The 230,212-nt window shown below is 54.9% G+C and carries 218 protein-coding genes, 2 tRNA genes, 1 other RNA gene, 1 pseudogene and 1 riboswitch (2 of these 223 running past the window's edge); of the genes and pseudogenes, 109 read left to right on the top strand and 113 right to left on the bottom strand.

The window, feature by feature from the left end:
- The 7 genes from rbsR to kup form a co-directional block, all read right to left on the bottom strand.
- Positions 1-597, bottom strand: partial view of a ribose operon transcriptional repressor RbsR gene (rbsR, locus tag FND52_RS17005; protein ID WP_144132027.1) — the 5' portion only. 396 nt of this gene lie to the left of the window's left edge; only the first 597 of its 993 coding nucleotides appear in the window; it begins with the start codon at positions 595-597; the stop codon falls past the left edge of the window.
- A gap of 3 nt (positions 598-600) precedes the next feature.
- Positions 601-1,530, bottom strand: a complete 930-nt coding sequence (gene rbsK, locus FND52_RS17000) for a ribokinase (RefSeq protein ID WP_125292929.1) — start codon at positions 1,528-1,530, stop codon at positions 601-603.
- 81 nt (positions 1,531-1,611) lie between these two features.
- Positions 1,612-2,499, bottom strand: coding sequence for a ribose ABC transporter substrate-binding protein RbsB (rbsB, locus tag FND52_RS16995; protein WP_125292928.1), 888 nt, complete (start codon positions 2,497-2,499; stop codon positions 1,612-1,614).
- A gap of 26 nt (positions 2,500-2,525) precedes the next feature.
- A complete protein-coding gene (rbsC, locus tag FND52_RS16990) occupies positions 2,526-3,491 on the bottom strand; it encodes a ribose ABC transporter permease (RefSeq protein WP_125292927.1) in 966 nt (321 codons plus the stop codon).
- Between the two features lie 2 nt (positions 3,492-3,493).
- A complete protein-coding gene (rbsA, locus tag FND52_RS16985) occupies positions 3,494-4,996 on the bottom strand; it encodes a ribose ABC transporter ATP-binding protein RbsA (protein ID WP_144132025.1) in 1,503 nt (500 codons plus the stop codon).
- A 7-nt stretch (positions 4,997-5,003) separates the two neighbouring features.
- Entirely contained in the window at positions 5,004-5,423 is a 420-nt protein-coding gene (rbsD, locus tag FND52_RS16980) for a D-ribose pyranase (RefSeq protein WP_125292925.1), read from the bottom strand.
- Between the two features lie 168 nt (positions 5,424-5,591).
- Complete coding sequence (gene kup / locus FND52_RS16975; RefSeq protein ID WP_125292924.1) at positions 5,592-7,460, bottom strand: low affinity potassium transporter Kup; 1,869 nt, start codon at positions 7,458-7,460, stop codon at positions 5,592-5,594.
- A 255-nt stretch (positions 7,461-7,715) separates the two neighbouring features.
- On the opposite strand from kup, the gene ravA reads away from it, so the two are divergent.
- Together ravA and viaA are read left to right on the top strand one after the other, a co-directional pair.
- Positions 7,716-9,209: an ATPase RavA gene (gene ravA / locus FND52_RS16970; protein ID WP_144132023.1), complete on the top strand. Its 1,494-nt coding sequence runs from the start codon at positions 7,716-7,718 to the stop codon at positions 9,207-9,209.
- On the top strand, positions 9,206-10,657 hold the full coding sequence (gene viaA / locus FND52_RS16965) for an ATPase RavA stimulator ViaA (protein ID WP_144132021.1): 1,452 nt from the start codon (positions 9,206-9,208) through the stop codon (positions 10,655-10,657). Before ravA ends, viaA begins: the two co-directional genes overlap by 4 nt.
- A gap of 3 nt (positions 10,658-10,660) precedes the next feature.
- Here the strand turns inward: viaA and asnA are convergent, their stop codons facing one another.
- On the bottom strand, positions 10,661-11,653 hold the full coding sequence (gene asnA / locus FND52_RS16960) for an aspartate--ammonia ligase (RefSeq protein WP_125292921.1): 993 nt from the start codon (positions 11,651-11,653) through the stop codon (positions 10,661-10,663).
- 152 nt (positions 11,654-11,805) lie between these two features.
- Between asnA and asnC the strand changes: the two genes are divergently transcribed.
- From asnC to phoU, 20 genes are all read left to right on the top strand, one after another.
- A complete protein-coding gene (gene asnC / locus FND52_RS16955; RefSeq protein ID WP_125292920.1) occupies positions 11,806-12,264 on the top strand; it encodes a transcriptional regulator AsnC in 459 nt (152 codons plus the stop codon).
- Between the two features lie 168 nt (positions 12,265-12,432).
- Positions 12,433-12,873 carry an FMN-binding protein MioC gene (mioC, locus tag FND52_RS16950; RefSeq protein WP_144132019.1) on the top strand — a complete coding sequence of 147 codons (441 nt, stop codon included), beginning with the start codon at positions 12,433-12,435 and terminating at the stop codon, positions 12,871-12,873.
- Between the two features lie 378 nt (positions 12,874-13,251).
- Positions 13,252-15,141 (top strand): tRNA uridine-5-carboxymethylaminomethyl(34) synthesis enzyme MnmG, encoded by a 1,890-nt coding sequence (mnmG, locus tag FND52_RS16945; protein ID WP_144132017.1) that lies wholly within the window; start codon positions 13,252-13,254, stop codon positions 15,139-15,141.
- A 53-nt stretch (positions 15,142-15,194) separates the two neighbouring features.
- On the top strand, positions 15,195-15,818 hold the full coding sequence (gene rsmG, locus FND52_RS16940) for a 16S rRNA (guanine(527)-N(7))-methyltransferase RsmG (RefSeq protein ID WP_125292949.1): 624 nt from the start codon (positions 15,195-15,197) through the stop codon (positions 15,816-15,818).
- A 612-nt stretch (positions 15,819-16,430) separates the two neighbouring features.
- The gene (atpI, locus tag FND52_RS16935) at positions 16,431-16,811 is read left to right on the top strand and encodes a F0F1 ATP synthase subunit I (protein ID WP_125292948.1); all 381 of its coding nucleotides are present in this window, start codon (positions 16,431-16,433) and stop codon (positions 16,809-16,811) included.
- An 8-nt stretch (positions 16,812-16,819) separates the two neighbouring features.
- Positions 16,820-17,638, top strand: a complete 819-nt coding sequence (gene atpB, locus FND52_RS16930; RefSeq protein WP_125292917.1) for a F0F1 ATP synthase subunit A — start codon at positions 16,820-16,822, stop codon at positions 17,636-17,638.
- Between the two features lie 48 nt (positions 17,639-17,686).
- Positions 17,687-17,926 carry a F0F1 ATP synthase subunit C gene (gene atpE / locus FND52_RS16925; RefSeq protein ID WP_000429386.1) on the top strand — a complete coding sequence of 80 codons (240 nt, stop codon included), beginning with the start codon at positions 17,687-17,689 and terminating at the stop codon, positions 17,924-17,926.
- Between the two features lie 69 nt (positions 17,927-17,995).
- Positions 17,996-18,466, top strand: a complete 471-nt coding sequence (gene atpF / locus FND52_RS16920) for a F0F1 ATP synthase subunit B (RefSeq protein ID WP_002435552.1) — start codon at positions 17,996-17,998, stop codon at positions 18,464-18,466.
- A 14-nt stretch (positions 18,467-18,480) separates the two neighbouring features.
- Positions 18,481-19,014: a F0F1 ATP synthase subunit delta gene (atpH, locus tag FND52_RS16915; RefSeq protein WP_125292916.1), complete on the top strand. Its 534-nt coding sequence runs from the start codon at positions 18,481-18,483 to the stop codon at positions 19,012-19,014.
- 12 nt (positions 19,015-19,026) lie between these two features.
- Complete coding sequence (atpA, locus tag FND52_RS16910; protein WP_125292915.1) at positions 19,027-20,568, top strand: F0F1 ATP synthase subunit alpha; 1,542 nt, start codon at positions 19,027-19,029, stop codon at positions 20,566-20,568.
- A 50-nt stretch (positions 20,569-20,618) separates the two neighbouring features.
- Positions 20,619-21,482, top strand: a complete 864-nt coding sequence (atpG, locus tag FND52_RS16905) for a F0F1 ATP synthase subunit gamma (protein ID WP_125292914.1) — start codon at positions 20,619-20,621, stop codon at positions 21,480-21,482.
- Between the two features lie 26 nt (positions 21,483-21,508).
- Positions 21,509-22,891 carry a F0F1 ATP synthase subunit beta gene (gene atpD, locus FND52_RS16900; RefSeq protein ID WP_125292913.1) on the top strand — a complete coding sequence of 461 codons (1,383 nt, stop codon included), beginning with the start codon at positions 21,509-21,511 and terminating at the stop codon, positions 22,889-22,891.
- Positions 22,892-22,911: 20 nt separating this feature from the next.
- The gene (locus tag FND52_RS16895; protein ID WP_043866215.1) at positions 22,912-23,331 is read left to right on the top strand and encodes a F0F1 ATP synthase subunit epsilon; all 420 of its coding nucleotides are present in this window, start codon (positions 22,912-22,914) and stop codon (positions 23,329-23,331) included.
- 431 nt (positions 23,332-23,762) lie between these two features.
- Positions 23,763-25,133 (top strand): bifunctional UDP-N-acetylglucosamine diphosphorylase/glucosamine-1-phosphate N-acetyltransferase GlmU, encoded by a 1,371-nt coding sequence (gene glmU, locus FND52_RS16890; protein ID WP_144132015.1) that lies wholly within the window; start codon positions 23,763-23,765, stop codon positions 25,131-25,133.
- Between the two features lie 170 nt (positions 25,134-25,303).
- Positions 25,304-27,133, top strand: coding sequence for a glutamine--fructose-6-phosphate transaminase (isomerizing) (gene glmS, locus FND52_RS16885; RefSeq protein WP_125292911.1), 1,830 nt, complete (start codon positions 25,304-25,306; stop codon positions 27,131-27,133).
- 308 nt (positions 27,134-27,441) lie between these two features.
- On the top strand, positions 27,442-28,482 hold the full coding sequence (gene pstS / locus FND52_RS16880) for a phosphate ABC transporter substrate-binding protein PstS (protein ID WP_144132014.1): 1,041 nt from the start codon (positions 27,442-27,444) through the stop codon (positions 28,480-28,482).
- A 114-nt stretch (positions 28,483-28,596) separates the two neighbouring features.
- Positions 28,597-29,556 carry a phosphate ABC transporter permease PstC gene (gene pstC / locus FND52_RS16875; RefSeq protein ID WP_125292909.1) on the top strand — a complete coding sequence of 320 codons (960 nt, stop codon included), beginning with the start codon at positions 28,597-28,599 and terminating at the stop codon, positions 29,554-29,556.
- On the top strand, positions 29,556-30,446 hold the full coding sequence (gene pstA / locus FND52_RS16870) for a phosphate ABC transporter permease PstA (protein ID WP_125292908.1): 891 nt from the start codon (positions 29,556-29,558) through the stop codon (positions 30,444-30,446). Before pstC ends, pstA begins: the two co-directional genes overlap by 1 nt.
- Positions 30,447-30,491: 45 nt before the next feature.
- The gene (pstB, locus tag FND52_RS16865) at positions 30,492-31,265 is read left to right on the top strand and encodes a phosphate ABC transporter ATP-binding protein PstB (protein WP_125292907.1); all 774 of its coding nucleotides are present in this window, start codon (positions 30,492-30,494) and stop codon (positions 31,263-31,265) included.
- A 13-nt stretch (positions 31,266-31,278) separates the two neighbouring features.
- A complete protein-coding gene (gene phoU, locus FND52_RS16860; protein ID WP_125292906.1) occupies positions 31,279-32,004 on the top strand; it encodes a phosphate signaling complex protein PhoU in 726 nt (241 codons plus the stop codon).
- Positions 32,005-32,043: 39 nt separating this feature from the next.
- On the opposite strand, the gene yieH is transcribed toward phoU, so the two are convergent.
- Positions 32,044-32,709: a 6-phosphogluconate phosphatase gene (gene yieH / locus FND52_RS16855; RefSeq protein WP_144132012.1), complete on the bottom strand. Its 666-nt coding sequence runs from the start codon at positions 32,707-32,709 to the stop codon at positions 32,044-32,046.
- Positions 32,710-32,888: 179 nt separating this feature from the next.
- Here yieH and FND52_RS16850 point away from each other — a divergent pair, with 179 nt between their 5' ends.
- Complete coding sequence (locus FND52_RS16850) at positions 32,889-34,226, top strand: NCS2 family permease (RefSeq protein ID WP_125292904.1); 1,338 nt, start codon at positions 32,889-32,891, stop codon at positions 34,224-34,226.
- Positions 34,227-34,260: 34 nt separating this feature from the next.
- On the opposite strand, the gene FND52_RS16845 is transcribed toward FND52_RS16850, so the two are convergent.
- The 10 genes from FND52_RS16845 to rpmH all read right to left on the bottom strand — a co-directional run bounded on the left by FND52_RS16845 (position 34,261) and on the right by rpmH (position 43,034).
- The gene (locus tag FND52_RS16845) at positions 34,261-34,827 is read right to left on the bottom strand and encodes an NADPH-dependent FMN reductase (protein ID WP_125292903.1); all 567 of its coding nucleotides are present in this window, start codon (positions 34,825-34,827) and stop codon (positions 34,261-34,263) included.
- On the bottom strand, positions 34,820-35,602 hold the full coding sequence (locus FND52_RS16840) for a 4'-phosphopantetheinyl transferase family protein (protein WP_144132010.1): 783 nt from the start codon (positions 35,600-35,602) through the stop codon (positions 34,820-34,822). The genes FND52_RS16845 and FND52_RS16840 overlap by 8 nt, the downstream gene beginning before the upstream one ends.
- 231 nt (positions 35,603-35,833) lie before the next feature.
- Positions 35,834-37,084: a low affinity tryptophan permease TnaB gene (gene tnaB, locus FND52_RS16835; protein ID WP_125292901.1), complete on the bottom strand. Its 1,251-nt coding sequence runs from the start codon at positions 37,082-37,084 to the stop codon at positions 35,834-35,836.
- A 105-nt stretch (positions 37,085-37,189) separates the two neighbouring features.
- Entirely contained in the window at positions 37,190-38,605 is a 1,416-nt protein-coding gene (gene tnaA, locus FND52_RS16830) for a tryptophanase (RefSeq protein WP_144132008.1), read from the bottom strand.
- A gap of 262 nt (positions 38,606-38,867) precedes the next feature.
- A complete protein-coding gene (tnaC, locus tag FND52_RS22130; RefSeq protein ID WP_225989980.1) occupies positions 38,868-38,942 on the bottom strand; it encodes a tryptophanase leader peptide in 75 nt (24 codons plus the stop codon).
- A 249-nt stretch (positions 38,943-39,191) separates the two neighbouring features.
- Positions 39,192-40,556, bottom strand: a complete 1,365-nt coding sequence (gene mnmE / locus FND52_RS16820; protein ID WP_125292898.1) for a tRNA uridine-5-carboxymethylaminomethyl(34) synthesis GTPase MnmE — start codon at positions 40,554-40,556, stop codon at positions 39,192-39,194.
- A 93-nt stretch (positions 40,557-40,649) separates the two neighbouring features.
- Positions 40,650-42,293 (bottom strand): membrane protein insertase YidC, encoded by a 1,644-nt coding sequence (yidC, locus tag FND52_RS16815; protein ID WP_125292897.1) that lies wholly within the window; start codon positions 42,291-42,293, stop codon positions 40,650-40,652.
- Between the two features lie 2 nt (positions 42,294-42,295).
- Positions 42,296-42,553 (bottom strand): membrane protein insertion efficiency factor YidD, encoded by a 258-nt coding sequence (gene yidD, locus FND52_RS16810; protein WP_072042720.1) that lies wholly within the window; start codon positions 42,551-42,553, stop codon positions 42,296-42,298.
- The gene (rnpA, locus tag FND52_RS16805) at positions 42,517-42,876 is read right to left on the bottom strand and encodes a ribonuclease P protein component (protein ID WP_002435532.1); all 360 of its coding nucleotides are present in this window, start codon (positions 42,874-42,876) and stop codon (positions 42,517-42,519) included. The genes yidD and rnpA overlap by 37 nt, the downstream gene beginning before the upstream one ends.
- 17 nt (positions 42,877-42,893) lie before the next feature.
- The gene (gene rpmH / locus FND52_RS16800; protein ID WP_000831330.1) at positions 42,894-43,034 is read right to left on the bottom strand and encodes a 50S ribosomal protein L34; all 141 of its coding nucleotides are present in this window, start codon (positions 43,032-43,034) and stop codon (positions 42,894-42,896) included.
- 603 nt (positions 43,035-43,637) lie between these two features.
- Here rpmH and dnaA point away from each other — a divergent pair.
- The 9 genes and pseudogenes from dnaA to FND52_RS16755 all read left to right on the top strand — a co-directional run bounded on the left by dnaA (position 43,638) and on the right by FND52_RS16755 (position 55,561).
- Entirely contained in the window at positions 43,638-45,017 is a 1,380-nt protein-coding gene (gene dnaA, locus FND52_RS16795; protein ID WP_125292896.1) for a chromosomal replication initiator protein DnaA, read from the top strand.
- A gap of 4 nt (positions 45,018-45,021) precedes the next feature.
- Positions 45,022-46,122: a DNA polymerase III subunit beta gene (gene dnaN, locus FND52_RS16790; protein WP_125292895.1), complete on the top strand. Its 1,101-nt coding sequence runs from the start codon at positions 45,022-45,024 to the stop codon at positions 46,120-46,122.
- A complete protein-coding gene (recF, locus tag FND52_RS16785) occupies positions 46,122-47,195 on the top strand; it encodes a DNA replication/repair protein RecF (protein WP_125292894.1) in 1,074 nt (357 codons plus the stop codon). Before dnaN ends, recF begins: the two co-directional genes overlap by 1 nt.
- A gap of 28 nt (positions 47,196-47,223) precedes the next feature.
- Positions 47,224-49,638 carry a DNA topoisomerase (ATP-hydrolyzing) subunit B gene (gene gyrB, locus FND52_RS16780; RefSeq protein WP_125292893.1) on the top strand — a complete coding sequence of 805 codons (2,415 nt, stop codon included), beginning with the start codon at positions 47,224-47,226 and terminating at the stop codon, positions 49,636-49,638.
- Positions 49,639-49,785: 147 nt separating this feature from the next.
- Positions 49,786-50,598: a sugar-phosphatase gene (gene yidA / locus FND52_RS16775; RefSeq protein WP_144132006.1), complete on the top strand. Its 813-nt coding sequence runs from the start codon at positions 49,786-49,788 to the stop codon at positions 50,596-50,598.
- A 276-nt stretch (positions 50,599-50,874) separates the two neighbouring features.
- Positions 50,875-51,564, top strand: a complete 690-nt coding sequence (gene dgoR / locus FND52_RS16770) for a D-galactonate utilization transcriptional regulator DgoR (protein WP_144132004.1) — start codon at positions 50,875-50,877, stop codon at positions 51,562-51,564.
- A gap of 81 nt (positions 51,565-51,645) precedes the next feature.
- Positions 51,646-52,794, top strand: a complete 1,149-nt coding sequence (gene dgoD / locus FND52_RS16765) for a galactonate dehydratase (protein ID WP_125292890.1) — start codon at positions 51,646-51,648, stop codon at positions 52,792-52,794.
- Between the two features lie 89 nt (positions 52,795-52,883).
- Positions 52,884-54,220, top strand: a pseudogene (locus FND52_RS16760) (MFS transporter).
- A gap of 81 nt (positions 54,221-54,301) precedes the next feature.
- On the top strand, positions 54,302-55,561 hold the full coding sequence (locus tag FND52_RS16755) for a YidR family protein (protein ID WP_144132000.1): 1,260 nt from the start codon (positions 54,302-54,304) through the stop codon (positions 55,559-55,561).
- On the opposite strand, the gene FND52_RS16750 is transcribed toward FND52_RS16755, so the two are convergent.
- On the bottom strand, positions 55,552-55,878 hold the full coding sequence (locus FND52_RS16750; RefSeq protein ID WP_144131997.1) for a YceK/YidQ family lipoprotein: 327 nt from the start codon (positions 55,876-55,878) through the stop codon (positions 55,552-55,554). The genes FND52_RS16755 and FND52_RS16750 overlap by 10 nt on opposite strands.
- Positions 55,879-56,175: 297 nt before the next feature.
- Between FND52_RS16750 and ibpA the strand changes: the two genes are divergently transcribed.
- From ibpA to FND52_RS16725, 5 genes are all read left to right on the top strand, one after another.
- Positions 56,176-56,589 carry a small heat shock chaperone IbpA gene (gene ibpA, locus FND52_RS16745; RefSeq protein ID WP_002435514.1) on the top strand — a complete coding sequence of 138 codons (414 nt, stop codon included), beginning with the start codon at positions 56,176-56,178 and terminating at the stop codon, positions 56,587-56,589.
- Positions 56,590-56,696: 107 nt separating this feature from the next.
- On the top strand, positions 56,697-57,125 hold the full coding sequence (ibpB, locus tag FND52_RS16740) for a small heat shock chaperone IbpB (protein WP_125292885.1): 429 nt from the start codon (positions 56,697-56,699) through the stop codon (positions 57,123-57,125).
- Positions 57,126-57,279: 154 nt separating this feature from the next.
- Complete coding sequence (locus tag FND52_RS16735; protein WP_125292884.1) at positions 57,280-58,941, top strand: putative transporter; 1,662 nt, start codon at positions 57,280-57,282, stop codon at positions 58,939-58,941.
- Between the two features lie 116 nt (positions 58,942-59,057).
- The gene (locus FND52_RS16730; protein WP_125292883.1) at positions 59,058-59,405 is read left to right on the top strand and encodes a YidH family protein; all 348 of its coding nucleotides are present in this window, start codon (positions 59,058-59,060) and stop codon (positions 59,403-59,405) included.
- Complete coding sequence (locus FND52_RS16725; protein ID WP_125292882.1) at positions 59,398-59,736, top strand: DUF202 domain-containing protein; 339 nt, start codon at positions 59,398-59,400, stop codon at positions 59,734-59,736. The genes FND52_RS16730 and FND52_RS16725 overlap by 8 nt, the downstream gene beginning before the upstream one ends.
- Here the strand turns inward: FND52_RS16725 and emrD are convergent.
- From emrD to tisB, 3 genes are all read right to left on the bottom strand, one after another.
- Positions 59,733-60,917 (bottom strand): multidrug efflux MFS transporter EmrD, encoded by a 1,185-nt coding sequence (gene emrD, locus FND52_RS16720; protein ID WP_144131995.1) that lies wholly within the window; start codon positions 60,915-60,917, stop codon positions 59,733-59,735. The two genes, FND52_RS16725 and emrD, sit on opposite strands and share 4 nt — an antisense overlap.
- A gap of 168 nt (positions 60,918-61,085) precedes the next feature.
- On the bottom strand, positions 61,086-61,709 hold the full coding sequence (locus FND52_RS16715; protein WP_144131993.1) for a histidine phosphatase family protein: 624 nt from the start codon (positions 61,707-61,709) through the stop codon (positions 61,086-61,088).
- Between the two features lie 112 nt (positions 61,710-61,821).
- The gene (gene tisB, locus FND52_RS16710; protein ID WP_125292879.1) at positions 61,822-61,911 is read right to left on the bottom strand and encodes a type I toxin-antitoxin system toxin TisB; all 90 of its coding nucleotides are present in this window, start codon (positions 61,909-61,911) and stop codon (positions 61,822-61,824) included.
- A gap of 578 nt (positions 61,912-62,489) precedes the next feature.
- Between tisB and ivbL the strand changes: the two genes are divergently transcribed.
- The 3 genes from ivbL to ilvN all read left to right on the top strand — a co-directional run bounded on the left by ivbL (position 62,490) and on the right by ilvN (position 64,674).
- Positions 62,490-62,588 carry an ilvB operon leader peptide IvbL gene (gene ivbL / locus FND52_RS16705; RefSeq protein ID WP_125292878.1) on the top strand — a complete coding sequence of 33 codons (99 nt, stop codon included), beginning with the start codon at positions 62,490-62,492 and terminating at the stop codon, positions 62,586-62,588.
- A gap of 112 nt (positions 62,589-62,700) precedes the next feature.
- Complete coding sequence (ilvB, locus tag FND52_RS16700; protein WP_144131991.1) at positions 62,701-64,389, top strand: acetolactate synthase large subunit; 1,689 nt, start codon at positions 62,701-62,703, stop codon at positions 64,387-64,389.
- Between the two features lie 3 nt (positions 64,390-64,392).
- Positions 64,393-64,674, top strand: a complete 282-nt coding sequence (ilvN, locus tag FND52_RS16695) for an acetolactate synthase small subunit (RefSeq protein WP_002435498.1) — start codon at positions 64,393-64,395, stop codon at positions 64,672-64,674.
- A gap of 55 nt (positions 64,675-64,729) precedes the next feature.
- On the opposite strand, the gene hybG is transcribed toward ilvN, so the two are convergent.
- The 7 genes from hybG to hybO are packed head-to-tail and all read right to left on the bottom strand — an operon-like array spanning position 64,730 to position 70,968.
- Entirely contained in the window at positions 64,730-64,978 is a 249-nt protein-coding gene (hybG, locus tag FND52_RS16690) for a hydrogenase maturation factor HybG (RefSeq protein WP_125292876.1), read from the bottom strand.
- A gap of 23 nt (positions 64,979-65,001) precedes the next feature.
- Entirely contained in the window at positions 65,002-65,490 is a 489-nt protein-coding gene (gene hybE, locus FND52_RS16685) for a hydrogenase-2 assembly chaperone (protein WP_125292875.1), read from the bottom strand.
- Positions 65,475-65,972 (bottom strand): HyaD/HybD family hydrogenase maturation endopeptidase, encoded by a 498-nt coding sequence (locus FND52_RS16680; protein ID WP_144131989.1) that lies wholly within the window; start codon positions 65,970-65,972, stop codon positions 65,475-65,477. Before FND52_RS16680 ends, hybE begins: the two co-directional genes overlap by 16 nt.
- The gene (gene hybC, locus FND52_RS16675) at positions 65,972-67,672 is read right to left on the bottom strand and encodes a hydrogenase 2 large subunit (RefSeq protein ID WP_144131987.1); all 1,701 of its coding nucleotides are present in this window, start codon (positions 67,670-67,672) and stop codon (positions 65,972-65,974) included. Before hybC ends, FND52_RS16680 begins: the two co-directional genes overlap by 1 nt.
- Positions 67,669-68,844, bottom strand: coding sequence for a Ni/Fe-hydrogenase cytochrome b subunit (gene hybB, locus FND52_RS16670; protein WP_125292872.1), 1,176 nt, complete (start codon positions 68,842-68,844; stop codon positions 67,669-67,671). The genes hybC and hybB overlap by 4 nt, the downstream gene beginning before the upstream one ends.
- Positions 68,837-69,841, bottom strand: a complete 1,005-nt coding sequence (hybA, locus tag FND52_RS16665; protein ID WP_125292871.1) for a hydrogenase 2 operon protein HybA — start codon at positions 69,839-69,841, stop codon at positions 68,837-68,839. The genes hybB and hybA overlap by 8 nt, the downstream gene beginning before the upstream one ends.
- Positions 69,838-70,968: a hydrogenase 2 small subunit gene (gene hybO, locus FND52_RS16660; RefSeq protein WP_125292870.1), complete on the bottom strand. Its 1,131-nt coding sequence runs from the start codon at positions 70,966-70,968 to the stop codon at positions 69,838-69,840. Before hybO ends, hybA begins: the two co-directional genes overlap by 4 nt.
- 477 nt (positions 70,969-71,445) lie before the next feature.
- Here hybO and hypA point away from each other — a divergent pair, with 477 nt between their 5' ends.
- Together hypA and hypF are read left to right on the top strand one after the other, a co-directional pair.
- Entirely contained in the window at positions 71,446-71,787 is a 342-nt protein-coding gene (hypA, locus tag FND52_RS16655) for a hydrogenase maturation nickel metallochaperone HypA (protein ID WP_144131985.1), read from the top strand.
- Positions 71,784-74,021, top strand: a complete 2,238-nt coding sequence (gene hypF / locus FND52_RS16650) for a carbamoyltransferase HypF (protein ID WP_144131983.1) — start codon at positions 71,784-71,786, stop codon at positions 74,019-74,021. The genes hypA and hypF overlap by 4 nt, the downstream gene beginning before the upstream one ends.
- On the opposite strand, the gene nrfF is transcribed toward hypF, so the two are convergent.
- The 6 genes from nrfF to nrfA are packed head-to-tail and all read right to left on the bottom strand — an operon-like array spanning position 74,012 to position 80,673.
- The gene (gene nrfF / locus FND52_RS16645; RefSeq protein WP_144131981.1) at positions 74,012-75,118 is read right to left on the bottom strand and encodes a heme lyase NrfEFG subunit NrfF; all 1,107 of its coding nucleotides are present in this window, start codon (positions 75,116-75,118) and stop codon (positions 74,012-74,014) included. The two genes, hypF and nrfF, sit on opposite strands and share 10 nt — an antisense overlap.
- A complete protein-coding gene (locus tag FND52_RS21890; protein ID WP_208737511.1) occupies positions 75,111-76,979 on the bottom strand; it encodes a heme lyase CcmF/NrfE family subunit in 1,869 nt (622 codons plus the stop codon). The genes nrfF and FND52_RS21890 overlap by 8 nt, the downstream gene beginning before the upstream one ends.
- A gap of 21 nt (positions 76,980-77,000) precedes the next feature.
- Positions 77,001-77,951: a cytochrome c nitrite reductase subunit NrfD gene (gene nrfD, locus FND52_RS16635; RefSeq protein ID WP_144131979.1), complete on the bottom strand. Its 951-nt coding sequence runs from the start codon at positions 77,949-77,951 to the stop codon at positions 77,001-77,003.
- Positions 77,948-78,619 carry a cytochrome c nitrite reductase Fe-S protein gene (nrfC, locus tag FND52_RS16630; RefSeq protein WP_125292865.1) on the bottom strand — a complete coding sequence of 224 codons (672 nt, stop codon included), beginning with the start codon at positions 78,617-78,619 and terminating at the stop codon, positions 77,948-77,950. The genes nrfD and nrfC overlap by 4 nt, the downstream gene beginning before the upstream one ends.
- Complete coding sequence (gene nrfB / locus FND52_RS16625) at positions 78,616-79,182, bottom strand: cytochrome c nitrite reductase pentaheme subunit (RefSeq protein WP_125292864.1); 567 nt, start codon at positions 79,180-79,182, stop codon at positions 78,616-78,618. Before nrfB ends, nrfC begins: the two co-directional genes overlap by 4 nt.
- A gap of 45 nt (positions 79,183-79,227) precedes the next feature.
- Positions 79,228-80,673: an ammonia-forming nitrite reductase cytochrome c552 subunit gene (gene nrfA, locus FND52_RS16620; protein WP_125292863.1), complete on the bottom strand. Its 1,446-nt coding sequence runs from the start codon at positions 80,671-80,673 to the stop codon at positions 79,228-79,230.
- A gap of 712 nt (positions 80,674-81,385) precedes the next feature.
- Between nrfA and FND52_RS16615 the strand changes: the two genes are divergently transcribed.
- The 4 genes from FND52_RS16615 to FND52_RS16600 are packed head-to-tail and all read left to right on the top strand — an operon-like array spanning position 81,386 to position 84,443.
- Entirely contained in the window at positions 81,386-82,168 is a 783-nt protein-coding gene (locus FND52_RS16615; protein ID WP_244290579.1) for an ABC transporter substrate-binding protein, read from the top strand.
- 1 nt (position 82,169) lies between these two features.
- Positions 82,170-82,988 (top strand): amino acid ABC transporter ATP-binding protein, encoded by an 819-nt coding sequence (locus FND52_RS16610; protein ID WP_144131977.1) that lies wholly within the window; start codon positions 82,170-82,172, stop codon positions 82,986-82,988.
- Positions 82,988-83,767, top strand: a complete 780-nt coding sequence (locus tag FND52_RS16605; protein ID WP_144131976.1) for an amino acid ABC transporter permease — start codon at positions 82,988-82,990, stop codon at positions 83,765-83,767. Before FND52_RS16610 ends, FND52_RS16605 begins: the two co-directional genes overlap by 1 nt.
- A gap of 46 nt (positions 83,768-83,813) precedes the next feature.
- The gene (locus FND52_RS16600) at positions 83,814-84,443 is read left to right on the top strand and encodes an amino acid ABC transporter permease (protein ID WP_425277913.1); all 630 of its coding nucleotides are present in this window, start codon (positions 83,814-83,816) and stop codon (positions 84,441-84,443) included.
- A 26-nt stretch (positions 84,444-84,469) separates the two neighbouring features.
- Here FND52_RS16600 and map read toward each other — a convergent pair whose 3' ends face one another.
- Together map and FND52_RS16590 are read right to left on the bottom strand one after the other, a co-directional pair.
- Positions 84,470-85,252 (bottom strand): type I methionyl aminopeptidase, encoded by a 783-nt coding sequence (map, locus tag FND52_RS16595; protein ID WP_144131972.1) that lies wholly within the window; start codon positions 85,250-85,252, stop codon positions 84,470-84,472.
- Positions 85,249-85,497 (bottom strand): ParD-like family protein, encoded by a 249-nt coding sequence (locus tag FND52_RS16590; RefSeq protein WP_125292857.1) that lies wholly within the window; start codon positions 85,495-85,497, stop codon positions 85,249-85,251. The genes map and FND52_RS16590 overlap by 4 nt, the downstream gene beginning before the upstream one ends.
- A 396-nt stretch (positions 85,498-85,893) precedes the next feature.
- Here FND52_RS16590 and FND52_RS16585 point away from each other — a divergent pair, with 396 nt between their 5' ends.
- Together FND52_RS16585 and FND52_RS16580 are read left to right on the top strand one after the other, a co-directional pair.
- A complete protein-coding gene (locus FND52_RS16585; RefSeq protein WP_125292946.1) occupies positions 85,894-86,061 on the top strand; it encodes a con-10 family general stress protein in 168 nt (55 codons plus the stop codon).
- Positions 86,062-86,282: 221 nt separating this feature from the next.
- Positions 86,283-86,762, top strand: a complete 480-nt coding sequence (locus tag FND52_RS16580; protein WP_125292856.1) for a YciE/YciF ferroxidase family protein — start codon at positions 86,283-86,285, stop codon at positions 86,760-86,762.
- A gap of 37 nt (positions 86,763-86,799) precedes the next feature.
- Here the strand turns inward: FND52_RS16580 and FND52_RS16575 are convergent, their stop codons facing one another.
- Positions 86,800-87,330: a hypothetical protein gene (locus FND52_RS16575; protein WP_144131970.1), complete on the bottom strand. Its 531-nt coding sequence runs from the start codon at positions 87,328-87,330 to the stop codon at positions 86,800-86,802.
- Positions 87,331-87,838: 508 nt separating this feature from the next.
- On the opposite strand from FND52_RS16575, the gene FND52_RS16570 reads away from it, so the two are divergent.
- Positions 87,839-88,804, top strand: a complete 966-nt coding sequence (locus FND52_RS16570) for a sensor domain-containing diguanylate cyclase (RefSeq protein WP_125292854.1) — start codon at positions 87,839-87,841, stop codon at positions 88,802-88,804.
- Between the two features lie 132 nt (positions 88,805-88,936).
- Positions 88,937-91,519, top strand: a complete 2,583-nt coding sequence (locus FND52_RS16565; RefSeq protein WP_144131968.1) for a bifunctional diguanylate cyclase/phosphodiesterase — start codon at positions 88,937-88,939, stop codon at positions 91,517-91,519.
- Between the two features lie 55 nt (positions 91,520-91,574).
- On the opposite strand, the gene FND52_RS16560 is transcribed toward FND52_RS16565, so the two are convergent.
- Complete coding sequence (locus FND52_RS16560; protein WP_125292852.1) at positions 91,575-91,874, bottom strand: SymE family type I addiction module toxin; 300 nt, start codon at positions 91,872-91,874, stop codon at positions 91,575-91,577.
- A 143-nt stretch (positions 91,875-92,017) separates the two neighbouring features.
- On the opposite strand from FND52_RS16560, the gene FND52_RS16555 reads away from it, so the two are divergent.
- On the top strand, positions 92,018-92,215 hold the full coding sequence (locus tag FND52_RS16555; protein ID WP_144131966.1) for a toxin-antitoxin system HicB family antitoxin: 198 nt from the start codon (positions 92,018-92,020) through the stop codon (positions 92,213-92,215).
- 60 nt (positions 92,216-92,275) lie between these two features.
- Here the strand turns inward: FND52_RS16555 and FND52_RS16550 are convergent, their stop codons facing one another.
- The 11 genes from FND52_RS16550 to FND52_RS16500 form a co-directional block, all read right to left on the bottom strand.
- Positions 92,276-93,301, bottom strand: coding sequence for a virulence RhuM family protein (locus FND52_RS16550; RefSeq protein ID WP_144131964.1), 1,026 nt, complete (start codon positions 93,299-93,301; stop codon positions 92,276-92,278).
- Between the two features lie 279 nt (positions 93,302-93,580).
- Complete coding sequence (locus FND52_RS16545; protein ID WP_096080170.1) at positions 93,581-93,901, bottom strand: TA system toxin CbtA family protein; 321 nt, start codon at positions 93,899-93,901, stop codon at positions 93,581-93,583.
- Between the two features lie 33 nt (positions 93,902-93,934).
- Positions 93,935-94,300 carry a type IV toxin-antitoxin system YeeU family antitoxin gene (locus tag FND52_RS16540; protein WP_096080169.1) on the bottom strand — a complete coding sequence of 122 codons (366 nt, stop codon included), beginning with the start codon at positions 94,298-94,300 and terminating at the stop codon, positions 93,935-93,937.
- A gap of 31 nt (positions 94,301-94,331) precedes the next feature.
- The gene (locus tag FND52_RS16535; protein WP_144131962.1) at positions 94,332-94,553 is read right to left on the bottom strand and encodes a DUF987 domain-containing protein; all 222 of its coding nucleotides are present in this window, start codon (positions 94,551-94,553) and stop codon (positions 94,332-94,334) included.
- 8 nt (positions 94,554-94,561) lie between these two features.
- Positions 94,562-95,032, bottom strand: coding sequence for a RadC family protein (gene radC, locus FND52_RS16530; RefSeq protein ID WP_096080167.1), 471 nt, complete (start codon positions 95,030-95,032; stop codon positions 94,562-94,564).
- 70 nt (positions 95,033-95,102) lie between these two features.
- A complete protein-coding gene (locus FND52_RS16525; RefSeq protein ID WP_096080166.1) occupies positions 95,103-95,924 on the bottom strand; it encodes a DUF932 domain-containing protein in 822 nt (273 codons plus the stop codon).
- Positions 95,925-95,998: 74 nt separating this feature from the next.
- Positions 95,999-96,427 carry a hypothetical protein gene (locus tag FND52_RS16520; RefSeq protein ID WP_096080165.1) on the bottom strand — a complete coding sequence of 143 codons (429 nt, stop codon included), beginning with the start codon at positions 96,425-96,427 and terminating at the stop codon, positions 95,999-96,001.
- A gap of 35 nt (positions 96,428-96,462) precedes the next feature.
- Positions 96,463-96,642, bottom strand: coding sequence for a hypothetical protein (locus FND52_RS16515; protein ID WP_096080164.1), 180 nt, complete (start codon positions 96,640-96,642; stop codon positions 96,463-96,465).
- A 50-nt stretch (positions 96,643-96,692) separates the two neighbouring features.
- Positions 96,693-97,496: a hypothetical protein gene (locus FND52_RS16510; RefSeq protein ID WP_096080163.1), complete on the bottom strand. Its 804-nt coding sequence runs from the start codon at positions 97,494-97,496 to the stop codon at positions 96,693-96,695.
- Positions 97,497-97,515: 19 nt separating this feature from the next.
- Positions 97,516-97,950, bottom strand: a complete 435-nt coding sequence (locus tag FND52_RS16505) for a hypothetical protein (RefSeq protein ID WP_144131960.1) — start codon at positions 97,948-97,950, stop codon at positions 97,516-97,518.
- Positions 97,951-98,341: 391 nt separating this feature from the next.
- A complete protein-coding gene (locus FND52_RS16500; RefSeq protein WP_144131958.1) occupies positions 98,342-99,532 on the bottom strand; it encodes a hypothetical protein in 1,191 nt (396 codons plus the stop codon).
- A 365-nt stretch (positions 99,533-99,897) separates the two neighbouring features.
- On the opposite strand from FND52_RS16500, the gene FND52_RS16495 reads away from it, so the two are divergent.
- The 8 genes from FND52_RS16495 (at position 99,898) to arsA (FND52_RS16460) (ending at position 105,914) form a co-directional block, all read left to right on the top strand.
- On the top strand, positions 99,898-100,101 hold the full coding sequence (locus FND52_RS16495) for a helix-turn-helix transcriptional regulator (RefSeq protein WP_144131956.1): 204 nt from the start codon (positions 99,898-99,900) through the stop codon (positions 100,099-100,101).
- A gap of 351 nt (positions 100,102-100,452) precedes the next feature.
- A complete protein-coding gene (locus tag FND52_RS16490; RefSeq protein WP_144131954.1) occupies positions 100,453-101,472 on the top strand; it encodes a YagK/YfjJ domain-containing protein in 1,020 nt (339 codons plus the stop codon).
- Between the two features lie 380 nt (positions 101,473-101,852).
- Positions 101,853-101,975, top strand: coding sequence for a putative zinc ribbon protein (locus FND52_RS22160; protein WP_437439330.1), 123 nt, complete (start codon positions 101,853-101,855; stop codon positions 101,973-101,975).
- Positions 101,976-102,105: 130 nt separating this feature from the next.
- On the top strand, positions 102,106-102,429 hold the full coding sequence (locus tag FND52_RS16480; protein ID WP_144131950.1) for an ArsR/SmtB family transcription factor: 324 nt from the start codon (positions 102,106-102,108) through the stop codon (positions 102,427-102,429).
- A 1-nt stretch (position 102,430) separates the two neighbouring features.
- Positions 102,431-103,144, top strand: a complete 714-nt coding sequence (arsH, locus tag FND52_RS16475; protein ID WP_144131948.1) for an arsenical resistance protein ArsH — start codon at positions 102,431-102,433, stop codon at positions 103,142-103,144.
- Between the two features lie 8 nt (positions 103,145-103,152).
- Positions 103,153-103,698 carry a sigma-70 family RNA polymerase sigma factor gene (locus tag FND52_RS16470; RefSeq protein WP_144131946.1) on the top strand — a complete coding sequence of 182 codons (546 nt, stop codon included), beginning with the start codon at positions 103,153-103,155 and terminating at the stop codon, positions 103,696-103,698.
- A gap of 75 nt (positions 103,699-103,773) precedes the next feature.
- Positions 103,774-104,136 carry an arsenic metallochaperone ArsD family protein gene (locus tag FND52_RS16465; RefSeq protein WP_144131944.1) on the top strand — a complete coding sequence of 121 codons (363 nt, stop codon included), beginning with the start codon at positions 103,774-103,776 and terminating at the stop codon, positions 104,134-104,136.
- A 20-nt stretch (positions 104,137-104,156) separates the two neighbouring features.
- Entirely contained in the window at positions 104,157-105,914 is a 1,758-nt protein-coding gene (arsA, locus tag FND52_RS16460; RefSeq protein ID WP_144131942.1) for an arsenical pump-driving ATPase, read from the top strand.
- A gap of 76 nt (positions 105,915-105,990) precedes the next feature.
- On the opposite strand, the gene FND52_RS16455 is transcribed toward arsA (FND52_RS16460), so the two are convergent.
- The 7 genes from FND52_RS16455 to arsR all read right to left on the bottom strand — a co-directional run bounded on the left by FND52_RS16455 (position 105,991) and on the right by arsR (position 111,703).
- Positions 105,991-106,362, bottom strand: a complete 372-nt coding sequence (locus tag FND52_RS16455) for a winged helix-turn-helix domain-containing protein (protein ID WP_144131940.1) — start codon at positions 106,360-106,362, stop codon at positions 105,991-105,993.
- Positions 106,363-106,424: 62 nt separating this feature from the next.
- Positions 106,425-107,237 carry a sulfite exporter TauE/SafE family protein gene (locus FND52_RS16450; protein WP_144131938.1) on the bottom strand — a complete coding sequence of 271 codons (813 nt, stop codon included), beginning with the start codon at positions 107,235-107,237 and terminating at the stop codon, positions 106,425-106,427.
- Positions 107,238-107,386: 149 nt separating this feature from the next.
- The gene (arsC, locus tag FND52_RS16445) at positions 107,387-107,818 is read right to left on the bottom strand and encodes a glutaredoxin-dependent arsenate reductase (RefSeq protein ID WP_144131936.1); all 432 of its coding nucleotides are present in this window, start codon (positions 107,816-107,818) and stop codon (positions 107,387-107,389) included.
- Positions 107,819-107,830: 12 nt separating this feature from the next.
- Entirely contained in the window at positions 107,831-109,120 is a 1,290-nt protein-coding gene (arsB, locus tag FND52_RS16440; RefSeq protein ID WP_144131934.1) for an arsenite efflux transporter membrane subunit ArsB, read from the bottom strand.
- Between the two features lie 47 nt (positions 109,121-109,167).
- A complete protein-coding gene (gene arsA, locus FND52_RS16435; RefSeq protein WP_144131931.1) occupies positions 109,168-110,925 on the bottom strand; it encodes an arsenite efflux transporter ATPase subunit ArsA in 1,758 nt (585 codons plus the stop codon).
- 17 nt (positions 110,926-110,942) lie between these two features.
- Positions 110,943-111,305 carry an arsenite efflux transporter metallochaperone ArsD gene (arsD, locus tag FND52_RS16430; RefSeq protein ID WP_144131929.1) on the bottom strand — a complete coding sequence of 121 codons (363 nt, stop codon included), beginning with the start codon at positions 111,303-111,305 and terminating at the stop codon, positions 110,943-110,945.
- 47 nt (positions 111,306-111,352) lie between these two features.
- Positions 111,353-111,703 carry an As(III)-sensing metalloregulatory transcriptional repressor ArsR gene (arsR, locus tag FND52_RS16425; RefSeq protein ID WP_144131927.1) on the bottom strand — a complete coding sequence of 117 codons (351 nt, stop codon included), beginning with the start codon at positions 111,701-111,703 and terminating at the stop codon, positions 111,353-111,355.
- Between the two features lie 216 nt (positions 111,704-111,919).
- Between arsR and FND52_RS16420 the strand changes: the two genes are divergently transcribed.
- From FND52_RS16420 to FND52_RS16410, 3 genes are read left to right on the top strand one after another with little or no spacing between them, the layout of a single operon-like run.
- Positions 111,920-112,867, top strand: coding sequence for an ABC-three component system protein (locus FND52_RS16420; protein ID WP_144131925.1), 948 nt, complete (start codon positions 111,920-111,922; stop codon positions 112,865-112,867).
- Positions 112,830-113,108, top strand: coding sequence for an ABC-three component system middle component 6 (locus FND52_RS22120; protein ID WP_071886832.1), 279 nt, complete (start codon positions 112,830-112,832; stop codon positions 113,106-113,108). Before FND52_RS16420 ends, FND52_RS22120 begins: the two co-directional genes overlap by 38 nt.
- Positions 113,109-113,123: 15 nt before the next feature.
- The gene (locus FND52_RS16410) at positions 113,124-114,827 is read left to right on the top strand and encodes a DUF2326 domain-containing protein (protein ID WP_144131923.1); all 1,704 of its coding nucleotides are present in this window, start codon (positions 113,124-113,126) and stop codon (positions 114,825-114,827) included.
- 57 nt (positions 114,828-114,884) lie between these two features.
- Here the strand turns inward: FND52_RS16410 and FND52_RS16405 are convergent, their stop codons facing one another.
- Together FND52_RS16405 and FND52_RS16400 are read right to left on the bottom strand one after the other, a co-directional pair.
- Positions 114,885-116,069: a tyrosine-type recombinase/integrase gene (locus tag FND52_RS16405; protein WP_105739609.1), complete on the bottom strand. Its 1,185-nt coding sequence runs from the start codon at positions 116,067-116,069 to the stop codon at positions 114,885-114,887.
- A 162-nt stretch (positions 116,070-116,231) separates the two neighbouring features.
- Positions 116,232-116,326, bottom strand: a tRNA-Sec gene (locus tag FND52_RS16400).
- A gap of 291 nt (positions 116,327-116,617) precedes the next feature.
- On the opposite strand from FND52_RS16400, the gene FND52_RS16395 reads away from it, so the two are divergent.
- Both FND52_RS16395 and yicI read left to right on the top strand, forming a co-directional pair.
- The gene (locus tag FND52_RS16395; RefSeq protein ID WP_144131921.1) at positions 116,618-118,021 is read left to right on the top strand and encodes a glycoside-pentoside-hexuronide family transporter; all 1,404 of its coding nucleotides are present in this window, start codon (positions 116,618-116,620) and stop codon (positions 118,019-118,021) included.
- 3 nt (positions 118,022-118,024) lie between these two features.
- Entirely contained in the window at positions 118,025-120,349 is a 2,325-nt protein-coding gene (gene yicI / locus FND52_RS16390) for an alpha-xylosidase (protein ID WP_144131919.1), read from the top strand.
- Positions 120,350-120,383: 34 nt separating this feature from the next.
- On the opposite strand, the gene FND52_RS16385 is transcribed toward yicI, so the two are convergent.
- From FND52_RS16385 to fdnG, 5 genes are all read right to left on the bottom strand, one after another.
- The gene (locus FND52_RS16385) at positions 120,384-121,298 is read right to left on the bottom strand and encodes an alpha/beta hydrolase (protein ID WP_144131917.1); all 915 of its coding nucleotides are present in this window, start codon (positions 121,296-121,298) and stop codon (positions 120,384-120,386) included.
- Between the two features lie 392 nt (positions 121,299-121,690).
- Positions 121,691-122,620, bottom strand: coding sequence for a formate dehydrogenase accessory protein FdhE (gene fdhE, locus FND52_RS16380; RefSeq protein ID WP_144131914.1), 930 nt, complete (start codon positions 122,618-122,620; stop codon positions 121,691-121,693).
- Complete coding sequence (gene fdoI, locus FND52_RS16375; protein WP_002435439.1) at positions 122,617-123,252, bottom strand: formate dehydrogenase cytochrome b556 subunit; 636 nt, start codon at positions 123,250-123,252, stop codon at positions 122,617-122,619. Before fdoI ends, fdhE begins: the two co-directional genes overlap by 4 nt.
- Positions 123,249-124,172 carry a formate dehydrogenase subunit beta gene (fdxH, locus tag FND52_RS16370; RefSeq protein ID WP_125292846.1) on the bottom strand — a complete coding sequence of 308 codons (924 nt, stop codon included), beginning with the start codon at positions 124,170-124,172 and terminating at the stop codon, positions 123,249-123,251. Before fdxH ends, fdoI begins: the two co-directional genes overlap by 4 nt.
- Before the next feature lie 12 nt (positions 124,173-124,184).
- Positions 124,185-127,235 (bottom strand): formate dehydrogenase-N subunit alpha, encoded by a 3,051-nt coding sequence (fdnG, locus tag FND52_RS16365; protein WP_125317938.1) that lies wholly within the window; start codon positions 127,233-127,235, stop codon positions 124,185-124,187.
- Between the two features lie 200 nt (positions 127,236-127,435).
- Here fdnG and fdhD point away from each other — a divergent pair, with 200 nt between their 5' ends.
- Positions 127,436-128,263, top strand: coding sequence for a formate dehydrogenase accessory sulfurtransferase FdhD (gene fdhD / locus FND52_RS16360; RefSeq protein WP_144131912.1), 828 nt, complete (start codon positions 127,436-127,438; stop codon positions 128,261-128,263).
- Between the two features lie 188 nt (positions 128,264-128,451).
- A complete protein-coding gene (locus tag FND52_RS16355) occupies positions 128,452-128,661 on the top strand; it encodes a YdgH/BhsA/McbA family protein (RefSeq protein WP_002435430.1) in 210 nt (69 codons plus the stop codon).
- A gap of 39 nt (positions 128,662-128,700) precedes the next feature.
- Here FND52_RS16355 and FND52_RS16350 read toward each other — a convergent pair whose 3' ends face one another.
- Complete coding sequence (locus FND52_RS16350) at positions 128,701-129,024, bottom strand: AzlD domain-containing protein (protein WP_144131910.1); 324 nt, start codon at positions 129,022-129,024, stop codon at positions 128,701-128,703.
- Entirely contained in the window at positions 129,024-129,683 is a 660-nt protein-coding gene (locus FND52_RS16345; RefSeq protein WP_144131908.1) for an AzlC family ABC transporter permease, read from the bottom strand. The genes FND52_RS16350 and FND52_RS16345 overlap by 1 nt, the downstream gene beginning before the upstream one ends.
- A gap of 102 nt (positions 129,684-129,785) precedes the next feature.
- On the opposite strand from FND52_RS16345, the gene FND52_RS16340 reads away from it, so the two are divergent.
- Positions 129,786-130,334, top strand: a complete 549-nt coding sequence (locus FND52_RS16340) for a helix-turn-helix domain-containing protein (protein ID WP_125292839.1) — start codon at positions 129,786-129,788, stop codon at positions 130,332-130,334.
- A 32-nt stretch (positions 130,335-130,366) separates the two neighbouring features.
- On the opposite strand, the gene rhaM is transcribed toward FND52_RS16340, so the two are convergent.
- The 5 genes from rhaM to rhaB are packed head-to-tail and all read right to left on the bottom strand — an operon-like array spanning position 130,367 to position 135,447.
- Positions 130,367-130,681 (bottom strand): L-rhamnose mutarotase, encoded by a 315-nt coding sequence (rhaM, locus tag FND52_RS16335; RefSeq protein ID WP_144131906.1) that lies wholly within the window; start codon positions 130,679-130,681, stop codon positions 130,367-130,369.
- Positions 130,678-131,826 carry a lactaldehyde reductase gene (gene fucO, locus FND52_RS16330; protein WP_144131904.1) on the bottom strand — a complete coding sequence of 383 codons (1,149 nt, stop codon included), beginning with the start codon at positions 131,824-131,826 and terminating at the stop codon, positions 130,678-130,680. The genes rhaM and fucO overlap by 4 nt, the downstream gene beginning before the upstream one ends.
- Positions 131,827-131,838: 12 nt before the next feature.
- On the bottom strand, positions 131,839-132,663 hold the full coding sequence (gene rhaD / locus FND52_RS16325; RefSeq protein ID WP_144131902.1) for a rhamnulose-1-phosphate aldolase: 825 nt from the start codon (positions 132,661-132,663) through the stop codon (positions 131,839-131,841).
- Between the two features lie 58 nt (positions 132,664-132,721).
- A complete protein-coding gene (gene rhaA, locus FND52_RS16320) occupies positions 132,722-133,981 on the bottom strand; it encodes an L-rhamnose isomerase (RefSeq protein WP_144131900.1) in 1,260 nt (419 codons plus the stop codon).
- Complete coding sequence (gene rhaB / locus FND52_RS16315; protein ID WP_144131898.1) at positions 133,978-135,447, bottom strand: rhamnulokinase; 1,470 nt, start codon at positions 135,445-135,447, stop codon at positions 133,978-133,980. Before rhaB ends, rhaA begins: the two co-directional genes overlap by 4 nt.
- Before the next feature lie 289 nt (positions 135,448-135,736).
- Here rhaB and rhaS point away from each other — a divergent pair, with 289 nt between their 5' ends.
- Together rhaS and rhaR are read left to right on the top strand one after the other, a co-directional pair.
- Positions 135,737-136,573, top strand: coding sequence for an HTH-type transcriptional activator RhaS (gene rhaS / locus FND52_RS16310; RefSeq protein ID WP_144131896.1), 837 nt, complete (start codon positions 135,737-135,739; stop codon positions 136,571-136,573).
- 136 nt (positions 136,574-136,709) lie between these two features.
- On the top strand, positions 136,710-137,573 hold the full coding sequence (rhaR, locus tag FND52_RS16305; protein WP_144131894.1) for an HTH-type transcriptional activator RhaR: 864 nt from the start codon (positions 136,710-136,712) through the stop codon (positions 137,571-137,573).
- On the opposite strand, the gene rhaT is transcribed toward rhaR, so the two are convergent.
- Positions 137,570-138,604, bottom strand: coding sequence for an L-rhamnose/proton symporter RhaT (gene rhaT, locus FND52_RS16300; protein ID WP_125292831.1), 1,035 nt, complete (start codon positions 138,602-138,604; stop codon positions 137,570-137,572). The genes rhaR and rhaT overlap by 4 nt on opposite strands.
- A gap of 198 nt (positions 138,605-138,802) precedes the next feature.
- Positions 138,803-140,224, bottom strand: coding sequence for an L-fucose/L-arabinose isomerase family protein (locus FND52_RS16295; RefSeq protein ID WP_144131892.1), 1,422 nt, complete (start codon positions 140,222-140,224; stop codon positions 138,803-138,805).
- A 286-nt stretch (positions 140,225-140,510) separates the two neighbouring features.
- Here FND52_RS16295 and sodA point away from each other — a divergent pair, with 286 nt between their 5' ends.
- From sodA to FND52_RS16280, 3 genes are all read left to right on the top strand, one after another.
- Positions 140,511-141,131: a superoxide dismutase [Mn] gene (gene sodA, locus FND52_RS16290; RefSeq protein ID WP_144131890.1), complete on the top strand. Its 621-nt coding sequence runs from the start codon at positions 140,511-140,513 to the stop codon at positions 141,129-141,131.
- A 69-nt stretch (positions 141,132-141,200) separates the two neighbouring features.
- A complete protein-coding gene (gene yiiM / locus FND52_RS16285; RefSeq protein WP_167509370.1) occupies positions 141,201-141,890 on the top strand; it encodes a 6-hydroxyaminopurine reductase in 690 nt (229 codons plus the stop codon).
- Positions 141,891-141,970: 80 nt separating this feature from the next.
- The gene (locus FND52_RS16280) at positions 141,971-143,350 is read left to right on the top strand and encodes a Fic family protein (RefSeq protein WP_144131886.1); all 1,380 of its coding nucleotides are present in this window, start codon (positions 141,971-141,973) and stop codon (positions 143,348-143,350) included.
- Positions 143,351-143,383: 33 nt separating this feature from the next.
- On the opposite strand, the gene lldD is transcribed toward FND52_RS16280, so the two are convergent.
- The 7 genes from lldD to FND52_RS16245 all read right to left on the bottom strand — a co-directional run bounded on the left by lldD (position 143,384) and on the right by FND52_RS16245 (position 151,544).
- The gene (gene lldD / locus FND52_RS16275; RefSeq protein WP_144132048.1) at positions 143,384-144,592 is read right to left on the bottom strand and encodes an FMN-dependent L-lactate dehydrogenase LldD; all 1,209 of its coding nucleotides are present in this window, start codon (positions 144,590-144,592) and stop codon (positions 143,384-143,386) included.
- Positions 144,592-145,374: a transcriptional regulator LldR gene (gene lldR, locus FND52_RS16270; protein ID WP_125292826.1), complete on the bottom strand. Its 783-nt coding sequence runs from the start codon at positions 145,372-145,374 to the stop codon at positions 144,592-144,594. The genes lldD and lldR overlap by 1 nt, the downstream gene beginning before the upstream one ends.
- Positions 145,371-147,026 carry an L-lactate permease gene (gene lldP, locus FND52_RS16265; RefSeq protein ID WP_144131884.1) on the bottom strand — a complete coding sequence of 552 codons (1,656 nt, stop codon included), beginning with the start codon at positions 147,024-147,026 and terminating at the stop codon, positions 145,371-145,373. The genes lldR and lldP overlap by 4 nt, the downstream gene beginning before the upstream one ends.
- 338 nt (positions 147,027-147,364) lie before the next feature.
- On the bottom strand, positions 147,365-147,727 hold the full coding sequence (locus tag FND52_RS16260) for a YibL family ribosome-associated protein (RefSeq protein ID WP_144131882.1): 363 nt from the start codon (positions 147,725-147,727) through the stop codon (positions 147,365-147,367).
- Between the two features lie 56 nt (positions 147,728-147,783).
- On the bottom strand, positions 147,784-148,374 hold the full coding sequence (gene mtlR, locus FND52_RS16255) for a mannitol operon repressor MtlR (protein WP_125292823.1): 591 nt from the start codon (positions 148,372-148,374) through the stop codon (positions 147,784-147,786).
- Positions 148,371-149,519 carry a mannitol-1-phosphate 5-dehydrogenase gene (gene mtlD / locus FND52_RS16250; RefSeq protein ID WP_144131880.1) on the bottom strand — a complete coding sequence of 383 codons (1,149 nt, stop codon included), beginning with the start codon at positions 149,517-149,519 and terminating at the stop codon, positions 148,371-148,373. The genes mtlR and mtlD overlap by 4 nt, the downstream gene beginning before the upstream one ends.
- A gap of 105 nt (positions 149,520-149,624) precedes the next feature.
- A complete protein-coding gene (locus FND52_RS16245; RefSeq protein WP_144131878.1) occupies positions 149,625-151,544 on the bottom strand; it encodes a PTS mannitol transporter subunit IICBA in 1,920 nt (639 codons plus the stop codon).
- Positions 151,545-152,182: 638 nt separating this feature from the next.
- Between FND52_RS16245 and FND52_RS16240 the strand changes: the two genes are divergently transcribed.
- From FND52_RS16240 to yiaY, 6 genes are all read left to right on the top strand, one after another.
- The gene (locus FND52_RS16240) at positions 152,183-152,518 is read left to right on the top strand and encodes a DUF3302 domain-containing protein (RefSeq protein WP_144131876.1); all 336 of its coding nucleotides are present in this window, start codon (positions 152,183-152,185) and stop codon (positions 152,516-152,518) included.
- A 2-nt stretch (positions 152,519-152,520) separates the two neighbouring features.
- Positions 152,521-153,657 (top strand): HlyD family secretion protein, encoded by a 1,137-nt coding sequence (locus FND52_RS16235; RefSeq protein ID WP_144131874.1) that lies wholly within the window; start codon positions 152,521-152,523, stop codon positions 153,655-153,657.
- Positions 153,658-153,755: 98 nt separating this feature from the next.
- Positions 153,756-154,364: a glutathione S-transferase gene (locus tag FND52_RS16230; protein ID WP_125292818.1), complete on the top strand. Its 609-nt coding sequence runs from the start codon at positions 153,756-153,758 to the stop codon at positions 154,362-154,364.
- Between the two features lie 69 nt (positions 154,365-154,433).
- The gene (gene selA / locus FND52_RS16225; RefSeq protein ID WP_144132046.1) at positions 154,434-155,825 is read left to right on the top strand and encodes an L-seryl-tRNA(Sec) selenium transferase; all 1,392 of its coding nucleotides are present in this window, start codon (positions 154,434-154,436) and stop codon (positions 155,823-155,825) included.
- On the top strand, positions 155,822-157,666 hold the full coding sequence (gene selB, locus FND52_RS16220; RefSeq protein WP_144131872.1) for a selenocysteine-specific translation elongation factor: 1,845 nt from the start codon (positions 155,822-155,824) through the stop codon (positions 157,664-157,666). Before selA ends, selB begins: the two co-directional genes overlap by 4 nt.
- Before the next feature lie 199 nt (positions 157,667-157,865).
- Positions 157,866-159,017, top strand: coding sequence for an L-threonine dehydrogenase (yiaY, locus tag FND52_RS16215; RefSeq protein WP_125292816.1), 1,152 nt, complete (start codon positions 157,866-157,868; stop codon positions 159,015-159,017).
- A gap of 23 nt (positions 159,018-159,040) precedes the next feature.
- On the opposite strand, the gene FND52_RS16210 is transcribed toward yiaY, so the two are convergent.
- Positions 159,041-159,925: an ROK family protein gene (locus FND52_RS16210; protein WP_144131870.1), complete on the bottom strand. Its 885-nt coding sequence runs from the start codon at positions 159,923-159,925 to the stop codon at positions 159,041-159,043.
- A 184-nt stretch (positions 159,926-160,109) separates the two neighbouring features.
- Between FND52_RS16210 and FND52_RS16205 the strand changes: the two genes are divergently transcribed.
- On the top strand, positions 160,110-160,598 hold the full coding sequence (locus FND52_RS16205) for a 4Fe-4S dicluster domain-containing protein (RefSeq protein ID WP_144131868.1): 489 nt from the start codon (positions 160,110-160,112) through the stop codon (positions 160,596-160,598).
- A 4-nt stretch (positions 160,599-160,602) separates the two neighbouring features.
- Here the strand turns inward: FND52_RS16205 and avtA are convergent, their stop codons facing one another.
- On the bottom strand, positions 160,603-161,859 hold the full coding sequence (gene avtA, locus FND52_RS16200; RefSeq protein ID WP_125292810.1) for a valine--pyruvate transaminase: 1,257 nt from the start codon (positions 161,857-161,859) through the stop codon (positions 160,603-160,605).
- Between the two features lie 134 nt (positions 161,860-161,993).
- Positions 161,994-164,030: an alpha-amylase gene (locus FND52_RS16195; RefSeq protein ID WP_144131866.1), complete on the bottom strand. Its 2,037-nt coding sequence runs from the start codon at positions 164,028-164,030 to the stop codon at positions 161,994-161,996.
- A 312-nt stretch (positions 164,031-164,342) separates the two neighbouring features.
- Between FND52_RS16195 and FND52_RS16190 the strand changes: the two genes are divergently transcribed.
- Positions 164,343-165,167 carry a protein bax gene (locus FND52_RS16190; protein WP_125292807.1) on the top strand — a complete coding sequence of 275 codons (825 nt, stop codon included), beginning with the start codon at positions 164,343-164,345 and terminating at the stop codon, positions 165,165-165,167.
- Between the two features lie 53 nt (positions 165,168-165,220).
- Here FND52_RS16190 and xylR read toward each other — a convergent pair whose 3' ends face one another.
- The 4 genes from xylR to xylF all read right to left on the bottom strand — a co-directional run bounded on the left by xylR (position 165,221) and on the right by xylF (position 170,257).
- A complete protein-coding gene (gene xylR, locus FND52_RS16185) occupies positions 165,221-166,399 on the bottom strand; it encodes a D-xylose utilization transcriptional activator XylR (protein WP_144131864.1) in 1,179 nt (392 codons plus the stop codon).
- Positions 166,400-166,495: 96 nt separating this feature from the next.
- Positions 166,496-167,677, bottom strand: coding sequence for a xylose ABC transporter permease XylH (gene xylH, locus FND52_RS16180; RefSeq protein ID WP_144131862.1), 1,182 nt, complete (start codon positions 167,675-167,677; stop codon positions 166,496-166,498).
- The gene (locus tag FND52_RS16175; RefSeq protein WP_144131860.1) at positions 167,655-169,196 is read right to left on the bottom strand and encodes a xylose ABC transporter ATP-binding protein; all 1,542 of its coding nucleotides are present in this window, start codon (positions 169,194-169,196) and stop codon (positions 167,655-167,657) included. The genes xylH and FND52_RS16175 overlap by 23 nt, the downstream gene beginning before the upstream one ends.
- Before the next feature lie 68 nt (positions 169,197-169,264).
- Positions 169,265-170,257: a D-xylose ABC transporter substrate-binding protein gene (gene xylF, locus FND52_RS16170; protein ID WP_144131858.1), complete on the bottom strand. Its 993-nt coding sequence runs from the start codon at positions 170,255-170,257 to the stop codon at positions 169,265-169,267.
- 381 nt (positions 170,258-170,638) lie between these two features.
- On the opposite strand from xylF, the gene xylA reads away from it, so the two are divergent.
- From xylA to FND52_RS16150, 4 genes are all read left to right on the top strand, one after another.
- On the top strand, positions 170,639-171,961 hold the full coding sequence (gene xylA / locus FND52_RS16165; protein ID WP_144131856.1) for a xylose isomerase: 1,323 nt from the start codon (positions 170,639-170,641) through the stop codon (positions 171,959-171,961).
- Positions 171,962-172,004: 43 nt separating this feature from the next.
- On the top strand, positions 172,005-173,459 hold the full coding sequence (gene xylB / locus FND52_RS16160; protein ID WP_144131854.1) for a xylulokinase: 1,455 nt from the start codon (positions 172,005-172,007) through the stop codon (positions 173,457-173,459).
- A gap of 107 nt (positions 173,460-173,566) precedes the next feature.
- Positions 173,567-174,109, top strand: a complete 543-nt coding sequence (locus tag FND52_RS16155) for a cysteine hydrolase family protein (protein ID WP_144131852.1) — start codon at positions 173,567-173,569, stop codon at positions 174,107-174,109.
- On the top strand, positions 174,106-175,023 hold the full coding sequence (locus tag FND52_RS16150; RefSeq protein ID WP_144131850.1) for a GlxA family transcriptional regulator: 918 nt from the start codon (positions 174,106-174,108) through the stop codon (positions 175,021-175,023). The genes FND52_RS16155 and FND52_RS16150 overlap by 4 nt, the downstream gene beginning before the upstream one ends.
- On the opposite strand, the gene FND52_RS16145 is transcribed toward FND52_RS16150, so the two are convergent.
- The gene (locus tag FND52_RS16145; protein ID WP_144131848.1) at positions 175,016-176,011 is read right to left on the bottom strand and encodes an acyltransferase; all 996 of its coding nucleotides are present in this window, start codon (positions 176,009-176,011) and stop codon (positions 175,016-175,018) included. The two genes, FND52_RS16150 and FND52_RS16145, sit on opposite strands and share 8 nt — an antisense overlap.
- Before the next feature lie 174 nt (positions 176,012-176,185).
- On the opposite strand from FND52_RS16145, the gene FND52_RS16140 reads away from it, so the two are divergent.
- The 5 genes from FND52_RS16140 (at position 176,186) to FND52_RS16120 (ending at position 180,580) form a co-directional block, all read left to right on the top strand.
- A complete protein-coding gene (locus FND52_RS16140; RefSeq protein ID WP_125292788.1) occupies positions 176,186-176,494 on the top strand; it encodes a YsaB family lipoprotein in 309 nt (102 codons plus the stop codon).
- 162 nt (positions 176,495-176,656) lie between these two features.
- Positions 176,657-177,568: a glycine--tRNA ligase subunit alpha gene (gene glyQ / locus FND52_RS16135; protein WP_125292786.1), complete on the top strand. Its 912-nt coding sequence runs from the start codon at positions 176,657-176,659 to the stop codon at positions 177,566-177,568.
- 9 nt (positions 177,569-177,577) lie between these two features.
- A complete protein-coding gene (gene glyS / locus FND52_RS16130) occupies positions 177,578-179,647 on the top strand; it encodes a glycine--tRNA ligase subunit beta (protein ID WP_125292784.1) in 2,070 nt (689 codons plus the stop codon).
- Positions 179,648-179,937: 290 nt separating this feature from the next.
- Positions 179,938-180,096, top strand: coding sequence for a Hok/Gef family protein (locus FND52_RS16125; RefSeq protein WP_144131846.1), 159 nt, complete (start codon positions 179,938-179,940; stop codon positions 180,094-180,096).
- A 325-nt stretch (positions 180,097-180,421) separates the two neighbouring features.
- Positions 180,422-180,580 carry a Hok/Gef family protein gene (locus FND52_RS16120; RefSeq protein WP_144131844.1) on the top strand — a complete coding sequence of 53 codons (159 nt, stop codon included), beginning with the start codon at positions 180,422-180,424 and terminating at the stop codon, positions 180,578-180,580.
- A gap of 150 nt (positions 180,581-180,730) precedes the next feature.
- Here the strand turns inward: FND52_RS16120 and FND52_RS16115 are convergent, their stop codons facing one another.
- The 7 genes from FND52_RS16115 to FND52_RS16085 all read right to left on the bottom strand — a co-directional run bounded on the left by FND52_RS16115 (position 180,731) and on the right by FND52_RS16085 (position 188,993).
- The gene (locus tag FND52_RS16115) at positions 180,731-181,021 is read right to left on the bottom strand and encodes an HTH-type transcriptional regulator (RefSeq protein WP_125292777.1); all 291 of its coding nucleotides are present in this window, start codon (positions 181,019-181,021) and stop codon (positions 180,731-180,733) included.
- A 273-nt stretch (positions 181,022-181,294) separates the two neighbouring features.
- Positions 181,295-184,867, bottom strand: a complete 3,573-nt coding sequence (uca, locus tag FND52_RS16110; protein WP_144131842.1) for an urea carboxylase — start codon at positions 184,865-184,867, stop codon at positions 181,295-181,297.
- Positions 184,868-184,941: 74 nt separating this feature from the next.
- On the bottom strand, positions 184,942-185,577 hold the full coding sequence (locus tag FND52_RS16105; protein WP_144131840.1) for an urea amidolyase associated protein UAAP2: 636 nt from the start codon (positions 185,575-185,577) through the stop codon (positions 184,942-184,944).
- Positions 185,571-186,290 (bottom strand): urea amidolyase associated protein UAAP1, encoded by a 720-nt coding sequence (locus tag FND52_RS16100; protein WP_125292772.1) that lies wholly within the window; start codon positions 186,288-186,290, stop codon positions 185,571-185,573. Before FND52_RS16100 ends, FND52_RS16105 begins: the two co-directional genes overlap by 7 nt.
- Positions 186,291-186,299: 9 nt before the next feature.
- Positions 186,300-187,100 (bottom strand): ABC transporter ATP-binding protein, encoded by an 801-nt coding sequence (locus FND52_RS16095; RefSeq protein ID WP_144131838.1) that lies wholly within the window; start codon positions 187,098-187,100, stop codon positions 186,300-186,302.
- A 9-nt stretch (positions 187,101-187,109) separates the two neighbouring features.
- On the bottom strand, positions 187,110-187,922 hold the full coding sequence (locus FND52_RS16090) for an ABC transporter permease (RefSeq protein WP_125292769.1): 813 nt from the start codon (positions 187,920-187,922) through the stop codon (positions 187,110-187,112).
- Between the two features lie 15 nt (positions 187,923-187,937).
- The gene (locus FND52_RS16085; RefSeq protein WP_144131836.1) at positions 187,938-188,993 is read right to left on the bottom strand and encodes a putative urea ABC transporter substrate-binding protein; all 1,056 of its coding nucleotides are present in this window, start codon (positions 188,991-188,993) and stop codon (positions 187,938-187,940) included.
- Positions 188,994-189,047: 54 nt separating this feature from the next.
- Positions 189,048-189,142: riboswitch (guanidine-I (ykkC/yxkD leader) on the bottom strand.
- Positions 189,143-189,453: 311 nt separating this feature from the next.
- Here FND52_RS16085 and FND52_RS16080 point away from each other — a divergent pair.
- The 3 genes from FND52_RS16080 to FND52_RS16070 all read left to right on the top strand — a co-directional run bounded on the left by FND52_RS16080 (position 189,454) and on the right by FND52_RS16070 (position 193,307).
- Entirely contained in the window at positions 189,454-190,164 is a 711-nt protein-coding gene (locus FND52_RS16080; RefSeq protein WP_144131834.1) for a DUF3053 domain-containing protein, read from the top strand.
- Between the two features lie 195 nt (positions 190,165-190,359).
- Positions 190,360-191,940: a PTS transporter subunit EIIC gene (locus FND52_RS16075; protein ID WP_144131832.1), complete on the top strand. Its 1,581-nt coding sequence runs from the start codon at positions 190,360-190,362 to the stop codon at positions 191,938-191,940.
- A complete protein-coding gene (locus tag FND52_RS16070; protein WP_144131830.1) occupies positions 191,937-193,307 on the top strand; it encodes a family 4 glycosyl hydrolase in 1,371 nt (456 codons plus the stop codon). Before FND52_RS16075 ends, FND52_RS16070 begins: the two co-directional genes overlap by 4 nt.
- A 13-nt stretch (positions 193,308-193,320) precedes the next feature.
- On the opposite strand, the gene FND52_RS16065 is transcribed toward FND52_RS16070, so the two are convergent.
- Positions 193,321-194,043 (bottom strand): MurR/RpiR family transcriptional regulator, encoded by a 723-nt coding sequence (locus FND52_RS16065; RefSeq protein ID WP_144131828.1) that lies wholly within the window; start codon positions 194,041-194,043, stop codon positions 193,321-193,323.
- Positions 194,044-194,121: 78 nt separating this feature from the next.
- On the opposite strand from FND52_RS16065, the gene FND52_RS16060 reads away from it, so the two are divergent.
- Positions 194,122-195,315, top strand: a complete 1,194-nt coding sequence (locus FND52_RS16060) for an MFS transporter (protein ID WP_144131826.1) — start codon at positions 194,122-194,124, stop codon at positions 195,313-195,315.
- A 9-nt stretch (positions 195,316-195,324) separates the two neighbouring features.
- On the opposite strand, the gene ghrB is transcribed toward FND52_RS16060, so the two are convergent.
- The 6 genes from ghrB to FND52_RS16030 all read right to left on the bottom strand — a co-directional run bounded on the left by ghrB (position 195,325) and on the right by FND52_RS16030 (position 201,325).
- Entirely contained in the window at positions 195,325-196,302 is a 978-nt protein-coding gene (gene ghrB / locus FND52_RS16055; RefSeq protein WP_144131824.1) for a glyoxylate/hydroxypyruvate reductase GhrB, read from the bottom strand.
- Positions 196,303-196,368: 66 nt separating this feature from the next.
- Positions 196,369-197,649 carry an MFS transporter gene (locus FND52_RS16050; RefSeq protein ID WP_144131822.1) on the bottom strand — a complete coding sequence of 427 codons (1,281 nt, stop codon included), beginning with the start codon at positions 197,647-197,649 and terminating at the stop codon, positions 196,369-196,371.
- Between the two features lie 59 nt (positions 197,650-197,708).
- Entirely contained in the window at positions 197,709-198,668 is a 960-nt protein-coding gene (locus tag FND52_RS16045) for a sugar kinase (RefSeq protein WP_125292753.1), read from the bottom strand.
- Positions 198,669-198,671: 3 nt separating this feature from the next.
- Positions 198,672-199,421, bottom strand: a complete 750-nt coding sequence (locus FND52_RS16040) for a sugar phosphate isomerase/epimerase family protein (RefSeq protein WP_144131820.1) — start codon at positions 199,419-199,421, stop codon at positions 198,672-198,674.
- 108 nt (positions 199,422-199,529) lie between these two features.
- A complete protein-coding gene (locus tag FND52_RS16035; protein WP_125292750.1) occupies positions 199,530-200,549 on the bottom strand; it encodes a LacI family DNA-binding transcriptional regulator in 1,020 nt (339 codons plus the stop codon).
- A 113-nt stretch (positions 200,550-200,662) separates the two neighbouring features.
- Positions 200,663-201,325: an OmpA family lipoprotein gene (locus FND52_RS16030; protein ID WP_125292748.1), complete on the bottom strand. Its 663-nt coding sequence runs from the start codon at positions 201,323-201,325 to the stop codon at positions 200,663-200,665.
- Between the two features lie 166 nt (positions 201,326-201,491).
- Here FND52_RS16030 and FND52_RS16025 point away from each other — a divergent pair, with 166 nt between their 5' ends.
- The gene (locus FND52_RS16025; RefSeq protein WP_144131818.1) at positions 201,492-203,825 is read left to right on the top strand and encodes a molybdopterin guanine dinucleotide-containing S/N-oxide reductase; all 2,334 of its coding nucleotides are present in this window, start codon (positions 201,492-201,494) and stop codon (positions 203,823-203,825) included.
- On the opposite strand, the gene FND52_RS16020 is transcribed toward FND52_RS16025, so the two are convergent.
- Entirely contained in the window at positions 203,788-204,234 is a 447-nt protein-coding gene (locus tag FND52_RS16020) for an N-acetyltransferase (RefSeq protein WP_144131816.1), read from the bottom strand. The genes FND52_RS16025 and FND52_RS16020 overlap by 38 nt on opposite strands.
- The gene (gene tag, locus FND52_RS16015) at positions 204,231-204,794 is read right to left on the bottom strand and encodes a DNA-3-methyladenine glycosylase I (RefSeq protein ID WP_144131814.1); all 564 of its coding nucleotides are present in this window, start codon (positions 204,792-204,794) and stop codon (positions 204,231-204,233) included. The genes FND52_RS16020 and tag overlap by 4 nt, the downstream gene beginning before the upstream one ends.
- A gap of 182 nt (positions 204,795-204,976) precedes the next feature.
- Here tag and FND52_RS16010 point away from each other — a divergent pair, with 182 nt between their 5' ends.
- The 6 genes from FND52_RS16010 (at position 204,977) to FND52_RS15985 (ending at position 211,659) form a co-directional block, all read left to right on the top strand.
- Positions 204,977-205,687: an autotransporter domain-containing protein gene (locus FND52_RS16010; RefSeq protein WP_125292941.1), complete on the top strand. Its 711-nt coding sequence runs from the start codon at positions 204,977-204,979 to the stop codon at positions 205,685-205,687.
- Between the two features lie 174 nt (positions 205,688-205,861).
- Positions 205,862-207,061, top strand: coding sequence for an L-lactate MFS transporter (locus FND52_RS16005; RefSeq protein WP_144132044.1), 1,200 nt, complete (start codon positions 205,862-205,864; stop codon positions 207,059-207,061).
- Between the two features lie 263 nt (positions 207,062-207,324).
- A complete protein-coding gene (gene eptB, locus FND52_RS16000) occupies positions 207,325-209,001 on the top strand; it encodes a kdo(2)-lipid A phosphoethanolamine 7''-transferase (RefSeq protein WP_125292740.1) in 1,677 nt (558 codons plus the stop codon).
- An 89-nt stretch (positions 209,002-209,090) separates the two neighbouring features.
- Positions 209,091-209,167, top strand: a tRNA-Pro gene (locus FND52_RS15995).
- A gap of 35 nt (positions 209,168-209,202) precedes the next feature.
- Positions 209,203-209,335: non-coding RNA, RtT sRNA (locus FND52_RS15990), on the top strand.
- Between the two features lie 344 nt (positions 209,336-209,679).
- Positions 209,680-211,659, top strand: coding sequence for an RNA-binding domain-containing protein (locus tag FND52_RS15985; RefSeq protein ID WP_144131812.1), 1,980 nt, complete (start codon positions 209,680-209,682; stop codon positions 211,657-211,659).
- Here the strand turns inward: FND52_RS15985 and FND52_RS15980 are convergent.
- The 7 genes from FND52_RS15980 to FND52_RS15950 form a co-directional block, all read right to left on the bottom strand.
- Entirely contained in the window at positions 211,640-213,202 is a 1,563-nt protein-coding gene (locus tag FND52_RS15980) for a sensor domain-containing diguanylate cyclase (RefSeq protein ID WP_144131810.1), read from the bottom strand. The two genes, FND52_RS15985 and FND52_RS15980, sit on opposite strands and share 20 nt — an antisense overlap.
- A 119-nt stretch (positions 213,203-213,321) precedes the next feature.
- Positions 213,322-214,920 (bottom strand): regulator, encoded by a 1,599-nt coding sequence (locus FND52_RS15975; RefSeq protein ID WP_125292736.1) that lies wholly within the window; start codon positions 214,918-214,920, stop codon positions 213,322-213,324.
- A 17-nt stretch (positions 214,921-214,937) separates the two neighbouring features.
- Positions 214,938-215,330 carry an allophanate hydrolase-related protein gene (locus FND52_RS15970; protein ID WP_425277912.1) on the bottom strand — a complete coding sequence of 131 codons (393 nt, stop codon included), beginning with the start codon at positions 215,328-215,330 and terminating at the stop codon, positions 214,938-214,940.
- A 60-nt stretch (positions 215,331-215,390) separates the two neighbouring features.
- Positions 215,391-216,344 (bottom strand): carbamate kinase, encoded by a 954-nt coding sequence (locus FND52_RS15965; protein WP_125292732.1) that lies wholly within the window; start codon positions 216,342-216,344, stop codon positions 215,391-215,393.
- Entirely contained in the window at positions 216,341-217,744 is a 1,404-nt protein-coding gene (locus FND52_RS15960) for a YlbE family protein (RefSeq protein ID WP_144131808.1), read from the bottom strand. Before FND52_RS15960 ends, FND52_RS15965 begins: the two co-directional genes overlap by 4 nt.
- A 3-nt stretch (positions 217,745-217,747) precedes the next feature.
- On the bottom strand, positions 217,748-219,298 hold the full coding sequence (gene fdrA / locus FND52_RS15955; RefSeq protein ID WP_144131806.1) for an acyl-CoA synthetase FdrA: 1,551 nt from the start codon (positions 219,296-219,298) through the stop codon (positions 217,748-217,750).
- 70 nt (positions 219,299-219,368) lie between these two features.
- Positions 219,369-220,028: a cysteine hydrolase family protein gene (locus tag FND52_RS15950; RefSeq protein WP_125292726.1), complete on the bottom strand. Its 660-nt coding sequence runs from the start codon at positions 220,026-220,028 to the stop codon at positions 219,369-219,371.
- Between the two features lie 239 nt (positions 220,029-220,267).
- Here FND52_RS15950 and FND52_RS15945 point away from each other — a divergent pair, with 239 nt between their 5' ends.
- Positions 220,268-221,098: an oxamate carbamoyltransferase subunit AllH family protein gene (locus tag FND52_RS15945; RefSeq protein ID WP_144131804.1), complete on the top strand. Its 831-nt coding sequence runs from the start codon at positions 220,268-220,270 to the stop codon at positions 221,096-221,098.
- Here FND52_RS15945 and FND52_RS15940 read toward each other — a convergent pair.
- On the bottom strand, positions 221,081-221,989 hold the full coding sequence (locus FND52_RS15940; RefSeq protein WP_144131801.1) for a LysR substrate-binding domain-containing protein: 909 nt from the start codon (positions 221,987-221,989) through the stop codon (positions 221,081-221,083). The genes FND52_RS15945 and FND52_RS15940 overlap by 18 nt on opposite strands.
- Before the next feature lie 729 nt (positions 221,990-222,718).
- On the opposite strand from FND52_RS15940, the gene dppA reads away from it, so the two are divergent.
- The 8 genes from dppA to FND52_RS15900 all read left to right on the top strand — a co-directional run.
- On the top strand, positions 222,719-224,323 hold the full coding sequence (dppA, locus tag FND52_RS15935) for a dipeptide ABC transporter periplasmic-binding protein DppA (RefSeq protein WP_125292720.1): 1,605 nt from the start codon (positions 222,719-222,721) through the stop codon (positions 224,321-224,323).
- Positions 224,324-224,437: 114 nt separating this feature from the next.
- A complete protein-coding gene (gene dppB / locus FND52_RS15930) occupies positions 224,438-225,457 on the top strand; it encodes a dipeptide ABC transporter permease DppB (RefSeq protein ID WP_125292718.1) in 1,020 nt (339 codons plus the stop codon).
- A gap of 9 nt (positions 225,458-225,466) precedes the next feature.
- Positions 225,467-226,369, top strand: coding sequence for a dipeptide ABC transporter permease DppC (dppC, locus tag FND52_RS15925; RefSeq protein ID WP_125292716.1), 903 nt, complete (start codon positions 225,467-225,469; stop codon positions 226,367-226,369).
- A gap of 11 nt (positions 226,370-226,380) precedes the next feature.
- Positions 226,381-227,373, top strand: coding sequence for a dipeptide ABC transporter ATP-binding protein (gene dppD / locus FND52_RS15920; protein ID WP_144131799.1), 993 nt, complete (start codon positions 226,381-226,383; stop codon positions 227,371-227,373).
- Positions 227,360-228,370: a dipeptide ABC transporter ATP-binding subunit DppF gene (dppF, locus tag FND52_RS15915; protein WP_125292713.1), complete on the top strand. Its 1,011-nt coding sequence runs from the start codon at positions 227,360-227,362 to the stop codon at positions 228,368-228,370. Before dppD ends, dppF begins: the two co-directional genes overlap by 14 nt.
- Positions 228,371-228,568: 198 nt before the next feature.
- Entirely contained in the window at positions 228,569-228,892 is a 324-nt protein-coding gene (locus FND52_RS15910) for a helix-turn-helix domain-containing protein (protein WP_144131797.1), read from the top strand.
- The gene (locus FND52_RS15905; RefSeq protein WP_125292711.1) at positions 228,877-229,188 is read left to right on the top strand and encodes a HipA N-terminal domain-containing protein; all 312 of its coding nucleotides are present in this window, start codon (positions 228,877-228,879) and stop codon (positions 229,186-229,188) included. Before FND52_RS15910 ends, FND52_RS15905 begins: the two co-directional genes overlap by 16 nt.
- Positions 229,188-230,212, top strand: partial view of a type II toxin-antitoxin system HipA family toxin gene (locus FND52_RS15900; protein ID WP_144131796.1) — the 5' portion only. The gene runs 10 nt beyond the window's last position; 1,025 of the gene's 1,035 nt are visible here — the first part of the coding sequence; the start codon lies at positions 229,188-229,190; its stop codon lies beyond the right edge, outside the window. The genes FND52_RS15905 and FND52_RS15900 overlap by 1 nt, the downstream gene beginning before the upstream one ends.

Raw genomic sequence — 230,212 nt, 5'->3', positions numbered from 1 at the left:
ATAGCCGTCCAGCCGCAGGCGCGACGGGGTTTTATCCAGCGGCCCGGTAATACAGGCGATGCGGCGATAACCTTTATCAATCAGGTGCTGAGTCGCGATTTCACCGCCCAGCAGCGAGTTATCCTGGATCAGATCGCTGTCGCCGTCGAAGGGCGCCCAGTCCATCATCACGGTAGGGATAGAAGGATAACGCGTCATGATTTCGGCGGACGGCTGGTGCGTTTCGGTACATAACAGCAATAGTCCATCAACGCGCTTTTGCATCAGCGTTTCCAGATTGCTGTTCATACGCTGTTCGTCGCCTTCGGTATTGCACAGCACCAGGCTGTAGCCGCGCTCAAAGCAGCTGCGCTCCACGCCGCGGACGATTTCTGAGAAGAAGGGGTTACTACTGGCGGTGATCAGCATCCCGATGGTGCGGGTCTGGTTGAGCTTCAGGCTGCGCGCCAGCGCCGAGGGGGCATAGTTCAGGGTTTTTACCGCGTCATTCACTTTTGAACGAATCGCTTCGCTCACGAAGCGATCGTTATTAATGACGTGTGAAACCGTAGAGGTGGAAACGCCCGCCAGGCGAGCAACATCCTTCATCGTCGCCAAGCGTTACCCCTGCTGTTGTAAGAAATCGTCGATTTCATGACGCCAAGGAACGGAAGGCTGTGCGCCGCGCCGGGTCACGGCGATAGCCGCAGCGGCATGGGCGAAGCGAATCGCGTCCGGCAGCGGTTTCTCTTCCAGTAAAGCGGTGACTAACGCGCCATTAAACGTATCGCCTGCGGCAATGGTATCCACGGCATTAACTTTAAAGCCCGGTATGCGCTGCCCCTGGCCGTCACGGCTGGCCCATACGCCACGGCTGCCTAAGGTGATGATCACCGTGCCGATGCCTTTATCGTGTAACCGCTTAGCCGCCTGTGCGGCATCCTCATCAGTTGCGACCTTCACGCCGGTCAGCTTTTCTGCTTCTGTTTCATTGGGGGTGATGATATCGACCAGGCTCAGCAGTTCGTCAGACAACTCGCGTGCCGGAGCCGGGTTGAGGATCACGGTCGTGTTATTCTGATGGGCGATTTTCGCGGCAGCCACCACGCTTTCCACCGGCGATTCCAGCTGCATTAACAGCGCGGAAGCCTGGGCGATAAGATCGTGCCGCGCAGTAACGCGTTGCGGCGTCAGCGCGCTGTTGGCCCCGGCGCTGATGCCAATGACGTTCTCACCTTCCGCGTTAACGAAAATGAGCGCCACGCCCGTGGATTCACCTTCAATGGTTTCCACCGGCGAGATATCAATATTATCGCTGGCTAACTGGGTGCAGACCCGACGCCCGGTATCGTCATCGCCCACGCAGGCGATAAACGCGATATCCGCGCCGCTACGCCCGGCGGCAACTGCCTGATTCGCGCCTTTACCGCCAAAAGCCACCTGGTACTGGCTGCCGGTCAGGGTTTCACCCGGCTGCGGGAAGGATTCAAGATTAAGGATATGATCGGCATTGATACTGCCCAGAACAACCAGCTTGCCAGTAGTCTTCATTTTCGGGTTCCAGTCAAAATGCGCCACCCGAGTGGGTGGCGCGGTGCCCTGCTTTTCTTATTACTTTATGTAACGTCCGGATTATTTGGTAACCAGCTTCAGCTCAACCGGGATTTGCTTCTCAACTTTTTCGCCTTTCAGCACTTTATCCGCAGTTTCCACACCGATAACGCCAATCTGGTCGGCCATTTGCGCCACGGTTGCGCCTAATTTGCCGCCTTCAACCGCTTTTACACCGTCGGCGGTGCCGTCAAAACCCACCACCAGCACGTCGGATTTACCGGCGGTTTGCAGCGCGCGCAGTGCGCCCAGCGCCATTTCATCGTTCTGGGCAAATACAGCCTGCACGTCCGGATGCGCGGTCAGCAGGTTTTGCATCACGTTCAGGCCCTTGGTGCGGTCGAAGTCAGCCGGCTGGCTCGCCAGCACGGTAAATTTATGGGCCGCAGTGGCCTGCTTAAAGCCTTCACCACGCTCGCGTGCCGCAGAAGCGCCTGCAATACCCTGCAGCTCGATCACTTTCGCGCCCTCACCCAGTTTTTTAGCGATAAAGTCACCAGCCATTTTGCCGCCTGCCACGTTATCAGACGCTACGTGGCTGACTACGTCGCCTTTAGAGGCCATACGGTCCAGCGTGATCACCGGAATTTTCGCCTGGTTCGCCATCTTCACGGCGTTACCCACTGCGTCAGAATCGGTTGGGTTGATCAGCAGTAATTTCGTTCCGCGAACGGTCAGATCCTGAACGTTGGCAAGCTCTTTAGCCGGGTTGTTCTGGGAATCCAGCACCACCAGGTTATACCCCAGCTTATCGGCTTCTTTCTGCGCGCCATCTTTTAATGACACAAAGAACGGGTTATTCAGCGTGGAGATAACCAGCGCGATTGTATCTTTCGCCATGGCGTTGGCGCTCACGGTGGCGCTTAATGCAACAGCAGAAACCAGGGTAGCCAGTTTTTTCATGTTCATAGTCAGATGTCCTGTAGAGTAATCAGTTACTGCTTTTTGTTGTCTACCAGTACCGCCAGCAGAATGACGACTGCTTTAACGATCATCTGGTAATAGGAAGAAACACCTAATAAATTCAGTCCGTTGTTCAGGAAGCCGAGGATCAGCGCACCGATCAGCGTACCCACAATACGGCCTTTACCGCCCGCCAGGCTGGTACCGCCCAGCACCACCGCCGCGATGGCGTCCAGCTCATAGCCGGTACCGGCGGTCGGCTGCGCGGAAGAGAGACGCGCCACTTCGATCACACCCGCCAGCGCGGCCAGCATGCCGGACAGCGAATAAACGATGATTTTGACTTTATTGACGCTGATGCCTGACAGGCGCGTCGCCGCTTCGTTACCGCCCAGCGCATAGATATAACGGCCCAGACGGGTGTGATGCAGCATATACCAGGCGGCAAGGAAGACTACCGCCATGATCCACACCGGCGTCGGGATGCCCAGCGGGCGGCCAATGCCGAACCAGCCAAACAGATCGGCATTGTCAGAGAACCCGGTATTAATCGGGCTACCGTCGGTGTACACCATGGTGACGCCGCGCAGTAGCAGCATCATCACCAGCGTGGCGATAAATGCCTGCACGCGCCCTTTAGCGACCACTACGCCAGTCACGCCGCCAATCGCCGCGCCAAGCGCCAGCGCGCCCGCCACCGCCACCAGCGCGTTTACTTCCAGCCCAACAATTGAGGCCGCGACCGCGCCGGTTAATGCCAGCAGGGAACCGACGGACAGATCGATACCCGAGGTGAGGATAACCAGCGTCATGCCTACCGCCATAATGGCGTTGACCGACGTTTGCTGGAGAATGTTGAACAGGTTATTCACGGTAAAGAAGTTCGGGCTCATGGTGGAAACCACCGCAATGAGCACCAGCAGGGCAATCAGCGATTTTTGCTCTAACAGCCACGCTTTGGTGAAATAGCGACGGCCAGTGATAGTCTGGGAACTCATTGTCATACTCCTGCGCGGTTTAGCTTGCCAACAGCCGCCGCCATCAGCACTTCCTGAGTGGCCTGCTCGCGCGTGAATTCACCGCCGAGATGCCCCTCGTGCATCACCATGATGCGATCGCTCATGCCCAACACTTCCGGCATCTCAGACGAGACCAGAATGATGCTTAAGCCATCAGCTTTGAACTGGTTGATTAACTGGTAAATCTCTTTCTTGGCACCCACGTCGACGCCGCGCGTCGGTTCATCGAGGATCAGCACTTTCGGGCGGGTCATCAGGCCGCGGGCAATCGCCACTTTCTGCTGATTACCGCCGGAGAGCAGGCCGATCGCCTGATCCATGGACGGGGTTTTGACGTTAAACAGCCGGATAAAATCGCTGACCGCCTGCTGCTCGTCCTGATGTTTCAGGCCACCGCCGCTGCGGCTGAAATAGCGCAGCGCGGTCAGGGACATATTTTCTTTCACCGACATGCCCAGCACTAAGCCATCGCGCTTACGGTCTTCTGAGATATACACGATGCCGTTCGCCAGGCCGTCCTGCGGCGAGCGGGTTACCACTTCGTGGCCGTCGAGCGCGACGTAGCCGCTGGTGCGCGGCAGCGCGCCGTACAGCACTTTCATCAGCTCGGTACGCCCTGCGCCCATCAGCCCGGCTACGCCAAGGATCTCCCCTTTGCGTAAGCTAAAGGAGACATTGTTGACACCAGGCCCGCACAGGTTATCGACCTTCAGCCGCACCTCGCCCGGCGCTTTGTCCAGATGTGGATACTGGTCTTCCAGCTTGCGGCCCACCATCATTTCAATCAGCGTATCTTCGTTCAGCGTCGCCACCTCGCGTTCGGCAATAAATTGCCCGTCGCGGAACACGGTAACGTCATCACAGATCTCGAAAATCTCTTTCATGCGGTGGGAGATATACACAATGCCGCGGCCCTGGGCTTTTAGCTCCCGGATCACGCGGAACAACGACTCGGTTTCGGTATCCGTCAGCGCGTCGGTAGGTTCATCCATGATGATGACTTTGGATTCAAAGCTCAGCACCTTGGCGATCTCCACCATCTGCTGATCGCCGATAGACAGCTCGCCCACCAGCCGGTGGCTGTTAAAGCGCAGATTGAGTCTGGCGAGCAGTTTGTCGGCTTCGGCATACATGGTTTTCCAGTCGATTTTGCCAAACCGGTTAACGAATTCGCGGCCCAGGAAGATGTTTTCCGCAATGGTCAGTTGCGGGATAAGGTTGAGTTCCTGGTGGATAATGCCGATGCCCGCTTCCTGAGACGATTTCGGACCGGTAAACGTGGTCTCTTGTCCCAGCCATTTCAGCGAGCCGGCATCACGTTGATAGATGCCGGTCAGCACTTTCATCATGGTGGACTTACCGGCACCGTTTTCGCCAACCAATGCCATAACGCGGCCTGAATAGACATTCAGCGCCGCGCCGGAGAGGGCTTTCACACCGGGGAATGACTTATCAATCCCCTTGAGTTGCAGTAATGCGTCCATGTCGGCCTCAGAAGGTTACGCCGGCACAGAGAATAATATTCGCATACGGGGAGCACTCCCCGCTGCGAATGACCGCCTGGCTGGCAGCGGTATTTACTTTGAACTGTTCATGCGTGATGTAACGAATTTCAATGGTGTTTCCCTGGTGTTGTTGCAGTTGCTCAATGTGGCCGAGCAACGTTTCGTGGAGCTGCGGATTGTGTTGTTTAATTTCCTGCGCAAGGATCGCCGCTTCAACCTGCATCTCGGTAGTTACCACATCCAACACCTGCATAAAGGTGGGGACGCCCTGAGTCAGCGCCAGATCGACACGCTCAGTCGTTTTCGGGATGGGCAGCCCGGCATCACACACAACAACCGTATCGGTATGACCGAGACGTGAGATGACCCGAGAGATGTCAGCATTTAAAACGGTGCCTTTTTTCATGTCTTTGCTCCACTAGCGAAACGTTTCGCTGATTGCAGTGTAGTGAAGAAGGCGAACAGGAAACAATCGGCGCGTTATAGAAATGTGATCGCTATCGAAACGTTTCGCTCACGTTTGTTGCAGGACGGCAAAAAGAAAACGCCCCTTCACAGAAGAGGCGTTGGGAAATTAAATTTCGACCTGAGTACCGAGTTCGATCACCCGGTTTGGCGGGATCTCAAACTGGTCGGGGGCGCGCAGCGCGTTACGCTGCAATAGCATGAATAGCTTACCGCGCAGGCGCAGGTACCAGGGGCGCTTGCCGATAATCAGCGACTCGTGGGACATAAAGAACGACGTTTCCATCATTCGGCAGCTCAGCCCTTCCAGCCCACAGCGATGAAACACCTCTTCTACATTCGGCGTTTCGCGCCAGCCGTAACTGGCCACCACGCGCCAGAAGGTGGGCGACAGCTGTTCGATGGCCACGCGGCGCACGTTGTGGACGTAAGGCGCATCTTCAGTACGCAGGGTCAGCAGGATCACGCGCTCATGCAGCACCTTGTTGTGCTTAAGGTTATGCAGTAGCGCGAAAGGGATAACGTTCAGCGCCCTGGACATGTACACCGCCGTGCCCGGCACGCGCACCGGCGGGGATTTTTCCAGCGAGGCGATCATCGCTTCCAGGGAGTTACCGTGCTCATGCATCCGGCGCAGCAGACGGAAGCGCTCGCTTTTCCATGTGGTCATAATGATAAACATCACCAGGCCTAACGTCAGCGGCAGCCAGCCACCGGACAGCAGTTTGGACAGGTTAGCCGTGAACAGCGACACGTCGATACACATAAACCCGATGAACATGACCCCAAGCAGGATCTTGCTCCAGTGCCAGTTTTTATTGGCGACAGTGGTAAACAGAATCGAGGTTAACACCATGGTGCCGGTGACCGCGATACCGTAGGCCGCCGCCAGGTTACTGGAGTGTTCAAAGCTAACGATCACAATCACTACCGCGAAATAGAGCATCCAGTTAATAGCGGGGATGTAAATCTGCCCGGATTCCATTTCCGAGGTGTGAATGATGCGCATCGGCGATAAATAGCCCAGACGCACCGCCTGGCGCGTTAGCGAGAACACGCCGGAGATCACCGCCTGCGAGGCGATAACCGTCGCCAGGGTGGCGATAATCAATAGCGGGATCAGCGCCCAGTCGGGTGCCAGTAAAAAAAACGGGTTCTTAATCGCTTCCGGGGTTTTCAGCAGCAGCGCGCCCTGGCCAAAGTAGTTCAGCACCAGCGAAGGCAGCACCACGCTAAACCATGCAATGCGGATCGGCAGTTTGCCAAAGTGGCCCATATCGGCGTACAGCGCTTCAACGCCGGTAATCGACAGCACCACCGCCCCCAGCGCAAAGAAAGACACGGTCTTATATTCCACGAAGAAATGCACCGCCCATATTGGGTTTAACGCGTGCAGCACTTCCGGGTTGGCGATGATGCTGCGCACGCCCAATACCGCCAGAATCAAAAACCAAGCCAGCATAATCGGCGCAAACAGTTTGCCCACCATGCCGGTGCCGTGCTTCTGGATCATAAACAGCAGCGTCAGGACGATAATCGACAGCGGCACGATATAAGGATCAAGGGACGGTGCGGCAATTTCCAGACCTTCGATAGCCGACATCACCGAGATAGCCGGTGTGATCACCACCTCGCCATAAAAGAAGCTGCCGCCAATCAGGCCGAGAATAACCAGCCAGGATGTCGCTTTGGCTGACGTATTGCGCCCCGCCAGCGACATGAGCGTCAAAATCCCGCCTTCACCGGCGTTGTCGGCGCGCATCACGAAGGTCAGGTATTTAATGGAAACCACTAAAATTAGCAGCCAAAAGATCAGGGAGAGGAAACCAAAGACGGCATCCCGCTCTACGCCAAAACCAAACTGGCCGGAAAGGCATTCTCTTAACGTATAAAGTGGGCTGGTTCCGATATCGCCGTACACCACCCCGATTGCCGCAAGCGTTATTGCCGGCAGCGGTTGCTTATTATCAGCGCTCATAGACTAATCTTTTGGTTGGAAAACAGATGTGTGCTTAGTCCCTTGGCCCACAAAAAGCGCACAGTATGCACGATTAACGGCAAAATCGTACCCCTAAATGGAATCCAGCCTGTCCACGTCAAAAAAATACCCCTAAACTTCGTACTCCTTTTTGACGATAACCTCACTGCCCGTTGTTCATCACTTTGGATTAGCGGATGCAGGTATATAATTGCATCATAAGCCGTTTCCTCAGGGTAAGGACGCAAACTAATTATGGCTCAACCCCATTTGTTGGCTGAAAGAATTTCAAAGCTCGCCTCCGCACTGGAAAAAGGGCTTTTCGAACGCAGCCACGCCATCCGTCTTTGCCTGCTGGCGGCGTTAAGCGGCGAGAGCGTTTTTCTGTTAGGCCCGCCAGGCATCGCCAAAAGCCTGATCGCCCGCCGCCTGAAATTCGCCTTCGAACATGCCCGCGCCTTTGAATATCTGATGACCCGCTTCTCCACGCCGGAAGAGGTATTCGGCCCGCTGTCTATCCAGGCGCTGAAGGATGAAGGACGTTATGAGCGGCTAACCCAGGGCTATCTTCCTGAAGCGGAAATCGTGTTTCTTGATGAAATCTGGAAAGCCGGGCCCGCTATCCTGAACACGCTGCTTACTGCCATTAACGAACGCCGCTTTCGTAACGGGGCGTTCGAAGAAAAAATCCCCATGCGCCTGCTGGTGGCGGCCTCTAACGAACTGCCGGATGCGGATAACAGCCTGGAAGCACTGTACGACCGGATGCTAATCCGGCTGTGGCTGGATAAAGTCCAGGATAAAGGCAACTTCCGCTCAATGCTGATTAGCCAGCAGGACGAAAATGAAAACCCGGTGCCTGCTACGCTGCAAATCAGCGATGAAGAATTTACCCAGTGGCAAAAAGAGATCGGCAATGTCGCGCTACCGGACGACGTGTTTGAACTGGTTTTCCTGCTGCGCCAGCAGCTGGAAAACCAGCCGCACGCACCTTATGTCTCGGACCGACGCTGGAAGAAAGCGATTCACCTGTTGCAGGCCTGTGCGTTTTTTAGCGGTCGCAGCGCCGTCGCGCCCATCGACCTGATTTTACTCAAAGACTGCCTGTGGCATGACGCCGCCGCCCGCAATCTGATGCAGCAGCAGATGGAAATTTTGATGACCGGGCACGCCTGGCAACAGCAGGCGATGCTGACAAAACTCGGCGCTATTCAACAGCGCAGGATGCAGCTGGAGCAGCAAAAGAGCGACCAGAACGCCCTGACCGTGGTGAAACAGGGCGGGATGTTCAGCCGCCGCCCGCAATACCATCTTCCGGAAACCTTGCAGGCGACGGAGCTGACGCTGCTATTGCAAAAACCGCTCAAGCTCCATGATATGGAAGTCATTCATGTCACGATCAATCGCGAACAGCTCGATCAGTGGCTGCAAAAAGGCGGGGAGATCCGCGGCAAACTCAACGGTATCGGCTTTGCGCAAATCCTCAATCTGGACGTAGACGGCAGCCAGCATTTGCAGATCCGCGATGTCAGCCTGCAGGCCAGCCGATTGTCATTGCCCGGCGCGCTGGCGGAAGGCATTCCGGCGGAAATTAAGCAGCAGTTAGACGAGCTGGATAATGAATGGCACCAGCAGCACAGCCGCTTTAGCGATCAGCAAAAATGCCTGTTTATCCAGCCTGACTGGCTGGGACGTATTGAGGCCAGCTTACAGGACGTCGGCGCGCAGATAAAACAGGCGCGTCAATGATCACCCTGGATACGTTAAACACGATCCTGGCCATCAGCGAAGGGGAATTAATAGAAGAATTGATTATCGCGCTGCTGGCCTCGCCGCAGCTGGCGGTGTTCTTCGAAAAGTACCCGAAATTAAAGAAAGCGCTGCATGAGGATATTCCGCGCTGGCGACAGCAGTTAAAAAACCGCCTTCACGATGTGCCGGTGCCCGTGGAGCTGGCGCAGGAGGTGCAGTGCTATCAGCAGAGCCAGCGGCTTTCCACTTCACAGCTGCTGGTTCAGCTGCCGCAACTATTATCCCGTCTGGAACAGCTGAACTCGCCGTTTGCCGCCCAGGCGGCGCAGCTCACCCAGGCCAGCCCCACGTTTACACCGGCGCTGCATACTTTATTCTTACAGCGCTGGCGGTTGAGCCTGATAGTGCAGGCCACTACCCTGAATCAGCAGCTGCTGGAAGATGAACGCGAACAGCTGTTAAGCGAAGTGCAGGAACGCATGACCCTCAGCGGCCAGCTGGAAAAGGTGCTGGTAGAAAACGATCACGCGGCGGGCCGGTTGTGGGACATGAGTGCCGGGCAGTTGAAGCGCGGCGACTATCAGCTGATCGTGAAGTACGGCGATTTTCTTGCCAGCCAGCCGGAGCTGGAAAAGCTCGCGGCACAGCTGGGGCGTTCCAGGGAGGCAAAATCCGTCCCAAAGAAGGATTCCCCAATGGAGACCTTCCGCACCCTGGTGCGCGAACCGGCGACGGTGCCGGAGCAGGTGGAAGGTCTTCACCGCAGCGACGATATCCTGCGCCTGTTACCCCCCGAGCTTGCCACGCTGGGCATTACCGAGCTGGAATATGAGTTTTACCGGCGGCTGGTGGAGCATGAGCTACTGACCTATCGGCTCCAGGGCGAAGCCTGGCGAGAGCGGGTCATCGAGCGCCCGGTCACCCATCAGGACGTAGACGAACAGCCGCGCGGTCCGTTTATCGTCTGCGTGGATACCTCCGGCTCTATGGGCGGCTTTAATGAACAGTGCGCCAAAGCGTTTTGCCTGGCGCTGATGCGCATCGCCCTGGCCGACAGCCGACGTTGCTTTATTATGCTGTTTTCCACCGAGGTGGTGAGTTACGAGCTCTCCCGACAGGACGGCATCGAACAGGCCATTCGGTTTTTAAGCCAGCAGTTTCGCGGCGGCACGGATATCGCCAGCTGTTTCAGGTCGATCGTTGAAAGGATGCAGAGCAGCGTATGGCAGGATGCGGATGCGGTGGTGATCTCGGATTTTATCGCCCAGCGCCTGCCGGATGAGGTGGTCAACCAGGTAAAAACATTGCAGCGGGTGCATCAGCACCGGTTTCATGCCGTGGCGATGTCCGCTCACGGCAAACCCGGCATCATGCGGATATTCGATCATATCTGGCGCTTTGATACCGGGATGCGTAGCCGCCTGCTGCGACGCTGGCGGCGTTAAGCATTACAGCAGTTCGCTGACCTCAGCCTGAACGTGGGCTGGCCATACGCCGCACTGTACCTGGCCGATATGCGGCAATTGCAGCATCAGCATGGTCAGGCGCGACTGGCCGATACCGCCGCCGATGGTCTGCGGCATTTCGCCGTTGAGCAGCGACTGGTGCCATTCCAGCGCCAGACGATCTTCATCGCCAGTGATCGCCAGCTGGCGTTTCAGCGTATCGGCGTCGACGCGGATGCCCATAGAAGAAAGTTCAAACGCATCTTCCAGCACCGGGTTCCACACCAGAATATCGCCGTTCAGGCCAGCAAAACCGCCTTCGCTGGACGTTGACCAGTCATCATAATCCGGTGCGCGGATGTCGTGACGTTTACCGTCCGCCAGTTTGCCGCCGATGCCAATCAGGAATACCGCACCCAGTTCTTTGGCAATGGCGCGCTCACGGCCTTTGGCATCCAGATCCGGGAAGCGCTGTTGCAGGGTTTCGCTGTGAACGAAGTGGATCTGCTCCGGCAGGAACGGCGTTAAGCCAAACTGCTCGCTTACCGCGGTTTCCGTGGCTTTCATGGCGGACCAGATGGCTTCCACGGTCTGCTTCAGGGTGCCGAGATGACGTTCGCCATCACCCATCACACGTTCCCAGTCCCACTGATCCACGTAAACCGAGTGGATAGGCGACAGACGATCTTCGTCCGGACGCAGCGCTTTCATATGGGTGTACAGCCCTTCACCGGCGCTGAAGTCGTGCTGGCCGAGGGTTTTGCGTTTCCACTTCGCCAGGGAGTGCACCACTTCAAACTGCGCGTCCGGCAGGTTTTTCACCCGTACCTGAACGGCTTTCTCGCAGCCGGATAAGTTATCCTGAGTCCCGTCGCCGATGCGGCTCAGGATCGGTGCCTGAACTTCAATCAGGCCCAATTTTTCTTCGAGCTGGCGAGAGAAATGGGACTTCACGAAACTAATCTGACGCTGTTTTGCGATGTAAGCCGTTTTCATTATGTTTACTCCTGTCTGTCTGATAGCAAACATTTAGCAATAAAAAGGTTACTCAATTCAATAATCATCAATAAAAAAGGCCAGACGGTTTTTAATTCGCTAATTTAAACGCCATAATGAAGGCGAATCGTCATTATCCATAAGGAAAACATATGGAAAATTATCAGATCGACAATCTGGATCGCGGCATCCTAGAGGCCTTAATGGCTAATGCACGTACCGCGTATGCCGAACTGGCGAAACAATTCGGCGTCAGTCCGGGGACTATTCACGTGCGGGTGGAGAAGATGAAGCAGGCGGGAATTATCACCGGCGCGCGTATTGATATCAGCCCGAAGCAGCTGGGTTATGACGTGTGCTGCTTTATCGGCATCATCCTGAAAAGCGCCAAAGACTACCCTTCCGCGCTGGCGAGGCTGGAAAGCCTGGACGAGGTGACCGAGGCGTATTACACCACCGGTCACTACAGCATCTTTATTAAAGTGATGTGCCGATCCATCGATGCGTTGCAGCAGGTACTTATCAATAAGATCCAAACAATTGATGAAATTCAGTCCACTGAGACGCTGATTTCGCTGCAAAACCCGATCATGCGAACGATCAAACCGTAGAAATAGCGCTATTTATCAACGGCTTTATTCATAAATTCTACCGATCGTCGGGCTATTCTCTAAAAGTCTGCGATCGGGCTCCTTCCTGCTATACCCATATTATCCACAGGTAGATCCCAACCCTTTCACAGCGTACAATACGCGACGTTTTAAAAAAGGTGGACGATCATGGCAGAGATTACCCTTATTAGCGGCAGCACCCTGGGCAGCGCGGAATACGTTGCCGAACATCTGGCGGAAAAGCTGGAAGATGCGGGGTTCACCACCGACACCCAACATGGCCCGATGCTTGACGACCTGCGGGCTGACGGGGTTTGGCTGATTGTTACCTCGACGCATGGTGCAGGCGATGTCCCGGATAATCTGGAACCTTTTTATACGGCAATAAAGGAACAGCGGCCTGACCTCAGTGATGTGCGTTATGGCGCAGTAGGCATCGGCAGCCGTGAGTACGACACCTTTTGCGGAGCGATTGATAAAATCGACACGCTGCTGACTGAATGTGGGGCCAAACGTATTGGCGATCTGCTGAAGATCAACGTTCACGATCATGAAATTCCGGAAGATCCGGCTGAAATTTGGCTGGGATCCTGGAAAAATTTACTCTAATTGCTGAAAAGATCGCCGGTTGAATGTGGATAAGTCTGCTTATAAGCTTGGATCAACCGGTAGTTATCCAAAGTATAACCTTCGGGGCTTTCTTGCCCTGTGTATAAATAGCCATTCTGCACCCAGCTAATACCGCGTGGGATCACCGATCGTTCACAGCTAATGATCCCACGTAATGCATTGATCTTGATTGGCGATCGTCAGTTATCCACAGATATCGGCGATCCTAATAAGAGATCACAATAAAACAGATCTCTAAATAAAAAGATCTTCTTTTAAATACCAACGATCCTGACGCTTTCTCGAAAGGCTAAACTTGAGTAGAATCCACGCCCCGGGATCGAAAACCCATTTGCCACACCACGAGGTTTATCCACCATGTTTTATCCGGATCCTTTCGACGTCATCATCATTGGCGGGGGTCATGCAGGTACTGAGGCCGCGATGGCCGCAGCCCGTATGGGTCAACAGACCCTACTTTTGACACACAATATCGACACGCTGGGGCAGATGAGCTGCAACCCGGCGATCGGCGGTATTGGTAAAGGACATTTGGTTAAGGAAGTGGATGCCCTCGGTGGCCTGATGGCGACCGCGATCGACAAAGCCGGTATTCAGTTTAGGATACTAAACGCCAGTAAAGGCCCGGCCGTTCGCGCCACTCGCGCCCAGGCGGATCGCGTGCTGTATCGCCAGGCGGTGCGTACCGCGCTGGAAAACCAACCGAATCTGATGATCTTCCAGCAAGCGGTGGAAGATCTGATTGTGGAAAACGATCGCGTCGTCGGCGCAGTGACCCAGATGGGCCTCAAGTTCCGCGCCAAAGCGGTGGTGTTAACCGTCGGGACTTTCCTGGACGGCAAGATCCACATCGGGCTGGATAACTACAGCGGTGGCCGTGCAGGCGATCCGCCGTCGATTTCTCTGTCGCGCCGTCTGCGTGAACTGCCGCTGCGCGTGAACCGCCTGAAAACCGGTACGCCGCCGCGCATTGACGCCCGCACCATCGATTTTAGCGGGCTGGCGCAGCAGCATGGCGATACGCCGCTGCCGGTATTCTCGTTTATGGGCGACGTCAGCCAGCATCCGCAGCAGGTGCCGTGCTATATCACCTACACCAACGAAAAAACCCATGACGTGATCCGCTCGAACCTCGATCGCAGCCCGATGTATGCCGGGGTGATCGAAGGCATCGGCCCGCGCTACTGCCCGTCCATCGAAGATAAAGTGATGCGCTTTGCCGATCGCAACCAGCATCAGATCTTCCTTGAGCCGGAAGGCCTCACGTCGAACGAAATTTATCCGAACGGGATTTCCACCAGCCTGCCGTTTGATGTGCAGATGCAAATCGTGCGCTCAATGCAGGGGATGGAGAACGCCAAAATTGTCCGTCCGGGTTACGCCATTGAGTATGATTTCTTTGACCCACGCGATTTGAAACCGACGCTGGAAAGCAAATATATCCAGGGCCTGTTCTTTGCCGGACAAATCAACGGCACCACCGGCTACGAAGAAGCCGCGGCGCAGGGGCTGCTGGCTGGCCTGAACGCGGGTCGCTTCTCTGCCGAGAAAGAGGGCTGGGCGCCGCGCCGCGATCAGGCTTACCTCGGGGTGCTGGTGGACGATCTGTGCACCCTTGGCACCAAAGAACCGTACCGCATGTTTACCTCCCGCGCCGAATATCGCCTGATGCTGCGTGAAGACAACGCCGATCTGCGACTGACCGAAGCGGGCCGCGAGCTGGGCCTGGTGGATGACGCCCGTTGGGCGCGCTTCAACCAGAAGCGCGAAAACATCGAACTGGAACGCCAGCGCCTGCGCGGTATCTGGATGGCACCGTCGTCTGAAGGCGTACAGGACGTCAACGCCCAGCTGGCCTCGCCGTTATCCCGCGAAGCCAGCGGCGAAGATCTGCTGCGCCGCCCGGAAATGACGTACCAGCAGTTGGTCAATCTGACCCCGTTCGCCCCGGGTCTTGATGATGCCCAGGCCGCTGAGCAGGTGGAAATCCAGGTCAAATACGAAGGGTACATCGCCCGCCAGCAGGACGAGATCGAGAAACAGCAGCGCAATGAAAACACGCTGCTGCCCGCGACCCTGGATTACCGCCAGGTTTCCGGCCTGTCGAACGAAGTGATCGCCAAACTCAACGATCACAAACCGTCTTCCATTGGACAGGCGTCGCGTATTTCAGGCATCACGCCTGCCGCCATCTCCATTTTGCTGGTATGGCTCAAAAAACAGGGTTTACTGCGCCGCAGCGCGTAACCGGACGTTAAATTCGGGCCAGCCTTATGCTGGCCCTTTTCATGGATATCGTTGTGCTGAATAAATTAACGCGTCTGCTGGACGCCGCCGCCATCACGCTGACCGACCATCAAAAACAGCAGTTGCTGGCCTATGTCGGCATGCTGGATAAGTGGAACAAAGCCTATAATCTGACATCCGTACGCGATCCGGCACAGATGCTGGTGCGCCATATTCTCGACAGCATCGTGGTTGCCCCGCACCTGGAAGGCGAGCGGTTTATCGATGTGGGCACCGGACCTGGCCTGCCTGGCATCCCGCTGTCGATCGTCTGCCCTGACAGGCATTTCACGCTGCTGGACAGCCTGGGAAAACGCGTACGCTTTTTGCGTCAGGTGCAGCATGAGCTGAAGCTGGAGAATATCGCGCCGGTACAGAACCGCGTTGAAGAATTCCCGGCGGAACCGCCGTTTGACGGCGTGATCAGCCGCGCGTTTGCCTCGCTGACCGACATGGTGAACTGGTGCCAGCATCTGCCTGCGCCGCAGGGGCGCTTTTATGCGCTGAAAGGCGTGCGTCCCGATGATGAAATCGCGGCGCTGCCGGCAGGGTTTGAGGTGGAAAAGGTCGTGGCGCTGAACGTGCCGGGGCTTGAAGGCGAACGCCATTTGGTTATGATTAAGCCAAACAAATTTTAAGAATTGTAAAAAATAGTAGAAAAAGTGCGATCGGGAAATTGTTAAACGCCGCCTGTCATTCGGATGATGAATGACAGGAAATTTAACCCTTTTTTTACCAGGGTACTGAGCAGGGCAGGGGAGAGACGGTTAAAACCGTTTTAAAATAATCAACCCTGAAAATATCAGCCTGCTAAAAATCCTTCTGATGGCGCATTCGGGGTTGTTAAAACTTCGGTTGATATGTCAATGAAAGGTTTTGATGGTGTATGGACTGATTTTAAAAAACTCCCGACTAATACTATTAATTTTCAATAAGATGCATTTTCGGGTTTCAACTCTGATACAGAATATTTGTTGGTTTAATTGTTTATTGTGTGATCTCCTGCACGCTTTAGAACAAGGTCTTTGCGGATATTCCGCTTTTTTAGCGAACATAGCGCGTTTAATGAAAAGTTTAAAAATGCGCGTGCCGAAATTTATTTAAACATTTATTCACCTTTTCGCTACTTATTGTTTGAAATCACGAGGCCGCACCGTATAATTTGACCGCTTTTTGCTGCTTGACTCTGAGCCTTAAAGAACGTTTTATACGACACGCGACATACCTCTTAGGGAGCAGGAGTAAACGTGATGTTTGTGTCGCTGTTTAGTGTCAATGTGGCTCGCAAGCTTCTGTTCATTCAGTTACTGGCAATAATGGCGATGGGATTGCTGTTTTGCTTCAAAGACCCCAGTTGGGGCGCGTCCGCCGTCGGCGGAGGCCTGGCAGTGTGGCTGCCAAACGCATTGTTTATGATTTTTGCCTGGCGTCACCAGGCGCAAACACCCGCTAAAGGCCGCGTGGCCTGGTCGTTCGCCGTCGGCGAAGTGTTTAAGGTGCTTGCGACCTTCGCGCTTTTGGTGGTGGCGTTAGCGTACTTCCACGCGGTATTTTTGCCGCTGATAGTGACGTGGGTTTCGGTGCTGGTTGTGCAGATACTGGCACCAGCTGTAATCAACAACAAAGGGTAAGAGGCATCATGTCTGCAGGAGAACTCTCTTCACCACAGGAGTACATTGGTCACCATCTGAATAACCTTCAGCTTGACCTGCGTACTTTCTCACTGGTGGATCCGCAAAACCCCCCGGCTACCTTCTGGACGCTTAACATAGACTCCATGTTCTTCTCGGTGGTTCTGGGTCTGTTGTTCCTGGTTCTGTTCCGTCGCGTGGCCAAACATGCCACCAGCGGCGTACCGGGTAAATTCCAGACAGCGGTCGAGCTGATTGTCGGTTTCGTACATGGAAGCGTAAAAGACATGTACCACGGCAAGAGCAAAGTTATCGCTCCGCTGGCCCTGACGATTTTCGTCTGGGTATTCCTGATGAACCTGATGGATTTGCTGCCAATCGACCTGATTCCGTACATCGCTGAACATGTACTGGGTCTGCCGGCTATGCGCGTGGTGCCGTCTGCTGACGTGAACATCACCCTGTCTATGGCGCTTGGCGTGTTTATCCTGATTCTGTTCTACAGCATCAAAATGAAAGGCATTGGCGGCTTCGCTAAAGAGCTGACGCTACAGCCGTTCAATCACTGGGCATTCATTCCTGTCAACTTAATCCTTGAAGGTGTGAGCCTGCTGTCCAAACCGGTTTCTCTCGGTCTGCGACTGTTCGGCAACATGTATGCCGGTGAGCTGATTTTCATTCTGATTGCTGGTCTGTTGCCGTGGTGGTCGCAGTGGTTGTTGAATGTGCCGTGGGCCATTTTCCATATCCTGATCATTACGCTGCAAGCCTTCATTTTCATGGTTCTGACGATTGTCTATCTGTCGATGGCATCTGAAGAGCATTGATTTTACACAACACTACTGCGTTTTAACTGAAACAAACTGGAGACTGTCATGGAAAACCTGAATATGGATCTGCTGTACATGGCTGCCGCTGTGATGATGGGTCTTGCGGCAATCGGTGCTGCGATCGGTATCGGCATCCTCGGGGGTAAATTTCTGGAAGGCGCCGCGCGTCAGCCTGATCTGATTCCTCTGCTGCGTACTCAGTTCTTTATCGTAATGGGTCTGGTGGACGCAATCCCGATGATCGCTGTAGGTCTGGGTCTGTACGTGATGTTTGCTGTCGCGTAGTAAGCGTTGCTTTACTTGTTAAGTAAATAAGCAATATCAGAACGTTAACTAGATAAGAGGCATTGTGCTGTGAATCTTAACGCAACAATCCTCGGCCAGGCCATCGCGTTTGTCCTGTTCGTTCTGTTCTGCATGAAGTACGTATGGCCGCCAATTATGGCTGCCATCGAAAAACGTCAAAAAGAAATTGCTGACGGTCTTGCTTCTGCGGAACGAGCTAAAAAGGATTTGGACCTTGCACAGGCCAATGCGACCGACCAGCTGAAAAAAGCGAAAGCTGAAGCTCAGGTAATCATCGAGCAGGCGAACAAACGCCGCGCGCAGATCCTGGACGAAGCGAAAGCGGAAGCCGAACAGGAACGTACCAAAATCGTGGCGCAGGCTCAGGCAGAAATCGACGCTGAGCGTAAACGCGCTCGCGAAGAACTGCGTAAGCAGGTGGCTATGCTGGCCGTTGCTGGCGCCGAGAAGATCATCGAACGTTCCGTGGATGAAGCTGCTAACAGCGACATCGTGGATAAACTTGTCGCTGAACTGTAAGGAGGGAGGGGCTGATGTCTGAATTTGTAACGGTAGCTCGCCCCTACGCCAAAGCAGCTTTTGACTTTGCCGTCGAAAACCAAAGCGTAGACCGTTGGCAGGACATGCTGGCGTTTGCCGCTGAGGTGACTAAAAACGAACAAATGGCAGAGCTTCTCTCTGGCGCGCTGGCGCCGGAAACGCTCGCTGAGTCGTTTATCGCAGTATGTGGTGACCAGCTCGACGCTCACGGCCAGAACCTGATTAAGGTGATGGCTGATAACGGGCGTTTGAAGGTTCTCCCTGATGTTCTTGAGCAATTCATTCGTTTACGTGAGGCCCGCGAGGCCACCGTTGAAGTGGAAGTCACTTCCGCTAATGCGCTTAGCGAAGAACAGCTCGAGAAAATCAGCGTCGCGATGGAAAAACGTCTGTCACGCAAAGTGAAGCTGAATTGCAAAATCGATAAGTCTGTAGTGGCAGGCGTAATCATCCGAGCGGGTGATATGGTCATTGATGGCAGCGTACGCGGCCGTCTTGAACGCCTTGCAGACGTCTTGCAGTCTTAAGGGGACTGGAGCATGCAACTGAATTCCACCGAAATCAGCGAACTGATCAAGCAGCGCATTGCTCAGTTCAGTGTTGTGAGTGAAGCTCACAACGAAGGTACTATTGTTTCTGTAAGTGACGGTGTTATCCGTATCCACGGCCTGGCCGATGTGATGCAGGGCGAGATGATCTCCCTGCCGGGTAACCGTTACGCTATCGCACTGAACCTCGAGCGCGACTCTGTGGGTGCGGTAGTGATGGGTCCGTACGCTGACCTCGCCGAAGGCATGAAGGTGAAGTGTACTGGCCGTATTCTTGAAGTTCCGGTTGGCCGTGGCCTGCTGGGTCGTGTGGTGAACACCCTGGGTGCGCCTATCGACGGTAAAGGTCCGGTTGAGCACGACGGCTTCTCCGCCGTTGAAGCGATTGCACCGGGCGTTATCGAACGTCAATCCGTAGACCAGCCTGTACAGACCGGTTATAAGTCCGTTGACGCCATGATCCCAATCGGTCGTGGTCAGCGTGAACTGATCATCGGTGACCGTCAGACCGGTAAAACCGCGCTGGCTATCGACGCCATCATCAACCAGCGTGATTCCGGCATCAAATGCGTTTACGTTGCGATCGGACAGAAAGCGTCCACTATCGCCAACGTGGTGCGTAAGCTGGAAGAGCATGGCGCGCTGTCTAACACCATCGTGGTGGTAGCAACCGCGTCTGAATCCGCTGCACTGCAATACCTGGCACCGTACGCCGGTTGCGCAATGGGCGAATACTTCCGCGACCGCGGCGAAGATGCGCTGATCATTTATGATGACCTGTCCAAACAGGCTGTTGCTTACCGTCAGATCTCCCTGCTGCTGCGCCGTCCGCCAGGACGTGAAGCATTCCCGGGCGACGTATTCTATCTCCACTCTCGTCTGCTGGAGCGTGCATCCCGCGTTAACGCGGAATACGTTGAAGCCTTCACCAAAGGTGAAGTCAAAGGTCAAACCGGTTCACTGACTGCACTGCCGATTATCGAAACCCAGGCGGGTGACGTTTCTGCGTTCGTTCCGACCAACGTAATCTCCATTACCGATGGTCAGATCTTCCTGGAAACCAACCTGTTCAACTCCGGTATTCGTCCGGCGGTTAACCCGGGTATTTCCGTATCTCGTGTAGGTGGCGCAGCGCAGACCAAAATCATCAAGAAACTGTCCGGTGGTATTCGTACCGCGCTGGCGCAGTACCGTGAACTGGCAGCGTTCTCCCAGTTTGCATCCGACCTTGATGATGCAACCCGTAAGCAGCTGAGCCACGGTCAGAAAGTGACCGAGCTTCTGAAACAGAAACAGTATGCGCCGATGTCCGTTGCGCAGCAGGCTCTGGTGCTGTTCGCGGCAGAACGCGGTTACCTCGAAGATGTGGAACTGGCGAAAATCGGTAGCTTCGAAGCCGCTCTGCTGGCTTACGTCGACCGTGATCACGCTCCGCTGATGCAAGAAATCAACCAGACCGGTGGCTATAACGATGAGATCGAAGGCAAGCTGAAAGGCATCCTCGACTCTTTCAAAGCAACCCAGTCCTGGTAACGTCTGGCGGCTTGTCTTAGGGCAGGCCGCAAGGCATTGAGGAGAAGCTCATGGCCGGCGCAAAAGAGATACGTAGTAAGATCGCAAGCGTCCAGAACACGCAGAAGATCACTAAAGCGATGGAGATGGTCGCCGCTTCCAAAATGCGTAAATCGCAGGAAAGAATGGCTGCCAGCCGTCCTTACGCAGATACCATGCGCAAAGTGATTGGTCACCTTGCTCACGGTAATCTGGAATATAAGCACCCTTACCTGGAAGAACGCGACGTTAAGCGCGTGGGCTACCTGGTGGTGTCGACGGACCGTGGTCTGTGCGGTGGCTTGAACATTAACCTGTTCAAAAAACTGCTGTCGGAAATGAAGGCATGGTCAGATAAAGGCGTTCAGTGCGATATCGCAATGATCGGCTCGAAAGGCGTGTCGTTCTTTAATTCCGTTGGCGGGAACATCGTGGCTCAGGTCACAGGCATGGGGGACAACCCTTCCCTGTCTGAACTGATCGGCCCGGTAAAAGTGATGTTGCAGGCCTATGATGAAGGGCGTCTGGACAAGCTTTTTATCGTCAATAACAAATTTATCAATACCATGTCTCAGGTTCCGACCATCACGCAACTGCTGCCATTGCCAGCGGATGATGATGAGGAATTAAAACGCAAGTCCTGGGATTACCTGTACGAACCCGATCCGAAAGCGCTGCTGGATACCCTCCTGCGCCGTTATGTGGAATCTCAGGTTTATCAGGGCGTGGTAGAAAACCTGGCCAGCGAGCAGGCCGCACGTATGGTGGCGATGAAAGCCGCTACCGACAATGGCGGCAGCCTGATTAAAGAGCTGCAGTTGGTATACAACAAAGCTCGTCAGGCCAGCATTACTCAGGAACTCACCGAAATCGTCGGTGGTGCATCCGCGGTATAACCAGGTTAATTCGTAGAGGATTCAAGATGGCTACTGGAAAAATTGTCCAGGTAATCGGCGCCGTAGTTGACGTCGAATTCCCTCAGGATGCCGTACCGCGCGTGTACGATGCTCTTGAGGTGCAAAATGGTGATGAGCGTCTGGTGCTGGAAGTGCAGCAGCAGCTCGGCGGCGGTATCGTGCGTACCATCGCAATGGGTTCTTCCGACGGCCTGCGCCGCGGTCTGACTGTTGCAGACCTCGAGCACCCGATCGAAGTCCCGGTAGGTAAAGCGACCCTGGGCCGTATCATGAACGTGCTGGGTCAGCCGATCGACATGAAAGGCGATATCGGCGAAGAAGAGCGTTGGGCGATCCACCGCGCGGCACCGTCCTATGAAGAGCTGTCCAGCTCTCAGGAACTGCTGGAAACCGGCATCAAAGTAATCGACCTGATGTGTCCGTTCGCTAAGGGCGGTAAAGTCGGTCTGTTCGGTGGTGCGGGCGTAGGTAAAACCGTAAACATGATGGAGCTGATCCGTAACATCGCGATCGAGCACTCCGGTTATTCCGTGTTTGCGGGCGTGGGTGAGCGTACTCGTGAGGGTAACGACTTCTACCACGAAATGACCGACTCCAACGTTCTGGATAAAGTATCCCTGGTTTATGGCCAGATGAACGAGCCGCCGGGAAACCGTCTGCGCGTTGCGCTGACCGGCCTGACCATGGCTGAGAAATTCCGTGACGAAGGCCGTGACGTTCTGCTGTTCGTAGATAACATCTACCGTTACACCCTCGCCGGTACCGAAGTATCCGCACTGCTGGGCCGTATGCCTTCTGCGGTAGGTTATCAGCCGACCCTGGCGGAAGAGATGGGCGTTCTGCAGGAACGTATCACCTCCACCAAAACCGGTTCTATCACGTCCGTACAGGCGGTATACGTACCTGCGGATGACTTGACTGACCCGTCACCAGCCACCACCTTTGCGCACCTTGACGCAACCGTGGTACTGAGCCGTCAGATCGCGTCTCTGGGTATCTACCCTGCGGTTGACCCACTGGACTCCACCAGCCGTCAGCTGGATCCGCTGGTTGTTGGCCAGGAGCACTACGACACCGCGCGTGGCGTACAGTCCATCCTGCAGCGTTACCAGGAACTGAAAGACATCATCGCCATCCTCGGTATGGACGAACTGTCTGAAGAAGACAAACTGGTGGTAGCACGTGCGCGTAAGATCCAGCGCTTCCTGTCCCAGCCGTTCTTCGTGGCAGAAGTGTTTACCGGTTCTCCGGGCAAATACGTATCGCTGAAAGATACTATCCGTGGCTTTAAAGGCATCATGGAAGGCGAATACGATCACCTGCCGGAGCAGGCGTTCTACATGGTTGGCTCCATCGACGAAGCCGTGGAAAAAGCCAAAAAACTTTAACGCCTTAATCGGAGGGTGATATGGCAATGACTTACCACCTGGATGTCGTCAGCGCTGAACAGCAAATGTTCACAGGGCTGGTGGAAAAAATCCAGGTTACGGGTAGTGAAGGTGAACTGGGGATTTACCCGGGCCACGCTCCGCTGCTCACCGCCATTAAGCCTGGTATGATCCGCATCGTGAAGCAGCACGGTCATGAAGAGTTTATTTATCTCTCTGGCGGCATTCTTGAAGTGCAACCGGGCAACGTGACTGTGCTGGCAGATACCGCGATTCGCGGTCAGGATCTCGACGAAGCGCGAGCCCTGGAAGCGAAGCGTAAGGCAGAAGAGCATATTCGTAACTCTCACGGCGACGTGGATTACGCTCAGGCTTCTGCTGAACTGGCTAAAGCGATTGCCAAACTGCGCGTTATCGAGTTAACCAAAAAAGCGATGTAACACCGGCTTGAAAGATAAAATGCCAGTCTGATGACTGGCATTTTTTTTTGCCCGATATCGGGAAGATATTCACATTCTCGATCGTCGCGTCATTATCACCTGTTCGGGTGGTTTCCTTCCTGTGATTGCCATTTACAGTAAAACCAACGGGATAATCATTCGCGTTGAACCCGCTTTGCTTTGCAAAGCGACAACGTCATTTTCCCAGATAATTTTTTATAAAAACTAAGTGTTGAATTACCCTTATGGCAATGAAATCGTCGCGTAAAAATGTCCAGAAAACCCGATCGGACACATTAAGCAACCGTCCGGGAAAGCAATATTCACCCTGAGCGAGTAATATATCGTCAATCCATTTTACCGCGAAAAATATGTAGAATTTTCAAACGTAAATCGTTTTACTTCACTCACTTTATAGAGACAGGACGCGTATGGCGAACAGTGTGATGAGCGTGGTTATCCTTGCCGCAGGCAAAGGCACCCGCATGTATTCCGATCTTCCAAAAGTGTTGCACACGCTTGCCGGCAAGCCGATGGTGCAGCATGTGATTGATGCGGCGACAAAAGTCGGTGCCCAGCGGGTGCATCTGGTGTACGGCCACGGTGGCGATCTGCTAAAACAGACCCTGAATAATGACGCCGTAAACTGGGTATTGCAGGCCGAGCAGTTAGGCACCGGCCATGCCATGCAGCAGGCCGCGCCGTTCTTCGCGGATGACGAAGATATTCTGATGCTTTACGGCGACGTACCGCTTATCTCCACCGATACCCTGGCGCGGCTGCGGGATGCCAAACCGCAAGGCGGTATTGGCTTACTGACGGTTAAACTTGACGACCCCACCGGCTATGGCCGCATCACCCGTGAAAACGGCCAGGTGACGGGCATTGTTGAGCATAAAGACGCCAGCGACGAACAGCGTCAGATTAATGAAATCAATACCGGTATTTTGATTGCCAACGGCGCGGATTTAAAACGCTGGCTGTCGAAGCTCACTAACGACAACGCCCAGGGTGAGTATTACATCACTGATATTATCGCCCTCGCCTGGCAGGAAGGGCGCGAAATCGCCGCCGTGCATCCCGAGCGCTTAAGCGAAGTGGAAGGGGTAAATAACCGTCTACAGCTGGCACGCCTGGAGCGGGTCTATCAGTCCGAGCAGGCGGAAAAACTGCTGCTGGCGGGCGTGATGCTGCGCGATCCGGCGCGTTTCGATCTGCGCGGCGAGTTAACCCACGGGCGTGACGTCGAAATTGATACCAATGTGATCATCGAAGGCAACGTCACCCTCGGCAACCGGGTAAAAATCGCCGCTGGCTGTGTAATAAAAAACAGTGTGATTGGCGATGACTGTGAAATCAGCGCCTACTCTGTAGTAGAAGATTCGCGTCTTGAGGCGGCCTGCACCATCGGTCCGTTTGCGCGTTTGCGCCCGGGCGCGGAACTTGAAGAAGGCGCGCACGTCGGTAATTTTGTAGAAATGAAAAAAGCGCGTCTCGGTAAAGGGTCCAAAGCGGGCCATCTTTCCTATTTGGGCGATGCCGATATCGGCGCGAACGTGAATATCGGCGCGGGCACCATTACCTGTAATTACGATGGCGCAAATAAGCATAAAACCATTATTGGCGACGATGTGTTTGTCGGTTCCGACACGCAGCTGGTGGCCCCGGTGACCGTGGCGCGTGGCGTGACGATCGGCGCGGGCACCACGGTTACCCGTAATGTTGAAGAAAATGAATTAGTCATCAGCCGCGTGAAACAGACCCATATTCAGGGCTGGCAGCGTCCGGTGAAGAAAAAATAATTATCCTTGCCGTGAGGCGAGGCTGGGGTGAGAGGAAATCATAATTTCTCCACCCCGAAAGCAGTACCACAAAAATAACCCCACTCTCTACAAGGCTCGGGGCGCTCGAAAAGAGCAACAAAGGTCGACTGACAACCTATGGCATACCGCCATTATCAGGAAACAAAACTATGTGTGGAATTGTTGGCGCAGTCGCGCAGCGTGATATTGCAGAAATCCTTCTCGAAGGATTACGCCGTCTGGAATACCGTGGTTATGACTCTGCGGGACTTGCGGTTATCAACAGCAGCGGAGAGATGACGCGTTTACGTCGTCTGGGCAAAGTTCAGATGCTGGCGCAGGCCGCAGAAGAGCAGCCCCTGCATGGCGGCACAGGTATTGCGCATACCCGTTGGGCGACCCACGGCGAACCGTCGGAAATTAATGCGCACCCGCATGTATCCGACCACATCGTGGTGGTGCATAACGGCATTATCGAAAACCATGAACCGCTGCGCGAGCTGTTGCAGGCGCGCGGTTACGCATTCGCTTCCCAGACCGATACCGAAGTGATCGCGCATCTGGTGCACTGGGAGCTGGAGCAGGGCGGTACGCTGCGTGATGCAGTGCTGCGCGCCATTCCGCAGCTGCGCGGCGCGTATGGCACCGTTATCGTCGATACCCGCAACCCGGACGTGCTGTTGGCCGCACGTTCCGGTAGCCCGCTGGTTATCGGCCTCGGCATGGGCGAAAACTTTATCGCCTCCGATCAGCTGGCACTGCTGCCGGTGACCCGCCGCTTTATCTTCCTGGAAGAGGGCGATATCGCGGAAGTGACCCGCCGCACCGTCACCATCATGGATAAATCCGGCGCAGAAGTGAAACGGCCTGATATCGAATCCAATCTGCAATATGACGCGGGCGACAAAGGCGTTTACCGCCACTACATGCAGAAAGAGATTTACGAGCAGCCGAACGCGATTAAAAACACCCTGACCGGGCGCATCAGCCACGGTGAGGTGGATTTAAGCGAGCTGGGCCCTCAGGCTAACGATCTGCTCTCTCAGGTTGAGCACATTCAGATCGTCGCCTGCGGCACGTCTTACAACTCCGGTATGGTGTCACGCTACTGGTTCGAAGCGCTGGCGGGCGTCTCCTGCGACGTGGAAATCGCCTCTGAATTCCGCTATCGCAAATCTGCCGTGCGTCGCAACAGCCTGATGATCACCCTGTCTCAGTCTGGCGAAACCGCCGATACCCTGGCGGCGCTGCGTCTGTCTAAAGAGCTGGGCTACCTCGGCTCGCTGGCGGTGTGCAACGTTCCGGGCTCTTCGCTGGTGCGTGAATCCGATCTGGCGCTGATGACTAAAGCCGGGACTGAAATCGGCGTGGCGTCCACCAAAGCGTTTACCACCCAGTTAACGGTGCTGTTGATGCTGGTGGCGAAGCTGGCGCGTCTGAAGGGCCTGGATGCCTCTGTCGAGCACGACATCGTCCACGGCCTGCAGGCGCTGCCAAGCCGTATTGAGCAGATGCTGTCTCAGGACAAACGTATTGAAGCGCTGGCAGAAGATTTCTCCGACAAGCACCACGCCCTGTTCCTGGGCCGTGGCGATCAGTATCCGATCGCCCTGGAAGGCGCGCTGAAGTTGAAAGAGATTTCCTATATCCACGCCGAAGCCTATGCTGCTGGCGAACTGAAACACGGCCCGCTGGCGCTGATTGACGCTGATATGCCGGTGATTGTGGTAGCACCGAACAACGAACTGCTGGAAAAACTGAAATCCAACATCGAAGAAGTGCGCGCCCGTGGCGGCCAGCTGTACGTCTTCGCCGACCAGGATACCGGTTTCACCAGCAGCGACAACATGCACATCATTGAGATGCCGCATGTGGAAGAGGTGATTGCGCCAATCTTCTATACCGTTCCGCTACAGCTGCTGGCGTACCACGTTGCGCTGATCAAAGGCACTGACGTGGACCAGCCGCGTAACCTCGCCAAGTCCGTTACCGTAGAATAATCCTGCAAGCCTCACCGTCCTGGTGAGGCTTTTTTGGCTGATTTTTAACCAAAAAACTTGCCGATTTTTTATGACAATCGGCCATCCCGAACTACATTTTATCTTGTCACAAAAATAAAATTTCACTGCAATGTCAGTGTCATAATTCTTATTATCTCTCTGATTTTTAATAATTAATTTGAAGATAATTCCGCAGGATTTTGCTTGTCATAAAACTGTCATAATTCGTACATTTAACTGTCACCAAAGTGTCCTATTTTGCTCATCGTAGCCACTAAACAACGAATTACGATCCAGCAGGAGACATTATGAAAGTTATGCGTACCACCGTCGCAACTGTTGTCGCCGCGACCTTATCGATGAGCGCTTTTGCCGTTAATGCTGCGGCGAGCCTGACTGGCGCCGGTGCAACCTTCCCTGCGCCGGTGTATGCCAAATGGGCAGATACCTACCAGAAGTCCACGGGCAGCAAAGTGAACTATCAGGGTATCGGCTCCTCCGGCGGCGTTAAGCAAATCATCGCGAATACCGTTGATTTTGGTGCCTCTGATGCGCCGCTGAGCGACGAAAAGCTTCAGCAGGAAGGCCTGTTCCAGTTCCCGACCGTGATTGGCGGCGTGGTGCTGGCAGTGAATCTTCAGGGCGTGAAATCCGGCGAACTGGTGCTGGATGGTAAAACCCTGGGTGATATCTACCTGGGTAAAATCAAAAAATGGGATGACGAAGCGATCGCTAAACTCAACCCTGGTCTGAAACTGCCGTCTCAGAACATCGCCGTGGTGCGTCGTGCTGACGGTTCCGGTACCTCCTTCGTATTCACCAGCTACCTGGCGAAAGTAAACGAAGAGTGGAAATCCAAAGTAGGCTCTGGCTCTACCGTTAACTGGCCGACCGGTCTGGGCGGTAAAGGCAACGACGGCATCGCCGCGTTCGTACAGCGTCTGCCTGGCTCTATCGGCTATGTGGAATACGCTTATGCCAAGCAGAACAACCTGGCGTACACCAAACTGGTTTCTGCTGATGGCAAACCGGTAAGCCCGACCGAAGAGAGCTTCTCTAACGCCGCCAAAGGCGTTGACTGGAGTAAATCCTTCGCTCAGGACCTGACCAACCAGAAAGGTGACGAGGCGTGGCCGATTACGTCCACTACCTTCATCCTGGTGCACAAAGAGCAGAAGAAACCGGAACAGGGCGCTGAAGTGCTGAAGTTCTTCGACTGGGCGTTTAAAGATGGCGCGAAACAGGCCAATGACCTGGATTACGCCAGCCTGCCGGACAGCGTGGTTGAGCAGATTCGTGCTGCATGGAAAACCAACGTGAAAGACAGCAGCGGTAAAGCGTTGTACTGATTTGCCCCTGAGCCGCCGGGAATAAATTTTCCGGCGGACGCATCACGGGTAATGGCAATACCCTGAAAACTGGCGATAATGCCGGCTTTCAGGGTTCTGACAAAAGAGTGAATTATGGCTGCCACTAAGCCTGCATTTACCCCTCCGGGGAAAAACGGTGACATGATATTCAGCGCGCTGGTAAAACTGGCTGCGCTGATTGTGCTATTGCTGATGGGCGGCATTATCGTGTCCCTGGTCATCTCCTCATGGCCAAGCATTCAAAAATTCGGCTTCTCGTTCCTGTGGACTAAAGAGTGGGATGCGCCGAATGACATCTACGGCGCGTTAGTGCCGATCTACGGAACCCTGGTAACCTCGTTTATCGCCCTGCTGATTGCGGTGCCGGTGAGCTTTGGTATCGCCCTGTTCCTGACCGAGCTGGCCCCCAACTGGCTGAAGCGCCCGCTGGGTATTGCGATTGAATTGCTGGCGGCTATCCCGAGTATCGTTTACGGCATGTGGGGCCTGTTTATCTTCGCCCCGCTGTTCGCCACTTATTTCCAGGAGCCGGTGGGCAATGTGCTCTCCAATATTCCGTTCGTTGGCGCGCTGTTCTCCGGCCCGGCGTTCGGTATCGGTATCCTGGCCGCGGGCGTCATCCTCGCCATCATGATCATTCCGTACATTGCCGCGGTAATGCGTGATGTGTTTGAGCAAACGCCGGTGATGATGAAAGAGTCGGCCTACGGCATCGGCTGTACCACCTGGGAAGTGATCTGGCGTATCGTGCTGCCGTTTACCAAAAACGGCGTGATCGGCGGCGTGATGCTCGGACTGGGCCGCGCGCTGGGCGAAACCATGGCGGTGACCTTTATTATCGGCAACACCTACCAGCTCGACAGCGCCTCGCTGTATATGCCGGGCAACAGTATTACCTCCGCGCTGGCCAACGAATTCGCCGAAGCGGAATCCGGCCTGCACGTAGCCGCGCTGATGGAACTGGGTCTGATCCTGTTCGTGATTACCTTTATCGTGCTGGCGATCTCTAAAGTGATGATTATGCGTCTGGCGAAAAACGAGGGGGCACGCTAATGGCGACCATCGAATTGCAATCCTCTCAGGAACTGGCGGAATCGCGCCGCAAAATGCAGGCGCGCCGCCGGACTAAAAACCGCATCGCGCTGACGCTGTCGATGGCCACGATGGCTTTCGGCCTGTTCTGGCTGATCTGGATTTTAGTCTCGACGATCACTCGCGGCTTTGACGGCATGTCGCTGGCGCTGTTTACCGAAATGACCCCGCCGCCGAACACGGCGGGCGGCGGTCTGGCCAACGCCCTGGCGGGCAGTGGGTTACTGATCCTGTGGGCTACCGTATTTGGTACGCCGCTGGGCATCATGGCGGGCATCTATCTGGCTGAATATGGCCGTAAATCCTGGCTTGCCGAAGTGATCCGCTTTATTAACGATATCCTGCTTTCTGCCCCGTCGATTGTGGTTGGCCTGTTTGTCTATACCATCGTGGTAGCGCAGATGGAGCACTTCTCCGGCTGGGCAGGCGTGATCGCGCTGGCGCTGCTGCAAATTCCTATCGTTATCCGCACTTCCGAGAACATGCTGAAGCTGGTGCCGGATAGCCTGCGTGAAGCGGCCTATGCGCTGGGTACACCGAAGTGGAAGATGATTTCCGCGATCACCCTGAAAGCCTCGGTCTCCGGGATTATCACCGGCGTTCTGCTGGCGGTGGCGCGTATTGCAGGTGAAACGGCTCCGCTGCTGTTTACCGCGCTGTCTAACCAGTTCTGGAGCACCGATATGATGCAGCCTATCGCTAACCTGCCGGTGACCATCTTTAAATTCGCCATGAGCCCGTTTGCCGAATGGCAACAGCTGGCCTGGGCCGGGGTACTGATTATTACCCTCTGCGTCCTGTTACTGAACATCCTTGCGCGCGTATTGTTCGCGAAGAGCAAACACGGTTAATTACTGCGGCGCGGCGGATGCGGCGTCGATGAGGAAAAGAAGACGATGAGTATGGTTGAACACACCCCCGGTAAAATTCAGGTTCGTGATTTGAACTTCTATTACGGGAAATTCCATGCCCTGAAAAATATCAGTCTGGATATCGCCAAAAACGAAGTGACGGCGTTTATCGGCCCGTCCGGCTGCGGCAAATCCACGCTGCTGCGTACCTTTAACAAAATGTTCGAGCTTTACCCGGAGCAGCGTGCGGAAGGCGAAATCCTGCTGGATGGCGAAAACATTCTGAATCACTCTCAGGACATCGCGCTGCTGCGCGCCAAAGTCGGGATGGTTTTCCAGAAGCCGACGCCGTTCCCGATGTCGATTTACGACAACATCGCGTTTGGCGTGCGCCTGTTTGAGAAGCTGTCGCGCAGCGATATGGACGAGCGCGTGCAGTGGGCTTTGACCAAAGCCGCATTATGGAATGAAACCAAGGATAAATTGCACCAGAGTGGGTACTCTCTCTCGGGTGGTCAGCAGCAGCGCCTGTGCATCGCGCGCGGTATTGCCATCCGCCCGGAAGTCCTGCTGCTGGATGAACCCTGTTCGGCGCTCGACCCGATCTCCACTGGCCGTATTGAAGAGCTGATCACCGAGCTGAAGCAGGATTACACCGTGGTTATCGTGACGCACAACATGCAGCAGGCGGCGCGTTGTTCTGACCATACTGCGTTTATGTATCTTGGCGAATTGATCGAGTTCAGCAACACGGATGACATCTTTACCAAGCCGAAGATGAAGCAAACGGAAGATTACATTACTGGCCGCTACGGTTGATGGGGAGTTAACCATGGACAATCTGAATCTCAACAAACATATTTCCGGTCAGTTTAATGCGGAGCTGGAACATATCCGCACCCAGGTGATGACAATGGGCGGGCTGGTGGAACAGCAGCTCTCTGACGCGATTACCGCTATGCACAACCAGGACGGTGAGCTGGCGAAGCGCGTGATTGAGGGCGATCAGCAGGTCAACATGATGGAAGTCGCCATCGATGAAGCCTGCGTGCGCATCATTGCCAAACGCCAGCCTACCGCCAGCGACCTGCGTCTGGTGATGGCGATCATTAAGACCATTGCCGAGCTGGAACGCATTGGCGATGTGGCGGACAAAATCTGCCGTACCGCGCTGGAGAAATTCTCCCAGCAGCACCAGCCGCTGCTGGTAAGCCTGGAATCCCTGGGCCGCCACACCGTGCAGATGCTGCACGATGTGCTGGATGCGTTCGCCCGTATGGATCTGGACGAAGCGGTGCGTATTTACCGCGAAGATAAAAAAGTAGACCAGGAGTATGAGGGCATCGTGCGCCAGCTGATGACCTATATGATGGAAGACTCGCGCACCATTCCCAGCGTGCTGACCGCCCTGTTCTGCGCCCGCTCTATCGAGCGTATCGGCGACCGCTGCCAGAATATTTGCGAGTACATTTTCTACTTCGTGAAGGGCCAGGATTTCCGTCACGTCGGCGGGGATGAGCTGGATAAGCTGCTGGCGGGCAAAGACCCGAAAGAGTAAAGCTACAACGCCAGCGAACGCTGGCGTTGTTCATTCAGGCTAGTCGGTAATATCCCAACCGCGCGCGCGCCACAGCTCAGGCAACTGCGACAGGGCGGTAAAAGAGGTGACTTTTGGATGATCGATCGGCTTGTTGTGCGGATCGGCGCAGAAGTAATACACCTCCATGCCCGCCGCCACACCCGCCATCGCGCCTGCGGACGAGTCATCTACCAGCACGCAGTTTTTCACATCCACCTGCATCGCATCGGCGGCGTGATGCATGATGGCCGGGTCCGGCTTCCAGCGTTGAATGTCATACCCGCTGTACAGCAGATCCGGGAAGTGGTCGAGCATGCCGGTTTTGCCCAGCGAGTGCTGCATTTTGGTGATCGGGCCGTTAGACACGATGCACATCGGCACTTTCATCTTCTTCAGCAATTGCGCAGCGCCGTCGATTTCCACCAGTTCGCTTTCAAACAGCCTGGCGACTTCAGCGCGATACACCGCTTCCAGATCGGCTTTGTTCAGGTTCACGCCGTGCTGATTGCTGATGGTATCGATGATTTCGTAGAGCTTTATCCCCTTGAAGGTCTTATGCACCTCCTCCAGATCGAGCTGGATGCCATATTGCGCAAACATATGCACGTAAGCTTTAGAGCAGATCACTTCGCTGTCGACTAACGTGCCATCACAGTCAAAAAATACCGCATCAATCCGGGACATGCCGTTTCCTTTTTTGAGAATGAAACGGCATTTTACCTGATTGCGCAAATTTTTGCCCCGCGCAAACGATCCCGTATAAGCAAAATCAATGAAAAAAAGTCTGTGACAGCCGTCAAACTGACGCTTTTTTGGTATAGGATAACCGGCGAATTTTCCCTCCTCATGTTCGGAAACTGATAATGAGCCAACAAAACGCTACTCCGGCTTCGCAACCGGGGGTGCTTGAGCGCGTGTTTAAACTGCGTGAACACGGCACAACCGCCCGTACCGAAGTGATTGCCGGTATCACGACTTTCCTGACGATGGTGTATATCGTTTTCGTAAACCCGCAAATTCTGGGCGCGGCTGGCATGGATACCAGCGCCGTCTTTGTGACGACCTGTCTGATCGCTGCCTTCGGCAGTATCCTGATGGGTTTATTCGCCAACCTGCCGGTGGCGCTGGCACCTGCGATGGGCCTTAACGCCTTTTTCGCGTTTGTGGTGGTGGGCGCAATGGGCCTTTCCTGGCAAATCGGCATGGGCGCGATTTTCTGGGGCGCGGTCGGCCTGCTGATCCTGACTATTTTCCGCGTGCGTTACTGGATGATCGCCAACATCCCGGTCAGCCTGCGCGTGGGCATTACCAGCGGTATCGGTCTGTTTATCGGCATGATGGGTCTGAAAAACGCCGGGATCATCGTGGCGAACCCGGAAACCCTGGTCACCATCGGTAATCTGACGTCCCACTCCACGCTGCTGGGCGCGCTGGGCTTCTTTATCATCGCCGTTCTGGCGTCGCGTAATATTCACGCTGCGGTACTGGTGTCTATCGTTGTCACCACGCTGCTGGGCTGGATGCTGGGCGATGTGCAGTATCATGGGATTGTTTCTGCGCCGCCGAGCGTGATGAGCGTAGTGGGCCAGGTGGATCTGGCGGGCTCGCTGAACATCGGCCTGGCGGGCGTTATTTTCTCTTTCATGCTGGTAAACCTGTTCGATTCCTCCGGTACCCTGATTGGCGTGACGGATAAAGCGGGCCTGACCGATGAAAAAGGCCGCTTCCCGCGCATGAAGCAGGCGCTGTATGTCGACAGTATTTCGTCGGTAACCGGTTCGTTTATCGGTACGTCGTCAGTGACCGCTTACATCGAATCGTCTTCCGGGGTGTCCGTAGGTGGCCGCACTGGCCTTACTGCCGTGATCGTCGGGCTGCTGTTCCTGCTGGTTATCTTCCTGTCACCGCTGGCGGGCATGGTACCGGGCTATGCGGCTGCGGGCGCGCTGATTTATGTGGGCGTGCTGATGACGTCAAGCCTGGCGCGCGTGAAGTGGGATGACCTTACCGAAGCGGTGCCGGCGTTTATCACTGCCGTGATGATGCCGTTTAGCTTCTCTATCACCGAAGGCATCGCGCTGGGCTTTATCTCCTACTGCGTGATGAAAGTGTTCACCGGCCGCTTCCGCGATCTGAGCGCCTGCGTGGTGGTGGTGGCGCTGCTGTTCACCCTGAAAATCGTGTTTATCGACGCGCATTAATCAACAAGGGCCAGCATTGCTGGCCCTTTTCACATCAGTTACGCACTCGCTGAATATACTCCCCAAACGCCGTTAACTGCCCGGTCAGATGGTCAAGGGTACTCTGGTCAATCACTTCGCCCGTCTGAGTATCCACTTTATTCTGGATCACCCCGCCCATAAACTCCGGCTTGTTCATCACCATGGCGTCAAGGAACACCAGGATCTGGCGCAGATGATACTGGCAGCGCGCGCCGCCAATGGCACCCATAGAACTGGTCTGGATCAGCACCGGCTTGCCCGCCAGCGGCTGGTTGGGCAGGCGCGACAGCCAGTCGATGGCGTTCTTCAGGCCGCCCGGCACCGAATAGTTATATTCCGGCGTGACAATCACTACGCCGTCGGCTTCGCGGATTTGCGCCGCAATCGCTTCCACGCTCTGCGGAAAACCTTCGTCCTGCTGGATATCAGCGTCATACAGCGGGATATCCGCGATGGTCGGCAGCGCGGCGATGTCCATCCCTGCCGGTGCCAGCTTCGGCAGCGTACGCGCAACCATGGCGTTAAACGAGCCTTTACGCAGGCTTCCCAGTAGTGTCACAACTTTTAGTGATTCAGACATGATGACTCCCTGACGTTACGGAATGCGGATGATTGAGTATATGAGCTTTTTCAGCCGGCAGGCTGGTAAAACGCATCAGGCGCGAGGCCTCATCGTTGCGACGGGTCGGAATGTCCGGCAGGATTTTCCAGTTCTGCTGATGGTATTGCCATAGCGTCAGCTTTTCGATGGCGGGCGAGGCGGCAACCGACCAAATCAGGATATCCTCCGCATCGCAAATCGATTCTACCTGAGGGCAGTTTGCCACCCGCAATTTACCGGCAGCGGGCTGGAGCTGTACCGTATCCGAGGCTTGATCCTTTTCACCCATCATTTTCAGCACGCTATGGCGTAACGTCACCAGCTGGGTTTTGGCTTCGATGACGTCGTGTTGCCTGGCGATCCACGTCGATTCATTACTGGTAAACGGATACGCCTGATCGCCGGTATTGGGTAACGAAAACCCGCGCGTGGTGCGCTGGAGCGCCATATCCAGGCCGCAGCGTCCTTCCGTTGTCAGCGCGACGCCTACTATATTCCCGGCGTAAGCGATGGAGAAATCCGCCATCTCGCGATCCCTAAACTGTGGTTTACCCTGCGGCGTGGTGTGAAGAGGAGGAAGGGTCTTAATACCAAAAAAGCGGAACATCATTTCGGCGAGCAACGAACGGGAAGCTAAAAAGCGCTGGCGTCGGTGTTCGGGTAACTGTCGCGCCAGCTCAAGACTTGCGGCGCACAGTCGTGGAGATAAGGGGGCGTCGGGGCTTAACAGTCCTCGAGCAAAATGCGTTGCCATTTGTCGCTCCATGATAATGGTCAGGGTAGGGAAACGATAATCAACATTATCGCGCATAGTTCTTAGGTTTTAATGCGGAATTAAGGTTTCGAAAAGCCCAAAACGTCACTTTTACAATTCATTAAGCTGAATGCTGTCGCTTTAACGAATCAGGAAACCGTGTCGATAGACCAGAATAGCCGCTCCGGGGAGGAGCGGCTCAGTAAGACGGGAAGTTGGCGAGCGTTGTGATTAACCGAATCGCGGCAACAGATGGAACACATTACCGAACCAGCAGAGGATGACGACAACACCGAACAAGATAACAATGGAAGGGATCAGGACGCCGCCCCATACGGTAAACATTTGATCTGGGAATTTTTTCCGCGCCTTTAAAGCGAGTGCGGCAGGAATGATTACCGCCCATACCGTTGCACACAATCCTGCGCCACCAATGCCATAGATAAAGCCATTAGGGAAAATCAGGTAGAGAACCGCAGGGGGGAGAAAGGTTAATAAAACGGTCTTCAGACGACCTGATGGCGAATTATCCATTTTGAATAAGTCTGCCAGATAATCAAATAATCCTAACGTCACGCCAAAGAACGAACTGGCTACGGCGAGGTTAGAAAACACCAGTAAGCAGAATTCTATAATCCCGTGTTGTTTAGTGCCGAGGAAAGATTTGACCAGCGAATCGACATTTCCGCCCGATGAGATAATTTCCTTGAAACTTTCCCGAGTAATATTACCCATCGTGCAATATAACCAGAACAGGTAAATAACCAGCGCCAACAGCGAGCCTAAAACGATACTTTTTATAAGTTTATCTTTTCGCTTTCCATAACAAATGATCAGGCTGGGAATATTTCCGTGAAAGCCAAAAGAGGCCAGGCACACGGGCATTGCCATGAAGATATACGGGAAGTAGGATGCATCAATGCCGCCGGTTCCACCAGCGTCCCGTAATATTGAATAGTCAACCTGGAAGAAAAACGAACCAAAAACAATAACAAAAGCAATGATTTTTATCCCCAGAAACAGGGAAGTGATCCTGCTTGCGGCTAATGAACTTATCCATAAGACGCTGGCAACAAACACGGCGGTACAAATACCAATAATTCGCGGATTGACGTGCGACCCCATGTTAATGGCGATAGTTTCGCTAATGATCGCGCCATTAGCAGAGATATAAGCATAGGTGAGGATATAGAGAACAAAGGCGACGGTAATACCGCTGACGATATTCCAGGTGTTGCCAAGTAAATCTTTAGTAATGGTGTTAAAACTGGAACCGACGGGATAGTTTAAGTTGGCTTCTAATAATAATAGCCCCGAGTGCAGCATTGAAAACCAGGCGATTATTAAAATGAAAGCGGCCCAGAAAAACCAGGCGCCTGCGAGATCAACAGGTAAAGCAAACATCCCCCCGCCAATCACCGTCCCAGCAATTACCATAACGCCCCAAAACGCTGAGTGTTTAGGATTCGAATTTTCTTCCATGATGCCTCATTAATTATAGCAAGCTATAATTGATAATGTTTGCAATAACTCAATGAAAGTTTATGGTTTTGGGTGGTTATTGCTAACCACCCAATCTCTTTGCTATTAAACTTCTTTAAGTTTAGCCGTGAAGTGACGTAATACTTTAGGCTCGTAGGTAAACGTCAGGCCTTTAATATTCGCCGCATTTTCTTTTACATGCTGGAATGCTTCAATGATGAAGTCCATATGCGTCTGGGTATAGGTTGCACGTGGAATCGTTAAGCGGAGCAATTCTGCCGGGCAGGGTAATTGTTTGCCGGTTTTGGGATCGCGACCCAACAGGAACGATCCAATTTCAACGGCCCGGATGCCAGCCACTTTATATAATTCGCAAGCAAGCGCCTGAGCAGGGAATTGCTCAGCAGGAATATGCGGTAATAATTTACCGGCATCAACAAATGCCGCATGGCCGCCCGCTTGCTGGCAGGTTACGCCAATGGCTTCAAGACCATCAACTAAATACTGTACCTGAGCGATACGGTAAGCCAGCCAGTCTTGCCCCATGCCATCATACAGGCCGGCCGCCAGACGCTCCATTGCGCCGCCTTCTAAACCGCCGTAGGTAGGGAAGCCTTCCTGGACTACGCAAAGGGTTCTGCACTCGGTATAAACATCCAGGAAACTGTCATCCTTGATGCAGAGTAATCCCCCCATCGGCACCATGGCGTCTTTTTTCGCGGACATGGCGAGCATATCTGCATATTTATAAGTTTCGCGGGTAATTTCCTGGATGCTCCAGTCTTTATATTCCGCTTCACGCTTCTGAATGAAATACGCGTTTTCTGCAAAACGTGCCGAGTCCATGACTACTGGAATATCGTATTTTTTAGCGATACGGTACATGGCTTTCAGGTTTGCTAACGATACCGGCTGGCCACCCGCAGAGTTACTGGTAATCGTTGCGACAATATACGGTACGTTATTGGCACCGACTTCATCAATCCCGCGCTCTAATCCTTCGAGATCGAAGTTACCTTTAAAGTCGTAGCGTACAGCGGTGTCGAAAGCTTCTTTAATATAAACGTTGCGAACAGTGCAACCGTTAATTTGGCTATGGCCTTGCGTGGTATCGAAGAAATAGTTTGAGAAAGCAACCATTTTGGTCCTGTCTAAACCTTTTTCCTGCTCACGTTTTTTGATTAACACCGGAATATAAATTTGTTCAGCGCCACGTCCCTGATGCGTAGGAATGGTGTGCTGATAGCCAAAAATATTTTTTACCGCGTCCGCTAACGCATAATAGCTGCGGCTACCGCTATAAGCTTCGTCACCGCGCAGCATCGCCGCTTGCATATTTTGCGTGACCGCGCCGGTACCGCTATCGGTCAATAAATCGATAAATACATCTTCGCTATCCAACAGGAATGGGTTCATCCCTGATTTAATAATGGCGCTTTCGCGATGCTCTCTGGTAGTGCGTTTAACGGGTTCGATCACTCTGATGCGGAACGGTTCAGGTAAATGCTTAAAGTTTTCCATTACATAATCCTTGGGTAATTCGATGATAAAGAACCTGGTGACTATTTATCGAGAAATAATCAAGAAAAAGTTTTTGAGTATGTCTTTTATAATCCGTAGCGCATTTATTGCTATTGCAGTGATTCACCTGAAATACGCGGCGTAAGCGTATCCAGGGCTGCATGCTGCAACCAAAATAATGAGCGGATTTATTCAGGGCATACCAAATCAATAGATTGTATGAAATCTATTTTATTTTTTGGTAGAGGTGGAGCGAAGAGAATTAAGGATGATGATAGGCAATGGTATTGTCAACATTAAACCATTTAGAGATGATGTATGTATTTAAGATAATCATGATTGAGTTATCCTGATTAGACACATTGCTACATTATGTTAATCAAAATATTTGTCCATCAGTGATTATTTTAATTGTGATTAATATCACAGTTAAAATCCAGAAAATAAACGCACATCACTTATTTATTAATCCAGGAAAATATCAGGAATCTCCTTGATTCAACGGTTTGGTTTGTCGCGATATTTATAGCGGGGAAAGAGGACGTGAAGCCGCAATAGCCTTCGGCTACTGCGGCATCGTGAAGCATTACTTGCCAATACAAAAGCTGGAAAAAATCCGTCCCAGCAAATCATCAGACGTAAATTCCCCGGTGATTTCGCTCAGGCTCTGCTGGGCGAGACGCAGTTCTTCCGCCAGCAGCTCGCCCGCCCATGCGCCCAGCAGCTGCGCTTTACCTTGCTCCAGATGCTGGGCGGCGGTTTCCAGCGCCTGCAAATGACGACGGCGCGCCAGGAAGCCGCCTTCCATATTGGTATCAAAGCCCATGCTGCGTTTCAGATGGTCGCGCAGCACGTCGACGCCATTGCCGGTACGTGCCGACAGGCGAATAAGTGAGTGACCATTCACTTCGCTTAGCCCCTGGGTTTCGCCGGTGATATCCGCTTTGTTACGCACCACGGTAATCGGCAACTTTTCCGGTAAGCGGGCGATAAAATCGGGCCAAATCGCTGCCGGATCGGTGGCATCGGTGGTGGTGCCGTCCACCATAAACAGCACCCGGTCCGCCTGCTCGATTTCCTGCCAGGCGCGTTCAATGCCAATGCGTTCGACTTCATCGCTGGCTTCGCGCAGACCGGCGGTATCGATGATATGCAGCGGCATGCCGTCAATGTGGATATGCTCGCGCAGTACATCGCGCGTGGTCCCGGCGATATCGGTGACAATCGCGGCCTCACGGCCCGCCAGTGCGTTCAGCAGGCTCGATTTTCCGGCGTTTGGCCGCCCGGCGATCACCACTTTCATCCCTTCACGCAGCAGGCTGCCCTGGCGCGCTTCGGCGCGTACCGCGTCGAGATCGGCCATTACGTCGTTAAGCTGCGCTTCGATTTTGCCATCGGAAAGGAAGTCGATCTCTTCATCCGGGAAGTCGATGGCCGCTTCCACGTAGATTCGCAGGTGAGTAAGTGCTTCCACCAACTGATTCACGCGGGTGGAAAATGCACCCTGCAATGAGTTGAGCGCCGAACGCGCCGCCTGCTCTGAGCTGGCGTCGATCAGGTCGGCAATCGCTTCGGCCTGGGCTAAATCGAGCTTATCGTTCAGGAAGGCGCGCTCGGAAAACTCGCCGGGCTTTGCGATGCGTACGCCGGGAATAGTCAGGATGCGCTTTAACAGCAGGTCAAGGATCACCGGGCCGCCGTGGCCCTGTAATTCCAGCACGTCTTCGCCGGTAAAGGAGTTAGGGCCAGGAAACCACAGGGCGATGCCCTGATCGAGCGCGGCGTTATCCACATCGCGAAACGGCAGATAGTCGGCATAGCGCGGCTTCGGCAGTTTGCCCAGCACCGCCTGCGCCACATCGCGCGCTTTCAGGCCGGAGATACGCAGAATGCCCACGCCGCCACGTCCCGGAGGGGTGGCCTGGGCGACGATAGTGTCGTTATGGCTCATGAAATTTCTCTGTGGTTTCTGTCTGTTAATACTGAACAATAAAAAAGGCGGTCTATCGACCGCCTTCCATATTAGCTTTTACCGACTATCGGATTAAGAGCTTTTCTTCTCGCGGCTATGTAGACCACGTTTCTCCAGACCACGATAAATCAGCTGCTGCTGAAGGATGGTCACCAGGTTGCTGACGATATAGTACAGCACCAGACCTGACGGGAACCACAGGAAGAAGACCGTAAAGATGACCGGCATAAAGGTCATGATCTTCTGCTGCATCGGGTCGGTCACGGTGGTCGGCGACATCTTCTGGATGAAGAACATCGTCACGCCCATCAGGATCGGCAGAATGTAGTACGGGTCCTGGGCTGACAAGTCATGGATCCACAGGGCGAACGGCGCATGGCGCAGCTCCACGGAACCCATCAGCATGTAGTACAGCGCAAGGAAGATAGGCATCTGAATCAGCAGCGGGAAGCAGCCACCCAGCGGGTTCACTTTTTCCGACTTGTACAGCGCCATCATTTCCTGGCTGATGCGTTGCTTATCATCGCCCAGACGCTCGCGCATCGCCTGAATCTTCGGCTGCAGCAAACGCATTTTCGCCATCGAGGTGTACTGCGCTTTAGTCAGCGGGTACATCACGCCACGAACGATAAAGGTGATAGCGATGATCGAGAAGCCCCAGTTGCCCAGGAAGCTGTGGATCCACTTCAGCAGCTTAAACAGCGGCTGAGAGATAAACCACAACCAGCCGTAATCCACGGTTAAATCCAGGTGCGGCGCAACGGCAGCCATTTTGTCCTGAATTTCCGGGCCAACCCACAGGGTGCTGCCCAGCGTGCCAGTCTGGCCAGGCTGAACCAGAACCGGTGCAGATTTATAACCAATTGCCGCTACGCCGTTACCCAGGTTAGCGGTATAGAAGTTATTCGCGCCGTCGTTACGTGGTACCCACGCGGTGGCGAAGTACTGTTGCAGCATCGCAACCCAGCCGCCGTTAGAGCTGACGTTCAGGTTCTCGTTATCGGCGATGGTGTCAAACTTGTATTTTTCATACTTCGCGTCAGGGGTCGAATACGCCGCGCCACGGAAGGTGTGCAACGCAAAGTTGTTGCTGCCGGTATCACGATGGGTTGGCAGATTGATGGTCTGCTTCAACTGGCCAAAGGTAGACAGCTCAAGCGGCTTCTCACTGGCGTTCTGCACGTTGTAGCCCACGTTCACCGCATATTCACCGCGCTTCAGGGTGAAGGATTTGGTAAAGGTGTTGCCTGCGGCATCGGTCCAGGTCAGCGGGATCACCAGCTCGTTCTGGCCGTCAGCCAGCGCAAAGCTATCGCTCTCAACGTTATACAGCGGACGCGCGCCGTTAGCCGGGTTATCCGGGCCGTCGCGGCCAGTCAGGCCACTTTGTGCCTGATAGATAAACTGCGGCGTGGTTTCCAGCAGTTGGAACGGTTCGTTAGAACCCAGCTCTTTCGGGTAGCCCAAAAGCAGAGCCTGCTCAATATCACCACCACGCGTGTTGATGGTAAGAGACAGGACGTCGGTTTTAACCGTAATGAGTTTCCCCTGGCCACTGGCTGGTACGCCCTGGCTGGCACTACCCGCTGCGGTGGTCGTAGTCTGCGTGGTCTGCTGTTGCTGGGGCTGAGGATTTTTATCCTGCTCCCAGGCTTGCCAGATCATGAAAGACACGAACAACAAAGCGATGAGAAGGAGATTGCGTTGCGAATCCATCGTTAGTGTTCTCTGGTATCAAAAGGTCCTGGCGGGACGGGGTCGTCGCCACCTGGGTGTAAAGGGTGGCATTTTAATACGCGTTTCACTGTCAACCAACTGCCTTTTATCACTCCAAACCTGCGCAATGCCTCAATTCCGTAGTGAGAACAGGTTGGTGTGAAACGGCAGTGCGGCCCGAGAAGCGGACTTATCAGGCGTTGATAGACCCGGATGAGACCGATCAGGACTCGCGAGCCAGGCGACAATGGCGGCGCCATAACTTTTCCAATGCTTCCGAAAGCGCCCGATTATCGAGATCGGCAATACCGCGTTTCGCGACCACCACAAAATCCATCGGCGGGAGTTCATGCTGACGTAAACGAAAGCTTTCACGCGTCAGACGTTTAATCCGATTGCGCTCATGGGCACGTTTTACGTTTTTTTTCGCGACGGTAAGACCGATACGGGGATGCCCCAGCGAGTTAAGGCGGCCGAGGATGGTGATTTGCGGCGTGCCAGCCCGAAGTGGCTGCTGGAAGACGAAAGTGAAATGATTGGGAGTTAACAAACGTAACTCCCTGGGAAATGCGAGCTTAACCACCAGGCGGTTAGCTTTTATTACTTAGAAACGGTCAGACGAGCGCGGCCTTTAGCACGACGACGTGCCAGAACCTGACGACCATTTTTAGTAGCCATACGAGCACGGAAGCCGTGAGAACGGTTGCGCTTCAGTACAGACGGTTGAAAAGTGCGTTTCATGGCGATTTCTACCTAAACTTGAATAAATTCACTGACTTTGCGTATGCGCGGACGGGCTGCCGAACGACTCACGTCGAAGTCATGGATGATTAAAGAGGCCGGATTGTAATAATTGTACACTCCGGAGTCAATTCACTTTCCTTATTTACCGCGCTTTTCCGCCCCGTGGAGCACGAAAAACAAGCAGGAAACAGGCCGTAAAATCCGCGCCATAACGCGCCGGGTGGGGAATTATACGGGCATGACAATAAAGTGCAAGGATCCGGCGGGATCCCCGTTAGATCGTTTCTCCCATTTTTATACGATCGTCATTAAATTTTCCGATATAGCGGGCAATAAGACACACGCGCCCGCAACGATCGATTACACTTAGTCGGCCCGATCCCCCCTGTGGATAAATCAGGAAGAATCTGTGAGAAACAGAAGATCTCTGGCGCGCTTTACGCTATGATCCGCGGTCCCGATCGCGATCCGTTGATCCAGACATCGGGGTAATACCGCAGATAGCGGTTCACGCGCTCCCTCTTCGGGCTTGTCAGCGCGTGTCAACAATCATGAATGTTTCAGTCTTCGTCTATCGACGTTGTTCGAGTGGAGTCCGCCGTGTCACTTTCGCTTTGGCAGCAGTGTCTTGCCCGATTGCAGGATGAGTTACCAGCCACAGAATTCAGTATGTGGATACGCCCCCTACAGGCGGAACTGAGCGACAACACGCTGGCTTTGTATGCGCCAAACCGTTTCGTGCTCGATTGGGTCAGGGATAAGTACCTCAATAATATTAACGGCCTGCTGAATGATTTCTGCGGTGCTGACGCCCCGCTGCTGCGTTTTGAAGTGGGAACCAAGCCCGTGGTGCGCAGTAATGCCATCCCGGCAAGCCAGGCCAAACCCGCCCAGGTTGCGCCTGCCGCACCGGCGCGCCCGGCATGGGATAATGTGCCTGCGCCTGCGGAGCCGTCATATCGCTCCAACGTTAACGTTAAACACACCTTTGATAATTTCGTTGAGGGTAAATCCAACCAGCTGGCGCGCGCGGCGGCCCGTCAGGTGGCGGATAATCCTGGCGGCGCGTATAACCCGCTGTTCCTGTATGGTGGAACCGGCCTGGGTAAAACGCACCTGCTGCACGCGGTAGGCAACGGCATCATGGCGCGTAAACCCAATGCCAAAGTGGTTTACATGCACTCAGAACGCTTCGTTCAGGACATGGTGAAAGCGCTGCAGAACAACGCCATTGAAGAGTTCAAACGCTATTACCGTTCGGTGGACGCGCTGTTAATTGACGATATTCAATTTTTCGCCAACAAAGAGCGTTCGCAGGAAGAGTTTTTCCACACCTTTAACGCCCTGCTGGAAGGCAATCAGCAGATCATTCTTACCTCGGATCGTTATCCAAAAGAGATCAACGGGGTGGAGGATCGTCTGAAATCGCGCTTCGGCTGGGGGCTGACGGTTGCCATTGAACCGCCAGAGTTAGAAACGCGCGTCGCGATCCTGATGAAAAAGGCCGACGAGAACGATATTCGCCTGCCGGGTGAAGTGGCGTTCTTTATCGCCAAACGCCTGCGATCCAACGTGCGTGAGCTGGAAGGCGCACTGAACCGGGTGATCGCCAACGCCAACTTTACCGGGCGGGCGATTACCATCGACTTCGTGCGTGAAGCCCTGCGCGATCTGCTGGCGCTTCAGGAAAAGCTGGTCACCATCGACAATATTCAAAAGACGGTGGCGGAGTATTACAAGATCAAGGTGGCGGATTTGCTCTCCAAACGGCGCTCCCGTTCGGTAGCGCGTCCGCGCCAGATGGCGATGGCGCTGGCCAAAGAGCTAACCAACCACAGCCTGCCGGAAATCGGCGATGCGTTTGGTGGCCGCGACCATACCACGGTTCTCCACGCCTGCCGTAAGATTGAGCAGTTGCGTGAAGAAAGCCATGATATCAAAGAAGATTTCTCCAATTTAATCAGAACATTATCTTCGTGACGCTATGAAATTTACCGTTGAACGTGAACATTTATTAAAACCGCTCCAGCAGGTTAGCGGCCCGTTAGGCGGCCGTCCGACGTTACCGATCCTCGGAAACCTGCTGTTGCAGGTGACGGACGGGACCCTTTCGCTGACCGGAACCGATCTCGAAATGGAGATGATCGCGCGCGTGGCGCTGTCGCTACCGCACCAGGCGGGCGCGACCACCGTGCCGGCGCGCAAATTCTTCGATATCTGCCGTGGCTTGCCGGAAGGGGCGGAAATCGCCGTTACGCTGGAAGGCGACAGAATGCTGGTGCGCTCCGGGCGCAGCCGCTTCTCGCTGTCTACGTTACCGGCGGCGGACTTCCCGAATCTGGACGACTGGCAGAGCGAAGTGGAGTTCACGCTCCCGCAGGCCACCATGAAGCGCCTGATCGAAGCGACCCAGTTCTCCATGGCCCATCAGGACGTGCGGTATTACCTGAACGGGATGCTGTTTGAAACCGAAGGCGAAGAGCTGCGCACCGTGGCGACCGACGGACATCGTCTGGCGGTATGCGCGATGCCGGTAGGCCAACCGCTGCCAAACCATTCGGTGATCGTGCCGCGTAAAGGCGTGCTGGAGCTGATGCGTATGCTCGATGGCGGCGACAGCCCGCTGCGCATTCAGATTGGCAGCAACAATATTCGCGCTCACGTTAACGACTACATCTTCACCTCCAAGCTGGTGGATGGCCGTTTCCCTGACTATCGTCGCGTATTGCCGAAAAATCCGGATAAACACCTGGATGCGGGCTGTGACCTGCTGAAACAGGCATTCGCCCGGGCGGCTATTCTCTCTAACGAGAAGTTCCGCGGCGTGCGTCTGTACGTCAGCGAAAACCAGCTGAAAATCACCGCTAACAACCCGGAACAGGAAGAAGCCGAAGAGATCCTCGACGTGACCTACGCGGGCACCGAGATGGAGATCGGTTTTAACGTTAGCTACGTGCTGGACGTGCTGAATGCGCTTAAGTGCGAAAATGTGCGCATTCTGCTGACGGACTCGGTATCGAGTGTACAGATTGAAGATGCCGCATCGCAGTCGGCTGCTTACGTTGTTATGCCAATGAGACTGTAATGTCGCTCACCCGCTTGTTAATCCGCGACTTTCGCAACATCGAAAGCGCGGATCTCCAACTTTCTCCCGGCTTTAACTTCCTGGTTGGCGCGAACGGCAGCGGCAAAACCAGCGTGCTGGAAGCTATCTATACGCTCGGCCATGGCCGGGCGTTTCGCAGTTTGCAGATTGGCCGGGTCATCCGCCACGAGCAGGACGCGTTTGTGCTGCATGGCCGCTTACAAGAGGGCGAGCGGGAAACGGCGATCGGCCTGACCAAAGATCGCGACGGCGACAGTAAAGTGCGCATCGACGGCACCGATGGCCATAAAGTGGCGGAGCTGGCGCTGATGATGCCGATGCAATTAATTACCCCCGAGGGGTTTACTTTGCTCGGCGGCGGCCCCAAATACCGTAGAGCGTTCCTGGATTGGGGATGCTTTCACAATCAGGCGGGCTTCTTTGTCGCCTGGAGCAATTTAAAGCGGCTGCTCAAGCAGCGTAACGCCGCGCTGCGCCAGGTAACCCGCTACGAACAGCTTCGCCCGTGGGACAAAGAACTGATCCCCCTGGCCGAACAAATCAGCCAATGGCGTAGTGATTACAGCCGCGCCATCGCCGAAGATATGGCAGACACCTGCCAGCAATTTTTACCTGAATTCACGCTTACCTTCTCTTTCCAGCGCGGCTGGGAAAAAGAAAGCGATTATGCCGACGTGCTGGCGCGCAATTTTGAGCGCGACAGAATGTTGACCTATACCGCGCACGGGCCGCATAAAGCGGATTTTCGGATCCGTGCCGACGGTGCCCCGGTAGAGGACACGCTGTCCCGCGGGCAGCTCAAACTGCTGATGTGCGCGTTGCGTCTGGCGCAGGGTGAGTTTTTAACCCGAGAGAGCGGACGCCGCTGTCTCTACCTGATAGATGATTTTGCCTCTGAACTGGATGATGCACGTCGTGGCCTGCTGGCGAGCCGCTTAAAGGCGACTCAGTCACAAGTCTTTGTGAGTGCGATAAGTGCAGAACATGTGATGGATATGGCGGACAAAAATTCGAAGATGTTCGCCGTGGAACAGGGTAAAATAACGGATTAACCCAAGAACTAATGAGCGAGAAACGTTGATGTCGAATTCCTATGACTCCTCGAGTATCAAAGTCCTGAAAGGGCTGGATGCGGTGCGTAAGCGCCCGGGTATGTATATCGGCGACACGGATGACGGCACCGGTCTGCACCACATGGTATTTGAGGTGGTAGATAACGCTATCGACGAAGCGCTCGCCGGACACTGTAAAGACATCGTCGTCACGATCCATGCCGATAACTCCGTTTCCGTAACGGATGATGGCCGTGGTATTCCGACTGGCATTCACCCGGAAGAAGGGGTGTCTGCGGCGGAAGTGATCATGACGGTGCTCCACGCGGGCGGTAAGTTCGACGATAACTCCTATAAAGTTTCTGGCGGCCTGCACGGCGTAGGCGTATCAGTGGTCAACGCCCTGTCCCAGAAGCTTGAACTGGTGATCCGCCGTGAAGGCAAAGTTCATCAGCAAACCTACGTACACGGTGTGCCGCAAGCGCCGCTGGCGGTAACGGGTGAAACAGAAGCAACGGGCACCCAGGTGCGTTTCTGGCCGAGCCATGAAACCTTCACCAATGTGACCGAATTTGAATATGACATCCTGGCGAAACGCCTGCGTGAGCTCTCCTTCCTGAACTCCGGCGTGTCCATTCGTCTACGCGATAAGCGTGACGGCAAAGAGGACCATTTCCACTACGAAGGCGGCATCAAGGCGTTTGTTGAGTACCTGAACAAGAACAAAACGCCTATCCACCCGAACATTTTCTATTTCTCCACCGAGAAAGACGGCATCGGCGTGGAAGTGGCGCTGCAGTGGAACGATGGTTTCCAGGAAAACATCTACTGCTTCACGAACAACATTCCGCAGCGCGATGGCGGTACGCACCTGGCAGGCTTCCGTGCGGCGATGACCCGTACTCTGAACGCCTACATGGACAAAGAAGGCTACAGCAAAAAAGCCAAAGTCAGCGCCACCGGCGACGATGCGCGTGAAGGCCTGATTGCCGTGGTATCCGTGAAAGTGCCGGACCCGAAATTCTCCTCCCAGACCAAAGACAAGCTGGTCTCTTCCGAGGTGAAATCGGCAGTAGAACAGCAGATGAACGAACTGCTGGGCGAATACCTGCTGGAAAACCCGAACGACGCCAAAATCGTGGTGGGCAAAATCATCGATGCCGCCCGTGCCCGTGAAGCGGCGCGCCGCGCCCGTGAAATGACCCGTCGTAAAGGCGCGCTGGATCTGGCTGGCCTGCCGGGCAAACTGGCGGATTGCCAGGAACGCGACCCGGCCCACTCTGAACTTTACCTGGTGGAAGGGGACTCGGCGGGCGGCTCTGCCAAGCAGGGGCGTAACCGTAAGAACCAGGCGATCCTGCCGCTGAAGGGTAAAATCCTCAACGTAGAGAAAGCCCGTTTTGACAAAATGCTGGCTTCTCAGGAAGTGGCAACGCTGATCACCGCGCTGGGCTGCGGCATTGGCCGTGATGAATACAACCCGGACAAACTGCGCTACCACAGCATCATCATCATGACCGATGCGGACGTCGACGGCTCGCACATTCGTACTCTGCTGTTGACCTTCTTCTATCGCCAGATGCCGGAAATCATTGAGCGCGGCCACGTGTATATCGCCCAGCCGCCGCTGTACAAAGTGAAAAAAGGCAAGCAGGAACAGTACATCAAAGATGATGAAGCGATGGATCAGTACCAGATTTCCATCGCGCTGGATGGCGCAACCCTGCACACCAACGCCAACGCGCCTGCCCTGGCGGGTGAAGCGCTGGAGAAGCTGGTGGCCGAGTTCAACGCCGTTCAGAAGATGATCAACCGCATGGAGCGCCGCTACCCACGCGCCCTCTTAAAAGAGCTGGTGTACCAACCAACGCTGAGCGAAGCGGATCTGTCTGATGAAGCCAAAGTGACCCGCTGGATTTCCCAGCTGATCACCGAGCTGAACGAGAAAGAAACCCACGGCAGCGTCTGGAAATACGATATTCGTGAGAACCAGGAACTGCATCATTTCGAGCCGGTGGTGCGCGTGCGTACTCACGGCGTTGATACGGATTATGTACTGGATAACGAGTTCGTTATCGGCGCGGAATACCGCCGTCTGTGCACCCTCGGCGAGAAGCTGCGTGGTCTGATTGAAGACGATGCGTTTATCGAGCGCGGCGAACGCCGCCAGCCGGTAGAGAGCTTCGAGCAGGCGCTGGACTGGCTGGTGAAAGAGTCGCGTCGCGGCCTGGCAATCCAGCGTTATAAAGGTCTGGGCGAGATGAACCCGGATCAGCTGTGGGAAACCACCATGGACCCGGAAAGCCGCCGTATGCTGCGCGTTACCGTTAAAGATGCGATTGCCGCCGATCAGCTGTTTACGACTCTGATGGGCGATGCGGTTGAACCGCGCCGCGCCTTTATCGAAGAGAACGCCCTGAAAGCCGCAAATATCGATATTTAACGTTTTTCCGGTCATCAAAACTCGCCGCTCACCCGAGCGGCGTTTTTTTTGGCTACCCTTAGAGGGCGCTCACTGCCGAATGAAGTGGTTTTTTTGTGAGCGGAATCGCGTTAGCATGAACCAAACCCACTACCTCAAAAGATCCCCATGACGATAAAACTCATCGCAATTGATATGGACGGCACGCTTTTGCTGCCCGATCACACCATTTCGCCCGGTGTTAAAGACGCTATCGCAAAGGCGCGTGAACAGGGCGTTAACGTGGTGCTCACCACTGGCCGCCCTTACGCAGGGGTTCATAGCTACCTGAAAGAACTGCATATGGAGCAGCCGGGCGACTACTGCATCACCTACAACGGCGCGCTGGTGCAGAAAGCCAGCGACGGCAGCACCGTGGCGCAAACGCCGCTGAGCTATGACGATTATCGTTATCTGGAACAACTCTCCCGGGAAGTCGGTTCGCATTTCCACGCTCTCGACCGTAACACGCTGTATACCGCCAACCGCGATATCAGCTATTACACGGTGCATGAATCCTTTGTCGCCACCATTCCGCTGGTGTTCTGCGAAGCGGAGAAAATGGACCCGAACATGACGTTCCTGAAAGTCATGATGATTGATGAGCCAGCGGTGCTCGACAAAGCCATCTCGCGTATTCCGGCGGAAGTGAAAGAAAAATACACCGTGTTGAAAAGCGCGCCGTACTTTCTGGAGATCCTGGATAAGCGCGTCACCAAAGGCACCGGCGTGAAATCCCTGGCGGATGCGCTGAACATCAAACCGGAAGAGGTGATGGCGATCGGCGATCAGGAAAACGATATTGCGATGCTCGAATATGCCGGTATTGGCGTGGCGATGGGTAACGCGATTGATTCCGTCAAAGCCGTGGCGAATTTTGAAACCAAAACCAATCTCGAAGACGGCGTGGCGTACGCCATTGAGAAGTTCGTCCTGCAATAACCACCGCTTATCCTGCCGCCTGGAGCCTTCCCGGCGGCCTGCTTCTGTGTCTGCCTGGCGCTTTTACTCTCCCCCTATTCACGTTGATCGCCTCCCGATCCCTTCTCGAATGCGGATTGCTGTTTTTGTGATCTAAATTGTAGTACAACAATATTGTGTTGTACTACATTGTTACCGTCGTCATGGCTTCTCGCTTCACGTTTGTACTTCAAAACTGAGGCGGAAACCGGCGGTCACGGTAAAGTAAAGGGATGTGTGGATTACCAGGGAAAAGCCATGACACTGACCAAAACCGATCGCATCGCGATTACGCTGGGCCGCCAGATTGTGAGCGGAAAATATGTACCGGGCGCGGCGCTGCCCGCAGAAGCGGACCTATGCGAGGAGTTTGAAACCTCGCGCAACATTATCCGCGAAGTGTTTCGCACCCTGATTGCCAAACGGCTGATCGAAATGAAGCGCTACCGGGGGGCGTTTGTCGCGCCGCGCAACCAGTGGAACTACCTCGATACCGAGGTGCTGCAATGGGTGCTGGAAAATGACTATGACCCACGGCTGATTAGCGCCATGAGCGAGGTGCGAAATCTGGTGGAGCCGGCCATCGCCCGCTGGGCGGCGGAACGCGCCACCTCAAGCGATTTGGCGCAAATCGAAGCGGCGCTGAACGACATGGTCGCCAACAATCAGGATCGCGACGCCTTTAACGAGGCGGATATTCGCTATCACGAGGCGGTGCTGGCCTCGGTGCATAACCCGGTTTTACAGCAGTTGAATGTGGCGATCAGCTCATTGCAGCGCGCGGTATTTGAACGGACCTGGATGGGCGATGAAGCCAACATGCCGAAAACCCTTCAGGAGCATAAAGCGTTATTCGACGCCATCCGTCATCAGGATAGCGACGCGGCGGAGCAGGCGGCGCTGAATATGATCGCCAGCTCCACCCGCAGGCTTAAGGAAATCACATGACATCTCGTTATATCGCTATCGACTGGGGGTCAACCACTCTTAAGCACAGGCATTTATTCATGCGTATCGAGAGGCAATGAAATGAAAATAACCAAACTCACCACGTACCGGCTACCGCCCCGCTGGATGTTTTTAAAAATCGAAACCGACGAAGGCATCGTCGGCTGGGGCGAACCGGTAATTGAAGGCCGCGCCCGCACGGTTGAAGCAGCGGTTCATGAACTGGGCGAAATGTTAATTGGCCAGGATCCGGCGCGTATCAACGACCTGTGGCAGATTATGTATCGCGGCGGATTTTATCGCGGCGGCCCGATATTAATGAGTGCGATTGCCGGTATCGACCAGGCGCTGTGGGATATTAAAGGCAAAGTATTAAACGCGCCGGTCTGGCAATTAATGGGTGGCCTGGTGCGCGATAAAATTAAAGCCTACAGCTGGGTGGGCGGCGACCGTCCGGCGGAAGCGATCGCCGGGATTGAAACGCTGCGTAAAATTGGCTTCGACACCTTTAAATTAAACGGCTGCGAAGAATTAGGCGTGATTGACGATTCCCGTAAAGTTGATGCCGCCGTGAATACCGTGGCGCAAATTCGCGAAGCTTTTGGCAATACCATCGAATTTGGCCTGGATTTCCACGGTCGCGTCAGTGCGCCGATGGCGAAAATATTAATTAAGGAACTCGAACAATACCGCCCGCTATTTATTGAAGAGCCAGTATTAGCCGAGCAGGCGGAATATTACCCGCGCCTGGCCGCACAAACCCATATTCCGATTGCCGCAGGTGAACGTATGTTCTCGCGCTTTGAGTTTAAGCGGGTGCTGGAAGCGGGCGGCATCGCTATTTTGCAGCCGGATCTCTCCCACGCGGGCGGCATTACCGAATGCTTTAAAATCGCCGGGATGGCAGAAGCTTACGACGTCGGCCTGGCACCGCACTGCCCGCTCGGCCCGATTGCACTGGCGGCGTGTCTGCATATCGATTTTGTTTCCCGTAATGCCGTGCTACAGGAACAGAGTATGGGCATTCATTATAACCAGGGCGCAGAACTGCTCGATTTTGTTAAAAATAAACAAGACTTCGCGATGGATGGCGGCTATTTCCACCCGTTAATGAAACCGGGGCTCGGTGTGGAAATCGATGAACAACAGGTTATTGAACGCAGTAAAAGCGTGACTGACTGGCGTAATCCATTATGGCGACACGCGGATGGCAGCGTCGCGGAGTGGTAATCACGCGCTCAGCGAAAGTGAATTAAAAACGCCTCAGTAACAGCCGTAAAAAAATAATTCGATACATCACCCTCTGTATTTCACAGGGCATGGTGAGGGGCTTCGCCATGCCAAAATCTGGAGACAGAACATCATGGATATTTCCGTAACTGCGGCGAAACCTACACGCCGCCGCTATTTAACGCTGGTTATGATCTTTATTACCGTCGTGATTTGTTATGTCGATCGCGCCAACCTGGCGGTGGCCTCTGCCCATATTCAGAAGGAGTTCGGCATTACCAAAGCGGAAATGGGTTATGTCTTTTCCGCCTTTGCCTGGTTATATACGCTATGCCAGATCCCCGGCGGCTGGTTTTTGGATCGCGTCGGGTCGCGTTTAACCTATTTTATCGCCATTTTCGGCTGGTCGGTGGCGACCCTTTTCCAGGGCTTCGCCACGGGATTGCTGTCGTTAATTGGTTTACGCGCTATCACCGGCATATTTGAAGCCCCGGCGTTTCCTACCAACAACCGCATGGTAACCAGCTGGTTCCCGGAGCATGAGCGTGCTTCGGCGGTGGGCTTTTATACCTCCGGGCAGTTTGTCGGCCTGGCGTTTTTGACGCCGCTGCTAATTTGGATTCAGGAGCTGATGAGCTGGCACTGGGTGTTTATTGTCACCGGCGGGATCGGCATCATCTGGTCGTTTATCTGGATCAAAGTCTATCAGCCGCCGCGCCGCAGCAAAGGCGTTAACCAGGCGGAGCTGGAGTACATCCGCGACGGCGGCGGTCTGGTGGATGGCGATGCGCCGGTTGAGAAAAAAGCACGTATGCCGCTCACCCGCGCCGACTGGAAACTGGTTTTTCATCGTAAATTACTGGGTGTTTATTTAGGCCAGTTTGCCGTGACCTCGACGCTGTGGTTTTTCCTGACCTGGTTCCCGAATTACCTCACCCAGGAAAAAGGCATTACCGCGTTAAAAGCCGGATTTATGACCACGGTACCGTTCCTGGCGGCCTTTTTCGGTGTGCTGCTGTCCGGTTGGGTCGCCGATCGGCTGGTGCGACGCGGGCATTCGCTGGGCGTGGCGCGCAAAACGCCGATTATCTGCGGGTTGTTGATTTCCACCTGCATCATGGGCGCAAACTACACTAACGATCCGGTGTGGATTATGGCGCTGATGGCGCTGGCGTTTTTCGGCAACGGGTTTGCATCCATCACCTGGTCGCTGGTTTCTTCACTTGCGCCGATGCGCCTGATTGGTTTGACGGGCGGGGTGTTTAACTTCGTTGGCGGCCTGGGCGGGATTACGGTGCCGCTGGTCGTGGGCTATTTAGCGCAGGGTTACGGCTTCGCCCCGGCGCTGGTGTATATCTCGGCGGTGGCGCTGATGGGTGCCTGCTCATACATTTTGCTGGTTGGGGATGTGAAGCGGGTCGGTTAATAAAATCAGACGCCTGCCATCGGGCGCCTGTTTTTTTAGCGTACTATGATGGGCATTACCGCCATCTGAACGAGCCTGTTTATGAAACAACTCACTTTTGCCCCCCGTCACCATCAGCTCACCAATATCAATACCTGGACGCCGGACAGCCGCTGGCTGGCGTTTGACGTGCGTCCGTCCGGCGCGTCATTTACCGGTGAAACCATTGAGCGGGTTAATGTCGAGACGGGGGAGGTGGATGTGCTCTACCGGGCGACCGGGGGTGCGAATGTCGGCGTGGTGACGGTAAACCCGCAGAAAGCACAGTATGTGTTTATCCACGGCCCGGAAAACCCGGACGCAGGCTGGCAGTATGATTTCCACCATCGTCGCGGCGTGATGCTGGAAAATGGCATCGCCCATAACCTGGATGCCATGGATATTACTCCGCCGTTTACTCCCGGCGCGCTGCGCGGTGGTAGCCACGTGCATGTATTCAGCCCGGACGGTGAGTGGGTGAGCTTTACCTATAACGATCATGTGCTGCATGAGTATGATCCGGCGCTCGATTTACGTAACGTCGGCGTGGCGCTGCCTTTCGGCCCGGTGACGCCGCCCTGCGTTCATCCTCGTGAATACGCCGGGCAATACTGGTGCGCGTTAGTCAGCCGTACTACGCCAGCCCCCAAACCGGGCAGCGATGACATCAACCGCGCCTATGAAGAGGGCTGGGTGGGCGCACACGGCTATCGCAAGCCGGATGGCAGCGTGCAGCGCCGCGCGCTGGCGTTTATTGGCGATACGCGCAGCGCGACGGGCGAGAAAATCCCCGAGCTGTTTATAGTTGATTTGCCGGAGCACGAAGCCGAGTGGAAACAGGCTGGCGCTGAGCCGCTTGCAGGCACAGAAACCACGCTGCCCGCGCCGCCTGCAGGCGTGGCCCAGCGGCGGCTAACCTTCACGCATTCTCGTGCATATCCTGGTCTGGCGACGACCCCGCGCCACTGGGTGCGCAGCAATCCACAGGGCGATGCCATCGCGTTTTTAATGCGTGATGAACGGGGCGTGGTGCAGCTGTGGCTGATCTCGCCAAACGGCGGTGAACCGCAGCAGTTAACCGCTGGCGAAGCGGGCGTGGAATCGGCGTTTAACTGGCACCCGAGCGGTGAGTGGCTTGGTTTTATTCAGCAGGGTAGCGTGGTGCTGTGTGACGCAAAAACCGGCGCGATTACGCCGCTGACGCAGCGGCATTCACCTTCTGGGGACGCGGTGGTCTTTTCACCGGACGGAAAAAACGTGGCCTGGATGGCGCATAAAGACGGTTATCAGCAGCTTTGGATGGCGGAAACCGGTCATAAATAATTTGCCGGAGGGATCACGCTGTTAACGGCGTGATTCTTCTTTTCACTCTCCTCAACACGCGACTTTACTGATTTATCGGTACGAAAGATGTCCCAGGGTAATAAAACCGTGTCCATCACCACGGTAAAAGGTAAGTCCAGTGCGATCAACGGCTTAAAGCCCCAGCTGATATTATCATCGCCAAGGTGCGCGGCGCTGGTGCGCGTTCCGGGATAGACGCCTTTCTCACCGCCGCCGGTATGCGTCATCACGCTGGAGCAGCCGCCCAGTAGGGTGAGCGTGTAGCTAAACAGCAAAATTCGTATCAAAGTTTTCATTGTGGTTGTTATCTACAGTCGTGGCATCGTATCGATCAAGCGGAGACATCGTTTTCTCCCCATCCCCGCAGGCTGCGGTTATGTCACTTAATCGGCTTTTTCCCATTGCGCTAAAACCAGTCTACGCAAAGAAACGTAAACCAACAAAAAATGATCGGTTTTAAGACTTGAAACGGCGACCTGCACCACCATTTTAGGAATACAGTCATCGAAGACGTGCCGACAGGACGTTGTGACTTACCGCCTGTCCCGCCGGGAAGGCAAACAATTTCTCGCTGATTTCAGGAGCTTATTTTTATGCGTAATTTCGATCTCTCCCCGCTGTACCGTTCCGCAATTGGTTTTGACCGCCTGTTCAACCTGCTGGAAAACAACCAGAGCCAAAGCAACGGCGGCTACCCTCCGTACAACGTAGAGCTGGTTGACGAAAACCATTACCGCATTGCGATTGCCGTCGCCGGTTTCGCCGAGAGCGAGCTGGAAATCACTGCCCAGGACAACATGCTGGTGGTGAAGGGCGCGCACGCAGCCGAACAGAAAGAGCGTACCTATCTTTACCAGGGTATCGCCGAGCGCAACTTCGAGCGCAAATTCCAGCTGGCTGAAAACATCCACGTTCGCGGCGCGAACCTGGTTAACGGCCTGCTGTATATCGATTTAGAACGCGTCATTCCGGAAGCGAATAAACCGCGTCGTATCGAAATCAACTAATTCCCTGGGCCGCGCCGCGCGGCCTTAATCCCCGTGCTTGCCGATTGGGAGCACACTGCGAGCGTGAGCTTGCAGGTATTTACTCGCTTCATTGAAGGAGAATAACCATGCGTAACTACGATTTATCCCCGCTTCTGCGTCAGTGGATTGGTTTCGACAAACTGGCTAATGCGCTGCAAAGCACTGCGGAAACCCAGACGTTTCCCCCGTACAACATCGAAAAAAGCGATGATAACCACTACCGCATCACCCTGGCGGTGGCCGGGTTCCGCCAGCAGGATTTAGATATCCAGCTCGAAGGCACGCGCCTGACCGTAAAAGGCACCCCGGAGAAGCCGGAACAGGAGCCGAAGTGGCTGCATCAGGGTTTGGTGACTCAACCGTTTAACCTGAGCTTCACCCTGGCCGAGCATATGGAAGTTTCCGGTGCCACCTTCAACAACGGTCTGTTGCATATCGACCTGGTGCGCCATATCCCGGAAGCCATCGCGCCGCAGCGTATCGCCATCAGCGAACGCCCCGCGCTAAATAGCTAATCCGTACCGCGCGCTCCCCACTTCGGGAGCGCGCCTCTTCGAACTACCCCAATCGTAGTACATCCCCCCGCAAACTGTGCGCTAACCCCCATTCATTCCGCTATAGCTCTGCCAGAATCCCGGATAACAATCGTGTGTTTCACAGGGAATCGGTATGAGTGAGATAGCGTTAACGGTTTCGATCCTGGCGCTGGTGGCGGTAGTGGGGTTATGGATCGGCAATGTCAAAATTCGCGGGGTCGGGCTTGGTATCGGCGGCGTGCTGTTTGGCGGCATTATCGTCGGTCATTTTGTCGAGCAGGCCGGGATTGGCCTTAACGGCCATATGCTTCATTTCATCCAGGAATTTGGGCTGATCCTGTTCGTGTATACGATAGGCATCCAGGTCGGTCCGGGCTTCTTCTCCTCACTGCGCGTTTCCGGGCTGCGGCTTAATTTGTTCGCGATTCTGATTGTGGTACTCGGCGGCGTGGTCACCGCCGTTCTCCATAAGCTGTTTGATATCCCCCTGCCGGTGGTGCTGGGAATTTTCTCCGGCGCGGTCACCAACACGCCTGCGCTGGGTGCCGGGCAACAGATCCTTTCGGATTTGGGCACGCCGACCGCTATCGTTGATCAAATGGGGATGAGCTACGCCATGGCTTATCCGTTTGGCATTTGCGGTATTTTGCTGACCATGTGGCTGATCCGCATGGTCTTTCGCATCAATGTCGACCACGAAGCGGCCCAGCACGACGCCAGCAACGGCTTCAGCCATGCCCAACTGCATACCATTAATATTCGCGTCGAAAACCCGAACCTCAATATGCTGGCAATTCAGGATGTCCCGATCCTGAATAGCGACACCATTATCTGTTCGCGGTTGAAGCGTGAAGATGTGCTGATGGTGCCGTCGCCCACCACCGTCATTCAAATCGGCGATTTGCTGCATCTGGTAGGACGCGAAAACGATTTGCACAACGCACAGCTGGTGATCGGCAAAGAAGTGGATACCTCGCTGTCGACTCACGGCACCGAATTGCGCGTTGAGCGGGTGGTGGTGACCAATGAAAAAGTGTTCGGCAAGAAAATCCGCGATCTGCAATTTAAACAGCGTTATGACGTGGTGATCTCGCGGCTTAACCGCGCCGGGGTGGAGCTGGTGGCAAGTAGCAATGCCAGCCTGCAATTTGGCGATATTTTAAATCTGGTGGGGCGCCCGGCCTCTATCGACGCCGTGGCGGCGGAAGTGGGCAACGCCCAGCAAAAATTGCAGCAGGTGCAGATGCTGCCAGTGTTTATCGGTATCGGGCTGGGCGTGCTGTTAGGCTCTATCCCGCTGTTTATCCCCGGTTTCCCGGCGGCACTGCGGCTGGGCCTGGCGGGCGGGCCGCTGATTATGGCGCTGATCCTGGGCCGTATCGGTACCATCGGTAAGCTGTACTGGTTTATGCCGCCCAGCGCTAACCTCGCCCTGCGTGAACTGGGAATTGTACTGTTCCTGTCGGTGGTGGGGCTGAAATCCGGCGGCGATTTTGTCGATACGCTGCTGGCCGGCAGCGGCGTCAGCTGGATTGCCTATGGGGTGATGATCACCGCCGTGCCGTTAATCACCGTTGGCCTGCTGGCGCGGATCTTCGCCCGCATGAACTACCTGACCTTGTGCGGGATGCTGGCAGGTTCGATGACCGATCCGCCCGCGCTGGCGTTCGCCAATAACCTTCACGCGACCAGCGGTGCGGCGGCGCTCTCTTATGCCACGGTTTATCCGCTGGTGATGTTTTTACGCATCATCACGCCACAACTGCTGGCGGTGCTGTTCTGGGGAATGGGATAACGCGCGTCTTTCCCCCCTCAAAAACCGGCGTTAACAGCGCCGGTTTTTTTATCGATAAAATAATGCCAGGCTATAAAACATTTCCGGCTCCGTCGTGCCGGGCATAAGGAATGAACATGAAAATTTCGCAGATCGGAGAAGCGCCGGATTACCGTTTCTCACTCGCCAATGAGCGCACATTTTTGGCCTGGATCCGCACCGCGCTGGGGTTCCTGGCGGCAGGGGTAGGGCTCGATCAGCTTGCCCCGGAGCTCGCCACGCCGCTGGTACGGGAAATCATGTCGCTAATGCTGTGTCTTTTTTCCGGCGGCATCGCGCTGTACGGCTATTTGCGCTGGCTGAACAATGAAAAGGCGATGCGCCTGAAGCAGGATTTTGTTTATACCCGCAGCCTGAAAACCATCAGCGTCGCCATGATGCTGATTGCGGCAGTGGTGATAGCGATGGTGATACTCGGTGGTTGACCCGCAGCGCGATCCGGGGTTACAGCCCGAGCGCACCTCGCTGGCCTGGCTGCGCACCCTGCTGGGCTATGGCGCGCTACTGGCGTTAGCGCTGCGCCACAGCTGGTATCAGGCAGGGGCGCTGTTCTGGCTGTCGTTAGCGATCATGGCGCTGGTCAGCGCGCTGATTTATGTGTTTGTTCATAAACGCAACCTGATGGACATTGCGCGCTGCGACTTTTCAGACCGCCGTTCGCTGCGCGGCAAATTGCTTATTGCCCTGGCGGTGGTGATGCTGGCGCTGCTGTTTTGCGTATCCCACCTGCATAACATCCTGACGCTGTTGGGTTAAACCAGATGGCTTTGCTGCTGCTCGCGATGCGCCAGTGGCAGCCAGCACAGCAGAATCACGCCGCCCATCGCCGTCATCAACATACCCAGGCTGCCTTGCCCGGTTTGCGGTAGCAGCGCGGAGAACCAGGCCAGCAACCCGGAACCCACGTTTTGCAGGCCGCCGACCAGCGCGCCAGCGGTGCCAGCCAGGAATGGAAACGGCTCCATCGCGCCGGTGGTGGCGAGGGGGAACAGCATCCCCGCGCCAAAGAAAAACAGCGTGGCGGGTAACAGTAGCGTCCAGATATTCATGATGCCGAACCAGCCGGGGAGCCACATCAAGACGCCGGCCAGCAGGCAGCTCATTACCGATTGCCACATCAGCGAGGCAAAGCGTTTATTCTGGCGGCCTGCGTACCACGCGCCAAAAAACGCCGCCGGGATTGGCAGAATGAACAGCACGCTAACCACCATGCTGTTCAGCCCCAGCACCGCGCCCATCAACACCCCGGCGCAGGCTTCAAATACCGCAATACCCGCCAGCCCACCAATCAGCATCAGTAAAAAGCAGTTAAACGCGGCGTTGCCGAACAGGGTTTTATAGCTGGCGATCAGCCGGGTGCGTGGGGCCTGCGCCGGTCGGGTTTCCGGCATCCAGCGCGCCATGCTGAAGGTGACCATCACGCACAGCGCCAGTAAAAACGCAAAGCAGGCGCGCCAGCCCCAGAACGTATCCAGTACGCCGCCAATCAGCGGCGCAAGCAGCGGGCTGACTAAAATACCCATATTTAACAGGCTATTGGCATGGCGCAGCGCCGAACCTTCAAACAGGTCGCGCGGCATGGTGCGCGCCATCACGCCCGCCACGCCGGTGCCCATGCCCTGTAACGCACTGGCGGCGATCAGCACCGGTAAACTGCTGGTACGCAGCGCAATCAGCGTGGCCAGCATAAAAATGCTCATCCCCACCAGGATAACGGGGCGGCGGCCAATGCGGTCTGAGATCGGGCCATAAACCAGCTGCGAAAGGCCGTAAGTCAGTAAATAGGCGGCCATAACGCTTTGCATCGTGCCTTCACGCACCTGTAAATCGCGGGCCATATCGGCGATCGCCGGGATATAAATGGTTTGCGCCATTTGCCCGACGGCAATCAGCATAATCAACATTAACAGCAGATGAGAGTTCGTCAGCTTTTTCATAACGATAAAGAGGGTTTCTTATTTTTACGATGGAGTATTTTTCTGGATAGAACTTAAAAGCGAGAGGAATCTACCACAATACAGAGATATCGCCAGATCATCGCGGGCGACAGGGAGGGGCGGGATGTAAACGCCTTTCGGCAACAAATATTGCCAGAAAGCGCCAGATTACAGCAGATTACCGTTCAGCAGATGGGTTGCCAGACCCCAGTTTTCGATCTCCAGCGACTGGCCGTGGCGAATCAGCGTTGAGTAACTACAATTGTGCGGGCTGTAGCGGGTAAAGGGCACACGGAAATCCGCGCCATCCAGAAGCCACAGCAGCCCTGCCAGCGTATTGCCGTGGGTAACCACGCAGGTATCGCCTTCCACTTCCCAGCCGAGCAGCGCCTGACGCAGCCGGTTCGCCGCTTCCAGCACGCTTTCTCCGCCGGGCGGGACGACCGTCACATCCCCCGCGAACAGCGCATCGCCCACGGCGGGATCGCGTTCCAGAATCTGCGCGGCGGTAAGCCCCTGAAAATCGCCAAGGTGCTGTTCATGCAGACGTGGGTCAAGATAGAGCGTGGCGGAATGCGCCTGTGAAATGGCCTGCGCGGTGGTGAGCGCGCGCCGGGAAGGGGAGCTTATTACGGCGCTGAAGGCGTAACCGGCTAACGCCCCAGGCAGCGCATCGATTTGCCGAAGCCCGCGTGCGCTGGTGGGGCTTTCAAGCTGCCCCTGCAAAATACCGCGCTGATTCCACTCGGATTCCGCGTGGCGCACCACAATAAACCGCATTGACTCGCTCACAGACCTTTCCTTCGTCGAAAGGGGCTACCTTAGCACGTCAGCGAAACCTGAAAAAAGGCGGTGTTAAAGGAGGGCGGTTGCCCGCCCTCCTTTGGTGCGACTTGACCCTGAATCACCGGAGGTATTTCAGGACTGCATCAAGCAGTTGCAGCAATGCAACAATGAGTTTAAGGACAAGGATAACCCAATCCATTCCGCTCATACGCGTCTCCTCTGGTCAAGGAGCACGCCGCTGACGTACCTTTCCGTTGCCTGTTGCCAGCAGCTTTGTTGGCGTAACACAGTGTGCTCTCACGGGGTTAAGGCACTGACGGCACCACCCGTTTCAGCCAGGACTTACTTTGCGCCGCACATCACGGCCCCGTATCGCACACGGTGAACAGCAACTTCAGTATAGATAAATACTGTATAAATGAACAGTATTTTCTGGACGACTTACTTACTGAGACCTATAGTTAACCTGCCTGAAACCGCCGCAATGTTTGCGATAGCGGTCAATTGGTCGTATAGTTACTAAGTTGACGTAACACAGTGTGCTTTTGCGGCGACCATCCGCAAAACCGCTCCAAAAAACCTCGCTTCTGGCGGGGTTTTTTGTTTTTCAGTTCCGCCTGAATTTCTCCGTTTCTTAAGCGTTAATCCGGATTTTTCTCTGCTGCGTTGGGTTGAATCCGTTTGTGATAAATCTCACGGATTTTTTTCTGAACGCAATAAACCCCTTGTCAGCAACGCAACGCTGTGTTTGTATAAATTTTACCGTTGATAGAGAACTGAGATCCCATGACCGCATTCATGCACGCTTCTGACCTACTACTAACCGCGCAACCTGCCGCGGTGGTCGTCGTGCGTGTGGTGGTGGTCGTCGGCAATGCGCCGTAGGGTCCCGAGTCAACGCATCGATTCCAAAAACCCCGCCGGCGCAACCGAGCGGGGTTTCTTGTTTATCTCGCCCGGAAAGTAAAGCTGGCCCAGAAAGAGAAAGGACTGGAGCATGGCGACAATGGGCACAACTTCCCCAACACAACGCTTTACCGGCGCGCAACTGATCGTTCATTTGCTGGAGCGTCAGGGCATTACCACCGTTACCGGCATCCCCGGCGGCACCGTTCTGCCGTTATACGACGCGCTGAGCCAGAGCACGAAAATTCGCCACGTTCTGGCGCGCCACGAGCAGGGCGCGGGCTTTATCGCCCAGGGCATGGCGCGGACCCAGGGTAAACCGGCGGTGTGTATCGCCTGTAGCGGACCGGGCGCGACGAATCTGGTGACGGCGATTGCCGACGCGCGGCTCGATTCGATTCCCATGGTCTGCATCACCGGCCAGGTCGCCACCTCGATGATCGGCGCGGACGCGTTCCAGGAAGTCGACACCTACGGCATCGCCATCCCCATTACCAAACACAACTATCTGGTACGCCATATCAGCGAGCTGCCGCAGGTGATCAGCGACGCGTTTCGCATCGCCCAGTCAGGCCGTCCGGGGCCGGTATGGATTGATATTCCGAAGGATATCCAGAACGCGGAAATCGATATCGAGAGCTTCCCGGAGCCGGGCCGCTGTGCGCCAGCCCCGGCGTTTAACCCGCAGCAGGTGGCCGATGCGGCGGCGATGATCAACCAGGCGAAGCGCCCGGTGCTGTATCTGGGCGGCGGCACCATCAACGCCGCGCCGCAGGTGCGCAAACTGGCGGAACAGGCCAATTTACCGACCACCATGACGCTGATGGCGCTGGGTGTATTGCCCACCGATCACCCGCTGTCGCTCGGCATGCTGGGGATGCACGGCGCGCGCAGCACCAACTTTATTTTGCAGGAAGCGGATTTGCTGATTGTGCTCGGCGCGCGTTTTGATGACCGGGCGATTGGCAAAACCCAGGAGTTCTGCCCGAACGCCAAAATTATCCATGTGGATATCGACCGCGCCGAGCTGGGCAAAATCAAACAGCCGCATATCGCCATTCAGGGCGACGTGGCCGAAGTACTGACTCAGCTGACGCCGCGCATTATGCCCACTGAACGTGCGCCGTGGCGTGCGCTGGTGGCGTCGCTGCAACAGGAATTCCCGTTCAATATGCCCAACGCCGACGATCCGCTGTGCCATTACGGTTTGATTAAGGCGGTGGCGGCCTGCGCGGACGAGGATGCCATCATCACTACCGACGTGGGGCAGCACCAGATGTGGACGGCGCAGGCCTATCCGCTGCGCCGTCCGCGCCAGTGGCTGACGTCAGGCGGCCTCGGCACTATGGGCTTTGGCCTGCCTGCGGCAATTGGCGCGGCGCTGGCCGAACCGGAACGCCAGATTATTTGTTTTTCCGGCGACGGCAGTCTGATGATGAACATCCAGGAGATGGCGACCGCTGCCGAAAACGGGCTGAATATCAAAGTGATCCTGATGAACAACCAGGCGCTCGGACTGGTGCATCAGCAGCAGAGCCTGTTTTACAAGCAGAACGTGTTTGAAGCCACTTATCCAGGCATGACCAATTTCATCAAAATTGCCGAGGGCTTCGGGATGAACAGCTGTGATTTAAACGAGGCGCAGGACCCCCAGGCAGCGCTGCGTGAAGCCATGGCGCGCCCGGGCCCGACCCTTATCCACGTAAGAATTGATGCCCAGGAAAAAGTGTACCCGATGGTTCCGCCAGGTGCGGCCAATACAGAGATGGTAGGAGAATAAGCCATGCAACAACAAAACGTAATTCTGGAACTGACGGTACGCAACCACCCTGGCGTGATGTCGCACGTGTGCGGGCTGTTCGCCCGCCGGGCGTTCAACGTGGAAGGCATTCTCTGTTTGCCACTGCCGGACGGCGACCACAGCCGCATCTGGCTACAGGTGGCGGAGGACCAGCGTCTTGAGCAGATGGTCAGCCAAATCGACAAGCTGGAAGACGTGATCCAGATTATCCGTCATCAGGACGATCCCGGCGTGTTCAACAAACTGGAATTGTTCTTCCAGTAATGCGCTGGCGATAAGAGAGGAAGAGAGACGCAGAAGATGCGTCTCTCACAGAAGGTTAATGCAGTATCGCTTCGCCGGTCAGGTTTTCTAACGCGCTGAGCATATCGCGCGCTTCGTCCTCGTCGAGAATGCTCATGGCAAACCCGACGTGGACCAGCACCCAGCAGCCCAGCAAATCTCGCGGATGGTCTTCACAGACCAGTGCGATATTCACCTGGCGCTGGACGCCGCTGACTTCGACCGTCGCCAGCTCGTGGATCTCTTCGCCGACGGCAATAATTTTCCCCGGAACGCCCAGGCACATAATTCACTCCTGTAATGCTTAACTCAGGCAACTTTGCCGCGCAGTAAGGCCCGACGGCTCATATTAACCGGCGCGTCGCGCCGAACCGGTAACGACAGTGCCAGGCTGACACTGTTTTCCGCCAGCGTAATGGCCTGTTCGGCGTTGAGATGCGGATCGAGCGGCGACATCAGCGAACAGGCGACGTAATGCAGCTCCGGCGTTAACTCGCCGACGCGAAACGCCATATCGCCCGCCGGAAAGGTCAGCGCCAGCCGGGAACCCACCTGACGGCGCGGCCACTGCTGGTCCGGGCCAGGCAGTACCACTAACTCCAGCATCCACGGTGTTAACATCGCCCCGACCCACTGGCCTTCAAACAGCTGAAAACCGCAGGCTTTGATCGGCATATGCGCCTGATAAAACGGCAGATCGGCCATTTGCTGTCCGGCGACGCGGTTAAACTGCGCCTCGAGCGCCGCCGCCGGGCTGCTACGCCAGCCTTCTACGTCCCAGATTAGATCGTCGCGCATGGTTCATCCTGCCGTTGTATTTCCATTCCGTGTTCCGCCAGCAGACGCTGCACTTCACGCAGCGCCACGTCCAGCGCCCGCTGCGCGGTAGGGGTCAGCGACATGCCCGGCGCGAGAGACGCCGGTTCGATGCCAATCAGAATTAACTTCCGGGGATACTCCCCGGTCATTTTCAGCGCCATCAGCACATCGCACAGGCCAAGCTGGTGCGGGGAAAGTTTCTCGGTAAACAGCGCGGGCACCTCGTCATCTTCGAGGATAAATACGCTGCCCGCCTCGTGATTGCTGCGCACCGCATCCACCACGATCAGCAAATCCCGATCCGCCATGGCTTCCATCAGCTCCATGCCGGAGGTGCCGCCGTCAAACAGCTCGACCTCCGGGGGGATCTGATAGTGCGTTTCGAGGGCCTCAATGGCGCGAACGCCAATGCCCTCGTCGCTCAGCAGCAAATTCCCTATCCCTAATACCAGTGTGCGCATTACAGCACCTTAACCTTGCTCAGTTCTTTGCCGGTGAGATCCACCATATGTACCGCGCAGGACATGCACGGGTCGAAGGAGTGCACGGTGCGCACCACTTCCAGCGGTTTTTCCGGGTCGGCGACGGTGGTGCCGATCAGCGCGCGCTCGTACGGGCCCGGCTCATCGTTAAAGTTGCGCGGTCCGGCGTTCCAGGTGGAAGGGACCACCGCCTGATAGTTGGCGATCTTGCCGTCTTTAATCACAATCCAGTGGGACAACATGCCGCGCGAGGCTTCTTCAAAACCGACGCCGCGAATTTCGCCCGCCGGGAATTCCGGCTTCACGAAGGTTTCATAATCGCCGCGCTTAATGTTGTCGATCAGCAGTTGATATTGCTGGGTCAGCGAATCCTGCAATACGCCGGTACGCACGGCGCGGCCCAGAATACGGCCCCAGGTGGATTGCAGCTGGTCCGGCGTCAGCGTCTGGCCGGTCAGCGTCTGGTACAGCTTACTCATACCCTCGTAATGGGCGACGGTGCCTTCGTGCTTCGCCGCCAGGCCGCACAGCAGCCAGGCCAGCGGGCCGACTTCCACCGGTTTGCCGTAAAACGTCGGCGCTTTTACCCACGAATATTTGCCATCTTCCTGCCAGCCGGTGTATTGCGGATTGGTTTCGCCTTCCCACGGTTTCAGCGGTTGGTCGTCTTTGTACCAGGCGTGTTTGCCACTCTCTTCGATGCCGTCGATGAGATATTTATCGGTGTGGCTGGTGATGGGGCGGAAAGTGGTGAAATCTGCACCTTTCATATAGCCGCCCGGGATAGCGAAGGTCTCGCCTTTGCGATCGACCGGTAAATCCGGTACCGCCAGGTAGAAATCGGCGGCTTTACCCAGTTGCAGCCACTGCGGATAGCTGGCGGCGAAAATCACCGCGTCCGGCTTGTACACCTGCTCGATAAAGTCGCCCAGCTTGTCGATAAACGACTTCACGTACATCAACCGCTCAAGGTTCAGCACGCTCGGCGCATCGAGGTTAATCGGGTTCGCCACGCCGCCTACCGCCAGGTTCTGGATGTGCGGCGTTTTACCACCAAGGATGGCCACGATGCGGTTGGCATCGCGCTGGCACTCCAGCGCCTGTAAATAGTGCGCCACGGCAATCAGGTTCACTTCCGGCGACAGCTTCATTTCGCTGTGGCCCCAGTAGCCGTTGGCGAAAATGCCCAACTGGCCGCTGTCCACCAGCGCCTGAATTTTCTGCTTCACTTTGGTGAATTCCGCCGCGCTGTTCAGCGACCAGCTGGAGACGCCTTTCAGCATCGCTTCGGCTTTTTCCGGATCGGCCTTCAGCGCCGAGGTGATATCCACCCAGTCGAGCGCCGAAAGCTGATAGAAATGCACGATATGGTCGTGGATCTGGTGGGCGGCGAGGATCAGGTTGCGGATGTACTGGGCGTTAACCGGGATCTCCATTTTCAGGGCGTTTTCCACCGCGCGCACCGAGGCAATGGCGTGGATTGTGGTACACACCCCACAGATACGCTGCACGATAATCCACGCATCGCGCGGGTCGTGGCCTTTAACAATCTCTTCCATGCCACGCCACATGGTGCCGGAGGACCACGCCTTAACCACCTTACCCTGCTCAATTTCACAGTCGATCCGCAAGTGGCCTTCGATGCGAGTAATGGGATCAATAGTGATACGTTGACTCATAATTTTATCTCTTCCTTAATGCGTTCTGACCGGCCCTGTTGCGCAGGTAAAATTGGCAGTAAACGGGTAAGTAATACGTATGCGGCGATTTCAACGGCGACAAAGCCGATAGAAATCAGGATTTCGCTGGCGGTGGGGAAATAGTGATAGCCATTGCCCGGGTCGTAAGCGAGCAGCGAATAGTTCATACGCCACAGCGCTGCACCGAGCAGCAGGCAGACCGCGCTGATAAACAGCCCGCGCGCGCTATGGCGCATGGCGCTTTGCAGCATCACCAGCGGTAACGCCAGCAGCACGATTTCGGCAATAAACAGCCAGGAGTAGCGGTCGCCGGCAAACACCAGCGGCAGCTTGCCGTGCCACACCACTTCGCCGATGCGCAGCACCAGGAACAGGCACAGGAATACCTTGATCACATTGGTGAGCTTACGGAACAGCGGCGTTTCATCCTGTTGGATGGTGTTGCTGGCTTTCAGCAGCGAGCCTTCGAAAATCACAATCGAGAAGCCCATGATGAACGCCGTTAACAGCGAGAACAGCGGCAGCAGCTCATAGCTTTGCCACAGCGGATGCACCTTATAGCCCGCCACGATCATCAGCGAACCCATTGAGGACTGGTGCATGGACGGCAGCAGTGCCCCGAGGCCGATGATGAAAAACATCACGCTATTCAGACGGCGCAGCGACACTTTCCAGCCCAGCCGCTCCAGCAGCGCAGGCAGCAGTTCGAGGCTCATCACGCCGATGTAGATGGTCATACAGACTGCGGTTTCAAACAGCACCGAGTTGGGGTTGAAGTGCGCGGGCATAAAGAAGTTGGGCATATTCCAGTAGCGGCCCAGGTCGATGGTGATCGACAACCCGCCCATGGAGTAACCAAACAAACTTGCCAGCAACGCCGGACGTACCAGGTCGTGGTACTCGCCGCGGTTGAACACATACACCGCCCAGGCGAGCGCCCAGCCGCCGCAGGCGAAGCCGGTGCCGATCAGCAGGTCGAAGGCGATCCAGATGCCCCACGGGTAGCCGCCGTTGAGATCGGAAACATCGCCAATCCCCATCACCAGACGTTTGGCAACCAGCAGGAAACAGATAATCACCAGCGGCGCGAGCACCTTGATGCTGAAGCTAAACAGCTTACCGCCGAGGGGACGAAGCGCATGGTTACTCATGGCCATCCTCCTTGTTATGTTCATGCTGAATACGGGAGTTGCGGCGCACCAGGAAAGTGATGCCCGCCAGCGCCGCCACCGGCAAAATCATGCCCTTGTACAGCGAGTGCTGGACGTGCTCGGAGCGCGCCCCGGTCGCCAGCGGATCGAGCGCAGGCAGCCCAAAGTGTTCAAACTGAACGCCCGACAGCACCAGTACCTGGGTGCCGCCGCCTTCCATTTCGCCATAAATATGCGACTGATAATGGGCAACCGGATGCAGATAGACATCCTGGCCATTCACCCGCTGGCGCGGGTAGGGGTACTCGCTGCCAGGCTGTTGGGCGAGACGTTTTTTGGCCTCCGCCATCAGCTCCTCGCGAGTGCCGAAGATCACCGCGCCGGTGGGGCAGACTTCGGTACAGCCGGGCAAACCACCTTTATCGAGGCGCTCAACGCCTTTCTGGTTGCACAGTTCGCACTTGTGGATATAGCCGAACGGATGATCGTAATCGTATTTCGGCACGTTGAACGGGCAGGCCACCATGCAGTAGCGGCAGCCGGTGCACACGTCTTTGTCGTACTGCACGATGCCGGTTTTCGGGTTTTTGGTCAGTGCCGAGACCGGGCAGGCGGAGACGCAGTTCGGGTCGACGCAGTGCATGCACTGTTTCTTGATAAACGCGTAACCGTCTTTTTCCTGATTCTTGTGGGTGCCGTCGCCGCTGCGCCAAATCTGGATGATGTTATTGGTGTAGGGGCTGAGCTTGTCGTTCACCGACCAGGTGTTATCGCCGTGGGCATAGGTCTCCCCACGGTATTCATTGGTTTGTGGATGGTTAATTTCCTGGCATTTGCTGACGCAGGCCTGGCAACCGACGCACAGGGTCGAGTCAAACAACATGCCGAGCGCACCGGGGATCGGTGGGCGGTTTTCTGCTGCGGCTTGTACGGCGGGAGCCATCCCTGCTAATACTGCGCCCCCGGAAGCCAGCTTAAAGAAGTGACGCCGGTTCAATGCTTCTCCTCCCGATCCGCAGCGGATTTATCGGCTGGATTTTTACGGCCAAGCTGTTTCACCGCCATTACGCTGACGCCGCCTACTGCGCCAACTACCGCGCCCAGCAGCCCAACCGCGCTCATGGAAACCGCGCCGCCTTCCGGGCGATTTACTTCCGGCACCTGCGCGCGCGGCGTGGGCTGGTGCACTTCGGCAAGCTGGAAGATGCCTTTCTTAAAGCCGATGCCTTCTTCGTTACAGCCGTAGCAGGGGTGCCCGATGCCTACCGGCCAAATCCCGCCGCCCACGTCGCAAAATTCCAGCGTCGAGCAGTTGCCGTAGGTTTCCGGCCCTTTACAGCCCAAATGATACAGGCACCAGCCCTGGCGGTGGCCCTCATCGCCGAACTCACGGGCAAAGCGCCCGGCGTCGAAATGCGGGCGACGCTCGCAGTTTTCGTGGATCAAACGCTCATAGGCGAACAGCGGACGGTTTTTGGCATCCAGCTTCGGCGGACGGTTAAAGGTGATCACATGCGCCACGGTCGCCAGGAAGTTATGCGGGTTCGGCGGGCAGCCCGGAATATTGATGACCGGAATGTTGGGGATCACATCCTGTAGCGAAACCGCGCCGGTTGGGTTCACCCCCGTCGCCGGGACGCCGCCCCAGGCCGCGCAGGAGCCGATGGCAATCACCGCCGCCGCATTGGCCGCTGCTTCGCGAATATGCTCGACGATAGGTTTACCCGCCACCATGCAGTAAATGCCGCCGTCTTTCAGCGGAATCGACCCATCCACCACCAGCACAAATTTGCCTTTGTACTGTTCCAGGGCGCGGTGTTTGTTTTCTTCTACCTGATGACCAAAGGCGGCGGAAAGCACCTCGTGGTACTCAAGTGAAATCACATCCAGTACCAGGTTTTCTACCGTGGGATGCGTTGAGCGTAAAAGTGATTCGGTGCAACCCGTACATTCCTGCGCACCAATCCAGACCACTGGCGGACGGGACGGCGAAGACATTGCTTCAACCATTTCCGCGGATGCGGTGCCTGTTAACCCCATCGTTGCCGACAATGCTGCACACAGCGTCATGAAATCACGACGTGAAATACCATTATGATAAAAAGCCTGTTGTCCTTCGGACATGCTGTTCTCCCGAAAGCCTCTGCTGTGAACACCCCGGATGCAGGAAAGCCCTCTCCCCTGCGACGTGAAGTTTCACGAGCATAAAGTCCTTGTTTTCGTTGTGGGCTATACAGTGAAACTTTTGATAATTATTTTTTTGACACTTATCAACGAAACTTTAATTGATTCCGCGAGATGAACAATATTGTGAGACTGAACGTTTCAGTCATCGCTAAAGATGAATATTCCGATAAATAAAAAAGTTAATCCTGCGCAAAATATAACCCGTAATGGGTAGCTAAAAATAATAGCCGCTCAATTGAGAAGAATTATTGACAACGCGCTTCAGGACGGCTTATCACGTGGGTTGATGATAACCTAGTTAAATAATGTTATTGGCTTTTAGTAATTTCAACTTGCTATCCATCAATGAAAAATAAATGGATATCGCACAATCTATATACATAGAATCTTAATTTTAAATTCACACTTTAAAATATGCATGAATTATCGTTAGCCCAGGGTGTTATTCAGTTACTGGAAGATCAGGCCGCCACCGGACATTTTCAGCGCATTACTCATGTCTGGCTGGATGTCGGCGCGCTGGCGTGCGTGGAGCTATCCTCATTACAGTTTGGCCTTGAGGTGGCGCGCCGGGGAACCGTGGCGTCGGAAGCGCAGTTTCATATTGATATTGCGCCGGCGAAAGGCTGGTGTTTTGCCTGCGACAGCGCGTTTAGCGCCGAGCAGCACGCTTCGCCCTGTCCGCACTGCGGCTCCTGGGAGATTCAGATTGATAAAGGTAACGCGATGCGAGTGCGTGAAATGGAGGTTGAATGACCCAGACTCCCGGCGTTCAGCTGCATATTCGCGGTAAAGTCCAGGGCGTCGGATTCCGGCCTTTTGTCTGGCAGCTGGCGCAGCAGATGCACCTCAAGGGCGATGTCTGCAATACCGGTAACGGTGTGGTGGTGCGTATTGCGGGCAGCGAAGGGGATTTTGTCGCGCAGCTGTACGCGCAGTGCCCGCCGCTGGCCGCTATCCATTCCGTGGCGCGCAGCGAATTGGTCTGGGATGCCGCGCCGCAGGATTTCATCATCGTGCCAAGCCAGCAGTGCGCCATGGATACGCAAATCGTCCCGGATGCCGCTACCTGTCCGGCTTGCCTGGAAGAGATCAACACGCCCGGCAACCGGCGTTACCGCTACCCGTTCACTAACTGCACCCACTGCGGCCCCCGGCTCACCATTATTCAGGCGATGCCTTATGACCGGGCGTATACCGTCATGGCGGCGTTTCCGCTCTGTCCGGACTGCGAGCGTGAATACCGCAACCCGCTGGACCGTCGATTCCACGCCCAGCCGCTGGCCTGCCCGGTTTGCGGTCCGCAACTCTTCTGGCGGCAGGGCGATGAAACTTTTCATCGCGATGACGCGCTGGAGGCTGCCGTCGCGGCGTTGCGGCGCGGCGAAATCGTTGCCATCAAAGGGCTGGGCGGGATGCACCTGGCGGTGGACGCACGCAGCGACCGCGCGGTATTACGCCTGCGTGAACGCAAACAGCGCCCCGCGAAACCGCTGGCGGTGATGCTGCCGGATGGCGCGGGCCTGCCCGATGCGGCGCTGTCTCTGCTGCGTTCTCCCGCCGCGCCGGTGGTGCTGGTGGATGCGCAATCTGTTTCCGGCCTGAGCCGCTATATCGCCCCCGGCCTCGGCGAAGTCGGCGTGATGCTGCCCGCCAACCCGTTACAGCATCTGCTGTTGGAGGCGGTTGGCGCGCCGCTGGTAATGACCTCGGGCAATCTGAATGGCAGACCTCCCGCTATCACTAATCAGCAGGCGCTGGACGAGCTGGCGGATATCGCCGACGGCTGGCTGCTGCACAACCGCGATATCAACCAGCGGATGGATGATTCCGTGGTGCGTCAGAGCGGCGAAGTGATGCGCCGCGCCCGTGGCTATGTGCCCGACGCCATTGCGCTGCCGCCGGGTTTTGACGGGCTGCCGCCGATACTGGCGGTAGGCGCAGATCTGAAAAACACTTTCTGTTTGCTGCGCGGCAACAGCGCCGTGCTGAGCCAGCATCTGGGGGATCTCACCGAAGAGCGCGTCCCGGCGCAGTGGCAGCTGGCGCTGAAAATTATGCACGAGCTGTATGACTTTACCCCGGCGCGGATCGCGGTGGATGCCCATCCCGGCTATATCAGTAGCCAGATGGGCCGTGATATGGACCCGTCTGCGGATGTGGTGTTGCATCACCACGCCCACGCCGCCGCCTGCCTGGCGGAGCACCAGTGGCCGCTGGACGGCGGCGCGGCGATCGCGCTGACGCTCGACGGTATCGGCTACGGCGCAGATGACCAACTGTGGGGCGGCGAATGCCTGCTGGTGGATTATGCCCGCTGCGAGCGGCTGGGTGGGTTACCGGCGGTGGCGCTGCCCGGCGGCGATCTGGCAGCGCGCCAGCCATGGCGTAATCTGCTGGCGCAGTGGCAGGCGTTTGTGCCTGACTGGCAGGGTTATCCCGAAGCTGAAGTACTGCTTTCCCATGCCTGGGAGGTGCTGACGCGCGCCATCGCGCGGCAAATCAATGCGCCGTTGGCCTCGTCGACCGGACGGCTGTTTGACGCGGTGGCCTGCGCGCTGGGCCTTGCGCCGGACGCGCAAAGCTATGAAGGCGAAGCCGCCTGTCGGCTGGAAGCGCTGGCGATGCAGGCGATGCATACCGCGCATCCGGTCACGCTGCCGTTTATCAATGATGAACTGGATATGGCCGCGTTCTGGCAACAGTGGCTGGCCTGGCGAGCGCCGGATGCTGAGCGGGCGTATGCCTTCCACGACGCGCTGGCGCAGGGCTTTGCGGAGATGGCGCGCCATCACGCCCGGCAGCGGGGCATTAACATCATCGTGTTTTCCGGCGGCGTGCTGCATAACCAGCTACTGAAGGCGCGCTTTGCTCATTATCTGGCGGATTTCGATCTGCGCTTCCCGATGCAACTTCCGGCAGGAGACGGCGCAGTATCATTCGGCCAGGCGGTGGTGGCAGCGGCGCGCTGGCTGCGTAATCAGCCCTGATTTTGCAGCATCTTCGCCATGTTGATGGCTTCGATCAGCTTCGCCCGGTTAACGCGCGGTGAATTGAGATCGAGCAGGCGCTGCCACTGGCTAATGGCTTCGGCGTAATCGGCATGCATAAAGGCATCGGACGCCAGCAGCATACGGGCGGTTACTTCGTTGCCGTCCAGTGCCAGGGCGTTGTCGATAAGCTGGCGGGTTTCTTCGGTCATCTTCTGCCCGGCCTGGTAATAACGCACCGTGGCGAGCGCCGACCACAGTTCGGCATTTTCGCCGCGCAATAGCATCGCGCGCTGATACGCCTGGTACGCGTTCTGGTAGCTGTTGCGGTAAAGATAATATTCGCCCAGCTCCGCCCACAGCGTGCTGTCCTGCGGATTAGCGCGGATTTTTTGCTGGAGTGCCGCGAGCTGCTGTTCGACCCTTTCTTCGTCGGTGAAATTCAGCAGCGGATCGGCAAGCCGTTTGTGCTCAGCCATCACCGCCGGGGCGCGGCCCGTTAACGCGTAAATTCCCCCGCTAATAAGCAGTACCGCGGCAAGCGATACCCACACCGCGCGCAAAGGCAGCGCGCGCTGCGGCTGCCAGTTATCTGCTGGCGTATCGGGAATATCCTGCGCCAGCTCCTGTTTTAACGCCTCGTCCTGAGTTTGCGACTGCGCATGGCGGGCAATGGCGCCCTGGGCGCGGTGGATCACATCGCCCTGCCTGCGCGCACCGCGCCGCCGCATCCACACCATCGCCAGACCAATGCCCAGTAGCAGGACCAGCGGCGTAAACCACAGAACGCTGGTTTCACGCTGTAGCCGTGGGTTATAGCGAACAAACTCTCCATAGCGCGACGTCATAAAGGCCATGATTTCCGCTTCGGATTTGCCCGCTTCGGTCAGGGCGTAGACTTCATGGCGCATACTGACCGCCACCGGGGAGTTGGACTCCAGCAGGCTCTGGTTCTGGCACTGGGGGCAACGCAGCTGCCCGGCGACTTTCAGCGCCTGCTGCTGCTGTTCCGGGCTGTGGAATTTCCAGGTATCCACCAGTTGCGCCTGGCACAGCGGCGCAAGCAGCGCCCACAGCAGGATGATTAGCTTACGCATAGGCTTTTCTCCCGCGCCACCAGCCCAGCAGGGCGCCTGCCATCATGATCCCGGCACCAAACCATATCCAGCGGATGCCGCTCTGCACGTAAAAGCGCATGGCGTAACGGTTATCACCGGTTTTCTCACCCATCACCACATACCACTCGCTCAGCAGATCCCAGGCGATGCCCGGCTCGATCATCAACTGGCTACGGGCAGTGTAAAAACGCCGTTCCGGGGTGACCTGGGCAATCGGCTGGTTATCCCGGCTGATGTCGATTACCGCCTGCTCGGCGGTGTAGTTTTTTCCGGCCAGCAGATTCAGGGTGTGGAAGCGGAACTGGTAACCCGCCACGCTGACCTGTTCGCCCTGGGTGACGTTAAGGCTCATTTCCTGTTTTTCGCCGGAGGAAAACACAATCCCCAGGGCGAAAATCCCGACGCCGGTGTGGGCCAGCAGCATCGGCAGCTGGCGCGTTAACAAAGCGGGTGCGGTCAGCCACTGGGCGCTCAATACCCAGCACACCAGCGCGGTGGCGGAGGCGACGATGAATCCGTGAGAATGCAGGGCAACGGCGGCCAGCGCGGCGATGATGAGTGAGCCGAACAGGCGCAGGCGCGTCCAGCGCGGGCTGCGTTTCCAGTAACTTCCTGCCGCCAGCCCGATCACCACTAGCATCACCAGGCCAAACGGCAGCAGCACGGTATTGAAGTAGGGCGCGCCGACTGAAATTTTGCCCCAGCCGAACAGGGTATACAGCATCGGATACAGGGTGCCTAACAGCACAATCACTACCACGGCGGTAAACAGCAGCAGGCACAGCAGCAGCCAGGTTTCCCGCGACCAGCCCGCGAAGCGCGCCGCCGGTTTCCACTCTTTGGCGCGCCAGCCGTACAGCGCCAGCGCACCGGCGCTCAGGGCGATAAACAGGGTGAACAGCGGCGCCGCGCGTTCGTTATCCAGCGCGAAGGCGTGGACCGACACCAGCACGCCAGAGCGCACAATCAGCGTGCCCAGCAGGCTGAAAATAAACCCGAAAATCGCCAGCAGCAGCGACCAGTGGCGGAATACGCCGCGCGCGCGGGTGGCGTACAGGCTGTGCATCAACGCGCTGGCGGTAAGCCACGGCAGTAATGAGGCGTTTTCCACCGGATCCCAGAACCACCAGCCGCCCCAGCCCAGCTCGCTGTATGCCCACCAGGAGCCGAGCACGATCCCTGCGGTTAACGCGCTCCAGGCAGGAACCGTCCAGCGCCAGCACAGCCCGGCTATCGCCGCGTTAAATTCGCCGCGCAGCAGGGCGGCAAGCGATACGGCGGCGGCAACGGTCAGGCCGCCGTAGCCCAGATACAGCAACGGCGGGTGCAGGATCAGCCCGATGTGTTGCAGCATCGGGTTTAAATCGCGCCCTTCAATGGCGGGCGGGAAAATCCGGGTAAACGGGTCGGAGTACAGCAGCACGAAGATCAGCAGCGCGGCGGTAATGATGCCGAGCAGCGCTAACGTCAGCGCGAAAAAGGGATCAGCGGCGTGGCGATAGCGCCAGGCGAACAGGGCGCTCCAGCCGGATAAGCACAGCACCCACAGCAGCAAAGAACCTTCATGACCACCCCAGACGGCGGCGAGCTTGAGGCCAAACGGCAACTGGCGGTGGCCGTGCTGCGCCACATACACCAGGGTGAAATCGTCAATCAGGAACGCGAGGATAAGCAGCCCAAACGCCAGCAATAACAGGCCGAACTGAACGAGGGTAAGCGAGCTGGCCAGGCGCGAAATGCCGGACCAGCGAGATCGGTATCCGGCAAGCGCCAGCCAGGCTGTCGCCGCCGAGATACCACAGGCAAGAAGCAGTGCTATAAACCCAATTTCGGGCAACATCAGTTCCACGCTTCACCCTGATCACACAACGGTTAATTGCCCCGCATAGAGAATAAAAAAGCGCAGTAGCAATACGCCGGTCAGGCTGGCTCCGCTGATCAGCAGCACGCCGGAGGGCGTCGCCGCCTGCGGCAGCAGGCGTTTCAGCAGCATCGGGATTAACAGCCCAATGCCCACCACGCCGATCCAGAACCACCAGGTCCAGAACCCGCCGCCGAGCGCCGCCGCCAGCGAGCGCATTTTCCCATCATCCCCTAACGCCAGGCCGACGAAAAACGCCGCCAGCAGGAAGATTTCCAGCCAGACCACCGGGGTTTCCAGCTTATGGATAAAGTGTGCTTCTTTGTTATGCGGGTCGCGGAACATGGCGAGCAGCGCCACCGCCGCGCCGGAAGAAATCCCCGAAAACAAAAACAGCGCCGGAAGGATCGGGTTGTTGAGCAGCGGATAGGATTTCAGCGCCGACAGCAGGAAGCCGGTATACGCACCCAGCAGCACCGCCAGCACCAGCATCAGCGTTTCGATGGGGCGCTGGAACGGCGTCAGCCAGCCGAGCACCGTGCGCACCAACGTGAAGCGCGGCAGCCAGCGCTGTTGCAGCTTCAGCACGTCGCTTTCAAAGATTTTCGCCAGCCACACCACCATCACCGCCATATAGACCTGGAATAGCATCACGCCCATCGACATCACCGAAGTCAGGCTGTAATGGAACATCAGCTTCCAGAAAGTCCAGGGCCGCGTCAGGTGCAAAATCAGGATCAGCAAGCCGAGAATAATGGTGGTCGGCGCGAGGACCAGCGTGGTGCGGATCAGGGTACTTTGCGCGCCGCCCAGCGCCGGATGGTAACGGCGCAGCAGAATCGACAGCGTAACCAGCCCGGCCGAAATACCAATCAGAAACAGATAGACGGCAATCGGCCAGTCCCAGACCAGTGACTCAAAATGGAACGGGGTTGGATTCACGGGGTTCATTGGGTGACCTCCCCATATTTAAACGGCACGCGGTACACTTTGGGTTTGGTGCCCAGCGCCAGCTTGTAACGGTAGGTCGGTTTCTTCGCCAGCATCAACGAAATCTCGCTGTTTGGATCGTCGAGATTGCCGAAGGTCAGTGCGCTGGTAGGGCATGACAGCACACAGGCCGGCAGTTTGCCTTCCTTGAGGTTAGTTTTACGGCAAAAATCGCATTTATCCGCCGTTTTGTTTTCCGGATGGATAAACCGCACGCGGTAAGGGCAGGAGGCGATACAGTACTGGCAGCCGACGCACAGATCGGGATTCACATCCACGATGCCGGTCGCCGCGTCGCGGAACGATGCGCCGGTCGGGCACACGTCCACGCACGGCGCGTGATCGCAGTGCTGGCAGGATTTCCGGAAAAACTGGTACTTCACATCCGGAAACTCGCCGATGGGTTCGCTCTGAATAATCGTCAGACGCGATACCCCTTTAGGCACGTTGTTCACTTCGCGGCAGGCGTCCATGCAGGCCGTGCAGCCAATACACTTCGACTCGTCGTGGATCATGCCGTAGCGCACGCCGTTGATGGTGAGCGCCTGAGCAATTGAAACCCCCATCGTTCCGCTCACGGCGATCAATGCCCCCATTCTGGTAACGAATTGACGACGAGAGCATGTCATGGATGATCCTTACCCAGATGAACCGAGGAGGGATTGAACGCGGGATTGTCACGCTGTTCGCGGTGGCAATCGACGCAAAGTTTGATCCGACTCTTATCGTTCAGGGTCTGCATCGTGTCCTGCTTCGGATGCAGATTGTGGCAGCTGGCGCAGGCGACTTTGGTGGCATGCACGTTATGCGGCCAGAACGCTTTTTGCAGCTGTTCCGGCAGGTGGCACGCCATACAGACGCTGTTCTGCTGCTCGACGGTGTACATCGGATCATTAAACCGCATGGCATCTTTCACGCCGTTGCGGTGTTCCGGCGAAATATTGCCGTGGCAGTTGGTACAGGTGACCGGCAAATTGTTGTTCGGGTTGATGGCTTCCGCGTGCTTCCCGTGCATCCCTTCTTTTTCAGGCTTATGGCAATCCAGGCAAGCCTTATCGGGATTGCGCTGTTGCGTCACGGTCCACTGCGAATCGGTGTCTGCCTGGGAAGACGGCGCAGCCTGTACGGGTAATATCCATAAACAGCCTAACGCCAGCACCCCAGCAGTAAATAACGAACGTAGTACGCTCATATTGACTCCAAATTTTTGCCACCCCTTGCGGGGCGGCATTAGGGGTTATTTGCCTTCGGTTCCCAGCAATCCGTTTTTACGCGCCTGATCGTCCCATTGCGGTACCACGGTTTTCAGGAAGTCCTGTTTCTCTGCGTTGATTTTCTGCATATCCAGGCCAATCGCCGCCTGGGCTTTGGCTTTGGTGGAGATATCCGGCAGTTTCACCTCTTCGGTGATGCCTTTGGTGGCCAGCAGGCGAATCAGCTTAGCGCGGGCATCGGCGGCTTTATTCAGCGCGGTGCCGAGCATACGCAGCGCTTCATCCGGCGCGTGCATATGAACGCCGTGCGACGCGATCGCCAGGTCCCAGCGCCATTGCGCGTGGCGGATATCGGTCTGAATCGGCTTCATCTCTTCATCGGTCGCACCGGCATCCAGCGCGGCTTTGGCTTCAAAGTGCGCGTGAACCAGCTGAACTTCCACTTTACGTTTCAGATCCTGAATCGCGGCTTTACGCTCGGCGACCACGGACTGCAACGCTTCTTTGGTCTGGGTATGACAGTTTTTACAGGTCTGATCGAAAGTATCGAACGGGTTGCCAATCTTATGGCTGGTAAACATTTTGCCTTCGGCGTTCTGCATCTTCGGCATATGGCAGTCGATACAGGTCACGTTATTCTTGCCGTGAATACCTGCGCTCCAGGTTTCATATTCCGGGTGCTGCGCTTTCAGCATCGGGGTTTTAGACAGCGGGTTCACCCAGTCGGAGAAGGCGATGTCGTCGTAGTATTTTTCCATACCGTCAACGTTCGGACCGTTATCCCACGGGAATTTCACCGCTTTGTCTTTGCCGTCAAAATAGTATTCAACGTGGCACTGACCGCAGACCATGGCCTGCTGATCCAGACGGCTGGCTTTGTCGAACGGTTTGCCGATGGTTTCCATGGCGCGCGCCGCATAAGGACGGGACAGGGTTAACGCCGGTTTGCCTTTAGCAAAGTCTTCAGAGGCGGTGTTATGGCAGTCGGCACAGCCTAAATCGTTAACAATTTCCGGCCCGCCGCGCGCCCATTTACCATGGAAGTAACCCGCTTCGCCCTCTTTCTGGATCAGGCGGGCGACATCCGGGCTTTTACAGCTCCAGCAGGCCATTGGCAGCGGGCCGTCCTCGGCGGTTTTCGGCGCGCCGGTACGCAGGGTTTCACGTACATCGGTGAGCGCATAAGCGTGGCCGCGCGGTTTGTTGTAATCCCGCGAGAACGGATAGCCCGCCCACAGGATCACCATATTCGGGTCTTCCGCCAGCGCATCTTCACGTTCAGATTGCTCGCTGGTGGCTTTCCATGAATTGAATTGATCGGGATGTTTATTGGCGAAAACTTCGTTATGCGCTTCAATTTTCGCGGGTGCGGTTGCAGCAGGAGCTTGTTCTGCGTGTGCCGGGCTTAACAACAATAAGCCGGCGAATAGGCTCCAGAAGTAGGGAAGAAATTTGCTTATCCTGGCCATGAGCGTTCCGTCCAAAGTAAGCCGCGTCTGTGCGGTTATTTTTATTCACTAAAGGGAATGGCAATAATTGCCATCTCGACATTGCTCTGAGCGTAAATTAGCAAAAACCCCATTAAAAATATTGTTTTCGATCAAGAGTAAAGATGAGTAAGTAAATATATGCGTGGCAGGAGAATGCGCATTGATAACAAGCAGTTAAGTAATTTTTATTTATTGCAGTGAAATAAATGACGGTGATTACAGAATTAATAAAACGACGGGATCGGCGATCACGAAATATTTAAAATACCCATAAAGGGGTATTGAATATGATTTGTATCAAAAACGCATGTTTAGCCGAATATTTAATTTAATGAGACTTAACATGCCGGGTTTTAGAAAAGAAAAATAGAGGGTTTCGTCATTTTATTATCAATTAACAGCGTTAAATGCATAACATCCCGTTCTGGTGCTGAAAGCGATCTGCGCCGACAAATCTCCCTTCCTGAAGCAAATTTTTGCTGCTTTTCACGCGCCAAATAACACGGCTTTCCGTAATGGTTAACAGCCTGTTTACTAATAACTTTTTTGTATGTGTTAAGTCATTTTTGGCATTTGTCGAAGCGAAAAAGTTATGGGAGCGTAATACCACAAACTAATAAATACAGGGTAATCAGAGGAAACTATGGCACATCAATTTGGCGTACAGCGCAAAGCACTGCTGGCTCTGGCAATGGTGGCATTAGGCGGTTTCGCCGCCGCATCCGCGCAGGCCGATCAATTAGCGGATATTAAAAAAGCGGGCGTCGTAAAAGTGGCGACCTTTGATGCTAACCCGCCGTTTGGTTCCGTGGACCCAAAAAGCCATGAAATCGTCGGTTACGATGTGGACTTCGCGAAAGCGCTGGCGAAATCGCTCGGCGTGAAGCTGGAACTGGTTGCCACCAACCCGGCGAACCGTATTCCTTTATTGCAGTCCGGCAAAGCGGATCTGATTGTGGCGGATATCACCATCACTCCGGAACGCGCCCAGGTGATCGATTTCTCCACGCCATATTTTGTTACCGGCCAGCAATTCCTGGTCCCAGCCAAATCCCCGGACAAGCTGGATGATTACAGCCGCGCGCGCATTGGCGCAGTAAAAGGCACCACTGGCGAGCAGGCGCTGCATCAGCGTTACCCGCAGGCTCGGGTGCTGGCGTATGACGATATACCGCTGGCTCTAACTGCGCTACGTAACGGCAACGTGCAGGCGATCACCCAGGACAGCACCATTCTGGCTGGCCTGCTGGCGGGCGCGCCGGATAAAGCCAACTTCAAAATTTTGCCGGACCTGCTGAGTAAAGAAGAGATCGGCGTCGGCGTGAAGAAGGGTGAAACCGCGCTGCTGAAAGCGGTAAACGATGAACTGGTGAATCTCGAAAAGAGTGGCGAAGCCAGCCGTATCTACGACACCTGGTTTGGCCCGTCTACCCAGACTCCGCAGCCGCGTTCCTTTACCATAGAAGCGAAGTAATATGCTGTCTGGCCTCATTACACGCTCCGCGGCATCGTCCGCGGATTTTTCACATCTGGAGCAGGCGAGCGTTGAGTTTCGCGATGTCGTGAAACAGTACGGCGATCACCGGGTACTGAACGGCATCAACCTGACGATCAATCAGGGTGAAGTGGTGGCGATCCTCGGTCCGTCGGGCTCGGGTAAATCCACGCTGATCCGTCTGATCAACCAGCTTGAGCCGCTGAGCGGCGGCGATATCCTGATCGACAATAAACCTACCCACGGCATTCAGGGCCGCGCGCTGCGCCAGTTGCGCAGCCGGGTTGGGTTTGTGTTCCAGCAATTTAACCTGTATGCCCACCTCACCGCGCGCCAGAACATCACTCTGGCGCTGGTGCAGGTTCACGGCTGGAAACAGGCGGCGGCGGACCAGCGTGCCCGCGAGTTATTGCAGCAGGTCGGTCTGGTGGATAAGGCCGATCAACTGCCCGCACAGCTTTCTGGCGGGCAGCAGCAGCGCGTGGCGATTGCCCGTGCGTTGGCCTCTTCGCCGCAAATCATTCTGTTTGATGAGCCCACCTCGGCGCTGGACCCAGAAATGATCGGTGAAGTGCTGTACGTGATGAAATCCCTGGCACACAGCGGCATCACCATGATTGTGGTGACCCATGAAATGCAGTTCGCCCGGGAAATCGCCGATCGCGTGGTGTTTATCGACGGTGGCGACATTCTCGAAGTGGCCGCCCCGGCGCAGTTTTTCTCCGCGCCGCAACACCCCCGCGCCCAGCGCTTCCTGAAGAAAGTGCTCGACCCTTTACACCAGGAGCGGCCCGACTGATGTTTGATCTGGACTGGCAGGGGGTGCTGACCGGGCTTCCCCGGCAATGGATTATTTCGGGCTTTCTGACCACGGTGTGGGTGTCGCTAATCGGCATGGCGCTGGCCACCGTGCTGGCGGTGCTGTTTCTGGCGCTGCGGCTGGCGGGCGGCGGTGCAGGGCGCGCCGTGGTGGCAGGCTGGGTTTCGGTATTCCGCAATACGCCGCTGCTGGTGCAACTGCTGTTCTGGTACTTCGCGGCCTGGAACCTGCTGCCGCTGGCGCTGCGCGATTTTATTAACGCCGATCACGGCTGGTCGATTTTGCCGGGGGATGTCTGGTGGCTGACGCCGGAATTTCTCTGCTCGGCCTGGGGACTGGGCGTCTTCACCTCAGCGTTTTTAATCGAGGAGATTGAAGCGGGCTTAAGCGCCGTGCCCAACGGTCAGCGCGAAGCGGCGCTGTCTCAGGGATTTTCTACCTGGGCGCTGTTTCGCTGCGTGCTGTTGCCACAAGGGCTGGCGAACGCCTGGCAGCCGATTGTCGGCCAGTATCTGAATCTGATGAAACTGTCGTCACTGGCCAGCGGCATCGGCTTTGCCGAGCTGACGTATCAGGTGCGCCAGATTGAAAGCTACAACGCTCATGCGCTGGAAGCGTTTGCCGTGGGCACCGTGCTCTATTTATTACTCGGCGTGGTGATGGGCGTGGTGCTTGGCAGGATCGGGCCGGGGAGATCGCGCCGCAAACCCGTAACCCAACCCGCCATCGCGCAAAGCGAGGTGCAACGTGATCGCTAATATCACCGTGATTACCGATAACCTCGATTATCTGCTGTGGGGCCGGATGGCGCAGGGCGAGCCGGGGGGCGTGCTGTTAACCTTAATGATGGCGCTCGGCGCGGGCGTGCTGGCCTTGCCCGGCGGAATAGCGCTGGCATGCCTGGCGTGGCGTTATTCCGGTATGGTGCGGCGCGTGCTGTTTGCCTGGGCGGAGCTGATCCGCGGCATTCCGCTGATCTTCGTTATCTTCTGGCTGTGGTATTTACTGCCGATGATGATGGGCATCGACCTGCCAGGTGCGGTAACGGTGACGCTGGCGCTGGCGTGGTTTACCTCGGCGTCGGTGATGCATTCGACGCTGGCCGGGCTTCAGGCTCTGCCGGGCGGGCAATATGAAGCGGCTCAGACCCAGGGATTCAGCCCGTGGCAGGCGCTCAAGCTGATCCTGTTGCCGCAGGTGCTGCGCAACGTGCTGCCATCGCTGGTGGGGATTTTTATCGGCCTGCTGAAAGACACGTCGCTGGCGTTTATCGTCAACGTGCCGGAACTGACCACCGTCGCCGGGCAGGTGAACAGCCGGGTGCAGATATACCCGGCGGCGATTTTTATCTTCGTCGGCGTGGTCTATTACCTGCTGTGCAGCGGGCTGGGCGTACTGGCCCGACGCTGGCAGCGGCAAGCCCTTCAGCCATAAAGCAAAGCGCGCCTCGGCGCGCTTTTTTACAGGGGCGCGTAGTTGCCGACGCCGTCCGGCCAGGGTGTGAGTAGATCATAACCGGTGTCGGTCACCGCCACGGTATGCTCCCACTGGGCCGACAGCGAGCGGTCTTTGGTCACCACCGTCCAGCCGTCGCTCAGTACGCTGGTAGCGGGTTTACCGGCGTTAATCATCGGTTCGATAGTAAAAATCATCCCCGGCTCCAGCACAATGCCGGTGCCCGGAATACCGTAATGCAGGATCTGCGGTTCGTCGTGGTATTCACGACCCACGCCGTGGCCACAATATTCCCGGACCACCGAGAAACCGGCGTCTTCCGCCACACGCTGGATCGCCGCGCCGATATCGCCAAGCGTGGCACCCGGACGTACGGTTTTAATGCCCGCCACCATTGAATCATAAGTGACATCCACCAGGCGGCGTGCCCGGATCGATGGTTCGCCCACGAAGTACATGCGGCTGGTATCGCCGTACCAACCCTCTTTGATAATCGCCACATCGATATTGACGATATCACCCGCCTTCAGCAGCTTGTCAGAGGGGATGCCGTGGCACACCACATGATTTACCGAGGTACACACCGTTTTGGTGTAGCCGTGATAGCCGATATTAGCCGGGATCACTTTTAGCTCGTTCACCAGATAGTCATGACAGATCCGGTCAATCTCATCGGTGGAGATGCCAGGACGCACATAGGGCGCGATCATCTCCAGCACCTTCGCGGCAGCGTGGCCGGCGGCGCGCGCCATTTCAATTTCCTGTTGGGTATGCAAAACGATAGTCATTGCGCGGCACCCTCTTTGGTTTCGGGAAGCGTGTCATCCAGTAACGCGGTGATATCCACACCGCCTTTCAGTTCCGCCTGCACCAGCGCGCGGGCCAGCTGCTGGTGGGTAAGATGCGGGTAGAGTTCCGCCAGCATGCCGATTTTCATCCAGTGTTCCGCCTGGGCGTTGATAGAGCGGCTCATGGCATTACTGGCGACACGCAGATTTTCATGCATCAGGTCAGAGATCTTAACGATACCCATAGGTCACCTATACGAATCATATACGTTTCGTATATTACCATGGGCTCGCGCGACTGGCGACTGCCGTTTAGGGGTCACGGATACAGGATATATTTGTGGAAACTATAAGAAATTCTGATAGATCATTTTTTTAATAACGAATATTTAGATTGATTTTAGCGAAATACGATCTCCAAAAATATTAAAAATTATTAAAACGGCACAATTCTAAGGAGTTAGATTTTTTGTCCACATATTTAATGCTGAGATAAATCTTATTTGCAGGATATATTACCTGACGGCAGTAGATTTTATTCTTGCGCGAAGTGTGATGCAGGCTATAGTTAACACTGCTTGACGGGAATAATGCTTCCCAATTTATTAAAACTTTCACCAAAACATAATGAGGAAATTATTATGACTCAGCATCGTGGCGGTTCAGGTAATTTTGCAGAAGATAAACAGCGTGCTTCTGACGCCGGTAAAAAAGGCGGTCAAAACAGCGGCGGTAATTTCAAAAATGACCCGCAGAAAGCATCCGAAGCGGGTAAAAAAGGTGGTAAAAGCAGCGGCGGCAGCCGTTAGGCCTGATACCGTTGGGTGAGTTAACCCACCTTTGAAATGAGCAGTCGTTTAATTACCTAATTAAATGAAGATTATTTCTATTATCTGCTTAATTCTTTATTAAGCGAAGCATACAAACGGTATCCCTTACGCAGAAAGTTTGCGTTCAGTGAAAAGGGGTGCCGTTTTTTATGCACCATAATTAACCGTAACGGCAAAGATGACGAGACGAGGAATATATTATGCCTTCAGTTAAGACACTTGAAGATCTATTTATTCACGAACTGTCAGATATTTACAGCGCGGAAAAACAGATTACCCGCGCGCTCCCTAAAATGGCTCGTGCAGCAACCGATAAAAATCTGAAAGCGGCGTTTGAGGCTCACCTTGAAGAGACCCGCGGTCAGATTGAGCGTATCGACCAACTGGTTGAATTAACAGAGGGTGTTCGTATTCGCCGCATGAAGTGCCATGCGCTGGAAGGCCTGGTCGAAGAGGCGCAGGAGATCATCGAATCGGTGGAAGCCGGTACGCTGCGCGATGAAGGGCTTATCGGTGCCGCGCAGAAAGTGGAGCACTACGAGATCGCTTCCTACGGTACGCTGCGTACTCTGGCGCTGAAGCTGGGTTACAAAGAAGCAGCCAAACTACTGGAAGAGACCCTCAATGAGGAGAAAGCCACCGATACCAAACTGACCGGTATCGCGGAAGGCAACAAATAGCAGCAAAGCGGGCCTGCGTAAGCAGGCCGTTTTGTCACTATTTCCAGTCCAGCGCCTCAACGATCGCCCGGCGATAGACCGTATCAATCTGTTCTGGAACGCGCTGAACATAATCCCGCGCGTGTTCGCGCGTATCGCCTGTCAGGCTATCGAGATATGCCACGGCTTCCGTAACCGTTGGTGCCCGGCCTTCCATTTCCGCGCTTCGCACCGGCAGCGCCGTCCAGACCACAGCTTCAATCCCGCGTTCTTGCGCCCATTCCGCCAGCTCGCCTTCCGGCGCGTCGTCTATGATCAGTAGCCCGATACCGTCTACGCGATCTTCATCGATACCTTCGCGCTGGCGCAATGCATCACAGGCGACAGTAACATCTTCAATGTCCAGCCAGGCCCAGAGTACCTGAACGGGTGCGGCATTGACGCAGAGCGCCGTTGCCAGCTCGCCGCCGTCGCTGACCCGGGAGAACTCCACAGGCAGCATTGGACCGTCGGTTTTCCATTCTCCGACAACGGGTAAACTTTCCGGTTTCCAGATAAGCGATCCCCAACCCAGACAAGCAATTTTCATGTGCGGTTCCTGAAACTCAACGACATCAGAAAAACTGTAGCAAAGCTGCGTCGGTTCGCATCAGTTATTGGAATGATCAGGAAAATAAAGTGGGCGCAGTGGGGAAAGCGCTGATTGTGGAGTCAGCGCGTTGTGTTTCAGGTGACAGCGTGGTGGGTAAGCAAAGCAGTAGTTCGGCAATAATGAACAATTGTATTTAGGAATATCAGAGAATGACAGACATCGTGAACGGGATAATATAGTCAGCAATAAGAGGGTGAGTAATGTTTAATGGAGGATATATCAAATATAATAGTTCTGATGTTAATTATTATCATTAATAATGATGGTTTTTATCAGTTGCAGAAAAAAACTTATTTTCTTTCCCTATCCTGAATGATTCCTGCCAATTATTATCTTCTTGCTTAAAATATTCACGATCATCACATCGTTAATGAAATCAAGTTGCCCATCTCTTTATTGCTTGCCTAAGATAAATGAAGTTAAGAAGTCACGTCCGAGAAAAAATATGATATTTCCTGAAACACCGCCTAATGAAGCAGAACGCCTTAAGTCACTCTACTTAATTGATCTGTTAGATAAAAATAACGATGAAAGATTCGACAGGCTGACGCGCCTGATGAAATTGACCTTTGATGTGCCTGTGGCCTCGCTAAGTTTACTGGACAGGGAGCGTCAGTGGGTGCTGTCCAGCGCAGGCGTGGATATACGCGAAACCCCGCGCAGCACTTCATTTTGCGCCCATGCCATCCTGTCAGAAGGGGTGTTTGTGGTTAAAGATACCCTGAAGGATAAACGATTCCACGATAATCCTTTCGTAACCGGCGAGCCGCACGTGCGTTTCTATGCAGGGTATCCAGTACGGTTGCCAGACGGCATGATTGCCGGCACGCTTTGTATCGTTGACAGTGTTCCACGCGATTTTTCAATGGATGAAGCGAACGCGCTGATTGATTTCGCAGCGATTGTTGAGGATGAGTTTCTTATTATCAGCAAGACCATGGCGGATAACGTCACCGAGCTTATGAATAAACAAAGCTTCCTGAAGCTTGGCCAAAAACGGTTCGAGCAATTTACCCGATACCAGCTACCGTTCAGCCTTATTTATTTGGAAATTGATAATATTAAATCGATCCGGGATGTTTTGGGCGACAAAGAAGCCGACGCTATCCTGAAAGCCTTTTCAGGCTATATAAAATCATCACTGAAAAAACATGATACTGGCGCATATTTAGGGCGGGGCGATTTCGCTGTATTGCTGGAGCATGACGTGCACAATGCGGAAGAGCGCTACCTGTTTAATCTGCACTCTTTTATGGATGATTTTAATAATAAATCCAGGAAATCTTACCATATTAATTACGCCTATGGCCTGACCAATTATGAACCCTCGACGCATGGCTCGCTGATGGCGATGCTGGAACTTTCCAGCAGAACGACATTTGCCGAGAAGCGCAAAAAACAGCCGCAGTAAGCTGTCAGGGAATGATCAAGTTAGCAAAACGGATAGCTGGCACCAAACAAATGCCAGCTTTTGCCGATACTGTTTTTACTGGTGAGGCCGTTTTGCGGGCAAACTTATACTCACCCGTTAAGAGATGGAAAAATGAACTGGCAGCGCCTTAATAAAGTAAGCAGTGTTTCAGGAGAAACCAGCGGGATAGTAAAGAAAACGTTTATTGTTACCGTGGCATTGCTAAGTTGTCTTTTTCTGGCAGCGATAGTGAGTCTTTTTTATATTGCCGACAATCTCAATGAAAAAGCGGACGCTCGCAGCCGTTTTCTTCTACAAAAAGCCCTCACCAGTCGGCAGGAAAAAATTCGCTCTAATTTGATGGACAATGCCGACTGGGGAGAGGCCTATAACCATCTTCATAAGCAGGTTAACGTGCAGTGGGCGTGGGATAGCCAAAACCTTGGCGAGTCGCTTTACACTAACTACCACTACGAAGGCGTGTTTGTGCTCTCCCCGGCCGGTGAAACCCGCTACAGCGTGATTGAAGGGCGTCTTGTTAGCCAGGCTTTCGATCAATGGCTGAACCGGAATGTCACCGCCGAGTTAATCAACGATCTCTCACAAACCCGGGGCAAAGCCGTCTCACGACTGCTGATGGCTAACGGTCAACTGACCTTACTGGCGGCGGCCTGGATCACAGCAGGGGATGATGAAAGCATAACGCCAGTGGCGGGCAGTGCATCAATGATGGTCTTCGTTGATGTGCTGACGCCCGCCAAAATGCGGCAAATGGGCAACGAATACGGCATTCAGGATGCGCATACCTACGGCAGCATGTCGCAGATGAAACCAAATTACCGGGAGGCGCAGATTATTCTGCCCATCGATCGCGGTAATGTGTTGGTGGAGTGGCGAAGCGATAATCCCGGCAGGGAGCTTATGAGCCGCGAACTGCCGTTAATCCTCCTGCTGATGCTGTTGACCGTGACGTTCACCTGGGTAATGCGACGCAACGCGATAATCAAAGCGCAAAGAAACGATGAGAACGTGTTTCTCCTGGAGCAGAGCCGCCAGGCGCTGGCGGCAGGCGAAAGGCGCTTTCGCGACGTGATTGAAGCCACTACGGACTGGATTTGGGAAGCGGACAGTCAGTCGCGCCTGACGTGGCTGTCTGACCGCTTTTCCGGCATTACCGGCCATCATTCAGAAAGTTGGCTTGGCAGAAGCATGTTGGATTTCATCCCGAGAGATAAAATCGCTTTTACTCAATGGCTGCTTAATCCGCAGGCAGGCGGTACGTTCACCATCAAGAAGGCCCGCTATTTTTCCGCTCAGGGCCATCAGCGGTACTGCAATCTGGTGGCGAAACGCGCCATTATGGATGACGGTTCGATGGGTTTTCGCGGTACGGTCACCGATGTGACGCTGGAAGTCGAAGCGCAGGAACGCGTGGAATATTTATCGCGCCATGATGAGTTAACGGGGTTACCTAACCGGCTAAGAATGAAAGAATTTTTAGAGGGTAAGCTGCGCTCGCTGCCCGATCCGGCACATCCGCTGGCCATGATTAGCCTCGACCTCGATAAATTCAAACCCGTTAATGATTTATTCGGGCATAACGCGGGTGATGAATTACTGAATGAGGTCGCCAGCCGGTTACGCGCCTGTACCCGTAAAGTCGATCTTGTCGCCCGGCAGGGTGGTGATGAATTTATCCTGATCCTGCCGGATATTTATGTCGAGAAAGATATCGAGACCCTGTGCCAGCGCATTACCACTGAAATAAGCCGTCCTTTTCAGGTTAACGGTAACGATGTGCATATTAGCGTGAGTATGGGTATTGCGTTAGCGCCGCAGGATGCCATGGATGCCAGCGATCTGATTCGTTATTCCGATATCGCGTTATATAAGGCGAAAAATTCCGGACGTAATAACTGGGTATTCTACAAGCCGGATATGGGCGAGTATTTAATTCAACGCCGGGAAATGGAAAAAGAGTTTCGCGAAGCGTTGAGCGAAGGGCAGTTTCAGCTGGTTTATCAGCCGCGTTACGATATTAAAACCTCGCGTATTGCCGCCGTAGAAGCGCTGGTCCGCTGGCAGCATCCGCGTCTGGGATTGCTGATGCCCGATCAGTTTATTCCTCTTGCGGAAGAGACGGGCCTGATTATCGACATGAGCGACAGGGTGCTGGAAAAAGCTTGCCTCGACGGTTTGCGCCTTGCGCCGGATTTAAAGATTTCGGTTAATATTTCGGCGGTGGAATTTAATACCGGTGGCCTGGCGAAGCGGGTAAAAGCCATTCTGCAAAAAACCGGACTTGAGCCGTCACGGCTGGAGCTGGAAATAACTGAGAACGTTACGCTATCCAACCCCGATACCACGCTGGAAACGATGACGCAGCTAAAAGAGATCGGCGTGCGTTTCTTGATTGATGATTTTGGCACGGGATACTCGGCGCTAAGCTATCTGAAACGCTTCCCGTTTGACGGCATTAAGCTGGATAAATCCTTCGTCTTCGCCATGGAGGAATCCGATAACGCCAAAATTATCGTTGAGAATATTATTGGCCTCGGCAAAGCCTATTCGCTGGCCATAACCGCCGAAGGCGTGGAAACAGCGGAGCAGTTAAAGCGGCTGAAAGAGTACCAGTGCGATGAGGCGCAGGGGTATTTTATCGGGCGGCCCGTGGCGCTGGATAAAGTTGATTTTAACGTGGAGTTTGGTGTTTGAGTGGTAATAACGTAACGGTTATTAAGGCAGGCTTTTCGCCTGCCCCGGTGCTTAATCAGGCGGCTTTAAATACATTGCCGAGCGAGCGTTTCATTTCCGTCAGTTTGCCGCGTGTGGTTTCTAACTCGGCGAGTAATTCTTCCTCACGCGAATTCATTGCCATGACTACGAGGCAGCCATCGCTGATTTTTACAGTGTAATGCTGCCCGGGCTCAAACCCCGCCTCGCTGAGCCATTTACCGGAAAGGGTAATTTGCGGCGTGCTGGTGTCTCCGCCCTGCGGCCGATATCCCACAATGAGAGGTTTGTCTGTTCTGGAAGTGCGGGGGGATTTGGTAGAATGGTTGGTAGCCATGATCAACTCCGTATAAGTTGGTGGTGGTTAGCTCCAGCCGGGTACTGGTAATACTCGGTTGGGGCGCTAAGGAAAAAGAAATATTTTTAAATGTTTGTACGTACAACGATGTAAATCTTATGGCGAAACAAGAGGGATAAACAATGGCCAAGCGTGATGTAAAACACTCTAAAAATGGACCTTCGCCAACCTTTCAGATTCGGATTACCCCCGAGTTAAAAGCGCAATTTGAAGCGGCTGCAAAAGCGGAAGGGGTGAGTTTGGGCAATTGGTTTAAAAACCTGGGAAGAAAGGAATTAATGAAGCTGGGAGTAATTAATACTGATTCTAACGAGTTCTAAATATTTAAATGGATATGTAAATCCTCCCAGACAATGTCGGCACTTGAAAAATATACCGGCTTACTTTTCCCAGCCTAATAACCTTGAAATATCATTTTCTCCTTCAGCCTCTTTTAACTTCCGCTGCTGCTCAGCAAACTGAACATATTCCGCCTGAGCCTTATCATCAGCCATCTTCTTGCTGATCTTTCCCGCACCCTGCAAAACGTCACGGTCATTAAATTGCAGAAACTGGTCCAGCTTTTCCTGCCAGTCGCGCAATAAAACCTGCTGTCGGCGTCGCGCCTGATCCTCAGCAAAATCCAGCCACATGTTAACGACGCGGTTAAGTTCGCTGACTTCATCCTGGTTAAGGTAATTCTTCGCGACGGTAACATCGCATTTATGTACGTCATCGCCTTTATAGCTGGTCAGGCCCATATGCGGTTTGCTGGCGTCCGCCCGTTGATGAATAAGTTCAGCTGCGGTATGGCCGGTGCAAGCGAAATGGAGCTTGTTCTGAATAATCTGGAAAAATTGTGTGGTCTCTTTAAGTGAGGGCTGATAGTCGGCGGCTAAGGCAAAGATCTCCCGAACCCGCAAATACACCCGGCGCTCGCTGGCGCGAATGTCACGGATGCGTTCGAGCATCTCATCGAAATAGTCAGGTACAGCGGACGTTCCAACAGGCGGATTTTTCAGCCGCTCATCGTCCATCACAAACCCTTTGACCAGGTATTCCTGAAGCGTTTGGGTTGCCCACTGACGGAATTGCGTACCCCGGGTTGAGCGGACGCGATAACCAACGGCGAGAATAACGGGCAGACTGTAGTGAAGAGTATTACGACTTACTTTACGTATTCCTTCCTGTCGAACCTGTAAGTAAGACTTACAGGTTGAGGTTTGTTCAAGCTCGCCTTCTTCATAGATTGCCTTGATATGTTGCGTAATCGCCTGTGGAGTAACCTGATACAGGTTGGCAATCGTAGCCTGAGGGAGCCACAATGTTTCTTGCTCAAAACGGCATTCAACACGCACTTCACCGTCATCGCTGGTAAACAAAATAAATTCGCCTGCCGGGGATGGGATCAAATGTTTATCTTCCATGTGCCGCCTCCGCGTTATCCGGGCTAAAAACGTCTTAGTGGCTAAGTATGACAGAGAACCAGGATGAAACTCATCGCCAGTGATGTGTTTATTTGCTGGCAATCTTTTCTGGAAACAGGAGGAAGTAATCAAGCGGAAAGAGCGAAAAGTGGCGGAGATCACAGGAGTCGCATTTGGTGGTTAATCATGTTGAATTTATTGATTATTTTCATATGCGCTTTACTGACATGCCCCCGATTATGCCCCCACATGTTTTTCCTTAATGATCAGCTGGCTGATTTATGAGCGTTTCAAGCCAAGGTTGAACTGTGCCCGATGAACATCCAAAGATGTTATCCAGTGTTCTTGATCCTGCCAGGAGAAACCCTTCTGGTCAATGCGCACAAGATCGAATCGTTCCACAAGGAAATTAACAGCATCAGTAAGATTCACTCCCGCCTCTATATGTTCCTGAATCGTCGTATCGTTACTGAACGGTGTATCGTTGATCGTGAGGCCGTAATGATGCTCTAAAATATACGTTAATAGTTTTTGCCAAACTTGGACAGGAGACAGGCGTGACGAAACCGTCACCGTTGCCGGTACAGTTGAAATATGCATGAGTTGAGTCCCTGATAAAAGAAGAGGAAGGTGTTATCTGGTTAGAGCTGACTGGGGATATATGGCAATGTAAACGTAGCCATGAGAGCCGAGAGTGTCAGCTTCACAAGTAAGTCCGTTGTGATGCCTTGTGACGCAGTGCTGGCTGCGAGGATCAAGCTCGCCAGTCGTGAGCATCCGCTCAAGCTGTTTCATCATCAGTGGAAATGCCTGGTCCAGACGCAAAGCTTCATCGTCACTGAATGAGCCATCAAACCCAGCCCGATCAGTCAGAAAGTAGAGGCGGTTGCCTTCCTGTACCAGGCGAGCGCCGAAGCACGGCTTGATATTACGTTTTAATCCCCACTGAAGGCAGGATGCGTTCTCCGTTGATGAGCCGGATAAGGTGGTCGATTGCATTAACATATTCCTTAATGACTGAGAGAAGTGATTAATTCATCGTCACGCTGCGAAGGATGGCATATGGGCCTGCCCGGTCCTGACGACGCTCAATAAAAACAGCGAGTACACCGCCGATGTCCTGAACTTCACGTCCGTAGTAATGGCAGACACTGCCATGCCACTGGTAATGACCTGTACAGAAGGCAGATAACCGGGATTCGGGATGCTGACGATAAATATGCATCGCCTGGCGCTTACTGATGATTTTCATTCTGCACCTCACAACCAACCACATTCAGCAAAAGACACCACTTCGTTCCCAACAACCAAATGATCCAGCACTCGCACTTCTACCAGTGCTAACGCTTTCATTATTCGCTGGGTGATGTGTTTATCCTGCTGACTGATTTCTGTCGTACCGGACGGATGGTTATGCGCCAGAATTACTGCAGCGGCGTTGTGCTTCAGGGCCGACTTCACAACTTCGCGTGGATGTACTTCGGTATGGCTGAGCGTGCCGGTAAACAGCGTTTCTCGCCCCAAAAGGCAGTGCTGGTTATCGAGATACATCACGATAAATACTTCCCGCTCCTGATGAGCCATCTGTAGCTGAAGCCAGGTCTTGGTGAAGCTGGTGGAGGTAAAAGACTCACTCGGTTGACGCTGATATTTTTCCAGCAGTCGTAACGCCCGACGAATAACGCGCTGCTCATTTGGCAGGAATATTGGGGATAAATTGAGTGCCGACATAATTGCTCCTTAAAACAAAATGCCCCGCTTGCTTAGTGGCAGGGCATGAAGAGATGGATGGTAAAAAGGTTCATGAAGCAAGCTGCAGCATATTCTCGGCCATCACCCAAAGTGCGCGGTTCAGCTTCACATCCCCGTCGATGCCTTTAACGGCACGTGTATGGGAGCGTTGACCTTTGGTCGTTCGCCCCGACAGACCGCCTTTAATCAGGTTTTCCTGAATACGCTGGTAAGTGGTCCAGAGATCATTGCTTTCGTCCTGCCAGCGGCGTGGGGAAAGTATCTGCGATTCTGTCACCGGCTGATGCTCTTCACCAAAGCGATAGGTTAATGCCGCTTTAGCCATTGCCTGCTGAGCGGGAGGCGGCAACAAAAGCGACTGCATGGCATCGCGCTTCTCTTCTACGCGGTCAAATATCCCCAGTACTTCGTATGCTCCTTCGATTACTTTCTCTACTACGTTGCCTTTATGTGGCACACGAACTTCACCAAAACTCTCACCGCAAATCAGCCCATTCTGGCAAACCGATCTGAATAACCCCGGTAACATCTGATATGAGCTAGAGCCGTCGTGGCTGTTTAGTAGAATAATTTCTGGAACCTGTTTGCCAGTAATCTGACCTTCACGACGCAGGCGCAGCATGTGCTTCGTATGCTCTCGTTTGCTCTGGTCTCGAACTCGGGTCTGGCAGGCAAAGAATGGCTGGAAGCCTTCACGTTGTAGGTTATCGAGCAGGGAAATAGTTGGGATATAGGTGTACCTGTCACTTCGGGATTCATGTTTGTCTTCGCTGAAGACACTCGGCACATAGTGCGCCAGTTCGTCACGGGTTAGCGGGCGGTCGCGGCGAACAAGATTGACTGAGCCGAAGCGGCTGGCTAAACGGGTCATAAAAACTCCTGTAGAAAATGGACATAAAAAAGGCCACCCTGAAGGATGGCCCTGTCTGTTATTGATTAGTCTGATTAGGTCGCTGGTGGTAACGTGGGCTCCAGGGCAGGCGGCACCATTTCTGCTGAGCCGTGCCTTTCGGCCCGGTAGAGCTGGAGCTGCGCCAGTAACGGGGCTTTCCGTGACTGGAGATAATCCAGACACCATTCCCTTCTAACAACCAGTCTGACCGGCACAGGCAGAAGCTCATAAGCCTTACTGAACATCGACTCGATAAACACATCGTCACTGAGTTTATCCTCGGCAATGGTCAGCAAACCGCTGATAACGATATTGTCGAGCAATCGCTTATATCGGGTAGTACGGGATTCTGGCCCTTCTGTAATTTGCTCACTGACATTTTCTTCTACCTGCTCATCCTTGTTATCAGTGGGGGAGATATTTCCCCGCAGATTTAATTTCTCTTTCAGTCCCTTGAGTTTTCCTTGGGTATTTTCAGACATATTGCTTTTTTCCTCTGAGCTTGCAGCAAGGGAGATCAGGCAAGTGTGGCGAGTTTTTTGATGATGCGTATCAGACTCATTGTGGTGAGGCTGGCACCCAGTGCTTTAACCGCAACAGAATTGCTGCGCATCAATGTCACACCGGCAACACTCAAAACAAGTTGCCAGGTACAGTCCACGGTTGGTAGCGTTTCCTGATGTAATGTTTTTCCCACTGAACCTCCGTTAGCTGAATGCCGGTTAAAAATTTATCTCACTGATAATGTTATTTATAACCATTGGGAATCCACTGGCCTTGCTTACGGATATCAGTAATGATGTCTCCCTGGTCGACCGAAATTGTGCGCCAGCCCGGCTCTTTACTGGAGGCATTACCGTAGGTGTACCCTACTGTCATAGTGAGAGCTTCACCCGTTGTGGTGGTTAAGTCAGCTTCATATGCCGCTTCGGTATTTTGTTTGCGGATGAAACGCACGGTATTAATGGCACGACAACGCAGACTACTTTTGGCATGTTCAAATGAGTTATCCGCCATCTGGCAACCTTCAGATTTAATTTCATCCGTCAGGCTTGTCGAAGCATTAAAGTTTTTAGGAGCAGGTACGAAATTCGCCATATCGCTGCGCATGGTTGGCGGATCTGTCTGAAGCACAAGATAAACAGGACAATCTGATTTTCCGACTTCACAGGCTTTTGCCACATAATCACGTACCAGCCAGCCTTTATTGCCGAAATACTCAGCACCACTCTCGTCTTTACATTGTGACCACGTGGCTTTTTGTCCCATCATCACGCCGTCTACCAGGACGCAGGTGACAGCTTTTACAGGCTTCCCGTCCCAGCGAACAGCGTCAAAGGGTTGAATGCCGGTGTGATTCACATCAAGCGTATAAGCCTGCGGGTTCTTCGCTATCCGGTCATTTGCCTGTTTCAGTTGATTACTGCCTTCCTGAGTCAGAAAGAAGGTATAGCGTCCGGGATGTATGTCGCCGTGAATTGTCATTGCAGACGAGACCAATGGAATAAACAGTGCTGCAGAGCTGAGAGATAAAACAACGAGTTTACGCATAAGGTTTCCTTTCAGTTTATTAGTGATTAATACAGTCCTGCCATGTGGTATCAGCCAGTGCTTCACTCAGCCCTTTGGCGCTGAATTTTTTAGAGATAGCGGCATTCATTGAGGTCATTTTTATTACGTCTTTTTCACTTGTCGCTTTTAGCGCAGTAAAGGTCGTTTCATTCAGAGGATGGTTTGTACCATTGATACTGACTCCAGGATCAGAAAGCCCTGTTTGTGACGAGACGCGGTAATCCTCCGCAGGTACGCTGTAAGCAGCAGCCAGCTTTCCGCTTGTGCAGGTCAGTGTGAGCACTTCGCCTGAAGCATTTTGAGTATTGAGTTCAAACTCCATGGCACTGATGTTCCCGTACCAGTCACCCCATTGCTGGTCAGCCTGTACGGCGCTGGCACTGTGGCTAAGCAGCAGTAATCCAGCCAGAGTTGCATAATAGTTTCTGAGCATTTTGGTTTCCTTTCCTGATGATTTAGATACAAAAAAGCCCGCTTCCGTGTTAAGGGGAGCAGGCTGATCGTATTGATAAAATGAGCTAGCAGATAATCGTTAATACAGATCAGTTTCAGAAAATTGATCGTTTGAATCTATCATTAAAACGATCGATACGCCATTATCAATAGTCATTGGCTATCATGATTTAAGTATCGATCGGTACAACAGATCAATGTACAGAAGCCACACCAGTAATACATACCGGCGCGGCTTCATGGGGGTAATATAGGTGTGAAAATATGTGGAGTACTTTCAAGGCACTTTTATGGGGTAATTTATCCTGAGTAATAAGATCGCCAATTCCCCACTAGCTAATTTATTAGCTGTAGTTTGTTACTGATTCTTTTTATTTTTTTCTTTTACGGGTAAGGTATGTATCCCTGGCACGCTTAAACTGCTGATACAGTTCTGGTTCGATGTAAGTTCCTCCAACATAGAAAATCCAGACTGCATGGATAGCTAAATATGTTTCTTTTGGTGTCGATGGCTGAATGATCTCAAATGCATCATGCCAGCCAATTTTGTTAAAACTGGAAAGTAGACCGCCATCTTCCGGGGAAAGGTCTATGGTTCTGTAACTAACCTTTTTTGTGCCACTTTCATGCCCTGAATTCTTATCACTAGCGGCGTCATTGCCGGCTGATTTATCGTAATCTTCCTGTGAAGTACTTTCTGACATATTCTGATTGCAGATATCATCTTTGTTGTCAGCAGTGCATACTGAGTGGATATTATATTCACCAGATAATGCAACACTCTTCTCCGGGGTGTCTGTGCTTTGGTCGTAAATACGCATTCTCCTGGACGGTTTGTTTTTCATATATTCCCAGGCCCACTGGCATAACTCTGTATTGTCCATGGGAATGCTTAACTTACGTTTTGCTTTAAATTTACTATCCCATTGGGATCTTATGTTTTTTATAAATGATAATTTATCAATGAAGTATGCTGGGACTAAATCCATAAAATACAGAATGGAGTTATAACGTTCTTTATGGGATGTGGGATGTGTATGCAGCGATTTTATTTCTGAAAGAAAAGATTCTAACGCAATCGCATACTGAGTATTTGGGTTGAAATTATCAAAAACGGATAGATCAGTCAGGGAATGGACATGACTAAATTTTTGTGGCGCAACCTCCTTTTGGATATTGATCATTTCAGAAGATAGTAGAGGACAATATTTTTTAATGCTTAACCACACAAAATAGCAGGCATGTTCATTTTTCCTGAACCATTCAAACTCTGACTCCGGAAGAAGTGAGTCAAGAAACAACTCTATTTTTCTTTCATAATAAAGTATGGCATCAAGGACACCTGAATAATAATCGCTGACAATTTCAGATAATAGTAAAGGGGCATCCCGTATATTCATACGGTAAATTGAATTTATTCTTTTCATGTTTTTTAGAGGTGAGGAACGGTAACGATCGACCATAGGTTTATTTTCCATTACAAACCAATAAAAAACGGATAGTTCTCTTTTTGTTTTTATTTTTAGCCGGTAATCCTCATTCTTACCTTTGCTTAAACTCATCTTTTACCTCATCGAATGGCGGACTCAATTCACAGCATATCCATTATTTTTATACTGATAATAGATGTAGTGTATTACGTAGTCAACAAGTGGGTTTTTCATAGTTTTTTTGTAGTGTTTTTTTTGATAGAAAGTCCAGCATTACTGACAAATTACACAGAAAGTAGCTTTTTTTAGACAGGTATGTAAGGAGAGTTTCCTTATCGCCATAGTGAAAGGCCATAACCTGTCCCTGCATGCCTTCAGTAATGACTCTTCAACCACTATGGGGACTCTCCTTAGAAATGTAAAACCATACATACATGACCTATCCATTTGAAAGGATGCCGCCCGGCGTCCTCATGATAAATTCTTTTGGAGAAGTCATGAAAGAGATTGATATTTATAAAGACCGATTCGTTGATATGGTTTTCATTACCGAGCTGACCAGTCTGTCTGATAAGTGGTTTTATAAAATGGCACAGCAAGGAAAGTTTCCAAAACCTGTAAAATTTGGCCGTAGTTCCCGCTGGATAGAGCGTGAAGTAAAAGAGTGGCTGGAAGCTCGTGTTAATGAGCCGAGAACATAAAAGACTGCTTAAGATGGTGATGGTGAGGGTTACTAACTTTACACCATGTTTATATACTCTCACGCCTTATGCCGTGTGAGTTTAATGTGATTTATAAAGTCGGTTTATTTATTATTGTATTCAATGCATTATCAATTATTCTTTAATGCACTCAATCACAAGTCAATATCACTTCATATAAACACGTTTTATCACACTCATTATAGCGTCATACACTTACACTTTGTTATCACACATACTCTACCTCTGATGTCACTATTCATACTGAATATCAGACAAAGACACTCATCCAATAACCACACAAATACATTGCCAGTCAGTCATTCCTGACTGGCTTCAGAGAAACACATCATGGACTTACCTGAATCATTCCTTTTATCTCATGCTGAATATCACATTGAAAATAACACTCCATACCTAATCATATCTGATGACAATGCATTCAGATTCAGATTAGAACAACTGGACAGTTGTCTTAAAACTATCAGCAGAGGACGTAAGTTACCTTTCACTATTCTGTATAACCGTTCAGGATACAAAGAGAGTGCTGAGTCAGCCACCATTCTTGATGCCATCCGTTATCTCAATATGTTGCCACAAGATGCAATGAAAGCACGAATAGCTAATCCACGTATAGCTACCTTCCAGCGTTTATTTACTAGCGCCGATTTATATTCGCGTGTCCATAACGGGAAAATAGCAGGGGCAGACACTGTTACCACAGCAGAAATGCTGAATAAGCTGATACAGGATTACCGGTTTACTGTGAGCCAGGCAGGATTTAAAAAAGCATGCAGAAAGTACCAGAGGGCTTCGGTTAAAAATCTGAAGGGAGTGATGAATTACATCAGACATCTGCAGGAGCGTCATTCGCGGCTGCTGGTCTTGCGGGTTGATTTATCATGGGCAAATGAGCACAAAGCTGATATCACTGCTGATGATGCCCGTAAGCACCGTCAGCAGCTGTTTCGCAATATGCAAAAGAATCCAATGTTTCGCCATGTCCTCGGGACGGTATGGAAACTGGAATATGGCCCACAACGTAAATTTCATTACCACATGCTATTTATCTTAAATGGTAATAAGGCACAACAGGATGGCGTGATTGCTCATGCTTTCGGGAGATACTGGAATGAAACTATTACTAAAGGTAAAGGCATGTTCTACAACTGCAACGCTTACAAAGAGCGTTATGAGGACTGCTGCCTCGGCAAACTGAAACGCGGTGACAGTAGTAAGGACAAGGGGTTACTTAAGGCGCTAAGTTACATCACCAAAATCGATGCCTGCGCACGTCTGGTTCTTCCGGGTAATGCCAGAACCTTTGGTCGTGGAGAAGTACGTTCATTGAAAAAAAGGAAGAGAGCATAAATAGGCCGGTAAACCTAAGCTGTTGTAACAGTCGGTAATGCTTCCTTCCCCCCTCTATCTACAAAGCCAGCTAACCATGCTGGCATTTTTCATTTGTTACGGAGTTCATGATGAATTACTTCGTCTTAGCCACTAACGCCGTCACCGTAGATGGTGAATGGGTTACACCAGAATCTGTTTAACAGGTTGATTTTGATTCATTGCTTTGTATTTACTGCAAACTGCAGATCGGTGTTCAGTTTGATCCTCTGACATCTACAAGAACGTTTGTGCACATACCAAGGCATATCAACAATATTGCTCGGCTTAAAACATGTCGATTTAACAAGCTCCAAACAGTACCAGAACAAACCTCGCCAAAAACTATCCCGCCTTCAGAAATGCGCCTTCGACCTACTAACACGACGATACGGCAATGGCGATGCTGCTGGTGCGATACTCACTGGCATGGGGACAAGGTTTGTCCGAAATGTAGCGACTTGATTTATGTGTTAGACGTTTAAGAGACAGTTTCGGCCGGTAGAGTTCGTAGATTAAATCTGAGCGTGCCGACATCGACCATTGTCCCTCTTTTACCAGGAAAGGAAATTAGATATATTTCTACAATTCCGGAAATATAGAAATGAGATACAAATGGAGCTTTCAAAAGCAGCAGATACCCTGAAAGAGCTGGGTCATCCCACGCGCCTTAGCGTTTACAGAGAGCTGGTTAAAGCCGGGCATGAGGGGTTACCGGTTGGCGAACTGCAGAAGCGGCTCGAAATCCCTGCGTCTACGTTGAGCCATCATCTCTCATCGCTGATATCAGTATCTCTGGTACGCCAGGAGCGCCAGGGTAGAACGCTCTATTGCCATGCTCGATATGAGAACCTTGAGGCTCTGATTGCCTTCCTGACAGAAGAATGCTGCTCAGGAACTGACGATTGCCTCACCATGCCCCAGAAGACGGAGAAGTAAAATGACAGGTGATCTTAAGAATGTTGATTCGGGTTTGTTCGACACCTCAATCACAGAGGCAAGATTCGGTATTCCTGCCGTTCCCCATCCACCACGTATCCTCATGTTGTACGGCTCTGTGCGCGAACGTTCCTACAGCCGACTGGCAACGGAAGAAGCGGCAAGGTTACTGACCGCGATGGGCGCAGAAGTGCGGATCTTCAATCCTTCTGGCTTGCCTCTTCCTGATGATGCGCCTGACTCGCATCCTAAAGTCATGGAATTGCGCGAGCTGGTTCGTTGGTCCGAAGGGATGGTGTGGTGTTCCCCTGAACGCCATGGTGCGATGAGCGGCATCATGAAGGCCCAGATTGATTGGATACCGTTATCAGAGGGTGCAGTTCGCCCTTCACAGGGTAAGACATTGGCCGTTATGCAGGTCTGCGGTGGCTCTCAGTCTTTCAATGCCGTAAACCAGATGCGCATTCTTGGCCGATGGATGCGGATGATCACCATCCCGAATCAGTCCTCTGTGGCAAAAGCCTGGCAGGAGTTTGATGAAGATGGACGTATGAAACCGTCGTCTTATTACGACCGCATCGTGGATGTAATGGAAGAACTGGTGAAATTTACTCTGCTGACCCGAGGTAACTCAGCCTATCTCGTTGATCGCTACAGCGAACGAAAAGAGTCTGCAGAAGAACTTTCCCGGCGGGTTAATCAGAGCAAAATTTGAGGGCTGGTATGAGTGATGTAACGGCATTCAACAACTGCATGAGCGTGTTCTGGCGACAACATGAAGCCGAACTCTCTCGCTTTCTGACATCGAAGACAGGTGATAGCGAAAAAGCAGCAGACCTTCTGCAAGAGCTATTCCTGCGTGCCCGCGCTCATTCAGACAGTTTCTGCGAGATGGAGAATCCACGAGCCTGGCTGTATCGGGCTGCGAGGAATCTACTAATTGATGAGTACCGCACCACCAGGGAATTCGTTGAGCTGGAAGAAGATGCCCCATTAACAGACGCATCCCCTGATGCAATCTCGACGCTGGATATTTGCCTGCCTGAAACATTGCAGGCATTACCTGAAGATGAGCGGTGGTTGATTGAAGAATCCGACCTTCACCGGCGTCCCCAGCAGTCCCTGGCCGATGAACTGGGGATCACGCTTACGGCGTTTAAATCCCGTTTGCTACGGGCCAGAAAGCACCTGAAAGAAACGATGACAGAACTTTGTCAGATTGAGGCGGATGACACGTCACCCGTCTGCTGCCACAAAAAAATGAATTAATCGCGCATCTTTTCCCCACCACCTTCGTTTACCTCAGTGTAAAGCCAAATGACTAAACACTGAGGTAAACAGTCCATGTCAAAAATTGAGATCTTTGAAGCAGCAGGCTGCTGTGCAACCAGCAGCGTTGTAGTCAGTGACAAAGCCGTCAAATGGAACGCCAGCGCCGAATGGGCGAAAAAGAATGGCGTTGATATACAGCGCTACAGCCTTGCGAAGAACCCGCAGCAGTTCCTGAATTCGCCGGTCATTAAAGAGTTTCTGAACACATCAGGGATGGAGTCTCTCCCTGTCACCTTGCTCGACGGCAAACTTGTGATGGCAGGCAAACTCCCGACTCGTGAAGATATCGCCCGTTGGGCAGGTATTCCGCTTAGTCAGGACTGGAGTGAAGACAGCACGCAACCACGCTGCTGCAGCATTCCACGTATGCCTTAATTCCAGAGGAGCAATCACTGATGAATATGCCATTTTTAAAAGACATTCCCCCGTTCATCTTCTTCACTGGCAAAGGTGGCGTGGGTAAAACATCCCTGGCCTGTGCTACTGCGGTATGGCTGGCCGATCAGGGTAAGAGAACGCTTCTGGTGAGTACCGATCCGGCTTCCAATGTCGGCCAAGTTTTTAGCCAGACTATCGGCCACCGAATCACAGATATCAGTACCGTAGAAAATCTTGCCGCGATGGAAGTTGATCCGATGGCTGCAGCACAGGCTTATCGTGACCGAGTACTCGACCCGGTTCGCGGGCTGATGCCAGCCGATGTGGTCAGCAGCATTGAAGAACAGCTCTCCGGTTCATGCACTACGGAAATCGCGGCATTTGATGAGTTTACTGGTCTTCTTACCAACCATGAGTTGCGGGAAAAGTATGACCATATCGTATTTGATACTGCGCCAACCGGTCACACCATCCGCATGCTTGAGTTGCCGGGGGCCTGGAGCGGTTATCTCGAAGCGAACCCTGATGCCGCCGCTAACCTCGGGCCGCTGGTGGGGCTGGAGAAACAACAGCACCAGTACTCCGATGCGGTTAAAGCGCTGTCTGATGCAGCTCTTACGCGCTTAGTGCTGGTTGCCCGTGCCCAGGCCTCAACGCTGAAAGAGGTTTCTCATACGCACGATGAACTGTCTGCTATCGGTTTGCAGCATCAACACCTTGCCATTAATGGTGTGTTGCCGCCATTTGTGGGTGAAAATGATCCGCTGGCGCAAAGTATTCTGGCTCGGGAAGAAAAAGCATTACAGGCCATGCCTGATAATCTGGCGAACCTTCCCCGCTCGCAGCTGTATCTGAAGCCATTTAATCTGGTCGGTCTGGAAGCCCTGCGTCAGTTATTTACGGAGAACAAAGCCTCGCTGCCGCTCCCTGCTACCACGCTGAATAGTTTGGATTTACCGAAACTTGCCTCACTGGTAGAGGAACTCAGTCAAACAGGAAAAGGGCTGGTCATGACGATGGGTAAAGGCGGGGTGGGTAAAACGACCGTTGCGGCATCGGTGGCGGTATCCCTGGCTAAGCTCGGTCACAAAGTTCACCTGACTACATCCGATCCGGCGGCACATCTGTCTTACACGTTGGATGGCTCGCTGCCAAATCTTCAGGTTAGCCGTATCGACCCGAAGGTAGAAACAGAACGCTATCGTCGCTTTGTTCTGGAAAACCAGGGGAAAGGGTTGGATGCGGAAGGGCTGGCGGTGCTGGAGGAAGATCTCCGCTCGCCATGTACTGAAGAGATCGCCGTCTTCCAGGCATTCTCGCGGATCATCAAAGAGGCCGACGACCATTTTGTCATTATGGACACTGCGCCAACGGGCCACACACTTCTGCTACTGGATGCGACCGGAGCCTATCACCGGGAAATGGTGCGCCAGATGGGGCAAACACATGACCATGTGATGACGCCAATGATGCAATTGCAGGACCCGGAGAAGACAAAGGTGATTATCGTGACGCTTGCCGAAACGACACCGGTACTGGAAGCGGCAAACTTGCAGCATGATTTACGTCGCGCTGGCATCGAGCCGTGGGCATGGGTTGTTAATAACAGCCTGGCGGCAGCTGAACCGTCTTCACCTTTCCTGAAGACCAGGGCGAACCGCGAGCTGCCTCTCATCTCTGATGTGGAAGAGCAGTATGCAAAGCGTATTGCACTGACAGCTCTGCAGAGTGAAGAACCAGTAGGTATTAACCTTCTGGCTGAAATGGCTAAATAGCGAAACTGATAAGGGGGCGCTTGCCCCCTTAATGCTTTGTTGTCGTTATGTTTACCGGGTCATTAAACTCTGGGACCTACAACTTCCCAAATAGAATTTTTTCGAGCTCGATTAACTGTTGCTGAGATTGCTCATTTAGATGAGCCTCGGCCTGATCATACCAGGTCAGCAGGTTACGTCCCAATGGAGTCAGCACTGTACCACCGCCTTTATTGCCACCTGTAGATGTAGTCACAACAGGCTGGCCGATCCCCTTATTCAAGGTATCAATTAAGAGCCATGCTCTTTTGTAGGGTATCCCCAAATCTTTAGCTGCCGCCGAGAGAGAGTGAAAACCATCAATTGCTCTTAAAAGGTCAACCTTCCCCGGCCCCAGAGAAATGTTGTCATTAATATAGATCCGTGGTCTGACTAATATTAAGTTTGATTTAAGGGGCTTACTTTTCATCCTGATACCTTTTCAAAATCATTTTCTCTGTGATGCGGAATGGTCCAAAGCGTAAGCCACCATCATCTTTGCCGGGTATGCTTAAAGGTTTTGATTGCGGAAATAAGCAGTACCACGCCCAACAGCGTCATAAGTACTCTTACCGGGAACATACCGAGCATAAGGCCCCCAACAGCAGCCCCTATAACGGAACCGATGACCATCCACACAAAAAGTTTTTTCTCTTTTCTCAGGATCTGGAAAGCATCAGCATTGGTGTAGCGAGAAAAACCCACAATCATCGTCGGTAAACTAATCATTAATGACAAACTGCCTGCCAGTTTAATGTCAGCCCCAAAAAGGATAACGATGGTTGGTATAAGGAGTTCTCCTCCTGCAACACCCAGCAGAGCCGCAACATTCCCGATGAAGAAACCAGCAATGACACCAGCAATGATGGTGGCGATTCCTGGCTGGAATAATCCAGTTGAGCTGTCATGCAGAGGCATCCATGCTTCTGAAAGCATTACGAATGACAAGATAACAAGCAGGATCAGAATGATTCTGTCCAGCCAGATACGTGACATTTTTATAGCTCTTCCAGCAGCCCACCATGCTCCGATAAGGCTACCAGCAAGCAAATTGATAACAATATCAAGATGTGCCAACAGCTGGTCGACTGCAATCGACTTTGTGCGGAATATCAAAGCAACGGCAACGACAGTAAGGCTCATTGCTTTGTTAAATATAACCGCTTCCAGCGTGGGCATTTTGAAACTGCCAATCAGGACCGGAAGGCGGAATTCAGCACCACCAAGACCAATCAAGCCACCTAAAGCACCTATTAACGTGCCTGATAAAAAACCTTTCCCATTCCGTTTTAATTCTGATGACATGTGTTACCTTTCCCGTTATGTCTTTTTTGACATAACGGGAAAGGTAACACAGAGAGTAAGGATTCTGGAAGCGTAGATTTGACTATCTGGATGGATAATAAAAAAGATGATTTGAAAGGGCTATGGAATTAGCCCTTTCATAGGTTGAATTACTTGTTGTCGATTCGTTTTCCGCTGGCGTCAACAACCTTCTCACCGTCTTCCTTGGTGAAAGCCGCTTTCTGGGCATCTGGAAGGATATCCAGAACAACCTCCGAAGGACGGCAAAGTTTAGTTCCGAGTGGAGTCACAACAATCGGACGGTTGATCAGAATCGGATGCTGCAGCATAAAGTCGATGAGCTGGTCGTCAGTAAATTTATCTTCTGCAAGACCCAGTTCCTCATACGGCTCGACGTTCTTACGCAGCAAAGCACGGACGGAAATGCCCATATCTGCAATGAGTTTGACCAGCTCATCGCGTGAAGGTGGAGTCTCAAGGTAAAGAATAACGGTCGGTTCAGTACCACTATTGCGGATCATCTCCAGCGTATTACGCGACGTGCCGCAGGCTGGGTTGTGATAAATGGTGATGTTGCTCATATCAGTATCTCATTACAAAGTGAAAGAGAGACGTAGCGCCAGCGCTGCCAGCGTTACAAACAGCACAGGCAGAGTCATGACGATCCCGGTGCGGAAATAGTATCCCCAGGTGATGGTCATATTCTTCTGTGAAAGGACATGCAGCCAGAGCAGCGTTGCCAGGCTACCAATCGGTGTGATTTTCGGCCCCAGATCGCAGCCAATCACGTTGGCATAGATCATCGCCTCTTTGATAACGCCTGTTGCGGTGCTGCCATCAATAGAGAGAGCGCCAACCAGCACGGTAGGCATGTTGTTCATGATGGAAGACAGGAAAGCCGTCAGGAAGCCGGTACCAAACGTCGCAGCCCAAAGTCCTTTATCTGCCAGCACGTTCAGTACGCCAGAGAGATATTCTGTTAGACCGGCGTTACGCAGGCCATAGACCACCAGATACATCCCCAGAGAGAAGATGACGATCTGCCATGGCGCACCGCGAAGCACTTTGCCAGTGTTAATGGCATGGCCTCGTTTCGCCACCGCAAACAGAATGGAAGCCCCTACAGCAGCAATCGCGCTGACCGGGATACCCAACGGCTCAAGGACGAAAAAGCCAACCAGAAGAAGGATCAACACGATCCAACCGGTTCTGAAGGTTGCCAGATCTTTAATCGCTTTTGCCGGTGCTTTCAGGAGAGCCAGGTCGTAAGTCGGCGGAATATCCTTGCGGAAGAAAAGATGCAGCATAACCAGCGTGGCAACAATGGCTGCAATATCCACCGGCACCATTACCGACGCATATTCGGTGAATCCCAGACCAAAGAAGTCCGCCGAGACGATATTCACCAGGTTCGACACGATAAGCGGCAGGCTAGCCGTATCGGCAATAAACCCGGCAGCCATGACAAATGCCAGTGTCGTGCCTTTGCTGAACCCTAATGCCAGCAGCATGGCGATAACTATCGGCGTCAGAATAAGTGCCGCACCATCGTTGGCAAACAGTGCCGCCACCGCTGCGCCGAGCAGAACGATATACGTAAAGAGCAAACGTCCACGACCGTTACCCCAGCGGGAAACATGCAGCGCTGCCCATTCGAAAAAACCGGACTCATCAAGCAGCAGGCTGATAATAATTACGGCAATAAAGGTCGCCGTCGCGTTCCAGACGATATTCCACACCACCGGAATATCGCCAACATGCACAACGCCAGATATCAGAGCCAGTACCGCACCCAGCGTCGCGCTCCAGCCGATGCCTAACCCCTTCGGCTGCCAGATAACCAAAACAATGGTCAGGACAAAAATAGCGCCTGCCAGTAACATAAAACCTCCTGACAGGGCGACTTTGCCGCCCTGTATATGCAAAAAAATTAACTCATCAACTCTCTGAGCTTTTCAATACCGGCGGGTTCTAACGCCAATACCGGAACAAGCGCTATACGGTCAGCGTGCTGATTCTTAACAGCCTCAATCTGAGGCAGTTCCTGCTGGGCGCGCTGGCAAAGCAACGGAGAACGCGTATCCGCAATGGAAAGGCTGTTATTGATAATCCAGCCCCACGGATGAATCCCCGCACGCTCAAGATCGGACTGCAGGTTTGCTGCTTCCAGTACCGGTGTGGTTTCAGGCAGAGTGACCAGCAGGACTTTGGTGCGTTCCGGGTCCTGAAGCTGCATCATCGGAGTGGTAAAATGACCTTTATCTCCCATCTTCCTGGCAATCTCACGGTGATAAGCCCCGGTAGCATCAAGCAGTAATAGCGTATGCCCGGTGGGTGCCGTATCCATGACCACAAACCGTTTGCCTGCTTCACGGATTACGCGTGAGAACGCCTGGAACACCGCAATCTCTTCCGTGCAAGGAGAACGTAAATCCTCTTCGAGCAGCCGTTTCCCTGCTTCATCCAGATCCCTGCCTTTCGTCTCAAGAACATGCTGCCGATAGCGTTCAGTTTCATCGTGAGGGTTGATTCGGCTGACCTGCAGATTTTTGAGACTTCCATTGAGCGTTGCACTGAGATGTGCAGCGGGATCTGAGGTGGTGAGATGGACATCAAATCCCATATCCGCCAGCCTGACGGCGATGGCAGTAGCCATCGTGGTTTTACCTACGCCACCTTTACCCATCAGCATAATCAAACCGTGTTCACTACGGGCGATATCATCAACCATGGCAGACAGCGACACATTCTCTGGCTTGATCTGCATGCTCTCGCTCTGTACAGGAAGCGATGCTGATTCAGCATATTCGTTTAGCAGGCCTTTCAGCGCGGAGACACCAACCATGTTCAGCGGCTGAAGGTATAAGCTGTCTGTCGGCAACTCAGATAACCCGGAAGGAAGATTTGCCAGCGCTTCTTGTTCCCGTTGCCATATCGCAGCGGCCAGGGCGTCATGTTCAGCTTCAGTTGTAGGCAGCACACCATTAATCACTAGGTACTGGTTTTTCAGCCCAATCGCAGCCAGTTCTTCATGGGTGCGGGCGACTTCCTGCAGCGTAGATTTTTGCAGTCGTGCAACCAGAACCAGTCGGGTACGATCAGGATCGGATAACGCCTCTACTGCATGAGCATACTGCTCACGCTGCTTTTCCAGCCCGGCCATTGGGCCAAGACAGGAAGCACCATCTGGATTGCTTTCAATGAAGCTACTCCAGGCACCGGGAAGCTGGAGAAGGCGAATCGTGTGGCCCGTCGGCGCTGTATCAAAAATGATGTGTTCAAAGCGGGTCAGCAGAGAAGCGTCGGTCAGTAAGCCAGTAAACTCATCGAACGCCGCAATCTCAGTCGTACAGGCTCCTGAAAGCTGTTCGCTGATACTGTTAACAACGTCATCAGGCAGAAGACCTTTGATAGGATCAACGATTCTGGAGCGGTATTGCTGGGCGGCTTCCTGCGGGTCAATCTCCAGAGCAGAAAGCCTAGGAACTGCCGTCACAGGGCGAATGGTGTTACCGATAGCCTGGTCGAATACCTGTCCGACATTCGAGGCAGGATCGGTACTGACCAGCAAAACCCGCTTACCCTGTTCAGCAAGGCGGATTGCCGTCGCGCAGGAAATAGAAGTTTTTCCTACACCTCCCTTACCGGTAAAAAACAGGTAAGGCGGGATATTCTGTAAGAATTTCATATGTCCTCCTGACATACTCAGCAACAGGAAGTATTACCACCACAGCAACTGGTGGGAGCTAACCCTACCTTCTCCAGAGGAATACCAAACCAGCGAGCTATCTCAGCACGTTTTGGGTACCGCCCTGCCATCACCGTTTCGCCATCCAACAGCAGTAGCGGAAGCCCTTCTGCTCCAGATGCTTCCAGGAATGCTTTCGCTTTCTCGTTCTGAACAAAGCTCATAGGCTGCTGTGCCAGATTGTAACGTTCAACCTGTACGCCACGTCCTTTCAGCCACTGCACATCTGCAGAGAAATCAACCAGAACCTGATCGACATCTGAGCCACATACGCCGGTACTGCAGCACATTGCCGGGTCAAACACCGTTAACGTCTTCATTCTAAATACCTCACATTCGTAAAATCATATATGTTCAGGCAAATTTTTTAGATGCAAACAGCCTTACCGCTACTTGAGCAGTTTGCCGATGCCAGCTTACGGGCGATGGCCTGTACGTCGTCCTGTTGGCTTAACCAGGCCTGCTCAATCACCTGAGCGGCCCAGGAAGGAATATGCGGGGATAAGCGGTAGTGAACCCACTTACCCTGTTTACGGTCCAGCAATAGACCACTTTCCCGGAGCATTGCAAGATGACGGGAGATCTTGGGCTGCGACTGCTCCAATGCCGTGCAAAGATCGCACACGCACAGCTCTCCCATCTCCCTGAGTAGCAGCACGATACCCAGACGTGTTTCATCAGAGAGATTTTTGAAGAGTTGTAGATTGGTAAGTTTCACTGATACCTCCGACAAATATTTTTAATGATAAACAGGTTAGTACAGGAGTCAATGTCATATTCGATTTTTCATATGTGTTTTGGGGGTGGGTTGGTAGAATTTAAGAAAGTTTGGTTTTGTAAAGTGGAAGTAGTCCCAATTTTCAAAATAACAAGTTTACATCACTGAAAGAGAGGATATTATCATCAAAAATTGTTCATCAAAGATGCAGGTCGTATGAGTTCTACACACCAAGAATATATTTACAGGCAGTTATTTCGACTGAAGATTCATGAAAGCATGGGCGATGCTTTTCAGGCTCTTTTTTCGAAGGTTATGCAATATACGACCCCTGGATTCCAGGCTGTATCACCGTGGGGAAACTGGGGAGATGGTGGAAACGATGGATGGATAGAAACCGAAGCTCACTACTTCCAAGTTTATGGCCCCAAGCCTTCTAATCAAATCAAAGAGCTAGAAGCTGTTAATAAATCGATTGGCGATTTTGACAAGTTAGTTGTTAAGTGGGGAAAGGTATCAAAGTATACTTTTGTTATGAATGATTATTTTAAGGGGATTCCTGCACCTGTAGGAAATTCCCTAAAAAAACTTGCGGACGAAAAATGCCTTGACCATGCAGGAGCTATGGGAGGGATGGAACTCCTCAAAGAGTTTATGTCTTTGTCTGAGTGTGATAAGCAAGATATTGTAGGTTTAATTCCAGACGTAGACCTAGATTTTATTGATAGTCGTGCTGTCGGCGAAGTTTTGAATTATTTGGCATATAAATCATCTTCAGACTTGGCTTTTTTAAGCGAAACAGCACCTGATTTTGATGAGAAAATAAAAATAAATGGTATTTCTAAGCCTATAAAATTAAGGCTTGAAATGAATAGCTATCAATTATACCTAATAAACGAATTTCTCAATTCTGTAGATAATGGTTTAGAACAACGCATAGCACAGGAAGTCAAAGAGACTTATGCACTAAGTAAATTAGCCATATCTTCCGAAATTCCTGAACGAGCGGACTTGAGATATCTTTGGATGATTGATAGATTACTCCCATCAGGAATTCATGAAAATGCTAAAGCTAGCTATAGATTTGCCGCTGAGCTGATCTTAGCAAAATATTTTGAGACGTGCGATGCGTATGAACATCCAAACAATGCTTCTGCCACATAAACATATTAGATTTAGCAATTCTTTAGTAGCAATTGCTGGGTACATCCGGACAATTATAGATGAACCACTATCTGTCGATGAGCTCTGGTCGAAAATTGAACAAAAAAAATCCACAGAGCTGATAACTCCATCATTTACACAATTTATATTTGCTCTAGATATTCTATTTTGCATCAAGCAGATAATTGTTGATGAAGAAGGCAGATTAACTTTGGAAGTTTGCAATGATAATGAACTATAGTAGAAGAGAAGTTTAATGAAACTAATCCGCTTAACTTGCGATCAACCAACTTTTCACCCTGTATATTTCAATGAATCTGGATTAACTCTAATAATAGGGGATAGTTCAACTGAAAAAGAAGGGAGTAGTAATGGCGTTGGCAAAACGTTAGTACTTGGCCTTATACAGCATTGTTTAGGAGCAAATGCTGATAAAAAATTATCCTCTGCTGTTCCTGATTGGTGGTTTACATTAATTTTTTCACACGACGGGACTGAATACTTAGTTTCGAGAACAGGTAATGGGAAAAAAATAATATTAAACGATCAGCCTATTTCTTTAAAGGCATACAAAGAGTTATTGGATAAATCTGGCATATTTAACTTAAATGATAACATTCCTTATTTAAGCTTTAGATCATTATTTAAGCGGTTTACACGGTATACAAGGGATGACTGCATTAGCCCAGTTCGCACAACTAAAGAGCCTGATTTTGAAGCTTTACTCCGAACGGCATTTTTATTAGGTATTGATCATACCTTAATTTTGTCTAAAAGAAATAATAAGCATGAATTAGACAAGGTTAGTCAATCTTTAAAAAATTGGCAGAACGACGATATATTAAAAGATATGTTTAGAGCTGGTTCTCAGCCCAAAGTTCGTTATGAGTGGCTTGAACGTGTCATTCCGAAATTAAAAGATGAGCTAGATGAATTCCAGATTCATGAAAAATATCGAGCTATAGAAGAAGAAACAAATATATTAACAAAGAAAGTGCGAGAGTTAGAAAAAAATAAAAACATTATTGAATTTAGAATAAGTAATATTGATAAAACTCTTTTAGAACATCCAGATATATCAAGAGAAGATTTGCTTGATTTATATTCTGGTTTGCAAAATATTTTCAAACCAGAAACATTAGCTCATTTTGAAGCGGTTGAAAATTTTCATAATTCACTTTCTTTCAATAGAAAAAGGCGATTAGAGAAGGATAAAATAAATCTGCTTTCTGAATTGGAAATTCTCAAGTTCAATATTGCTGAAGTTTCAGAGCTTCGAGATCTAAATCTGCAATCTTTGCATGGTAAAAAAGCGCTTGATGAATATTCCGTCGTTGCAAGGCAACTTGCTGAATTAGAGGAAGAAAAATCAAGGTTGCATGAATACTTAAACTTCGCAACTAAACTCCAAGAAAAAGCACAAAAATTAAGAGAAAGAAAAGTTGAACAAGATAGACTGGCGGTTGATTATACTTCCACCAATCCTTTATCAGAATATGATAGAATTTTTGCCGAGCTTGCTGAAATATTGTATCCGAGAGTACCGGCTGGTATAGTCTTAGATGTTAATACCGGTGATAATCAAATTCGTTATGATTTAAGCATTCAAATAGAAGGAGATGATTCTGATGGTATTAATGATGCAAGGATATTATGTTTTGATTGGTTAGTATTTATGTATGGTCAAAATCATTCGATGAATATGTTGTGGCATGACAACCGCCTGTTTGCTGATATTGACCCCGGGGTGCGTTCAAGATGGTTTGCATTCATAAATGAATCTGTGAAATTTAATGGAAAACAGTATATAGCGTCGTTAAACACAGAAAACTTCCAAGCTATGGCCGAAACACTCTCCAAGTTCGAAATGGATGATTTAAGGTCAAAAGTTGTACTCACCTTGCGAGGAGATAAAGCTGAGAATAAGCTTCTTGGCATTCAATTTGGAAGCAAAAAATAAAAATAAAGTGGGCTCTTAAAATGCCCACTTGAAAATTAATTAAAGCTGATATTTTAATTACTTTATCGATATACATTTCACTTTAATAAAGTTTGAATACCACTGCATCATCTCCCTCCGTCCCTCCAAATACTGTGCATGGTTGTAAGTCCCACGTATCGCGTTCTTATCCACATGTGCTAGCTGCGTTTCTATCCAAGCTGAGTTAAAACCTTCTTCATGGAGGATGGTACTCATCGTGTGGCGGAAACCATGCCCCGTCAGCCTTCCTTTATATCCCAATAACTCAATCACCTGATTAACGCTTTCCTTTGAGATCGGCTTCGTTCGATCATTGCGTCCGACGAATACCAGTGGGTATAGCCCAGTAATAGGCTTAAGTGACTCAAAGAGCTCGACAACCTGATCCGACATCGGAACGATGTGTGGTCGTTTCATCTTCATCACTTCAGCAGGGATCTCCCAAAGCCGCTTTTCAAAATTGATATCCTCCCAGCGGGCAAAACGTAACTCCTGAGTTCGTACCCCTGTAAGCATGATGATTTGAGTCGCAGTCTTGGTAATAACGCTACCGGTGTAACCGGCAAGATCCATAAGAAAGTGAGGAAGCTCTTCGGCAGTCAGGAAAGGAAAATGTGTTTTCTTTGGTGTTGCGAGGGCTGTAGCGAGATCGGGTGCAGGATTGTATTCAGCGCGTCCGGTCACGATTGCATGACGGAATACTTCACCGCAGCGCTGTCTGACTTTGCGCATCTTTTCTAATGCCCCACGCTTTTCCATACGACGAAGGGTTTCCAGCAATTCCATGGGCTTAATTTCAGCTATGGGACGCTTACCGATATAGGGGAAAATATCCTTTTCAAAGGTATCAATAATCTCATCGCGATAACGTAATGACCAACGATCCGCTCTCAGCTGGTGCCATTCACGGGCAATAGCCTCGAAGGTATTTTCGTAGTTTAGTTTTTGAGCGATTTTCTCTGCTTTCTTTAGCTCTCCGGGATCGCTTCCAGCAGATAGTAACTTTTTCGCAGCTTCACGCTTTTCACGGGCTTGAGCGAGAGAAACCTCAGGATAAACGCCGAAAGCAAGGCGCTTTTCTTTACCCGCATAACGATACTTTAAACGCCAATAGCGTGAGCCGTTGGTGGTTACTTCAAGGTAGAGGCCTCCACCATCAGATAGCTTGTACGCCTTCTCTTTGGGCTTGGCTGTGTCGATTTGTCTGACTGTTAGCTTCATTGGGGGCATCTCAAAATGGGGCTATAAATCATGCCCCCCATTATGCCCCCAGAATGCACTTGATTCTGGTAGAGACAGTTGACCTCGGGAGAACATAATTAGCAGTAATTTCGGGTATTATAGGGGATTTACTTGAGACAGTGGAGTTCAGGAGAGGCAAATTGGCGGAAGATCACAGGAGTCGAACCTGCCCGGGATCGCTGGCGACCCCAACTGGATTTGAAGTCCAGCCGCCTCACCGGAGACGACGATCTTCCGAGCCTTCATTGCTACATGGAGGCCGGCGCATTATAGGCGCGTTTCAGGCGCTTACCAATACCCGCTGCGTTCTTTTTTCTCCCCTTACGCGTAAACAAAAATCATCTACCGTGTGAATACAAAAAACTTATCCGTCATTAAAAGTAATTGATTTAAATATCAATGAGTTAAACAGATCACAGAAAACAATTAACATAAATAAATAACCAGAAAACACAATTCCACGCGGCGTCGTGCGGGGCTAAAACACCTTAAGCGAAATTTTACGCTGTGTGATAAGGATGGCCGCCATGAGCGATCAAGTGTTATCGGTTAAAGAGAAGATTGGCTACGGCATGGGAGATGCCGCCAGCCATATCGTATTTGATAACGTCATGCTTTATATGATGTTTTTTTATACCGATATCTTCGGTATTCCCGCCGGCTTTGTCGGCACCATGTTCCTGCTGGCCCGCGCGCTGGATGCTATCTCCGATCCGGCGATGGGCCTGATTGCCGACCGCACCCGCAGCCGCTGGGGCAAGTTTCGTCCGTGGGTGCTGTTCGGCGCGTTGCCTTTCGGCGTGGTGTGCGTGTTCGCTTACAGCTCGCCGGACCTGAGCATGAGCGGAAAAATGATTTACGCCGCCGTCACCTATACGCTGTTGACCCTGATGTATACGGTGGTCAACATCCCGTATTGCGCGCTGGGCGGCGTTATCACCAGCGACCCGGAGCAGCGCATCTCCCTGCAATCCTGGCGCTTCGTGCTGGCGACCCTCGGCGGCATGCTCTCCACGGTGTTGATGATGCCGCTGGTGCAGTTGATTGGTGGGGACGATAAGGCGTTTGGGTTCCAGGGCGGTATCGCCGTGCTGGCGGTGGTCGCTTTCCTGATGCTGGCGTTCTGTTTCTTTACCACCAAAGAGCGCGTCGAAGCGCCGCCCAGCACCTCCACCATGCGCGAAGATTTGCGCGATATCCTGCAAAACGACCAGTGGCGCGTCGTCGGGCTGCTCACCATCCTCAACATCCTGGCGGTGTGCGTGCGCGGCGGGGCGATGATGTATTACGTCACCTGGATTATGGGCGATGCGGCGCTGTTCTCCTGGTTCCTCGGGCTTTACTGCGTCGGCAACCTGATTGGCAGCGCCCTCGCTAAACCCCTCACCGACTGGAAATGCAAAGTCAGCGTGTTCTGGTGGACCAACGCCGCGCTGGCGGTGCTGAGCGTCGCGATGTTCTTTGTGCCGCTGGGATCCACCGTGCTGATGTTCGTATTTATCTTTGCCATTGGTGTGCTGCACCAGCTCGTCACGCCGATCCAGTGGGTGATGATGTCCGATACCGTCGACTACGGCGAATGGCGCAACGGTAAACGCCTTACCGGCATCAGCTTTGCGGGCACGCTGTTTGTGCTGAAGCTGGGCCTGGCGCTGGGCGGCGCGCTGATCGGCTGGATGTTGGCAGGCGGAGGTTATGACGCCTCCGCGTACGCACAAAATAGCACCACCCTCACGATTATTATCGCGCTGTTCACTCTGGTGCCGGGCATCTGCTACGTGCTGAGCGCCATCATCGCCAAACGCTTCTACACCCTGAAAACGCCGCTGCTACGCAACATCCTTAACGAGCTGGGTCAGAGCGCGCGCAGCCATCAGCAGGAATTTGAAAAGTCACCGGTCAGTAAAGACCTGAACCATTCAGAGGGATAACAGATGAAAATCAGCGATGGAAACTGGCTGATCCAGCCGGGCTTGACGTTAACTCACCCGCTTCAGGTGTTTGACGTTGAGCAGCATGGCAACGAGATGGTGGTGTATGCCGCGCCGCGCGACGTGCGCGAGCGCACCTGGCAGCTCGACACGCCGTTATTCACGCTGCGTTTTTTCTCGCCGCAGCAGGGCATTATCGGCGTGCGCATCGAGCATTTTCAGGGCGCGGTAAATAACGGCCCGCACTATCCGCTTAACGTGCTGGGTAATGTGCAGGTTGAGATGCGCAATACGCCGGAATTCGCCGAACTGAAAAGCGGCAACCTGAGCGTGCGGGTCACTAAAGGTGAAAACTGGGCGCTCGATTTCCTGCGCGACGGTGTGCGCATCACCGGCAGCCAGGCGAAAAACAATGGCTATGTGCAGGACGGCAATGCCTCGTGCCAGTATATGTTCGAGCGGCTGGATCTCAGCGTGGGTGAAACCGTATACGGCCTGGGCGAGCGCTTTACCGCGCTGGTGCGCAACGGGCAGGCGGTGGAAACCTGGAACCGGGACGGCGGCACCAGCACCGAGCAGGCGTACAAAAATATCCCGTTTTATCTGACCAATCGCGGCTACGGCGTGTTGGTGAATCATCCGGAATGCGTGTCGTTTGAAATCGGCTCTGAGAAAGTCTCGAAAGTGCAGTTCAGCGTGGAGGGGGAGTATCTCGAATATTTTGTGATCGACGGACCGACGCCGAAAGCGGTGCTCGACCGCTATACCCGCCTGACGGGCCGCCCGGCGCTGCCGCCTGCCTGGTCGTTCGGGCTGTGGCTCACCACCTCGTTTACCACCAATTACGACGAAGCCACCGTGAACCGTTTTATCGACGGTATGGCCGAGCGCAGGCTGCCGCTGCACGTGTTCCATTTTGACTGCTTCTGGATGAAGGCGTTCCAGTGGTGCGATTTTGAATGGGACCCGGCGACGTTCCCGGATCCGGTAGGCATGTTGCAGCGCCTGAAAGCCCGCGGCCTGAAAATCTGCGTGTGGATTAACCCCTATATCGGCCAAAAATCGCCGCTGTTTCGTGAAGGGATGGAAAAGGGCTATCTGCTGAAGCGTCCGAACGGCGCGGTGTGGCAGTGGGATAAATGGCAGCCCGGCCTGGCGATTGTCGATTTCACCAACCCGGCGGCGAGCGCGTGGTATGCAAACCATCTGAAACGGCTGGTGAAGATGGGCGTGGACTGCTTCAAAACCGACTTCGGCGAACGCATTCCTACCGATGTGGTGTGGCATGACGGCTCCGATCCGCAGAAAATGCATAATCATTACGCCTTTATTTACAACGAGTTGGTGTGGGAGGTGCTGAAACAGACCGTCGGTGAAGAGGAGGCGGTGCTGTTTGCCCGCTCGGCGTCCGTGGGTGCGCAACAGTTCCCGGTCCACTGGGGCGGTGATTGCTATGCCAACTATGAATCTATGGCGGAGAGCCTGCGCGGCGGGCTGTCTATCGGGCTGTCCGGCTTTGGGTTCTGGAGCCATGATATCGGCGGGTTTGAGAACACCGCGCCTGCGCACGTCTACAAACGCTGGTGCGCCTTTGGGCTGCTCTCCAGCCATAGCCGCCTGCACGGCAGCAAGTCGTACCGGGTGCCGTGGGCGTATGATGACGAAGCCTGCGACGTGGTGCGCCACTTCACCGAGCTGAAATGTCGCTTAATGCCCTATTTATATCGCCAGGCGGTCACGGCGAATGCCAGCGGTACGCCGGTAATGCGCGCCATGATGCTCGAATTCCCGGACGATCCGGCCTGCGATTACCTCGATCGCCAGTATATGCTGGGCGATTCGCTGCTGGTGGCCCCGGTGTTCAGCGAGGCGGGCGATGTGGCGTTCTGGCTACCGGAAGGCCGCTGGACGCATCTGTGGCATAACGACGAACAGTCAGGCAGCCGCTGGCTGAAACAGCGTCACGACTTCCTGAGCCTGCCGGTGTACGTGCGCGACAACACGCTGCTCGCCCTCGGCAACAATGACCAGAAGCCCGATTACCCCTGGCATAACGGGACTGCGTTCCAGCTGTTCAATCTCGACGATGGCCGGGAAGCGCAGTGCGACGTGCCGATGGCGAACGGCTGCGTAGCCTTTACCCTGCACGTAAAACGCGAGGGCAATAAGCTGATGGTGCATGGTGAGGGCACCGCCACTAACTGGACGCTGTGCCTGCGCAATATTCACCAGCTTAAAGAGGTCGCGAACGCCAGTTCGTGTCCCGGTGAATTGGGCATTGTTATCACCCCGATTAGCGGCGAACTGTCGTTTAGCGTCACACTGTAAATCTTCTTCACCGCCGCCTTCGGGCGGCGTTCTGTTATCTTCGGTTTGCCACTCGCCATGCCACATCACGCATCAGATCCCGGGCGCTCTGGCTGATGCCACCAAGCTGAAAGAAACCGTGGATCACGCCAAGCCAGCGCTGGCAGGAGCAACTTACGCCTTGCTCCGTCAGACGTGCAAAAAGCGCTTCACCTTCATCGCATAGCGGATCGAATTCTGCGGTGACGATATGTACGGGCGGCAAACCGGCAAAATCGTCGCGCCATAGCGGGCTGGCTTCAGGATGGAGGCGATTGCAGGTGGTCAGACAGGCATCATAGCCAGTCAAAAGCATCTCGCGAGTAATGACATAATCCAGTCCGTTGCGGGTATAACTTTCGAAGTGCGCCGTCGCGTCCAGCATGGGATAGATCAGCAATAGCTGCGATGGCTGCCAATTGCTACTGGCTTTAAGGCGCAGCGCGGTGACCAGCGCGAGATGTCCGCCTGCGCTGTCGCCCGCAAGGGTGATGCGGGCGGCATTAATTTCCAGCGTATCGGCATGCTGAGCAATTAACCGCGCGGCGCGTTCCGCGTCATCATGCGCCGCCGGGTATACATGTTCAGGTGCGAGACGATAGCGTACGGCGATAATTCGGCAGCCGCTATAAAACGCCAGTTGGCGCAGTTGATTATCGTGAGTGTCAAACCCGCCGCTGACAAAGCACCCACCATGGTAATAAATCACTGCCGGTAAATTACCGCTGCTGCTGAGCGGCGACACCACTCGCAACTGCATGCCTTCGAGCGTGATGTCTTTTACATCGACGCGCTGCTCGGTCTCGCCGGCAAGCACGGTGCTGGCGATGTATTCTGCGCGCCGTTCAGCAATGGTTTTATCCCGCACCGAGGGCCTTCCGGCAGCAATAAATTCATCGACCAGTGTTGAGATTCCCGTTTCTAACGCCATTTTTCACTCTGCTCATCTGTATGGATATACAGCAATCTAGCCTGGCAAAACAGCGGATAACAAGTCCGGTTTGCTAAAAAAACAGCTTCTGGAAAGCATCTCGCAAAACGTCGCGAGCTTTCTCATGAAACGTTATTGCATGAAGCAATTGAGCAATACCTTGATCAACAAACTAATGAGGCGATATCTCACGCTAAGGGATTATGGGGGAAAGGCGTTGAGGACGGTCTTGCATATGAACGCAAATGGCGTGAAGAATGGTAATAACTGACAATGTGCTAAAAAAAGCAATTAACTGAATATTGTTCGGTAAACGCTGCAAGCCTGGCGAAGTTGTCATCTAAATTAATCCCCGCCCTCAACCGAAGACGGGAATCAACTTAGCAGGAGAATTACTCCCCTTCACCCGGGAACAGGAACGGGTTGATGGAGCTACGGGCAAAGCCTTCTTGCTCCATACGCGCGTCCAGCACCAGCGAGGCCAGGTCGTCCGCCACGGCGTCGACTTTCGGGTCTTTTTCCTGATACAGGATCTTCAGGTAAGTGCCGCAGTCACCGCAGCTTTCCGCTTTAATCGCTGCCTGCTCGCTGTCGAGCGACCAGTAATGCAGGTCGCGGGTTTGCTCGCAGTTGCTGCATTTGACGCGCACCACGTGCCATTCGGTTTCGCACAGGTTGCAGTGCAAATAGCGCAGGCCGTTGGTGGTGCCAATTTGCACGATGCTGGAAACCGGCATCGAACCACATACCGGGCAGAACTGGCGCTGTTCGCCGTATTCCGCACGCGCTTTGCCGGGGATCAGGCTGGCCATTTGCGCCCAGTAGAGCGACAGCGCCGCCCAGATAAACGGGGCTTTATCGCTGCTGACGGTGCCGAAATCAGCCGCAAACAGCGCGCTCGCCATCTCTTCCAGTTCCGGGCCGGAGGCCTTTTCCAGATTTTCGATGACGGCCAGCGCCGTGCCGCTCATTTCTGGCTTCAGCTCGGCAATCATCGAGTGCAGCAGCTTCTGCCAGTGGGCGTCGCGCGGCAGGATATGGATATCCAGCGGCGGTTTACCCTGCGCGGCGGCTTCTTTAATGCGCGCCGTTAAGTCCATCTCCAGCGGGTGGTCGTACAGCACCACTTCCTGGGCGTGGGCGATCAGCGCGGCAAAGCGCAGATAGTCGCCCAGCGGGTTGCTTTCAGCCAGCTCGCGCAGACGCTCTGCGCGACGGTTATAGAGGTTTTTCAGCCTGGGGAACAATAACGGCGGAATCATATCCGCCGTATGTTTTTCGCCCTTCTCCAGCTGATCTTGCGGGATGATGCGAATACTCATTCAGTCGATTTATCCTGTTTTTCGCGCACTTCGCGATACCAGCGCGGGTGATGTTTCTTCGCCCATGCGGAGGTGACCCAGCCTTCGACCATTGCGGTAATGGTGCCTTTCACCCACAGAGCGGCGTAAATATGCACCATAATAACCACAATCAGGGCGACCGCGGCAAACGAATGTACCATTAGCGCCACGCGGATCACCGGAATCGAGAAGACGGGAGCGAAATACGGGCGCCAGATGATGACGCCGCTCACCAACAGCAACACCAGGAAGATAATCGCCGCCCAGAAAACGCACTTCTGGCCGAAGTTATACCGTCCGGTGTCACCTACTTCGTCGTTAACGATGATCTTACGAATATTCTTCGCCCAAAAGATATCCTCACGATTGATTAGATTGTGGTGCCAATATCTAAAAAACATGATGATAAACGACGCAAACATCACCACCCCGACAAACGGGTGGACGATACGCGCCAGCTGTGGCGTCCCCATGATGTGCATCAGCCAGTTGAAGGAGGGGAACAGGAACCCCAGCCCGCTCACCGCCGCCAGGATGAAGCAGAAGGCGGTGACCCAGTGGTTGATGCGCTCGGGCGCGGTGTAGCGCACGATGGTGTTACGTTTCCTCATTTGCGCCCCTCCTCACGATCGTCACGAGTCTGGTCTTTCTCCTCGTGAAGATTGTCTTCTTCATCATCCGCCCGGTTCGGGCCGACGCCGACATAGTGGAACACGCTGGCGGCAAAGGTCGCGGCAAAGCCAATCGCGGCCAGCGGCTTCCAGACGCCTTTCCAGAATTTAACGGTGTCGCTGATTTCCGGGTTCTCCGGCAGCCCGTGATACAGATTCGGGTTATCGGCGTGATGCAACACGTACATCACGTGCGTCCCGCCTACGCCCGCCGGATCGTACAGGCCCGCTTTGTCGTAACCACGGGTTTGCAGTTCCGCCACGCGCTCGCTGGCCAGCTCTTTCATGTCCTCTTTCGAGCCGAAATGAATCGCCCCGGTCGGACAGGTTTTCACACACGCCGGTTCCTGGCCCACGGTGACGCGGTCTACGCACAGGGTGCATTTGTAGACGCGGTTGTCTTCCGGGTTCAGGCGCGGCACGTCGAACGGACAGCCGGCGATGCAGTAGCCGCAGCCGATGCACTGCTCGGACTGGAAATCGACGATGCCGTTAGCGTACTGAATGATTGCCCCTTCCGCCGGGCAGGCCTTCAGACAGCCCGGGTCGGCGCAGTGCATACAGCCGTCCTTGCGGATCAGCCACTCCAGTTTGTCGTTCTGCTCCACTTCCGAGAAGCGCATCACCGTCCAGGATTTCGCAGTGAGATCCGCCGGGTTGTCATACACCCCGACGTTGTGACCCACTTCGTCACGCAGGTCATTCCACTCGGAACAGGCCACCTGACAGGCTTTGCAGCCGATACAGGTGGTCACATCGATAAGTTTCGCCACCTCTTGCTGGTGTTCCCGCGCGTGGGGCGCGGGAGTGAAACCGTTAGTCGCGGAACGACGGATAATGTCTTGCGATTGATAAGCCATAAGTCGTCTCCGTTACACCTTTTCCACGTTCACCAGGAACGCCTTAAATTCCGGCGTTTGGGTATTGGCGTCGCCGACGAACGGCGTCAACGTGTTCGCGATAAAGCCTTTTTTCGCCACGCCCTCGTAGCCCCAGTGAATCGGAATGCCGATGGTATCGACGTCCTGATTGTTCACTTTCAGGGTGCGAATACGCTTGGTCACCACCGCCTTAGCTTTGATATAGCCGCGGTTGGAGGAGACTTTCACGGTATCGCCCTGGACGATGCCCAGCTTGTTAGCCAGCTTCTCGCCGATTTCCACAAACTGCTCCGGCTGCGCGATGCTGTTGAGCAGCGCGTGCTTGGTCCAGTAGTGGAAGTGCTCCGTCAGACGATAGGTGGTCCCGACGTACGGGAACTTATCGGCTTTACCCATCGCTTCCAGGTCATGTTTAAAGACGCGGGCGGCAGGGTTGGAGACCACATTCGGGTGAAGCGGGTTAGTGCCGAGCGGCGTTTCAAACGGCTCGTAGTGTTCCGGGAACGGACCTTCGGCCATCTTATCGATAGCGAACAGACGCCCCATGCCTTCCGGCTGCATAATGAACGGCCCGACATCGCTGCCAGGTGCCGCGGCGCTGTAGTCCGGAATATCCGCACCGCCCCATTTCGCACCGTCCCAGCGCAGAAGCTGGCGTTTGGGATCCCAGGGTTGGCCCTGCGGATCGGCGGAGGCGCGGTTATACAGGATGCGGCGGTTTAGCGGCCATGCCCATGCCCAGCCCAGCGTGTTGCCAAGACCAGATGGGTCAGAGTTATCGCGGCGCGCCATCATGTTGCCTTCCGGCGTCCAGCTACCGGCGAAAATCCAGCATCCGCTGGAGGTGGTGCCGTCATCGCGCAGTTGCGCGAAGCTGCTGATCTGCTGGCCTTTCTTGACGATCACCGCGCCGGTCGCCGGATCGGTGATATCCGCCAGCGCTTTACCGTTGCTTTCCATCGCCACTTCTTCCGGGGCCGGGTTATGCGGCGTCAGGAAGTTCCAGGTCATGTTCAGCACCTGTTCCGGGCACGCGCCACCTTCTTCGGCGTACATTTTGCGCAGGCGCAGGAAGATACCCGCCAGGATCTCGCCGTCGTTCAGTGCGATGCCCGGTGCGTCCTGGCCTTTCCAGTGCCATTGCAGCCAGCGGCCGGAGTTAACGATAGATCCGTTCTCTTCGGCGAAGCACGTAGACGGCAGACGGAATACTTCGGTCTGAATCGCCGCCGAATCCACGTCGTTCTGCTCACCGTGGTTTTGCCAGAAGGTGGAGGTTTCCGTGTTCAGCGGATCGATGGTCACCAGGAACTTCAGTTTCGACAGCGCTGCCACAACCTTGTTCTTATTCGGGAACGAGGCCACCGGGTTAAAGCCCTGGCAGAAGTAACCGTTCACTTTGCCCTGGTGCATCATGTCGAAATACTGCAGCACGTCGTAGCCTTTGTCCCACTTCGGCAGCCACTCGTAACCCCAGCTGTTCTCCGCCGTCGCTTTGTCGCCATAGAAGGCTTTCATCAGCGAGACGAAGAATTTCGGGTAGTTGCCCCAGTAGTTAACCTGGCCTTCCAGCAGCGGTTTCGGCGTATTGGCGGCGAGATAGGTCTGGATATCCGGCTGGTTCTCGTTCGGCAGCGACATATAGCCGGTCAGGCTCTGGGACAGCAGGCCGAGGTCGGTCAGACCCTGGATATTGGAGTGACCGCGCAGGGCGTTAACGCCGCCGCCTGCCATACCCATGTTGCCGAGCAGCAGCTGGATCATCGCCATGGTGCGGATGTTCTGCGCGCCCACAGAGTGCTGCGTCCAGCCCAGCGCGTACAGGAATGACGCGGTTTTGTCGTGAACGCTGGTTTCTGCGATGTATTCGCACACCTTGAGGAAATCCGCCTTCGGCGTACCGCAGATGTTTTCAACCACATCCGGCGTGTAGCGGGAAACGTGCGTTTTCAGCAGATTCCACACGCAGCGCGGATGGCTCAGCGTGGTATCGCGTTTTGCGAAGCCGTTCTCATCCAGCTCGTAGTTCCAGGAAGTTTTGTCGTACTTGCGTTTTTCGGCGTCATAGCCGGTAAACAGGCCGTCGTCGAAGCCGTAATCTTCACGCACGATCAGGCTGGCGTTGGTGTACGCCTCAACGTATTCACGGTTGAATTTGTTATTGGTTAACAGGTACAGCAATACGCCTGACAGGAAAGCAATGTCAGTCCCGGAGCGGATCGGGGTATAGAAATCGGCCACCGATGCAGTACGCGTAAAGCGTGGGTCAATAACAATCAGCTTCGCGCCATTGTGGATTTTGGCTTCCATCGCCCAGCGGAATCCCACCGGATGCGCTTCTGCCGCGTTCCCACCCATCACGACGATGAGGTTGGCGTTCTTCATATCTACCCAGTGGTTGGTCATCGCACCGCGACCAAATGTTGGAGCAAGACTTGCTACCGTTGGTCCGTGTCAGACACGCGCCTGGTTATCCACGGCTAACATGCCGAGGGCGCGGGAAAATTTCTGGGTTAAATAGCCGGTTTCGTTACTGGAGGCGGATGCGCACAGCATACCGGTGGTGAGCCAGCGGTTTACCGTCACACCTTTGTCATTTTGCGCCACAAAGTTGGCGTCGCGGTCCTGCTTGATCAGCTTAGCGATGCGGTCAAATGCCTCATCCCAGCTGATATCCTGCCATTTATCAGAGCCTGGCGCGCGGTACTGCGGGGCTTTGAGACGGCTTTCTGAGTGAATAAAATCAACTAAACCTGCGCCTTTCGGGCACAGTGCGCCACGGTTGACCGGGTGGTCCGAGTCGCCTTCAATGTGAAAGATGGATTCTTTCGCGTTTTTTGCGCCGTCGCCGAGGCTGTACATCAACAGCCCACAACCAACGGAGCAGTATGTACAGGTGTTACGGGTTTCGCGGCTGCGCAGCAATTTATATTGCCGTGTTTCCGCAAGCGCGACGCTGGGGGCAAAGCCCAGCGCTGCTGCCGTGGTGCCTGCCATACCGCCAGCGCAGATCTTAAAGAACTGCCTTCTGCTGACCTGCATGGATCGCTCCTTGTTTTGACATTGTCACTTCCCCGCCGTTTTTCGCTATCCTGCGCACGAAATTCATTGGGTCTTTGTTTTTATTTTGCGGTTGTATCCGCAAAGGTTCAGAATTGCTGGATTAACCCTCCTGCAAGGAGGGAAAGTCCCCCCAGAATACCACAATAGTGTTAAGGCTGTTCCAATACGGTTAACAAAAAGTGAATAACAATCCTCTTGATAGTGTTGAAAATGTGACCGGGTTCACCGGCGTGCGCGAGTGTGAATTGTGGAAGCACGATGATTTAGCTCACCCGAAAAGCGACTGGCTGGCGGAAGAGGTTCCCGTTGCGCTGGTTTACAACGGCATTTCCCATGTGGTGATGATGGCGACGCCGAAAGATCTTGAGCTTTTTGCGCTGGGCTTTTCACTATCGGAAGGCATTATTGACTCCCCCCAGGATATTTTCGGGATGGATATTGTTAACAGCTGCAACGGTATCGAAGTGCAAATCGAGCTGTCCAGCCGCCGCTTTATGGGGCTGAAAGCGCGCCGCCGCGCGCTGGCGGGCCGCACCGGCTGCGGCGTTTGCGGCGTCGAGCAGCTTAACGATATCGGCAGGCCGGTTGCGCCGCTGCCATTTACCCAGACCTTTAACCTCCATAACCTCGACAGCGTGGTCAGCCAGCTGCGCGGCGTGCAGCCCATCGGGCAGATCACCGGCTGCACCCATGCAGCGGCGTGGTTAAACCCACAGGGCGATATGCTCGGCGGGCACGAAGATATTGGCCGTCATGTGGCGCTGGATAAACTGATGGGCCGCCGGGCGCGCGAAGGCTGGTGCGATGGCGCGGTGCTGGTTTCCAGCCGCGCCAGCTATGAGATGGTGCAGAAATCGGCGCTGTGCGGCGTCGAGATTTTGATTGCGGTGTCTGCCGCAACCACGCTGGCGGTAGAGGTGGCGCAGCGCTGCAATCTGACGCTGGTGGGCTTCGCCAAACAGGGTCGGGCCACGGTTTATACCCATCCGCAGCGTATCTTTTCGTGATTCGTATAAGCCGCCTGAGGGCGGCTTATTTCGGTCTACGCCTTATGGAAAAGCCCCTAAAAGTAATTCAATTTATTTGAATGATATTCGCAAAATGTTCCGCTTTTTAATTCCCTCCTTCAGCTCTATCATTTATCACATCAAGGCAAAACGCCTTACTTAACCAAACAACCTGAAGGAATTATCTTATGAAAAACATCAAAACTTTTGTTGCTGCTATCGCTCTGGCTACTTCTTTTGGCGCCTTTGCTGCACAGACCGTGACCGCAACCGGCACCACCATGGATAGCGCAGAAGCAAAAATTGCCGCTCAGGCTCAGGAAGCGGGCGCATCGTATAAAATCACCGAAGCGTTTACCGGCAACCAGGTCCATATGACTGCCGTACTGACTAAGTAAGCGATTGATACTGTCGAAAGAGCGCCTGAGGGCGCTTTTTTAGTTAATGCCCGCCAGGCGCAGCAGCGCCGTGATCGCCGCCGCCGCGATAATCACCACGATTAACGGCATTTTGCGCCAGGCGAGGAACACCGCAAACGCCACGCCCAGCACCCGCGCCATCCCGGCAAAGTGTTCGCCCTCATAAAACGTGGTTGCCAGTGCGACTGAAAACAGCAGCACCGTTGCCGCGTCGGAAAGCAGCGCCTGGGCGCGTTCCGACAGCGCCAGCCGGCTGCCGAGCTTCGCCCCGCCGAGGCGCATCAGATAAGTACCTGCCGATAGCACTGCAATCCCGACGATAAACAGCGACATTTTTTCCATTATTTCTTCCTCGTCAGTAAGCCAAACAGCGACAGTAAAACCGGCAGCCCGACGGGGGCGAAAGGCACGGCGGCAAGGGAAATCGCCGCGCCGCTACAGGCGCGGATCAGGGTGGTGCGATTCTTAAAGGCCGGAACCACCAGAGCCAGCAGGATGGCGGGGAAGACCGCGTCCAGGCCGATGGTTTCCGGCGCGGGCAACAGTTTGCCGACGCCCGCGCCGAGCAGCGCGCCCAGCGGCCAGATAATCGCCACGCCGAGGCCGCACAGCCAGTAGGCGGCTTTGCGCTGTTCCGGGGTCGGCTGCGACAGGCCAAACACCACGCTTTCATCATTCATGATATGGCAGCCCAGATAACTGGCGGCGCGTTTACCCACCAGATCGCGCACCGTTACGCCGAACGGAATATGCCGCGCGTTAACCAGCAATCCTGCCGCTGCCGCGGCCAGTGGGTTACCGCCGCTGGCGACAATGCCGATAAACAGGAATTCCGACGCGCCTGCCAGTACCGATACCGATAGCACAAACGGCACCCAAATCGGGAAGCCATACGCCATCGCCAGCGAGCCGTAGGACATGCCCACGACGCCGACGGCCAGACAAACCAGTAGGATCGCTTTGATGGTGTCGCCTTTGAGGGAAGAGAAGGGATGTTTCATACACTTTTAGCCATATCGAACGTTTATCCATTATAATGAACGCATCCGAATAGTTAATCAAGATGAACGATTCGTTCGTTTTATCGAACAAGAGGCCGTTTTATGACGCAGCCAATCAGCGTTATCGCCAAAAGCCTGGTGCGGGAACGCCTGCGTACCGGGCTGTCGCTGGCGGAAATCGCCCGCCGCGCCGGGATCGCTAAATCCACCCTGTCCCAGCTGGAGTCTGGCAACGGCAACCCTAGCCTGGAAACCCTGTGGTCGCTGTGCGTGGCGCTGGATATTCCGTTTGCCCGCCTGCTGGAGCCGCAGTTGCCTACCACGCAGGTGATCCGCCGTGGCGAGGGGATGAAAGTCATCGCCGGAGAGGCCAACTATCAGGCGATCTTGCTGGCCGCTTGTCCGCCGGGGGCGCGGCGCGACGTGTATTTACTGCTGACGCAGCCGGGAGCCGATCGTATTTCCCAGCCGCATCCGCCGGGGTCGGTTGAGCATATTATCGTGACGAAGGGGCGCGCGATGGTGGGGCTGACGGAAGCGCCGGAGGAGTTAGGCGAGGGGGATTACATCTGCTATCCCGCCGATCGCCAGCACATCTTTAAGGCGCTGGAGCCGGATACCCAGGCTCTGCTGGTAGCGGAACAGAATTAAAAAAGCCCGGCTTTTTTGCCGGGCTAATTGACTCACTCCAGGTAAAACACCTCTTTAAGTTCCTCACTCACCGGGCTGTTATCCGGATTGCTCGGCATCACGTCGCACATATGTTTCCACCAGCGTTGGCATACCTCGGTCTCCGCCACCGCGTTCCAGCGGGCTTCTGACTCGATCTCTACGGTTGCAAAAAGCAGGTTACGCTGTGCATCGAGATAAATAGCGTAGTGATGAGCACCGTGCTGCTTAAGAACCGCCTCCAGCTCTGGCCAAATCGGCGAATGGCGGCGTTGATACTCTTCATGGGCATCGGGGTTCACCTGCATCACAAAGGCTTTGCGGATCATAACGCCTCCAGGTACAGCGCCCGCACTTCTTCACGGGTGGCGGTACGCGGGTTGCACGGCGCGCACGGGTCGGCGAGCGCTTTATCCAGCCAGTCTTCGATATCTGCATTAGTCACGCCCAGTGCAGCGAAGCCTGACGGAATGCCGACGCGGGCCGACAGGGTGCGGATCGCTTCGATGGCCTTATGGCTGGCCTGCTCGTCGGTTAATCCGTGAATATCCACGCCCATCGCCTGGGCTATGCGCGCAAAACGCGCCACGGCGTTCGGTCGGTTAAAATTCTCAATCACCGGCAGCAGGATCGCATTGCAGACGCCGTGCGGCAGGTTATGAGTCGCGCCCGGCTGATGCGCCAGCGCGTGCACCAGGCCAAGCCCAGCGCTGTTAAACGCCATTCCCGCCAGATACTGCCCGTACGCCATCATTTCGCGCGCTTGCAGGTTGTGACCGTTGTCCACCGCCTGCGGCAGCCACTGGCTGATTAAACGGATGGCTTCCAGCGCGTTGGCGTCAGTCAGCGGATGCGCGCCCACCGAGACATAGGCTTCCACCGCGTGGGTCAGGGCGTCCATACCGGTTGCGGCAGTGACGGCAGCCGGGATATCCAGCATCACGCTGGCATCATCCACAGCGATATCCGGGATGATATTCGGGTCGATAATCACCTCTTTTACCTGGCGTTCGCTGTCGATGATCACCGCGTTGCTGGTCATCTCCGCCGCCGTACCGGCGGTAGTGTTAATCGCCACCAGCGGCACGCCCGGATGAGTGACTTTGCCAACGCCGGAGTAAGCGGTGGATGGCCCTGGATTGGCGGTCAAAATCTTCACCGCTTTGGCGGTATCAATCGGGCTGCCGCCCCCGAAAGCGATGATGTAATCACACTGCGCCTCGTTAAACGCGGCGAAACCCTGCTGCACCAGCGCTTCTGTCGGGTTAGGGAACACCTTATCAAACAGCTGGTATGAAAGCTGATGGGCGTCCAGCGCGGTAAACAGGCTGTCCAGCAGGCCCATTTTCACCAACTGACCGTCGGTGACGATCAGCGCTTTGCCCCATTTTTTCCCGGCGATCAGTTTGACCATATCGCCAATCGCGCCTGCGCCGTGCAGGCTGATTTTCGGCAATGCTAATAAAAAGCTCATGGCTGTCTTCCTTTACAGTTCCAGCGCGCTGGCGAGCGGGGTAACGCCAAAGCGTTTGCCCAGCGCGATCAGCTCATCGCGGGAGATGGTTTGTTTCATGCCGCCCATGGAGATCACTTTCACCAGGATTTCGGCGGATTTCTCGGCGGTATCAATCAGGCCGAAGGCTTCATCCAGCGTCGGGCCGCTGCCGAAAACCCCGTGGAACGGCCACAGTACCAGCGAATGCTTGCTCATTTCGTGCGCGGTGGCCTGGCCGATTTCATCGGTGCCCGGCACCATCCACGGCAGAATGCCTACGCCGTCCGGGAACACCACCAGGCACTCGGTGCTGCCTTCCCACAGTTTGCGGGTGATGACGTCGGTGCGGTTTTCCAGCACATAGGTCAGCGCAATCAGGTTGGTGGCGTGGCAGTGCATAATCACGCGGTCTTTGCCCTGGGTAGCTTTGATGCGCTCGCAGTGGGACAGGAAATGCGCCGGAAGCTCAGAGGTCGGCACCGCGCTCTCTTCCAGACCCCACAGGATGTGATAACCCGCGCCGTCGCTGTCGATTTTTACAATGCCGAGGTTGGCCGCCGGGGCCAGTTGCACGTTGCGGAAGAATTTGCCGGAGCCGGTGACGATAAACGGCGTGTTCGCCAGCAGCGGCATCGGTTGGCTGAGAGCGATATAGCGCGGTTTGGTATGGAAATCGGCCTGATAATCCGCGATATCCGCCTCATCCAGGCGCAGCGTTAAGTTACCGCCGTTGCGCTCGTCCCAGCCCTTCAGCCAGGCGTCGGTGGTGGCTTTGATCATGCCCTGAACGAACCAGGAATTAATAATAGTCTGCATAGTGTTGTTTCCTTTACGGGGCCAGCCAGCGGCCCCTGTGAACCTGAGTCGTTGCGCGTTATGCGCGTTTGCGCAGAACGCTTTCTTCGTAGGCGCGGACGCTTTCCAGCCATTCGCTGCCCGCCGGGGTATCGTTGCGCTGGCAATACATCTCCCACACCGCCTGCCACGGCAGGGATTTCTGCTCTTCCATCAGCGCCAGACGACCGGTGTAATCGCCGTTCAGCTCCAGCTTGCGCAGGTGATCGGTGGGTTCCAGCAGGGCGCGCAGCAGGGCTTTTTTCATGTTGCGAGTGCCGATAACCCACGCCGCGATGCGGTTAATCGAGGCGTCGAAGAAGTCGAGGCCGATATGCACGCGGTCGAACAGGTCATGGCGAATGATTTCGCTGGCGATGGCCTGAGTTTCATCATCCAGCAGCACCACGTGGTCGCTGTCCCAGCGTACCGGGCGGCTGACGTGCAGCAGCAGGCGCGGCACATACAGCATGGCGGCGGAAATCTTGTCGGAAATCACTTCGGTCGGATGGAAGTGACCCGCGTCGAGGCACAGCGCGGTCTGGCGGCTGGCGGCGTAGCCCATATAGAACTCATTGGAGCCGACGGTGTAGCTTTCTGCGCCAATGCCAAACAGTTTGCTTTCAACGGCGTCGATATGGTGGGCATCGTCGAACTTCTCGCTGATGACTTCGTCCAGGGCGGCGATCAGGCGCTGGCGCGGGCCAAGGCGGTCAACCGGCACATCTTTCATGCCGTCCGGGATCCAGATGTTCATCACTGACGGGGTACCCAACTGTTCGCCGAAGTAAGCGGAAATGCGGCGGCTGGCTTTGCAGTGGTCGATCCAGAACTGACGGATTTCATCGTTAGCGTGGGACAGGGTAAAACCGTCGGCGCTCAGCGGATGCGAGAAGCAGGACGGGTTGAAATCGAGGCCAATGTGCTGTTTTTTGGCCCACTCCACCCAGTTTTTGAAGTGCTCCGGTTTAATGGCGTTGCGCTCTACCGGGGTATCGGATTCCAGATAGATCGCGTGCAGGTTCAGGCGTTTCGGGCCAGGGATCAGGCTCATCGCCTGCTCCAGATCGGCGCGCAGCTCGGTAGCGTTACGCGCTTTGCCCGGATAGTTTCCGGTGGCCTGGATGCCGCCGGTCAGCGAGCCTTCCGGGTTTTCGAAACCGGCGACGTCATCGCCCTGCCAGCAGTGCATGGAAACCGGCAGACGATCGAGGGCCGCGAGAGCCTGTTCGGCATCAACGCCAACGGCGGCAAAACGCTGTTTAGCCAGTTCCCATGCCTGATTAATAGAAGTAGTCATGCGCAAAGCTCCTTTGTTTGATGGGTTTGCTGAAACTGCGCAGCAACGCGGGCAATTTCGCTATGTTGATTGGGCGTAAAAGTGGTGAGTGAGCTGGTCTGTTTGATCACCTGGCGGAAGTCGTCGACGTCAGAGATGTCGTCCAGCGCCATCAGCTGGCAGCCGATGTTGCCAAGGGTTGAGGCTTCAATGGGCCCGGCGGAAACCGGCAGCCCGCAGGCATCAGCGCACAGCTGGTTGAGAAAATGGTTCTGGCTGCCGCCGCCAACAATATGCAGGCGGGTAAACGGCTTGCCGCGCAGCCGCGCCAGTTCGTGCAGCACATCGGCATACAGCAGCGCCAGGCTATCGAAAATGGTGCGCGCCAGTTCCGCCTCGGTTTGTGGGACGGGCTGATTGCTCTCCCGGCACGCGGCCTGGATTTCCTTGCTCATGTTGTGCGGATTGATAAACCGATCGTCGTTCGGGTTGATCACACAGCGGCAGGCTGGTAGCTGGCGGGCGCGTTCAATCAGCGCAGGCAGATCGGTGATGTTGTGCTCTTTGGTGACGCGCTGGAGCAGCCACAGCCCCATGATGTTTTTCAACACCCGGTAGCGGCCTTCCGCACCGCCTTCATTGGTGATATTGGCAGCCAGCGCATCGGCGTGGGCATAAGGCGTTTTGCTCTCAAAGCCCATCAACGACCAGGTGCCGGAAGAGAGATACGCGGCGTCTTTGCCCTCCAGCGGCGCGGCGATCACGGCGCTGGCGGTGTCGTGGGTGGCTACAGACACTACCGGGATACGGTTGCCCTGGGCACACACCCAATGGCCGACCACACTCCCCGGATGGCTCGGTTTGCCGAACCAGCTTGCCGGTACGCCCGCCCATTCCAGCAGCGTATCGTCCCAGCTATCAGTATTGATATTAACCAGTTGGGTGGTAGTGGCGTTGGTGTACTCCCAGTTCATCACCCCGGTCAGGCGATAGCACAGGTAATCGGGCATCAGCAGGGCATGCGCCACGCTCTCCACCCGCTCCGGCTGCTGCTGGGTCAGCGCGCGCAGCTGGTACAGGGTATTGAAAGGCAAAAACTGAATGCCGGTGCGGCGATAAATCTCTTCACGGCCCAGGGATTCGCACGCCTGCTGCATGATGCCGTCGGTGCGGCTGTCGCGATAGGCCACTGCCGGGCCGACGCGCTGGCCCTGTGCATCCAGCAGCACCACATCCACACCCCAGGTATCAATACCAATGCTGTCGATGGCGACGCCCTGTTCGCAGGCTTTTTGCAGGCCGAAACGAATTTCGCTTTCCAGCGCGTCCACGTCCCAGCAGTCAAACTGCCCGTCGCGGATCAGCGCGTTGGTGAAGCGGTGGATCTCTTTTAATTGCAGATCGCGGCTGGCGGTATCGAAGCGCGCCAGCATCACGCGGCCGCTTGAAGCGCCCAGATCAACCGCAACGCTATGTCGAATAGACATGATGGGAATCCTTATCTGAATCATTGCCCATCAGTCTAAAAAGAAGCCTGGCGCGTCACCTTCTCGCCACTGACAACGTCAAACCCGCGCTGGCAAGAAGTCAAAGGTGAACGTGAGTGAACTCACAGTTTGCATTTCAGGCAGGTTGTGAGCCTTGCCGCAATTCCCGATCTTTCCCGTGGATTCTTAAAAAACGAACACAATTTGCGCCGTTTAGCGTCGAAAAATTAAGGTGCAGGGTGGGGCGGTTATCTACTATCAAGCGAAATTTCATTGGTGGGAGGTGAAAATGACCGTCTTAACATGCAGCGATTTTTTCCCGTGTAGCGCCGCGACCGTGGCGATTGAACCACGCTTGCCGCAGTCGGCTTTCCCGGAGCATCACCATGATTTTTATGAAATCGTTATTGTTGAGCATGGCACCGGGGCGCATATTTTTAATGGTCAGCCCTATACCCTGAGCGGCGGTTCGGTGTGCTTTGTGCGCGATCGCGACAGGCATCTGTTCGAACATACCGAAAATCTGTGCCTGACCAACGTCCTCTATCGTTCGCCCGACGCGTTCAGCTTTCTCGCCGGGCTGGATAAACTGCTGCCCCAGGAGCAGGACGGTATTTACCCGTCGCACTGGCGTGTGCCGTCGCAGGTACTGGCGCAGGTGAAAAATCTTCTGGCCGATCTGGAAGTATTAGGAAATGCCAGCGACACCCATAGCCTGGCCCAGCGTGAAATCCTGTTTATGCAGTTGCTGATTCAAATCCGCAAAGGCAGTCTCACCGACCAGTCCGCTGGCGCGGATAACCGGCTGAATATGATGATCGGCTGGCTGGAGGAGCACTTTTCCAGCGAGGTCTGCTGGGAGACGCTGGCTGAGCAGTTTGATTTATCGCTGCGAACCCTGCATCGCCAGCTCAAGCAGCAAACCGGGTTGACGCCTCAGCGTTATCTGAACCGGCTGCGTTTGATGCGCGCCCGCCACCTGCTGCGCCACAGCGAGGAAAGCGTTACGGATATCGCGTATCAGTGTGGTTTCGGCGACAGTAACCATTTTTCCACCCTGTTTAAGCGTGAATTTTGTTTCTCTCCGCGTGATATTCGCCAGGGCCGCGATCGCCAGCTCCAGTAACGCGAACGGCATCACCGTTTTTTGTCTCCGGAAATTCAATAATTTCCGATTGCGTCCAGGCCCGCCGCGCCGCCCTGACAGGTTGCGCGGCGGGTGACTTGCGTACTTCCATTTTGACTCACTCCGGGGGCAAATATTGGCCGCTCAGCTGATCCTCAAAAAAGCCGATTTTTTCGCTTCGCCCATGCAGCCGGTGGCGGTGGCGGATCGCTACCCGCAGAATGTGTTCGCTGAACATACCCACGATTTTTGCGAACTGGTGATGGTGTGGCGCGGCAACGGCCTGCACGTTCTTAACGACCGGCCCTGGCGCATCACCTGTGGCGATCTGTTTTATATCAAAGCGGAAGATCGCCACAGCTATGAATCGGTGCACGATCTGGTGCTGCACAATATTATTTATTGCCCGGAACGGCTCACGCTCAATGTGGACTGGGACGCGTTACTGAAACCGCAGGAGCTTAACCCGCGCTGGCGGCTGAACAGCCAGGGCATCGCCCAGGCGCGGCAAATTATCAGCCAGCTCGAACATGAAAGCCCGAAAGATGATGCGCTGTCGCGTACCCTCAGCGAGAGCCTGTTTCTCCAGCTGTGCATTACGCTGCGTCGTCATCGCTATCAGCCAGACAGCGCTGGCGCGCCAGGCCAGGGAGAGATATTGGATCTGCTGATTGCCGCGCTGGACAATAGCGTCAATAACCCCTTTGATTTACAGGCGTTTTGCCAGCGCCACCAGGTGCAAGAGCGCCCGCTGCGCCAGCGCTTTCGCCAGCAAACCGGAATGACCATCAACCATTATCTGCGCCAGTTGCGGATCTGCCAGGCGCAATATTTGCTGCGTCATACTGAGATGCTGATTGGCGATATTGCCTCGCGCTGCGGCTTTGAGGACAGTAACTATTTTTCGGTGGTGTTTACCCGTGAAACGGGCGTGACGCCACGGTTGTGGCGTCAGCAGTGTCATGAATGGTTAAAACGCGAGGGCGTGCGGGAGGGTTAGTTCGCCATCCCCAGGCCCACAATGTTGGCGGCGATGATAATCACCACGCAACCGATGCTCAGTACGCCAACCGGACGGCGTCCCGCCGATTTCCACTCTTTCATAATCAACCCGACCAGGCCACCGCACAGCACATAGAAGCTCATGTGCAGCATCCAGCTCATATAATCGTACTGCGCCGGGATTTTGGCGTGGCCCCAGGCGTAGAAGAAGAACTGCAAGTACCACATCAAACCGGCCAGCATTGAGAACAGCACGTTGCTGATAATTAACGGCTTAGCCAGCGAGAAGTCTGCGCGGACCGACAGGTTCTGCACTTTCGCCAGGCGGATAAAGCAGAAGCCAAGGTTAATCACCGCGCCGCCGCCCATGATGACCACGTAGCTCGGCAGAGCGACATACAGCGGATCGACGCCTAATGCGGCTGCGGCTTCATGCATTGGTTTGGCCGCATCCATCGCAAACGACATCCCGGCGGAGAAAATCCCACACATTACCGCCAGAATCAGCCCTTTTTTGAGGTTGAACTCTTCGGCTTTAATGCCCATCTGGCGTTCTTTGAGCTGGCCCGCGCGGGTTACGATCGCGACGCCAATCAGCGCCACAAACACGCCGAGCAGCGTCATCTGTCCGCCAGGGGTGCCGACCAGTACGCCGAACTTGCCGTTAAGGATTGGCGTCATCAGGGTGCCGACGATTAAGGTGATACCGATGGCGATGCCGATGCCCATCGACATGCCGAGATAGCGCATGGTCAGGCCGTAGTTGATGTTACCGATGCCCCACATCGCGCCGAACAGGAATACCGGCAGCAGCGTGGAGGCGCTAAACGAACCGTAGTAGGACCAGAAATCAGGCAGCAGCGCGGCGCTGACTGCCCAGGGCAGCACGATCCACGAAACTATCCCGCCCACTGACCACATGGTTTCCCATGACCAGTTTTTTACCTGTTTAAAAGGGGCGTAAAAACAGGCGGCGCTGGCCGCGCCAATAAGGTGCCAGAGGATCCCCATCGTTATTGCGTTACTCATTCTTTAATTCCTCATTTTGTCGAATGGCCAGGGGTTCGAGCACACCCCCCAATGACGACGAGTTTAGGGATCCAGGGAAAGCGCTACCTTCGGGCAACTGCCGCGCGCACATCATAAATGGCAAAAAACAGCGGGTGGGTAAGACCGGGATCACAGTTCGAATTTTCTCCTCCCGGCTCGCGCCGGGAGGAGGAGGAGTCAGGCGATTTTCACCGCCGGGATGGCCAGCAGCCAGGCAAGTTTTTCCAGCAGCGCGCCCTGATGGCCAATGCCAATGGCGCAGTGATGTGACGGGCCGCCGAGGCTCCAGCGGGTGGTAAACTCCCGGGCGCTGACGGGGAAGCGGTAGCGGCTATTGGTATTGCCGATATCGAGCGTTTCGCCCGCTACGGCTTCGCCTTCGGCATATTGCAGGATCACCCGGTTCTCTGCGTCTTCCACCACCGACAGGAACGTGACCGGGCCGGGCTTGACCGTCATCTGAATCGACACGCCCTTACCGGGTTTACCGTGATAGACCGGCAGCGGCACCAGCCGTACCTCGCCGTCCGCCATCAGCGGATGCGCCGGCCCATCATGGCCCCACAGCACCACATCATCCTGAAATTCGATCCCATAGGGTTCCGAGAACGAACCGCCTGCGCCCAGCAGCTGCATGATTTTCATCGCCAGTACGTTTTTGATTTCGTACTCGCCCGCCACCGGGATGCCGCGCCCGGTGAGCAGCGTGGTCCCCATGATCACGGAGGTAATGATGTTTTCGTAGGCGTTGCCGTTGCGTCCTTCGTAGTAATAGGCCAGCGCCGCCAGCTGGTTATTTTCCACCAGCGCATCCAGCGCGCAGGCGGTTTGTACCGCGCGATCCAGCTCCGTCTGTTCGCAGGCCGGATCGATATGCATCGCCTGCTCCAGCTCCTGCCATTTGGCCTGGGTCTGGGCCAGCGTGACGTTTTCCCGGTACTCGGCGACCTCGCACATCTCCAGCGGCTTAAAGCGCACGCCGAGCCTGGCCGACAGATTAGTCATATTGCTGTACACATCCACCATGCCGTCATAGTAGTGCCCCAGCACGCCTACTTGCGCAGCCGCCAGCGCCCGCTGCACTTTCACCGCGTCAAGCCACGCGTCGGTTTCCTGCCACACGGCGTCGTCACCTTCCAGCGCGCCGACTAACAGCTGATAGCGAATACCGGCGCGATTAAATACGTTCGCCAGCTCCGGCGCGCTGCATGCCTGGCAATGCGCCAGCCACTCACCAGTACGAGCACCGCGATCGGCAAGGGCGCGAATGGCGCTATAGGGCAGGCCGGGTTCAGGTTGAAGCGCCAGAATCATCACCGGCTTGTTGATACGCTGCACCAGCGGCAGCACCGTAGCGCTGAGCGCATAGGTACTGATATAGAGGCAAATGACATCAACCGGCTGGCTGTTGAGTTCGGCAGCAAAGGCATCGGCTTTATTAACGCTGTCGATCAGACCGCCATTGATGATATGGCGGTCAGGGGAGGAAAGGCGCTGGTGGATGCGCGCCAGATAGCCCGTCAGACGCTGTTCGAGATCGTGAAACTGCGGCCAGTAGGTGTCCAGACCAATCCCAAAAAGTGCGATATTTATCGTCATTTTGTTGCTCCAGGGAACATGAGGAGCATCGACTATGGCCGGTTTACCGGGTGGCTACCTTCGTATTTTTGCCACGACGATAAGTACCTGGCAGAAAAACCGTTATTGCTGTGAAGCTCCTCGCAAACTGACTTATTCCTGTTGTGAATAACCTTATAATAAATGCGGCATTGATAAACATTTTCAATATCATTTAATTAACTATAATGATCCCACTGATTACGCGGCGTTAACACACCGGTTCTGAAAAGGTCCGTTTGCCGCCCGACAATAATGGAGATGAAAAATGAGCTATACACTGCCATCCCTGCCTTACGCTTACGACGCCCTGGAACCGCATTTCGATAAGCAAACGATGGAAATCCATCACACCAAACACCACCAGACCTACGTCAACAACGCTAACGCAGCGCTGGAATCCCTGCCTGAGTTCGCTAACCTGCCGGTAGAAGAACTGATCGCTAAACTGGATCAGGTTCCGGCTGACAAGAAAACCGTACTGCGCAACAACGCAGGCGGCCACGCTAACCACAGCCTGTTCTGGAAAGGCCTGAAAACCGGCACTACCCTGCAGGGCGACCTGAAAGCGGCCATCGAGCGCGATTTCGGTTCCGTGGAAAAATTCAAAGAAGATTTCGAAAAAGCAGCGGCAACTCGCTTCGGCTCCGGCTGGGCGTGGCTGGTACTGCAGGGTGACAAACTGGCTGTGGTCTCTACCGCAAACCAGGACAGCCCGCTGATGGGTGAAGCGATCTCCGGCGCATCCGGTTTCCCGATCCTGGGCCTGGACGTGTGGGAACACGCTTACTACCTGAAATATCAGAACAAACGTCCTGACTACATCAAAGCCTTCTGGGAAGTGGTGAACTGGGACGAAGCTGCTGCACGTTTTGCTGCCAAAAAATAAGGTTGCAATATTGCAGTGATAAAGCGAGCCTGAGGCTCGCTTTTTTTGTATCCGCATAAGGAGCAGCAGATGCATTATCCCGCAGACATTTACATCGGGCAGGTGCGTGATTACCCCGGCAGCCGCCCCAGCGCCATCGCTAAAGTTCAGGTCGAAGGCGCGTTAACCCTGACCGATTTGGGTCTGGAAGGCGATCAGCAGGCGGAAAAAGTGATCCACGGCGGCCCGGATCGCGCGCTTTGTCATTATCCTCGCGAGCATTACGCCCAGTGGGCGCGCGAGTTCCCGGCGCAGGCGGATCGGTTTATCGCCCCGGCGTTTGGCGAAAACCTCTCAACCGTCGGGCTGACCGAAGAGAACGTCTACATCGGCGATATTTTTCGCTGGGGCGAGGCGCTGATTCAGGTCACCCAGCCGCGCTCGCCATGCTTCAAGGTGAATTTTCATTTTGCCATCAGCGATTTGTCATTGCTGATGCAACAAACCGCGCGCACCGGCTGGTTATATCGCGTGGTCCAGGCCGGTGTGGTCAGCGCCGATGCGCCGCTTGAACTGGCATCCCGTACCAGCGACGTCAGCATCCGCGACGCCGCCGCTATTGCCTGGCATATGCCGTTTGACGATGATCAGTATCATCGCCTGTTAAGCGCGGCTGGGTTATCGGTGAGTTGGACCCGAACCATGCAAAAGCGCCGTATTTCAGGACAAATCGAGGATTATTCGCGTCGGTTGTGGGGGAGTGTAAGGCCAGCGGGGTGATGTTTTTTTAGCCTGGCGCTTGTTTAGTGACTGTTTTAAGCCCATCATCACCTCAATTTCAGTTGATTTTGAGGTGAAGCGTGAAGGTTACCCCACCGCCGCAGCGGTTGCCCCTTAGCGGTATGACGCCAAAGTTCATCATGGAATATCTGGTGGACTACCGTCTTAAAGGCACGCCATACCTGCATTACGATCAACTCAAGCGCCGCATCCGCGACCCGGAAAAATTAATTTCCCTTTGGCAACATATCGTGATGGCGCGCCGGATTTCCGCCACGCAACTTCCCTTATTACGTACCCGAGATCTGTCGGTCAAAAATTGCATCCCCCGGATTAATGTAACCGCGCTGATTCAAAAATCGTGTTCTGTCGTTGATCGCTTAACCTCGTCCGCGGCTGAAACCGAACGCTATGAAAAATTCGACGCGGCAGATTATTTAATGGATGAGTTAACGCTGGCTGAGGCCATTGCCTCCAGTCAGCTGGAAGGCGCGGCCACAACCAGCCGGGTGGCGCTGGAAATGCTTAAAGTTGGGCGCATGCCGCGCGACGAGGGCGAGAAAATGATCATGGGGAATTACCGCATGATGAATTATGTCTCCGGGCGGGGAAGTGCGCCGTTTAACGTAGAAGAAATACAGGCGCTGCATCGGGTGGCCATTGCGGGTATCAGCGATGATAAATATACCCCCGGACAGCTCAGAACGGCGAACGATAAGATTGTCGTCGCCGATCATCAGGGCAATGTGATCCATACGCCTCCTGACGCGGACACGCTACCCGACGCGCTAGAATGTTTATGCATGTTTATCAATACGCCCCATGAAAGCGCAGACGATGAAACCTATCTCCATCCGCTGGTAAAAGCCTGCATTATTCATTTTATGATTGGCTATTTGCATCCTTTTAAAGACGGTAACGGCAGAACCGCCAGGGCAATGTTTTACTGGTATATGCTGAAATGTGGCTATACCGCGTTCCGCTATATCTCAATCTCGAAATTGTTAAAAAACGCACCGGCCAAATATGTGCGCGCTTATCTTTACTCTGAAACTGATGAGATGGATTTAACCTATTTCGTCAACTATCAGTGTGAGATTGTGTCACGCGCCGTTCAAGAATATCTGGATTATATTCAACAGTTTATTCATACCCGCGTTGAGTTGCGCGCCTGGTTATATGACTCAGGGATTTTTAGCCAGATTAACGCCCGTCAGCGCGATTTAGCAACCATCGCCATTAATCAACCCGGCATTTTGTTTACCGCTGCGGAAGTCTGTGCGCGGATGGGCGTATCAGAAAATACGGCCCGCGAGGATTTAAAGAAACTCACTGCGCTGGGCCTGATGAAAGCGATGAAAGAGGGGAAAGGCAACGTCTATCTTTCACCGCGTAATTTGCATGAACTTAAAAAGTGGCGCGGGAAAAACGATAAAGCCGCGTCTGCTCAGGACTGGTGATTTTCTGTACTCATCCCTGAGCGCGACCCAGCTTTACGCTGCATCCACGCGCTTCGACACGCTGGCGCTGGAGGCTGGCAACGATGCCAGCACCGAAGTAAATTCCGGGTCCGGTACCAGCGAATCACGGCTGATTTCTTTAATCGATTTCGCGCCGGTCAGGGTCATCGCGACCCGCATCTCTTTCTCGATCAGATTCAGCAGATTCGCCACGCCCGCCTGGCCGTGGGTCGCCAGCGCGTAGAGGTAAGCGCGGCCCAGCAGTACGGTATCCGCGCCCAGGGCGATCATTCGCACCACATCCAGACCGCTGCGAATGCCGCTGTCGGCCAGAATAGCGATATCGCCTTTCACCGCGTCGGCAATGGCGGGCAGCGCGCGTGCCGAGGAGAGCACGCCGTCGAGCTGGCGGCCGCCGTGGTTAGAGACCACAATCCCGTCTGCGCCGAAGCGCACCGCGTCTTTGGCGTCTTCCGGGTCGAGAATGCCTTTAATCACCATCGGGCCGTCCCAGAATTCACGGATCCACTCCAGGTCTTTCCAGGATATCGACGGGTCGAAGTTGTTCGCCAGCCAGCCGATGTAATCTTCCAGCCCGGTGGGCTTGCCGAGATAGGCGGAGATATTGCCTAAATCGTGCGGGCGACCGTGCAAACCTACGTCCCACGCCCACTGCGGATGGGTCGCCGCCTGCCAGTAACGGCGCATCGCCGCATTGGCGCCGCTCATCCCGGAGTGCGCGTCGCGATAACGCGCGCCAGGGGTCGGCATATCCACGGTAAACACCAGCGTTGAGCAGCCCGCCGCTTTGGCGCGCTCCAGGGCGTTGCGCATAAACCCGCGATCGCGCAGCACGTACAGCTGGAACCACATCGGGCGCTGAATTTTCGGCGCGACTTCTTCAATCGGACATACCGATACGGTGGACAGCGTAAAGGGGATTCCTTTGGCGTCTGCCGCTTTCGCCGCCTGCACTTCGCCGCGCCGCGCGTACATGCCGCACAGCCCGACCGGTGCCAGCGCCACCGGCATCGACAGGGTTTCGTCGAACAGCTTTGTTTCGAGGCTCAGGTCGGACATATTTTTCAGTACCCGCTGGCGCAGAGCGACTTGCGACAGATCTTCCACGTTGCGGCGCAGGGTATATTCGGCATAGGCCCCGCCGTCGATGTAGTGGAACAGGAACGGCGGCAGGATACGTTGGGCGGCGGCGCGGTAGTCGCTGGCGGCGGAAATAATCATCATTCGTTCTCCCTGGGATTGTCGTCGATGTCGGGCAGGCGGGTGACTCGCGCCTGACGCGCCACATCTTCATCAAGACGTTTAATGGTGGAATGGACAAAGCCGAGGTGATGGGTGACGGCTTTGCGCGCCCGCTCGGCATCCCCGGCTAAAATGGCGTCCAGCACCTCGCGGTGCTGTTCGGTGAGCTGTGAAAAAATCGGCGGTTCAAGGTACATGCGCTGGCGGCTCTGCATCACCGAGGATTGCAGCAGATCGAAAAAGCCGCGCATGGTCTGGAGCAGCACCACGTTGTGCGAAGCCTCCGCCACGGCCAGGTGGAATCGCACGTCGGCCTGGGCGGCGAGATCCGGGTCATCGCGCTCGGTAAACTTCAGCGTGGCGTCGAAGCAGTAGCGCAGCTTCTCTTTATCCGCGTCGGTGGCGCGTAGCGCCGCGTGCCAGGCGGTGCTGGCCTCAATGGCGTGGCGGGCTTCCAGAATGTCATAGCGATAGCCCGGATCGTCCGCCAGCAGCGTTTTAATCGGCTGGACGATGCGTTGTTCCGACCACGGCTCAAGCTGATAGCGCACAAAGGTGCCGCCACCCCGGCGGCTGACCAGCGTGCCTTCGCGAATCAAAATCTGTATCGCCTCGCGCACGCTATTGCGCGAGACGCCGAGGATCACCGCCAGCTGGCGCTCGGACGGCAGGCGCATCCCGCCGTCGAGCTGCTGGTCCGCGATCAGCGCCTGAATACGCTCGACCAGTTGGTCAGCCAGGCGCAGCGTGGTTATCGTCATGGAATCATCCAGGTTAAGACATAGGCCTGAAGCGTGGTGATCACGCCCACCATGCAGGTAAAGATCAGGCTGTGTTTCACCGTGAAGCGGAACAGATCCGATTCTTTGCCCACCAGCCCTACGGCGGCGCAGGCGATGGCGATGGACTGCGGCGAAATCATTTTGCCGGTGACCCCGCCAGTGGTGTTGGCGGCGACCATCAATACATCCGATACGCCAATCTGCTGCGCGGCGGTGGCCTGAAGCGCGGCGAACAGGGCGTTAGACGAGGTATCCGACCCGGTCAGGAATACCCCCAGCCAGCCGAGGAACGGCGAGAAGAAAGTGAACGCCGAACCGGTGTGCGCCAGCGCTAAGGCAAGCGTAGACGACAGCCCCGAATAGTTGGAGATAAAGGCGAAGGCCAGAACCATCCCGATGGAGTAAATCGGCAGCGCCAGCTCTTTCAGCGTTTCACCAAAAGTTTTGATCGCCGCAGCGGGTTTCATTTTCAGCCAGACGATGGAGATCAGCCCGGCGAACAGGATCGCGGTGCCGGTGGCGGAGAACCAGTCGAATTTGTACACCGCAGCATACGGCGTGGCGGCGCTGACCACCGGCGGCATACGGGCAACCAGTTTATCCAGATACGGCACGGAAACGTTAATCACCATGTCGTACAGCGCGCCGCCAGGGGCGAACAGCGCTTTAAACGGCGGGATACTCCACAGCGTGACGGTCGCAGTCAGGAACAGGAACGGCGACCATGCGCGAATCACCTGGCGAGCGGTGTAATTTTTACGGGCCAGCGTTTGATCGACCACCGATGCGCCCATATCGCCGAAGCGGAAGATGCGCGTCGGCTGCCAGCGCTTCAGGAACAGGGTCAGGCACACCAGCGAAACCAGCGAGGAGATAATGTCCGGCAGTTCCGGGCCGATAAAGTTGGAGCTGAGGTACTGGGCGATAGCGAAGGAGCCGCCTGCGACCATCACCGCAGGCCAGGTCTCTTTAATGCCGCGCCAGCCGTCCATAATTCCCATGATCCAGAACAGCACGATGATGGTCAGGAACGGTAGCTGGCGGCCCACCATCTGGCCGATTTCAAAGCTGTCCAGACCGGTCACCTGGCCTGCCACCAGAATCGGGATGCCCATCGCGCCAAATGCCACCGGCGCGGTGTTAACAATCAGGCACAGCCCGGCGGCGTACAGCGGGTTAAAGCCGAGGCCCACCAGCAGGGCGGCGGTAATCGCTACCGGCGCGCCGAACCCCGCAGCCCCTTCAAGGAAGGCCCCGAAGCAGAAGCCGACGATCAGCATTTGCAGGCGCTGGTCCGGAGTAATCGACAGTATTGATGAACGGATGATGTCGAACTGCCCGGTTTTTACCGAAATTTTGTAGACAAACACCGCCGCGATGATGATCCAGGCAATCGGCCACAGGCCGTAGAAGAAGCCGTAAATCACCGATGCAAACGCGTTATCCGCAGGCATCTCGTAGAAGAACAGCGCAACCGCCAGCGCGATCGCCACGGTCCAGGACGCAGCGACATAGCCTTTCAGCTTCAGCTTAATCAGCGCGAAGAAGAAAAACAGGATCGGTAACGATGCGATAAGACTGGAAAGCCAAATGTTGCCAGCCGGATCGTAGTTTTGTTGCCAAAGGCTCATGCAATTCTCCCGAGGACCGCAAATGCGCTTACGCAAGGAGTCTCCGCTCGGCTTTGCGTCACGTTATTTGTAAATGTGGTCCTACCAATAGTGTGATGTAGGGTTGGTGTCGATGAATGGTTAACCAAATGTTGCTTGTATGCAATGTGGTGGTAACGGGTATTTTGTGGCTTTGTGATTTTTGAGGGGAAATTTTTGCGAATTGGTTGGGCCAATTAGACCGCATTCAGGCTTGCGTTTAAGGTGATTTATCAGGAGGAGAGGAGAACAACGACTGGAGGAAGAAGCAGAAAAATGCGCTGCACCAGCGTTTGCCCCTGGTGCAGGATGAGAGAACGTTAAAACTCGCTCTTCGCAAAGCCGGTCATGACTTTCAGACCCATTTCCCGGCCCAGCGCCGTCATCGGGTGAACCACCACCAGGCCGCGGACGCTTTTTTTCAGCTTGCCCATATCGGCCTGCTCTTTTTTAGTGATGGCGCGCTTAAAGGGCATATCCATCAGCTTTTGCGCTTCTTTGCTGAGCTTCTGGCTGACCACCCCGTGCAGACGGGCGATTTCGGTTTCCAGGGTTTCTTTTTCTTTGTCCAGCTCGGCGTATTTATCCGCGTGCTCAACCAGCGACAGGCCTGCCTGCTGGTGGCGAATGGCGTCCAGACGATCGCTAAGACGTTTGATTTCGTTTTTTTCGACTTCTTTCATGATGATGACTCAAAACTGTGGGAATTAACTACAAGGATACACTATTGTGCGCAGGCTTACTTCTGGAAGGCTTTTTTTAAGCTTACCCGGGAGATAAGCTCAGTCAGGGAGAGAACCATGGTGGAGCGGACGATTTGCTGGTAGCGCTGTTTCTGCATCGCGTTAAGCGCCGGATCGCCGCCAACGTCAAAAACCGGCGCGGGAGGCAGGGCACTGACGCAGTGCAGTTCGCCAAACGGGCCGAGGATTTCATCGTCAGTGAAAGCGTATTCGTTGCCGTCGTGATTCAGCTCTTCGCGCAGCGCCATTAATAACTCGCAGTCTTCATATTCGGCGCGGCTGATCACGCCAAGGCCGTAGATGAGTTTTAATCGCACGGAGAGATCGCCCAGCGGGCCGTCGCCGTCCAGCAGGGGCTCAACGGCGTATTTCACCGCGTAGTCATCTTTGCGGAAGACCTGAAGCACCAGGATATTAACCGCCTCGGTCAGTAATTCTACCGCGGCGATTAACAGGCTTCGGACGGTTTTGCCAGCATTCAGACGCTCAAGCACACGGTTTTCAAAAGCCTGTGTTTCTTCCATTTTTGCCTGCATATCTGACAATCTAAAAACGGGTGCGGATTGCACCGCACCCGGACACATCATGGTTGCGCGTTGTACGCGTTAACTGCCGCTGCCACAACCTCGCTGTTGGCATCCAGACCGGAGATCTCAGCCAGCGTTGCCTGCGGGCCTCTCTCTGCCAGCAACTGCGCCAGCTCCTGGGCCTGCGGGTCCTGTTCGCTGCGATAGTGCATCGCGGCGGCAATCCCCAGCACCAGGTTATCGTGCGGCAAACCGTATTCCAGCGTGCCCAGCAGCGGTTTGATCAAACGATCGCCCGCGCTCAGCTTACGCAGCGGCTGGCGGCCCACGCGCTCAACGTCGTCTTTCAAATACGGGTTTTCGAAACGACCGAGGATTTTCTGGATGTATGCCGCATGTTTATCGGCATCAAAACCGTAGCGCTTAATCAGCACCGCGCCGCTCTCTTCCATCGCACCTTTCACCACAGCGCGGATTTTCTCATCGAGAATAGCGTCGCGAATGGTCTGATGACCCGCCAGTTTTCCGAGGTACGCGGTTATAGCATGCCCGGTGTTAAGGGTGAAGAGTTTGCGCTCGACAAACGCCATTAAATTGTCGGTCAGTTCCATGCCCGGAATGTTTGGCAAATCGCCTTTAAACTGGGTTTTATCGACAATCCACTCGCTGAAGGTTTCTACCGTGACTTCCAGCGGATCGTTGGTGGCGGATTCGGACGGCGGAACGATGCGGTCAACGGCGGAGTCCACAAAGCCGATATGCTCATCCACCCACTCCTGATCGTCAGCCGCCAGCGCCGCCATCACGTGGCCTTTCAGCTGGCTGGTGCCGCGCACCATGTTTTCACAGGCGATGATGTTCAGCGGGGCGGTGTTGCCGTTGGCTCTGCGCATCATCAGGCCTTTGGCGATGGCGGGCGCGATGCGCTCTAATACCACCGGGCCGACCGCCGTGGTGACTAAATCCACTTCAGAAATCAACGTAACCACATCGTCGCCAATGCTGCTGACCGCGTTCACGCCGGATACCGTGTCGACCTGTTCGTTTTCGCCGACAACGTGTACCTGATAGCTGTGACGCGCGTTCAACGCATCCAGGACGGTTTGGTTTACATCGGCGAAAGTGAGGCTGATACCCGCATCTGCGAGCAGTTTGCCGATGAAACCACGTCCAATATTACCTGCGCCAAAATGTAATGCTTTCATTGTCTGAACCTTCCTAAATTTGAATCACCCGAGAGGGTTGGGGTGAAGAGCCGAACGTCGTGCCCCTCACCCAAACCCTCTCCCGTGAAGGGAGAGGGAAAGGAATTACGCTTTCTTACCGCTTAACAGGTCGAGAACTTCCTGAACGCTGGAGGTATTCGCCAGACGCTCAATCACGGTTTCATCATCCAGCGCATTGGTCAGGCTGGTGATGACCTGGATGTGCTCGTTGTTGCGGGCCGCGATGCCGATAACCAGACGGGCAATATCGTCTTCCTCTTCGCCAAAACGCACGCCTTGCGGGTACTGGCAGAAGACAACGCCGGTTTTCAGTACGCGATCTTTCGCTTCTACGGTGCCGTGCGGTACCGCGATGGACTCACCCAGATAGGTCGGGGTCAGTTTCTCACGCTCCAGCATCGCATCCACGTATTCTGGCTGCACGTAGCCGCCTTTTACCAGCTGCTCGCCGGCAAAGCGAATCGCTTCTTCTTTGTGGCTCGCGGTGCGGCCCAGGAAGATGTTTTCCGCGCTCAGCTTAAACAGGTGGGTGTCGTTGGCGTCAAAGCTGTCCTGCAGGCTGGTGCGGACTTTCGCTTCGTTGTCAGTATGACGCTGCGCGGCAACCAGACGTTCGGTCAGGCTGGTGTACAGGCCGCTGTCCAGGAAGTTGGTCAGCGAAATATGCTGGGCCTGCGGAGCCTGGCGCATCGCACGCTCGGTCAGATCGCGGTGGGTAATGACCACATCCACATCAGACGGCAGGCTGTTGATCGCGCTGTTGGTCACGGAGATATTGGTCAAACCCGCATCCTGCACTTTCTTACGCAGCACGCCTGCGCCCATGGCGCTGGAGCCCATACCGGCGTCGCAGGCCACGATGATTTTACGCACGTGGCTCAGGTCGTTAGTCACTTCGCCAGCAGACAGCGGAGTCGCCGCGCCTTTGGACTGTGCTTTCATATCCTGCATACGGCGGGTAGCGGCTTCAATGTCGTCTTCTTCTTTCACCTTGCTGGTTTTCAGCAGGATGGCTGCGATCACGAAGGATACGCCCATTGCCGCGAAGATCGCCACCAGGTTAGCGAAGTAGGCACCTTTTGGGGTCATGGCCAGTACCGCCAGGATAGAACCCGGAGAAGCCGGAGAAACCAGGCCGCCGTCCAGCACGCTCAGGCAGAACACGCCGGTCATACCGCCGAGGATTACGGCGATCAGCAGACGCGGGTTCATCAGCACATACGGGAAGTAAATTTCGTGGATACCGCCCAGGAAGTGGATGATTGCCGCACCGCCCGCAGACTGTTTGGCGCTACCACGACCAAAGAACATGTACGCCAGCAGGATACCCATACCCGGGCCCGGGTTAGCTTCAATCAGGAAGAAGATAGACTTGCCGAGTTCATGAGACTGCTGAATACCCAGCGGCGAGAAGATGCCGTGGTTAATCGCGTTGTTCAGGAACAGAATTTTTGCCGGTTCAACGAAGATGGACGCCAGCGGCAACATATCATGGACAACCATGAAGTTAACGCCTGCCGCCAGTGCTTTAGACAGCACTTCAACCATCGGGCCAATGCCGAGGAACGCCAGAATCGCCAGGATCATACCGATGATGCCAGCGGAGAAGTTGTTCACCAGCATTTCAAAACCGGATTTGATCTTACCGTCTACCCAGCCATCGAAATGTTTAATCGCCCAGCCGCCCAGCGGACCGGCAATCATTGCGCCGAGGAACATCGGCATATCCGCGCCCACAATCACGCCCATGGTGGTGATGGCACCGACCACGCCGCCGCGGTCACCGCCAATCAGACGGCCACCGGTGTAACCGATCAACAGCGGCAGCAGATAGGTGATCATCGGGCCGACAAGTTTCGCCAGCGTTTCGTTCGGCAACCATCCGGTGGGAATAAACAGCGCCGTGATAATACCCCAGGCGATAAATGCGCCGATGTTTGGCATTACCATGTTACTTAGAAAACGACCAAAGCTTTGCACTCTGATCTTGATATCGGATGACATAAAACACCCCTTCTTATGTTTACGCGCAGGCTTGCGGCCCGAGGTTTATTGTGAACGTGGCGGCAGAGGTAGCCGGCTCAATGTCCTGGTGATGCGAAATCTGGCATTGAATCGTTCAACTGTCCAGTCGGTGGGGAATAGTGTGATTTAGATCTCCTTTTGCAGGGGGTAGGCCAGCCATATGGGGTGATCAGGATCACAAATACCCTGTGTAGAAAAAGAACAAAGGTAAAGAAAGCGCCGCATCAGGAGTATAAATGTGATAATAATCACAATTTATGGCGGCTGGTTTGTTATTTGTTTGTGATGATGATCACAATAAATTTTGACTCGGATTTAACTGAATGTGATCAACAGCAAACCTGACTAAGGCTCAGTCGAGGTCTGTAATTTTGCGACATTCAGGACGGTCATCATCCTTCAGCATGATGCAAAGCACCCGTGGCTAAATTATTCTATTATTGAATTATCAAGCGGTACGGGCCTGCAATGGGCTACTTAATAACAGTAAATCATGACAGCCAGATAACAGCGTTATCTCCTCTCTTAAACGCTGGCTGGCGCATTCCACATCACGGATAGCAGACGCATTGCGCCTGATGCCACGGTATCGGGTTGGTTTCTCGTGGGAGGCCGGCATGTTTCTTAATTATTTCGCTCTCGGTGTGTTAATCGTGGTCTTTCTGGTGATTTTCTATGGGGTGATCATTATTCATGACATTCCCTATGAAATAGCCAAAAAGCGTAATCATCCTCATGCGGACGCTATTCATGTGGCAGGCTGGGTTAGCTTATTTACCCTGCACGTTATTTGGCCGTTCTTATGGATTTGGGCCACGCTTTACCGTCCAGAGCGGGGCTGGGGAATGCAGGATGCCCAACGAATAGATGCATTAAATCAGCGTATTATCGCGCTGGAAAATGAACTGGCGCGCCAGGAAAACCTTCAAAAACCAGATGAAACGGGTGAATAATCATGGACCTGCTCATTATCCTCACCTATGTCGCGCTGGCCTGGCTAATATTTAAAATTTTCAAAATACCGGTAAATAAATGGACCATCCCCACCGCAGCCCTGGGCGGCGTATTTCTGGTAGGGGCGTTAATTTTATTAATGAATTACAACCACCCTTATACGTTTACTGCGCAAAAAGCGGTGGTCTCTATTCCCATCGTTCCCCAGGTTACCGGTGTGGTTGTTGACGTGACGCAAAAGCAAAACCAGCTCATTAAGAAAGGTGAGATGCTGTTTAAGCTTGACCCGACGCGCTATGAGGCCCGGTTAAGAAAATTGCAGGCGGATTTGGTTACCGCGGAGAACGCCACCAAAGTGCTGGAGTCGCAATTGCAGGAAGCCGTAGCGATTACCGATCAGGCTACTGCCGAACGCGACAAATTCTTCAAGGATTATCAACGCTATTTGCGGGGCAGCCAGGCGAAGGTTAACCCGTTTTCCGAGCGGGATATTGATACCGCCCGCCAGCAGTATCTGGCTCAGGAAGCGGTGTTAAAAGCGTCGCTGGCCGACCAGCAACAGATTAAAAGCCAGATTAACAGCCGTCTGTTCGGCGATCGGTCCGAAGTGGCCAGCCTGCGCGCCCAAGTGGCGGAAGCAACCTATAATCTGTCGCAAACCGTGGTGCGCGCCCCGGAAAATGGCTATGTCACGCAGGTTCTGGTACGCCCCGGCACCTATGCGGCGGCGCTGCCGCTACGCCCGGTGATGGTGTTTATCCCCGAGCAAAAACGCCAGGTGATTGCCGCATTCCGCCAGAACTCGCTGCTGCGCCTGCAACCCGGCGATGACGCGGAGGTGGTATTTAATGCGCTGCCGGGACAGGTTTTCCACGGCAAGCTGGCAATGATCAGCCCGATTGTGCCAACCGGCGCGTATCAGTCGCAGGGCACTCTGCAAACGCTCAACATTACTCCCGGCGGCGACGGCGTGATTGCGACGATTATTCTCGACCCCAGCGAAGATATCGATGCGCTGCCGGACGGTATTTACGCCCAGGTCGCCGTCTATTCCCAGCATTTCACCCATGTTTCCGTGATGCGCAAAGTGCTGCTGAGGATGACCAGCTGGATGCACTATCTCTACCTCGATCACTAATCCAGAAAACGGGACGGCAAGTTGCATTGCCGTCCTGCCATTTCGCCCGATCTGCGCCATACTTATCGCTTTATTGGCGTTTATCCAGGGAGTCAGTCATGAAGCTTGTCGGTAGTTATACCAGCCCGTTTGTACGCAAGATTTCGATAATCATGCTTGAGAAGGGGATTACGTTTGAATTCGTCAACGATGCCCCGTATGAAGCGCAGAACAAAATCGTCCAGTACAACCCGCTAGGCAAAGTGCCGGCGCTGGTGACCGACGACGGCGAGGTGTGGTTTAACTCCCCCATCATTGTGGAGTACCTGGAACTGCTGGGTATCGCCCCGGCGCTGCTGCCGCGCGATCCTATGGCCTCGTTAAAAGTACGCCAGATTGAAGCGCTGGCCGACGGCATTATGGATGCGGGGCTGGTCTCGGTACGCGAGCAGGCTCGCCCGGCTGCGCAACAGTCCGAGACCGAGCTGCTGCGCCAGCGCGAAAAAATCAGCCGCAGCCTGGATACCCTGGAAAAATACGTGGCGGACGGCACGCTGAAAGCGGATGAACTGAATGTCGCCACCATTGCCGTCGCCTGCGCCATTGGTTATCTCAATTTCCGCCGGGTATCGCCGGGCTGGTGCGTGGACCGCCCAAAACTGGTGAAACTGGTAGAAACGTTATTCCAGCGCGAGAGCTTTGCCCGCACCGAACCGCCCACAGCTTGATCTCCTGATATGACAGGGGGTAGTGCCCCCTGTACACTGATGGGTATTTTCACTAACCCATTCAGCGCCATGACTACAGAAAACCGTTCGCTCTATAGCCAGATCCCCTCTACGGACAGCCTGCTGCGGGATGCGGCTTTTCAACCGTTACTTGAACACTGGGGCCATACCCAGGTTGCCGATATGCTGCGCCAGCTTCAGGACGAGGCCCGGCACAGCGTGCGGAAATGCCATGCGTTGCCGGACTGGTGCCAGCACTGGGCTGCTGCCTGCGAACGCCGGTTAAGCGCCGCCGCGCAGAGTGCGTATCGCGCGGTGTTCAATCTCACCGGCACCGTGTTGCATACCAATCTGGGGCGCGCGTTGCAGTCAGAAAGCGCCATCGAAGCCGTGGCGAATGTCATGCGCTCGGCAGTCACCCTGGAATACGATCTGGACGATGCCGGGCGCGGCCACCGCGATCGGGCGCTGGCGCAGCTGTTGTGCGAGATGACCGGCGCGGAAGATGCCTGCATCGTCAATAACAACGCCGCCGCCGTATTGCTGATGCTGGCAGCCTGTTCCGATGGCAAAGAGGTGGTGGTATCACGCGGCGAACTGGTGGAGATCGGCGGTTCATTCCGCATTCCGGATGTGATGCGCCAGGCGGGTTGCCAACTGGTGGAAGTCGGCACCACCAACCGTACCCATCCTGCGGATTACCAGCAGGCGATAGGCGAAAATACCGCCTTAGTGATGAAAGTTCACACCAGTAATTACCATATTGAAGGCTTTACCCGGGCCATCAGCGAAGCGGAACTGGTGCAGTTGGCCGATCCGCTCGGCGTGCCGGTAGTATCGGATTTAGGCAGCGGCTCGCTGGTAGATCTGAGCCGTTACGGCTTGCCCAAAGAACCGATGGTACAGGAGCTGGTTGCCGCTGGCGTCAGCCTGGTGAGCTTTTCCGGCGATAAACTGCTGGGCGGGCCACAGGCGGGCATTATCGTCGGCAAAAAAGCGCTGATCGAACGCGTGCAGCGTCATCCGTTAAAACGCGCGCTAAGGGCGGATAAAATGACGCTCGCCGCGCTGGAAGCCACGCTGCGCCTGTATCGCCATCCGGAAGCGCTCGAGCAGCAGCTTCCCACGCTGCGGCTGTTAACCCGCGATGCCGGGTCGATCCATCAGCAGGCGCAGCGCCTGCTGCCCGGTTTGCAGAAGCGTTTTGGCGAGGCGTTCGACGTTGCCGTCATGCCGTGCCAGTCACAGATCGGCAGTGGCTCGTTGCCGGTAGATCGCTTGCCCAGCGCGGCGATAACCTTCACGCCGCGCGACGGACGGGGCAGCACGGCGGAAAAACTGGCTGCCGATCTGCGCAATTTACCGACGCCGGTGATTGGCCGCATATACGATGGCCGGGTATGGCTGGATTTACGCTGCCTTGAAGATGAAGCGCGCTTTATGGAGATGTTGACCAAATGATTATTGCCACCGCAGGACACGTTGACCACGGTAAAACCACGCTGTTGCAGGCGTTGACCGGCGTAAACGCCGACCGTTTGCCGGAAGAGAAACAGCGCGGCATGACCATTGATTTGGGCTACGCCTACTGGCCGCAGAAAGATGGCCGGGTGATAGGTTTCATCGATGTGCCGGGCCATGAAAAATTCCTCGCCAATATGCTGGCGGGCGTGGGCGGTATCGACCATGCGCTGCTGGTGGTGGCGTGCGATGACAGCGTGATGGCGCAAACCGAAGAGCACTTAACCCTATTGCAACTGGCCGGACGCCCCACGCTCACCGTGGCGCTCACCAAAGCGGATCGGGTTGATGACGCGCGCGTTAAGGAGGTGAAAGCCGAGGTGGAAAACCTGCTGGCGCGCATGAACTGGCCTGCGGCGGCGCTGTTTGTCACTGCCGTCACGCAAGCTGAGGGTATTGACGCCCTGCGCCAGCACATCCGTGAACTACAACCGCAAACGCATCCCGTTGAGCACCGTTTTCGCCTGGCGATTGACCGGGCGTTTACCGTTAAGGGCGCGGGCCTGGTGGTGACCGGCACAGCGCTAAGCGGTGAAGTCAATGTCGGCGATACGCTGTGGCTGACGGGCGTCGATAAACCGATGCGGGTGCGCGGTTTGCACGCGCAAAACACCGATACCCAGCAGGCGCGCGCCGGGCAACGTATTGCGCTCAACATCAGCGGCGACGCTCAAAAAGAGCAGATCAGCCGTGGCGACTGGCTGCTTTCCACCGCGCCGCGCCGCCTGTGCGATCGGGTGATTATCGAGACGCATGCCCTGGCACCGTTCCAGCAGTGGCAACCGCTGCATATCCATCACGCCGCCAGCCATATCACCGGGCGTATTTCCCTGCTCGACGAGCGCTTTGCCGAGCTGGTGCTGGATACCCCGCTGTGGCTGTGCGACAACGATCGGGTGATTTTGCGCGATATCAGCGCCCGGCACACGCTGGGCGGCGGGAGAGTGCTGTTGACCGATCCGCCGCGTCGCGGCAAGCGCCAGAGCGAGTTTCTCGACTGGCTGGCGCGGCTTGCTGATGTGCAGGACGATGCCGAAGCGCTGACGTTGCACCTTGAGCGCGGCGCGGTATCACTGCCGGATTTCGCCTGGCATCGTCAGCTGACGCCGCAGGGTCTGGCTGCGCTGTTAAACCGGCCTGAGCGATTGCAGGCAGGCGAGCATCTGTTAAGCGCTGAAGTGGCGGCGTGCTGGCAGCGCAAACTGCTGGATACCCTCAGCTATTATCACGATCAGCATAGCGATGAACCCGGGCCGGGGCGCGAACGCCTGCGCCGTATGGCGCTGCCTTCGCAGGAAGAGCCGCTGGTACTGGCGCTGATTGAGAAGATGCGCGAGGCGGGGCTGATCGTCAGCTATCAGGGCTGGCTGCATTTACCGGGGCATCAGGCGGGCTTTACGCCCGAACAGCAGCAGCGCTGGGAGAGTATTGCCGGATTGTTTGGCGACGACCCGTGGTGGGTACGCGATCTGGCCCGTGAAACCGGCACCGACGAACAGGAGATGCGTAAATTTCTCCGTCAGGCGGCGTTACAGGGGCTGATTACCGCGATCGTTAAAGATCGCTATTACCGTAACGATCGGATTGTGATGTTCGCTGACCTGATCCGCCGGCTGGACAGTGAGAAAGGATCCACCCAGGCGGCGGATTTCCGCGACAGCCTGAATGTGGGCAGGAAACTGGCGATTCAAATCCTGGAATATTTCGACCGCATCGGTTTTACTCGCCGACGCGGTAATGAGCATTTATTACGGGATGCGGCATTATTTGGCCGTCAGTAACACGGCTTTGGCGAAGTGATGTATTTGTATAAATAAATGCATCACTTCGATTCATTAATATTAATAATAAATAACTTCTTAATTTTTCTGTATTGTTATTCATGGCGTAATTTATTATTTCTTTTTATTGGTTGCCGCTATCTTTTTAAATGGCGCAGGTATATTACGGAAAAACTTTTTAAATCCACCAAGGAAAGAAATGATGACATCCGTATTTTATATTCCTGCCGTCAATATTATTGGCACGAACTCGTTAAATGATGCGTTAAATACTGCCCACGATTATGGTTATAAAAGTGCGCTGATCGTTACCGATATCATGTTGGCAAAACTGGGGATGGCGGAGCAGCTTCAGCACGCGCTGACTGAACGCAATATTAAAAGCGTGGTGTTTGACGGTACTCACCCCAACCCGACGACGGCCAATGTGAAAGCGGGCCTGGCGATATTGCGCGCTAACCACTGTGATTGCGTTATTTCACTGGGTGGCGGCTCTCCTCACGACTGCGCAAAAGGTATTGCTCTGGTTGCAGCGAACGGCGGCGATATTCGGGATTATGAGGGCGTCGATCGCTCGCCGAAACCACAGCTACCGATGATTGCCATTAATACTACGGCGGGCACGGCGTCAGAAATGACCCGTTTCTGTATTATCACTGACGAGCAGCGCCATATAAAAATGGCGATTGTTGATAAACACGTGACGCCGGTCATGTCGGTTAACGACCCGGCTTTAATGATGGGAATGCCTAAATCCCTGACGGCGGCTACCGGTATGGATGCGCTGACCCACGCGATTGAAGCCTATGTCTCTATTGCCGCCACGCCGATTACCGATGCCTGTGCGCTTAAAGCCATCACCATGATTGTCAAAAACTTGCCGATTGCCGTCGATGAAGGCGATAACATGGTCGCGCGTGAAGCCATGGCGTATGCGCAATTTATGGCGGGTATGGCTTTTAACAATGCCTCGCTCGGCTATGTTCACGCTATGGCGCATCAACTGGGCGGTTTTTACGACCTGCCGCATGGCGTCTGTAACGCCATTCTGCTGCCGCACGTGGAGCATTTTAACAGCCGTGTGGCTGCGGCACGTTTACGCGATTGCGCCGAGGCGATGGGCGTTGATGTCAGCGCCATGAGCGCTCAACAAGGGGCGAAAGCCTGCGTAGAAGCCATCCGCCAACTGGCGAAACGCGTCAATATTCCGGCTGGCCTGCGCGATCTGAACGTCAAAGAGCAGGATTTTGCGACGCTTGCCACCAATGCGCTGAAAGACGCCTGTGGTTTAACCAATCCTGTTCAGGCGTCGCACGATGAGATTGTGGCTATCTATCAAGCGGCATTTTGATTTTTAGCCACCACGCTCGCGCCTCATTTCCGGGGCGCGATTTTTTTCTTCGCCAGCCAGACCGCGCCGAGGCGTCCGGCCTGATTCCCCAGCTGGCAGGGCTGGATCGGCACCTGCAAGTCATCCCAAAGTTCGAACGTTTCCAGATGACGTCCTAACAGCTGGAAAACTTTCTCCTCTTCGCTAATGCCGCCGCCGATCAATACCACCTGCGGATCAAACATCGAAATCACGCTATAAACGCCGCGCGCCAGATTGCGTGCCCATTCATCGATGGCTTCGCGTAAATGAACATCGCTGTTCATACGATCAAACAGCTCTTTGCCGTGTGGCATTTCGTCTACTGACAGCGCCAGCGCCTGGCGGCAGGCTTCCATCAACCCGCTGGCGGAGGCCACTTCATGCATGCATTCACCATTATTGCCCACCGGGATGACGCCAAACTCACCGGCGCGGTAATGCGAGCCCCGGTAAAGTTCGCCGTCGAGAATAATCCCGCCGCCAATACCGGTGCCGACGGTAATGCACACAAAGTTTTGATACTCTTTTCCCGCACCGCGCCACAGTTCGCCCAACGCCGCGCAGTTGGCGTCGTTTTCGACAACGGCGGGAAGATCGGTCAGTTCGGCGAACAGTTCCAGCAGATTAACGCCGTCCATATAGTCCAGCGCGCCGGCTTTGGCGGCCTCGCCGGTATGAGAGTTAATGTGGCCGGGAAAGCTGACGCCAATGCCGACAATCTCGTGCTCTTTCTGATACGCCTCAACCACTTCCTGCCATTTTTTGCGAAACGTTTGCTCGTCTTCCGGCGTGTCGTACTCATCGGAAGTTAACTCATTACCTTCTTCATCAATCACGCCATGTTTGATGTGCGTTCCACCTACATCGAAGCCAATGAAATGCTGCATATGATTTTCCTTTCAGGGAGGCATACGACTAATTATGGCTGAGGCCCGGCAGCGGAATGTAAATAAAGGTAATGGTTTAAAAACAGGAGGCTAGCGAAATCTGGCCTGTTTACCCGCCAGGATCAAAGAGAAAGGCGGACGTTTTCTGGCAATCTGGCTCTTTTAGGGTCTGATGGAGTGGGAAATGAACCGCTTTATTGTTGCCGAAGCGAATAAATGTATTGGTTGCCGTACCTGTGAAGTGGCCTGCGTCGTCTCGCATCAGGCCGCGCAGGATTGCTCTGAGGTCAGTCCGGAAGCCTTTCAACCGCGTATTCGGGTCGTCAAAACCGGTATGCTGTCTACGGCGGCGGTATGTCGCCAGTGTGAAGACGCGCCGTGCGGCGCGGTTTGCCCGACCCAGGCGATTTCCCGCCGCAATGATTTTGTCTTTGTGGATCAGGCGCGCTGTATCGGCTGCAAAACCTGTATGGTGGCATGTCCTTACGGAGCGATGGAAGTGGTCACCGTCGCCGCGCATCAGGTGCAGGCGCTGAAGTGCGATCTATGCTGGCATCGGGACGCGGGCCCGGCCTGCGTTGAGGCCTGCCCGACATCGGCGTTGCGCTGTATGGACCCGCAACAGCTCGAGCAAATCAGTGCAGAAAAACGCCGCCGGGCGGCGGCGTGGTAATCGATTATGCGCTGGCCTCTTGCCAGGCGAGCGCAATCTCTTCCGCGAGGATTTTCACTCCCGCCTCTATTTTTTCCAGCTCTGGCACGTAATTCATACGCATACACTGGTGAGTATGCGGCCACGGTTTATCGAGACCCGGGAAGAAGTAATCCCCCGGTACCATCAACACGCCGCGTTTTTTCAGGCGCTGGTACAGCAGCTCGGTGGTAATGGGTAAATCTTTAAACCACAGCCACAGAAAAATCGCGCCTTCCGGCTTGTGGATCAGGCAACGCTCTTCCGGCAAATAGCGACGAATAACGGCAATCGTTTCCTGAACGCGCTGCTGATAAAACGGCTTAATCACTGTTTCCGACAGGCGCAGCAGATCTTTACGCTTAATCATTTCACAGGCGATGGCCGGGCCGATGCCGCCGGGTGCCAGGCTAATAATGCCGTTCATATTGCTGACGGCGGAGATGATCTTTTCATTGGCGATAATAATGCCGCAGCGGCTGCCCGGCAGGCCCAGTTTCGACAGGCTCATGCACAGAACAATATTCGGGTTCCACAGCGGGCGCGCTTCAGAAAAGATAATGCCCGGGAACGGGACGCCATAAGCGTTATCAATGACCAGCGGGATGCCGTGCTGGTTGGCAAGGGCGTCCAGCTTCATCAGCTCGTCATCGGTGATCACATTACCGGTCGGGTTGGTAGGGCGCGAGACGCAGATCATCGCGGTTTCATCGCCAATATGCAGATGCTCGAAATCCACGTGATATTTAAACTGGCCTTCCGGCAGCAGTTCAATGTTCGGACGCGCCGACACGAAAAGTTCCTCTTCCAGGCCGGAATCCGCGTAGCCGATATATTCCGGTGCCAGTGGGAACAGCGCTTTTTTAGTCGAGCCGTCCGCCTGGCGGCCTGCGAACAGGTTAAACAAGTAGAAAAACGCGCTCTGGCTGCCGTTTGTCAGGGCAATATTCTGTGGTTCGATATCCCAACCAAATTCTTCGCGCAGCATACCGGCGAGCGCGTCCAGCAGTTCGCTTTTACCCTGGGGGCCGTCATAATTACAAAGCGCTTCAGTGACTTTGCCGGTTTCCAGCATCTCACCCAGTAGTTTCTGGAAATAGTCGTTCATCTCCGGGATTTGCGCCGGATTACCACCGCCCAGCATGATTGCGCCAGGAGTACGTAACCCGTCGTTAAGGTCTTCCATCAGGCGCGTAATGCCTGCATGGCGGGTGAATTTGTCGCCGAAAAGAGAAAAAGTCATAGCCGTCTTGATATCGAATACTTATAAAAGAGGCTCACGATAACGCTACCTGTGCAACGGCGCAAACAGGCCAGTCCAGACAAGGATTGCCGATTATGCCAGACACAGGTGATTTGCTGGCATAACCTGCTGCATCACTTTTGCGATTCGCCTGCCCAGATCACCATCACCGTGTCGTCACCCTGAACGCGGCTAAAACCATAGATCTTGTCGTCGCTCAGCGGGATGTGTTTCCCTTCGCCAATCGCCGGGTGGCGGGCGCGGAACTGAGCGATTTTCTGCCAGTGCGCCAACGTCGCGGCCTGTTCGCCCTCAACGTCCTGCCAGTTCATCGACGAACGGGTACCCTGCAGTGGATCGGACCCGGTGGGGCCAAACGGACGGGCCGTCTCGTCACCATAAAAAATTTGTACCGCACCGGGCGCTAACAGCAGCAGTTCTGCCGCGCGGGTCCCGCCTTCACGGAATAACCGGGTATCATGCGAAGAGAGATAGCTTAAGACATTAAACTGCTGAAGTTTGTCCGCCATCTGTTGCCAGATGGGGTCAATATTCGCCAGACAATCTACCGCGCTCGCCGCCTGTTCCTGATAATCAAAATTGATCATCGCGTCAAAGCCGTTGCGGTAGTAATCGCTCTGCATGACGCCATGCCCCCAGGCTTCGCCCGTCATCCAGAAAGGGGCGTCGTCCAGCTTTTTATCCGGATTAGCGGCTTTCCATTCCGTCAGCGCGTCGTTGGCCTGATTTTTTAGCTGCTGCCAGGCACCCATCTCGACATGCTTTGCCGTATCGACCCGGAAACCGTCAATGCCGTAGTCCCGCACCCACTGGCTGAGCCACTGGGTCAGGTAATCACGTGGCGTATAGTTGGGGCGCTCTTTGGCGCGGGTGTCAGGTTTTTGGCTATAAAAGTTGGGCAGCCCGGTGGGCGTAACGGATTCGGTTTTCAGGTCTGGCAGAAACGCCAGCGACATGGTGAGATCGTCAAAGCCGGGGCTGTCGTAGTCGCCAATATCGGTGCGGATCCAGTTTTTACCCCACCATTTCTCCCAGGCGGCCTTATCGCTAAAGTTGATATAGTCGTTAAAGCTGTGCCAGCTCTGGCCCGGGCCGGGTTTCCAGTCGGTCCAGTTCTCGCCGAGGGTTTTGGCGATCTCATCGCCTTTCAGATACAGCGCGCCAAACTGGTATTGCTGCATATCTGCCAGAGTGGCGTAACCGGCGTGGTTCATGACGATATCGAAAAGAACGCGGATGCCGCGCTGATGCGCGCCGTCTACCAGCTTCTGGAGATCGTCGCGCGTACCCATATTGGCGTCGAGCGTGGTCCAGTCCTGAGTGTAGTAACCGTGATAGGCATAATGCGGGAAGTCGCCTTTAGTGCCGCCGCCGACCCAGCCGTGGATCTGCTCAAAGGGTGCGCTTATCCACAACGCATTGACGCCGAGTTCCTGCAAATAATCCAGTTTCTGAGTCAGCCCCTGTAAATCACCGCCGTGGAAGGTGCCGATCTCCTCCATGCCGTCCTTGTGCCGCCCGTAGCTGTTGTCGTTATCCGGATTGCCGTTTTCGAAGCGGTCGGTGAGCACAAAGTACAGGGTGGCGTTATGCCAGCTAAAGGGCGCTTTATCGCTCGTATCCTCCGCTTCCAGCAGTAGCAGCCCATTGCTGGTTGCGGCGGGCATCAGGGTAATTTTGCCGTCGGTGACGGTCGCGGTGTTGCCGCTGTAAAAGTCGCGTACCTGTGAACCCTCTTCAAAGCGATCGTTAACCGAAACGGTCACCGGGCCGCCGTCCCATTTTGGGCACTGGCGAACAGCTGCCGCGACGGTTTGTGGCTCATCCTGTTTCACGCTCAGCATCAGGGTCGGCGTACCCGAGCGGGTATCGATTTGCACCTGATAATTGCCGCTGCGGAACAGTCGCCATTCAGGCGCATCGCCCGCGCAGGGCGTAAGCGACAGCATCTGATTTAATTTAATTGCCCCGCTCGGCTGCCAGCATTGTTCACCCTGAGTTAAGCGCAGGGGGCGCTCGCCTTTTTCCAGAGTGCCCTGGGCGATAAATACGCCGGGGCTTTGTTCCACAAAAGCAGGTAAGTCGGGCAGGCTCCACTGCGCGAATGCAGCGCCGGGCAGTAGTAGCAGGGCAAGAATACTTTTCTTCATCAGGCGGCTCCCATTAGGGTTTTTGCTATTTTGGCAAAATTTTCGCCAGCCGGTCTCCTCCCTGTTTCAGCCTTGCGAGGCTGAATCCACAGGATGAGTGAGCCATCTCTCATTTTTGCTTTTTTCTGCGATAAGCATCAGATAAATCATTATTTTTAACTACGATAAGAAGGTCGTACGTGACAAGGTTTCAGATTTGTATTATTTCTTTTACTGCTCTTGAAGGTTATTTTTGGTAAGATTTGAGATTCGGTTCACAAATTTTTCTCATGAATAAGGTGTTGGAATGCATTTATCCGACCAGGAGACCTAATGATATCGACTCGATTACGACGAATCGGGGCGGCGATACTCATCTTTTTCACCTATGCAGTTTCAGGTGAAGTGCTGGCAAAACAGCACACGACGACGAGTCACACAGCTCAGATTAAGAAAACCAGCGGTAAGCACCAGGCAAGCAGTAAGAAAGAGTATTCTCGCAATAGTGAAATAAGCGGTTCACTTCCTGATTTGCGAAAATACCCTTCCGGGACCCCAAGAAAAAAAGCGTTTCTCCGGACAGTCATGCCTTACATTACCAGCCAAAACGCGGTGATTACTGCGGAACGTAACTGGCTTATCTCTAAACAATATGACGGACGCTGGGCACCGAGCGAACGCGCGCGCCTGAAGAAAATCGCCCAAAACTATGACGTAAAGTGGAACGGAAATACTAAACGTATTCCGTGGAACACCTTGCTGGAGCGCGTAGACATTATCCCAACCAGCATGGTTGCGACGATGGCGGCGGCAGAAAGCGGTTGGGGCACCTCCAAACTGGCCCGTAGCAATAACAACCTTTTCGGCATGAAGTGTGCAAAACGCCACTGCAACAGCGGGACAGGTAAAGTGAAAGGCTATTCGCATTTTGATTCTGTAAAAGAGTCTGTGTCGGCGTACGTGAACAATCTGAATACCCATCCGGCGTACTCATCGTTCCGTAAGTCCCGCGCGCAGCTGCGAAAAGCGGACCAGGAGCTGACGGCGAGCAACATGATCCACAAGCTCAAAGGCTACTCCACCAAAGGACAGAGCTATAACAATTACCTGTTTGCCATGTATCAGGATAACCAGCGGCTGCTGGCGGCGAATATGTAATTAATAACAGCGAACCGACAAAACCCGGCTAATCAGGCCGGGTTTTTTATTGTCTAACGGGAAAACTCGCTGTGCCGTTCGCGGTAATCTTTCGGCGTGGCGTCGTACTCTTTTTTGAACACCGAATAGAAATATTGCAGTGACGGGTAACCGCAGATTTGCGAAATCTCGTTAATAGACAGCGAGGTTGAAATCAACAGGCTGCGGGCTTTGTGGAGTTTTTCCGCATGCAGTACGGCGTGAATAGTCTCGCCAACCTCTTCTTTAAATCGCTTCTCAAGATTAGAGCGCGACATGCCGATGGCATCCAGCACCTGTTCTACTTTGATCCCCTTACAGGCGTGATTACGGATGTAATGCATCGCCTGAATCACTGCCGGATCGTGCAGAGAGCGGTAATCCGTAGACTGACGCTCAACCACCTTGACCGGCGGCACCAGCAGGCGCTGCAGCGGCAGGGTTTCATTGGCTAACAGACGGTGGAGTAATTTGGCCGCCTGAAAACCCATCTGGCGGGTGCCCTGCGCCACCGACGACAGCGCCACCCGTGACAGGTAGCGCGTCAGTTCTTCGTTATCGATGCCAATCACGCAAATCTTCTCCGGCACCGGAATATGTAAATGCTCGCAGACCTGCAAAACGTGGCGCGCACGGGCATCGGTTACCGCGATAATGCCGGTTTGCGGCGGCAGGGTTTGCAGCCAGTCCGCCAGCCGGTTTTGGGCGTGCTGCCAGTTGTCTGGCGCAGTTTCCAGGCCCTGATACACCACGCCACGGTATTTTTCCTGGGCGACGAGCTGGCAGAACGCATGTTCACGTTCCGCCGCCCAGCGTTTACCACTGGACGCAGGTAAGCCATAGAAAGCAAAACGATGTACGCCTTTTTCTTTTAAATGGAGAAAGGCCTGTTCAACCAGCGCGTGGTTATCGGTGGCGATGTAATGAACCGGAGGATAGTGCTCAGGCTGATGGTAGGAGCCGCCCACGCCGACAATCGGCACGTTGACATCTGCCAGCAGTTGCTCGATTTCCTTATCGTCAAAATCTGCGATGACGCCGTCACCTAACCACTCTTTAATATTATCGATACGCGCCCGGAAATCCTCTTCGATAAAAATATCCCAGCTCGATTGGGTCGCCTGAAGATATTCTCCCACACCCTCAACGACTTGCCGGTCGTAGGCTTTATTAGCGTTAAACAGCAAAGTAATGCGGTGACGTTTTTCAAACATGACGTAGCCCTGACAGTTCTTCCCTTTCCTGAATAGCATAAACGACAAGATGCCGGAGATTTTACCCTCCGGCATTGCGATCGGTTACGCAGTTTATTAGCCGCGTCGCTTGGTTGCAGAATCCATCCAGACAGCCAGCAACAGAATCGCGCCTTTAACGATGTACTGCCAGAACGTCGGTACGTCCATCATGCTCATGCCGTTATCCAGCGAGGCCATGATAAATGCGCCCATTACCGCGCCGGCCACGCTGCCGATACCGCCAGCCAGGCTGGTGCCGCCGATCACGCAGGCGGCGATGGCGTCCAGCTCGGCGATGTTCCCGGCGGAAGGCGAGCCTGCGCCGAGTCGTGAACTTAATATCAACCCGGCAATCGCCACCATCAGGCCGTTAATGGCAAATACCGCCAGCTTGGTGCGCTCGACGTTAATACCAGATAAGCGCGCCGCTTCGATGTTGCCACCGATGGCGTAAATGCGGCGGCCAAAGGCTGTGCGTGTCGCCATAAACATCCCGCCGAGCAGTAAAAATGCCAGGATCAGCACCGGGGTCGGCACACCGCGATAGTCGTTAAGCAGCCAGATTGCGCCCAGCACGATCACGGCAATTAACGCCTGCTTGCCCACCGTACCGCTGGCAGCGTTAACCGGCAGTCCTAAGGTCTGGCGGCGTACCCGGCCACGCCATTGCCACGCCATAAACGCCATCAGCCCGAGCGTGCCGACGACAAAACCAATGCCGTTAGACAGATAGCTTTGACCGATTTGCGACATCGCATTACTGGTCGGCGACACGGTCGTCCCGTTGGTGATGCCAATTAAGATGCCGCGAAACGCCAGCATGCCCGCCAGCGTGACGATAAACGACGGCACTTTACGATAGGCCACCCACCAGCCGTTCCAGGTGCCGAGCAGCAGGCCGAGCGCCAGCGTGACCACCACGGTTAGCGGCAGGGGCCAACCCAGCCAGACGTCGAATATCGCCGCCGCCCCGCCCAACAGCCCCATCATTGAGCCAACAGACAGGTCGATTTCCGCCGAAATAATCACGAACACCATGCCTACCGCCAGGATGCCGGTAATAGCGGTCTGGCGCAGCAGGTTCGAGACATTACGCGCGCTGAGATATGCGCCTTCGGTCATAAAGGTAAAAAACAGCATAATCACGATAATGGCGGCAATCATGACAAACACTTGTAAGTTAAGCGCTTTCAGGCCACCGGGTGTTTTCGCCAGCGGAGCAGCGAGTTTTATTTCAGACAGGTTGCTTTTCGACATGGGGTTCGCTCCTCAGGGCCGCTTCCATTACCTGCTCCTGGGTCAGGTTTTGGTTGATCAGATTGGCTTTCAGACGTCCTTCATGCATCACCAGTACACGGTCGCTCAGGCCGAGTACTTCTGGTAATTCTGAAGAAATAACGATGACGGCGATGCCTTGTTGCACCAGCTGGTTAATCAGCTTGTAGATTTCGTATTTGGCTCCGATATCGATGCCCCTGGTCGGTTCATCAAGGATCAGAATGCGCGGATTGAGCAGCAGGCAGCGGGCCAGAATGGCTTTTTGCTGGTTACCGCCGCTTAACCGGCCAATCGCCAGTTCCGGTGACGAGGTTTTCACCTTCAGCCGGGCGATGGATTGCAAAATGCACTGCTGTTCCGCCGCATCATCCAGGGTACTTACCGGCCCGGTAAAATCGTGTAATGAGGCCAAAGTGATATTTTTCCCCACCGCCATCACTGGCACGATGCCGTCTTTTTTGCGATCTTCCGGCACCATCGCGATACCGTGGGCAATCGCCTGCTGGCAGTTTTTAATCGAGACCGGCGCGCCATCGATACTAATCTGGCCTTCCCAACGCCCCGGCCAGACGCCGAACAGGCATTGCACCGCTTCGGTCCGGCCTGCGCCGACCAGGCCTGCAATGCCGAGGATCTCGCCGCGCCGCAGGCTGAACGAGATATCGTTGACGCGTTTGCTATGGCGATTCACCGGATGCCAGGCGGTAAGATGCTCCACGCGCAAAATTTCATCATGAACCTGATGCGGCTCGTTGGGGTAAAGCGAGGTTAATTCGCGGCCCACCATCATGGTGATAATGTCGCTTTCACTCATCTGCCCGGCATCGCGGGTGCCGATATGCTGGCCGTCGCGGATCACGCAGATGGTATTAGAGATGGCTTTCACTTCGTTCAGCTTGTGGGAGATATAGATGCAGGCGATGCCATGGTTTTGCAGGTCGCGAATAATATTCAGCAACACCGTGGTTTCCTGCTCGGTCAGCGATGCCGTCGGCTCATCAAGGATCAGCAGCCGCACCTGTTTATTCAGCGCCTTAGCAATTTCGACCAGTTGCTGGTGGCCAAGACCCAAATCTCCCACGCGGGTATCGGGCGACAGGTTCAGATTCACCTGCGCCAGCAGTTTCTGGCAGCGCAGCGTCATGGCATCGTAATCCATCACGCCGTGACGGGTAATTTCCGCGCCCAGAAAAATGTTTTCCAGAATGGTGAGGTGTTTAACCAGCGCCAGCTCCTGGTGAATAATCGCGATGCCTTTGCGTTCGGTATCGCGGATATGGCTCGCTTCGAGCTTTTCCCCGGCGAACCAGATTTCGCCGTCAAAGCTGCCATGCGGATAAATGCCGCATAACACTTTCATTAACGTGGATTTACCGGAGCCGTTTTCTCCGCACAGAGAAAGCACGTCGCCTGCGTTGACGTTCAGGCTGACGTTATCCACCGCTTTCACAGCACCAAAAGCTTTGGTGATGTTTTTCATCTCAAGTAAGTAAGGCATGCCAACCCCGTTGTTCACGGTTGAATTCAGGCCGATAGCGCCCGCAAATGGCTGCGGGCGCCCAGAGATTACAAATCGCTTTGCTTGTGGAAGCCGTCTTTGATGACGGTAGATTCGATGTTGGTTTTATCCACTTCGATAGGGTTCAGCAGACGAGCCGGCACATCTTTCAGCCCGTTATTTAACTTCGCGTCAGATTTCGGTGCTTGCCCATTGCCCAGCTCCACGGCGATTTGTGCGGCGGTATTAGCGAGCTCGGTAATTGGTTTATACACCGTCATGGTCTGCGTACCGGCGATGATGCGCTTCACGCCAGCCAGATCCGCATCCTGCCCGGAAATGGCGACTTTGCCCGCCAGCCCCTGGGCGCTCAGCGCCTGGATCGCGCCGCCTGCGGTGGCGTCGTTAGAGGCGACCACGGCATCGATTTTGTTGTTGTTGGCCGTTAAGGCGTTCTCCATAATTTTCAGGGCGTTTTCTGGCAACCAGCCGTCTACCCACTGATCGCCGACGATATGAATTTTGCCGTCATCGATAAACGGCTTCAGGACTTTCATCTGCCCGGCGCGGAACAGTTTGGCGTTATTGTCCACCGGCGAGCCGCCCATCAGGAAGTAATTGCCCTGCGGCACTTTATCGACCAGCGTTTTAGCCTGCAATTCACCGACTTTTTCGTTATCAAAAGAAATATAGAAATCGATGTCGGCATTATTAATCATTCGGTCATAAGCTAATACTTTAATTCCTTCGCGTTTGGCTTCGGCCACCACGTTGCTTAATACCTGGCCGTTGTAGGGGATTATTACTAATACATCGACGCCGCGGTTTATCATGTTTTCAATCTGCGACATCTGGGTTTCTTCGTTGCCATTCGCTGATTGTACAAAGACTTTCGCGCCGAGCGCTTCCGCTTTATTGACGAAAATATCGCGGTCTTTTTGCCAGCGTTCCAGACGAAGGTCGTCAATTGCCATGCCGATTTTCACTTCTTTGGCGATGCCGCTCATGCTGGTCAGCAGCAATGAAGCGCACAGGGTGAGGGCAAGGTTCTTTATCTTCATAGTGTTAATACCTGTTGTAGGGTGATAGTGGCGTATTACAACTCAGAGTAAAGAGACGTTCTTTCAGTAGACGTTTAGAGTTTTGACCTGGAAGCGGCGAACCTTCAATTACAGATTTTCGTCCCGGCATTACGTTTTTTTGTTTGTTTTCTGTTTTATGACCGCGATCGAATTTTAAATTTAACAATTAACGCGGATTGCCTGGGGCTGGATAATTCCTCGCACTTTTGTCATTTCTGTAAATATAGTTTTTGTGACCGGTGGCGCGTTTGTGCATTATCTTAATGGCAGTGTGAAATAACGTAATTGAGGAACGAGCGGGTAATATCCAGGATTATTTTACACAGTGCTCGAACCCGCTCTCTGATTACGGAGTTAATTATGCAAAATTATTTCGACCAGCTTGAACGTGTGAAATATGAAGGACCAGAGACGTCGAATCCTCTGGCGTTTCGTCATTACAACCCGGACCAAAAAGTGCTGGGTAAACGCATGGAAGATCACCTGCGGTTCGCCGCGTGCTACTGGCACACGTTCTGCTGGAATGGCGCAGATATGTTTGGCGTCGGTTCTTTCGACCGCCCCTGGCAGCAGCCGGGCGATGCGCTGGCGCTGGCGACCCGTAAAGCGGAAGTGGCGTTTGAATTTTTCCATAAGCTGAACGTGCCGTACTACTGCTTCCACGATGTGGATGTCTCGCCGGAAGGGGCGTCGCTTAAAGAGTATCTGAATAATTTCAGCCACATGGTTGATGTGCTTGAGCAAAAACAGCAGCAGTCAGGCGTGAAATTGCTGTGGGGCACCGCCAACTGCTTCACCAACCCGCGCTACGGCGCAGGCGCGGCAACCAGCCCGGACCCGGACGTGTTTTCCTGGGCGGCCACGCAGGTGGTGACGGCGATGAACGCCACGCACCGTCTGGGCGGCGAAAACTACGTGCTGTGGGGCGGTCGCGAAGGGTACGAAACGCTGCTTAATACCGATTTACGTCAGGAGCGCGAGCAGATTGGCCGCTTCATGCAAATGGTGGTCGAGCACAAACATAAAATCGGCTTCCAGGGTACGTTGCTGATTGAGCCGAAACCGCAGGAGCCGACGAAACATCAGTACGATTACGATGTGGCGACGGTATACGGCTTCCTGAAACAGTTCGGCCTGGAAAAAGAAATCAAGGTCAACATCGAAGCCAACCACGCTACGCTGGCCGGACACTCTTTCCATCATGAAATTGCTACCGCAATCGCGCTGGGCGTATTCGGCTCCGTTGACGCCAACCGCGGTGACCCGCAGCTGGGCTGGGATACCGACCAGTTCCCAATCAGCGTGGAAGAGAACGCGCTGGTGATGTATGAAATCATCAAAGCCGGCGGCTTTACCACTGGTGGGCTGAACTTCGATGCCAAAGTGCGCCGTCAAAGCACCGATAAATACGATCTGTTCTATGGGCATATCGGCGCGATGGATACCATGGCGCTGGCGCTGAAAGTCGCGGCGCGCATGATTGAGGACGGCGAGCTGGATAGTCGCGTCGCCAAACGCTACGCCGGCTGGAATGGTGAACTGGGCCAGCAAATTCTGAAAGGACAACTCTCGCTGGAGCAATTAGCGAAGTACGCTGAACAGCAGAACCTGGCGCCGCGTCATCAGAGTGGGCATCAGGAGCTGTTGGAAAATCTGGTGAATCACTATCTGTTTGATCGTTAAACCCCTGCGCCACAACGGTGGCGCTGATTAAGGAGTTGCCGCCATGTATATCGGGATTGATTTGGGGACCTCGGGCGTGAAGGTCATTTTGCTGGACGAGCAGGGCGACCTTTTAGCGACGCATTCCGAACCGCTGACGGTATCGCGCCCACATCCGCTGTGGTCAGAGCAGGATCCCGAATCATGGTGGCAAGCTACCGACAAGGCAATGCAGGCGCTTGGCGCGCAGCACAGCCTTAAAGCGGTGAAGGCATTGGGCATCGCCGGGCAGATGCATGGCGCAACGCTGTTGGATAAACAGCAGAAGGTGCTGCGCCCGGCTATTTTGTGGAACGATGGCCGCTGCGGTGAAGAGTGTCAGTTGCTTGAGGCCATGGTTGCCAATTCCCGATCTATCACCGGCAACCTGATGATGCCGGGCTTTACCGCGCCCAAGCTGCTATGGGTGCAACGCCATGAACCGGCGGTATTTGAGCAGGTTGATAAGGTTTTATTACCAAAAGATTATTTGCGCTTGCGGATGACCGGCGAGTTTGCCGGCGATATGTCTGATGCCGCAGGGACGATGTGGCTGGATGTCGGCAAACGCGACTGGAGTGATGAAATGCTGGAGGCATGCGGCCTGACGCGTCAGCACATGCCCGCATTGTTTGAAGGCAGCGAGGTGACCGGGCGTTTAACGGCGGAAATCGCCAGCCGCTGGAATATGCCTGCGGTGCCGGTAGTGGCAGGCGGCGGCGATAACGCCGCAGGCGCAGTCGGCGTGGGCATTGCCGATGCCGGGCAGGCGATGCTCTCCCTGGGAACGTCCGGCGTATACTTCGCCGTCAGCGAGGGTTTTCTGTCGAAGCCGGAAAGCGCGGTTCACAGCTTCTGCCACGCGTTGCCCAAACGCTGGCACCTGATGTCCGTCATGCTAAGCGCCGCGTCCTGTCTGGACTGGGCGGCCAAACTCACCGGTTTGGGCAGCGTTCCGGCCTTAATTGACGCGGCAAAACAGGCCAACGCCGATGCGGGCGCGGTATGGTTTCTTCCCTATCTCTCCGGCGAGCGGACCCCCCATAACAACCCAAACGCTAAAGGCGTGTTTTTTGGCATGACGCATCAGCATGGCCCGGCAGAACTGGCGCAGGCGGTGCTGGAAGGGGTGGGGTATGCGCTGGCTGACGGGATGGACGTTGTACACAGCTGTGGATTACAGCCAAAGAGCATCACGCTGATCGGCGGCGGAGCGCGCAGCGAATACTGGCGGCAAATGCTGGCGGACATCAGCGGGCAAATCCTCGATTACCGCACCGGCGGCGATGTCGGCCCGGCGCTGGGTGCGGCACGGCTGGCACAGATTGCGCTTTCACCCGGGCGTCCGCTCCAGGATTTACTCCCGCCGCTGCATCTGGAACAGCAGCATCACCCTGACGACGCTAACGTCGCGCGCTATAGCGAAAGACGCGAAACCTTCCGGCAGATTTATCAGCAGCTGGAGCCGTTGATGAAGTAACGGCGCGAGACGTCCTGGTTTAACCGTTCTTTGTCCGTTTTTGGTATTACCGACCTTCAGACGCCTTGCCAGAATGGGGTTACACCCACTGAGTAAGGCGTCCTGAAATGTCACATTCCGCATTGATTAACATCGATACCCAGGTTTCTTTCTTTCATCGCGATTACTGGGAAGATATCGACTTCTCTGATTTCCAGCTGGCGATTTGCCAACTGATTACCGGTTGTCAAAAGCGGGAAATGCCGGTGGTGGATATTTTCCACGTTGCCGACCAGGGGCCGTTTTCGCTGGAGTCCGGCTATGTGAAACCGATGCCTTTTCTGACTCATCAGGCAGATGTCACTTTTCATAAGCATGTTCATAACGCCTTTACCGACACCGGGCTGGATCACTGGTTACGCGTCCGCGGAATTAACCATTTGATTATTTGTGGGATTCGTACCGAACAATGCTGCGAAACCACGGCGCGCGTGGCGTCTGACCTGGGATATCGGGTGAGTTTTGTTTCTGAAGCGATGCTGACCTTTGCGATGCGCTATAAAGACATTACTCTGGATAGCCAAACCCTGCGGCATCGTACTGAAACGGTGCTGGAAGGCCGCTTCGCCACGGTGCAGACGGTCTCTGAATGCCTGGAGTCGCTGAGATGAAAACAGATGTCTGGTTTTTAGTGTTGCCCGGTACGCTGGCGCTGGACATGATCGGGCCTGCGGAAACGCTGGGCCTGGCAAGCGATGCCTTCACTCTGCATTACATCGGGCCAGAGCCGGAAGTTAGCACCTCGATTGGGTTGACCATGGGCGGCATCGGCCCGCTTCCTGAGCATCTACCGAAAAAAAGCCTGCTGGTGCTTTCCGGCGTTAGCGACTCCACGCGCTACTTCGATACGCCGCAGGCGGTGGAGGCGCGTCGCTGGCTGGGCCGCCAGCTCGCCGCTATCCAGCGCGGGGATATCCAACTGGTCTGCGTCTGTTCCGGTTCGCTGTTGGCGGCGCGATCCGGGCTGCTGCACGGCGTGGAATGCACCACTCATCATGATGTGATAACACGGCTGAAAGCCGCCGAACCGGGCGCTATCGTGCGTGAAGGACGGATTTTTGTTGAAGATCGCGGCATCTGGACCAGCGCGGGCATTACCTCCGGCATCGATTTATCCCTGCATCTGATTAATCGGCTGCATGGCCCGCAGCTGGCGCTAGACGTGGCCCGGGAAATGGTGGTGTGGTTTCGCCGTTCCGGAGAGGATCCGCAGCTTTCGCCCTGGCTGCGCTATCGTAACCATATGCATCCGGCGGTCCATAAAGCGCAGGATTTACTGTCGGATTCCCCGGAATCTGAATGGCGGTTGCCGGAGATCGCCGCGCGGGTGTTTGTCAGCCCGCGTCACCTGTCGCGCTTATTCCAGCAGCATCTGGGCATTAGCGTGCGCGATTATCTGGAGCAGCTTCGCCTGGCCCAGGCTGAACAACGCCTGCTGCAAGGGCAGGGCGTTGAACAGGCTTCCCATGCGGCAGGATTTTCATCGCCGCGCCAGCTATATCGCGCCCGCCAGCGCGCTAGCTAACCAGCCTGCGCGTATCAATCCGCTGCAACAGCATGGAAAGTATCAGCGAACCCACCAGCGTGGCGCTAAAAATCCAGATGATATCCAGCACCGGCCAATGGGTGACTTCAATATGACGAGTCCGTAACGCATGAATAAACAGGGCATGGAAGCCGTAAATGCCGAGCGAGTGGCGAGATATCAATGCCAGCCCCGGCAATGGGCGCGCGTGAAGGGAATTTTTGACCACCACAAACAGGCTCAGGGCGGCGATAAACACCAGCGGCCCGCAGTAGAGATAAAAAGTGTCGCTAAAATTGCCTTGCCGCGCCAGTTCCGAATGCGTTCCCAGGCTGATTAACGTGACGCAGGCGATAAACAGCAGCGCGGCAATAGCGGTGTAGCGACGATACTGCGTTTCCAGCATGCCGATGGCGCGGCCAAGTAACCCGTAGAGTACGTAATAAAACGTATCGCCGTTGATATACAAGTTCACGGGTAGCCATTTCATTCCGTGGAAGTTTTGCGGCACCGTGTTCGGGTTCGCGATCACGCCGGCCACCAGCAACAATCCAAAAATCACCGGCAAACCGACCTTTTTTACCGAAATTAATGGAGATAGCAGGTAAATAACGATAATCGCGAAGAAGAACCAAAGGTGATAAAACACCGGTTTTTGAAACAGATTGATTAACGATAAACGCGGGCTGATTGAGGTAAATAGCGCGATATAGAGGAACGCCACGGTGCTGTAAAACAGCAGACACAATCCGATGCGTAAAAAGTGGCGTCGTTCGGCGCTGCGCTCGCCAAAAAACAGATAGCCTGAAATCATAAAAAACAGCGGAACGCTGACGCGCGAGGCGGAATTCAGGACGTTGGAAAAATTCCAACTAAACGGCGTAACGACATCGGCGTTGGTAATATACCAGGTCGTGGTATGGATCATAATCACCATCAAACAGGCGATGCCGCGCAGGTTATCTATCCAGTTTATTTTTTGCTGCATTTTCTCCCCGGCTCACACTTTGCTATTCCGCTAGTGTCGGTCTATTAATTATCACTGTACTCCGGATCATTCCGAGTTTGCTTTCCAGAGCTTGCGACGTGCCGCGCGAGCCAGCCACAATGCATTCTGACCTGAATGCACGGAAAACCCCTTAAATACGGATAGCAAAGTATAATGACTACGACACCCATACACTTATCTATGCTTGCCGCCGTCATCCTCCTCGCCGGTTGCGCCAGCCAGGAAACGCAGCCGCAACACGCTCAAAAAGCAAAAGTCACGCCGATGCATTCGCTGGCGATGGAAAACCAGTGCCGGGAGAACGCCGCTCATCGCTATAACCTTACCAGCCAGAATATCCGCATTACCGATTTCGATGCTTTCCAGGGGAGTTACGAAATGCAGGGCAGTACCGCACGCCAGGAAGGGTTTACCTGCGCGTTCGATATGAATGGGCAGTTTTTACATCTGTCGATGCGTTAATTCTCTGAACTACACTAAATAACCCTACTTAAAACACCGCAATTCCATCCTGCAGCTCGATTAGACGCCCCGTTCCGTTGCCCCTGTGATGCAACGTTTAGCCTTTTGAGTATATACTGGTCGCTTCCACTTAAACCCACTCGTATCGCGTGCGAAATCAACATGCAAAAGTTTGATACCAAGACCTTTCAGGGCTTGATCCTGACCTTACAGGATTACTGGGCCCGCCAGGGCTGCACCATCGTTCAACCGCTGGATATGGAAGTCGGTGCCGGCACTTCACATCCAATGACCTGTCTGCGGGCGCTCGGGCCTGAACCTATCGCTGCCGCTTATGTGCAGCCTTCCCGCCGTCCGACCGATGGCCGCTACGGCGAAAACCCCAACCGTTTACAGCACTATTATCAGTTCCAGGTGATCATCAAACCATCGCCGGACAATATTCAGGAACTGTACCTGGGATCGCTGAAAGAGCTGGGTATGGACCCAACGATTCATGATATTCGCTTCGTGGAAGATAACTGGGAGAACCCGACGCTGGGTGCCTGGGGCCTCGGCTGGGAAGTGTGGCTCAACGGTATGGAAGTCACTCAGTTTACTTACTTCCAGCAGGTCGGTGGCCTTGAATGTAAGCCGGTGACCGGTGAAATCACCTACGGTCTTGAGCGCCTCGCCATGTATATCCAGGGCGTGGACAGCGTTTACGATCTGGTATGGAGCGACGGTCCGCTGGGTAAAACCACCTACGGTGATGTGTTCCATCAAAACGAAGTGGAACAATCGACCTACAACTTCGAATATGCGGACGTGGACTTCCTCTTCACCTGCTTCGAGCAGTATGAAAAAGAGGCCCAGCAGCTTCTGGCGCTGGAAAACCCGCTGCCGCTGCCAGCCTATGAACGTATTCTGAAAGCCGCCCACAGCTTTAACCTGCTGGATGCCCGTAAGGCCATCTCGGTAACCGAGCGTCAGCGCTATATTCTGCGCATTCGCACGCTGACCAAAGCTGTGGCGGAGGCCTACTACGCTTCTCGTGAAGCGCTGGGCTTCCCGATGTGTAACAGAAACAAATAAGAGGCTGCCATGTCTGAAAAAACTTTTCTGGTGGAGATCGGCACTGAAGAGCTGCCACCAAAAGCCCTGCGCAGCCTGGCGGAATCCTTCGCTGCGAATGTTACTGCTGAACTCGATGCGGCCAATATCGCCCATGGCGACGTTAAATGGTTTGCTGCGCCGCGTCGTCTGGCGCTGAAAATCGCCAATCTGGCGGAATCTCAGCCGGATCGTGAAGTAGAAAAACGCGGCCCGGCAATCGCCCAGGCCTTTGATGCCGAAGGCAAACCGAGCAAAGCGGCGGAAGGCTGGGCGCGCGGCTGCGGTATTACCGTCGATCAGGCCGAGCGTTTAACCACCGATAAAGGCGAATGGCTGCTCTATCGCGCCCATGTGAAAGGCGAAAGCGTTGAAGCGCTGCTGCCCGGCATGATCGGCGTGTCGCTGGCGAAACTGCCGATTCCGAAATTGATGCGTTGGGGCGCGTCTGACGTTCACTTCGTGCGTCCGGTGCATACCGTTACGTTACTGCTGGATGACAAACTTATCCCGGCTAATATTCTTGGCATTCAGTCCGATCGCGTGATCCGCGGCCATCGCTTTATGGGCGAGCCGGAATTTACCATTGAACGTGCCGATCAGTATCCGGACATCCTGCTGGAGCGCGGTAAAGTCATCGCCGACTACGAGCAGCGCAAAGCCAAAATCAAAGCCGACGCTGAAGACGCCGCGCGCAAAATTGGCGGCAATGCCGATCTGAGCGAAAGCCTGCTGGAAGAAGTCACCTCGCTGGTGGAATGGCCGGTAGTGCTGACTGCCAAATTCGAAGAGAAGTTCCTGGCGGTACCGGCTGAAGCGCTGGTTTACACCATGAAAGGCGACCAGAAATACTTCCCGGTCTATGACAATAACGGGAAGCTGCTGCCTAACTTTATCTTTGTGGCGAACATCGAATCCAAAGATCCGCAGCAGATTATCTCCGGTAACGAAAAAGTGGTGCGCCCGCGTCTGGCGGATGCGGAGTTCTTCTTTAATACCGACCGCAAAAAACGCCTTGAAGACCATCTGCCGCGTCTGGAAACCGTGTTGTTCCAGCAGCAACTGGGCACCCTGCGCGATAAAACCGATCGCATTCAGGCGCTTGCCGGATGGATTGCCGGGCAGACCGGTGCGGATGTAAATCATGCGACGCGTGCGGGCCTGCTGTCTAAATGCGACCTGATGACCAACATGGTGTTCGAGTTTACCGACACCCAGGGCGTGATGGGGATGCACTATGCCCGTCACGATGGCGAAGCGGAAGACGTTGCCGTGGCGCTGAACGAGCAGTATCAGCCGCGTTTCGCGGGCGACGATCTGCCGTCTAACCCGGTGGCCTGTGCGGTGGCGATTGCCGACAAGATGGATACCCTGGCGGGTATTTTTGGCATCGGCCAGCATCCGAAAGGCGATAAAGACCCGTTTGCGCTGCGTCGCGCTGCGCTCGGCGTGCTGCGTATCATCGTTGAGAAAAACCTGCCGCTCGATCTGCAAACCCTGACAGAAGAAGCGGTGCGTTTGTATGGCAGTAAGCTGACCAACGCCAACGTGGTTGATGACGTTATCGACTTTATGCTGGGCCGTTTCCGCGCCTGGTATCAGGAAGAAGGCCACAGCGTGGATACCATCCAGGCGGTGCTGGCGCGTCGTCCGACCAAACCGGCGGATTTCGATGCCCGTATGAAGGCGGTATCGCATTTCCGTTCCCTGGAGGCGGCTTCTGCGCTGGCAGCGGCCAACAAGCGCGTATCAAATATTCTGGCGAAATCCACCGAAACGCTGCACGACCATGTTCGCGCCTCGGTATTGAAAGAGCCGGAAGAAATCGAACTGGCGCGCCAGTTGGTTATTCTGCGCGACAAACTGGAGCCAGCCTTTGCTAAAGGCGAATACCAGCAGGCGCTGGTGGAACTGGCAGCCCTGCGCGCGCCGGTCGATGCTTTCTTCGATAAAGTGATGGTAATGGCAGACGATCAGGAGTTGCGCGTTAACCGCCTGACGCTGCTGTCAAAGCTGCGCGAATTGTTCCTGCAGGTAGCGGATATTTCTCTGCTGCAGTAACGGTTGCTGTAACAAATGAAAAACCCGCTAAGCAAGGCGGGTTTTTTATTTTTAACGTTATCTTAAAACAAGATTATTTATTAAAAATAGCCTTTCTGTTACCGGTTGTGCTAATTATGCGTGAGTTAAACATCGGTATTATTATCACCGGGTGCTCAAGGCTATTTAGCCGGAGCATGACGCAAGGGTTGGATAGACAAAAGCCCCGTAATTAAATCCATTTAATTAACGGGGCCGCAATCCCAACCGAAACAGTTGGATTGTAGCCTCTTCCAACGAAGGAGGCAATTATGCCTGTAAAGCATAAATACACATTTTTGAGTGTATTAGTGATATGTGTAACCATTCTCTGTTTTATCTGGATAGTGCAGGATCGCCTTTGCGAGCTGAGCATAAAAGAGAAAAGCAGTGAATTACGGGCAGTGCTTGCCTGCGAAGCAGGGAGGTAAGGCAGTGCGGGAGAGTCATCTCCCGCATTTCAGTCAACTGACGGGCTGGGCCTGAAGGCACCCAAATTTATTCCTGGATATCGTTTTAGCCATTATCTGAAAACAATTTCATTTGTTTAAAATAAGCACGCTATTAACGGTTCCGTTAATTATCTGCGCTACAAAAATCATTATTATGCTATCCGGGTGCTCAAGGCTATTTAGCCGGAGCATGATGCAAGGGTTGGATAGACGAAAGCCCCGTAATTAAATCCATTTAATTAACGGGGCCACAATCCCAACCAACACAGTTGGATTGTAGCCCCTTCAACCGAAGGAGGCAATTATGCCTGTTAAGTATAAATACACATTTCTCTGCTTATTAGTGATATGTGTAACGCTGCTTTGTTTTATCTGGATGGTGAAAGATCGTTTGTGCGAATTCACTCTCAAAGAACAAAACAATGAATTACGGGCGGTCCTTGCTTACGAAGCAGGGAGGTAATTGCAATGCGGGAGAGCGATCTCCCGCATTTCAGTCAACTGAACGGGTTGGGCCTGAAGGCACCCGCACTTATCCTTAAAAACACACAACCCCCGTTTAAGACGGGGGTTGTCACGACCAGGAAAACCTAAAGGATACAGAGCAATAAAATTATTCCATCAACTGCTTACTGAGCATCGGGTTCGCCTGAATCAGGCGCATCAGCTTCAGTTCGGTGCTGGAGGGTTTTACGCGTTTTGATTCCCATTCATGCACCATGGCAACACTCACGCCCATCACCCGGGCCAGGTCATCAACTTTCAAACCGGTACTCTTTCGCAGCTGCTCAAACTCGGAAAAAGCGGACGGTTTATGGGTCAGGGTCACTTTCTGTGAATCATCTTTAAAAACAATCTGCTCAAGGCTGCTGAGCAACTCAACCATTGGATCTTTATATTCCATTGAGAACTCCTCATAAATCACACTGCGGGATCGTGAACGCTAAGAAGCACATTAAGAATAGTCCCTAAACGCAATCAGGGATCGTTACGCTGGTGATTAATCGCGCGATTAGATTTTTTTAAGCGGCAAAGCGCGCTAAATTTCAGGCTAACTCGCTGATTATGAAAGCCAATAAAGAGTAAGAAAATTTATGTCTTTGGGTAGAAATAAATGGTAAATCAGCGGGGCGTCCGGGATCTGGCCTGCCGGGAAGATCGCCGGCAGGCCTGCACGTTACGCAGCGCGTTCAATCACCATCAATAACTGCCCTGCCTGTACCTGATTTCCCTGCTGGCGCTGGAAAGTGCGGATGGTTCCGCTAACCGGCGCGGTAATTGGGATCTCCATTTTCATGGATTCGAGAATTCCGATCAGTTGGCCTTCCGCAACCTGTTCTCCCGGCTTCACCAGCCACTGCCAGACGCTGCCTGCCACCAGGCTTTCAACGCCGCAGCAGCTGTCGGGAATAGTGTCGTCGCTGTCGTTTTGCGCGTCGGATTCACTTTCGAAGGTGAACTGACCGTCGGCGCGCCAGCGTGCCAGCTCCTCATCAAAGGCTTTCTGACGTTTATCCTGGAAGGCGGCGATATCCGTTGCGTCCTGCTCCAGCCTCTGTTGCCAGTCGCTCAGGCTGAACTCGCCGTGTTCGATACGCAGGGGATGGTCGCCCCACGGGAAACGCTCGCGCAGCGTTAATAACTCCTCATGGCTGACCTGATAGAAGCGGATCTGGTCAAAAAAGCGCAGCAGCCACGGCTGGGTAAAGGCTTCCGTTTTGCGATCGCGATTCCACATCTGTACGGTACGGCCCACGAACTGATAGCCGCCAGGCCCTTCCATACCGTAGACGCACAAATAAGCGCCGCCGATGCCCACCGAGTTTTCCGCCGTCCAGGTGCGTGCCGGATTGTATTTCGTGGTCACCAGACGGTGACGCGGATCGACCGGCGTGGCGACCGGCGCGCCGAGATAGACATCCCCCAGGCCCATCACCAGATACGAGGCGTTAAAGACAATCTCTTTAACCTGCTCCACACTATCCAGTCCGTTGATGCGACGGATAAATTCGATATTGCTCGGGCACCACGGTGCGCCGGGGCGTACCGACTGGGTGTAACGGGTAATCGCCTCGCGGCAGGCGGCATCATCCCAGCTGAGCGGCAGCCAGACGGTGCGCGACGGCACTCTGGCGTCACGCAAATCCCGCAACTGGAGATCGGCCTCGCGGATAATGGCGATCAGCGCATCGCGCGGGCAGCGCGCCGGATCGAAATGGATCTGCAAGGAACGGATCCCCGGCGTCATCTCCAGCCGCCCGGCGATCGTTATTGCTTCCAACTGCTGCATCAGCGCGTGGACGCGAAAGCGCAGGGCGATGTCCAGCCGCTGCTCGCCATATTCCACCAGCAGAAAGCGGTCGCCCGCCGCCCGAACGGCAATCGCAGGCATACCGTCACGGGCGTCGTCCTGCCATAAAATCGGCGACGGCAGCGCGTTGAGCGCAACGTCAGCAGACGCGCTGGCGGTTTGTTGGGTGCTGTCGGCCTCTTCCAGCGTGACCGGCGCAAAGGAGATCGTATCGCCGGCTTTCAACTGGCCGAGCTTCCATAAATCCTGATGGATAACCGTGGCCGGGCAGACGAATCCGCCCAGCGACGGGCCGTCCGGCCCGAGGATCACCGGCATGTCGCCGGTAAAATCCACCGTGCCAAAGGCATAGGCGTTATCGTGAATATTGGACGGATGCATTCCCGCCTCGCCGCCGTCCGGGCGTGCCCAGCTGGGTTTGGGCCCTATCAGACGGATGCCGGTGCGGCTGGAGTTGTAATGCACCTGCCAGCGGGCCGCGAAAAATTCTTCGATATCCTGCCCGGTAAAGAATTCCGGCGCGCCGTGCGGACCGTAAATCACCCGCAGCTGCCAGTGGCTGGAGATAACCGGATAAGCATCGGCGGGCAGCGTAGCGTCAGGGCGGATTTCCGGCGCGGCGAGGTGAATAACATCCCCGGCACGCAGCGCCCGTCCGGCATGGCCGCCGAATTTTCCCAGCGTAAAGGTACTGCGGCTGCCCAGGTAATGCGGGCAATTCAGGCCACCGGCAATCAGCAGATAACTGCGGCAGCCCGCGCCCTGTACCGCGCCAAGTTTGAGGGTCTGGCCTGCCAGCACGTTTATCACCCGGCGCATCGCGACTGGTGCATCATCTAATGTGGCATCGATATCCGCGCCGGTCAGCACGATGGAACATGCCTGATTAACGCGCAGCGTCGGGCCGCGCAGCGTGATTTCCAGCCCGGCGGCATCGCGCGGGTTTTGCAGCAGCTGGTTCCCCAACTCAAACGCCAGACTATCGAACGGACCGGAGGGCGGTACGCCAACGTCCCAGTAACCCACGCGCCCCGGTAAATCCTGAATCGTAGTCATCGTGCCGCCGCTCAGCACGTCCAGGGTGGCGGGCTGCCAGCTCACATCGCCTAAAGTGGCAGTAATGACCTTGCCTTCGCGCACCTGCGGCAGCGTCAGCAAATGACGCAGCCATTTCAGGTTAGTTTCGATGCCGTAAAGCCGGGTTTGCGCGAGGGCGTCTTGCAGCGCCGCTAACGCCTGTAGACGGCTGTCGGCATGGACAATGACTTTTGCCAGCATCGGATCGTAAAAGGCCGATACCTCGCAACCGCCGGAAATCCAGCTGTCGATGCGCAGTTGCGCCGCCTCCACGCTTTCCGGAAAAACCACTTCGCTGAGCAACCCGGCCACTGGCTGGAAGTTTTTCGCCGGATCTTCCGCATACAGCCGCACCTGAATGGCGTGGCCTGTTGGCGCAGTCACCAACGTATCCAGCGCAGGCAACGTTTGCGCGCCCAGTTCCACCATCCAACGGACAATGTCCACGCCGTACACCATCTCGGTGACGCCGTGCTCTACCTGCAGACGGGTGTTTACCTCCAGGAACCAGAACTGTTCAGACACATCGTCATAGACGTATTCCACGGTTCCGGCGCTGCGATAATTGACTGCCTGGCACAGGCGGATTGCGGTGTCGTGCAGCGCCCGGCGGTTAGCGTCCGAGAGACGCGGCGCAGGCGTTTCTTCGATCACTTTCTGATTGCGGCGCTGGGCCGAACAGTCGCGTTCACCCAGCGCGATAACGTTGCCATTGCCGTCGCCGAAAACCTGCACTTCAATATGCCGCGCCCGGGCGATAAATTTCTCTAAAAAGACGCCATCGTCGGCGAAGTTGTTGCCTGCCAGACGTTTGACGCGGGTAAAGGCGTCGTCAAGCGCCGCCGCATCGTCGCAGCGCTGCATCCCGATGCCGCCGCCGCCCGCCGTGCTTTTCAGCATCACCGGATAGCCGATTTTCTCCGCTGCTTGCTGCGCGGCTTCCGGGGTAGTCAACAGGCCGCTGCCGGATAGCAGCGGCACGTGATTTTGCTCCGCCAGCTCGCGGGCGCGGTGTTTCAGGCCAAAAGCCGCCATTTGCGCGGTTGTCGGGCCGAGAAACACCACGCCTTCGCGTTCGCAGCGCTCAACAAAGCTGGCGTTTTCACTTAAAAATCCGTAGCCCGGATGTACCGCCTGCGCGCCGTTTTCACGCATGATGGTGAACAGTTTGTCCTGATTGAGGTAGGTTTCGCGCACGTTGCCTTCACCCAGCGATACGGCGATATCCGCCTGGCGAACGTGCTCGGCGTGTTTATCTGCTTCGGCATACACGGCAATGGCGGTGATGCCCATCTGCTTCAGGGTGCGGATGATGCGCACCGCAATTGCGCCACGGTTGGCGATAAGAATTCGAGTTAACATAACCGGCTCTCCGGCGGGCAGGTCGTCCTGCATCATTAATTGCGCTGTGTTGCGGGTCGTCCCGCAGCGCCGGATCACCACACCGTGACGGCAATGGGGGTCGGGTTATACCCGTTGCAGGGATTGTTGAGCTGCGGACAGTTGGAGATCAGCACCAGAACGTTCATTTTGGCGACCAGTTCGACGTATTTCCCCGGCGCAGAGATGCCATCGGCGAAGCACAGCCCGCCGTCCTGAGTGACCGGCACGTTCATAAAGAAATTGATGTTGTGAGTGATATCGCGGCGCGTCAGGCCGAACTGCGGATGTTCGGCAATTGCCAGCATCCACGAGTCGCGACAGGCGTGCATATGGCGTTTTTCGAGGTCATAGCGCACGGTGTTGCTTTCGGTGGCGCAGGCACCGCCGAGGGTATCATGGCGGCCACAGGTATCGGCGACGATCTCCAGCATCGGGCGATCGTCGTTGGAGCGCAGCACCGTGCCGGTGGTCAGAAAGACGTTGCCCTGGCTGCGTACCGTGTCTGACATGCTGTAGCGTTCTGCGGTGTCATCGGCATTGAAAAACAGCGTATCCGCCGCCTGGTTGCCTTCCAGATCGGTAATGCGCAGGGTTTGCCCTTCGGTGATGTTATACAGCCAGTAATCCCCGGCCTTAACGGTGGCGTGATAGACCGCATCCGCCGGATTGCGCGCGCTTTCGGTCAGCATGAACAGGCTCCTTCGCTGAGATGATAGAGATGGTTGTTGCACAGACCGCGCTGGTTTTCGGCGCGTTCAAGGCAGTGAGCGGGAAGGGGTTTACGTTCGCTGTCGATGCGGATGCCCAGCGGCTGGCGCGGGTACGCCGTCGCGTTGCTCAGCGGATGCGGACAGGTGTGTAAAACGACCAGCGTATCCATCGCGAAACGCAGGGTGACGCTCGCGCCCGCTGCGCCCTGGCGCACCAGCTCCAGTTTGCCATCATCGTTAGCGGCGACGTGGGCGAACAGGTTCAGGCAGGCCGCCATATCGCGTTTGCCGAGGCCGTATTTCGCCAGCTCTACCAGAAAGCTGTCGTAGCCGTTCTGGTGGCGATCGTTACGCGCCTGCTGGTAATCGCGCGCGCCGAACTGTTTTTCTGTGAGCGCCGCATTGGCAGTGCCGCAGACCGACTCATGCCAGCCGAAACTGTCCTGTTCAATGCCGCAAAAAATCCGCCCCATATCGGAATAGAGGCAGTGGCCCGCCGTCAGCCGAAAGGTGTGCTGGCACTTCAGGGTATCGGGGGCGTTATAGCGCTCCAGCAGGTTTTCCGGGTTGTAAAACAGCACGCCTGCGTTGACCCCGCCCGCCAGGTCGGTCAGGGTCAGGGCGGTGCCCTGGCGCATCATCAGCGACCAGTGGCTGCCCGCCGGTAATTGGGTTTGATAAGCGTTCATCATGGCTCCTTGTTAATGGCCAAACAGCGCGGCGGGCTGTTCGGCGAGGGGATAGGGCGCGTGAGGGAACAGCGGCGTGACGCTGCCAGCGGGTTTGCGGTCTAATGGGATGTCATAAGTGATGCTCGCGCCGTACGCCTCCGGTGCCTGCGGGTCGTGGCGCACTTTGTCGAACACCCACAGCCGCGAGCCCAGCGAGAACCCCTCTTTCAAATCGTGGGTAATCATAAAAATGGTCAGCTTATGGCGTTCCCACAGCGAGCTAATGAGTACGTGCATTTCCGCGCGAATGCCGGGGTCCAGCGCGCCAAACGGTTCGTCAAGCAGCAAAATACGCGGTTGTTTCATTAACGCCTGTGCCAGCGCCAGGCGCTGCTGCATCCCGCCGGAAAGCTGATGCGGATATTTATCCTGCGCGCCCAGCAAGCCGACCTGTTTCAGCATCATCCGCGCCTGCTCGCGGATAGCGGCGCGCTTGCGCCCCCAGACGCGGCCCAGCCATCGCGCCTGGCTGAACTCTTCCGCCAGCATCACATTTTCAATCACCGTCAGGTGCGGGAATACCGAGTAGCGCTGGAACACAATGCCGCGTTGGGCATCGGGCTCCTGGGCCAGCGGCTGGCCGTCGAGCAAAAAAGTCCCTTTAGAGGGCGATTCGGTGCCGAGCAGCATTTTCAGAAAGGTGGTTTTACCGCAGCCGGATGCGCCGACAATGGTGATAAATTCTCCCTCTTCAACGCTGACGTTCAGCCGCTCCAGCACCACCTGGCTGTCGTACTCTTTTCCGACGTTTTTCAGTTCTAATAAAGGCATAGCGGCTCCTCAGCGGGCGTAGTACCAGGGGAAACAACGGCGGTTCACGACTCGCAGCAGCAAATCGAGGGCAAAGGCGAGCAGGGTGATCCAGGCGACGTAGGGCAAAATCACGTCCATTGCCATATAGCGGCGCATCAGGAAGATGCGGTAGCCCAGCCCTTCAGTGGCGGCGATGGCTTCCGCAGCAATCAAAAACAACCATGCCGAGCACAGCGACAGGCGCACGGCGTCAATCAGGCGCGGCAACAGCTGCGGCAGAAACACCCGCCACAGGATTTGCCCGCTGTGCCCGCCCAGCGTCTGGGCTTTGATCAGCTGTTCATGGGGGATCGCCATCGCCTGCAGCTGCAAATCGCGGATGATAAACGGTGTAATGCCAATCACGATCAGCACCACTTTTGACACTTCCCCCAGGCCAAAGCAGATAAACAAAATCGGCAGAATGGCCAGCGGCGGGATCAGCGCCAGGGTGGTGATCAGCGGCGACAAAAAGGCGCGCACCGCAGGCAATGCGCCGCAAAACAGGCCGAAAGTCAGGGCGATAATCGCGCTGAGCACCGCGCCGCTCAGCAGACGCAGCAGGCTGGCGGCGGTGTCGGTCCACAACAGGTATTCCCCGGTACGCGGGCTGGGGGTAAACGCCATCCGGTCGATGGCGCGGAACATGGCATCAAAACCAGGCAGCAGTTTATCGGCGCTGTTGGCCGCCAGCCGCGCGTCGGAGGCGATCAGGTAGACAAACAGCATCGCCAGTAGCGGAAGGGCGCCCAGCAGCACCCGGCTCATCGGCTGCGGTTGTAGGTTGATGATTTTGCGCATGGGACGCCTCCGTGATTACAGTTGGTTGTTGGCCGCCAGGCGGACAAACTCGTCGCTAAAACGTAATTTGACGTTCTGGCTGTCGCCCCAGACGCCCGCGGGCGTTTCAATGCCCACTACGTCAGCAGACGGTGCGGCTTCGCCCAGCAAGCCGTGGTTAAAAGAGAACTCCGCGACTTTCTGCATGGTGGTTTTCAACTGCGGGCTGCTGGTGAAGGCCAGCGCCAGCTGTGGCGTGGTGAACAGATGCGTGGCGGCTAATTGTGCGTCAAAGCCCGCCAGGTTCGTGCCCGCCGCTTCCCCCATCCGGGTACGCGCCGCTTTGGCGGTTTCGCTGTCGCCCTGCATGGTTTGCAGGGTTTCGAACCACGCGCCGGTCAGCGCTTTGCCCAGTTCAGGGTGTTTTTTCAGGGTGGCGGTATTCACCACCAGCAGGTCGAGGATCTCGCCGGGGATTTGCGCCGAGGTAAAAAGCGTTTTTGCGCCGGGCTGCTTTTGCGCTTCAGCCAGCAGTGGGTTCCAGGTGACGATGGTTTTGACGTCCGGCGTAGTAAAGGCCGATACCAAATCCGCATCCGCCGTGTTGACCACCTTGATGTCTTTCTCGCTCTGGCCCGCGGTTTCCAGCGCCCGTGCCAGCAGGTAGTGGGAAACGGAAAGCTCCACCAGATTCACCGGCTGGCCTTTCAGCGCCGCGACGCTGTCGGCGGATTTGGTCAGGATGCCGTCGTTGCCGTTAGAGTAGTCGCCGATAATCAGCGCCGTGGAGTCCACGCCGCCGCTGGCGGGCAGGGTCAGCGCATCCATATTGGTCATGGTGCAGCCGTCAAATCCGCCTGCGGTGTACTGATTTACGGATTCGATATAGTCGTTAACCTGCACAAACTGGATATCGATGTCGTATTTGTCGGCCCATTTTTTGATGATGCCGCTCTGCTGGGCGTAATCCCAGGGCATCCATCCGGCATAAATTGACCAGCAGAGTTTGAAGGCGGGTTTCGCCGCCGCGGCGGTGGCGCTAAACAGGACCAGCGCGGCGAGCAGAATTCCTTTATGGCAGGCTTTAAGCATGATGGTTCCTCTGACGTTGACGGAATAAGCAGGAGGGCGCGAGCCAGTCGCGTATCCTCCCGGGCTTTTGTCCCGCCGTGTAACCGCCAGAGGGCGGTCGATCGCTCTCGGACCAGCGTCTTGCGACCGGAACCCTAGCGATCCATTTCCAGATTTTCTGGCGACGGCGGCGTACCGCCTGTCCCCCCTGCATAGTCATCAGAGCAAGATGAATGCCAGTTTCGGTAAATCGTTAAAAAAAGGTTGCGTTACAATAGGCTGCGCGGTTTTTCGCTAATCACGGCGTAAAAACCGCTGCGTCATGGCGGTGCAATGCGGCTTCATACCGCGCACCGCCATGACGCAACGGGCAAAGAGTTTGCGTTATGGGGGTATCATGCAGGGCGTGACTGCACTATCCTTGTCAACGTTGAAGGCATACGGGTTGTCGTGTGCATATTTTGGGTGAAGGAGTTTAAAGATGGCGACAGGTAAGTCCTGCTCTCGCTGGTTTGCGCCTTTGGCGGTGTTACTGATGGTGGTCAGCCTGAGCGGTTGCTTCGATAAAGAGGGCGATCAACGCAAAGCGTTTATCGATTTTCTGCAAAACACGGTGATGCGCAGCGGCGAACGTTTGCCGACGCTGACGGCGGATCAGAAAAAGCAATTCGGGCCGTTTGTCTCGGATTACGCCATTATTTATGGCTATTCCCAACAGGTTAATCAGGCTATGGATGCCGGTATTCGTCCGGTGGTCGATAGCGTTAACGCCATCCGCGTTCCGCAGGATTACATGACGCAAAGCAATCCGCTGCGCCAGGCTAACGGCTCGCTGGGCGTGCTGAGCCAGCAGTTGCAGAATGCGAAAATGCAGGCCGACAGTTCTAAAGCCTCCCTTAAACAAGCGGATGATTTGAAACCGGTTTACGACAAAGCCTATGAAAAAGTCGTCACCAATCCGGCGAATGCGCTGCAACCGCTGATCCCGGCGGCACAGACCTTTACCCAGCAACTGGTGCAGGTGGGCGATTTCATTGGCCAGCAGGGTACTCAGGTGAGCTTCGTGGCTAACGGGATCCAGTTCCCAACATCGCAGCAGGCAAGCCAGTACAACCAGCTGATTGGACCGCTGGCTGCGCAGCATCAGGCGTTTAATCAGGCTTATTCCGCCGTGGTTAACTCGCTGCAGTAATCCCTCCGCTTCCTCGTGCTATACGCGTGAGGAAGCTTTTTTTTGCCCCATTCGCGAAACAGGTGTGCATTTCCTGTCGCTTTGTGCCTATTTAACCGGCACATGTTTCATTCCCTCGCCCCGCTTGTTATAACAATCTCACTGGAAGTAATAAAAAAACGCACCTCTACCCTAACAAAAGCGTAAGGACATCCTATGTCTGAAATTCGGCAACGCACCGTGGAAAATATGCAGAAGTTTTCCAGAGCGATGATCGGGGCAGTATTATTTTTACCGGTAATCGGTTTAATTCTCGCACTCAGTTCGGTATTAACTAATCCCTCGCTGATCCCTGAAAACAGCGTTATTCATAACATCGGCCAGCTATTAGGCGATACCTTCTGGCCGCTGTTTGGAAATTTAGGTTTATTATTTTGCGTGGGAATTAGCTACGGCCTGGCAAAAGATAAAAAAACCGAAGTCGCCCTGGTGGCGGTAATGTGCTTTATCATGTTTTTGGGCGCTAATCACTCCTGGCTGGAATTAACCCATCAGGTTGCGGAAACCATCAATGGCGAATATTACGGCACCGGGCAAACGCGGTTGCTGGGTTTTGTGGTGGTGGATATGGGAGTATTTCTCGGCATTATTCTGGGCTGCACCATTGCGTGGGTTCACAATAAAGTGTCGCAGATTGAATTACCTGGCGCGCTTTCCATGTATGGCGGGGCGAAATTAACCCTGATTGCTATGACGCCGGTGGTGCTGCTTTACGCCATCGCCTTCACCACCATCTGGCCGGTAATGACTCACGGCATTACCGCGCTGACCGGCTTTATGAAAAACGCCGGCGTGGCGGGCGTATTCGTCTATGGCTTCTTTGAAAAATTCTTGATCCCGACCGGCCTGCATCACTTTGTCTGGTCGCCATTCCAGTTAACCCAGATTGGCGGCACCCTGACGGTAGACGGGCAGACGGTATCCGGCACTCAGGCGATTTTCCTCGCCTATATGCGCCACCCGGATTTAACGCCGATGATGAACGACGCGCTGCGCTTCTCTCAGCAGGGGATGACCACCATCTTTGGCTTGTCCGGCGCGGCGCTGGCGTTTTATCACACTGCCAGCCCGGCGAAAAAGCAGATGGCGAAGGCAATACTCTTACCGGCGATCATTACCTCTATTTTAACCGGTATTACCGAGCCGATTGAATTTACCTTCCTGTTTGTTTCTCCGTTGCTGTGGGTGATCCACGCCACATTAACGGCGGCGTCTCAGGCGATTTGCGATTTGTTCAGCGTCCGTCCGTGGGGAGCGTCCGGATTAATTGAGTTTGCAATCTATAACCTGCCGCTACCGGTGGCATTAACCCGCTGGCCGTTATATATCGTGATCGGCATCGGGCAATTCGCCGCCTATTACGTGATATTCCGCACCCTGGTAGTGAAACTGAATCTTAAAACACCGGGCCGCGAAGATGACGATGAAGTGAAGCTTTACAGCAAGCAGGATTACCAGGCGAAGAATAAGCAAAAAAATAAAGATGTAACCGACGACATTATTAAAGGCCTGGGTGGCCGGGAAAATATTCTCTCGGTCGATAACTGCTTCACCCGCCTGCGCGTGGAAGTAAAAGATTTAACGCAGGTTAATGACGCCATCCTTAAATCGACCGGGGCTAACGGCGTCGTGCGAAATAACCATGAAGTACAGGTAATTTATGGCGTGAGAGTAGGGCAGATCCGCTCACGAGTGGACGTCTGGCTCGCGCAAACACCAACCGGGAGTAACGTATGAAATTAGCAGTATTAGGTGGCGGCGGCGTTCGCTCGGCATTTCTGGCCAAATCTCTGGCGTACAATGCCCATCGCATCAATCTTAAAGAAGTCGTTTTCCTGGACAGCTCTGAACAGAACCTGGCGCTGTTTGGCGAACTGGCGCGCTATGTGTTTACCACTATTCGCCCGGACATTGATTTCAAACTGACGCATGACCCGCTGGTGGCGCTGAAAGATGCCAATTACATCATCACTACGCTGCGCGTCGGCGGGGATGAAAGCCGCATTCGCGACGAGCGTATCGCGCTGAATTTCAATACTCTCGGCCAGGAAACCACCGGCGCAGGCGGCTTTGCCATGGCGCTGCGCTCGGTGCCCGCCATTCTGGAATACTGCCGTCTGATTGAAGAACATGCGGCCAGCGACGCGATCCTGTTTAACTTCACCAATCCGTCCGGGCTGGTGACGGAAGCGATTGTGAAGTCCGGCTTTAAGCGCCGCGTTTACGGCATTTGCGATGCGCCGTCCGAACTGATCCGCGAATTACCGGCGCTGCTCGGCTGTGAAGAGCGCGATCTGCGCGTGGAGTGCTACGGTCTGAACCACTTCTCCTGGTTTACCAACATCACGGTTAACGGCGAGTCGGTGACGGAAAAACTGGTCAATATGCCTGAGCTGTATGCCCGCACCGCCATGCAGTATTTCTCGCCGGAGTTGGTGCGCCTGTGCGACAACCAGTTACTGAACGAATACCTCTATTACTACTACTACAAAGAAGAAGCGCTGGCGGCCATTCAGGCATCCGGCGAGACGCGCGGCGAGCAGATCGCCCGCATCAACCGCGAAATGCGTGAGGAGCTGTCGGGCATCAATGTTAAAGCCGAGCCGCAACGCGCTTTTGGCGTGTGGATGAAGCACTATTTACGCCGTGAAAACAGCTACATGCAGAATGAATCGCAGCAGGAGAAATTCCACACCAGGGAACCTCTTACGCTGCAACAGTTCATCGAAGAGCCGGATACCGGCGGCTATGCGGGCGTGGCGCTGGATATCCTCGAAGCGGTTAACAGCGAAGAGACCAAGCGCATCGTGGTGTCGATCCCTAACAACGGCACCCTGGACTTCCTGCGCCCGGACGATGTGATTGAGATCAGCTGTGACCTGAGTAAAGACGGGCTGAAGCCGGTCACGCCAGCCCATGTACCGCAGGCGCAGAAGAACATGATTGCCTGTGTGAAAGAGTACGAGCGGTTGGGCGTGGAGGCAATTCTCACCGGCGATCGCAGCCTGGCGGTGCGGGCGCTGATGGCGCATCCGCTGATTGGTTCATGGAGCCTGGCGGAAAAACTGGTTCATGCCTACATCGATGAACCGAACAAGGCCTGATAATAAAGGGGCGCTAAGCCCCTTTCGTTTTTTGGTTAAACCACAGCTTCAACAAATGCTCAAAACCTAAAATGCAGTAGCCAAAAAACGGATTGGACCAGTAAATATCATCATCGAACTTTTGCGGGTCGTGAATAATAAACGCGGTATCCGCCTGAGTTGCCAGCGGGCTTTGGTAATCCCCGGTAAAGCAGACGATATTGATATTTTTATTCTCCAGCGCTTTTAGCCAATTTAACGCCGAGCTGCTGCGTCCGGATTTGGATATTATCCAGATAGAATCGAATCTTGCGGCGGTCTTTTGTTCGAGAATTTCATAATCTGGCCACAGCGCCAGGCTGGCATTCACGCCGGTAACCAGGAATTTATTATAAATATACTGGGCGATAAGCTGAGAAAACCCGCTACCGTGAATAAGGATCTTTTCATGGTTCAGGCCCTGAAGCAGGGGATCAAGCGATGCGGCGGGCTGGATGTTCATAAAGTCGACATCATTAGTAACATCCCGTCGCGGCATTGTAATATTGAATTTGATGAAATAAACCATTTCCAGCCAGCCGCTAAATTTTAGCTTTTTAGCCAGCCGGACTAAGGTAGAAGGGTTGCTGTAACATTTTTCTGCAACGCTGCGCACGCCTTCTTTCAGACATAACTCAGGATTATCCTGAATGTAATTCAGTACCAGTAATTCAGTTCGGGTGAATTTAATATCACGGAATAAATTTTGGATGTCCATTTTGCGCTCCCGATAATTGTTAAAACTTTATCACAAGATGGCGCGGGGCGGCATAACGCGTAAAGGAAATAACGGCAGATGGCGAAAACAACAGGGGTGTTAATTCTGGTTTTCTTTTTATGGGGAACCATAACCGCAATCAATAGTACCTTACCGCTTTATTTTTTAGATTATTTCCAGCTCACCTGGCAACAGGCCATCAGCATGAATACGCTGTTTTATCTGGCACCGTTTCTGACCTGTTTACCCTGCGGATGGCTGTTATCCCGGATTGGCTATCGGCGCATGCTGTATGGCGCGCTGCTGTTAACGGCGGCAGGGGCAGTGCTACTGGCGTGTGGCCTGATGATCTACCAGTTTCGCCTCAGCCAGGCTGCGGTATTTGTGATGGCGTCTGGCGTGGCGGCGTTACAGGTGGTGACTAACCCTTATCTGGCGGCGTTAAGCGGGCCGGAACGCCAGGTCAGCCAGCTGTCGCTGGCCTCGGCGCTCAATTCATTGGGCACTACGCTTGCGCCATTAGCCGTCGCCGTCCTGCTGGCGAATTTCCCGCTTAACAGCACGCTGCATCAGGAGCCGCTGCGCTGGCTGTGGATGGCGCTGGCGCTGTTTGCGGTGCTGATTCTCGCGCTGGGTAAAGCCAGCCGTCTGCCGGATGTCAGGGTACACGTGGCAACACCGAGTTTCCGCGCACTGTTTCAGCGTAAACGGATGATTTTCCATATTCTGGCACTATTTATTTACGTTGGCGTCGAGGTGTCGCTGGCGACCAGTACCGCCAACTGGTGGGTGCAAACCGGCGGCAAGCGTATCGATCAGGCGATGTCGCTGATGGCGATTTACTGGGGCGGAGCGCTGGTCGGGCGCTTTGCATTTAGCGGCCTGGCGCATCGTATCAGCGTGCGGATGGCGACGCTGTGCATGACCTGGAGCGCTATGCTGCTGGTGCTGGCGGCGGTGATCCTGAATAACGCCCACGGCGGCTATTTATTACTGATAACCGGCTTAGCGAACGCCATTCTTTACCCGGTGATTTTTAGCCAACTGCTGAAAGACGCGCAGGATCAGGCCGGTCTGGCTTCGGCGCTGGCGATTATGGCGGGAATAGGCGGCGCGGTGCTGCCGTGGTTGCAGGGCGTGTTAATCGACGGAGTGACGTTGCGGTATAGCTTTTTACTGCCGGTGGCGCTGTATGGGCTGCTGGCGCTGTGGGCCGGTTTTCTGTGCCCGTCGCCGCGCGCTCAGCCGCTTTCCGAGGTAGAAAGCGGCTGAAAAGCACGATTAGCCGTTAAGCACCTGCGGATTAACGCAGTTCTTTTCGACTTTACCGTTTAGCGCATCGATCAGGTTATCCACCGCGCAGGCCGCCATGTTGTAGCGGGTTTCATGCGTAGCGGAGCCGATATGCGGCAGCGCCACCACGTTCGGCAGCTTCAGCAGCTCAGAGTCTACCGGCAGCGGCTCTTGCTCGAATACGTCCAGACCGGCAGCGTGGATTTCACCGGCTTTCAACGCCGCAATCAGGGCTTGTTCGTCCACTACCGGGCCGCGACCGGCGTTAATAAACACGGCGGTCGATTTCATGGCTTGGAACTGTTTTTCGCCGATCAGATGATGCGTTTCATCAGTCAGCGGCAGCACCAGGCAGACAAAATCGGATTCCGCCAGCAGGGTGTCGATATCGCAGTAGCGGGCGTTAAAGCGCTCTTCCGCTTCGGCGTGATGACGGCGCGCGTTATACAGGATCGGCATTGAGAAGCCGAAATGCGCGCGCTGCGCCAGCGCCAGGCCAATGCGGCCCATGCCGATAATGCCCATGGTTTTATGGTGCACATCAATGCCAAACCAGTCCGGTCCGATGCTCTGCTGCCATTCGCCTTTCTTGACGCGTTCCGCTACTTCTACCGCGCGGCGGGCGGTCGCTAACACCAGCGTCATCATGGTATCGGCCACGGTTTCGGTCAGCACGGTCGGGGTGTGCATCAACGCCACTTTGCGGGCAGTTAACGCGTCGACGTCAAAGTTGTCGTAGCCCACTGAAATGGTCGAGGCGGCGCGCAACTGCGGCATTTTTTCCAGCAGGGCGGCATCGACGTTCTGGCTGGAGCCCAGCAGGCCCACCGCATTAGCGAACAGCTGCGCATGTTTCGCCTGGCTCTCGGCATTAATGCTGTCGAGCTCGGTAACCTCAAAGTGGTTTTGCAGACGGGTAAGCAGGTCATCGGGTAAGGATTTATAGAGAATTACAGACGGCTTCATTCACTCTCTCCGTGGAACGTGTCGGATGTGATGGCAAAGCGGGCGGCCTGTCGCCGCCCGTCGCCTTTAAGCATGGCGTGCGCCTGCCGGAAGTTTTTGATGATTAGCAGGCTTAACAATCAGAGTAAGCCACACTGAGGCGAAAAGCGCTACACCCATAAAAATGTAGGAAGCGGATGGGCTGCCGGTCGCGCCGTTGAGATAGCCCACGAACCACGAGCCGACGAACGACCCCAGCGCGCCCATACTGTTGATCAGCGCCATTGCGCCGCCTGCCACGTTCTTCGGCAGCATCTCCGGGATAATCGCAAAGAACGGGCCATACGGCGCGTACATCGCGGCACCGGCAATCACCAGCAGGGTGTAAGAGAGCCAGAAGTTATTCGCACCCACCGCCCAGGAGCCGATAAAGGCGAATGCGCCGATCAGCAGCAGCGGCCACACGAACAGTTTGCGGTTCTGCATTTTGTCCGATGCCCAGGAAACCACAATCATCGCGATAGTGGCCGCCAGGTAAGGCACCGAAGAGAGCCAGCCCACTTCTACCATCCCCATGTTTTCACTGCCGTTGCGGATAATCGACGGCAGCCACAGTACGAAGCCGTAGACGCCGATGCTCCAGGCGAAATACTGCATGCACAGCAGCACCACATTGCGCGAGCGGAAGGCTTCGCTGTAGTTGCGTACCGGTTTAATGCCTTTCTGCTCTTCTTCCAGCTGCGCCTGCAAGGCGGTTTTTTCGCTCTCCGCCAGCCAGTTCACCTGGTTCGGTTTGTCTTTTACCAGCACCCACCAGCAGAAAGCCCAGATAATTGCCGGAACCCCTTCGATGATGAACATTTCACGCCAGCCGAAGGCCTGAATCAGGTAGCCGGAGACCACCGACATCCACAGCACCGTCACCGGGTTGCCGAGGATCAGGAAGGTGTTGGCGCGCGAGCGTTCCGATTTGGTGAACCAGTTACTGATGTAAATCAGCATCGCTGGCATGACCGCCGCTTCCACCACCCCGAGGATAAAGCGGATTGCCGCCAGCATCGGGATATTGCTGACCATCCCGGTCAGTGACGCGCAGCCGCCCCACAGGATCAGGCAGATGAAAATCAGTTTGCGCACGCTGCGGCGCTCGGCGTACATCGCGCCAGGGATCTGGAAGAAGAAATAGCCGAGGAAGAACAGCGCACCCAGCAGCGACGATACGCCTTTGGTAATGCCGAGATCCTCGTTAATGCCAGCCGCAGACGCAAAGCTGAAGTTGGCGCGATCAAGGTAGGCCAGGCTGTAGGTGATAAATATGATGGGCATGATATACAGCCAGCGTTTTGGCGCATTCGTTGGGCTTTTCATAAGCATCTCTCTGTAGTCGTAGGGTAAAAGGCCGAAACTAAATCAATTATTTAAACGGTTTATACGCACAGCGTCGGTTCGCGTTCGGCCAGTTCGGCGCGGTCAGGCAAGCCTTCGCTGTCTCCCTGCACCTGAATCGCCAGCGCGCCGATGGTATTGCCCCGGCGTACCGCGTCGCGAATCGAGAGTCCATCCAGCAAGCCGCTGATCACGCCAACGGCAAAGCCATCGCCCGCGCCAACGGTGTCCACCACCTGCTCAACGCGGCAGGCGTCCACGCTCCCTTGCTCACCCTGAGCCGTTTTGAACCAGGCGCCATCCGCACCGGTTTTGATCGCCACGCACTGTACGCCGTGGTCGAGATAAAAGTCGGCAATCGCTTCGGGCTGGCGATAACCGGTGAGAATTTCGCCCTCTTTGATGCCCGGCAGCACCCAGTTGGCCTGGAACGCCAGCTTGTTAAGCTGCTCCACCATCTGCGCTTCGCTTTTCCATAGCACCGGGCGCAGGTTCGGGTCGAAAGAAATGGTTTTGCCCTGGTTGCGGAACAGCGAGGCGGCATGGTTCAACAGCGCCAGTGACGTTTCGGACAAGGCGGCCGCCACGCCGCTCAGGTGCAAATGCCGTGCCGTGTTAAAGCCGATATAACCCGCGTCTTCCACCGACAGATGGCTGGCAGCTGAGCCCTTACGGAAATATTCCACAATGGGATCGGTTCCATTTTCAGCTTTAGATTTCAGCTGGAATCCCGTTGGATAGCGGTCGTCAATCGTCACGGCACGGGTATCAATGCCCTCGCGCTTCAGACATTCGAGCACGTAACGGCCATGAGAGTCGTTGCCGACGCGGCTGACCCAGCCGACGTTAAAACCGAGGCGGGCCAGGCCCGTCGCTACGTTAAGCTCCGCGCCTGCGACGCGCTTAATGAAGTGTTCGACGTTTTCCAGCGGGCCGGTTTCGGTGGCGACGAACATCGCCATGGCTTCGCCGACGGTGATGATATCCAGAGAGTCAGACATCGCTTAAACCTCGCGTAACAGATTAACGTAATGACGGGTGACCGCCGTGAGATCGTCGCCTTCCAGCGGGAATTCGATCCCGCGTGGCGCATCGCCCGGTAGCTGGCGCAGCAGCTCCAGCCAGCGCGGCTCGGCGTCATCCAGCGCTATCGCGTGGAAGCGGGTATGACGGGATTCGGCGGCTTTAACGTGGATATAGCTGACCAGCGGGGCCAGCTTGCTGGCAGCCACTTCCGGTGATTCGCCGACCCACAGCCAGTTGGCCATATCAAAGGTCAGCGTGACCGGCAGATTCATCACCGATACGGCAGCCTGAAAGCGCTGCATTGGCGCAAGCTTGCCGTAAACGGTTTGATCGTTTTCCACCACCAGCACCACCGGCGACGCTGCCAGCAGCTCGCGCAGCGGTTCGGCGGCGTGATTTGACTGGAAATTGCCCAGCGACAGCTTCAGCCAGGCTGCATTCAGGATGTGCGCTTCTTCCAGCAGGGCGGGAATATTGGGATTGAGCGCGCCGTCATCGCTAAACAGCGCCTGCGGCGCGGAATAACAGGTTTTCAGGTGGTGAGACGCGATAGCGGCGGCAAGCGTCGGGAGCGCATTCAGTTCCGGCCCGGACAGCAGTTCCCGGCGGATTTCCACGCCGTCCGCGCCTGCGCCAGCAATAATTGGCAGCAGCGCCTGTTGGCCGCCCATGGCAGTCACGCGCGAGTTCCCGTAGGCCGCCGTGACAACAATAATCGCGTTTTTCATGGTTATTCCTCAGCGACGTTTTTTTCATCGATAAGGAATACGCTAGTTGGAACCGGTTCCAAAGAAAAGGTGAGCATGACGAATTTATGATCGCCATCACGAAGCTGTTTAACGGGACGTGGAGCCGCGCACGATAAGCTCGCCGGAGAAAACCTGCTCGCGAACGGCGTCGCTGACGCCTTCAATACGGCGCACCACCTGTTCCAGCGCGGCGTAGCCGATCTGCCAGGTGGGCTGTTTCAGGGTGGTAATGCCGACGCCCGCCAGTTCGGCCCATTCCAGCTCGTCAAAACCGAGCAGGCCGATATCGCTGCCCCAGTGCAGGCCAATGCGCTTCAGGGCGCGGGCTACCTGAAGCGTGAGCGCGCCGTTGGCGGAGATCACCGCTTTGCGCATCCCGCGCCAGGTCTGGTGAAACTGACGCAGCGTGTTATCGAGCTTTTCCGCTTCATGCAGCGGAATTTCGGCGTTTTGCGCCACGATGCCAGGGTAGCGCCGGGCAGTGTGCTCAAACGCCTGTAAGCGCTCGCGGCGGGTATTCACGGTGCCGAGCGGCTCGCTCAGGAACAGCAGCGCCTCAAACCCCTGTTCGATCAGGTGTTCGGTGGCGGTGGTGGCGGCCTGGATGTTGTCTAATCCCACCACGTCGCAGGCGAAATCCGGGATTTTACGGTCAATCAGCACCATCGGCAGCGAGGATTGTTGCAGGCGGTTCAGCCCCTCTTCGCGCATCCCCACGGCGTTAACCACAATGCCTTCCACCTGATAACTGCGCAGTAAATCCAGGTAATGCAGCTCCTGATCCACTTCGTTATTGGTGTTACAGACCAGCGGCGTAAAGCCTTTTTCGCGGCAGGCGGCTTCAATGCCGCTGAGGACGTTCACAGAATAGGGGTTGGTGATATCGGCGATGATCAGCCCAATCAGCCGGGTGCGTCCGCGCTTAAGGCCGCGCGCCATCTGGCTGGGGTGGTAATCGAGGGTGGCGATAGCGTGTTCGATGCGCGCCAGCAAATCGTCGGAAAGCAGGTGCTTTTCGCCGTTTAAGTAGCGTGAGACGCTGGTTTTACCGGTTTTCGCCGCTTTGGCCACATCGCTGATGGTTGCGCGCGCCGTAGATCGTGTCATCGCTGCCCCTGTGCCGTTATGCTCCAGACAATCCCTGTTTGCCTCCCGTTATGGGAGGCAAGGGGGAGGCAACAGTATCACACTTTTTGCGCCGGGCCAGCCAGCGCAGCGGTTTACTGGATCGGGGTGAGGGTAATTTCGACGCGGCGGTTTTGCGCTTTGCCTTCAGCGGTATCGTTGCTGGCAATCGGGTTCGCCGGGCCCATCCCGCGGGTCTGGATGCGGTTTGCCGCCACGCCCTGGGTGATCAGCGCGCTGGCGACGGAATCCGCACGCTGCTGCGACAGACGCATATTCAGGTCGCTGCCGCCGGTGCTGTCGGTGTAGCCCAGTACGTTAACCGCGGTTTTCGGGTACTCTTTCAGCACCATCGCCACGCCGGTCAGGGTGTTTGCGCCCGCCGGTTTCAGGTTAGCCTGATTGCTGTCAAAGGTGACGTTATTCGGCATATTGAGCACGATGTTATCGCCATTTCGCGTCACGCTGACGCCGGTTCCCTGCATTTTGTCGCGCAGTTTGGCTTCCTGCACGTCCATGTAATAGCCGACGCCGCCGCCGAGGGCTGCACCGGCCGCTGCGCCAATCAGCGCGCCTTTGCCGCGATCTTTTTTCGAGGAGGAGAGCGCGCCGACGCCTGCGCCGACTAACGAGCCGATGCCCGCGCCGATGCCGGAGCTGCCGGCTTCACGCTCGCCGGTATAAGGATTAGTGGTACAGCCAGAAACTGCCAGTGCGCCGCTGATCACAGCCGCAAGAACCATTACGCGTTTTTTCATTATCAAATCCCAATGATTTATTTCGTTGCCACAACCGGGCGTCGCGGTTGATTATGACCTGTGAATAGTTAGAAAATTTTGGGAAGTCGTCTGATTTTGTCAGCGAAAGTAACGATGGGGTCGTCAGAACCCCGATTTTGACCTGCAAACACCGCCAGGAGCTGCTTTGGCCACTACATCGCAAACCACATCCGTGTTAACCGCCGCCCACTGGGGGCCGATGCGGGTAGAAACCGACGGGCAAACCGTTCTCTCTTCCGGCAGCGCGCTTAACACCCCGCACCCTAACTCGCTGCAAACCGCCGTGCCGGATCAGGTGCACAGCAAAACCCGCGTGCGTTATCCAATGGCGCGCAAAGGCTTTCTGGCCAACCCGCAAAACCCGCAGGGCGTACGCGGCGATGACGACTACGTGCGCATCAGCTGGGACCAGGCGCTGGCGCTGATTGACGCCCAGCATCACCGCATCCGCGAAACCTGGGGCCCGTCGGCGATTTTTGCCGGTTCCTACGGCTGGCGATCAAACGGCGTGCTGCATAAAGCCGCGACGTTATTGCAGCGCTATATGAGCCTCGCAGGAGGCTATACCGGCCATCTCGGGGATTACTCCACCGGTGCCGCCCAGGTGATCATGCCCTACGTGGTGGGCGGCAATGAGGTGTACCAGCAGCAGACCAGCTGGCCGCTGATCCTCGAGCACAGCGACGTGGTGGTGCTGTGGAGTGCGAATCCGATCAACACCCTGAAAATCGCCTGGAACGCCAGTGACGAGCAGGGCATCGGCTATTTTGACGCCCTGAAAAACAGCGGCAAGCGGCTGATTTGCATCGATCCAATGCGCTCAGAAACCGTCGAATTTTTTGGCGATCGCATGGAGTGGATTGCGCCGCATATGGGCACCGACGTGGCGATGATGCTGGGCATTGCCCACACGCTGCTGGAAAACGGCTGGCACGACGCGCAATTCCTCAATAACTGTACCGAAGGCTTTGAGCGCTTCTCCGCCTACCTGACGGGCGAGCAGGACGGCGTGGCGAAATCCGCCGACTGGGCCGCGCCGATTTGCGGCGTACCGGCGCAGACGTTGCGCGAGCTGGCGCAGCTGTTCAGCCAGAACCGCACTATGCTGATGTCGGGATGGGGGATGCAGCGCCAGCAGTACGGCGAGCAAAAACACTGGATGCTGGTGACGCTGGCCGCGATGCTTGGGCAAATCGGCACGCCGGGCGGCGGATTTGGCCTCTCTTATCATTTTGCCAACGGCGGTAACCCGACGCGCCGCGCGGCGGTGCTCGGCTCAATGCAGGGCTCGGTGAAAAACGGTACCGACGCGGTGGAGAAAATTCCGGTCGCGCGCATTGTGGAAGCGCTGGAGCGCCCCGGCGAAACCTATCAGCATAACGGCGAAGCGCGGCGCTTCCCGGATATCCGCATGATCTGGTGGGCGGGCGGCGGCAACTTTACCCACCATCAGGACACTAACCGCCTGATCAAGGCCTGGCAGAAGCCGGAGCTGGTAGTGATTTCCGAATGCTTCTGGACGGCGGCGGCGAAACACGCCGATATTGTACTGCCCATCACCACCTCGTTTGAGCGTAACGATCTCACCATGACCGGGGATTACAGCAATCAGCATCTGGTGCCAATGAAGCAGGTAGTGGCTCCGCAATATGAGGCCCGTAATGATTTCGACGTGTTCGCCGAACTGAGCGAGCGCTGGGAGATGGGCGGTGGCGTGCGTTTCAGCGAAGGTAAAAGCGATCTGCAATGGCTGGCCGAGTTTTATGCCATAGCGCAGCAGCGCGGCGCGGCCCAGCAGGTGACGCTGCCGCCGTTTGAGGAATTCTGGCAAGCCAATCAGCTGATCGAAATGCCAGAGAGCCCGCAGAATGCCGGGTTTATCCGCTTTGCGGCGTTCCGCGCCGATCCGCAGGCCAATCCGTTGAAAACCCCGAGCGGCAAAATCGAGATCTTCTCCCAACGTATTGCCGATTACGGTTACGCCGACTGCCCGGGGCATCCGAGCTGGCTGGCCCCGGACGAATGGCACGGCAACGCCGAGCCGGGCCAGCTGCAACTGCTTTCTGCGCATCCCGCGCACCGGTTGCACAGCCAGCTGAACTACGCGCAACTGCGCGAACAGTATGCGGTAGCCGGACGCGAGCCGCTGACCCTGCATCCGGACGACGCGCACTCGCGTGGCATCGCAAATGGCGATGTGGTGCGGGTATGGAACAGCCGTGGGCAGGTGCTGGCGGGCGCGGTAGTGGACGAGGGGATTAAGCCTGGCGTGATCTGCCTGCATGAAGGCGCATGGCCGGATTTAGATAAACAGGTGGGCGGCCTGTGTAAGCACGGGGCGGTTAACGTGCTGACCAAAGATATTCCCACCTCCCAACTGGCTAACGGCTGCGCGGGGAACACAGCCCTGGCGTGGGTAGAGAAGTATCAGGGGCCAGCGCTTACCGTGACGGCGTTTGATCCGCCTGCCAGTGCATAATCCAGGTCGGGTGCTGGGTTTCTTCCTGCCAGGCGCTGTCTTCAATACGAAAACCCTGGCGGTGATAAAAATTCACCGCCAGGGTGTTTTTCTGATACACCTCAAGGCTTAACGCGGCGTAGTGCCGCTTCGCCTCATTTAACAGCGCGCTACCGATACCGCGCCCTGTCGCCTGTTTCGCCACAAACAGCGCCCCGACAAACGACGCGTTCATCACGCTGATAAATCCCAGCAGTTTCCCAGCTTCCAGGTAAACCCAGGTATGCGCGTCGGGCAGGTAGCTGTCGCGCACCAGCGGCAGGCTTTGCTGCCAGTAAAGCGGATCGATGAACGGGTGCGCCGCGGTGGTGCTCGCCAGCCAGACGTCCAGCAGCGCGGGCAGATCGGAGGGCTGGCATTCACGGATCATGTTTGATTCTCCGGATGGCAGATGCAGCCGGTGATGTGGTCATTCACCAGCCCACAGGCCTGCATAAACGAGTAGCAAATGGTGGAGCCGACAAACTTAAAGCCGCGTTTCTTCAGCGCTTTGGAGAGCGCATCGGAGGCGGGCGTGGTGGTGGGGATCTCGCTCATGGCGGCGGCCCGGGTCACCTGCGGGGTATTATCGACAAACGACCAGACAAACTCAGAAAAGGGTTCTCCGTTGGCTTCCATCGCCAGAAAGGCTCTGGCGTTATTGATGATAGCTTCGATTTTGCCGCGATGGCGAATAATGCCCGCGTCCTGAAGCAGCGTTTCTACGTCTTCGGCCTGCATCTGCGCAACGGCAACAGGGTTGAACTGGTGAAAGCAGCGGCGATATTTTTCGCGCTTCTTCAGTACCGTAATCCACGAGAGCCCGGCCTGCTGTCCTTCCAGGCAGATCATCTCAAACAGCTTCTGGCCGTCGGTTTCCGGGATGCCCCACTCGTTATCGTGATACGCAAGATACAGTGGGTCCTGAGTCACCCATCCACAACGCTGCATAAAATATCCCTCTTTTTGAGTCACCCTACTTGACGTCTGAGTGAAAAAGACAATAGTTAATTCAGGGCTATACCCTTCGTAATTCAAGCCACCGTTGCGCAAATTATTCGGGGAATAAGCCTCTCACTCAGGCAAAAAAATAAAAAACGCCGGATTTTGGCTCTTTCTGGAGTCGCATAATGATGACAACTATAGGTAGTGGCCGCCGCACGTTAAGCAGTGTGGCGATTTTTGCGTGTTGCATTTGTTCACAAGGTGCTTTCGCCTGGCAGCAAGAATATAGCGTTGATGACCCTGAAAGTAATACGTTTGAGCGCTATACCTGGGACAGCGATCACCAACCCGACTACAACGACATTCTGGCGGAACGCCTTAACGCGCCGCTGGATATGGCCTATTCGTCGGGTTTTAACCTTATCACTTCATCACAAAACAGCTATACCACGCAGCCGTCTACGCTGGGCGTCGGGCTGGCGATCCCGGTATACAAAAATGTGACCACCGGGCCAGTCGCGTCCTGGCACTGGGACGGCAGTACCGCGTCGATGTTCAATGACTATGGCGACAGCGTGGGGCGCTCCGGCGGCGCAGACCAGCTCTGGCATGCCAGCGTCAGCACGCTGGGCTGGCGGGTTGATTCGTCCTTCGGCTATGTGCGTCCGTGGGCGCAGGTGAGCTACAACCAGCAGTACGGTGAAAACGTCTGGAAATCCCAGTCGGGTATGCATGCCGTGCCTGCCGCGAATCAATATGGCAACTGGATGGACGTCACGGTGGGCGCTGATATGCCGCTGAATAAAAATCTCGCGGCCTATGCCTCATTTTCCCAGTCTGAAGGGATTATGGCCGGGGATATGACGTCGTATAACCTCGGTGTGAATGCCCGTTTTTAACTAAAAATCGCTTTCCAGAAGCGAAACGGGAATGGAATACAAGGCGTTTCATTCCCGTCTCGCGGCAGTTCATTCCGCAATTACGGCACTTCATGGCGTTTCACCCCCTGGTTTGAAGGGCTTTCGTTAGGCTTACAGGCAGATAACTTTCCCTTTCTGGATGAGATGACTGCCATGAACGCCCTGCAAAATCGTACCCGTTGGCTTACCCTCTTCGGCACTATTGTGACTCAGTTTGCGCTGGGTTCTGTCTATACCTGGAGTTTGTTTAATAGCGCGCTTTCCGAAAAGCTGGATGTGCCCATCAGTCAGGTGGCGTTCTCCTTCGGTCTGCTGAGCCTTGGCCTGGCGATTTCGTCCTCGGTCGCCGGGAAACTGCAGGAGCGTTTCGGCGTGCGCCGCGTGACCATCGCTTCCGGCCTGCTGCTCGGCCTGGGTTTCTTCCTCACTGCCCATTCCAGTAACCTGATGATGCTGTGGCTGAGCGCCGGGGTGCTGGTGGGCCTGGCGGATGGCGCAGGCTATCTGCTGACGCTCTCCAACTGCGTGAAATGGTTCCCGGAGCGCAAAGGCCTGATTTCCGCGTTGTCTATCGGCGCTTACGGTCTTGGCAGCCTCGGTTTTAAATTTATCGACAGCCACCTGCTGGCCAGCGTCGGCCTTGAGCACACCTTCATTATTTGGGGCGCGATTGCCCTGGTGATGGTGGTATTCGGCGCGATGCTGATGACCGATGCGCCGAACCAACCGGTACAGTCGGTGAACGGCGTGACCAGCAATGATTTCACTCTCGCAGAATCCATGCGCAAACCGCAATACTGGATGCTGGCGACCATGTTCCTGACTGCCTGCATGAGCGGCCTGTACGTGATTGGCGTGGCGAAAGATATCGCCCAAAATCTGGTGAATCTGGATGTGGCCTCCGCAGCGAATGCCGTGACGGTGATTTCCATCGCCAACCTTAGCGGCCGTCTGGTGCTGGGGATCCTGTCCGATAAAATGTCACGTATCCGCGTTATCACCATCGGCCAGGTGATCTCCCTGGTGGGCATGGCTGCGCTGCTGTTCGCGCCGCTGAATGAAATGACCTTCTTCGCCGCTATTGCCTGTGTGGCCTTTAACTTCGGCGGCACCATCACCGTGTACCCGTCGCTGGTCAGCGAGTTCTTCGGTCTGAACAATCTGGCGAAAAACTACGGCGTGATTTACCTGGGCTTCGGTATCGGCAGCATTTGCGGTTCCGCCATCGCCTCGCTGTTTGGCGGCTTCTATATCACCTTCTGCGTAATTTTCGCGCTGTTGATTGTCTCGCTGGCGCTGTCCACGACTATCCGCCAGCCGCAACGGCAGGTGCTCAAACACGCCCACGCCTGAGTCGTTTTACAGACCACCATGCCGCCCCGGACTACCGGAGCGGCATTTTTTATGTCTGCCCTTCTTCATTCTGCGGTTTTAGTAGCATTAATTTGTAAATTAACCACCTGAATGCTAACTCAGCACAACTTTTTCTGGCCGTTATGGTCTACTAGCCGCGCTCTCACCAAGATTGTTCCCGTTTATCTGGTGATTTGTTGGTTGTTAGAACTCGACGCCCGGTAACGGGTCAGAGAATTTTGTACCTGTTCCAGGGGCTTTGCATGAAATACCTGAATTCGATGTCGCATCAGAAACTGAGCTTTCTGATTGCGGTCTACATCGGCCTGTTTTTAAATTGCGCGGTATTTATCCGTCGCTTTGACGGATACGCTCAAAACTTTACCGCCATAAAAGGAATTTCAGCCGTCGTGGAGCTGGTCGGCACGGTATTAGTCACCTTTTTCCTGTTGCGCATTCTTTCACTATTGGGGCGGCGCGCCTGGAAAGTCCTCACCACATTGATTGTATTATTCTCGTCTGGCGCAAGTTACTACATGACCTTCCTGAATGTGGTCATTGGCTACGGCATTATCGCCTCGGTGATGACCACGGATATTGATTTATCCAAAGAGGTGGTTGGCTGGGGCTTCTTCGTCTGGATGGCGCTGGTGAGTGCGGTTCCGCTGTGGTTGATTTGGTTTAACCGCTGCGATGACACCTTGTGGAAACAGCTCACCACGCGCGGCGTCCGGCTGCGCAGCGCGGGCATCGTGGTGATGGCGGGCCTGCTGGTTTGGGCGCCGATTCGCCTGCTGGATATGCAGCAAAAACGCGTTGAGCGTAGCTCCGGCGTGGATATGCCGAGCTACGGCGGTGTCGTTGCGAACTCCTATCTGCCGTCTAACTGGCTGTCAGCGCTGGGCCTGTATGCCTGGGCGCAGGTGGATGAATCCAACGATAATAAATCGCTGATCAACCCGGCAAAGAAGTATAGCTATCAGGCACCTGCGGATATTGATGATACCTACATGGTGTTTATCATCGGTGAAACTACCCGCTGGGATCATATGGGTATGCTGGGTTATGAACGCGATACCACGCCGAAACTCGCGAAAGAGAAGAACCTGGTGGCTTTCCGGGGCTATTCCTGCGACACCGCGACCAAGCTCTCTTTGCGCTGCATGTTTGTGCGCGAGGGTGGGGCGGAAGATAACCCGCAGCGTACCCTGAAAGAGCAAAACGTCTTTGCGGTACTGAAGCAGTTGGGTTTTAGCGCCGACGTACTGGCGATGCAGAGCGAACTGTGGTTTTACAGCAACACCATGGCGGATAACATCGCTTACCGCGAGCAAATTGGCGCAGAGCCGCGCAACCGCGGCAAGCAGGTGGACGACATGCTGCTGGTTAACGAAATGCAGAATTCTCTCGCCCAGCATCCGAACGGCAAGCACATGATTATTCTGCATACCAAGGGATCGCATTATAACTATGTTCAGCGTTATACCCGTGATTTCGCCAAATTCCAGCCGGAGTGTATGGGTATTGATAAAGACTGTAGCAAACAACAGCTGGTCAATGCGTTCGACAACACCGTGCTTTATGTCGACAGCTTTATTGATGACGTGATTGATCAACTGCGTGATAAGAAAGCGATTGTGTTTTACGCGGCGGACCATGGCGAATCCATCAACGAGAAAGAGCATCTGCACGGCACGCCGCGCAACATTGCACCGCCGGAACAGTTCCGCGTGCCGATGATGGTCTGGATGTCGGACAAATATCTGGAGAATCCGGATCACCAGCGTTCGTTCCAGCACCTCAAGCAGCAGGCGGAGATGAAAGTGCCGCGTCGCCACGTGGAGCTGTACGATACCATCATGGGTTGCCTGGGCTACACCTCGCCGAACGGCGGCATTAATGAGAACAACAACTGGTGTCACGTCCCGGAAGGGAAGTAAGGTTGCTGGCTTTTCAGCCGATCGGATGGCTTTTTTTGATTAAGGGATTGACGGTTGGGGTGTGCGGCAGTAAGATGCGCCCCGCAATTCGGTGATTGGCGCAGCCTGGTAGCGCACTTCGTTCGGGACGAAGGGGTCGGAGGTTCGAATCCTCTATCACCGACCAAATTCAGAAAAACCCAACCGTAAGGTTGGGTTTTTTGCTTTCCGGGGCCGATGAGGATTTGAACCTCCGGGGGCAGGAGGTTCGAGTCGAGCGCAGCGAGACAACGTTGCGCAGCAACGGCCCGCAGGGCGAGCCGCGCAGCGGCAAGTCATCCTCTATCACCGACCAAATTCAGAAAAACCCAACCGTAAGGTTGGGTTTTTTGCTTTCTGGGGCCGACGAGGATTTGAACCTCCGGGGGCAGATCGGCAGATCAAGCGAAGTAACTCTCATTCTTTATCACCATTCTAATGCAGCAACCTCAACCACAGGGTTAGGCTTTTTTCTTATAATTTACTGATAAATAATATTTTTATTACCTGTATTCAGGCGCGGGTGGTATGAATTCTGGACGTAGGATGAAATTTCCGGATGCGCCTGGGGCCTTTTACATTGTTTATACGGTCAAATATTCGCTCAGGTTATCCTTATCGCTTTCTGGATTGTTAACTTAAACAGGTGCCAGATTAATTATGCTTTCTGTCAGTGACCTGGTGGATTTACAAACACTTTCTGAATCAGTTGAACTCGAGTTTAAGTTGGCGCAGGGAGCGGAGGGCAAAGGTAAGCTCCCGGAGGATTTCTGGCGTACATACAGTGCGATGGCGAATACCCGTGGGGGTTATGTTGTTCTGGGCGTCAGAGAAAAGAAAGGAATCTTTATCATTGAAGGAATCAGCGATATCGCCATCGTGACGAAACAGCTGTTTGATACCGTAAATAACAAAAAGAAAGTTAACGTCAATTTATTAACCGAGCATTCGGTTCAGATAATAAACCTTGATAATAAATCGATTATTGTTATCGAGATCCCTGCCGCAAGGCGCGAGCAAAAGCCTGTCTATCTTAACAATCAACCCATGACGGAGACATATATCCGACGCCATGAAGGAGATTGTCATTGTTCGGAAGAGCAAATTAAAAGAATGTTGGCTGAGCAGGTTGAGGATAGTCGTGATGACAGGATACTTGTCGGGTTTAACTTCAGTGATATCGATCAGGATAGCTTGCGTGCATACCGCAATCTCTTTGCTATTGCGAAGCCTCAGCATCCGTGGCTGGAACTGGAGCTGATCGATTTATTCTGGAATATAGGTGGCTGGCGAAAAAATCGTCAGAGCGGAGAAGAAGGGGTAACCCTTGCCGGTATTTTGATGTTTGGTTCCTGGAACGCAATTCAGGAAGCTGTCCCGAACTATTTTGTTGATTATCGTGAGCGAGATGATGTGCAACCTGACTCTCGCTGGATCGATCGTATCTATCCTGATGGATCATGGTCAGGCAATATCTTCGATTTTTTCCGTCGGACCTATCGAAAACTCATCACCGATCTGAAGGTACCTTTTGAATTACAGGACGGCATTCGTTTGGATGAAACGAAAGTACATGAGGCTATCCGCGAGGCGCTTGTTAACACACTGGTTCATGCTGATTATACGGGGAGAAGCTCGATTTTAGTGGTCAGGCGACCAGACCTTTTCGGTTTTCGTAACCCTGGCTTGATGCGTATACCGCCGGATATTGCCGTTAAAGGTGGAGAAAGTGATTGTCGTAATCGTCGAATGCACCAAATGTTTTTAATGATCGGCGCTGGCGAGCGTGCAGGTTCTGGCGTTCCCAAAATTATGAGCGGCTGGAAATGGGCAAACTTGCGCACTCCAAAGCTGTATGAGAAAACGGAGCCTTCAGAACAAACCCTGCTTGAACTTTCCATGATAAGCCTGGTATCACAGGAAGTGACGGAACGGCTCAATGTACTGTTTGGCCAACGTTTTTATCAGCTTGATGAACTCGAACGAATGATCGTTATTACCACGGCGACAGAAGGTTGGGTGAACCATGAGAGAGTCTGTCAGTTAACAACGCGGCACTCTCGAGATGTGACCCTTGCATTTCCAAAGTTAGTGGATAAAGGCTTTCTTATCGCCAGTGGTGAAAAGCGAGATAAATCATACAGTCTGCCTGGTATGGCATTGCCCTCTCCTGAAGAGGTGTTTGCTAATGCGTTAAGCTCTTCCTCTGGCTTAACGCATAGCGTGCAGGACTTAACGCATAGCGCAAATAACTTAACGCATAGCGATCCTGTCTTAGCAGATAGCCATCATAGAAGGGATGAACATGGGCGGTTTATCAGCCACCTGTTAGATAAACCTTTCATTGATGATCTTGACGAATTAAGCATTGAGTTCAGAGAAATGCTCGAGGCGTTGACGGCACCCGCACGAAAACAACGGCGGCTGGATACTGAGGTGATGGAACAGCTTCTTGTCAGATTGTGCGATGGTCACTACCTGTCAGTCGCGGTAATGGAAATATTACTGGGGCGTAAGGCGCAGAGTATTCGTCAGAATTACCTGAAGCCTATGGTGGACTCGAAGCAGCTGAAACTGGCATTTCCCAATAAACCTAACTCACCAAGGCAAGGATATACGCTTATTTCGTTTTCTGACTGAGTGTATCCGACCCGCACGTCGCCCGATTTCGCCCCTGCTTCTTCGACTGATACAACGCGCGGTCTGCGCCCTGGATCAGCGCCGCCACATCCTGTTCTGAACCGCTGCCGGTAACCGAATAGCAGCCCGCGCTGATGGTCACGATATGCTCCTCATTATCCGTTGCCGGATGGGGTATTTTTTTATCGCTCACCCTGCGCACCGCCCGCCAGGCCACCTTAAGCGCATCTTCCGCCGCGGTATTTGGCAGGATAATGGCGAACTCCTCACCGCCGTAGCGGGCTACCAGGTCGTCGGTACGCAGCGCCGCCGTTTCCAGCACATTTCCGGCGATACGCAGGCAGGCGTCGCCAGCTACGTGGCCACAGGCATCGTTGTAACGCTTAAAGTAGTCGATATCGAGCAGGATCAGCGAAACGGGTTTTCCGGTAATTGCTGAATCCGCCAGCGCCTGTTGCAGCGCGATATCAAATTTCCGGCGGTTGGCCAGGCCGGTAAGCCCATCCACCATCGCCATGGTCTGGAGCGTCTGGTTTATTTTCACCAGGTCGTCTCTCAGGTGTGACATCTCAAGCTGGTCGTCGCTGTTGATCCGTACCTGCCTGAACATCACGCGCCCCATTACCAGCAGCCCGGCAAGCAGCAGCACGTTAATCAGCCAGTCGGTAAGGTTCGATTCTACCCAGTGGCGGCGCAGCGCAGAGCGATCGAAGCCGGCGACCACCACCAGCGGGTAGTTTTCGATGCGGGCAAAACCATACACGCGCACAATGCCATCCAGCGCCGACAGCCAGGTGGCGCTCCCCTGGTCCACGCGCACCAGTTCCCGTTTAAACAGCGGGCTGTAAGAGAGGTTCCGGTTGATCACCGTTTCAGTAAACGGGCGGACATACAGTGCGGTACCGTCCAGCAGCAGTAACGCCAGCAGATCTTTGTTGCCCATTTCGAAATAAGCATAAAACTTTTTAAAGTAATCCAGCTTGATGGTCGCCAGGATCACCCCGGCGAAAGCCCCATCCGGATCGTTAATGCGCAGAGAAACGGGAATGATCCAGTCGCCGGTGGTGCGGCTGCGAATCACATGGCCGATATGGGTGCCCGTCTGCCGGTTCTGCTGGTGATAAGTAAAATACTCGCGGTCTGAGTTATTCACATCCGGCGGGGCGTAGTTAAACGAGGTGCTTTTCCAGTTGCCCTGAGCATCAAACACAAACAGGCCATGCAGCTGCGGCAACCGGTCTTTCAGGTCGGAAAGCAGATAGTTATAGCGCGCGTCCGGCGCGTCATTGCCCACGGCGCGCCGGATCTGCTGGAGCGCCAGATCGGTTTGCAAAAAAGTATCTTCGGCCTGCCGGGCCTGGGAAATCGACAGGTTAATCGCCTCGCTTTCCGCCTCTTGTACGGTTCGTTCCCAGGAGAGGTATAACGATAAAATATTGGCGGCGAGGGTGCCGATCAGCAAACAGGCGATAAAAATCGTCAGGGTTCGGCCAAGAGAAGTATCAAGCGCAAGCGTTCTGCTTATGTTCTGGCGAAAAGACAAATCACAGCTCCCGTCGAAAAAGTCTCCTCCTACAGCTTACCCATACTTAAGCATTTTTGCGGAGTTAAATAATAAAAAGCCCAACGCGAAGGTTGGGCTTTCAGGTCACGGTCTGCTAATCAGTGCATCGGTTCATCGCCGTTATCAATCGGCGACCAGTCGGTTTTACCGTCGGCTTTGCTTTGTTGCAGGGCCATCACGATAAAGATCAGCGTGGCGACGCCATAGCCAAAGGTCACGGTCGGCGAGGCGTTAAACGCCATCTGGTGCCCGTGAATAAAGCCGAAGAACGACAGAATGGTGGCGGCGGCGGAATAGACCGCCGCCCAGTTGAAGCGCCGGTCGATAATGAACGCCGCAATCGCGCCGAGCATCAGGCCCGCCAGCACCGCGCCGCCGCCGGTGGTCGCCATGCCGTGATACAGCACGCCGTTATTGGCCATGCTGGCGGCGATCTCTGCAGGTAGCTGTACGGGATTCGCGCCCGCCGCAGACAGCGCGCCGTCTACCTGGGTTTTCGCCCATTCAGCGATGTTCGGTACCAGCGCCAGCACAATCGCCGGAGCATGGCGTTTTGGCGACACCTGGAACGCCTGCGCGCCAATCACCAGCCCGATAAACAGCAGGATCGGTACGATAGCCACCAGAGGAATAATCGACAGCAGCAGGGCGGTTAAGCCGAGGAAGCACACCAGCGCCATACAGATGCCGGTGCCGAGAGAGTAACCGATGCGCCCGCCCATGGCTTTCCAACCCGGATGGCCGATATACACCGCTGGCGGGAACGGCGAACCCAGCAGCGCGCCGACGATAGCGCCCACGCCGTCTGCCGCCAGTACCGCGCGCAGGTTGTAGCTGTCGCCGCCCACGGCGGCGGATTCGACGTTATTAAGAATTTCGGTGAAGTTGAAAATACCCAGCGGGATGGCGGTGACCAGCAGCGGCCACACCAGCTCCATCGGCACCGAGAACACATCCCCGGAAATCGACGGCAGATGCAACGAGAAGCGCTGTGCCGCTTCGCCCACCGCCGCCGGGTTCATGATGTCGCTAAAGCCCAGCAGAGTCGCGCCCCAGCCCAGCACGCAGCCCACCAGCACCACCGCCAGGCCGCCCGGCAGGCCGAACGGCAAACGCACGTTACCCACCCAGTTCAGCAGGATGATGGCGAAACAGACCACGCCGATCCACGCGGTATCGAACATCTGATACGCCGGACGCATGGCGATAAACGCAATGGCGATGCCGGCCAGCGTGCCCAGCATGGCGGCGCGCGGCGTGTATTTACGGATGGTTGGCCCCACGATCACTCCGGCCAGCACAATCACGCCGACGATCATCGCCCAGATCAGCCCGAGCTTCCAGGCCAGCATCCAGTCTTTGTGGATCAGCAGCGTCGGCAGCATCACCACGAACACCACGATAAACATATGCGGCACGCTGGGGCCGTAAGGCAGGGCGGTTACATCGTTGCGCCCTTCGCGTTTCGCCAGTTTCCAGGCGAGCCAGGCATAAAACAGGTTGCCGAGAGGCAGGGCGATGCCCAGCGCGGGCAGAATACGGCCAAACACCGTTTCCGCCGGGATTTGCGCCACATACAGCGCCAGCCCGCTCAGCACCAGCACGTTTAACAGCACGTTAGTGAATAGCCCGAAAAAGGCGTTGAGATCGCCCGGCACCCAGAGTTTGGGGCGAAAAGCAGAAGACTGAGAACCCATGATGCTCTCCTTATCTGTTATTCGTCCAGGAGCTGGCCGGTGTACGCGCGCCAGCCTCCCAGTTCGGTAATTTCCTTTTGACCTTCAACCAGCCAGGGCTCCGCTAACACCCCCAGCACCTCGCGCCCGTCGTCCAGCGCCACTTTGCCGATGCACAATCCGGCGGGTTCGTTTTGCAGGATTTGACCCAACCCGGCGGGCGGCACCGCCCACAGCTCCAGCGCGATGCGCGCGCCTTCGCCCGGCGTGCGCAGCATGCCGGGATGGTCGTCGTTGATCGTCCAGCAGCGGTAACACGGCGCGGTGTTAGCATCGCTGACGAATTCGGCACCGACTGCCAGCATGTTGGGGTTGAGCTTCAGTCCCCGCATCAGCGTGCCGTTTACCGCCAGAAGAATGTTGCCGTTCATCATTACTGTTCCTTAAGTGTGTAGAAATGGGTTCCCTGGTGTTGGAAAAAGAGTGCGCAATCAATCGGTAATACGCGTGCCTTTGCGGCCTGCGACGGCATCGCCCATGGCTTCCGGGCTGGTGATAATGCCGGTTTTCCCCGGTGCGTGGCGTAGCCAGCTGACAATCGCCTCGACTTTCGGGGCCATACTGCCCGCGCCGAATTCACCGGAATCCAGCAGCGCCTGCGCCTGTTCGCAGGTTAGCGTGTCGAGCCAGCGCTGCTCCGGCGTGCCGAAATTGATGGCCACTTGCTCCACCCCGGTTGGAATGAGCAGCATGTCGGCATTCAATTCCTGTGCCAGCAGTGCGGAGGCACGGTCTTTATCGATCACCGCCTGTGCGGCGCTGAGCGTGCCGTCTTCGTTGCGGTAAACCGGAATACCGCCGCCACCGCAGGCGACAACCAGCACGTTGTCCTCCAGCAGACGACGGATCACCGGGCTTTCGATGATTTGCAGCGGTTTCGGCGAGGCCACCACGCGCCGCCAGCCGCGTCCGGCGTCTTCAGCGATTTTCCAGCCCTGGCTGGCGGCCAGTTTTTCCGCCACGTCGCGATCCATATGCGCGCCGATGGGTTTATCCGGCGCGTTAAACGCCGGGTCGTTGGGGTCAATCAGCGTCTGGGTGACCAGCGCGCTCACCGGCGTGTCGCCGATGCCGCGCCGTTGTAGCTCGTTGTACAGCGCATTCTGGAACATAAAGCCAATCGCGCCCTGGGTATCGCCCACGGCGTATTCCAGCGGTACCACCGGCACGTCATCCCGGGCGATTTCGCTGCGCCGCAGGATGAACCCCACCTGGGGGCCGTTGCCGTGAGTCAGCACTACGCGCCAGCCCGCTTCGATCAGCGCCACCACGTGGTGAGCGGTCTCTTTGACCGCCTGGTACTGCGCGTCCAGCGACACGGCATCGCGGCTGCGGATCAGCGCGTTGCCGCCCACCGCCACAACGGCGATTTTTTTCTGGCTCATGGTTTTCCCTCCAGAGTTTCTGCCAGCGCGGCGAGGGCGTCGATAAAGCACGGCAGCGGCGCGGTGGTGATGCCTGCACCGATCTGGCCCACGCCTGCACGCTTATGGGCAATCCCGGTGTTAATCACCGGCAGGATATTGCGGTCGATCACCCGACGCGCGTCGATGCCGCTGCCGGAACCGGCGAAGTTAAGCGCGGGCAGGGTAAAGGCCGGGTTTTGCGTCAGGGTGATTTCCTGCATGGTCATACTGTGGCGGGTGGCGTCCACCGGCGTACCGCCAACGAATTTAACTATCGCCGGGGAGGCCGCCATGGCGAAGCCGCCAATACCCGCGGTTTCCGTGATGGCCGAATCACCGAGATCCGCCGCGGCGTCTTCCACGCTAAAGCCGGGGAAGAACAGGCCGTCTACCGGGTTGGCCGGAGCCTGGAACCAACGGCTGCCGGTGCCGGAAAGCTGAATGCCGAAGTTAACGCCGTTGCGCGCCATCACCGTGACCATCGAGCTGAACGGCACATCGCGCGCGGCGTCGAGCATCGCTTTACAGGCCGCCATCGACAGGTTCAGAAAGAAGTGGTCGTTAGCGGCGATAAACTCCAGCGCCTGCGGGCCGTTTTCGATACGCGCCAGCGCCGGGGCCACGCGTTTGAAGAACAGACCGCTGGCGGCGGCGTTGCGGTTATGGCACTCGTCGCCCATATGCAGCGCCTGGGCAATCATCGGCTTCAGCTCAATACTGCCGGTGCTTTCCAGCGCTTTAGCGAGCGCCGGGGCTAATACATCGCCCATCCAGCGCAGGCGGGTTAACACCTCTTCGCCGTTCGCGCCAAAGCGTAAAACTTTGCCCAGCCCTTCGTTGAAGTTACAAAAGGTGCGGTTGCCGTGGGTGCGGTTTTCCACCACCCATACCGGCATCGACGGGCTGATAATTCCCGCCATGGGCCCGACCGCGCCGTAATGATGGCACGGCTCCAGGGCGATATCCCCGCGCGCCGCCATTGCCATTGCCTGGTCGACATCGCTGGCCCAGCCTTCATAAACAATCGCACCGGCAATCGCGCCTTGCACCGGGCCGCACATTTCCTGCCAGGCGATAGGCGGGCCGGAGTGGAGGATACGTTTCTGCCCGTTAAGCGCCGGGATAGCCGCGCTGGCGGTGCTGATACCCACCAGTTCCGGCTGCGCTTCCAGATAGCGGGCAATCGCCTGTTCGTTGGCGGCGTTGATGCGCGGATCGTTAAGCAGCGTGGCGAGTTGCCAGTTGGCCTGCGCGTCGCCGTCGGCGACCGGTTTCCAGTTCAGGTGCAACACGTCGCCGCCCGCTTCGCGAAGGTTGTCGGCAAAACTGCTCAGCCCGAGGCTGATCACGTTGAGCGGTTTTTGAAAAAGCGTAGTCATAATCTATTTCCGTAATTGAGCGACAAACGCCGCCATCTGTGCGGCCTGTACGTTGCTGTCTGCGACCAGCACGCCTGCGTCGGTGAGTGCGGCGATCTGCTGCTGGCGCGACTGCGGGTCGCGTTCGGTGCCGCAAACGTGAGCGATAATCAGCAGATGGCGGCCCTGCTGTTGGGCGTTCTGCTGCGCCTCGCGCAACAGCGGCAGCAGACCGGCACACGGATCGGCGCTGGCACCGTAGCCGAGCACCACGTCAAACAGCAGCACGGCGGTTTCCGGGCTGGCGGCCTCGCGTTTTAAGCGCTCATCGCGCAGGGTCGGGTCGATCATCGGGTGCGGGCGGCCCTGGGTGAATTCGTCGTCGCCCATGTCGACAAAACTGTGGCCCTGGCCGCGGTGGCTGTCGTGAAGCGGCGTTGCGCCTTTTACCGGCGAGTTGGACTCGCAGATTAAACCGGTGGCAATCAGCGCCAGTTGGGCTTCGTAGCAGAAGGTGCCGCCGGCAAATACGCCGCGAATATCACGCTGCCCGGCGGCCATTTTCCCGGCTTCAATGCGCAGACGATCGCGCTGCTGCGCGGTCAGATCGTCCGGCGCTGGCGGCGTCTGGCCGCGCAGCATCGCCACGGAGACGGCGGCGGCATGTTGCAGGCTACTGGCTGCCGTTACGCCATAGCGGGCAATCTCCTGGCTGTCCGCCCCGAGGAAATGCACCACCACCGGCTTGCCGCAGCCTGCGGCGAGACGCAGCACCGTCCCGGCGACCGCAGGTGCGGGAGGTTTGGAGATCAGGGTGATGAGTCGGGTGTCGGGATCGTCGGCCAGCATGCGGATCGCCTGGATCATACTCAGGCCGCCGATCTCCTCATGCAGATCGCGCCCGCCGGTACCCAGCGCCTGAGAAACGCCTTCGCCGAGATGGTGGATGGCGCAGCTCACTTCCTGAAGCCCGGTGCCCGAGGCCGCTACCAGGCCGATAGCGCCGGGGCGGATTACGTTGGCGAAGCCCAGCGGCAGGTGGTTAACGATAGCGGTGCCGCAGTCCGGCCCCATCACCAGCAGGCCCTGTTCGGCAGCGTACTCTTTAATGGCGCGCTCTTCGTCTTCCGGCACGTTGTCGCTAAATAGCATGACGTTCAGGCCGTTCTGCAACGCTTTCATCGCTTCGCCGCCCGCATAGCGGCCCGGCACGGAGATCAGTGCCAGGGTGGCGTCCGGCTGATCTTCCACGCCCATACTGATGCTGGTGGGCTCGCGCTGTTCAAGGCTCTGCTGGCCGTCGCGGCTGTTATCCGGGCGCAACAGCGCATCGGCCATCTCCAGCGCCGCCGCGCCGGTTTCGTCGTCCGCCATCAGGGCGATCAGTAGGTCGTTCGGGCGCGCGTCCATCTCAACATTCATCCCGGCGTCGCGCATCCGCTCGATGTTGGCGTCGGTCGCCATCGCCACCGAGGCCTGGCTTACGCCTTCAAAGGCGTTGAGTTTGGCGGAGACCTGCATCAAAGAAACCGAGTCTTTGTACAGGTTGGGGTAACTCTTGCAATGCAGTTTCATTATCAGTTCCTGAGATAATAGGGTGCCTGCACCGCAGCGAGCGGCGCAGAAGAACAGCCTTAGCGAGGGATTAACGCAGGGCGTCGATAACGGCGTCGGCGTCGCTCACCCAGCCAACAATCGCGCCCTGGGCTTTGATCATCTCAAGGGCGGCCCGGTGAAATTCCGGGAAATACGAAGCGCAGCAATCTTCGGGGATGAGCACTTCATAGCCCCGGTCATTGGCTTCCCTGGCGGTGGTTTGAACACAGACTTCGGTGGTCACGCCGCAAATAATCAGCGACGTAATGCCCCGGGCCTGAAGAATGAGGTGAAGATCGGTGGCGAAGAATGCCCCTTTGCCGGGCTTATCAATAATCGGCTCGCCTGCCTGTGGGTAGAGTTCGGGAATGATGTCGTGGCCGGGTTCGCCCTGAATCAGAATGCGGCCCATGGTGCCCTGCTGGCCGATAAAAGTTTTACCGCCACGCGTCAGTTTGGCTGCCGGACAGTTGCTGAGGTCCGGGCGGTGCCCTTCGCGGGTATGGACCACAAACAGCCCGGCATGGCGTGCCGCTTCCAGCAGGCGGCGGCAGGGATCAATAGCCCGGCGCAGCAGAGAAACGTCATTGCCCAGCGCTTCACCGAAGCCGTGGGGCTCGACGAAATCACGTTGCATATCAATCACGATAAGCGCAGTGGTCGCCGGGTCGAACGAATACGCAAAAGGTTGTGCATCAAGGGTTTTCATACCTGCTCCTTGCTGGTGTATGTTCTTTGGTCAGTGTAGGAAAGCGCTATGACGCGCGCCCAAAAAGGATTTCTGCTTAACCCTCAAAAAAACTGAGGGCAGCGGCGTTTTAATGCAGGCACAATGGCTCAGGCCTTGCGGCCTCTGGCCTGGCGAAAACATCGCCCATAGACCATTACGGTAAACGTGGAAAAAGCAAAGCGCGAATTTGTGATCGCGATAGAAAAAGGCGGGGAAACGTGAACGGAAAACTGAATGATTTAACGGCCATTGTGATGTGCGATAGCGTACCGCAGCAGCTGAACGGCGGGGTGCTGGTGGTGCATTCGGTGTTTCATCACGCCTGCAATTTCACCACGCCGGACAATCAGTTATTGACGCTGTTAACCCAGGACACCCCGTTGGCCCCTGGCGCGGTGCGGATGGCGTGCGCGGATTTGCGTCCGCGGTTTTCGGCTGGCGAGACGCTGAGGCGGCAGGCAGACGGCACGTTTGCCGCTGCGGGCTGTCGTTTATCGCTGACGAACGTTCCCTGCCAGTCCACCTGCGTGCCGCACGACGCGGTTTTCCCGGAAAACTTACTGGCACAGCTGCGGGTATTTTTACCCGTCATCGCGCCGGAGTACGGCATCTGGAATATTCTGCACAGCAGTAATGAACGGATGATGCAGGCGGTGCGGCAGCTGGCGGCCTGGCTGGATGATGACGGGCAAACGCCTGGCGACGCGCTAAAAACGCTGATCGGCGCGGGTGCGGGGCTGACGCCCTCCGGGGATGATTTTTTGCTGGGTATGCTGTTTACGCTGAAAGCAACGCGTCATCGCCGGGCCGATGACCTGGCGGCGGCGATAACCGCTCTGCTGGATCGCACCACTACCATCAGCCGGGCAATGCTGTCCTACGGCTGTCGCGGGCATTTCGGCGAGCAGCTGCTGGCGCTGACCACGCCTGGCAACCTATCGCTGAATCACCGGTTATTGCGCGTGGCGGAATACGGCCATTCGTCCGGGCACGATATGTTGACCGGCCTGTTCTTTACCCTGCGCGCGCTGTCAGGCCAGCGGCTGTAAAAACTGCTGCTGGATAGCTGGCTTGCGTAACTGTTCCATCCACCAGGAAAAACAGGGGCGCGAATGCTCCGACGACCACGCGAGATAGAGCGGCGTCGGCTGTTTGGCTTCTTCGATGGTCATGCAGACTAAGCGCCCGTCATCCAGCCACGGCTGACAGATGTGGTACGGCAGAAAACCGATCCCCAGCCCCGCCAGATGCATGGCGATTTTGCTGTGATAATCCGGGGCGACCAGCGCTTTTTGGCCGCGCAGCAGCCAGGCGACCTTCGGCTCCAGCCGCACCGAGGTATCGCGGATACAGACCGCCGGCCACGGGCGTAAATCCTCGGAGCGCAGCGGGCGCTGGTACGCGGCCAGCGGATGATCCGGGCTAATGGCGAACACCCATTCCGCAGTGCCAATATCTTCACAGCGAATTTCGTTTCCGGCTTTTAAATTCGGCGCGCCAATAGCGATATCCGCGCGCTTATCCAGCAGCGCGTCCCAGACGCCGTCATGCACATCAATGGAAATATGAATTTCGGTTTGGGGAAAATGGCGCTCGCTGTCGCGCAATAATTCATAAATCGGCTTCATGCTGATGATGTTATTTAGCGACAGGCTCAGCCGCGTTTCCACGCCTGCGGAAATACGCTGGGTGGAAAAACTTAATTCATCCAGCTCCGCCAGGATTAATTCACCCTTTTTAATAAAAAAGCGACCCGCTTCCGTCAGGCGCAGTTGTTTTCCGTCGCGCTCAAATAAACGCACGCCCAGACTGCTTTCCAGTTTATGCACGGTATAGCTCAGGGCCGTCGGGACCTTATGTAATTCCTCCGCTGCAGCCGCAAAACTTCCGCAGCGCGCTGTGGTAATCACCACCTGGAGAGCCTGGGCCGTAATGTGCATAAACCTTCCTCCGGATTACGTTATAAAGGGCTATCAGGCTACCAGAATTAAACGGCTGAAACTGGAACTTAATTCGTTATCGATAATTAGCAACGTTTTTACCGCGTCATCACCGTTTTGTGACATTTTTCATTGAATTTTATTATGAAAGCCGGTGTGGGTTTTCCGCTCTACTTATGGATAGCCTCAGGATTTTTTGCTGAAAGGCACAAACTTTTCGGCATTTAGCGTTCATATCTTCGCCATTGCTCAAGAAATTTCAAATATCGTCAACAAATGGATATAGCTAGTCAGAGCAGAGAAGCAAGACGATTATTCTGCCAGGTTGCCGGTAGCATAATTTTCCGTGCTGGAAATAGCGGTGCGAAGTTTTTTTAATCTTTGTCTGCCGTTTCTCACCCCGGTTGTAAATAACGGAGTCCTGTATTGACGTTTTCACATTCTGTTGACAGATTGTAGGGCGTGAGGGGCACTTTATGGACGATCTGTACTGCAACTCAGACATTCAAATGAAAGGATTCCCCATCCTCACATTGCCCTTCGGGCAGATTCCGTTAAGACCGGTAAAAAACAAAAAAAGGTCTGACGGTAATTACTCAACGTATTTCGGTTTACAGCTACGGTAACGCAGCCACACCCGGAGTTTTTCCCGGTGCCTACGCGTCTCCGCAGAGAAGTAAAACGGACCAGGGCGAGTAAACACAACACAAATCACATTGGAGCAGAATAATGAGTATTTCCTTGAAGAAGTCAGGGATGCTGAAATTTGGTCTTAGCCTGGTGGCGATGACTGTCGCAGCAAGTGTACAAGCGAAAACCCTGGTTTACTGTTCAGAAGGTTCCCCGGAAGGCTTCAACCCGCAGCTTTTCACCTCTGGCACCACCTATGACGCCAGCTCTGTGCCAATCTACAACCGTCTGGTTGAGTTCAAAACCGGCACCACCGAAGTGATCCCGGGCCTGGCTGAGAAATGGGAAATCAGCGAAGACGGTAAAACCTATACCTTCCACCTGCGCCAGGGCGTGAAGTGGCAGGACAGCAAAGAATTCAAACCGACGCGCGAATTTAACGCCGACGACGTGGTGTTCTCTTTCGATCGTCAGAAAAACGAGCAGAACCCGTACCACAAAGTATCTGGCGGCAGCTATGAATACTTCGAAGGCATGGGCCTCCCGGCGCTGATTTCTGAAGTGAAAAAAGTCGACGACAAAACCGTGCAGTTCGTGCTGACTCGCCCGGAAGCGCCGTTCCTGGCGGACCTGGCGATGGACTTCGCGTCGATCCTCTCTAAAGAGTACGCTGACAACATGCTGAAAGCCGGTACGCCGGAGAAAGTGGACCTGAACCCAATCGGCACCGGTCCGTTCCAGCTGCAGCAGTACCAGAAAGACTCCCGTATTCTGTATAAAGCGTTTGAAGGCTACTGGGGCACCAAACCGCAGATCGACCGCCTGGTGTTCTCCATTACTCCGGACGCGTCCGTGCGTTACGCCAAACTGCAGAAAAACGAATGCCAGGTGATGCCGTACCCGAATCCGGCAGACATCGCGCGCATGAAGCAGGACAAAAACATCAACCTGATGGAGCAGGCCGGTCTGAACGTGGGCTACCTGTCTTTCAACACCGAGAAGAAACCGTTTGATGACGTGAAAGTGCGTCAGGCGCTGACTTACGCGGTAAACAAAGAAGCGATCATCAAAGCGGTTTATCAGGGTGCTGGCGTTGCGGCTAAAAACCTGATCCCGCCGACCATGTGGGGCTATAACGACGACGTTAAGGACTACACCTATGACGTTGAGAAGGCCAAAGCGCTGCTGAAAGAAGCCGGTCAGGAAGGCTTTACCGTTGAGCTGTGGGCGATGCCGGTACAGCGTCCTTACAACCCGAACGCGCGCCGTATGGCAGAGATGATCCAGGCTGACTGGGCGAAAATCGGCGTTCAGGCCAAGATCGTGACCTACGAGTGGGGCGAGTATCTGAAGCGCGCCAAAGCGGGCGAGCATCAGGCAGTGATGATGGGCTGGACCGGCGACAACGGGGACCCGGATAACTTCTTCGCTACCCTGTTCAGCTGCGATGCGGCGAAAGACGGTTCCAACTACTCTCGCTGGTGCTACAAGCCGTTTGAAGATCTGATCCAACCGGCACGCGCTGCGGAAGACCACAACAAGCGTATCGAACTGTACAAACAGGCTCAGGTAGTGATGCATGACCAGGCTCCGGCGCTGATCATCGCTCACTCCACCGTTTACGAGCCTGTGCGTAAAGAAGTTAAAGGCTATGTGGTTGATCCGTTAGGCAAGCACCACTTCGAAAACGTTTCTGTCGAATAATAAAAGTTAAAAGAGCTTTTATTCCCCTTCTCCGCCAGGAGAAGGGGTGAAAGATTTGTGAGCAATACAATCCTGGCGCGGCAACGCGCCGGGAGATTACTGAGAATTCGGGATATGCTGCAGTTCATCCTTCGACGCCTGGGGTTGGTTATTCCCACCTTCATAGGCATCACCCTACTCACCTTCGCATTCGTTCATATGATCCCAGGCGACCCGGTCATGATTATGGCTGGCGAACGCGGGCTCTCCCCGGAGCGTCACGCTGAAATGCTGGCAGCGCTCGGCCTTGATAAGCCGCTGTGGCAGCAGTACGTCAATTACATCTGGGGCGTAATGCACGGTGATTTAGGCATTTCATTAAAAAGCCGTCTCCCGGTTTGGGACGAATTCGTGCCTCGCTTCCAGGCGACCCTGGAACTCGGGGTGTGCGCCATGATTTTTGCCGTTGCGGTGGGTATTCCGGTTGGGGTACTGGCGGCGGTAAAACGCGGCTCCATCTTCGATCACACCGCCGTTGGCTTGGCGCTGACCGGCTACTCCATGCCGATTTTCTGGTGGGGCATGATGCTGATCATGCTGGTCTCGGTGCAATGGAACCTGACGCCGGTTTCCGGACGTGTGAGCGACATGGTGTTCCTCGACGACGCCAATCCATTGACCGGTTTTATGCTGATCGACACCGCGATTTGGGGCGAAGAGGGCAACTTTATTGATGCACTGGCCCATATGATTTTACCGGCCATCGTGCTCGGCACCATTCCGCTGGCGGTAATTGTGCGTATGACGCGCTCCTCGATGCTGGAAGTGCTGGGTGAAGATTACATCCGCACCGCGCGCGCCAAGGGCCTGACCCGTATGCGCGTCATCATCGTCCACGCGCTGCGTAATGCAATGCTGCCGGTGGTAACGGTCATCGGTTTGCAGGTCGGCACGCTGCTGGCGGGCGCGATCCTTACTGAAACCATCTTCTCCTGGCCGGGCCTGGGGCGCTGGCTGATTGACGCGCTGCAACGCCGAGATTATCCGGTGGTGCAGGGCGGTGTACTGCTGGTGGCAACCATGATTATCCTGGTTAACCTGCTGGTCGATTTGCTGTACGGCGTGGTGAACCCGCGTATTCGTCATAAGAAATAAGGGGCCATCATGACGCAAATGACAGAAAACAAGGTGGTGGCCGCACCGGTGCCGATGACGCCGATGCAGGAATTCTGGCACTACTTTAAACGCAACAAAGGTGCGGTCGTTGGGCTGGTGTACGTGGTGGTGGTGCTTTTTATCGCCGTGTTCGCTAACTTTATCGCGCCCTATAACCCGGCGGACCAGTTCCGCGACGCGCTGCTGGCACCGCCTGCCTGGCAGGACGGCGGCAGTCTGGCGCATCTGCTGGGAACAGATGACGTGGGCCGCGATGTGCTGTCGCGCCTGATGTATGGCGCACGCCTGTCGCTGCTGGTGGGCTGCCTGGTGGTGGTGCTGTCGCTGGTGATGGGTATCGTGCTCGGCCTGATCGCCGGTTACTTCGGCGGCATCGTCGATAACGTCATCATGCGCGTGGTCGATATCATGCTGGCGCTGCCCAGCCTGCTGTTGGCGCTGGTGCTGGTGGCGATTTTCGGCCCGTCGATCGGTAACGCCGCGCTGGCGCTCACCTTCGTGGCGCTGCCGCACTACGTGCGCTTAACCCGCGCGGCGGTGCTGGTAGAAGTGAACCGCGATTACGTGACCGCATCCCGCGTGGCGGGCGCTGGCGCAATGCGCCAGATGTTCATCAACATTTTCCCTAACTGCCTCGCGCCGCTGATTGTTCAGGCATCGCTGGGCTTCTCTAACGCCATTCTCGATATGGCCGCCCTTGGCTTCCTCGGCATGGGTGCGCAACCGCCAACACCGGAATGGGGCACCATGCTCTCCGACGTGTTGCAGTTCGCACAAAGTGCCTGGTGGGTAGTGACCTTCCCGGGTCTGGCTATCCTGCTGACGGTGCTGGCATTTAACCTGATGGGTGACGGCCTGCGTGATGCGCTCGATCCCAAACTCAAGCAGTAAAGAGGCACGAGATGGCGTTATTGAATGTAGATAAATTATCGGTGCACTTCGGCGACGAAGGCACCCCGTTCCGTGCCGTTGACCGTGTCAGTTACAGCGTGGAGCAAGGCCAGGTGGTGGGTATCGTCGGCGAATCCGGTTCCGGTAAGTCGGTAAGCTCGCTGGCGATTATGGGGCTGATTGATTATCCGGGCCGCGTCATGGCGGACAACCTGGCGTTTAACGGCCAGGATTTGAAACGCATTTCTGAAAGAGAGCGCCGTAATCTGGTGGGCTCGGAAGTGGCGATGATTTTCCAGGATCCGATGACCAGCCTGAACCCCTGCTATACCGTGGGTTTCCAGATTATGGAAGCCATCAAAGTGCATCAGGGCGGCAACAAGAAAACCCGTCGTCAGCGGGCGATTGATTTGCTTAACCAGGTGGGGATCCCCGACCCGGCCTCGCGGCTGGACGTGTATCCGCACCAGTTGTCCGGCGGGATGAGCCAGCGCGTGATGATCGCCATGGCAATTGCCTGTCGGCCAAAACTGCTGATCGCCGATGAACCGACCACGGCGCTGGATGTGACCATCCAGGCGCAGATCATCGAGCTGCTGCTGGAACTGCAACAGCGCGAGAACATGGCGCTGATCCTGATCACCCATGACCTGGCGCTGGTCGCGGAAGCGGCCCACAAAATCATCGTGATGTACGCGGGCCAGGTGGTAGAAGCGGGCGACTCGCGGGATATTTTCCGCGCGCCGCGCCATCCGTACACCCAGGCGCTGCTGCGCGCGCTGCCGGAGTTTGCTCAGGATAAAGCGCGTCTGGCGTCATTGCCGGGCGTGGTTCCGGGTAAATATGACCGCCCGAACGGCTGCCTGCTAAATCCGCGTTGCCCCTACGCCACCGACAAATGCCGCAGCGTAGAACCCGATTTGAATACCGTCGACAACGGTCGTCAGTCGAAATGCCACTACCCACTCGATGACGCCGGGAGGCCAAACTATGAGTACGCTTGAGGCCACCACGCAACCGCTGTTGCAGGCTATTGATTTAAAGAAATACTACCCGGTCAAAAAAGGGATGTTCGCCCAGGAGCGGCTGGTAAAAGCGCTGGACGGCGTGTCGTTCAGCCTGGAGCGCGGCAAAACGCTGGCAGTGGTGGGCGAGTCCGGCTGTGGTAAATCCACCCTGGGCCGCCTGCTGACCATGATTGAAACGCCCACCGGCGGCGAGCTGTATTATCAGGGCCAGGATCTGCTCAAGCACGATCCGCAGGCGCAGAAGCTGCGCCGCCAGAAAATCCAGATCGTGTTTCAGAACCCGTACGGATCGCTCAACCCGCGTAAAAAAGTGGGCCAGATCCTCGAAGAGCCGCTGCTGATCAACACCGATCTCAGCAAGGACGCGCGCCGCGAGAAAGCGCTGGCAATGATGGCGAAAGTCGGCCTGAAAACCGAACACTATGACCGCTATCCGCATATGTTCTCCGGCGGCCAGCGTCAGCGTATCGCTATCGCTCGCGGTCTGATGCTCGATCCGGACGTGGTGATCGCCGACGAACCGGTCTCCGCGCTGGACGTGTCGGTACGCGCCCAGGTGCTGAACCTGATGATGGATTTGCAGCAGGATTTGGGGCTGTCTTACGTGTTTATCTCCCACGATCTCTCGGTGGTAGAGCACATCGCCGATGAAGTGATGGTGATGTATCTGGGCCGCTGCGTGGAGAAAGGCACCAAGGATGAGATTTTCAATAATCCGCGTCATCCGTACACTCAGGCGCTGCTCTCCGCGACGCCGCGCCTGAACCCGGACGACCGCCGCGAGCGCATCAAACTCACCGGCGAGCTGCCAAGTCCGCTCAACCCGCCACCGGGCTGCGCGTTTAACGCCCGCTGCCGCCGCCGCTTCGGCCCCTGTACCCAGTTGCAGCCGCCGCTTAAGTCTTACGGCGGGCAGCTGGTAGCCTGCTTTGCGGTGGACCAGGATGAGAACGGGGAAAGACCGCTGCCGTAAGGTAACGGAGCGTGAACGAACCGGGGCTATTGCTCCGGTTTTTTTTATAGGCAGATATGCTTATAACAAACCTTCAATGGGTCATATATAAACTTTATATTGGTTTTAGAAAGAAAATAGACTTTATATGGCCTGGTTGCTTTTTTTATGTTTCTTATTTGAGCTATAAATTATTCATCGTCCTCATAAGGCTCATTTATGAACGAAAACACCCTTGCCTCTGTCACCTGGAAACTGCAAGCGCTGAGCGAAGAGCTTAATCATGTTCGTCAAAGTCTGCTAAACCATGATGCTGCCGCACCGTCGGGTAGCGCGCAGGCGATTGAAACTCCCGCTGAGCTTGGCGCTTTACTCAATGACCGACGTAAACAGCTGGGCATCGATCTGGCCATGCTCGAGCTTCAAACCGGCGTATCGGTCTCTACCCTCAAACGACTGTTTAAAGATCCTGAACAGGTTAAATTCGGCACCGTCCTGAACGTCGCCCGGGTGCTGGGAGTAAAGCTATGCACCGCCGTGTAACCGTGCTGCTGTATGGCGAACCGGTTGGCGAACTGGTGCAGGAGGCAACTGGTTTTCGCTTTACCTATCGCGATGACTATCAGGGGCCGCCACTGTCGCTGAGTTTACCGGTCAGTCAGCGCACATTTCACTGCACCACGCTGCACCCTTTTTTTGTCTCACTGGCTCCGGAAGGCTGGCTCAGGAATCGCTATAGCCAGCTTCAACAGCGGGATGAAAAAGATCTGCTGGGGATGCTTATTGATAACGGTAAAAACCTGATTGGCGCGGTGCAAATCAGGGCTGAGGAGGCGTAATGGCAAACTGTCGAATCTCTCTGACGCCGCTGCATCCGCGCGATGAGGCGACGGGTTATTCCTCGCGCGGTTTAAAACAGCTCACCGGCAATGGACGGGCCGATCCGCAGCTTCCTTTCTCCCACAGCGAGTTTATTGCTGAACTGCCGAAAGCGCAGGCGGGGATGAGTATTTCCGGCTATCAGCCGAAATTACAGGTAGTACAGCAAAACGGCGCGTTTAACGTGGTCAATCATCAGGGCGACTATATTCTCAAGCCCTCTCCGGCGGAGTTTCCTTTCCTGGCGGAAAACGAACACGCCACCATGACGTTGATGTCGCGTCTGGGGTTTGCCGTGCCGCCGCACGGGTTGGTACGTTTTGCTAACACCCAGCCTGGCGATGCGGATGAATATGCCTTTATCGTGCGCCGCTTCGACCGGGACGCCCATGGAAAAGCATTACATCAGGAGCAACTGGACGCTGCGATGAACGTGGGCGAAAAGTACGGCAAAATTCGCGAAGACGGTAAACAATATGTGAGTTATCAACAGCTGGCTGAGTTCCTGCTTGCTCACGTTAATGACAACCTGGCGTTCAAAATCGACCTGTTCCGGCGCATTGCTTACGCTTACCTGCTGGGCAACAACGATATGCACTTGCGTAATTTCGGGCTGATCCTGCCGGTTGCGGGCGCGCCTGAACTGGCACCGGTTTATGATTTTGTCAGCGTTGCGCCTTATCCGGCCGCGTTTAACAGAGGATTTTTAGCATTGCCGCTTCTGCGCTGCGAAGAAGGGGAACAGGATCTGGCCCCGGGCATGAAAACCCAGTACGGCGAATATCTCGGCAAAGATTTTTTACTGCTGGGCGAGGCGATGAGGCTGGCGCGTGCCGTGGTGTTACGCCTGTTTGCACAGATGCAGAAAGAGGCGGTGACGGTTGAGAAGGTTTATCGCGCGTCGTTTATGCCTGAAAGCGATGTGGCGCGGGTATTACAGTGCTATCGGCACCGGCTCCATCGGATAATGAATGTGGATGTGGT

The sequence above is a fragment of the Atlantibacter subterraneus genome (assembly GCF_007570865.1).
GTDB lineage: Bacteria > Pseudomonadota > Gammaproteobacteria > Enterobacterales > Enterobacteriaceae > Atlantibacter > Atlantibacter subterraneus.
The sequence above is the reverse complement of the archived record's forward strand: the minus strand, read 5'-3'. Positions and strand labels throughout refer to the sequence as shown.

What these genes read in the sequence shown, in the direction of transcription:
- rbsK (WP_125292929.1), bottom strand. Translation starts at nt 1,530, where the DNA reads ATGAAGACTACTGGCAAGCTGGTTGTTCTGGGCAGTATCAATGCCGAT.
- rbsB (WP_125292928.1), bottom strand. Translation starts at nt 2,499, where the DNA reads ATGAACATGAAAAAACTGGCTACCCTGGTTTCTGCTGTTGCATTAAGC.
- rbsC (WP_125292927.1), bottom strand. Translation starts at nt 3,491, where the DNA reads ATGAGTTCCCAGACTATCACTGGCCGTCGCTATTTCACCAAAGCGTGG.
- rbsA (WP_144132025.1), bottom strand. Translation starts at nt 4,996, where the DNA reads ATGGACGCATTACTGCAACTCAAGGGGATTGATAAGTCATTCCCCGGT.
- rbsD (WP_125292925.1), bottom strand. Translation starts at nt 5,423, where the DNA reads ATGAAAAAAGGCACCGTTTTAAATGCTGACATCTCTCGGGTCATCTCA.
- kup (WP_125292924.1), bottom strand. Translation starts at nt 7,460, where the DNA reads ATGAGCGCTGATAATAAGCAACCGCTGCCGGCAATAACGCTTGCGGCA.
- ravA (WP_144132023.1), top strand. Translation starts at nt 7,716, where the DNA reads ATGGCTCAACCCCATTTGTTGGCTGAAAGAATTTCAAAGCTCGCCTCC.
- viaA (WP_144132021.1), top strand. Translation starts at nt 9,206, where the DNA reads ATGATCACCCTGGATACGTTAAACACGATCCTGGCCATCAGCGAAGGG.
- asnA (WP_125292921.1), bottom strand. Translation starts at nt 11,653, where the DNA reads ATGAAAACGGCTTACATCGCAAAACAGCGTCAGATTAGTTTCGTGAAG.
- asnC (WP_125292920.1), top strand. Translation starts at nt 11,806, where the DNA reads ATGGAAAATTATCAGATCGACAATCTGGATCGCGGCATCCTAGAGGCC.
- mioC (WP_144132019.1), top strand. Translation starts at nt 12,433, where the DNA reads ATGGCAGAGATTACCCTTATTAGCGGCAGCACCCTGGGCAGCGCGGAA.
- mnmG (WP_144132017.1), top strand. Translation starts at nt 13,252, where the DNA reads ATGTTTTATCCGGATCCTTTCGACGTCATCATCATTGGCGGGGGTCAT.
- atpI (WP_125292948.1), top strand. Translation starts at nt 16,431, where the DNA reads ATGTTTGTGTCGCTGTTTAGTGTCAATGTGGCTCGCAAGCTTCTGTTC.
- atpB (WP_125292917.1), top strand. Translation starts at nt 16,820, where the DNA reads ATGTCTGCAGGAGAACTCTCTTCACCACAGGAGTACATTGGTCACCAT.
- atpE (WP_000429386.1), top strand. Translation starts at nt 17,687, where the DNA reads ATGGAAAACCTGAATATGGATCTGCTGTACATGGCTGCCGCTGTGATG.
- atpH (WP_125292916.1), top strand. Translation starts at nt 18,481, where the DNA reads ATGTCTGAATTTGTAACGGTAGCTCGCCCCTACGCCAAAGCAGCTTTT.
- atpA (WP_125292915.1), top strand. Translation starts at nt 19,027, where the DNA reads ATGCAACTGAATTCCACCGAAATCAGCGAACTGATCAAGCAGCGCATT.
- atpG (WP_125292914.1), top strand. Translation starts at nt 20,619, where the DNA reads ATGGCCGGCGCAAAAGAGATACGTAGTAAGATCGCAAGCGTCCAGAAC.
- atpD (WP_125292913.1), top strand. Translation starts at nt 21,509, where the DNA reads ATGGCTACTGGAAAAATTGTCCAGGTAATCGGCGCCGTAGTTGACGTC.
- FND52_RS16895 (WP_043866215.1), top strand. Translation starts at nt 22,912, where the DNA reads ATGGCAATGACTTACCACCTGGATGTCGTCAGCGCTGAACAGCAAATG.
- glmU (WP_144132015.1), top strand. Translation starts at nt 23,763, where the DNA reads ATGGCGAACAGTGTGATGAGCGTGGTTATCCTTGCCGCAGGCAAAGGC.
- glmS (WP_125292911.1), top strand. Translation starts at nt 25,304, where the DNA reads ATGTGTGGAATTGTTGGCGCAGTCGCGCAGCGTGATATTGCAGAAATC.
- pstS (WP_144132014.1), top strand. Translation starts at nt 27,442, where the DNA reads ATGAAAGTTATGCGTACCACCGTCGCAACTGTTGTCGCCGCGACCTTA.
- pstC (WP_125292909.1), top strand. Translation starts at nt 28,597, where the DNA reads ATGGCTGCCACTAAGCCTGCATTTACCCCTCCGGGGAAAAACGGTGAC.
- pstA (WP_125292908.1), top strand. Translation starts at nt 29,556, where the DNA reads ATGGCGACCATCGAATTGCAATCCTCTCAGGAACTGGCGGAATCGCGC.
- pstB (WP_125292907.1), top strand. Translation starts at nt 30,492, where the DNA reads ATGAGTATGGTTGAACACACCCCCGGTAAAATTCAGGTTCGTGATTTG.
- phoU (WP_125292906.1), top strand. Translation starts at nt 31,279, where the DNA reads ATGGACAATCTGAATCTCAACAAACATATTTCCGGTCAGTTTAATGCG.
- yieH (WP_144132012.1), bottom strand. Translation starts at nt 32,709, where the DNA reads ATGTCCCGGATTGATGCGGTATTTTTTGACTGTGATGGCACGTTAGTC.
- FND52_RS16850 (WP_125292904.1), top strand. Translation starts at nt 32,889, where the DNA reads ATGAGCCAACAAAACGCTACTCCGGCTTCGCAACCGGGGGTGCTTGAG.
- FND52_RS16845 (WP_125292903.1), bottom strand. Translation starts at nt 34,827, where the DNA reads ATGTCTGAATCACTAAAAGTTGTGACACTACTGGGAAGCCTGCGTAAA.
- FND52_RS16840 (WP_144132010.1), bottom strand. Translation starts at nt 35,602, where the DNA reads ATGGCAACGCATTTTGCTCGAGGACTGTTAAGCCCCGACGCCCCCTTA.
- tnaB (WP_125292901.1), bottom strand. Translation starts at nt 37,084, where the DNA reads ATGGAAGAAAATTCGAATCCTAAACACTCAGCGTTTTGGGGCGTTATG.
- tnaA (WP_144132008.1), bottom strand. Translation starts at nt 38,605, where the DNA reads ATGGAAAACTTTAAGCATTTACCTGAACCGTTCCGCATCAGAGTGATC.
- mnmE (WP_125292898.1), bottom strand. Translation starts at nt 40,556, where the DNA reads ATGAGCCATAACGACACTATCGTCGCCCAGGCCACCCCTCCGGGACGT.
- yidC (WP_125292897.1), bottom strand. Translation starts at nt 42,293, where the DNA reads ATGGATTCGCAACGCAATCTCCTTCTCATCGCTTTGTTGTTCGTGTCT.
- yidD (WP_072042720.1), bottom strand. Translation starts at nt 42,553, where the DNA reads ATGGCGCCGCCATTGTCGCCTGGCTCGCGAGTCCTGATCGGTCTCATC.
- rpmH (WP_000831330.1), bottom strand. Translation starts at nt 43,034, where the DNA reads ATGAAACGCACTTTTCAACCGTCTGTACTGAAGCGCAACCGTTCTCAC.
- dnaN (WP_125292895.1), top strand. Translation starts at nt 45,022, where the DNA reads ATGAAATTTACCGTTGAACGTGAACATTTATTAAAACCGCTCCAGCAG.
- recF (WP_125292894.1), top strand. Translation starts at nt 46,122, where the DNA reads ATGTCGCTCACCCGCTTGTTAATCCGCGACTTTCGCAACATCGAAAGC.
- gyrB (WP_125292893.1), top strand. Translation starts at nt 47,224, where the DNA reads ATGTCGAATTCCTATGACTCCTCGAGTATCAAAGTCCTGAAAGGGCTG.
- yidA (WP_144132006.1), top strand. Translation starts at nt 49,786, where the DNA reads ATGACGATAAAACTCATCGCAATTGATATGGACGGCACGCTTTTGCTG.
- dgoR (WP_144132004.1), top strand. Translation starts at nt 50,875, where the DNA reads ATGACACTGACCAAAACCGATCGCATCGCGATTACGCTGGGCCGCCAG.
- dgoD (WP_125292890.1), top strand. Translation starts at nt 51,646, where the DNA reads ATGAAAATAACCAAACTCACCACGTACCGGCTACCGCCCCGCTGGATG.
- FND52_RS16755 (WP_144132000.1), top strand. Translation starts at nt 54,302, where the DNA reads ATGAAACAACTCACTTTTGCCCCCCGTCACCATCAGCTCACCAATATC.
- FND52_RS16750 (WP_144131997.1), bottom strand. Translation starts at nt 55,878, where the DNA reads ATGAAAACTTTGATACGAATTTTGCTGTTTAGCTACACGCTCACCCTA.
- ibpA (WP_002435514.1), top strand. Translation starts at nt 56,176, where the DNA reads ATGCGTAATTTCGATCTCTCCCCGCTGTACCGTTCCGCAATTGGTTTT.
- ibpB (WP_125292885.1), top strand. Translation starts at nt 56,697, where the DNA reads ATGCGTAACTACGATTTATCCCCGCTTCTGCGTCAGTGGATTGGTTTC.
- FND52_RS16735 (WP_125292884.1), top strand. Translation starts at nt 57,280, where the DNA reads ATGAGTGAGATAGCGTTAACGGTTTCGATCCTGGCGCTGGTGGCGGTA.
- FND52_RS16730 (WP_125292883.1), top strand. Translation starts at nt 59,058, where the DNA reads ATGAAAATTTCGCAGATCGGAGAAGCGCCGGATTACCGTTTCTCACTC.
- emrD (WP_144131995.1), bottom strand. Translation starts at nt 60,917, where the DNA reads ATGAAAAAGCTGACGAACTCTCATCTGCTGTTAATGTTGATTATGCTG.
- tisB (WP_125292879.1), bottom strand. Translation starts at nt 61,911, where the DNA reads ATGAGCGGAATGGATTGGGTTATCCTTGTCCTTAAACTCATTGTTGCA.
- ivbL (WP_125292878.1), top strand. Translation starts at nt 62,490, where the DNA reads ATGACCGCATTCATGCACGCTTCTGACCTACTACTAACCGCGCAACCT.
- ilvB (WP_144131991.1), top strand. Translation starts at nt 62,701, where the DNA reads ATGGCGACAATGGGCACAACTTCCCCAACACAACGCTTTACCGGCGCG.
- ilvN (WP_002435498.1), top strand. Translation starts at nt 64,393, where the DNA reads ATGCAACAACAAAACGTAATTCTGGAACTGACGGTACGCAACCACCCT.
- hybG (WP_125292876.1), bottom strand. Translation starts at nt 64,978, where the DNA reads ATGTGCCTGGGCGTTCCGGGGAAAATTATTGCCGTCGGCGAAGAGATC.
- hybE (WP_125292875.1), bottom strand. Translation starts at nt 65,490, where the DNA reads ATGCGCGACGATCTAATCTGGGACGTAGAAGGCTGGCGTAGCAGCCCG.
- FND52_RS16680 (WP_144131989.1), bottom strand. Translation starts at nt 65,972, where the DNA reads ATGCGCACACTGGTATTAGGGATAGGGAATTTGCTGCTGAGCGACGAG.
- hybC (WP_144131987.1), bottom strand. Translation starts at nt 67,672, where the DNA reads ATGAGTCAACGTATCACTATTGATCCCATTACTCGCATCGAAGGCCAC.
- hybB (WP_125292872.1), bottom strand. Translation starts at nt 68,844, where the DNA reads ATGAGTAACCATGCGCTTCGTCCCCTCGGCGGTAAGCTGTTTAGCTTC.
- hybO (WP_125292870.1), bottom strand. Translation starts at nt 70,968, where the DNA reads ATGTCCGAAGGACAACAGGCTTTTTATCATAATGGTATTTCACGTCGT.
- hypA (WP_144131985.1), top strand. Translation starts at nt 71,446, where the DNA reads ATGCATGAATTATCGTTAGCCCAGGGTGTTATTCAGTTACTGGAAGAT.
- hypF (WP_144131983.1), top strand. Translation starts at nt 71,784, where the DNA reads ATGACCCAGACTCCCGGCGTTCAGCTGCATATTCGCGGTAAAGTCCAG.
- nrfF (WP_144131981.1), bottom strand. Translation starts at nt 75,118, where the DNA reads ATGCGTAAGCTAATCATCCTGCTGTGGGCGCTGCTTGCGCCGCTGTGC.
- FND52_RS21890 (WP_208737511.1), bottom strand. Translation starts at nt 76,979, where the DNA reads ATGTTGCCCGAAATTGGGTTTATAGCACTGCTTCTTGCCTGTGGTATC.
- nrfD (WP_144131979.1), bottom strand. Translation starts at nt 77,951, where the DNA reads ATGAACCCCGTGAATCCAACCCCGTTCCATTTTGAGTCACTGGTCTGG.
- nrfC (WP_125292865.1), bottom strand. Translation starts at nt 78,619, where the DNA reads ATGACATGCTCTCGTCGTCAATTCGTTACCAGAATGGGGGCATTGATC.
- nrfB (WP_125292864.1), bottom strand. Translation starts at nt 79,182, where the DNA reads ATGAGCGTACTACGTTCGTTATTTACTGCTGGGGTGCTGGCGTTAGGC.
- nrfA (WP_125292863.1), bottom strand. Translation starts at nt 80,673, where the DNA reads ATGGCCAGGATAAGCAAATTTCTTCCCTACTTCTGGAGCCTATTCGCC.
- FND52_RS16615 (WP_244290579.1), top strand. Translation starts at nt 81,386, where the DNA reads ATGGTGGCATTAGGCGGTTTCGCCGCCGCATCCGCGCAGGCCGATCAA.
- FND52_RS16610 (WP_144131977.1), top strand. Translation starts at nt 82,170, where the DNA reads ATGCTGTCTGGCCTCATTACACGCTCCGCGGCATCGTCCGCGGATTTT.
- FND52_RS16605 (WP_144131976.1), top strand. Translation starts at nt 82,988, where the DNA reads ATGTTTGATCTGGACTGGCAGGGGGTGCTGACCGGGCTTCCCCGGCAA.
- FND52_RS16600 (WP_425277913.1), top strand. Translation starts at nt 83,814, where the DNA reads ATGGCGCAGGGCGAGCCGGGGGGCGTGCTGTTAACCTTAATGATGGCG.
- map (WP_144131972.1), bottom strand. Translation starts at nt 85,252, where the DNA reads ATGACTATCGTTTTGCATACCCAACAGGAAATTGAAATGGCGCGCGCC.
- FND52_RS16590 (WP_125292857.1), bottom strand. Translation starts at nt 85,497, where the DNA reads ATGGGTATCGTTAAGATCTCTGACCTGATGCATGAAAATCTGCGTGTC.
- FND52_RS16585 (WP_125292946.1), top strand. Translation starts at nt 85,894, where the DNA reads ATGACTCAGCATCGTGGCGGTTCAGGTAATTTTGCAGAAGATAAACAG.
- FND52_RS16580 (WP_125292856.1), top strand. Translation starts at nt 86,283, where the DNA reads ATGCCTTCAGTTAAGACACTTGAAGATCTATTTATTCACGAACTGTCA.
- FND52_RS16575 (WP_144131970.1), bottom strand. Translation starts at nt 87,330, where the DNA reads ATGAAAATTGCTTGTCTGGGTTGGGGATCGCTTATCTGGAAACCGGAA.
- FND52_RS16570 (WP_125292854.1), top strand. Translation starts at nt 87,839, where the DNA reads ATGATATTTCCTGAAACACCGCCTAATGAAGCAGAACGCCTTAAGTCA.
- FND52_RS16565 (WP_144131968.1), top strand. Translation starts at nt 88,937, where the DNA reads ATGAACTGGCAGCGCCTTAATAAAGTAAGCAGTGTTTCAGGAGAAACC.
- FND52_RS16560 (WP_125292852.1), bottom strand. Translation starts at nt 91,874, where the DNA reads ATGGCTACCAACCATTCTACCAAATCCCCCCGCACTTCCAGAACAGAC.
- FND52_RS16555 (WP_144131966.1), top strand. Translation starts at nt 92,018, where the DNA reads ATGGCCAAGCGTGATGTAAAACACTCTAAAAATGGACCTTCGCCAACC.
- FND52_RS16550 (WP_144131964.1), bottom strand. Translation starts at nt 93,301, where the DNA reads ATGGAAGATAAACATTTGATCCCATCCCCGGCAGGCGAATTTATTTTG.
- FND52_RS16545 (WP_096080170.1), bottom strand. Translation starts at nt 93,901, where the DNA reads ATGCATATTTCAACTGTACCGGCAACGGTGACGGTTTCGTCACGCCTG.
- FND52_RS16540 (WP_096080169.1), bottom strand. Translation starts at nt 94,300, where the DNA reads ATGCAATCGACCACCTTATCCGGCTCATCAACGGAGAACGCATCCTGC.
- FND52_RS16535 (WP_144131962.1), bottom strand. Translation starts at nt 94,553, where the DNA reads ATGAAAATCATCAGTAAGCGCCAGGCGATGCATATTTATCGTCAGCAT.
- radC (WP_096080167.1), bottom strand. Translation starts at nt 95,032, where the DNA reads ATGTCGGCACTCAATTTATCCCCAATATTCCTGCCAAATGAGCAGCGC.
- FND52_RS16525 (WP_096080166.1), bottom strand. Translation starts at nt 95,924, where the DNA reads ATGACCCGTTTAGCCAGCCGCTTCGGCTCAGTCAATCTTGTTCGCCGC.
- FND52_RS16520 (WP_096080165.1), bottom strand. Translation starts at nt 96,427, where the DNA reads ATGTCTGAAAATACCCAAGGAAAACTCAAGGGACTGAAAGAGAAATTA.
- FND52_RS16510 (WP_096080163.1), bottom strand. Translation starts at nt 97,496, where the DNA reads ATGCGTAAACTCGTTGTTTTATCTCTCAGCTCTGCAGCACTGTTTATT.
- FND52_RS16505 (WP_144131960.1), bottom strand. Translation starts at nt 97,950, where the DNA reads ATGCTCAGAAACTATTATGCAACTCTGGCTGGATTACTGCTGCTTAGC.
- FND52_RS16500 (WP_144131958.1), bottom strand. Translation starts at nt 99,532, where the DNA reads ATGAGTTTAAGCAAAGGTAAGAATGAGGATTACCGGCTAAAAATAAAA.
- FND52_RS16495 (WP_144131956.1), top strand. Translation starts at nt 99,898, where the DNA reads ATGAAAGAGATTGATATTTATAAAGACCGATTCGTTGATATGGTTTTC.
- FND52_RS16490 (WP_144131954.1), top strand. Translation starts at nt 100,453, where the DNA reads ATGGACTTACCTGAATCATTCCTTTTATCTCATGCTGAATATCACATT.
- FND52_RS22160 (WP_437439330.1), top strand. Translation starts at nt 101,853, where the DNA reads ATGCGCCTTCGACCTACTAACACGACGATACGGCAATGGCGATGCTGC.
- FND52_RS16480 (WP_144131950.1), top strand. Translation starts at nt 102,106, where the DNA reads ATGGAGCTTTCAAAAGCAGCAGATACCCTGAAAGAGCTGGGTCATCCC.
- arsH (WP_144131948.1), top strand. Translation starts at nt 102,431, where the DNA reads ATGACAGGTGATCTTAAGAATGTTGATTCGGGTTTGTTCGACACCTCA.
- FND52_RS16470 (WP_144131946.1), top strand. Translation starts at nt 103,153, where the DNA reads ATGAGTGATGTAACGGCATTCAACAACTGCATGAGCGTGTTCTGGCGA.
- FND52_RS16465 (WP_144131944.1), top strand. Translation starts at nt 103,774, where the DNA reads ATGTCAAAAATTGAGATCTTTGAAGCAGCAGGCTGCTGTGCAACCAGC.
- arsA (WP_144131942.1), top strand. Translation starts at nt 104,157, where the DNA reads ATGAATATGCCATTTTTAAAAGACATTCCCCCGTTCATCTTCTTCACT.
- FND52_RS16455 (WP_144131940.1), bottom strand. Translation starts at nt 106,362, where the DNA reads ATGAAAAGTAAGCCCCTTAAATCAAACTTAATATTAGTCAGACCACGG.
- FND52_RS16450 (WP_144131938.1), bottom strand. Translation starts at nt 107,237, where the DNA reads ATGTCATCAGAATTAAAACGGAATGGGAAAGGTTTTTTATCAGGCACG.
- arsC (WP_144131936.1), bottom strand. Translation starts at nt 107,818, where the DNA reads ATGAGCAACATCACCATTTATCACAACCCAGCCTGCGGCACGTCGCGT.
- arsB (WP_144131934.1), bottom strand. Translation starts at nt 109,120, where the DNA reads ATGTTACTGGCAGGCGCTATTTTTGTCCTGACCATTGTTTTGGTTATC.
- arsA (WP_144131931.1), bottom strand. Translation starts at nt 110,925, where the DNA reads ATGAAATTCTTACAGAATATCCCGCCTTACCTGTTTTTTACCGGTAAG.
- arsD (WP_144131929.1), bottom strand. Translation starts at nt 111,305, where the DNA reads ATGAAGACGTTAACGGTGTTTGACCCGGCAATGTGCTGCAGTACCGGC.
- FND52_RS16420 (WP_144131925.1), top strand. Translation starts at nt 111,920, where the DNA reads ATGAGTTCTACACACCAAGAATATATTTACAGGCAGTTATTTCGACTG.
- FND52_RS22120 (WP_071886832.1), top strand. Translation starts at nt 112,830, where the DNA reads ATGCGTATGAACATCCAAACAATGCTTCTGCCACATAAACATATTAGA.
- FND52_RS16410 (WP_144131923.1), top strand. Translation starts at nt 113,124, where the DNA reads ATGAAACTAATCCGCTTAACTTGCGATCAACCAACTTTTCACCCTGTA.
- FND52_RS16405 (WP_105739609.1), bottom strand. Translation starts at nt 116,069, where the DNA reads ATGAAGCTAACAGTCAGACAAATCGACACAGCCAAGCCCAAAGAGAAG.
- FND52_RS16395 (WP_144131921.1), top strand. Translation starts at nt 116,618, where the DNA reads ATGAGCGATCAAGTGTTATCGGTTAAAGAGAAGATTGGCTACGGCATG.
- yicI (WP_144131919.1), top strand. Translation starts at nt 118,025, where the DNA reads ATGAAAATCAGCGATGGAAACTGGCTGATCCAGCCGGGCTTGACGTTA.
- FND52_RS16385 (WP_144131917.1), bottom strand. Translation starts at nt 121,298, where the DNA reads ATGGCGTTAGAAACGGGAATCTCAACACTGGTCGATGAATTTATTGCT.
- fdhE (WP_144131914.1), bottom strand. Translation starts at nt 122,620, where the DNA reads ATGAGTATTCGCATCATCCCGCAAGATCAGCTGGAGAAGGGCGAAAAA.
- fdoI (WP_002435439.1), bottom strand. Translation starts at nt 123,252, where the DNA reads ATGAGGAAACGTAACACCATCGTGCGCTACACCGCGCCCGAGCGCATC.
- fdxH (WP_125292846.1), bottom strand. Translation starts at nt 124,172, where the DNA reads ATGGCTTATCAATCGCAAGACATTATCCGTCGTTCCGCGACTAACGGT.
- FND52_RS16355 (WP_002435430.1), top strand. Translation starts at nt 128,452, where the DNA reads ATGAAAAACATCAAAACTTTTGTTGCTGCTATCGCTCTGGCTACTTCT.
- FND52_RS16350 (WP_144131910.1), bottom strand. Translation starts at nt 129,024, where the DNA reads ATGGAAAAAATGTCGCTGTTTATCGTCGGGATTGCAGTGCTATCGGCA.
- FND52_RS16345 (WP_144131908.1), bottom strand. Translation starts at nt 129,683, where the DNA reads ATGAAACATCCCTTCTCTTCCCTCAAAGGCGACACCATCAAAGCGATC.
- FND52_RS16340 (WP_125292839.1), top strand. Translation starts at nt 129,786, where the DNA reads ATGACGCAGCCAATCAGCGTTATCGCCAAAAGCCTGGTGCGGGAACGC.
- rhaM (WP_144131906.1), bottom strand. Translation starts at nt 130,681, where the DNA reads ATGATCCGCAAAGCCTTTGTGATGCAGGTGAACCCCGATGCCCATGAA.
- fucO (WP_144131904.1), bottom strand. Translation starts at nt 131,826, where the DNA reads ATGAGCTTTTTATTAGCATTGCCGAAAATCAGCCTGCACGGCGCAGGC.
- rhaD (WP_144131902.1), bottom strand. Translation starts at nt 132,663, where the DNA reads ATGCAGACTATTATTAATTCCTGGTTCGTTCAGGGCATGATCAAAGCC.
- rhaA (WP_144131900.1), bottom strand. Translation starts at nt 133,981, where the DNA reads ATGACTACTTCTATTAATCAGGCATGGGAACTGGCTAAACAGCGTTTT.
- rhaB (WP_144131898.1), bottom strand. Translation starts at nt 135,447, where the DNA reads ATGTCTATTCGACATAGCGTTGCGGTTGATCTGGGCGCTTCAAGCGGC.
- rhaS (WP_144131896.1), top strand. Translation starts at nt 135,737, where the DNA reads ATGACCGTCTTAACATGCAGCGATTTTTTCCCGTGTAGCGCCGCGACC.
- rhaT (WP_125292831.1), bottom strand. Translation starts at nt 138,604, where the DNA reads ATGAGTAACGCAATAACGATGGGGATCCTCTGGCACCTTATTGGCGCG.
- FND52_RS16295 (WP_144131892.1), bottom strand. Translation starts at nt 140,224, where the DNA reads ATGACGATAAATATCGCACTTTTTGGGATTGGTCTGGACACCTACTGG.
- sodA (WP_144131890.1), top strand. Translation starts at nt 140,511, where the DNA reads ATGAGCTATACACTGCCATCCCTGCCTTACGCTTACGACGCCCTGGAA.
- yiiM (WP_167509370.1), top strand. Translation starts at nt 141,201, where the DNA reads ATGCATTATCCCGCAGACATTTACATCGGGCAGGTGCGTGATTACCCC.
- lldD (WP_144132048.1), bottom strand. Translation starts at nt 144,592, where the DNA reads ATGATTATTTCCGCCGCCAGCGACTACCGCGCCGCCGCCCAACGTATC.
- lldR (WP_125292826.1), bottom strand. Translation starts at nt 145,374, where the DNA reads ATGACGATAACCACGCTGCGCCTGGCTGACCAACTGGTCGAGCGTATT.
- lldP (WP_144131884.1), bottom strand. Translation starts at nt 147,026, where the DNA reads ATGAGCCTTTGGCAACAAAACTACGATCCGGCTGGCAACATTTGGCTT.
- FND52_RS16260 (WP_144131882.1), bottom strand. Translation starts at nt 147,727, where the DNA reads ATGAAAGAAGTCGAAAAAAACGAAATCAAACGTCTTAGCGATCGTCTG.
- mtlR (WP_125292823.1), bottom strand. Translation starts at nt 148,374, where the DNA reads ATGATGTGTCCGGGTGCGGTGCAATCCGCACCCGTTTTTAGATTGTCA.
- mtlD (WP_144131880.1), bottom strand. Translation starts at nt 149,519, where the DNA reads ATGAAAGCATTACATTTTGGCGCAGGTAATATTGGACGTGGTTTCATC.
- FND52_RS16245 (WP_144131878.1), bottom strand. Translation starts at nt 151,544, where the DNA reads ATGTCATCCGATATCAAGATCAGAGTGCAAAGCTTTGGTCGTTTTCTA.
- FND52_RS16240 (WP_144131876.1), top strand. Translation starts at nt 152,183, where the DNA reads ATGTTTCTTAATTATTTCGCTCTCGGTGTGTTAATCGTGGTCTTTCTG.
- FND52_RS16235 (WP_144131874.1), top strand. Translation starts at nt 152,521, where the DNA reads ATGGACCTGCTCATTATCCTCACCTATGTCGCGCTGGCCTGGCTAATA.
- FND52_RS16230 (WP_125292818.1), top strand. Translation starts at nt 153,756, where the DNA reads ATGAAGCTTGTCGGTAGTTATACCAGCCCGTTTGTACGCAAGATTTCG.
- selA (WP_144132046.1), top strand. Translation starts at nt 154,434, where the DNA reads ATGACTACAGAAAACCGTTCGCTCTATAGCCAGATCCCCTCTACGGAC.
- selB (WP_144131872.1), top strand. Translation starts at nt 155,822, where the DNA reads ATGATTATTGCCACCGCAGGACACGTTGACCACGGTAAAACCACGCTG.
- yiaY (WP_125292816.1), top strand. Translation starts at nt 157,866, where the DNA reads ATGATGACATCCGTATTTTATATTCCTGCCGTCAATATTATTGGCACG.
- FND52_RS16210 (WP_144131870.1), bottom strand. Translation starts at nt 159,925, where the DNA reads ATGCAGCATTTCATTGGCTTCGATGTAGGTGGAACGCACATCAAACAT.
- FND52_RS16205 (WP_144131868.1), top strand. Translation starts at nt 160,110, where the DNA reads ATGAACCGCTTTATTGTTGCCGAAGCGAATAAATGTATTGGTTGCCGT.
- avtA (WP_125292810.1), bottom strand. Translation starts at nt 161,859, where the DNA reads ATGACTTTTTCTCTTTTCGGCGACAAATTCACCCGCCATGCAGGCATT.
- FND52_RS16195 (WP_144131866.1), bottom strand. Translation starts at nt 164,030, where the DNA reads ATGAAGAAAAGTATTCTTGCCCTGCTACTACTGCCCGGCGCTGCATTC.
- FND52_RS16190 (WP_125292807.1), top strand. Translation starts at nt 164,343, where the DNA reads ATGATATCGACTCGATTACGACGAATCGGGGCGGCGATACTCATCTTT.
- xylR (WP_144131864.1), bottom strand. Translation starts at nt 166,399, where the DNA reads ATGTTTGAAAAACGTCACCGCATTACTTTGCTGTTTAACGCTAATAAA.
- xylH (WP_144131862.1), bottom strand. Translation starts at nt 167,677, where the DNA reads ATGTCGAAAAGCAACCTGTCTGAAATAAAACTCGCTGCTCCGCTGGCG.
- FND52_RS16175 (WP_144131860.1), bottom strand. Translation starts at nt 169,196, where the DNA reads ATGCCTTACTTACTTGAGATGAAAAACATCACCAAAGCTTTTGGTGCT.
- xylF (WP_144131858.1), bottom strand. Translation starts at nt 170,257, where the DNA reads ATGAAGATAAAGAACCTTGCCCTCACCCTGTGCGCTTCATTGCTGCTG.
- xylA (WP_144131856.1), top strand. Translation starts at nt 170,639, where the DNA reads ATGCAAAATTATTTCGACCAGCTTGAACGTGTGAAATATGAAGGACCA.
- xylB (WP_144131854.1), top strand. Translation starts at nt 172,005, where the DNA reads ATGTATATCGGGATTGATTTGGGGACCTCGGGCGTGAAGGTCATTTTG.
- FND52_RS16155 (WP_144131852.1), top strand. Translation starts at nt 173,567, where the DNA reads ATGTCACATTCCGCATTGATTAACATCGATACCCAGGTTTCTTTCTTT.
- FND52_RS16150 (WP_144131850.1), top strand. Translation starts at nt 174,106, where the DNA reads ATGAAAACAGATGTCTGGTTTTTAGTGTTGCCCGGTACGCTGGCGCTG.
- FND52_RS16145 (WP_144131848.1), bottom strand. Translation starts at nt 176,011, where the DNA reads ATGCAGCAAAAAATAAACTGGATAGATAACCTGCGCGGCATCGCCTGT.
- FND52_RS16140 (WP_125292788.1), top strand. Translation starts at nt 176,186, where the DNA reads ATGACTACGACACCCATACACTTATCTATGCTTGCCGCCGTCATCCTC.
- glyQ (WP_125292786.1), top strand. Translation starts at nt 176,657, where the DNA reads ATGCAAAAGTTTGATACCAAGACCTTTCAGGGCTTGATCCTGACCTTA.
- glyS (WP_125292784.1), top strand. Translation starts at nt 177,578, where the DNA reads ATGTCTGAAAAAACTTTTCTGGTGGAGATCGGCACTGAAGAGCTGCCA.
- FND52_RS16125 (WP_144131846.1), top strand. Translation starts at nt 179,938, where the DNA reads ATGCCTGTAAAGCATAAATACACATTTTTGAGTGTATTAGTGATATGT.
- FND52_RS16120 (WP_144131844.1), top strand. Translation starts at nt 180,422, where the DNA reads ATGCCTGTTAAGTATAAATACACATTTCTCTGCTTATTAGTGATATGT.
- FND52_RS16115 (WP_125292777.1), bottom strand. Translation starts at nt 181,021, where the DNA reads ATGGAATATAAAGATCCAATGGTTGAGTTGCTCAGCAGCCTTGAGCAG.
- uca (WP_144131842.1), bottom strand. Translation starts at nt 184,867, where the DNA reads ATGTTAACTCGAATTCTTATCGCCAACCGTGGCGCAATTGCGGTGCGC.
- FND52_RS16105 (WP_144131840.1), bottom strand. Translation starts at nt 185,577, where the DNA reads ATGCTGACCGAAAGCGCGCGCAATCCGGCGGATGCGGTCTATCACGCC.
- FND52_RS16100 (WP_125292772.1), bottom strand. Translation starts at nt 186,290, where the DNA reads ATGATGAACGCTTATCAAACCCAATTACCGGCGGGCAGCCACTGGTCG.
- FND52_RS16095 (WP_144131838.1), bottom strand. Translation starts at nt 187,100, where the DNA reads ATGCCTTTATTAGAACTGAAAAACGTCGGAAAAGAGTACGACAGCCAG.
- FND52_RS16090 (WP_125292769.1), bottom strand. Translation starts at nt 187,922, where the DNA reads ATGCGCAAAATCATCAACCTACAACCGCAGCCGATGAGCCGGGTGCTG.
- FND52_RS16085 (WP_144131836.1), bottom strand. Translation starts at nt 188,993, where the DNA reads ATGCTTAAAGCCTGCCATAAAGGAATTCTGCTCGCCGCGCTGGTCCTG.
- FND52_RS16080 (WP_144131834.1), top strand. Translation starts at nt 189,454, where the DNA reads ATGGCGACAGGTAAGTCCTGCTCTCGCTGGTTTGCGCCTTTGGCGGTG.
- FND52_RS16075 (WP_144131832.1), top strand. Translation starts at nt 190,360, where the DNA reads ATGTCTGAAATTCGGCAACGCACCGTGGAAAATATGCAGAAGTTTTCC.
- FND52_RS16070 (WP_144131830.1), top strand. Translation starts at nt 191,937, where the DNA reads ATGAAATTAGCAGTATTAGGTGGCGGCGGCGTTCGCTCGGCATTTCTG.
- FND52_RS16065 (WP_144131828.1), bottom strand. Translation starts at nt 194,043, where the DNA reads ATGGACATCCAAAATTTATTCCGTGATATTAAATTCACCCGAACTGAA.
- FND52_RS16060 (WP_144131826.1), top strand. Translation starts at nt 194,122, where the DNA reads ATGGCGAAAACAACAGGGGTGTTAATTCTGGTTTTCTTTTTATGGGGA.
- ghrB (WP_144131824.1), bottom strand. Translation starts at nt 196,302, where the DNA reads ATGAAGCCGTCTGTAATTCTCTATAAATCCTTACCCGATGACCTGCTT.
- FND52_RS16050 (WP_144131822.1), bottom strand. Translation starts at nt 197,649, where the DNA reads ATGAAAAGCCCAACGAATGCGCCAAAACGCTGGCTGTATATCATGCCC.
- FND52_RS16045 (WP_125292753.1), bottom strand. Translation starts at nt 198,668, where the DNA reads ATGTCTGACTCTCTGGATATCATCACCGTCGGCGAAGCCATGGCGATG.
- FND52_RS16040 (WP_144131820.1), bottom strand. Translation starts at nt 199,421, where the DNA reads ATGAAAAACGCGATTATTGTTGTCACGGCGGCCTACGGGAACTCGCGC.
- FND52_RS16035 (WP_125292750.1), bottom strand. Translation starts at nt 200,549, where the DNA reads ATGACACGATCTACGGCGCGCGCAACCATCAGCGATGTGGCCAAAGCG.
- FND52_RS16030 (WP_125292748.1), bottom strand. Translation starts at nt 201,325, where the DNA reads ATGAAAAAACGCGTAATGGTTCTTGCGGCTGTGATCAGCGGCGCACTG.
- FND52_RS16020 (WP_144131816.1), bottom strand. Translation starts at nt 204,234, where the DNA reads ATGATCCGTGAATGCCAGCCCTCCGATCTGCCCGCGCTGCTGGACGTC.
- tag (WP_144131814.1), bottom strand. Translation starts at nt 204,794, where the DNA reads ATGCAGCGTTGTGGATGGGTGACTCAGGACCCACTGTATCTTGCGTAT.
- FND52_RS16010 (WP_125292941.1), top strand. Translation starts at nt 204,977, where the DNA reads ATGACAACTATAGGTAGTGGCCGCCGCACGTTAAGCAGTGTGGCGATT.
- FND52_RS16005 (WP_144132044.1), top strand. Translation starts at nt 205,862, where the DNA reads ATGAACGCCCTGCAAAATCGTACCCGTTGGCTTACCCTCTTCGGCACT.
- eptB (WP_125292740.1), top strand. Translation starts at nt 207,325, where the DNA reads ATGAAATACCTGAATTCGATGTCGCATCAGAAACTGAGCTTTCTGATT.
- FND52_RS15985 (WP_144131812.1), top strand. Translation starts at nt 209,680, where the DNA reads ATGCTTTCTGTCAGTGACCTGGTGGATTTACAAACACTTTCTGAATCA.
- FND52_RS15975 (WP_125292736.1), bottom strand. Translation starts at nt 214,920, where the DNA reads ATGGGTTCTCAGTCTTCTGCTTTTCGCCCCAAACTCTGGGTGCCGGGC.
- FND52_RS15970 (WP_425277912.1), bottom strand. Translation starts at nt 215,330, where the DNA reads ATGAACGGCAACATTCTTCTGGCGGTAAACGGCACGCTGATGCGGGGA.
- FND52_RS15965 (WP_125292732.1), bottom strand. Translation starts at nt 216,344, where the DNA reads ATGAGCCAGAAAAAAATCGCCGTTGTGGCGGTGGGCGGCAACGCGCTG.
- FND52_RS15960 (WP_144131808.1), bottom strand. Translation starts at nt 217,744, where the DNA reads ATGACTACGCTTTTTCAAAAACCGCTCAACGTGATCAGCCTCGGGCTG.
- fdrA (WP_144131806.1), bottom strand. Translation starts at nt 219,298, where the DNA reads ATGAAACTGCATTGCAAGAGTTACCCCAACCTGTACAAAGACTCGGTT.
- FND52_RS15950 (WP_125292726.1), bottom strand. Translation starts at nt 220,028, where the DNA reads ATGAAAACCCTTGATGCACAACCTTTTGCGTATTCGTTCGACCCGGCG.
- FND52_RS15940 (WP_144131801.1), bottom strand. Translation starts at nt 221,989, where the DNA reads ATGCACATTACGGCCCAGGCTCTCCAGGTGGTGATTACCACAGCGCGC.
- dppA (WP_125292720.1), top strand. Translation starts at nt 222,719, where the DNA reads ATGAGTATTTCCTTGAAGAAGTCAGGGATGCTGAAATTTGGTCTTAGC.
- dppB (WP_125292718.1), top strand. Translation starts at nt 224,438, where the DNA reads ATGCTGCAGTTCATCCTTCGACGCCTGGGGTTGGTTATTCCCACCTTC.
- dppC (WP_125292716.1), top strand. Translation starts at nt 225,467, where the DNA reads ATGACGCAAATGACAGAAAACAAGGTGGTGGCCGCACCGGTGCCGATG.
- dppD (WP_144131799.1), top strand. Translation starts at nt 226,381, where the DNA reads ATGGCGTTATTGAATGTAGATAAATTATCGGTGCACTTCGGCGACGAA.
- dppF (WP_125292713.1), top strand. Translation starts at nt 227,360, where the DNA reads ATGAGTACGCTTGAGGCCACCACGCAACCGCTGTTGCAGGCTATTGAT.
- FND52_RS15910 (WP_144131797.1), top strand. Translation starts at nt 228,569, where the DNA reads ATGAACGAAAACACCCTTGCCTCTGTCACCTGGAAACTGCAAGCGCTG.
- FND52_RS15905 (WP_125292711.1), top strand. Translation starts at nt 228,877, where the DNA reads ATGCACCGCCGTGTAACCGTGCTGCTGTATGGCGAACCGGTTGGCGAA.